At 36.8% G+C, this 230,686-nt stretch carries 207 protein-coding genes and 1 pseudogene (2 of these 208 only partly in view); 76 read left to right on the top strand and 132 right to left on the bottom strand.

Annotated features, from left to right (window positions below):
- From BELBA_RS05880 to BELBA_RS05860, 5 genes are all read right to left on the bottom strand, one after another.
- A protein-coding gene (locus BELBA_RS05880; RefSeq protein ID WP_014771828.1) for a M15 family metallopeptidase crosses the window boundary here: on the bottom strand, window positions 1-670 show its 5' portion. It extends 122 nt beyond the left edge of the window; the window shows 670 of its 792 coding nt (coding positions 1-670); the start codon lies at window positions 668-670; its stop codon lies beyond the left edge, outside the window.
- 373 nt (window positions 671-1,043) lie between these two features.
- Window positions 1,044-1,481, bottom strand: a complete 438-nt coding sequence (gene rpiB / locus BELBA_RS05875) for a ribose 5-phosphate isomerase B (RefSeq protein ID WP_014771827.1) — start codon at window positions 1,479-1,481, stop codon at window positions 1,044-1,046.
- A 4-nt stretch (window positions 1,482-1,485) separates the two neighbouring features.
- A complete protein-coding gene (gene tatC, locus BELBA_RS05870; RefSeq protein ID WP_014771826.1) occupies window positions 1,486-2,334 on the bottom strand; it encodes a twin-arginine translocase subunit TatC in 849 nt (282 codons plus the stop codon).
- A gap of 15 nt (window positions 2,335-2,349) precedes the next feature.
- A complete protein-coding gene (locus BELBA_RS05865; protein ID WP_014771825.1) occupies window positions 2,350-3,618 on the bottom strand; it encodes a serine hydroxymethyltransferase in 1,269 nt (422 codons plus the stop codon).
- 143 nt (window positions 3,619-3,761) lie between these two features.
- Window positions 3,762-4,442 carry an SGNH/GDSL hydrolase family protein gene (locus BELBA_RS05860; protein WP_014771824.1) on the bottom strand — a complete coding sequence of 227 codons (681 nt, stop codon included), beginning with the start codon at window positions 4,440-4,442 and terminating at the stop codon, window positions 3,762-3,764.
- Between the two features lie 241 nt (window positions 4,443-4,683).
- Between BELBA_RS05860 and BELBA_RS05855 the strand changes: the two genes are divergently transcribed.
- Window positions 4,684-5,811: a DUF4221 family protein gene (locus BELBA_RS05855; protein WP_014771823.1), complete on the top strand. Its 1,128-nt coding sequence runs from the start codon at window positions 4,684-4,686 to the stop codon at window positions 5,809-5,811.
- A 420-nt stretch (window positions 5,812-6,231) separates the two neighbouring features.
- Here the strand turns inward: BELBA_RS05855 and BELBA_RS05850 are convergent, their stop codons facing one another.
- The 3 genes from BELBA_RS05850 to BELBA_RS05840 all read right to left on the bottom strand — a co-directional run bounded on the left by BELBA_RS05850 (window position 6,232) and on the right by BELBA_RS05840 (window position 10,246).
- A complete protein-coding gene (locus BELBA_RS05850; RefSeq protein ID WP_014771822.1) occupies window positions 6,232-8,499 on the bottom strand; it encodes a TonB-dependent receptor in 2,268 nt (755 codons plus the stop codon).
- Between the two features lie 78 nt (window positions 8,500-8,577).
- On the bottom strand, window positions 8,578-8,940 hold the full coding sequence (locus BELBA_RS05845) for a hypothetical protein (RefSeq protein WP_014771821.1): 363 nt from the start codon (window positions 8,938-8,940) through the stop codon (window positions 8,578-8,580).
- Window positions 8,941-9,058: 118 nt separating this feature from the next.
- The gene (locus BELBA_RS05840) at window positions 9,059-10,246 is read right to left on the bottom strand and encodes a 6-bladed beta-propeller (RefSeq protein WP_014771820.1); all 1,188 of its coding nucleotides are present in this window, start codon (window positions 10,244-10,246) and stop codon (window positions 9,059-9,061) included.
- 366 nt (window positions 10,247-10,612) lie between these two features.
- On the opposite strand from BELBA_RS05840, the gene BELBA_RS05835 reads away from it, so the two are divergent.
- Window positions 10,613-10,987 carry a hypothetical protein gene (locus BELBA_RS05835; RefSeq protein ID WP_014771819.1) on the top strand — a complete coding sequence of 125 codons (375 nt, stop codon included), beginning with the start codon at window positions 10,613-10,615 and terminating at the stop codon, window positions 10,985-10,987.
- On the opposite strand, the gene BELBA_RS05830 is transcribed toward BELBA_RS05835, so the two are convergent.
- Entirely contained in the window at window positions 10,984-11,214 is a 231-nt protein-coding gene (locus tag BELBA_RS05830) for a hypothetical protein (RefSeq protein WP_014771818.1), read from the bottom strand. The genes BELBA_RS05835 and BELBA_RS05830 overlap by 4 nt on opposite strands.
- A 94-nt stretch (window positions 11,215-11,308) precedes the next feature.
- Between BELBA_RS05830 and BELBA_RS05825 the strand changes: the two genes are divergently transcribed.
- A complete protein-coding gene (locus tag BELBA_RS05825) occupies window positions 11,309-12,214 on the top strand; it encodes an AEC family transporter (RefSeq protein WP_014771817.1) in 906 nt (301 codons plus the stop codon).
- A gap of 362 nt (window positions 12,215-12,576) precedes the next feature.
- Window positions 12,577-14,247 (top strand): transposase, encoded by a 1,671-nt coding sequence (locus BELBA_RS19035; RefSeq protein ID WP_014771816.1) that lies wholly within the window; start codon window positions 12,577-12,579, stop codon window positions 14,245-14,247.
- A gap of 76 nt (window positions 14,248-14,323) precedes the next feature.
- Here the strand turns inward: BELBA_RS19035 and BELBA_RS05815 are convergent, their stop codons facing one another.
- From BELBA_RS05815 to BELBA_RS05750, 14 genes are all read right to left on the bottom strand, one after another.
- Window positions 14,324-17,338: an AsmA family protein gene (locus tag BELBA_RS05815; protein ID WP_014771815.1), complete on the bottom strand. Its 3,015-nt coding sequence runs from the start codon at window positions 17,336-17,338 to the stop codon at window positions 14,324-14,326.
- Between the two features lie 84 nt (window positions 17,339-17,422).
- The gene (locus tag BELBA_RS05810) at window positions 17,423-18,220 is read right to left on the bottom strand and encodes an inositol monophosphatase family protein (protein WP_014771814.1); all 798 of its coding nucleotides are present in this window, start codon (window positions 18,218-18,220) and stop codon (window positions 17,423-17,425) included.
- Between the two features lie 170 nt (window positions 18,221-18,390).
- Window positions 18,391-19,074, bottom strand: a complete 684-nt coding sequence (gene rsmI, locus BELBA_RS05805; protein ID WP_014771813.1) for a 16S rRNA (cytidine(1402)-2'-O)-methyltransferase — start codon at window positions 19,072-19,074, stop codon at window positions 18,391-18,393.
- 1 nt (window position 19,075) lies between these two features.
- Window positions 19,076-19,303, bottom strand: a complete 228-nt coding sequence (locus BELBA_RS05800; RefSeq protein WP_014771812.1) for a 4a-hydroxytetrahydrobiopterin dehydratase — start codon at window positions 19,301-19,303, stop codon at window positions 19,076-19,078.
- 12 nt (window positions 19,304-19,315) lie between these two features.
- Window positions 19,316-19,582, bottom strand: a complete 267-nt coding sequence (locus BELBA_RS05795; RefSeq protein WP_014771811.1) for a DUF493 domain-containing protein — start codon at window positions 19,580-19,582, stop codon at window positions 19,316-19,318.
- Window positions 19,583-19,899: 317 nt separating this feature from the next.
- Window positions 19,900-20,835 carry a DDE-type integrase/transposase/recombinase gene (locus tag BELBA_RS05790; protein ID WP_014771810.1) on the bottom strand — a complete coding sequence of 312 codons (936 nt, stop codon included), beginning with the start codon at window positions 20,833-20,835 and terminating at the stop codon, window positions 19,900-19,902.
- On the bottom strand, window positions 20,832-21,173 hold the full coding sequence (locus BELBA_RS05785; RefSeq protein ID WP_014771809.1) for a transposase: 342 nt from the start codon (window positions 21,171-21,173) through the stop codon (window positions 20,832-20,834). The genes BELBA_RS05790 and BELBA_RS05785 overlap by 4 nt, the downstream gene beginning before the upstream one ends.
- A gap of 161 nt (window positions 21,174-21,334) precedes the next feature.
- Window positions 21,335-23,446 (bottom strand): peptidylprolyl isomerase, encoded by a 2,112-nt coding sequence (locus BELBA_RS05780; RefSeq protein WP_014771808.1) that lies wholly within the window; start codon window positions 23,444-23,446, stop codon window positions 21,335-21,337.
- 74 nt (window positions 23,447-23,520) lie between these two features.
- Window positions 23,521-24,807, bottom strand: coding sequence for a hemolysin family protein (locus tag BELBA_RS05775; RefSeq protein ID WP_014771807.1), 1,287 nt, complete (start codon window positions 24,805-24,807; stop codon window positions 23,521-23,523).
- A complete protein-coding gene (locus tag BELBA_RS05770; RefSeq protein WP_014771806.1) occupies window positions 24,807-25,025 on the bottom strand; it encodes a hypothetical protein in 219 nt (72 codons plus the stop codon). The genes BELBA_RS05775 and BELBA_RS05770 overlap by 1 nt, the downstream gene beginning before the upstream one ends.
- An 82-nt stretch (window positions 25,026-25,107) precedes the next feature.
- Window positions 25,108-25,569 carry an LPS export ABC transporter periplasmic protein LptC gene (gene lptC, locus BELBA_RS05765; RefSeq protein ID WP_245531139.1) on the bottom strand — a complete coding sequence of 154 codons (462 nt, stop codon included), beginning with the start codon at window positions 25,567-25,569 and terminating at the stop codon, window positions 25,108-25,110.
- Between the two features lie 160 nt (window positions 25,570-25,729).
- Window positions 25,730-27,034: a tetratricopeptide repeat protein gene (locus BELBA_RS05760; protein ID WP_014771804.1), complete on the bottom strand. Its 1,305-nt coding sequence runs from the start codon at window positions 27,032-27,034 to the stop codon at window positions 25,730-25,732.
- Between the two features lie 11 nt (window positions 27,035-27,045).
- Entirely contained in the window at window positions 27,046-28,329 is a 1,284-nt protein-coding gene (gene bamG, locus BELBA_RS05755) for a BamG family beta-barrel-assembly machinery protein (RefSeq protein ID WP_014771803.1), read from the bottom strand.
- Window positions 28,313-29,038, bottom strand: a complete 726-nt coding sequence (locus BELBA_RS05750; RefSeq protein ID WP_014771802.1) for a type III pantothenate kinase — start codon at window positions 29,036-29,038, stop codon at window positions 28,313-28,315. The genes bamG and BELBA_RS05750 overlap by 17 nt, the downstream gene beginning before the upstream one ends.
- 140 nt (window positions 29,039-29,178) lie before the next feature.
- Between BELBA_RS05750 and BELBA_RS05745 the strand changes: the two genes are divergently transcribed.
- The 3 genes from BELBA_RS05745 to BELBA_RS05735 all read left to right on the top strand — a co-directional run bounded on the left by BELBA_RS05745 (window position 29,179) and on the right by BELBA_RS05735 (window position 33,347).
- Window positions 29,179-30,240: an anhydro-N-acetylmuramic acid kinase gene (locus BELBA_RS05745; protein ID WP_014771801.1), complete on the top strand. Its 1,062-nt coding sequence runs from the start codon at window positions 29,179-29,181 to the stop codon at window positions 30,238-30,240.
- Window positions 30,241-30,421: 181 nt separating this feature from the next.
- A complete protein-coding gene (locus BELBA_RS05740; protein WP_014771800.1) occupies window positions 30,422-31,648 on the top strand; it encodes a Glu/Leu/Phe/Val dehydrogenase dimerization domain-containing protein in 1,227 nt (408 codons plus the stop codon).
- Between the two features lie 193 nt (window positions 31,649-31,841).
- Window positions 31,842-33,347 carry a sodium:proton antiporter gene (locus BELBA_RS05735; RefSeq protein WP_014771799.1) on the top strand — a complete coding sequence of 502 codons (1,506 nt, stop codon included), beginning with the start codon at window positions 31,842-31,844 and terminating at the stop codon, window positions 33,345-33,347.
- A 395-nt stretch (window positions 33,348-33,742) separates the two neighbouring features.
- Here the strand turns inward: BELBA_RS05735 and BELBA_RS05730 are convergent, their stop codons facing one another.
- A complete protein-coding gene (locus BELBA_RS05730; RefSeq protein ID WP_014771798.1) occupies window positions 33,743-34,300 on the bottom strand; it encodes a hypothetical protein in 558 nt (185 codons plus the stop codon).
- Window positions 34,300-35,823, bottom strand: coding sequence for a 2,3-bisphosphoglycerate-independent phosphoglycerate mutase (gene gpmI / locus BELBA_RS05725; RefSeq protein ID WP_041779253.1), 1,524 nt, complete (start codon window positions 35,821-35,823; stop codon window positions 34,300-34,302). Before gpmI ends, BELBA_RS05730 begins: the two co-directional genes overlap by 1 nt.
- A gap of 355 nt (window positions 35,824-36,178) precedes the next feature.
- On the opposite strand from gpmI, the gene BELBA_RS05720 reads away from it, so the two are divergent.
- The 3 genes from BELBA_RS05720 to nadC all read left to right on the top strand — a co-directional run bounded on the left by BELBA_RS05720 (window position 36,179) and on the right by nadC (window position 38,831).
- The gene (locus tag BELBA_RS05720; protein WP_014771085.1) at window positions 36,179-37,360 is read left to right on the top strand and encodes an IS4 family transposase; all 1,182 of its coding nucleotides are present in this window, start codon (window positions 36,179-36,181) and stop codon (window positions 37,358-37,360) included.
- 181 nt (window positions 37,361-37,541) lie between these two features.
- Window positions 37,542-37,931, top strand: coding sequence for a DUF4783 domain-containing protein (locus tag BELBA_RS05715; protein ID WP_014771796.1), 390 nt, complete (start codon window positions 37,542-37,544; stop codon window positions 37,929-37,931).
- A 39-nt stretch (window positions 37,932-37,970) separates the two neighbouring features.
- Complete coding sequence (gene nadC / locus BELBA_RS05710) at window positions 37,971-38,831, top strand: carboxylating nicotinate-nucleotide diphosphorylase (RefSeq protein ID WP_014771795.1); 861 nt, start codon at window positions 37,971-37,973, stop codon at window positions 38,829-38,831.
- An 81-nt stretch (window positions 38,832-38,912) separates the two neighbouring features.
- Here nadC and BELBA_RS05705 read toward each other — a convergent pair whose 3' ends face one another.
- Window positions 38,913-40,145 carry an ammonium transporter gene (locus BELBA_RS05705; RefSeq protein ID WP_014771794.1) on the bottom strand — a complete coding sequence of 411 codons (1,233 nt, stop codon included), beginning with the start codon at window positions 40,143-40,145 and terminating at the stop codon, window positions 38,913-38,915.
- A 60-nt stretch (window positions 40,146-40,205) separates the two neighbouring features.
- The gene (locus tag BELBA_RS05700) at window positions 40,206-40,544 is read right to left on the bottom strand and encodes a P-II family nitrogen regulator (RefSeq protein ID WP_014771793.1); all 339 of its coding nucleotides are present in this window, start codon (window positions 40,542-40,544) and stop codon (window positions 40,206-40,208) included.
- Window positions 40,545-40,887: 343 nt separating this feature from the next.
- On the opposite strand from BELBA_RS05700, the gene BELBA_RS05695 reads away from it, so the two are divergent.
- The gene (locus BELBA_RS05695) at window positions 40,888-41,793 is read left to right on the top strand and encodes a nucleotidyltransferase family protein (protein WP_014771792.1); all 906 of its coding nucleotides are present in this window, start codon (window positions 40,888-40,890) and stop codon (window positions 41,791-41,793) included.
- 70 nt (window positions 41,794-41,863) lie between these two features.
- Here the strand turns inward: BELBA_RS05695 and BELBA_RS05690 are convergent, their stop codons facing one another.
- A complete protein-coding gene (locus tag BELBA_RS05690; protein ID WP_014771791.1) occupies window positions 41,864-43,003 on the bottom strand; it encodes a TlpA family protein disulfide reductase in 1,140 nt (379 codons plus the stop codon).
- 112 nt (window positions 43,004-43,115) lie between these two features.
- Here BELBA_RS05690 and BELBA_RS05685 point away from each other — a divergent pair, with 112 nt between their 5' ends.
- A complete protein-coding gene (locus BELBA_RS05685) occupies window positions 43,116-43,532 on the top strand; it encodes a DoxX family protein (protein ID WP_014771790.1) in 417 nt (138 codons plus the stop codon).
- Here the strand turns inward: BELBA_RS05685 and recF are convergent.
- Entirely contained in the window at window positions 43,526-44,635 is a 1,110-nt protein-coding gene (gene recF / locus BELBA_RS05680) for a DNA replication/repair protein RecF (RefSeq protein WP_014771789.1), read from the bottom strand. The genes BELBA_RS05685 and recF overlap by 7 nt on opposite strands.
- Window positions 44,636-44,739: 104 nt before the next feature.
- On the opposite strand from recF, the gene pdhA reads away from it, so the two are divergent.
- The 4 genes from pdhA (at window position 44,740) to BELBA_RS05660 (ending at window position 48,961) form a co-directional block, all read left to right on the top strand.
- On the top strand, window positions 44,740-45,759 hold the full coding sequence (gene pdhA, locus BELBA_RS05675) for a pyruvate dehydrogenase (acetyl-transferring) E1 component subunit alpha (RefSeq protein ID WP_014771788.1): 1,020 nt from the start codon (window positions 44,740-44,742) through the stop codon (window positions 45,757-45,759).
- Window positions 45,760-45,974: 215 nt separating this feature from the next.
- Window positions 45,975-46,682 (top strand): tetratricopeptide repeat protein, encoded by a 708-nt coding sequence (locus BELBA_RS05670; RefSeq protein WP_014771787.1) that lies wholly within the window; start codon window positions 45,975-45,977, stop codon window positions 46,680-46,682.
- An 82-nt stretch (window positions 46,683-46,764) separates the two neighbouring features.
- The gene (gene ribH / locus BELBA_RS05665) at window positions 46,765-47,241 is read left to right on the top strand and encodes a 6,7-dimethyl-8-ribityllumazine synthase (protein WP_014771786.1); all 477 of its coding nucleotides are present in this window, start codon (window positions 46,765-46,767) and stop codon (window positions 47,239-47,241) included.
- Window positions 47,242-47,641: 400 nt separating this feature from the next.
- Window positions 47,642-48,961 (top strand): aspartate kinase, encoded by a 1,320-nt coding sequence (locus tag BELBA_RS05660; RefSeq protein ID WP_041779251.1) that lies wholly within the window; start codon window positions 47,642-47,644, stop codon window positions 48,959-48,961.
- A gap of 176 nt (window positions 48,962-49,137) precedes the next feature.
- Here the strand turns inward: BELBA_RS05660 and BELBA_RS05655 are convergent, their stop codons facing one another.
- The gene (locus BELBA_RS05655) at window positions 49,138-49,386 is read right to left on the bottom strand and encodes a hypothetical protein (protein WP_041779250.1); all 249 of its coding nucleotides are present in this window, start codon (window positions 49,384-49,386) and stop codon (window positions 49,138-49,140) included.
- Window positions 49,387-49,547: 161 nt separating this feature from the next.
- Between BELBA_RS05655 and BELBA_RS05650 the strand changes: the two genes are divergently transcribed.
- The 5 genes from BELBA_RS05650 (at window position 49,548) to BELBA_RS05630 (ending at window position 54,173) form a co-directional block, all read left to right on the top strand.
- The gene (locus BELBA_RS05650; RefSeq protein WP_014771784.1) at window positions 49,548-51,281 is read left to right on the top strand and encodes a M14 family metallopeptidase; all 1,734 of its coding nucleotides are present in this window, start codon (window positions 49,548-49,550) and stop codon (window positions 51,279-51,281) included.
- 13 nt (window positions 51,282-51,294) lie between these two features.
- Window positions 51,295-51,588, top strand: coding sequence for a nucleotidyltransferase family protein (locus BELBA_RS05645; RefSeq protein WP_014771783.1), 294 nt, complete (start codon window positions 51,295-51,297; stop codon window positions 51,586-51,588).
- The gene (locus BELBA_RS05640) at window positions 51,585-51,911 is read left to right on the top strand and encodes a DUF6787 family protein (RefSeq protein ID WP_014771782.1); all 327 of its coding nucleotides are present in this window, start codon (window positions 51,585-51,587) and stop codon (window positions 51,909-51,911) included. Before BELBA_RS05645 ends, BELBA_RS05640 begins: the two co-directional genes overlap by 4 nt.
- Before the next feature lie 106 nt (window positions 51,912-52,017).
- On the top strand, window positions 52,018-53,808 hold the full coding sequence (locus BELBA_RS05635; RefSeq protein WP_014771781.1) for an ABC transporter ATP-binding protein: 1,791 nt from the start codon (window positions 52,018-52,020) through the stop codon (window positions 53,806-53,808).
- A gap of 134 nt (window positions 53,809-53,942) precedes the next feature.
- Window positions 53,943-54,173, top strand: coding sequence for a hypothetical protein (locus BELBA_RS05630; protein WP_014771780.1), 231 nt, complete (start codon window positions 53,943-53,945; stop codon window positions 54,171-54,173).
- A 34-nt stretch (window positions 54,174-54,207) separates the two neighbouring features.
- On the opposite strand, the gene BELBA_RS05625 is transcribed toward BELBA_RS05630, so the two are convergent.
- Window positions 54,208-55,548: a transglutaminase-like domain-containing protein gene (locus tag BELBA_RS05625; protein ID WP_014771779.1), complete on the bottom strand. Its 1,341-nt coding sequence runs from the start codon at window positions 55,546-55,548 to the stop codon at window positions 54,208-54,210.
- A 136-nt stretch (window positions 55,549-55,684) separates the two neighbouring features.
- Here BELBA_RS05625 and BELBA_RS05620 point away from each other — a divergent pair, with 136 nt between their 5' ends.
- Together BELBA_RS05620 and BELBA_RS05615 are read left to right on the top strand one after the other, a co-directional pair.
- Entirely contained in the window at window positions 55,685-55,867 is a 183-nt protein-coding gene (locus tag BELBA_RS05620; RefSeq protein ID WP_014771778.1) for a hypothetical protein, read from the top strand.
- Between the two features lie 111 nt (window positions 55,868-55,978).
- Window positions 55,979-57,097: an ATP-binding protein gene (locus tag BELBA_RS05615; RefSeq protein ID WP_014771777.1), complete on the top strand. Its 1,119-nt coding sequence runs from the start codon at window positions 55,979-55,981 to the stop codon at window positions 57,095-57,097.
- Here the strand turns inward: BELBA_RS05615 and BELBA_RS05610 are convergent, their stop codons facing one another.
- Genes BELBA_RS05610 through BELBA_RS05600 form a run of 3 tightly spaced genes read right to left on the bottom strand, consistent with a single transcriptional unit; the run spans window position 57,098 to window position 60,533 of the window.
- Window positions 57,098-58,240 carry a DUF4221 family protein gene (locus BELBA_RS05610; RefSeq protein ID WP_014771776.1) on the bottom strand — a complete coding sequence of 381 codons (1,143 nt, stop codon included), beginning with the start codon at window positions 58,238-58,240 and terminating at the stop codon, window positions 57,098-57,100. It lies immediately after the preceding gene.
- 6 nt (window positions 58,241-58,246) lie between these two features.
- A complete protein-coding gene (locus BELBA_RS05605) occupies window positions 58,247-59,389 on the bottom strand; it encodes a DUF4221 family protein (RefSeq protein WP_014771775.1) in 1,143 nt (380 codons plus the stop codon).
- Between the two features lie 7 nt (window positions 59,390-59,396).
- Window positions 59,397-60,533: a DUF4221 family protein gene (locus tag BELBA_RS05600; protein WP_014771774.1), complete on the bottom strand. Its 1,137-nt coding sequence runs from the start codon at window positions 60,531-60,533 to the stop codon at window positions 59,397-59,399.
- 129 nt (window positions 60,534-60,662) lie between these two features.
- Between BELBA_RS05600 and BELBA_RS05595 the strand changes: the two genes are divergently transcribed.
- Together BELBA_RS05595 and BELBA_RS05590 are read left to right on the top strand one after the other, a co-directional pair.
- Window positions 60,663-61,583: an IS1595 family transposase gene (locus BELBA_RS05595; protein WP_014771118.1), complete on the top strand. Its 921-nt coding sequence runs from the start codon at window positions 60,663-60,665 to the stop codon at window positions 61,581-61,583.
- A 278-nt stretch (window positions 61,584-61,861) separates the two neighbouring features.
- Entirely contained in the window at window positions 61,862-63,070 is a 1,209-nt protein-coding gene (locus BELBA_RS05590; protein ID WP_014771773.1) for an MFS transporter, read from the top strand.
- A gap of 129 nt (window positions 63,071-63,199) precedes the next feature.
- Here the strand turns inward: BELBA_RS05590 and BELBA_RS05585 are convergent, their stop codons facing one another.
- Genes BELBA_RS05585 through BELBA_RS05575 form a run of 3 tightly spaced genes read right to left on the bottom strand, consistent with a single transcriptional unit; the run spans window position 63,200 to window position 67,500 of the window.
- On the bottom strand, window positions 63,200-65,668 hold the full coding sequence (locus BELBA_RS05585; protein WP_014771772.1) for a bifunctional UDP-N-acetylmuramoyl-tripeptide:D-alanyl-D-alanine ligase/alanine racemase: 2,469 nt from the start codon (window positions 65,666-65,668) through the stop codon (window positions 63,200-63,202).
- A 20-nt stretch (window positions 65,669-65,688) separates the two neighbouring features.
- Window positions 65,689-66,747 carry a lysylphosphatidylglycerol synthase transmembrane domain-containing protein gene (locus BELBA_RS05580; RefSeq protein WP_014771771.1) on the bottom strand — a complete coding sequence of 353 codons (1,059 nt, stop codon included), beginning with the start codon at window positions 66,745-66,747 and terminating at the stop codon, window positions 65,689-65,691.
- Between the two features lie 3 nt (window positions 66,748-66,750).
- Complete coding sequence (locus tag BELBA_RS05575; protein ID WP_014771770.1) at window positions 66,751-67,500, bottom strand: segregation and condensation protein A; 750 nt, start codon at window positions 67,498-67,500, stop codon at window positions 66,751-66,753.
- 187 nt (window positions 67,501-67,687) lie between these two features.
- Here BELBA_RS05575 and dxs point away from each other — a divergent pair, with 187 nt between their 5' ends.
- Both dxs and BELBA_RS05565 read left to right on the top strand, forming a co-directional pair.
- Complete coding sequence (gene dxs / locus BELBA_RS05570) at window positions 67,688-69,604, top strand: 1-deoxy-D-xylulose-5-phosphate synthase (RefSeq protein ID WP_014771769.1); 1,917 nt, start codon at window positions 67,688-67,690, stop codon at window positions 69,602-69,604.
- A gap of 67 nt (window positions 69,605-69,671) precedes the next feature.
- Window positions 69,672-70,442 (top strand): alpha/beta fold hydrolase, encoded by a 771-nt coding sequence (locus BELBA_RS05565; RefSeq protein ID WP_014771768.1) that lies wholly within the window; start codon window positions 69,672-69,674, stop codon window positions 70,440-70,442.
- A 270-nt stretch (window positions 70,443-70,712) separates the two neighbouring features.
- Here the strand turns inward: BELBA_RS05565 and BELBA_RS05555 are convergent, their stop codons facing one another.
- The 3 genes and pseudogenes from BELBA_RS05555 to BELBA_RS05550 form a co-directional block, all read right to left on the bottom strand.
- Complete coding sequence (locus BELBA_RS05555) at window positions 70,713-71,054, bottom strand: type II toxin-antitoxin system HicB family antitoxin (RefSeq protein ID WP_014771766.1); 342 nt, start codon at window positions 71,052-71,054, stop codon at window positions 70,713-70,715.
- Window positions 71,051-71,194, bottom strand: a pseudogene (locus BELBA_RS20080) (type II toxin-antitoxin system HicA family toxin); the annotation flags it as partial. The pseudogene BELBA_RS20080 and the gene BELBA_RS05555, both read right to left, overlap by 4 nt.
- A gap of 600 nt (window positions 71,195-71,794) precedes the next feature.
- Window positions 71,795-73,213, bottom strand: a complete 1,419-nt coding sequence (locus BELBA_RS05550; RefSeq protein WP_014771765.1) for a DASH family cryptochrome — start codon at window positions 73,211-73,213, stop codon at window positions 71,795-71,797.
- 125 nt (window positions 73,214-73,338) lie between these two features.
- Here BELBA_RS05550 and BELBA_RS05545 point away from each other — a divergent pair, with 125 nt between their 5' ends.
- Entirely contained in the window at window positions 73,339-73,920 is a 582-nt protein-coding gene (locus BELBA_RS05545) for a hypothetical protein (RefSeq protein ID WP_014771764.1), read from the top strand.
- Window positions 73,921-73,939: 19 nt separating this feature from the next.
- Here the strand turns inward: BELBA_RS05545 and BELBA_RS05540 are convergent, their stop codons facing one another.
- Window positions 73,940-74,896, bottom strand: coding sequence for a Fic family protein (locus BELBA_RS05540; protein ID WP_014771763.1), 957 nt, complete (start codon window positions 74,894-74,896; stop codon window positions 73,940-73,942).
- Between the two features lie 293 nt (window positions 74,897-75,189).
- Between BELBA_RS05540 and BELBA_RS05535 the strand changes: the two genes are divergently transcribed.
- Window positions 75,190-77,595, top strand: a complete 2,406-nt coding sequence (locus tag BELBA_RS05535) for an alpha-L-rhamnosidase-related protein (RefSeq protein ID WP_014771762.1) — start codon at window positions 75,190-75,192, stop codon at window positions 77,593-77,595.
- Here the strand turns inward: BELBA_RS05535 and BELBA_RS05530 are convergent, their stop codons facing one another.
- The gene (locus tag BELBA_RS05530) at window positions 77,596-78,018 is read right to left on the bottom strand and encodes a secondary thiamine-phosphate synthase enzyme YjbQ (RefSeq protein ID WP_014771761.1); all 423 of its coding nucleotides are present in this window, start codon (window positions 78,016-78,018) and stop codon (window positions 77,596-77,598) included.
- Between the two features lie 134 nt (window positions 78,019-78,152).
- On the opposite strand from BELBA_RS05530, the gene BELBA_RS05525 reads away from it, so the two are divergent.
- The gene (locus tag BELBA_RS05525; RefSeq protein WP_014771760.1) at window positions 78,153-78,884 is read left to right on the top strand and encodes an SIMPL domain-containing protein; all 732 of its coding nucleotides are present in this window, start codon (window positions 78,153-78,155) and stop codon (window positions 78,882-78,884) included.
- A 157-nt stretch (window positions 78,885-79,041) separates the two neighbouring features.
- Window positions 79,042-79,512, top strand: a complete 471-nt coding sequence (locus BELBA_RS05520) for a YehS family protein (RefSeq protein ID WP_014771759.1) — start codon at window positions 79,042-79,044, stop codon at window positions 79,510-79,512.
- Here the strand turns inward: BELBA_RS05520 and BELBA_RS05515 are convergent.
- The 6 genes from BELBA_RS05515 to BELBA_RS05490 form a co-directional block, all read right to left on the bottom strand.
- Window positions 79,509-80,228, bottom strand: coding sequence for a DUF4221 family protein (locus BELBA_RS05515; protein ID WP_014771758.1), 720 nt, complete (start codon window positions 80,226-80,228; stop codon window positions 79,509-79,511). The genes BELBA_RS05520 and BELBA_RS05515 overlap by 4 nt on opposite strands.
- A 62-nt stretch (window positions 80,229-80,290) precedes the next feature.
- Window positions 80,291-80,926, bottom strand: coding sequence for a hypothetical protein (locus BELBA_RS05510; RefSeq protein ID WP_211208403.1), 636 nt, complete (start codon window positions 80,924-80,926; stop codon window positions 80,291-80,293).
- An 813-nt stretch (window positions 80,927-81,739) separates the two neighbouring features.
- The gene (locus BELBA_RS05505; RefSeq protein WP_014771756.1) at window positions 81,740-83,287 is read right to left on the bottom strand and encodes an IS1182 family transposase; all 1,548 of its coding nucleotides are present in this window, start codon (window positions 83,285-83,287) and stop codon (window positions 81,740-81,742) included.
- An 82-nt stretch (window positions 83,288-83,369) separates the two neighbouring features.
- Window positions 83,370-84,941 (bottom strand): Rne/Rng family ribonuclease, encoded by a 1,572-nt coding sequence (locus BELBA_RS05500; protein WP_014771755.1) that lies wholly within the window; start codon window positions 84,939-84,941, stop codon window positions 83,370-83,372.
- Between the two features lie 183 nt (window positions 84,942-85,124).
- Window positions 85,125-85,943 carry a tetratricopeptide repeat protein gene (locus BELBA_RS05495; RefSeq protein WP_014771754.1) on the bottom strand — a complete coding sequence of 273 codons (819 nt, stop codon included), beginning with the start codon at window positions 85,941-85,943 and terminating at the stop codon, window positions 85,125-85,127.
- Between the two features lie 22 nt (window positions 85,944-85,965).
- Window positions 85,966-86,274, bottom strand: a complete 309-nt coding sequence (locus BELBA_RS05490) for an HU family DNA-binding protein (RefSeq protein ID WP_014771753.1) — start codon at window positions 86,272-86,274, stop codon at window positions 85,966-85,968.
- Window positions 86,275-86,434: 160 nt separating this feature from the next.
- On the opposite strand from BELBA_RS05490, the gene mutY reads away from it, so the two are divergent.
- The 5 genes from mutY (at window position 86,435) to BELBA_RS05465 (ending at window position 95,896) form a co-directional block, all read left to right on the top strand.
- Window positions 86,435-87,508, top strand: a complete 1,074-nt coding sequence (gene mutY, locus BELBA_RS05485; RefSeq protein WP_014771752.1) for an A/G-specific adenine glycosylase — start codon at window positions 86,435-86,437, stop codon at window positions 87,506-87,508.
- Between the two features lie 51 nt (window positions 87,509-87,559).
- Window positions 87,560-88,015 (top strand): single-stranded DNA-binding protein, encoded by a 456-nt coding sequence (locus BELBA_RS05480; protein ID WP_014771751.1) that lies wholly within the window; start codon window positions 87,560-87,562, stop codon window positions 88,013-88,015.
- A gap of 155 nt (window positions 88,016-88,170) precedes the next feature.
- Entirely contained in the window at window positions 88,171-89,520 is a 1,350-nt protein-coding gene (gldE, locus tag BELBA_RS05475) for a gliding motility-associated protein GldE (RefSeq protein ID WP_014771750.1), read from the top strand.
- Between the two features lie 411 nt (window positions 89,521-89,931).
- The gene (gene gltB / locus BELBA_RS05470) at window positions 89,932-94,422 is read left to right on the top strand and encodes a glutamate synthase large subunit (protein WP_014771749.1); all 4,491 of its coding nucleotides are present in this window, start codon (window positions 89,932-89,934) and stop codon (window positions 94,420-94,422) included.
- Between the two features lies 1 nt (window position 94,423).
- Window positions 94,424-95,896, top strand: a complete 1,473-nt coding sequence (locus BELBA_RS05465) for a glutamate synthase subunit beta (protein ID WP_014771748.1) — start codon at window positions 94,424-94,426, stop codon at window positions 95,894-95,896.
- A 286-nt stretch (window positions 95,897-96,182) separates the two neighbouring features.
- Here BELBA_RS05465 and BELBA_RS05460 read toward each other — a convergent pair whose 3' ends face one another.
- Entirely contained in the window at window positions 96,183-96,656 is a 474-nt protein-coding gene (locus BELBA_RS05460; RefSeq protein WP_014771747.1) for a hypothetical protein, read from the bottom strand.
- A 205-nt stretch (window positions 96,657-96,861) separates the two neighbouring features.
- Entirely contained in the window at window positions 96,862-97,359 is a 498-nt protein-coding gene (locus tag BELBA_RS05455) for a DUF4890 domain-containing protein (protein ID WP_014771746.1), read from the bottom strand.
- A gap of 111 nt (window positions 97,360-97,470) precedes the next feature.
- Here BELBA_RS05455 and BELBA_RS05450 point away from each other — a divergent pair, with 111 nt between their 5' ends.
- Window positions 97,471-97,920 (top strand): gamma-glutamylcyclotransferase family protein, encoded by a 450-nt coding sequence (locus BELBA_RS05450; protein WP_014771745.1) that lies wholly within the window; start codon window positions 97,471-97,473, stop codon window positions 97,918-97,920.
- On the opposite strand, the gene BELBA_RS05445 is transcribed toward BELBA_RS05450, so the two are convergent.
- The gene (locus BELBA_RS05445) at window positions 97,921-99,249 is read right to left on the bottom strand and encodes an NAD(P)/FAD-dependent oxidoreductase (RefSeq protein WP_014771744.1); all 1,329 of its coding nucleotides are present in this window, start codon (window positions 99,247-99,249) and stop codon (window positions 97,921-97,923) included.
- Window positions 99,250-99,661: 412 nt separating this feature from the next.
- Between BELBA_RS05445 and BELBA_RS05440 the strand changes: the two genes are divergently transcribed.
- The 5 genes from BELBA_RS05440 (at window position 99,662) to BELBA_RS05420 (ending at window position 104,083) form a co-directional block, all read left to right on the top strand.
- Window positions 99,662-100,369 carry a YebC/PmpR family DNA-binding transcriptional regulator gene (locus tag BELBA_RS05440; RefSeq protein WP_014771743.1) on the top strand — a complete coding sequence of 236 codons (708 nt, stop codon included), beginning with the start codon at window positions 99,662-99,664 and terminating at the stop codon, window positions 100,367-100,369.
- Between the two features lie 56 nt (window positions 100,370-100,425).
- The gene (gene yjjX / locus BELBA_RS05435; RefSeq protein ID WP_014771742.1) at window positions 100,426-100,998 is read left to right on the top strand and encodes an inosine/xanthosine triphosphatase; all 573 of its coding nucleotides are present in this window, start codon (window positions 100,426-100,428) and stop codon (window positions 100,996-100,998) included.
- Window positions 100,999-101,094: 96 nt separating this feature from the next.
- Complete coding sequence (locus BELBA_RS05430) at window positions 101,095-101,409, top strand: thioredoxin family protein (protein WP_014771741.1); 315 nt, start codon at window positions 101,095-101,097, stop codon at window positions 101,407-101,409.
- On the top strand, window positions 101,390-101,647 hold the full coding sequence (locus tag BELBA_RS05425; RefSeq protein ID WP_014771740.1) for a DUF6952 family protein: 258 nt from the start codon (window positions 101,390-101,392) through the stop codon (window positions 101,645-101,647). Before BELBA_RS05430 ends, BELBA_RS05425 begins: the two co-directional genes overlap by 20 nt.
- 480 nt (window positions 101,648-102,127) lie before the next feature.
- On the top strand, window positions 102,128-104,083 hold the full coding sequence (locus BELBA_RS05420; protein WP_014771739.1) for an AAA family ATPase: 1,956 nt from the start codon (window positions 102,128-102,130) through the stop codon (window positions 104,081-104,083).
- 113 nt (window positions 104,084-104,196) lie between these two features.
- On the opposite strand, the gene BELBA_RS05415 is transcribed toward BELBA_RS05420, so the two are convergent.
- The 5 genes from BELBA_RS05415 to BELBA_RS05395 all read right to left on the bottom strand — a co-directional run bounded on the left by BELBA_RS05415 (window position 104,197) and on the right by BELBA_RS05395 (window position 111,363).
- Complete coding sequence (locus BELBA_RS05415; protein WP_014771738.1) at window positions 104,197-105,276, bottom strand: hypothetical protein; 1,080 nt, start codon at window positions 105,274-105,276, stop codon at window positions 104,197-104,199.
- Between the two features lie 315 nt (window positions 105,277-105,591).
- Window positions 105,592-106,413 carry a DUF1998 domain-containing protein gene (locus BELBA_RS05410; RefSeq protein ID WP_041779247.1) on the bottom strand — a complete coding sequence of 274 codons (822 nt, stop codon included), beginning with the start codon at window positions 106,411-106,413 and terminating at the stop codon, window positions 105,592-105,594.
- A 177-nt stretch (window positions 106,414-106,590) separates the two neighbouring features.
- A complete protein-coding gene (locus tag BELBA_RS05405) occupies window positions 106,591-107,883 on the bottom strand; it encodes a hypothetical protein (protein ID WP_041779246.1) in 1,293 nt (430 codons plus the stop codon).
- Window position 107,884: 1 nt separating this feature from the next.
- Window positions 107,885-110,383, bottom strand: coding sequence for a helicase-related protein (locus BELBA_RS05400; RefSeq protein ID WP_014771737.1), 2,499 nt, complete (start codon window positions 110,381-110,383; stop codon window positions 107,885-107,887).
- A gap of 143 nt (window positions 110,384-110,526) precedes the next feature.
- On the bottom strand, window positions 110,527-111,363 hold the full coding sequence (locus tag BELBA_RS05395; protein ID WP_014771524.1) for an IS3 family transposase: 837 nt from the start codon (window positions 111,361-111,363) through the stop codon (window positions 110,527-110,529).
- An 83-nt stretch (window positions 111,364-111,446) separates the two neighbouring features.
- Here BELBA_RS05395 and BELBA_RS05390 point away from each other — a divergent pair, with 83 nt between their 5' ends.
- Both BELBA_RS05390 and BELBA_RS05385 read left to right on the top strand, forming a co-directional pair.
- The gene (locus BELBA_RS05390) at window positions 111,447-111,713 is read left to right on the top strand and encodes a transposase (protein ID WP_014771625.1); all 267 of its coding nucleotides are present in this window, start codon (window positions 111,447-111,449) and stop codon (window positions 111,711-111,713) included.
- Window positions 111,714-111,745: 32 nt separating this feature from the next.
- Window positions 111,746-112,522, top strand: coding sequence for an IS3 family transposase (locus BELBA_RS05385; protein ID WP_041779522.1), 777 nt, complete (start codon window positions 111,746-111,748; stop codon window positions 112,520-112,522).
- Window positions 112,523-112,591: 69 nt separating this feature from the next.
- Here the strand turns inward: BELBA_RS05385 and BELBA_RS05380 are convergent, their stop codons facing one another.
- A complete protein-coding gene (locus BELBA_RS05380; protein WP_014771736.1) occupies window positions 112,592-113,797 on the bottom strand; it encodes an IS256 family transposase in 1,206 nt (401 codons plus the stop codon).
- A gap of 404 nt (window positions 113,798-114,201) precedes the next feature.
- On the opposite strand from BELBA_RS05380, the gene BELBA_RS05375 reads away from it, so the two are divergent.
- Window positions 114,202-115,077 (top strand): hypothetical protein, encoded by an 876-nt coding sequence (locus tag BELBA_RS05375; RefSeq protein WP_014771735.1) that lies wholly within the window; start codon window positions 114,202-114,204, stop codon window positions 115,075-115,077.
- A gap of 7 nt (window positions 115,078-115,084) precedes the next feature.
- Complete coding sequence (locus BELBA_RS05370; protein WP_157466058.1) at window positions 115,085-115,765, top strand: alpha/beta hydrolase; 681 nt, start codon at window positions 115,085-115,087, stop codon at window positions 115,763-115,765.
- Here the strand turns inward: BELBA_RS05370 and tnpC (BELBA_RS05365) are convergent, their stop codons facing one another.
- Window positions 115,766-117,208, bottom strand: a complete 1,443-nt coding sequence (gene tnpC, locus BELBA_RS05365; RefSeq protein ID WP_245531138.1) for an IS66 family transposase — start codon at window positions 117,206-117,208, stop codon at window positions 115,766-115,768. It abuts the gene before it with no gap.
- A 118-nt stretch (window positions 117,209-117,326) separates the two neighbouring features.
- Here tnpC (BELBA_RS05365) and BELBA_RS05360 point away from each other — a divergent pair, with 118 nt between their 5' ends.
- The 3 genes from BELBA_RS05360 to BELBA_RS05350 are packed head-to-tail and all read left to right on the top strand — an operon-like array spanning window position 117,327 to window position 119,862.
- Entirely contained in the window at window positions 117,327-117,992 is a 666-nt protein-coding gene (locus BELBA_RS05360) for a hypothetical protein (protein WP_014771732.1), read from the top strand.
- Complete coding sequence (locus BELBA_RS05355; protein ID WP_014771731.1) at window positions 117,989-119,284, top strand: outer membrane protein assembly factor BamB family protein; 1,296 nt, start codon at window positions 117,989-117,991, stop codon at window positions 119,282-119,284. Before BELBA_RS05360 ends, BELBA_RS05355 begins: the two co-directional genes overlap by 4 nt.
- A gap of 29 nt (window positions 119,285-119,313) precedes the next feature.
- The gene (locus BELBA_RS05350) at window positions 119,314-119,862 is read left to right on the top strand and encodes a hypothetical protein (RefSeq protein WP_014771730.1); all 549 of its coding nucleotides are present in this window, start codon (window positions 119,314-119,316) and stop codon (window positions 119,860-119,862) included.
- A gap of 97 nt (window positions 119,863-119,959) precedes the next feature.
- Here BELBA_RS05350 and BELBA_RS05345 read toward each other — a convergent pair whose 3' ends face one another.
- The 14 genes from BELBA_RS05345 to BELBA_RS05280 all read right to left on the bottom strand — a co-directional run bounded on the left by BELBA_RS05345 (window position 119,960) and on the right by BELBA_RS05280 (window position 135,199).
- Entirely contained in the window at window positions 119,960-120,301 is a 342-nt protein-coding gene (locus BELBA_RS05345) for a nuclear transport factor 2 family protein (protein ID WP_014771729.1), read from the bottom strand.
- A 34-nt stretch (window positions 120,302-120,335) separates the two neighbouring features.
- Window positions 120,336-121,178 carry an RteC domain-containing protein gene (locus BELBA_RS19030; protein WP_014771728.1) on the bottom strand — a complete coding sequence of 281 codons (843 nt, stop codon included), beginning with the start codon at window positions 121,176-121,178 and terminating at the stop codon, window positions 120,336-120,338.
- Between the two features lie 98 nt (window positions 121,179-121,276).
- On the bottom strand, window positions 121,277-122,860 hold the full coding sequence (locus tag BELBA_RS05335; protein ID WP_014771727.1) for a terpene synthase family protein: 1,584 nt from the start codon (window positions 122,858-122,860) through the stop codon (window positions 121,277-121,279).
- 292 nt (window positions 122,861-123,152) lie between these two features.
- Window positions 123,153-123,758 (bottom strand): cyclic nucleotide-binding domain-containing protein, encoded by a 606-nt coding sequence (locus BELBA_RS05330; protein ID WP_014771726.1) that lies wholly within the window; start codon window positions 123,756-123,758, stop codon window positions 123,153-123,155.
- A gap of 14 nt (window positions 123,759-123,772) precedes the next feature.
- A complete protein-coding gene (gene tnpC, locus BELBA_RS05325) occupies window positions 123,773-125,215 on the bottom strand; it encodes an IS66 family transposase (RefSeq protein ID WP_245531063.1) in 1,443 nt (480 codons plus the stop codon).
- Window positions 125,216-125,347: 132 nt separating this feature from the next.
- Window positions 125,348-126,730, bottom strand: coding sequence for an STY4851/ECs_5259 family protein (locus tag BELBA_RS05320; protein ID WP_014771725.1), 1,383 nt, complete (start codon window positions 126,728-126,730; stop codon window positions 125,348-125,350).
- Window positions 126,731-127,203: 473 nt separating this feature from the next.
- Window positions 127,204-127,980: an IS3 family transposase gene (locus tag BELBA_RS05315; RefSeq protein WP_041779522.1), complete on the bottom strand. Its 777-nt coding sequence runs from the start codon at window positions 127,978-127,980 to the stop codon at window positions 127,204-127,206.
- A gap of 32 nt (window positions 127,981-128,012) precedes the next feature.
- On the bottom strand, window positions 128,013-128,279 hold the full coding sequence (locus BELBA_RS05310) for a transposase (protein WP_014771625.1): 267 nt from the start codon (window positions 128,277-128,279) through the stop codon (window positions 128,013-128,015).
- A 266-nt stretch (window positions 128,280-128,545) separates the two neighbouring features.
- Window positions 128,546-128,971 carry a hypothetical protein gene (locus tag BELBA_RS05300; protein ID WP_014771723.1) on the bottom strand — a complete coding sequence of 142 codons (426 nt, stop codon included), beginning with the start codon at window positions 128,969-128,971 and terminating at the stop codon, window positions 128,546-128,548.
- Between the two features lie 81 nt (window positions 128,972-129,052).
- Window positions 129,053-129,976 carry a hypothetical protein gene (locus BELBA_RS05295; protein WP_014771722.1) on the bottom strand — a complete coding sequence of 308 codons (924 nt, stop codon included), beginning with the start codon at window positions 129,974-129,976 and terminating at the stop codon, window positions 129,053-129,055.
- 139 nt (window positions 129,977-130,115) lie between these two features.
- A complete protein-coding gene (locus BELBA_RS05290) occupies window positions 130,116-133,466 on the bottom strand; it encodes a TM0106 family RecB-like putative nuclease (RefSeq protein ID WP_014771721.1) in 3,351 nt (1,116 codons plus the stop codon).
- A 286-nt stretch (window positions 133,467-133,752) separates the two neighbouring features.
- Window positions 133,753-133,911, bottom strand: coding sequence for a virulence RhuM family protein (locus BELBA_RS19960; RefSeq protein WP_083833691.1), 159 nt, complete (start codon window positions 133,909-133,911; stop codon window positions 133,753-133,755).
- Complete coding sequence (locus BELBA_RS19955) at window positions 133,908-134,075, bottom strand: virulence RhuM family protein (RefSeq protein ID WP_041779535.1); 168 nt, start codon at window positions 134,073-134,075, stop codon at window positions 133,908-133,910. Before BELBA_RS19955 ends, BELBA_RS19960 begins: the two co-directional genes overlap by 4 nt.
- Window positions 134,076-134,212: 137 nt before the next feature.
- On the bottom strand, window positions 134,213-135,199 hold the full coding sequence (locus BELBA_RS05280; RefSeq protein WP_014771720.1) for a hypothetical protein: 987 nt from the start codon (window positions 135,197-135,199) through the stop codon (window positions 134,213-134,215).
- 282 nt (window positions 135,200-135,481) lie between these two features.
- Here BELBA_RS05280 and BELBA_RS05275 point away from each other — a divergent pair, with 282 nt between their 5' ends.
- On the top strand, window positions 135,482-136,393 hold the full coding sequence (locus tag BELBA_RS05275) for a M28 family peptidase (protein ID WP_014771719.1): 912 nt from the start codon (window positions 135,482-135,484) through the stop codon (window positions 136,391-136,393).
- 68 nt (window positions 136,394-136,461) lie between these two features.
- Window positions 136,462-138,240 (top strand): chloride channel protein, encoded by a 1,779-nt coding sequence (locus BELBA_RS05270; protein WP_014771718.1) that lies wholly within the window; start codon window positions 136,462-136,464, stop codon window positions 138,238-138,240.
- 2 nt (window positions 138,241-138,242) lie between these two features.
- Here BELBA_RS05270 and BELBA_RS05265 read toward each other — a convergent pair whose 3' ends face one another.
- From BELBA_RS05265 to tpiA, 3 genes are all read right to left on the bottom strand, one after another.
- On the bottom strand, window positions 138,243-138,428 hold the full coding sequence (locus tag BELBA_RS05265; RefSeq protein WP_014771717.1) for a hypothetical protein: 186 nt from the start codon (window positions 138,426-138,428) through the stop codon (window positions 138,243-138,245).
- A complete protein-coding gene (prmA, locus tag BELBA_RS05260) occupies window positions 138,425-139,255 on the bottom strand; it encodes a 50S ribosomal protein L11 methyltransferase (protein ID WP_014771716.1) in 831 nt (276 codons plus the stop codon). The genes BELBA_RS05265 and prmA overlap by 4 nt, the downstream gene beginning before the upstream one ends.
- A 123-nt stretch (window positions 139,256-139,378) precedes the next feature.
- The gene (tpiA, locus tag BELBA_RS05255) at window positions 139,379-140,140 is read right to left on the bottom strand and encodes a triose-phosphate isomerase (protein WP_014771715.1); all 762 of its coding nucleotides are present in this window, start codon (window positions 140,138-140,140) and stop codon (window positions 139,379-139,381) included.
- A gap of 72 nt (window positions 140,141-140,212) precedes the next feature.
- Between tpiA and BELBA_RS05250 the strand changes: the two genes are divergently transcribed.
- Window positions 140,213-140,716, top strand: coding sequence for a regulatory protein RecX (locus tag BELBA_RS05250; RefSeq protein WP_014771714.1), 504 nt, complete (start codon window positions 140,213-140,215; stop codon window positions 140,714-140,716).
- A gap of 281 nt (window positions 140,717-140,997) precedes the next feature.
- Entirely contained in the window at window positions 140,998-141,501 is a 504-nt protein-coding gene (locus tag BELBA_RS05245; protein WP_014771713.1) for a hypothetical protein, read from the top strand.
- Between the two features lie 61 nt (window positions 141,502-141,562).
- Here the strand turns inward: BELBA_RS05245 and glmS are convergent, their stop codons facing one another.
- The 3 genes from glmS to BELBA_RS05230 form a co-directional block, all read right to left on the bottom strand.
- Complete coding sequence (glmS, locus tag BELBA_RS05240) at window positions 141,563-143,404, bottom strand: glutamine--fructose-6-phosphate transaminase (isomerizing) (protein ID WP_014771712.1); 1,842 nt, start codon at window positions 143,402-143,404, stop codon at window positions 141,563-141,565.
- Between the two features lie 141 nt (window positions 143,405-143,545).
- Window positions 143,546-144,916: a DUF4270 domain-containing protein gene (locus tag BELBA_RS05235; protein WP_245531137.1), complete on the bottom strand. Its 1,371-nt coding sequence runs from the start codon at window positions 144,914-144,916 to the stop codon at window positions 143,546-143,548.
- Complete coding sequence (locus BELBA_RS05230) at window positions 144,876-145,688, bottom strand: glycogen/starch synthase (RefSeq protein ID WP_014771710.1); 813 nt, start codon at window positions 145,686-145,688, stop codon at window positions 144,876-144,878. The genes BELBA_RS05235 and BELBA_RS05230 overlap by 41 nt, the downstream gene beginning before the upstream one ends.
- Before the next feature lie 129 nt (window positions 145,689-145,817).
- On the opposite strand from BELBA_RS05230, the gene panC reads away from it, so the two are divergent.
- The 6 genes from panC to BELBA_RS05200 all read left to right on the top strand — a co-directional run bounded on the left by panC (window position 145,818) and on the right by BELBA_RS05200 (window position 151,085).
- Window positions 145,818-146,663, top strand: coding sequence for a pantoate--beta-alanine ligase (gene panC / locus BELBA_RS05225; protein WP_041779243.1), 846 nt, complete (start codon window positions 145,818-145,820; stop codon window positions 146,661-146,663).
- Window positions 146,664-146,687: 24 nt separating this feature from the next.
- A complete protein-coding gene (panD, locus tag BELBA_RS05220) occupies window positions 146,688-147,035 on the top strand; it encodes an aspartate 1-decarboxylase (RefSeq protein WP_014771708.1) in 348 nt (115 codons plus the stop codon).
- Between the two features lie 2 nt (window positions 147,036-147,037).
- Window positions 147,038-148,039, top strand: a complete 1,002-nt coding sequence (locus BELBA_RS05215) for a lysylphosphatidylglycerol synthase transmembrane domain-containing protein (protein WP_014771707.1) — start codon at window positions 147,038-147,040, stop codon at window positions 148,037-148,039.
- A 33-nt stretch (window positions 148,040-148,072) separates the two neighbouring features.
- On the top strand, window positions 148,073-148,759 hold the full coding sequence (locus BELBA_RS05210; protein WP_014771706.1) for a zinc metallopeptidase: 687 nt from the start codon (window positions 148,073-148,075) through the stop codon (window positions 148,757-148,759).
- Between the two features lie 115 nt (window positions 148,760-148,874).
- A complete protein-coding gene (locus tag BELBA_RS05205; protein WP_014771705.1) occupies window positions 148,875-150,014 on the top strand; it encodes an acyl-CoA dehydrogenase in 1,140 nt (379 codons plus the stop codon).
- A 141-nt stretch (window positions 150,015-150,155) separates the two neighbouring features.
- Window positions 150,156-151,085: a helix-turn-helix domain-containing protein gene (locus BELBA_RS05200; protein WP_014771704.1), complete on the top strand. Its 930-nt coding sequence runs from the start codon at window positions 150,156-150,158 to the stop codon at window positions 151,083-151,085.
- On the opposite strand, the gene BELBA_RS05195 is transcribed toward BELBA_RS05200, so the two are convergent.
- From BELBA_RS05195 to BELBA_RS05180, 4 genes are all read right to left on the bottom strand, one after another.
- A complete protein-coding gene (locus BELBA_RS05195) occupies window positions 151,068-151,838 on the bottom strand; it encodes a phosphoglycerol geranylgeranyltransferase (protein ID WP_014771703.1) in 771 nt (256 codons plus the stop codon). The two genes, BELBA_RS05200 and BELBA_RS05195, sit on opposite strands and share 18 nt — an antisense overlap.
- Window positions 151,828-152,205, bottom strand: coding sequence for a hypothetical protein (locus tag BELBA_RS05190; RefSeq protein ID WP_014771702.1), 378 nt, complete (start codon window positions 152,203-152,205; stop codon window positions 151,828-151,830). Before BELBA_RS05190 ends, BELBA_RS05195 begins: the two co-directional genes overlap by 11 nt.
- A 5-nt stretch (window positions 152,206-152,210) precedes the next feature.
- Window positions 152,211-152,552, bottom strand: a complete 342-nt coding sequence (locus BELBA_RS05185) for a phage holin family protein (protein WP_014771701.1) — start codon at window positions 152,550-152,552, stop codon at window positions 152,211-152,213.
- A 79-nt stretch (window positions 152,553-152,631) separates the two neighbouring features.
- Window positions 152,632-153,294 (bottom strand): YkgJ family cysteine cluster protein, encoded by a 663-nt coding sequence (locus BELBA_RS05180; protein ID WP_014771700.1) that lies wholly within the window; start codon window positions 153,292-153,294, stop codon window positions 152,632-152,634.
- A 129-nt stretch (window positions 153,295-153,423) separates the two neighbouring features.
- Between BELBA_RS05180 and BELBA_RS05175 the strand changes: the two genes are divergently transcribed.
- From BELBA_RS05175 to BELBA_RS05145, 7 genes are all read left to right on the top strand, one after another.
- Entirely contained in the window at window positions 153,424-154,155 is a 732-nt protein-coding gene (locus BELBA_RS05175) for an LOG family protein (RefSeq protein WP_014771699.1), read from the top strand.
- A gap of 4 nt (window positions 154,156-154,159) precedes the next feature.
- A complete protein-coding gene (locus BELBA_RS05170) occupies window positions 154,160-155,104 on the top strand; it encodes a lytic transglycosylase domain-containing protein (protein ID WP_041779242.1) in 945 nt (314 codons plus the stop codon).
- A gap of 80 nt (window positions 155,105-155,184) precedes the next feature.
- The gene (locus tag BELBA_RS05165) at window positions 155,185-156,873 is read left to right on the top strand and encodes an AsmA family protein (protein WP_014771697.1); all 1,689 of its coding nucleotides are present in this window, start codon (window positions 155,185-155,187) and stop codon (window positions 156,871-156,873) included.
- Window positions 156,874-157,008: 135 nt separating this feature from the next.
- The gene (gene uvrA, locus BELBA_RS05160; RefSeq protein ID WP_014771696.1) at window positions 157,009-159,837 is read left to right on the top strand and encodes an excinuclease ABC subunit UvrA; all 2,829 of its coding nucleotides are present in this window, start codon (window positions 157,009-157,011) and stop codon (window positions 159,835-159,837) included.
- Window positions 159,838-159,927: 90 nt separating this feature from the next.
- Window positions 159,928-160,980 carry a sensor histidine kinase gene (locus BELBA_RS05155; protein ID WP_014771695.1) on the top strand — a complete coding sequence of 351 codons (1,053 nt, stop codon included), beginning with the start codon at window positions 159,928-159,930 and terminating at the stop codon, window positions 160,978-160,980.
- 12 nt (window positions 160,981-160,992) lie between these two features.
- Entirely contained in the window at window positions 160,993-161,730 is a 738-nt protein-coding gene (locus tag BELBA_RS05150; RefSeq protein ID WP_014771694.1) for a LytR/AlgR family response regulator transcription factor, read from the top strand.
- Between the two features lie 150 nt (window positions 161,731-161,880).
- A complete protein-coding gene (locus tag BELBA_RS05145) occupies window positions 161,881-162,636 on the top strand; it encodes a response regulator (protein ID WP_014771693.1) in 756 nt (251 codons plus the stop codon).
- A 59-nt stretch (window positions 162,637-162,695) separates the two neighbouring features.
- On the opposite strand, the gene BELBA_RS05140 is transcribed toward BELBA_RS05145, so the two are convergent.
- Window positions 162,696-163,049, bottom strand: a complete 354-nt coding sequence (locus tag BELBA_RS05140; RefSeq protein ID WP_014771692.1) for a hypothetical protein — start codon at window positions 163,047-163,049, stop codon at window positions 162,696-162,698.
- A gap of 286 nt (window positions 163,050-163,335) precedes the next feature.
- Window positions 163,336-164,682, bottom strand: a complete 1,347-nt coding sequence (locus BELBA_RS05135) for a PhoH family protein (RefSeq protein ID WP_014771691.1) — start codon at window positions 164,680-164,682, stop codon at window positions 163,336-163,338.
- Window positions 164,683-164,987: 305 nt separating this feature from the next.
- On the opposite strand from BELBA_RS05135, the gene BELBA_RS05130 reads away from it, so the two are divergent.
- Window positions 164,988-166,691 carry an amidohydrolase gene (locus BELBA_RS05130; protein WP_041779532.1) on the top strand — a complete coding sequence of 568 codons (1,704 nt, stop codon included), beginning with the start codon at window positions 164,988-164,990 and terminating at the stop codon, window positions 166,689-166,691.
- Window positions 166,692-166,772: 81 nt separating this feature from the next.
- Here the strand turns inward: BELBA_RS05130 and BELBA_RS05125 are convergent, their stop codons facing one another.
- From BELBA_RS05125 to BELBA_RS05090, 8 genes are all read right to left on the bottom strand, one after another.
- Window positions 166,773-167,222 carry an SRPBCC family protein gene (locus BELBA_RS05125; RefSeq protein WP_014771689.1) on the bottom strand — a complete coding sequence of 150 codons (450 nt, stop codon included), beginning with the start codon at window positions 167,220-167,222 and terminating at the stop codon, window positions 166,773-166,775.
- 168 nt (window positions 167,223-167,390) lie between these two features.
- A complete protein-coding gene (locus tag BELBA_RS05120; RefSeq protein ID WP_014771688.1) occupies window positions 167,391-167,681 on the bottom strand; it encodes a helix-turn-helix domain-containing protein in 291 nt (96 codons plus the stop codon).
- Window positions 167,678-167,941 carry a type II toxin-antitoxin system RelE/ParE family toxin gene (locus BELBA_RS05115; RefSeq protein ID WP_342626405.1) on the bottom strand — a complete coding sequence of 88 codons (264 nt, stop codon included), beginning with the start codon at window positions 167,939-167,941 and terminating at the stop codon, window positions 167,678-167,680. Before BELBA_RS05115 ends, BELBA_RS05120 begins: the two co-directional genes overlap by 4 nt.
- Window positions 167,942-168,124: 183 nt before the next feature.
- Window positions 168,125-168,562, bottom strand: a complete 438-nt coding sequence (locus BELBA_RS05110) for a type II toxin-antitoxin system VapC family toxin (RefSeq protein WP_014771687.1) — start codon at window positions 168,560-168,562, stop codon at window positions 168,125-168,127.
- A gap of 2 nt (window positions 168,563-168,564) precedes the next feature.
- Entirely contained in the window at window positions 168,565-168,813 is a 249-nt protein-coding gene (locus BELBA_RS05105; protein WP_014771686.1) for a DUF6364 family protein, read from the bottom strand.
- Window positions 168,814-169,057: 244 nt separating this feature from the next.
- The gene (locus BELBA_RS05100; RefSeq protein WP_014771685.1) at window positions 169,058-170,794 is read right to left on the bottom strand and encodes a DUF262 domain-containing protein; all 1,737 of its coding nucleotides are present in this window, start codon (window positions 170,792-170,794) and stop codon (window positions 169,058-169,060) included.
- 167 nt (window positions 170,795-170,961) lie between these two features.
- A complete protein-coding gene (ygiD, locus tag BELBA_RS05095) occupies window positions 170,962-171,792 on the bottom strand; it encodes a 4,5-DOPA-extradiol-dioxygenase (protein ID WP_014771684.1) in 831 nt (276 codons plus the stop codon).
- Window positions 171,793-171,849: 57 nt separating this feature from the next.
- Complete coding sequence (locus BELBA_RS05090) at window positions 171,850-172,719, bottom strand: SDR family oxidoreductase (protein ID WP_014771683.1); 870 nt, start codon at window positions 172,717-172,719, stop codon at window positions 171,850-171,852.
- A gap of 115 nt (window positions 172,720-172,834) precedes the next feature.
- Here BELBA_RS05090 and BELBA_RS05085 point away from each other — a divergent pair, with 115 nt between their 5' ends.
- The 3 genes from BELBA_RS05085 to BELBA_RS05075 all read left to right on the top strand — a co-directional run bounded on the left by BELBA_RS05085 (window position 172,835) and on the right by BELBA_RS05075 (window position 175,469).
- Complete coding sequence (locus tag BELBA_RS05085; RefSeq protein WP_014771682.1) at window positions 172,835-173,206, top strand: winged helix-turn-helix transcriptional regulator; 372 nt, start codon at window positions 172,835-172,837, stop codon at window positions 173,204-173,206.
- 282 nt (window positions 173,207-173,488) lie between these two features.
- Entirely contained in the window at window positions 173,489-174,325 is an 837-nt protein-coding gene (locus BELBA_RS05080; protein WP_280956311.1) for a tyrosine-type recombinase/integrase, read from the top strand.
- The gene (locus BELBA_RS05075; protein WP_014771681.1) at window positions 174,315-175,469 is read left to right on the top strand and encodes an IS91 family transposase; all 1,155 of its coding nucleotides are present in this window, start codon (window positions 174,315-174,317) and stop codon (window positions 175,467-175,469) included. Before BELBA_RS05080 ends, BELBA_RS05075 begins: the two co-directional genes overlap by 11 nt.
- Window positions 175,470-175,830: 361 nt before the next feature.
- Here the strand turns inward: BELBA_RS05075 and BELBA_RS05070 are convergent, their stop codons facing one another.
- A complete protein-coding gene (locus tag BELBA_RS05070) occupies window positions 175,831-177,516 on the bottom strand; it encodes an SWIM zinc finger family protein (RefSeq protein ID WP_014771680.1) in 1,686 nt (561 codons plus the stop codon).
- Between the two features lie 290 nt (window positions 177,517-177,806).
- Here BELBA_RS05070 and BELBA_RS05065 point away from each other — a divergent pair, with 290 nt between their 5' ends.
- Both BELBA_RS05065 and BELBA_RS05055 read left to right on the top strand, forming a co-directional pair.
- Complete coding sequence (locus BELBA_RS05065) at window positions 177,807-178,130, top strand: hypothetical protein (RefSeq protein ID WP_014771679.1); 324 nt, start codon at window positions 177,807-177,809, stop codon at window positions 178,128-178,130.
- A gap of 209 nt (window positions 178,131-178,339) precedes the next feature.
- A complete protein-coding gene (locus BELBA_RS05055; protein WP_014770852.1) occupies window positions 178,340-179,578 on the top strand; it encodes an IS256 family transposase in 1,239 nt (412 codons plus the stop codon).
- Between the two features lie 370 nt (window positions 179,579-179,948).
- Here BELBA_RS05055 and BELBA_RS05050 read toward each other — a convergent pair whose 3' ends face one another.
- The 26 genes from BELBA_RS05050 to BELBA_RS04925 form a co-directional block, all read right to left on the bottom strand.
- Window positions 179,949-180,707 (bottom strand): SDR family NAD(P)-dependent oxidoreductase, encoded by a 759-nt coding sequence (locus BELBA_RS05050; RefSeq protein ID WP_014771677.1) that lies wholly within the window; start codon window positions 180,705-180,707, stop codon window positions 179,949-179,951.
- Window positions 180,708-180,800: 93 nt separating this feature from the next.
- The gene (locus tag BELBA_RS05045; protein WP_014771676.1) at window positions 180,801-181,685 is read right to left on the bottom strand and encodes a helix-turn-helix domain-containing protein; all 885 of its coding nucleotides are present in this window, start codon (window positions 181,683-181,685) and stop codon (window positions 180,801-180,803) included.
- 37 nt (window positions 181,686-181,722) lie between these two features.
- The gene (locus BELBA_RS19845) at window positions 181,723-181,905 is read right to left on the bottom strand and encodes a hypothetical protein (RefSeq protein WP_169315098.1); all 183 of its coding nucleotides are present in this window, start codon (window positions 181,903-181,905) and stop codon (window positions 181,723-181,725) included.
- Between the two features lie 74 nt (window positions 181,906-181,979).
- Complete coding sequence (locus BELBA_RS05035; protein ID WP_014771674.1) at window positions 181,980-183,224, bottom strand: phospholipase D-like domain-containing protein; 1,245 nt, start codon at window positions 183,222-183,224, stop codon at window positions 181,980-181,982.
- Window positions 183,224-184,030, bottom strand: coding sequence for an HNH endonuclease family protein (locus BELBA_RS05030; RefSeq protein WP_014771673.1), 807 nt, complete (start codon window positions 184,028-184,030; stop codon window positions 183,224-183,226). The genes BELBA_RS05035 and BELBA_RS05030 overlap by 1 nt, the downstream gene beginning before the upstream one ends.
- On the bottom strand, window positions 184,027-185,625 hold the full coding sequence (locus BELBA_RS05025) for an AAA family ATPase (protein ID WP_014771672.1): 1,599 nt from the start codon (window positions 185,623-185,625) through the stop codon (window positions 184,027-184,029). Before BELBA_RS05025 ends, BELBA_RS05030 begins: the two co-directional genes overlap by 4 nt.
- Complete coding sequence (locus tag BELBA_RS05020; RefSeq protein WP_014771671.1) at window positions 185,622-187,178, bottom strand: restriction endonuclease subunit S; 1,557 nt, start codon at window positions 187,176-187,178, stop codon at window positions 185,622-185,624. The genes BELBA_RS05025 and BELBA_RS05020 overlap by 4 nt, the downstream gene beginning before the upstream one ends.
- A complete protein-coding gene (locus tag BELBA_RS05015; protein ID WP_014771670.1) occupies window positions 187,175-188,611 on the bottom strand; it encodes a class I SAM-dependent DNA methyltransferase in 1,437 nt (478 codons plus the stop codon). Before BELBA_RS05015 ends, BELBA_RS05020 begins: the two co-directional genes overlap by 4 nt.
- Window positions 188,611-191,004, bottom strand: coding sequence for an EcoAI/FtnUII family type I restriction enzme subunit R (gene hsdR / locus BELBA_RS05010; RefSeq protein ID WP_014771669.1), 2,394 nt, complete (start codon window positions 191,002-191,004; stop codon window positions 188,611-188,613). The genes BELBA_RS05015 and hsdR overlap by 1 nt, the downstream gene beginning before the upstream one ends.
- Window positions 191,005-191,328: 324 nt before the next feature.
- Window positions 191,329-192,660 (bottom strand): ATP-binding protein, encoded by a 1,332-nt coding sequence (locus BELBA_RS05005; protein WP_014771667.1) that lies wholly within the window; start codon window positions 192,658-192,660, stop codon window positions 191,329-191,331.
- Between the two features lie 228 nt (window positions 192,661-192,888).
- Window positions 192,889-194,100 carry an SGNH/GDSL hydrolase family protein gene (locus BELBA_RS05000; RefSeq protein WP_014771666.1) on the bottom strand — a complete coding sequence of 404 codons (1,212 nt, stop codon included), beginning with the start codon at window positions 194,098-194,100 and terminating at the stop codon, window positions 192,889-192,891.
- A 153-nt stretch (window positions 194,101-194,253) separates the two neighbouring features.
- Window positions 194,254-195,621, bottom strand: a complete 1,368-nt coding sequence (locus BELBA_RS04995) for a tyrosine-type recombinase/integrase (RefSeq protein WP_014771665.1) — start codon at window positions 195,619-195,621, stop codon at window positions 194,254-194,256.
- Window positions 195,622-195,829: 208 nt separating this feature from the next.
- On the bottom strand, window positions 195,830-197,629 hold the full coding sequence (locus tag BELBA_RS04990; RefSeq protein WP_041779241.1) for an acyl-CoA dehydrogenase family protein: 1,800 nt from the start codon (window positions 197,627-197,629) through the stop codon (window positions 195,830-195,832).
- 228 nt (window positions 197,630-197,857) lie between these two features.
- On the bottom strand, window positions 197,858-199,033 hold the full coding sequence (locus BELBA_RS04985) for a thiolase family protein (protein WP_014771663.1): 1,176 nt from the start codon (window positions 199,031-199,033) through the stop codon (window positions 197,858-197,860).
- A gap of 96 nt (window positions 199,034-199,129) precedes the next feature.
- Entirely contained in the window at window positions 199,130-199,501 is a 372-nt protein-coding gene (locus BELBA_RS04980; RefSeq protein ID WP_014771662.1) for a four helix bundle protein, read from the bottom strand.
- Between the two features lie 103 nt (window positions 199,502-199,604).
- Window positions 199,605-202,010, bottom strand: a complete 2,406-nt coding sequence (locus BELBA_RS04975; protein ID WP_014771661.1) for a 3-hydroxyacyl-CoA dehydrogenase/enoyl-CoA hydratase family protein — start codon at window positions 202,008-202,010, stop codon at window positions 199,605-199,607.
- A 14-nt stretch (window positions 202,011-202,024) separates the two neighbouring features.
- Entirely contained in the window at window positions 202,025-202,501 is a 477-nt protein-coding gene (locus BELBA_RS04970; protein WP_041779525.1) for a MarR family winged helix-turn-helix transcriptional regulator, read from the bottom strand.
- Between the two features lie 294 nt (window positions 202,502-202,795).
- Window positions 202,796-204,550, bottom strand: a complete 1,755-nt coding sequence (locus tag BELBA_RS04965) for an AMP-dependent synthetase/ligase (protein WP_014771659.1) — start codon at window positions 204,548-204,550, stop codon at window positions 202,796-202,798.
- 508 nt (window positions 204,551-205,058) lie between these two features.
- Window positions 205,059-206,783, bottom strand: coding sequence for an Ig-like domain-containing domain (locus tag BELBA_RS04960; protein WP_014771658.1), 1,725 nt, complete (start codon window positions 206,781-206,783; stop codon window positions 205,059-205,061).
- Window positions 206,780-207,676 (bottom strand): class I SAM-dependent methyltransferase, encoded by an 897-nt coding sequence (locus BELBA_RS04955; RefSeq protein WP_014771657.1) that lies wholly within the window; start codon window positions 207,674-207,676, stop codon window positions 206,780-206,782. Before BELBA_RS04955 ends, BELBA_RS04960 begins: the two co-directional genes overlap by 4 nt.
- 1 nt (window position 207,677) lies before the next feature.
- Window positions 207,678-209,543, bottom strand: coding sequence for a tRNA uridine-5-carboxymethylaminomethyl(34) synthesis enzyme MnmG (mnmG, locus tag BELBA_RS04950; RefSeq protein WP_014771656.1), 1,866 nt, complete (start codon window positions 209,541-209,543; stop codon window positions 207,678-207,680).
- A gap of 75 nt (window positions 209,544-209,618) precedes the next feature.
- Window positions 209,619-210,044: an rRNA maturation RNase YbeY gene (gene ybeY / locus BELBA_RS04945; RefSeq protein ID WP_014771655.1), complete on the bottom strand. Its 426-nt coding sequence runs from the start codon at window positions 210,042-210,044 to the stop codon at window positions 209,619-209,621.
- 1 nt (window position 210,045) lies between these two features.
- Entirely contained in the window at window positions 210,046-210,447 is a 402-nt protein-coding gene (locus BELBA_RS04940; RefSeq protein ID WP_014771654.1) for an ATP-binding protein, read from the bottom strand.
- Between the two features lie 44 nt (window positions 210,448-210,491).
- Window positions 210,492-211,250, bottom strand: a complete 759-nt coding sequence (locus BELBA_RS04935; protein ID WP_014771653.1) for an exodeoxyribonuclease III — start codon at window positions 211,248-211,250, stop codon at window positions 210,492-210,494.
- A 12-nt stretch (window positions 211,251-211,262) separates the two neighbouring features.
- Window positions 211,263-211,625, bottom strand: a complete 363-nt coding sequence (locus tag BELBA_RS04930; RefSeq protein WP_014771652.1) for a hypothetical protein — start codon at window positions 211,623-211,625, stop codon at window positions 211,263-211,265.
- The gene (locus BELBA_RS04925; protein WP_014771651.1) at window positions 211,618-211,974 is read right to left on the bottom strand and encodes a carboxymuconolactone decarboxylase family protein; all 357 of its coding nucleotides are present in this window, start codon (window positions 211,972-211,974) and stop codon (window positions 211,618-211,620) included. The genes BELBA_RS04930 and BELBA_RS04925 overlap by 8 nt, the downstream gene beginning before the upstream one ends.
- An 82-nt stretch (window positions 211,975-212,056) precedes the next feature.
- Here BELBA_RS04925 and BELBA_RS04920 point away from each other — a divergent pair, with 82 nt between their 5' ends.
- Window positions 212,057-212,752: a ComF family protein gene (locus BELBA_RS04920; protein ID WP_014771650.1), complete on the top strand. Its 696-nt coding sequence runs from the start codon at window positions 212,057-212,059 to the stop codon at window positions 212,750-212,752.
- 11 nt (window positions 212,753-212,763) lie between these two features.
- Here the strand turns inward: BELBA_RS04920 and BELBA_RS20075 are convergent, their stop codons facing one another.
- The 9 genes from BELBA_RS20075 to BELBA_RS04875 all read right to left on the bottom strand — a co-directional run bounded on the left by BELBA_RS20075 (window position 212,764) and on the right by BELBA_RS04875 (window position 222,269).
- A complete protein-coding gene (locus BELBA_RS20075) occupies window positions 212,764-213,087 on the bottom strand; it encodes a sodium:calcium antiporter (RefSeq protein WP_342626404.1) in 324 nt (107 codons plus the stop codon).
- 291 nt (window positions 213,088-213,378) lie between these two features.
- Entirely contained in the window at window positions 213,379-214,179 is an 801-nt protein-coding gene (locus tag BELBA_RS04910) for a hypothetical protein (protein ID WP_014771649.1), read from the bottom strand.
- A gap of 63 nt (window positions 214,180-214,242) precedes the next feature.
- Window positions 214,243-214,764 carry a CIA30 family protein gene (locus tag BELBA_RS04905; protein ID WP_014771648.1) on the bottom strand — a complete coding sequence of 174 codons (522 nt, stop codon included), beginning with the start codon at window positions 214,762-214,764 and terminating at the stop codon, window positions 214,243-214,245.
- 101 nt (window positions 214,765-214,865) lie between these two features.
- Complete coding sequence (locus BELBA_RS04900; protein ID WP_014771647.1) at window positions 214,866-215,498, bottom strand: hypothetical protein; 633 nt, start codon at window positions 215,496-215,498, stop codon at window positions 214,866-214,868.
- Between the two features lie 98 nt (window positions 215,499-215,596).
- Window positions 215,597-216,397 carry a TPM domain-containing protein gene (locus BELBA_RS04895; protein WP_014771646.1) on the bottom strand — a complete coding sequence of 267 codons (801 nt, stop codon included), beginning with the start codon at window positions 216,395-216,397 and terminating at the stop codon, window positions 215,597-215,599.
- A 6-nt stretch (window positions 216,398-216,403) separates the two neighbouring features.
- Window positions 216,404-216,838, bottom strand: coding sequence for a TPM domain-containing protein (locus BELBA_RS04890; RefSeq protein WP_014771645.1), 435 nt, complete (start codon window positions 216,836-216,838; stop codon window positions 216,404-216,406).
- A 10-nt stretch (window positions 216,839-216,848) separates the two neighbouring features.
- Entirely contained in the window at window positions 216,849-217,439 is a 591-nt protein-coding gene (locus BELBA_RS04885) for a LemA family protein (RefSeq protein WP_014771644.1), read from the bottom strand.
- A 117-nt stretch (window positions 217,440-217,556) separates the two neighbouring features.
- Window positions 217,557-220,832, bottom strand: a complete 3,276-nt coding sequence (locus tag BELBA_RS04880; protein WP_014771643.1) for a PAS domain S-box protein — start codon at window positions 220,830-220,832, stop codon at window positions 217,557-217,559.
- Window positions 220,833-221,012: 180 nt separating this feature from the next.
- Window positions 221,013-222,269, bottom strand: coding sequence for an aspartyl protease family protein (locus BELBA_RS04875; protein WP_014771642.1), 1,257 nt, complete (start codon window positions 222,267-222,269; stop codon window positions 221,013-221,015).
- A 208-nt stretch (window positions 222,270-222,477) separates the two neighbouring features.
- On the opposite strand from BELBA_RS04875, the gene BELBA_RS04870 reads away from it, so the two are divergent.
- Window positions 222,478-222,948, top strand: coding sequence for a Fur family transcriptional regulator (locus tag BELBA_RS04870; RefSeq protein WP_014771641.1), 471 nt, complete (start codon window positions 222,478-222,480; stop codon window positions 222,946-222,948).
- Window position 222,949: 1 nt separating this feature from the next.
- On the opposite strand, the gene BELBA_RS04865 is transcribed toward BELBA_RS04870, so the two are convergent.
- The 4 genes from BELBA_RS04865 to BELBA_RS04850 all read right to left on the bottom strand — a co-directional run bounded on the left by BELBA_RS04865 (window position 222,950) and on the right by BELBA_RS04850 (window position 226,220).
- Window positions 222,950-223,387 (bottom strand): SRPBCC family protein, encoded by a 438-nt coding sequence (locus BELBA_RS04865; RefSeq protein ID WP_014771640.1) that lies wholly within the window; start codon window positions 223,385-223,387, stop codon window positions 222,950-222,952.
- A gap of 128 nt (window positions 223,388-223,515) precedes the next feature.
- Window positions 223,516-224,454 (bottom strand): protease modulator HflC, encoded by a 939-nt coding sequence (hflC, locus tag BELBA_RS04860; protein ID WP_014771639.1) that lies wholly within the window; start codon window positions 224,452-224,454, stop codon window positions 223,516-223,518.
- On the bottom strand, window positions 224,451-225,428 hold the full coding sequence (gene hflK, locus BELBA_RS04855) for an FtsH protease activity modulator HflK (protein ID WP_014771638.1): 978 nt from the start codon (window positions 225,426-225,428) through the stop codon (window positions 224,451-224,453). Before hflK ends, hflC begins: the two co-directional genes overlap by 4 nt.
- Window positions 225,429-225,611: 183 nt before the next feature.
- Window positions 225,612-226,220 carry a cytochrome c oxidase subunit 3 gene (locus BELBA_RS04850; protein ID WP_014771637.1) on the bottom strand — a complete coding sequence of 203 codons (609 nt, stop codon included), beginning with the start codon at window positions 226,218-226,220 and terminating at the stop codon, window positions 225,612-225,614.
- A gap of 147 nt (window positions 226,221-226,367) precedes the next feature.
- Between BELBA_RS04850 and mfd the strand changes: the two genes are divergently transcribed.
- Together mfd and gldJ are read left to right on the top strand one after the other, a co-directional pair.
- Complete coding sequence (gene mfd / locus BELBA_RS04845) at window positions 226,368-229,727, top strand: transcription-repair coupling factor (protein ID WP_014771636.1); 3,360 nt, start codon at window positions 226,368-226,370, stop codon at window positions 229,725-229,727.
- Between the two features lie 173 nt (window positions 229,728-229,900).
- Window positions 229,901-230,686, top strand: partial view of a gliding motility lipoprotein GldJ gene (gene gldJ, locus BELBA_RS04840; protein ID WP_014771635.1) — the 5' portion only. Its footprint extends 438 nt past the window's final position; only the first 786 of its 1,224 coding nucleotides appear in the window; the start codon lies at window positions 229,901-229,903; its stop codon lies off the right edge, out of view.

Genomic DNA, 230,686 nt, shown 5'->3' with positions numbered 1-230,686 from the left:
TATCTCTTCCCCAGCGAAGCTGATTGTTTATTGGATCAAAGTCAATTGCGATAGCCCAACTATGCATACTTGGAAGTGTACCACCTCTGATAGCCCGATCATTGTAACAGCCTCCAAAATAATCCAAACGAAGCTCCTGAATACGCTCGAGGCCATAATGATTCAAAACCTTTTCAAAAATTCGCTCCACGCTATCTTTTACTTTTGCATGGCATGTAAATCGGTTGACTTGTTGATTGGGGTTCCAAGCAATTTTCAAGGGATATGGAGTATTTGCAAACACCAAACTGCTTCCTTTTGGGCCATAAAAATCCTTGAAAGCTGAGGAATATTGCTTTGGCCAAGGACTTGGTTTGGTTGAAATTTCTTCAGGACGCCAGATCTCAGGTTGATTTCCAGTTCTTGCTATCTGAAGGCTATTTTCATAGGCATACTGTGTATTTGGACCGAAAAAACCATCAAGCTTTCCCGGATTTTGTCCAAACTGTGTAGTCACATATTGCAGCATGCCCACCAGTTTTCTTCTTGCTGACCAATCTTTTGGAATTTGATCTGTCGCATCTATTGCTGCGAGGGTCTTTGGGCCACAATCACCATCAATTTTGCCATGATACAGTCCCTTTTCTTTGAGCCAAGACTGTACAAAAATGGTAATCTCTTTTGTGTTCATCTAATCATCGTTTAAGTTAAAAATCAATTCGAAAAAACTAAATCAAAATCTACGAAAATATAGAAAAAAAGTCAAGATAAAGTGCTGATAATCTATAATATAAACAAAAGTAAAAAAATAAAAGATAGTGATGATTTTAGTGTATTGATTTACAGAAGTTTTATTTAAAAACAGATACATCTAAAATTAAAGGGATTAAATCTTAAATTTATCGATGTCTTATTTAATATTATGAGTAATTATTTAAGTTAGCGCTTGTCTTAATTTAAGAAATATGTTTTTTTCTTAAATTAAGGCTTCCTAAGTATTTTAAGAAAAAATTAAAAAATATAGGTAATTACATGTAAAATAGATGGTTACAAATTTGATCTATTTATTTACAAGCAATTTTATTCACTCGGGTAGCATGTCTGCCACCTTCAAATTCGGTAGACAGAAAAACCTCCGCTAATTCTAAAGCCAAATCAAAGGATATAAATCTTGCTGGAAGTGCTAATACATTCGCATCATTATGCTGTCTTGATAAGGCTGCCAAGTCTTGATTCCAACATAAAGCTGCTCTGATTCCTTGGTGCTTGTTGGCCGTAATCGCTACTCCATTTCCACTCCCACAGATCAGGATTCCTTGTTCGAATTCTCCTTTTTCAATCGCGTCGGCCAATGGATGAACAAAGTCAGGATAGTCAGCAGAAGCATCTGAATAAGGACCAAAATCTTTGATTTCATATCCAGCAGCTTCAAGTTTGACAATCATTTCCTTTTTATAGGCAAAACCAGCGTGGTCTCCACCAATTGCAATTTTCTTTGACATGGTATTATTGTTCTTTTTCTTTGAGTTCTTCTAAAGCCCTTTTCTTTTCGAGCCTTTTGGCAATCATAATGCCTGTTTCATAAAGCACCATAATCGGCATAGCAATAATGATTTGACTGATTACGTCTGGAGGTGTGATGATCGCCGATACTATCAAAATGACTACAATTGAATGTCGCCTGTAAGATTTTAAAGTAGCAGCTGATACTAGTCCAGACATAGACAAGAAGTAAATCACCACTGGCAACTGAAACATCAATGCTGATGCTAATACAAGCATCACTATTGTAGTCACGTAGGAAGTAATATCAAATTCATTGAGGATACTAGGATCCAACTGGTAATTGGCAAGGAAATTTATCGATAGCGGCGATAGAATAAAGTATCCAAATCCTGCACCCATAAAGAAAAGTAAACTCACAAAGAATACCGCTCCACGAGCAGCATTTCTTTCTTTACTATATAATCCCGGACTGATAAATCTCCAAATTTCCCAAAACAAATAAGGAAAAGCCACTACTAAACCTACCACCAAACTTGAGGTGATGTGCATAGAAAACTGCCCCGTCATCTGCCTACTTTGAATAGTAAATGGGAGAGTATCTATACAAAGTGCTGGAATATTCAGGTATTCTGATATTCTACACAACACTTGATAGGTAATGAAGGTGATTTTTGATGGACCTAAAATTACTTTCCCGAATACAATGCTTTTGGCTAGGAATGCTGCAATTGTAAATATCAAAACTGCGGAAACAGATCGGAGCAAGTGCCAACGCAATTGCTCTAAATGATCCAAAAAGGACATCCCCTCCTCTTCCTCGTCTTCTTCTCTATACTGATCTAATGCCACCTGAAATTTGGGTAATTAATATAATGGAAACTGAACCATCCAATCGTTTACTTCTGATTTGATTTGTGCTAAGACAGATTCATCTTCATGATTGCTTAGCGCCTTGTCAATTAAAGTAACGATACGCTTCATGTCTGATTCATTCAATCCTCTTGTAGTGACAGCGGCGGTTCCAACACGCATACCAGAGGTCACAAATGGAGATCTCTTGTCGAAAGGAACCATATTTTTATTGATCGTGATGTCTACTTTTCCAAGGGTCTCTTCAGCGATTTTACCAGTCAAATCTTTATTGCCAAGGTCGATCAACATCAGATGATTGTCTGTTCCTCCTGAAATGATCTTGTATCCCAACTCAACAAATGCATCTGCCATTACACTTGCATTTTTCTTCACCTGAAGGATATACTCCATGTACTCGTCAGAAAGTGCTTCTTCGAAAGCAATCGCTTTAGCTGCAATAATATGCTCCAAGGGCCCACCCTGCGTACCTGGGAAAACACCCGAGTCTAGCAAAGCTGACATTTTTCTCAACTCGCCTTTTGGTGTTTTGATACCAAATGGATTGTCGAAATCTTCTCTCATCAAAATCAAACCACCTCTTGGACCTCTCAATGTCTTATGCGTAGTCGTAGTCACGATATGACAGAATTCCAAAGGATCACTCAACAAACCTCTTGCAATCAATCCCGATGGGTGTGAAATATCTGCCAAAAGAAGAGCCCCTACTTGGTCTGCAATATCTCTCAAACGCTCGTAATCCCAATCTCTGCTGTAGGCCGAAGCTCCGCAGATCAATAATTTTGGTTTTACCTCAAGCGCAGTAGCTTCTACTTTGTCATAATCAATCAAGCCAGTCTCTTCTTCTACTCCATAAAAATGCGGCTTGTATAATTTTCCTGAAAAATTAACCGGCGAACCATGTGTCAAGTGACCACCATGTGCCAAATCAAAACCTAAAATACTATCTCCTGCATTCAAAACTGCTAGGAAAACTGCAGCATTGGCTTGTGCACCGGAGTGTGGCTGAACATTCGCCCAAGTAGCTCCGAAAAGCTTTTTGGCACGGTCTATCGCTAATTGCTCGATCTGATCGACTACTTCACAGCCCCCATAATACCGCTTATTGGGTAAACCCTCCGCGTATTTGTTGGTCAACACACTTCCTGCCGCTTCCATCACCTGCTTACTGGTGAAGTTTTCAGATGCGATCAATTCAATACCAGTCTTCTGACGGTTTTCTTCTTTTGCAATTAGGTCAAAGATTGCCTGATCTCTTTTCATGAATATGATTTTTAATAGGTAGCCCAAAATTAGTTTTATTCGATGGATTATCCAATTGAAAGTAAAGCTAAAAGCCTAACTTAAATGAACTAGCTTATAAAACTTTGAGGGCGTATTTTGTTTGAAAAAACTAAATGTTGATCTTATTTGATGTATTTCTTCAAACCTGAAAAAATCCTATTCGCGATCCTTTCCATTCCTAAATCTCCTGGGTGTGTAGCAACGCCAACATTGTCAAATTTACCTATGGCCATGTTTTCTTGGTAATCTCCTAAATCTGAAAGTTCGACTAACTCCCAACTTTGCTCCGCTGCAAGCCTTCTCAATTGCTCGTTAGTAATGGCATTATTCCAAAAAGTGGTGGTTACGATTACTTTTGACGGTCTATCTTCAAACAAGTAATTCATAAAATTAAGTGATGCAATTTTGAGATTGTCGCTTTCTACCGTTGAAGCATCGACATTTTCTCCATATCTGATTACGATAATATCTGGCTTGAAGTCTAACAAAGAATCATAAGCCGCAAAATCGAAATTATCAAACCCTCGCTCAAATGGAAACACATTTACTCCTTTCAAAACAATTTCAGGGGATTCGACTTGCAATTTTGCTCTTAGCTGAGAAATAAAATCTTTACTTGGTTCCGATGCAGCCATTCCCCACGCATTATTCCAACCAACTTCCGGAGTAGGAGGACTCCAGGTAATACTATTTCCTAAAACAAGAATATTTTTAGGCTTTGATCCTACCTCTGTCACTTCCTGATCAGAACATCCCACTAGAATTAATGCTACAAAAATTAGATAATATTGTATATTTTTCATCTTTTTCATATAACTAAAAGCTAAACTAGCTTAAAAAGCCTGATTTTAAAAGATTTTTAAAGAGTAAAAGGAGAGATTTGTTGATAATTTGTCTTGTCTCCTCGTTAAAATTCCCTCTATTGGATGTTTGAAAAAATTCCGTGACAGAAATTCGAGGTACAAAAATGAAAAACAAACTAATTTCCCATCTATTTTTTGATCCTAACTATTTAGTAATTACTTTGAAGCTAAAAGAGACTTTATGAAAAATTACCTCTTACTCATCTTCTCTGTCCTCTTATTTTCTTGTGGAGGAAATGAAAAGCAAGCTGACTTCTCAAACCTAACTGTAAAAATTGATACTGTGATGGTGGATTCCAAAGGTGAGATTATTATGGGAGCTACCAACATGTTTCTGAGTGGGTTTTCAAATGATAATTCTAAAATATATCATTATGATGCTCAAAATGGGGAAATTGAAGTAATTGATCTTAACCTATTGACCTTAGAGAGAAAGATCAAAGTGGAAAAAGAAGGACCAGATGGAGTTGGTACTGTATGGTGGTTTGACTTTTGGAACGATAGCCTTTTTGTCTTTTACAACTTCACGAGAATTGAATTTTTAGACCAAAACCTGAAGAAGGTTTCATTTATTGACTTGCATAATTCTTATGTAGGGAAAACTGGCTTAGGGGATGGCTATATGTATAAGAATAATTTTACTGTTCTGGATAGTCCCAAAAGGCTACTCAGCCAAGTAACAACAAAAGATAGTAATTTTCTCCATTTTGCTTACTTAGACTTTGATAATGAAAAAGTAGAGATAATACAAAATACCGACCTAGAAAAAGTAAATGATTTTAATATTTCTCTCATACAAGGCAAGTCCAAAACATCAATCATTCAGCCAATTGGGCTACTTTCTTGGAACGATAAGACATACATTTTTAACCAAGCTAACAACCAAGTATTTGAATACTTAAATCAAGAAAATCTGCTTCAAGAAATTCCCATTCAACAGTTTAAAATACCTTCTCAAAAGAGCAAACCTTATCGATTGGAAACCGAATCACAAAAGGAGTTTAAAGAACAAGTACTCGCCTTAGATGAAGAAATCACTTATAATAAATTAGTTATTGATCCTGAATCTGGTGACTTTTATAGAATCGCATCATTAAAAACTCAGGCATCTTATGAAGGCAGCCCTAGCAAATGGGATATCTATCTAATCAAATATGATTCTGCGTTTAATCTTCTTGCAGAGATTAAATTTGTGGATAATAGCAAAATATTAGAGTTGATTTCCGAATATTTTGTTAAAGATGGTATGGTTTGGATTCGGGTTAATTTAAATGATGAAATGGGTTTTGTCCGTTTAAAAATTGGTTAAAAGATTTCTCTAAGAAGTGAATTGGTGCTAATAAATTTCTATTTTACCATGAAAATCGTAAGTCAAATTTGCGTTTTTCATGGTAATGGGACTTTGGGAGTTTATCCAAACTCTAAAACCAAATAACCCTCCAAATAATTAGTCTGGAGGGTTATTGGTTTTTTCATTTACTCTTTTGGACCAGTATTTTTTACATCCTTGAAATACTGGTTATTTTTTATTCAATACGAGCTAGGAACGAACATATAAAAAAAATTGCTGTAGGCTAATTTCTATATATTTCTCGCAGCATAGTTCACAATCTACTCCGATTAATCTTAAGGATTTTTTCTTGTATCTTGCTTCTTTTCTCTTATTTCTCCAATCTCATTCATTACAGCCGACAAGTCAACTTTTATCTCGCTTCTAGTCTCTCGCTTCTCAAAAAGGAATCCTCACATTCAGCGCCACATTTCTTCCCATCTGATTCACACCAAAAGGTCTGAAGAGGGATAAGTGATCGACGTAGGTTTTGTTGAGCATATTCGATCCACTGATGTAGATATCAAGTGCTTTTCCACCCATCATCACTTGACTTCCCACATTTAGTCCTAACAAGTAATAACCTGGAGTAGCTTCCTCCAAAGGTGCTTCTCTGTTTTGATCAAAAATGTATGAACCCAAAACACTGATGTATGGATTCTTCAAAGCTCCTACATTATTCAATCTGAAATCAACTGATTGATTCCATCTAAATGCTGGGATATAGGGCAAATAGCTCATGTCTGATCTTCTTTGGCCGATAACCATGCTGTAGGATGTAGATGCTGAAATCCACTTGGCTGCTGTTGGGTGAATATCTAATTCCAACTCACCTCCATATAATCTTGCATCTGCTTGCTCAAACTCCCAAACAGTCAAATCGCCTACAAAATCATCTGTTGGCGCAAAGAAGATATAATTATCAATGTGATTGTAGAACACTTCACCTGAGATAGAGAAATTTGACTTGCTGTATCTGATACCAAAATCAGATTGAACATTCTGTTCTCTAACAAAATCAGCACTCCCTCTTTCAAACCTATTTGTTCCTGGGTGTGGTCCATTTGAAAATAACTCTCCCAAATCAGGTGCTCTGAATCCTTGTGCCACATTCAATCTAAACCTCCAAGTCGAACTCGGTCTAAAGGTGGTCCCTGCACTTGCTGTGACACCATCAAAAGTTCTTGTCAATGTTCTGTCTGCTGGCTCTCCTGGAAGCAAGAATCCATAATCAACAATATGGTCTGCACTGGCATCTGCGGTTACTTTTCTGTAATCGTAACGAACTCCACCTTGCGCTACCCACTTGTCTTTATTGTAGTTCAGTAAAAAATAAATAGATCTATCATCCTTTTTAGCATCAGGAATCAGGTATTCATTGGCATCTTCATAATTTACATTTTGTAAATAAAATCCTTGAATACCCAAGATTGCTTCAACATTTGAAAATATCTCTTTGGCGTATTTGATGTCATACATAAAATTGGATTGTCTTAAACCCAAATCCACTTGATCTTCTGCTGTTTCGACTTCCTCTCTAAAGTTGAAATGATAGCCGAATGTTGCTTTCAACCGATCTTCTCCAACAAAAATATTTGTTTCTGAATTGATAAAGTGATCTCTCACATCTTGGAAAGGCAATTGTACTTTTCTGTCTCCTCGGCTGGTTACCAATTCACTGACATCATTTTCATCAATGATTCCAAGGTTTTGTCTCAAATACGTGTAACGCAATCTGGTATCTCCCCATTTTTTGCGTAGTCCAACTCCTGCTTTGATATTTTGCGTATTGAACCTAGTATTGCCAACAGCATTGCCATCTCCGTCCAAATAATCCGCATGTGATTCTGCTGCTGCTCTCAAAGACCATAAAAATCCATTTTCACTTGCTCCTTTTGCACCAGCATCAGTTCGGAAACCAAGAGAATTGCTATATCCTCTTAAATTCACATCGCCCTCGACAGTTCCTGCTGCAGCATCTTTATCTTCAATCAAATTGACAACCCCTGCCATCGCACCTGATCCATATATGATTGATGCTGGACCTTTGATCAATTCAATATCACCAATTCCAGTTTCGGATAAACCCAAACCATGATCTGCTCCCCATTGTTGATTTTCGAATCTTGCTCCCTGATAGACAGACAAAACCCTACTGAAAGACAAACCTCTAATTACCGGCTTACTAATCCCCGGCCCTAAAGAAATTTCATTTACGCCAGGTGCTTTGGTAAGCGAGGTCATCAAGCTTGGAGAAGGCATTTTGAGAATGGCATCTCGACTAACTTTTTCTATAGAAATAGGTGAGCTTTCCTTACTCATGATGTAAGCGCCAGAGATAACCACTTCATCGATGTTAGAAACAGCTTCTTCCAATTCAATAACCACTTGATTATTTGATTCACTCAATCTTACCACCTCTACTTGTGTGGCATACCCAATAAAGGAAAACTGTATAGTTATATTTCTTTCTGGCAATGATCCAAGCGAAAAAGTACCATCCAACTCTGTAACGACGCCTCGGTTGAGTTCGGGAATGAAAACAGTTACGCCTGGGATCGGCTCTCTAGAGCTTTTGTCAATTACTTTGCCTGTAATATCTCTATTCTGTGATGCCAATGTACCTATAGAAATAAGGCACATCGCAATTAGTATAATTAATCGCATTGCGTTGATTTTAATTTGGGAAAATAAAGTAAGTCCTCACTTTATCTGGAAGACAAAGGTGATTCAATTCAGAAAAAATTAGATACTAGGAGGCCCTCTGTGCTCAAATCCGAATTCTATTTCTACAAAAGATTCTATTGCTTTTACAAATGTATCAGCAGAAGTTCTTGAAAAATCAAGAGCTTGGAAGTCAAATTGATAATCAAAAACGAAATATTCCGCATGTGAAATCAGATCTAGGTAAATCAGTTCTTCTTCCGTGTGACCATGATCTGGCAATTCCTGCTGCTCCTCTGTCAATAGCGGGTGAGCGTGTGTGATGATTCGGCCATTGTCAAGCTCATGGGAGTGAAAAAAGAATACCCCGTTCGCTAAGACACTTAGCAACAACGCCAAACAGAAATGGCTAAACAGCGGTAATATGTTTCTAAACTGACTCACGCTTTACAATAATCTTCAAACTAGATACTTGCTGTTTGGTTGCGAATATAGCGAAGAAAGTTGAGTTGACTTTTATAGAATTACTTTTTGAGGGGATTTTGGGGTTTGGGTGGTGGATTTATTTCAACTTCATTAACATCACAATCGGATTGTCTTCAGCCTGAATCAATCCCAATCCCTCAACTTCCATTTCTTTTTCCCCATTGAGGCTGTACCAAGGCAGAATGATATCCACCAAAAAATCTTTATATACGATTTCATGGTTGATAGCTAAAAAGTAAGAACTTAGATAAACTTCATTCGGAAAAGTAGTAAAATCGTTTAAAAAAGACTTTGTGTGATAGATTTTTCCATTTTGATTAAATTTTATGTATTGATGGAGAAGATTTTCACCATTTTGTTTGTAATAATATGAAAATGCTGTGAATCTAGAGTTGTGAAAATTCAAAACAGGAAAAGAAGCTTTACCCTCTATTTCTGCACTTAAATATTCCATTTGTCTTTCGAGAGACAATGTTCCGATTGAATGATCTATAGCATAAGATCCAAAATCTACTGACATCAGGGGTATAGCTTCTTTATTTTTCAATTGATAAAACGTATTATCGTACATCAAGGAGATGAAAGTTTCATTTAACTCATTTTGAGTGAAGCTTTCGGTAAAAGGTGAAAAACCTGAGCCGCCTTTTTCAATATTCTTTGGAAATAAAGCACTGAGTTGATTGTTATCATTCCTGATAATAATTGCTGCATTAGTCGGCTCATTATTTACATAATTCTCTATTTGTTGAGCTGAAAAATAATACAAATCACCATTTTTTCTCCAAGAATTCGAAAAAGGTGTATCAAAAGAGCTTACGTCTAATAATTCAAAATCTGGAATTGAGTAAATCAGTTTCTTTGATTTACTACCCATTAATTCAATCACTTCAATTGTAGATTCATCATCAGAAACAAATACAGGTCCTAGATTTCGATATTGATCTGGACCTTCTCCTAGTTTGTTTAGCTTTGAAATAAATTTCCCCTTTTTATCAAAAATTAAAACAGCTTTTAATGTGATATCAATTACATAGATAAAATTGTCTTTTATAATAATTTCCTTTGCATTTAATATAATTGACTCTTCTGATGTTTCTAACTTAATAAACTGTACATCATCTACAAATTCAGATAACGGCACAAACTCAGAAGCTAACATAGGATCAATTACAATGGAATTTTCATTCGATCGATCTTTGGTATGACAAGAATTTAAAAAAATCGTTAAAATCAAAACAGTGATAAGTGTTCCAAAATCTTTCATAAATTATAGGATGTAATATAGAATTAAGATTTTTCTCGTTTTGTCAATTATTTAGTTAAATAAAACATAATTAAACTCACCCGACCTAAAAAATCCCTGCGCAGTTCTTTCTGTAATGATCTGATTATCAATAATAACAAGTCATTAGTAAATAATGCAAGTTTTAAACTATTTTTTTTCGCTAATTCATAAGTAGTTGATATTCAGTGATATTATTTTTCAATGATAATAATATACTTATTGTATACAATGATAATCAAGTATTTATATTTCAATCCTATATAGCCACTTTTACATCAAACGCGACTTAAGAATAACATTTGAAAGACGCCTAGTTCTTTTATCAATTATCCCTAATTTTACTGCGTGATCAATTTTAATTATAGACCAGAAAGCTATTTCAATGGCACGGGGCCGAATACTTTGCTTTGTAAGCTGAGTTATCCCGAAAGTCAGTGGGGAGAGGAAATCAGCATTTATGCAAATGCCTTGGATGGTGTGTATTACTATGAAGCGGTGGATTTTTATGGAAATGAAATTAAACTGAATCCCGAAAAATCTGATCAGCCACTGACGCTTCAAGAGCTGATTTTTATGACAGAGACGATGGATGTTGATCCAAAAAGTGCACAAGGAAATATTGAATTGACTTTATCAGGAATTCCGCTAGCGGAAAGTCTGATATATAATCACCTCGAAGTCTATTTCGCCGAAAAGAGGAAGACTTTTGGGATGATCTAAAAATCCAAAATGGTCTCGTAAGCTTTTGACAAAACATGATTGGTTTTGAACCAGTATTCGTAAGTCTCAAATGAAAGACAATCCTGCAATTCCACTCCATGTAATTGGCCTTTTTTCAATCCATCAGATGGCAACCAACTTCTCAAGTCATTCGCCTGATCTATGGTCAGTTGGGATAGTTGCACAAGCTTCTGTCCTTCGATTTCTATGGGTATTAGTTTAGTCATAACTGTCTTATTTTGAACCCAAATCAAATCAAAAAAATCAACTTATTGATTAAAACCAAATTACGATTGTGTTAACTTTCGGGGAATTCTGCTTATGACAAACCTTATCATCGTCGTTATTTTCCTAGTTGTGGGCATTGGGCTGCAGTTTGTAAGGCAAGTCCCTTTTAGTACAGCGCAGTATCTCAACAAATACCTGATCTATGTGGTGTTGCCCATTTTAGCCTTGAAATATATCCCTGAAATTGAATTAGAGCTGTCTTTGCTTTGGCCTATTTCCATTGCGTGGATAAGTTTTGGACTTTCTTGGTTGCTTTTTGGCACTTTGGGCAAACAACTCAATTGGAAAAAATCTCTTACGGGCTGTCTAATCATCACCGCAGGATTAGCAAATACTTCTTTTGTGGGTTTTCCTATCGTCCGAGCACTTTATGGAGAAGAAGCACTGAAAATAGCCTTGTTGATCGATCAGGCAGGATCCTTTATTCTTGTCAGCAGTGTTGCGATCGTCGTGGCTTCTATTTATTCAGATGAGAAAAAACGAAAGCGGGATATAACGAGAAAGATTTTAACATTTCCTCCTTTTATATTTTTCATAATTGCCTTTATGCTCAATTTTTCAGGTTTTCAATTTTCTGCTGGGATCTCTGCTGTTTTTGATTTAGTAACAAAAACCCTTACCCCTGTGGCGCTTATTGCTGTTGGGCTTCAAATCAAAGTAAATGGAAATGCTATACGCTCGAAATACCTTTGGCTAGGCTTAGGCTATAAGTTGGTGTTGATTCCGGCAGTGATCTTTGTCCTTTTTGGATTTATTTTTCGATTGGATGATTTTGTGTTCAAGGTTTCCGTCATCGAAACAGCCATGGCCCCAATGATCACGGGTTCTATCATCGCCATTTCGCACAATTTAGAACCCAAATTAGCCTCGCTATTGGTCGGATTAGGCATTCCATTGTCATTTGTGACTATTGGTATCTGGTATTTTATTCTAGGGTAAAAGGTTCTCGCTAAGGGGCGCTGAGGTGCAAAGGTCGCAAAAAGAAAAGTTTTGATTATGTATTTCAAAAATCCCCTCCGCGTTCCTTTGCGAACCTCTGTGGATTAAATATTTTTGCCTCGGAGAAACGCTAAGAAGCGCAGAGGAAATAAATCGATAACCTTCGGGGTCATAACTGAAACCCAATGTTAATAAAGCTATCCTCACAACTTTAAAACATTCATACTTTGAGTCCACTCCGAAAAGTATTTAAGCTAAAATTACTTGAAAAAGAATGGTTAAAAGCCTTGATTTTCTTTCTGTTACATGCTGGTTTATTATGTTATAAATAGCTATATTACAGATAGTTAAAGTATAAATAGATGTTCAAAAAAACTTCAGAAAAAGCTCAATTAAGCGTGTTTAGCAACCCCAATTCCTTTCTTACAGATCGTTCGGAGCGCTTCTACGAGGAGAATGGAGCTTGGCATAATTTATTTAAGAATCAGGTGACATTAAGGGTTGAGGAGTCTTTATTTGAGGTTTTGTATTCAAAGGAAACTGGAAGCCCCAATGCTTCGGTCAGAATTATGGTAGCCATGATGATCCTGAAAGAGGCCAATCGGTGGAGCGATTCTCAGCTTTTTGAACAATGTAGGTTTAATCTTTTGGTCAGAAGGGCTTTGGGCCTGGTCAATATGGATGATCCAATTCCCTCCGAATCGACCTATTACCTATTCCGAAAGCGTATAGTCGATCATGAAAGGGATGGGAATCCAAATTTGTTGGAACAGACATTTGCATCTGTCACCAAAGGACAGGCAAAAGATTTTCATGTGAGTGGCAGAAGTATACGAATGGACAGTAAACTCCTTGGAAGCAACATAGCCTGGTTGAGTCGGTATGAACTGATCCATGAAACAGTCCAGCTGTTCTGTTCCAAAGCAGACTTCACAAAACTTGAAACAGCTTTATCTCAATCTGAGATGGAGTTGGTAAAAAGTCTGCTTGCCGAAAAAGGTAATAAAGTGGTTTATCGCTGTTCAGGTGAAGAAGTCAAAATAAAGCTGATAGACTTGGGAGTATTGATTTTCAGACTTCTGGATGTCTATCGGGAATTGTCCAATGATTATTATACCATACTTTCCAGGCTTTTTGAGGAGCAGTTTGATGTGGATGAACATAAAATTGTCATACCAAAGCCAAAGGAGTCTATAAGTTCAGACTCAATCCAGTCTCCACACGACACAGACTGTCACTACAGAAACAAGGACGGCAATCAGGTAAAAGGGTATAGCGTAAACGTAACCGAGAGTTGTGACAAGGGAGGCCTGAACCTGATCAGTGGAGTTGAGGTGAAGAAAGCAGATGCTGCCGACAATACCTTTCTTGAAAAAGCTATTATTCAGGCTAAAGAATTGTTTTGTGATCAAGTAGAGAACGTCCATGCTGACGGAGCTTACCACAGCCCATCTAATCAGGATTTTGTAAGCAGCAAAAATGCAGAACTTATCCTAAATGCGATTCAGGGACCAAAAGGAAGATATGATCTGGAGTTGGATGAAAATGGGATTTTGACTGTAAAAGACCTGAAAACAGGGATTCAGCAAGAAGCTTTAAAGATGAAAGACACCCAGAAATGGAGGGTCAAAACAACAGAACACTACAGATATTTTACTGATAAGGAAATAAAAGCATGCACGTTGAGAAAGAAAATAGAAAGTATTCCTCAAGAAGTACTCAATATTCGAAACAACGTAGAAGCCACCATTTTCCAGTTAGGTTATCACTATACAAATGACAAAACAAGATATAGAGGGCTGATCAGGCATAAAATGTGGGCAAACATCCGATGTTTATGGGTCAACTTTGCCAGAATTGCAAAACATGTGAAAAACAATGCCGATAGTGACCTTTTGAAGGTGATATTTGCTCAAATTTGTTTTGCAGAGACCACCACAACAAAGATTAAATCCAAAATCTTTGAAATAAAAACAAAGATCAGGACTATAACTCAAATTTACCTAAATATTAAATTGTCAGCTTTCTCCTGAAACATAGTTTTAGGAGGGGACTCATACTTTCAAACCTTAAAACAAAAGAACCTTCGCATCCTTAGCGAGCTCTTCTCTAATTAGTCCCAGTTTTAGTAGTATCTATCTTCACGGTGTCTGGCTTGATGACAGGCCTGGACTTGTTGCCTAAGACACCACGAAGAATACTTTTGGCTTCTTCCACGGCTTTATCTTTTGTTTCAGACACCTTTTTCTCTGCTTCTTTTTTGGCACTGTCTTGAAGTGCTTCTGACCTGGATTTTAATTCACTCTTGATGCTATCTTCTGCAGCTTTGAATTGCTCAGTCGCTTTTGATTGTAGATTTTCTTTTTCGGAATTAACTCTCGATTTTAAAGCATTTGTCAGCAAACTCTCTATGGAATTTTCACCTGAAAGACCAATTTTGGGACTGTTATAAGTTCCTCCAAGGTTGATCGAAACTGGAATAAGCGTAGAACCTGTAGCTTCTGTACCAGAAATTGTCGCTAGCAAATTATTGGCTTGAGAACCGAATTTACCAGCGGGAACTTGCATGTTGATTAGATAATTGATAGATCCATCAAAACCAGTACTTCCTTGAACATTGGCTTGGTAATCCCAAAGTTTCAAATCTACAGGCCTTAGACTTAGCATACCATCTTCTATGTCGATAGGCAGGTTCAAGTTTTTGAATTGGATTGTGTTGGTATCATTTAATTTGGTCAAACTGGTCACTCCTTTTAAAACAGGACTGTCTTTGAATGCCGCATCGAGAATTCTCAATATCCCATTTCCGTCTAAGGAAGCCAATATTGGCATCATATCTTGACCCAAAAGTCCTGCAAAATCAAATCTTGTAGAAAACTTACCAGTCAGGTGCTCAGCTACTGGGGCAAGTACTTTTACGGTATTGAGCGAGTTGAATGCCTCTGCAATACTCAAATCAATCACATTGAAATTAAAATCAAATTTCGGAGCTGTCAGATCTCGAGGATCATACGATCCATTCATAACGACTTGACCGCCCATTGTGACCATAGATGCTTCGCGGAAGCTCAAGATTCCTTCACGCAAGGTCATACTGCCCTTTACTTGTTTTAGATTCAAATTGTCATAAAGCACCTCGTTTGCAGCAACATCCATCGTGAAGTCAATGTTTTTCGGTAATTCAATCACAGTTAACTCAGAATCTTCTGAATCACCCGATTCCACCATCCATTGGTTTACATTGAATTTTGGTGATTGTAATGCAAGCTGTCCTTTAAGTGTTTCATCATCCTTCAAAAAATAATTCATGTAATTGGACAAGAAACCTGAGGCAGTCAGTGGACTTTCGCCAACCCGTGCATCAAATTTTGTCAAATTGATTCTTTCTGGAGTGAAATCTGCTTTTGCATCATTGATCCTAATTCCTTGTGGCAAGTCTGTTGAAGTGTAATAAAATTTCTGCACCAACATCTCTCCACGTGTATCCAATCTGTTGAATCTTCCTTCTTCTACATCTTTGTAAGATCCCTTTGATTTCAGATCTGCGATGATTTTTCCTTCCATAATGGTATTTTCAATAGGAAAAATGGCCATCATTTTCCCCACATCAACAGTTCCTTCAATAGCACCATCCCAGTTCAACAATTCAAAATCCTGAATTCTTATGTTACCATTGATCCTTTCATCTTCCAGTTCAAAACCAAAATTGCTCAGGTTGACCAAGAAGTCATTCATATTTCCACTTGTATTCAGGATACTCGCGTTGACATTCAGCTTATCGATTGGAGCAGGATAATCAGCACTTTTTACATATCCATTTGTGAGGAGCATTTTGGCATCGATGCTCGGTATAATATTAGCAACAGAATCGTATCTGCCTTTAGCCGTAGCATTGACATCGAGCATACCTTTCAGCGTCATTCCCTCAATTGGAAAAATAGAAGTCAATTCTTCCAAGTTTAATTTCCCAACCAAATTTCCATCAATATCATAAGTCACCAAGTTTTCCAGTAGCAAGCGTCCCGAAATCGGATTGCTTCCAAAATTCATATTAAATGCCGAAATATCTACTTTTGTCAAATCCAGATTATCAGTTGTATTGACAACTTTCATGGCCACATTGATATTGCTTACAGGTTTTGGTAAATCAGGGTATTGGAACATCCCATCTGCTACATTCAAATTAATATCAAATGAAGGGAAGCTGTTGTCATTGTAAATTCCTTTGAAAAACCCATTGAAATCCATAGTCCCAGAAGTTTTGATTCCCTCAAAACTTTCGGAGTATATTCCTGGAACAAGAGATAAGATACTTTTGAAGGTATTGTCTTTTCCTGCAAATTCCATATCAAACTCAATATCATCAGCGGGCAAGGCAACAAAACCAAAGAGATCAAAAAGGAAATCATTGACTGCAAATTCTCCATCTGAAAATGCAAACTTCATATTTTCCATGTCCACATCCACATTGGTATTCCCTCTAAAGCTTTTATTTCTGAGATAATTTGTGCCCTCATAAGTTACATCAGCAATCAAGGCATCCATTTCTACAGGCATTTTGTAAACGTCTGCGGTAAAGTTACCTTTGCCAAGCAGGTGCACATTTCCTAAAGCCATGAAATAATCCAATTGTCTATCGTCATATATGAAATTGAGGTTATTGACTTCAATCAGGTCAACACCAATTTCAAAAGTGCTTTCAGATTCAGCAACCTCTTCAGAAGGTATCGTAATGTCATAATTGGCTTGTCCATCTTCGAGCACCTTCACATAAATGCTACCACCATCCAAATGCATCCCCGATAGCGAAGGTGTATCAGCAAAAAGTACAGACCTCAAATTGAAATCTACTTGAAGTTGATCCACGTGCACCAGTGTATCATTTTGAAAAGGCGGGTTTCCTGTGATACCAAATTCACGCAATGTCACGCTGACATCAGGAAAGCGCTTGAAAACACTCAAACTGATATTGTTGAAATCGTAATGAACTTGTGCATTAACAGATTGAGCGATTTCTTTGTCGATGCGCTCAATGATTTTATCTTTAAAAATAAACGGTACTGCTATCAAAGCAACCAAGAGAAATGCAAAAACTGTCAGTATGATAATGAATGTCTTTTTCATAAAATAGATTTTAATCCCAAATACTTTAAACGTAAAGTGATAGAAAATAGAGAAGCAATTAATGAAAAAGAGTGATGTCAGAAACTATTTATTCCAAATTTGGTCAAGTTCCTTCCAGAGTCCTTCATGTACAGGTTTATTTCCAGCAATAATTTCTCTTCCAAAAAGAAAATCATTGCCTTTTTTGAAATCTGTCACTTCTCCACCCGCCTCTTGTACAATCAAAGACCCTGCCGCTACATCATAAGAGTTGAGGTTGTACTCGAAATACGCATCCATTCTGCCGCAAGCGACATAGCATAGATCTGCAGCAGCACTTCCAAGCCTTCTTAAGCCATGGGATTTTTGCATCAAAACCTTCATGATTTCTAAGTATTCATCAATCTGAGCAAAAGCGCTGTAAGGAAAACCAGTAGCAATCAAGCTTTGAGAAAGAGATGGTGCAGCACTGACGCGGATTGGCGTGTCATTGCAGAAAGCTCCATGACCTTTGAGGGCATAGAAGCATTCATGAAGATTCACTTCATACACTACCCCCAGCACTATTTCATTGTCTTTCATCAAACCAATACTCACACAGAAAACAGGGATTCCATGAATAAAATTGGTCGTACCATCTAGCGGATCAATGATCCAAGTGTAGGTTTTATTTTCTTCCTCACGAGTCCCCTCTTCAGTGATAAACCCTGCTTCAGGCAAGACTTTCGAGAGTTTGTTTACAATTATCTTTTCTGCTTCCTTATCTACATAAGAAACTAAGTCATTAAATCCTTTCTCTTCTACCTTTTTTAGATCAAAATGTTGCCGTTCTTTTCTGATAAAAGCCCCCGCTTCTTTGGCAATACTTTTGGTCTGATCTAGAATTTGATTTAAGTCAATCATGGTTTTGAGTTGGTTGAGTTGATATTTTTTATTAGATACTAATGGATATTGGAAACTTGTGGATACTATATGCGGATGCCTTTGGAAACTAATCAACTGATAACCAATAACTAGCTATCTTAACATTAAAATATCCTTATATCCAATAAAATGTCCACAAATATCATTTTCTATTTCCCTTGCACTACCAATACAATTTCTCCTTTGATTGGATGCTCTTCGTAGTAAGTGATCAGTTCTGCCAAGGTGCCTCTTACGTTTTCTTCGTAGATTTTTGTCAATTCTCGTGAAACACAAGCCATACGCTCTTCTCCAAAAGCTTCGGAAAATTGCACCAATGTTTTCATCAAGCGGTGTGGTGACTCATAAAAGATCATTGTTCTTTCTTCTTCGAGCAAACTCTCGATTCTCGTTTTTCTTCCTTTTTTGTGAGGGAGAAACCCTTCAAAAGTAAATCGATCATTTGGCAGTCCTGAATTTACCAAAGCCGGTACAAAAGCAGTTGCTCCTGGAAGGCAGTTCACCTCAAGTCCAGCTTCCCGTGCAGCTCTGACGAGAAGAAATCCTGGATCTGAAATCGCGGGTGTGCCAGCATCACTGCACATGGCCATGATTTCACCTCTTTCCATTCGATCTATCAACTTCTCTACAGTCTTGTGCTCATTGAAAATATGGTAGCTCTGAAGTGGCCTTTGGATTTCAAGGTGTTTGAGTAGTCTTCCTGTCGTCCTTGTGTCTTCAGCTAGGATTACATCAACAGACTTGAGAACATCTATAGCACGCAGCGTAATATCTCCCAAATTGCCTATCGGCGTAGGAATCAGATAGAGATGAATGTGTTTGTCTTCCGGCATCTTAAATTTTATCGATCGCAGCGGCTAACTTTTTATCTTTTTCTGTCACCACATTTCCTTTGTCGTGGGTCGTTAGCTCAATAGTCACCATATTGTAAACATTACTCCAATTGGGATGATGCCCTTGTGCTTCTGCCAAAAAAGCAACTCTTGTCATAAAAGCAAAAGCTTCTTGGAAGTCACCAAATTCAAAAGTTCTTACCAGTTTATTATTTTCTTCTTTCCACATCTTGTTTTTGATTTATAGTGAGATTACGCCTTCTATTTTAGAAGCACGTTCATAAACATCCAACACCATGCCACTTGATCCCATCATGGCTTGAATTGTTACGCTCACATATTTTCCTTTGCTAGAGCTTTTGGTTTCGATGCTGTTATTAGGCAAAAGTGCGGCTACTTCGTGTTCTTGTCCCGTTGGAACAATAAATTTAAACATATACAAAGCCGGGAAGGTCATCTGAGCTTCTAGTTTTTCCTTGAAAGCTTCTTTATCGAATGTCTTGTTCATATGATTACGAATTTAAGGGATAAACGTCATTGAAAAAAATAAAAAAGTCAACGGGGGACAGACAACGGTCAACAGCAAGATTGCCCCCTCATAAAATAGGTTGACAGATCATTGACTGAAAACCGAAAAGTGTGGAAAACTTTTTATGTTGAAACCAAATGTATAAATTAAATTTAACTTATCAGAATAAGCGGAGATGGGCTCTGCTGGGGAGCAACCCATCAGGGAATACTTCTGATCGACTGAAAAGAGCTTTGCTCTTGGGCAGTCCGAATCAATTCGGACTGCTCTTCTTTTTTAGCCTCTTTTTGGTCGTCTTATTCCTCCGAAAACCCTTTTTTTCCATCGGTGTATTTGTGGAGTTCTAGCGTGGTGGTATTTGCCATATCTGCTATTTTTCTCTCGTACTCTACAGGACTCAACCATCCTAGACCTTCCTGTTTTCGCTCATAATTATAGAATCTGATTATCCTTCTTATCTCTTTTTGCAGTTCGTCTCCATGGGAATCCCGTACCGTTGGAATAAGGTGATGTTTGATCAAACCGTTTCTCTGTTCTGCATAACCATTCATTAAACAGTTTTCTGCGCAGCTTACCTCGACATCCATGTCTGTAAGACTTTTCAGGTAAAGTCTCGAAAAATATTGAGACCCTCCGTCAGTGTGATGGATGCAACCTCTCAGATTTTTCTTCCTCCTCAGCTTTACCCATTCATCTCTAGCCTGCTTTGCTTCTTTCGCTCGCATCATAGAACCAAAACCAATCCCAACTATCCGTGAACTATACAGATCTGTGAGGCAAAACAGATAAAAACGTTTGCCAAACAGCGTAAGATAGGTTAAATCGCCTACAACTACCTGATTAATATTGTTGATTAAAAGTCCATTGATAAGATTGGAGTAATTCCAGCTCTGCATCGAAGACCGTGTCGTAATCACCCTGACACTCATCGGGGCTAGTGTCAAACCATGCTCAGACATTAGCTGTTCAAACTTATTGACTCCTATCCCAAACTGACCCTTAATATCCAGATTGTAATATAAAGACCTTGAGCCTGCACGCCTGTCTTTTTTCTGTCTATAGTTCGTTACTAAGGTTGATACCGTTTCCATCATAAATTTTTCCCTCTCAAAGACCTTACATGCCTTTGAAAAACCCTGACGGCTGATGCCAACATAAGCATAAAACCGCTCCATGGAAATCCCGTGCTCATCTTGTTTAAACTTGATGGACAGTAGCAACGGGACAGTCATTTTTTTTCGAAATCTTCTCCAAGCCGATCCTTTGCCAGACGGATAACTTCGTCTTTGTGGATAAGCTCAACCTGTTGCCTACCAATAAGCTCTATGAGCTTTTTATTCTCTTTTTCTAGAGACATGATCCGATCATAGTCCTTACCGGTTGTAATCAAGATCCTACCAGGAATACTCTTTTTCCCATAACGTTCCATCCAGACTCTAATATTTTGAGTCTTTACCTCATACCGTTTAGAAACTTCAAGAATAGTAGTCTTCCCAGTTTCTATTAATTGAACCTGTTCCTTACGGAACTCCTCGCTAAATCGTCTGCGATGTCTTTCTTCTGTTGTCATATGTGGACTTAATTTAATAAATTTATCCACAGTTTCGGCGTCAACCTATATCATGAGACAGCAGATATATTAGTTGTAAGGAAGTTGCATTTAGCTCATATAAGCAAACAAAAAAACCCGTGAGGTCGTCACGGGTTTTTTTAAACATATTTTCGCTTCTTTTAGAAGAATTTGTATCTGTAATCTTTCACCTTAGCCAAATCCTCTAATGCCATCATAATCATATAGGCAGTTCTTTGGGAATTGTTTTGAGTGATTTGATTTTGGTAGCTGGAATAATCTGCTACTTCTCCTGCCGGCGTGATTGAATTCAATTTAGCAACGATAACTCCAACATCTTCATGAATTGGTTTGGTCATCTCACCTGAATTCTTCAGCCCAAAGATCGCTCCGATTGCTTTAGGTGCAAAACCAACTCCAGGAAGTACACTTGAACTCAGGTTTAAGTCAGGAGTATTATCCAAAGAAGCCGCCTCATCAAATGCTGCCTTAATTTCTTCAAGCGTCTTCATATCTTTGATTTGCTCGGAGATTTTGGCTGCTTTCTTTTCATTTCTTACTTGGATCGTTGCTTGCACTCTTGCTTGATCTAAAGAAGCAGTCCCTTCTTCATATTTACCTTTCAAATTGGCAACCACATAGCTATTGTCCAGTTCAAAAACTTGAGAAACACTACCTACAGAAGCATCATTGAATGCCCATCTGATGACTTCTCTTGCATTGGCTTGATTATTCAAATTTCTAGCGAAAGCATCAATTCCGTTAGCCTGAATGATTCTATAATTTGAAGCCTCAGCATTTGATTTGAACTCACTTGAATTGCCAGAACTAGCTGCAAAAGCATCTGCATTTCTGAATGCATCATTTCTAGTAACGTCACTTGGACCAAGTTCTAGTTCAACTGTCGCTATTTTAAAAGTCTCGGTTTTTGGCATTTCCGTCACATTGATGATATGGAAACCATATTCCGTTTCTACCAAGGTGTTAATTAAGCCAGTTGATCTAGTAGCAAAAACTGCATCTGCGAATTCAGTTACGAAATCTTCTTTTGCAAACCATCCTAGATCACCACCTCTTTGTGCTGTACCATCCTGTCCATATTGAGATGCTGCAGTAGCAAAGTTCAATCCTTCTTGGATGTCTTTCAAGACTTCTTCAGCATTTGCTCTTACTTCTGATTTAGCTTCATCTTCAAGCCCATTTGTTCCAAAAAGAATATGGCTTGCACGCATTCTTGCTATGCCGTCATATTTAGCATTGATCTTATAAGAAACATAAGTAGATCTAGAAGTAATGAATGGACCATAAGTCTCACCTGCTACAATCTCATCTACATTCAATGTCAATGATTCAGGTAGGTTATCCCCTGGAAGGTAAGTTCTGAAAGGATTTTCTCCTTCAGAATTTCTGATAGCAAAAGCAGAGTCTGTCTCCGTAGCTCTCAATTCCTCAGTTAAAGTAGTAATTTCAGAAATTACTTCTGCGGAATCTTCCGCACTAGGTAATAATTCAAAAACTACATAATCTAAGTCAGCTGAATTAGAAACTTTAAACTTGTCTTTGTGCTTACTGATATATGCTTTTAGATCTGCATCAGTAACCTCAACTTCAGAATCTGGTACGGCATAGAAAGGAATGAATACATGATCCACGTCTGCAATACTGTTTGAAGATTTGTGTTGAAGTTTGGCTTCAGCGGTTGTCGCATAATCAGAAGTTGCTAACAAATTATCATATTTGATTCTCAACCTTGCATCTGCAAATAGTTTTTCTTGTTGTGCCCAAAAAGCTCTTTGCTCAGGTCCTGCATCTTCCAAACTTTGTAGAAAAGTGATCAATTGGGTTCTGTCAAATTCTCCTGTAGCAGGATTTACCAATTGCTGTCTTAGCTCAGCAACGATATTTTCGCCTTGAACCATATCCACCAACTCTGCATCAGAGATAGTAAGACCCAATTCTTCATATTGATTTTTGAAGACCTTCTCTACGATCAATGCTTGCCACGCTTGTTCACGTATGCTATACATCTCAGGCTCTGATGGAGTTCTTCCTGTATTCTGCTGGAAAGAGATCTTCACCTCTTCGATTTTACGAATGTATTCTTCATAAGGAATACTTTCACCTGCAATCTCACCTACTTCATTGGAATTGCCACCCAAAAGGGTTGAATTTGGGCTCAATATATCTCCTCCAACGAGGAAAAATATCAAACCTACTGCAATTACACCGATTGCAAGACCTGTTCTCTGTCTGATTTTTTTAATTAATGCCATTCTTCTGGTTTTTTGAAGTGCCGCAAAATAATTACATCTAAAGCTAAATTCAAAATATTATCGCTGTCAATAAATTACTTCTTGGAAATTAATGCGGAATTGACTTTGATTTTCAAAGTATCTATGCGGTGGTCCTGCTTGGCCACTACGGTAAAGGTAAATGCCCCATAGGTGACGGATTCACCTTTATTGGGGATATTTTCAGCCAATGAAATCACTAATCCAGAGAGCGTTTCGAACTCTCCATAAGGTAATTCCCAATTATATTTATCATTTAAATAATCTATCTCATGTCGGGCACTCATCAGGTACTCATGCTCTGAAACCTTCTGCTCTACTAGATCATCATTGTCATATTCGTCTTGGATCTCTCCAAATATCTCTTCTATGATGTCTTCCATGGACACAATTCCACTGGTTCCTCCAAATTCATCCACTACCAAAGCCAAACTTTTTCGCTCTTGAATAAACTGAACCAAAAGCTCATTGGCTAATGCCGATTCTGGAACAATGATGATAGGAGTGAGGATGTCTTCTATTGTCTTTGGTTTTTTGAATAGCTCCAATTGATGACAATATCCAATGACGTCATCAATCGTCTCACGATAAACGATGATCTTAGAATGACCGCTCTCTGCAAATACTTCCTTCAGGTCTGTAATGCTTTCTTCGATTTCTACAGCAGCAATATCAGTACGGGGAACCATACATTCTCTCACCCTAATCGTTTTGAATTCTACTGCATTGTCAAAAATCTTTGAATCAACCTCCACTTTAGCATCTTCTCCAGCTGCATGAAGGTTGTTTTGAATGAAGCTATTCAAATCTGTCACCTTAAAAACAGGCTTGTCTTCGGAATATTCTAACCTCAAAACATGGGTGATAAAAAATCTAGAAAGCCCAACTACAAACCATACCACTGGATACATGATGACATATATAATCATAAATGGAACCGAAAGTCCAGACAACAAACTATTTGGGTTAAGCATAAAAATACTCTTAGGAATAAACTCAGCAGTGATCAAAACCAAAATAGTAGAAAGCACTGTTTGAATAAGCATGATGCTGACTTGATTGTCTAGGTTTTCTGGTACCCAACCTTGAATCCAAGGCTCTAAAAGACTCGCCATAAAAATCCCATAAAGCACCAAGGCAATGGTATTTCCAATGAGTGTAGTTCCGATAAATTGCCCCGGACTTTTCACAAAGTTAGAAAGGATTTTTCCTGACAATTGACCCTGTTTGCTCTGAAGTTCTATTTGAAGCTTATTTGCAGAAATAAAAGCAATCTCAACACCTGAAAATAGGGCTGAAAAAATTAGCGTAATCAATACGTAGGTAAAATACTGATATTCCATTACTTTCTTTTACTGGATTTTTTAGCTTTTGATTGCTGTTCCTTTTCTTTTTCTTCAAAGATAGCAGCGTTTTTCCGATATCTGTACCAAAACAAAAAAACTACTGCAAGCATGAAGACTGGATAAGACAATGAAATTCCTGTCGTAATCGTCAAATGCGTCCCAATAATCACCAATGCGGCAGATAATGATAAAAGTATGATATCAAGTAATTTCATTTTTGATCAATATTTTGAGAGCAGATCTGAAATTTCATTCATAAGCTCTTTGCGGTGTGTGTTTATGCTAAGATCGTTTTATTTAATTTTCTTCTCCAGGAATGACCGTCCTACTATCTATGACTTTCTTGATTTCGTATTCGCTGAAAGACTCATCGGCCTCCATTCCTGTACCTTTGATCAAGCGCTGTGGATCCTGGATGGTAACAAATTTTTCTGTATATATCTTTTTTGTGACTGGATTCCAAAACAACTCTTCAGAAGCTAATTTCTGCTGTTTTTCTAGATTCTCAACTTGCACATCTCCTTCCCCTCTGTACACACCATCCTTTCTTATGTAATAACCTCTATCTGCACGAATAGTGGTTGTCAGCTCCTCATTATCATTGTAAAAGAAGATTTCTATTCCTTCAGGAAACTCGTAATCTCCACTTGAAAACTCTAACTGCTTCTTTGCTTTTAGGTTAATTTTGATTCTCGTGCTATCTGAATGAAATAGATCAACATCATAAGCAATTCCTGTAGGACCAAGATAGCTCTCCATAAAACTAGTATCCACTTCCTCTTTGCAAGAAAGAAGATTTATGCATAACAATAAGAGTATAAAAGGCGAAAATCTTGACATAACACAAATATAAGAAACGCTTAGAAACAGAAAAAAGGCGGTTAAAAAACCGCCTTTTAAAATCTAATTAATTTATTTTTTAGTCTCTCGTAGCCAATGTTACAGTCTCACCAATCCAACAACCTGTGTTGATGGTAGAACCTGGTTGTAAACCTTCTGTAAACAATTCTTCTTTAGAAGGGAATTGGGCTTTTGCGGACGCCATGCCAGATGAACTTCCTGCTCTTTGATAAGCATTGTAAGCTGCGATATATATTGATCTATCTTTAGCTCTACTCACACCTCCTTTACAATCATTGAAGGATTCCATGTACAATTGTGCTATGGTCAACCAAGCGTCTTTTGCTTTTTCTTCATCAAGTTTAGCTGCCTCTAAAGCCGCAGATCTAGCAGCGCTTTTTCTACCTGCTTGTGCATGAACTTTTGATAAGTCCAAATATACATCAGCTTTTTGGCTGTCTGTCTCAGCAAGTGTCAAAGCTTTCTCCAAGATAGGTTGTGCTTTGTCATATTCTCTATTTTGTAAATATCTCAAAGCTCTAACTTGCGAGGTTGCAAACGTAGGATTCTTAGAATCTATTAGTTCAAGTGCAGTCATGAACGCTTCTGTATTAGTACAGTTATACTGAACTGAATACTTGAAAATTTGATCTGCTAGAGATTCATTTGTAAGATCCGCTTTCAATTTTGCTCCAAGCGTATTTTCAATGAAATCACAATCTATCAATTCCATTGCTACAATTAACTGATCTCTAGTTGAAATAGGTACCGAAACGTCAGCGCCATTAGCTTCAGCAGTTTCTGCAAGAACAGTTATTTTATCGCAAACAGATAAAATCTCCTCTTTTGCATAAGCTTGATTATAGGCATAGTTTCTATAAACAAGGTCATAATAACAAGCAAGTAAATCAACTGTCTGAAATTCACCATTCACTTCTACTACTCTGTCAAATGTGCTTAACACATCAGGAATCTTAGTTTTATCATTTTTGAAATATTGATAGCCGTAGTATGCTTTGTTTTCAATCCATCTTGCTTCGTTATCAAATTTCTCTTTTCTAAGGTCAAATACTGTAATTACAGAGTCCTGATAAACTCTTTGTTGAGCTTCATCAGAAACAGTACGTGCAGCGCCATGATAAACTTTTACACCATTGATGTATATAGATTCATTTAAATCAGGAGCATTTACTAAAAGCCAGTTTAGTGGCTTAGTCGCTTCTACAAATTGCTCTGAGTTCATATAATCCACATAGGCAGCGTTATATTCTCTAGCAGTTTTTTCCTTCTCTTCATCAGAAGGCCAATTCCATCCATCTTGAGCTTGGGCAAATCCTAACCCCATGAAGGTCACTATCCCGGCTAATACAAATTTAAGTTTCATAGGTGTTTTGTTTATTCAAATGATCGTTTATAAAACCAAGAGTTATCGTTGAGAGAAAATCCTAAACTAAAGTTTACATAATTTTCTCTAATCAGTCCATTATTTGTCGAACCTCTCGTTCCGACTTTGATGGCTAGATTTACCATAGACAGGGAGTTTAGAGGAATCGAACCTCCAAAATTGATGCCAACATCCGTAATCTGGGATTGGTTGACTATGTATGGAGTTTGTTGATATTCGAGTCCAACTCGGTACATGGTGCGTTTCAGCATGTTATCCATCGACGTGACGTCAGGTGTCCATTGACCTCCTAATCCAATTTTAAAGCTTTCACCAAGTTCTCCAGATTCACCTGTAAAGGACCTATATTCGGTAAAATCTTGAAATTGAGCTTCAAGACCAACTACAAATTTATTAATTTTTTCGAAAGAAATACCATAACCTAATTTATTAGGAAGAAATATTTTCCCTCTATCATTATCATTGATCACATCTCCGGGTTCATCTGGGTTGTTTGCATTGCCCAAGTCAGCCACTTTTGCAAATTGTTTCCCACTGATATCTCCAAAGGCATGATACATCATTCCAAGGTGAAGGTTACTTCTTTCTCCAGTTTTGAAGAAATAATGAATTCCACCCTTGACCGTAACATCAGCTACGGTAAATCTTTCATAGTATTCGGAAGTTGCTCCTATGGGAGTTCCAGCAGAGTCCACTAATGACAATTGATTGGTTCTGATTGTAGAACCAAATAGGTAAGAACCATGAATACCAATGCTTAAGTTTTTGGCAATCATGTAACCTGTTGACAAATAGGCTTCTGAAATACCCCCTTCACCTTCTACCCTGTTGATGGATCTTAGATCTGAATTAGCAACTTGCCCATTCACCAAAATGTTATAATTCACGCCACTAATTTGGTTTAAACCCATTCCAACACTCATTTTCCCTGAGTTGATCGGAAGTGACAAAGCCAAATAAGATAAGCCTCCACCATCTAGACCTTCACTTTCTGAACTTGTAGCAGCCTGAACAGAACGGTAGTTCATAGCTGCTTGAAAATTAAAAACTGTGTTTCTAGAAGCAAGTGCGGGATTGACATTATTGATAGACCAAGCAGTGCCGTAGCTAATTCCTAATCCACCCATGGCTTGGTTTTGAGTAAGGCCACCATAGCTGAATTCTCCAAGACCAAGCGCACTGTAAGAAGAAGCACTTGATTGAGAAAAAGATTCTGAAAATATGAAAAAGGCACCTATGGCACCGATAAATCGTAATCTATTTTTTATTGACATTGTAAGTTAATATTCTATTCAATCCGTAAAGGACCAAATTGGGGATTACAAATATGTGGTCTTTTGTTAAGGTTTCAAAGAATTTTGAGTCTCCTCCACAAATAATGACCTTTAAATCTTGATGTTGCTGTTGATAAGCTGCTATAAACCCTTCGATTTCGAAGAGTATACCATGATATACGCCACTCTGAAGTCCTGATTCAGTTCGGTCTCCAATTATATTTATTTTTTCATTTTGTTTTAATTCTGTCAAGGGCAATCTCGCTGTCATTTGATGCATGGCTAGAAACCTCATCTTCAAACCCGGAGAGATAGCTCCTCCAAGAAATTCATTTTTCTCGTTCAGAAAATCATAGGTGATGCAACTTCCTAAATCAATAGAAAGCAAATTACCTTCACCAAATATGGATCTAGCACCTACCGCAGCAGCTTTTCTATCTACTCCCAAAGTATCGGGCGTCCCATATTTATTTGTGATTGGAATCGCCGACTGTCTTGTCAAGTAGAGAAATTCAAAGTCCAACTTCATTTTCAAGTCTGCTTCGCTAAATTTCACCGAGCTGATGATGCAATGTTCAAAGTCTAAAGTTTCAATTTCCAGAATAAACTCTTCCAAAGATTCAAAAGCCTTTTCAAGAACAATTTGCTCATCTTCAAAAAGGGCTGTTTTGATTCTTGTATTGCCAATATCGATGATCAGATTTTTCAAATAAGCTTACTTTTACTTCTCAGTAATGAAATTTTTAAATTGAACATTCGGCTAAATTAGTCATTTTCATCCTCGGGCTGTTTTGAAAAGATTATTTTTAACTTTAAGGCTGAATATTTAACAAAAATTAACCGCTTGCCATGTCTCAACCATATCATATGATCGGCTTGATGTCCGGAACTTCCGGAGATGGTCTTGATATCGCCTATTGTCAGTTCACAAAATCTGCGCAATGGACTTTTAAAATTGTGGAGGCTGAAACAGTTGCTTTTCCGAGTGCTTTGGAAAATCAACTCAAAAATTCACATCAGCTTTCAGGCCTGGAGCTTCATCTTTTGGATGTTGCCTTTGGAAAATGGATGGGTGAGGAAAGCAAAAAGTTTGTCGCAAAGCATCAGATCCAAGTAGAGGCCATTGCCTCACATGGCCATACTGTCTTCCATCAACCTGAAAAAGGTCTTAGTCTTCAAATCGGGAATGGCTGGGCGCTGCATGCGGCTTCAGGCTTGCCCGTTATCAATGACTTCCGCATGCTTGATGTGCAGCTAGGAGGTCAAGGTGCACCTTTGGTTCCTATCGGAGATATGCTGCTTTTCGATGTGTATGATTACTGTATCAATTTGGGTGGCATTGCCAATATCAGTTTGGATGCTGCAGGTCAAAGGACTGCCTTTGATGTCTGTCCTTTTAACTTACTTCTAAATCATTATGCTCAGCAAAAAGGGATGCCTTATGACAAAGGTGGAGTTCTTGCAAGCAGCGGGGTTTTGTTCCCGGAAATTTTAAGAGAGCTCAATGAAATTCCATTTTACCATAAACGAGGAGCAAAATCACTTGGAAGAGAAGATCTTGCGGTGTTTTATGATATTTTAGAAAAGTACCCTAATGTACCGATAGAGGATAAATTACATACCTTGATCATCCACTATGTTTATCAGATCAAAAAAGTCATCCCGAATGCAACAGGGAAAATGCTCGTAACTGGTGGAGGGGCCTATAACAGTTATTTTATGAAGGAATTGAGCAAAGCTTTGGGCGAAAATCTGGATATTCCTAAAGCTGATCCAATCCTTATCGACTTTAAAGAAGCGCTTATTTTTGCCTTTTTGGGAGTGCTTCGCTTAAGAAATGAAAATAACTGCTTGGCTTCTGTGACGGGTGCTAGTCGAGATAGTTGTGGGGGAGTGATTTATGGGAACTAAATAAAATCAGTGGAAATCCCCAATATCAGCGCCATTCCGATTTTCGGGACAGATTCAGCGTGCTAATGATGTATTGAATGCAATCCAGCCTTTCAAAAATTCCACACACTTTGTATAAGGGCATAGCTATCTCCCAAATATTTCTATTTTTGCCTAAGATTTAAACCCAAATTTTATACAAATGAAAGATTTACTCAAGAAATTTGAGAATAAGCAACCGGAGATCGTGTTTGAATGGAGCGATAGTGAGACAGAAGCAGAAGGTTGGGTTGTGATTAACTCTTTACGAGGAGGTGCGGCGGGTGGTGGTACAAGAATGAGGAAAGGTTTGGACAAAAGAGAGGTAGAGTCTCTTGCCAAAACGATGGAAGTGAAATTCACAGTTTCGGGACCTGCGATCGGCGGTGCAAAATCAGGAATCAATTTTGATCCAAATGATCCTAGAAAATCAGAAGTCCTAAAAAGATGGTATGCAGCGGTCATGCCTTTATTGAAAAACTACTATGGAACAGGCGGAGACCTGAATGTTGATGAAATCCATGAAGTGATTCCTATCACGGAATCTTATGGACTATGGCATCCACAAGAAGGTGTGGTAAATGGTCATTTCAACGCTACAGAACCTCAGAAAATCAGAAAAATAGGTCAATTGCGTCAAGGAGTTTCCAAAGTATTGGAGGATCCAGATTATACGCCGAATGGATCCAAAAAATATACCGTAGCCGATATGATCACTGGTTTTGGCGTGGCTGAAGCGGTGAGACATTATTACAAAATCTGGGGTGGTCAACTCAAGGGAAAAAGAGCTGTCATTCAAGGTTGGGGAAATGTAGGTGCTGCTGCAGCTTGTTTCCTTGCAGTGGAAGGCGTGAAAATCGTTGGTATCATTGATAGAGACGGTGGTCTAATCAAAGAAGATGGTTTCAGTCTTGACGAAATCAGAGAACTTTTTATCCTCAGAGAAGGCAATAAGCTAGTAGCTGATAATATGATTCCTTTTGATGAGATCAATGGGAAGATTTGGGATTTGAAATCTGAGATATTTATTCCTGCCGCCGCATCCCGATTGATCAATAAAAACCAAGCTGAAAGAATGGTGAAAGCCGGCCTTGAAGTAATCTCTTGTGGGGCGAATGTGCCATTTTCAGATCCTGAGATTTTCTTCGGTCCTACAGGAATGTGGGCAGATGAACAAGTCTCTGTAATTCCTGATTTTATTGCCAATTGTGGCATGGCAAGAGTGTTTGCTTATTTGATGTCAGATAAGGTAGAATTGACAGATGATGGGATCTTCAAAGATGTGAGCAAGACCATTGCGAAGGCTTTGAAAAAGACACATGAAGTCAATCCACAAAAAACTAAGATCGCACAATCATCTTTTGAAATAGCCCTTAAGCAACTCGTATAACAAATTAACCAATCATCAGTCAGTATCGAATAATTTAAAATTATTTGATGCTGACTGTCATATATTCACTTGTGGTTTTCATTCAAAATAAGTAGTTTAGCAGAACAAAATCTTTTGGAGCCGTAAACTAATCTCTAAAAGTATATGCTAGAAATTAGGCTAATCTTTAGATATACCCCTTAAAAACATTTGAATGAAGAATTTTATTGCTGCTATTTTGCTGCTATCTGGAATTTTCTTTGTTTTCCACATTCCAGAAGTTAAAGCGCAAGCAGAAACTCAAATCGAAATACAAGACAGTACCTCTAACGAGGAATCAACAACAAGTGTGGAGGCTCACATCGACGACCAAGCCCATGATGAGCATCATCATGAAGCTCCTGTTTGGCTGGTGATCCCATTTGTACTTTTGCTGCTCATGATTGCAACTGGGCCGCTCTTTTATGAGCATTTTTGGCATCATAATTATCCCAAGGTAGCCGTTGGCTTAGCCATATTAGTTGTTTTTTACTACTTGTTTGTTTTAGACAATGTATATGGGCCTGTTCATGCTTTAGCTGAATATGTGCAGTTTATTGCATTGCTAGCCTCACTTTACATTGCTTCTGGAGGAATTCTGATAGAGATAGACAAGAAGTCCACACCAATGGCGAACGTGACCTTACTTTTGGTAGGTGCATTAGTTTCTAATCTAATCGGAACGACAGGAGCTTCTATGTTGCTGATAAGACCATTTATTAGGTTAAACAAAGGTAATATTCAAGCTTATCACATCATTTTCTTCATCTTTATGGTGAGTAATGTTGGTGGTTCATTAACTCCAATTGGGGATCCGCCGCTATTTCTTGGTTTCTTGAAAGGCATTCCTTTCTTCTGGACATTGGAACACAATTGGCCCGCATGGCTGGTAGCTTTGACATTCTTAGCTACAGTTTTCTATTTTATTGATAGAAAATTTGGAAAAGCTAACGATGACGAGCTGGAAGAAATTACTTACACGAACAAATTTGCATTAATTGGGTCAAGAAATTTCCTTTGGCTGGCAGTAGTTATTGCTTCCGTGTTTTTAGATCCAAACGTGATCGAATGGGTTCCTGCGATCCATTATGATGGACAAAAATTCTCTTTCTTAAGAGAAATCATCATGCTTTCAGTAGCCTATTTCTCTTTCAAGTTTGCTGATCAAAAAGCAATCAAAGGGAATGAATTCAATTTCGAGCCAATCAGAGAAGTTGCCTTTATATTTATCGGAATTTTTGGTACAATGATGCCTGCATTGGAGTTGGTTGGAAACTTTGCCAAATCACCGGAAGGTGCTGCTTTGATTACTCATAATACGCTTTATTGGGGAACAGGTATCCTTTCAGGTGTGCTAGATAACGCACCAACTTATCTCAATTTCCTTGCTGCTGCTATGGCTTCACAAGGAGCAGAAATCAGCAATGTAGCGATGGTGAAAGATTTTGCGATGAATAACTATGAAGATTCAGCTTTTGAGCTGATGGCAATCTCTCTTGCTGCTGTTTTCTTTGGTGCCATGACCTATATCGGAAATGGTCCGAACTTTATGGTGAAATCGATCGCCGAACAAAGTGGAATTAAAATGCCTTCCTTCTTCGGGTACATTATCAGATTCTCCATTCCAATTTTGCTTCCTGTCTTGGTTATTATTTGGTTGATCTTCTTTGCTTTTGTTTAGAATCTAAAATTTTGTTCCATAAACAAGAGCAGTTCAAGTTCCAAAATTCTTTTTTGTTAAATAAAGAACCATTAAGGACTCAATGATTTGCACAAAGGTCACAGGTATTAAACTTGTGGCCTTTATGAATTAATAATATTTAATATTCTTTTAAAACTCTTAATACCTATCTCAATAAGCAATTAATTAAAATTGAAAAATCTTCTTACCTTCAAACTTGCACTATAGATATATTTTGTGAAAATCCACTTTCTTACCTTTAGCCATTTTAATATTGTTGAAATTAATCTCAATCAACTGTTGACGGTGGACTGTTGACGATTCTTCGCCTGATAAAACGTGAAATACTCAAATTCTGGTGTCATAGCTGATAATCATTCTAAATATTTAATATTTCACTCCATCACTTTAGCTTTTACATGCATCAAGATTGGATCTAAAAAAACCACTTTTTGCTTCCCATCAATCTCGAATGCGTCAATGATTCCTGTCGCTTCATCTATAGACAACCAACCCCTGGTTTCGGATTCGTAAAATGTATTCTCAGAACCAATTACAAATTCAATTCTTTGGACTTCTTGATTTTCACCGAATAGAATTTTAAGAGATTTCAGCTTACTTTTCTCACCTTTTTTAAGGTCATAAGTTGTTCCTGAATCATCTTTGCTGATTTTATATGCTTGAGCGAGTGCAGGTCTATTGATATCTGCCTGAATAAAAAAATCCAATTCCCTGAGCCACTCTTCCTGATTGGGCGTAACCTCAAGTTTTTCGACCGTATCTTTGATCTGTATTTCTTTCTGAAGAGATTTTCCTTCCAATATTAAAGCTTGCTCCTCAATAAATTGCTCTAATTGAAAATAAGGAGGATCGAAATCCTCCTTATCTAATGTTTCAGTTTGACAAGCCATTAAGGTTGCCACAAATACTATCCAAATGGTTTTTCTTATCATTATTTCAACAAAATATGCCCAGTCATTTCTGCAGGGATTGCTACATCCAATAAAGTCAGAATTGTTGGTGCTAAATCTCCTAGTTTTCCGTCTTTTACTTCCAATCTATCCTGATCATCCACCATAATACAAGGAACCAAATTCGTAGTATGTGCAGTATTTGGAGAGCCATCTTCATTGATCATCACATCGGAATTTCCATGATCTGCTATGACGATCGTCGTATATCCATTTTGTAGCGCATGCGTAATTACCTCTTCGGCACATTTATCCACTGCCTCGCAAGCTTTTACTGCCGCTTCAAATACGCCTGTATGTCCGACCATATCCGGATTAGCAAAGTTAAGGCAGACAAAATCTACTTCCTTTTTCTTCAATTCAGGTTTGATTTTGTTTACGATTTCAAAAGCACTCATTTCAGGCTTCAAATCATAAGTTGCCACTTTTGGGGAAGGACAAAGAATTCTGCTTTCCCCTTCAAAAACTTTCTCTCTTCCACCAGAAAAGAAAAAAGTAACGTGTGGGTATTTCTCTGTCTCAGCTATTCTGATTTGCTTCTTCCCATTCGCAGCTAATACTTCGCCTAGCGTATTTTGCAAATTATCTTTTTCAAAAAGAACTTTTACATCTTTGAATGTCTCATCATAACTCGTGAAAGTGATGTAGTTCAGAGCTAATTTCTTCATATTGTAATCGCCAAAGTCCTTTTGCGTAAGTACTTGGGTGATTTCTCTTCCTCTGTCAGTTCTGAAGTTGAAGCAAATGACAACATCCCCCTCTTCGATTCGCGCCAAGGGCTTACCTTCTTTATTTGCTTTGACTATAGGACGAATAAATTCATCAGTAACTCCATTTTCGTAGGATTTCTTTAAAGAATTTAATACGTCTTTTGACATTTCTCCTTCGCCCAAAACCATCGCATCATATGCAAGTTTGACGCGTTCCCATCTATTATCCCGATCCATAGCATAATATCTTCCGACTACTGAAGCAATTTCACCTGTAGAATCTTCTAGATGCTTTTGAAGCTCCTGAAGATAAAGCAGACCTCCTTTTGGATCAGTATCCCTACCGTCTGTAAAAGCATGAATATAAGCTTTTTCCAATCCATTTGCTTTTGCCGCATCACAAAGTCCTTTCAGATGATTGATATGTGCGTGAACACCACCATCAGAAACCAATCCAATGAAATGTACTTTTTTATGAGAATCTTTGGCGTATTGAAAGGCGTCTTTCAAAATTGGATTTTCTTTCAAATCGCCTTCTGATACCGCTTTATTGATTTTTACTAAATCTTGATAAACTACCCGACCTGCACCGATATTCATGTGGCCTACTTCTGAGTTTCCCATTTGACCTTCTGGAAGCCCAACAGCTAGACCAGAAGCTTCTAATTTAGAGTGAGGATATTTTGCAAAAAGACTATCTACAAAAGGAGTATTGGCTTTATCGATAGCTGAAACACTTGGATTTGGAGCTATTCCCCATCCATCCAAAATCATCAGTATTACTTTCTTCTTCATAGCGTAAATATAGGTATTTATAATAGGTTTTATGATCATCCAAAATGACAGCAGTATGCATTTTTAGCACCAGTGTTCAGGCGGATAATCTTTATTGGTTATTCTTCGATTAGTGATCAGTGCATCAATTGGTATAAATCACACCACTTACTTTGGCTGTGGGTAATAACCCCAATATCCATTATTTAAGGAACTTCAAAAATGAGAATTCTTATTAAGCTTTTCAAATTTATTTTAGCTCTTCATTTAATTTTCATAACAATATCATCAATACCGTCCTAAATAAGATATGAGAGGTCTGGTTTTTTGCCCAAAATAGCTATTTTGGGATTGCACCAAAAAACATAGACCTCCCATGAGTAATATTACATTGTTTTCTCAGATTATTAAAAAAATCGAACGTTCAATTTTCAAGAAACTGGTTGAAGAGAAGCAAACAGACAAGGCCTGCAAAGGCTTTGACAGCTGGACGCATTTGGTGTCCATGCTTTTCTGTCATTTTGCCAAGAGTACTTCTGTAAGGGATATTTCAAACGGCCTGCGTTCGGCCACGGGGAACCTAAACCATCTGGGGATTGCCAAGGCACCATCCAAGTCCAGTATCAGTTATCAGAACAAGCGCAGGGACTCTGACCTGTTCAAGGAGCTGTATTACGGACTTCTGAAGCATTTAGGACAGCAGGCGTCCCTGAGCAGGGTAAAATTACGGATCAAGGCTCCCGTCTATCTGCTCGACTCCACGGTGGTAAGTCTTTGCCTTTCGATGTTTGACTGGGCAACCTTCAGGACCAAAAAGGGTGCTGTAAAGATGCATACGCTTCTGGACTATGACGGGAAACTCCCTGTTTATGTGAATATTACAGAAGGAAGTATGGCCGACAATAAGGGCGCTTATGATATTCCTTTGGAGAAAGGATCCGTTATAGTGGCTGACCGCTATTACAATGACTTTCCGATGCTCAACATTTGGGACAGCAAGGGGGTCTTTTTCGTCATAAGGCACAAGGATAACCTTAAGTTCAGCACAATCAATGAACGTCAACTCCCTGAAAATACTGCACAGGAAGTACTCATAGACGAAGAAATTGAACTGGTCCACCAGCAGTCCAAAGTGAAGTACCCCGGAAAACTCAGAAGAGTGGCTGTATGGGACGAAAAAAACCAACAGACCGTAGAACTGATTACCAATAACTTCAAATGGTCAGCAAAGACAATCGGTGATCTTTACCGGTGCCGATGGGAGATTGAGATCTTCTTCAGGGACATCAAGCAGTTACTCCATATCAAAACCTTTATCGGAACATCGAAAAATGCCGTGATGATCCAGATATGGACCGCGCTGATCACCATTCTGCTCCTAAAAGTGATGAAGGCAACCGCTAAATTCGGATGGCATCTGTCCAATCTGGTTGCATTTATCAGACTGAACATATTCGTTAAAATAGAGCTGCAAAAGTGGCTGGACAAACCCTTTGAAGACCATGAAAAACCTCCTCAAAAAAGCCAACAGGGGGTTCTATTTCCGGATTACAGATAAAATCACAATAGAAATTGTAGAAACACAGCTAAACATCTGTCTTGTAAATTATTTAGGACAGCATTGCAATATCATGATAGATTTTGCAGATTCTAAGAGATCGAAACAATAGTTTGGTAATTATCACAAGAAGACATTTCTTTGGCTTAAAATTTGTTTTTCTCCACACATGAATAAAATAGTGCCCATATTAATTTCTTTCTTGCTCATTTTTAGCTTTTCTATTTGTACGATTTCAAAAGCAAATGATGAAAAAGAAGTGATTTTTATTTCCTTCAAAAATGGCTCGAGTAAGGACTTAGCAAAACATTTCGAATACGGTGTTGAGCTCAATATCAATGGTAGTCAAGGAGAGTTTTCTAAGGCACAAGCAGAATTAGTCATTAGAGATTTCTTTAAAAAGTATCCTCCTGAAGATTTTGAAATTCTTCATGAAGGCTATTCTGGAGAACAAATCAAACATTATATTGGTACCTACACTTCTATGGGCGAGGCCTATAGAATTTTGATTAAAGGAAAAATTTTTCAAGATGAATATAGAATTTACAGTTTAGAAATCATCAAGTATTAAAATTTAGTCTAGTTCCCTTTAATTGTTTATTTTTGCCGCGTGAGAGATTTACCATATTTGACTGATTCCAGCATTCAAAAATTTATAGAAAGTGCACTTTTAGAGGACGTAGGACCTGGAGATTATTCTTCACTTTCTTCTATCCCTGCAAATCAACCAGGCGAAGCACAATTATTGATCAAAGAAGAAGGCGTAATTGCAGGATTGGAACTTGCAGAAATGATTTTTAAGCAGTTTGATCCAAGCCTGGAGGTAGAGAGCATACTGAAAGATGGAGATGAAGTTCAAAAAGGCGACATTGGCTTACGTGTAAAAGGTAAAGCAATTTCAATTCTGACGACTGAGCGATTGGTTTTGAATTGTATGCAACGTATGAGCGGCATTGCCACTAAGACACATCAGCTCAACAAGTTAATCTCCCATACCAAAGCAAAATTGATGGATACCAGAAAGACGACTCCCAACTTCAGAATGATGGAAAAATGGGCTGTTGTCTTGGGTGGTGGAATAAATCACAGATTTGCACTATATGACATGGTCATGTTGAAAGACAATCATGTTGATTTTGCAGGAGGAATAGAAAAAGCCATTCTTTCTACTAAATCCTACTTAGAAGCCAATCAGTTGAATTTGAAAATAGAGGTAGAAACCAGAAATCTCGAAGAAGTCGAAGAAGTTCTTCGAGTAGGAGGAATAGATTACATCATGTTGGATAATATGGATTATCCGACCATGCGCAAAGCAGTAGAAATGGTCAATGGTCAATATCCTCTCGAGGCTTCGGGAGGAATTACTGAAGAGACGCTCAAAGATGTTGCAGAATGCGGTGTGGATTTTATATCCGTAGGTGCACTAACCCATCAAGTAAAAAGCTTGGATATTAGTCTGAAAGCGATGTAAATCAACTTTTTTATAAAAAATTAAATCAAAAAAAAGGCCATTCACTGAGAAAATGGCCTTTTTGATAAAATATGGCTGTGGTTAATCTTTTGTTGCAAAGTCTGGATAAGCACGCATGCTGTGTTCATTAATATCAAGTCCTTCTATCTCCTCTTTTTCATCTACTCTGATTCCGATGGTTCTTTTCATCGTAAAGAAAATCAACCAACTCGCTATAAAACAGAATGCTCCAACTACTCCAATTCCTATAAGTTGAGACCATATTTGGCTCATTCCAGCTAAATCTCCAAAGAATCCAACAGCTAGCGTTCCCCAAATTCCTCCAATTAAATGAACTGAAATAGCACCAACAGGGTCGTCAATCTTAATTCTGTCAAAGAATACAACAGCAAAAACCACCAAGGTTCCACCAATAAATCCAATGATGGCTGATTCACCAACACTCATCAAGTCTGCACCTGCTGTGATTCCGACCAAGCCAGCCAAAATCCCATTGAGCACCATCGTGATGTCATAGGTTTTGAATTTCAAATATGAAGCCATCAATGCCCCAAAAGCCCCAGATGCCCCTGCAATGGCAGTTGTTACAAAAACCAAGGAAACTGTACCAGGATCAGCTGTCAAAACAGAACCTCCATTGAATCCAAACCAGCCAAACCAAAGTAAGAAAACTCCTATAGTAGCCATGGGTATATTATGTCCAGGTATGGCACTCATTCCCCTTTCTGTGTATTTTCCAATTCTTGGGCCCAAAAGATAAGCACCAACAAGGGCTCCCCATCCACCAACTGAATGTACGATGGTCGAGCCGGCAAAATCATAAAAAGGTGTAGTCAATGTATCTAGAAATCCTCCACCCCATTTCCACATCCCTACTATCGGATAAATGATTCCAACATAAAGGATAGAAAAGAAAATAAATGGTCCAAGCTTCACTCTCTCAGCCACAGCGCCAGATACAATTGTCGCAGCAGTAGCAGCAAACATGGCTTGAAAGATAAAATCTGTGAAAAATGTATATCCTTCATTGTAAGCAAAAGTATTCCAGCCTTCAGGAAGAGAAATCCCAACTCCTGTCAGACCAAAGAAGCTCCCAATAAAATCATCTCCAGGGTACATCAAATTAAATCCAACAAAAGCATAAGTCAATAAACCAATAGCTGGAATGATGGTGTTTTTGAAAAGTATATTAACAGTATTTTTTGCTCGGGTAAGCCCAGCTTCTAAACTCGCAAATCCGAGATGCATGATGAAAACCAAAATGGTCGCCACCATCATCCATAGATTGTTTATAGTAAACATTTCTTGATTCATAGGTTTGTATAGGTTTGTGTGAAATAGGTTGTATCAGTAGGCATCAATCAGGGTTCCTTCTTATAGAGCTTCTTCTCCTCTATCTTTATTTCTGATTCTGTAAGCGTCTAGCACATCAGAAATAAAGATCTTTCCATCTCCAACTTCTCCAGTTTTTCCTTCTGTCAGAATGCAATTGATAACAGGCTCGACCAAATCCTCTGTAGTCACGATCTCTATTTTCGTTCTTGGAATATAGGATGGTTCAAATGCCACTCCTCGGTAAGTCTGCGGGCGGGCATGTTCCAAGCCCATTCCTTTTACTTCATAAAAAGAAAGAAACTTAACACCCATTCCTGCCACGCATTTATAGATTTCTTGGAATTTGGATGTTCTAATGATTGCTTCGATTTTTTTCATTTTAATCAATGAATTAGTGGTTTTCTTGAATTATAGACGCTAATGTAAAACAAAAATTACAAAAAAAATAAATCATGATTATTTTTAACCCTATATTCAATAAATTCCTGTTTAAAAATTACTTTTTGGTTAATTTTCAATCTATTCTTTTACAATTTTATCTTAATCAATCCCATTTATGGTAAATTTTTAAACTAGTACTCTTTTTAAATCGAACTTAAACAATTCGATTTTTGGAGCTATTAAGGGGTAAACTGCCATATTTTTTGTCCAATTGCCTTTGTATGAAAGATGAAAGGGCTAAATTTGAAATTGTGGAATTTTAAACTTCATCTTAAAAATTATGCAAAACAAACCAACACTTTTGGTTCTCGCTGCCGGTATGGGCAGTAGATATGGCGGAAATAAACAAATCGACGGTTTCGGCCCAAATGGCGAAACGATTTTAGAATATTCAATCTATGATGCTATTAGAGCTGGATTTGGAAAAGTAGTGTTTATAGTTAGGCAAGAGATTTTAGAACTTGCCAAGGAAAAATTCCTTCCTAAAATAGAAGGTAAAATTGAAGTGGATTTCGTTCTTCAATCCTTGACTTCTTTCGTTCCGGAGGAATTTCAAAACCCCGATCGTGTCAAGCCTTACGGTACGGCACATGCGGTACTTTGTGCCAAAGATACAATCAAGGAACCTTTCGCAGTAATTAATGCTGATGATTTTTATGGCAAAGAGGCATTTGAAGTAATTGGCAAGTTCCTTTCAAATGGAGTACAGCCAAACCTACACGCCATGGTCGGCTACGCGATACAAAATGTACTTTCTGAACATGGTACAGTAAGCAGAGGCGTATGTTCTATGAATGCTTCTAATCAGCTTATCGGCATGGTAGAAAGAACAGCAATCGCAAAAGAAAATGGAAAAATCATCGCAAATGGTGATGGAGAATCTATTGAAATCGCAGAAGGAACGCCTGTTTCGATGAATTTCTGGGGATTTCATCCAGCTGTTTTCCAGCAAATTGAAAAAATGTGGGACGAATTTTTACTTGCTAACAAAGAAAATATCAAATCTGAGTTTTTTATCCCACTTGTAGCCAACAATCTGATTGAAAGTGGTGAAGGAGCAGTGGAAGTTTTGCAAGGTGGAAAAACTTGGTTTGGCGTGACTTACACAGAAGACAAGCCAATCGTGATCGACTCTTTAAAGAAAATGCATGATTCAGGAGAGTATCCTGCTAATCTTTGGCATTGATTTTCTACAACGAATCAAAAAAGGGATGGAATTTGATTCCAGCCCTTTTTTACTGTTATAATTTTTAAAGTTACTCTCCTTTTGCTTCCAGCAAAGCAGCCACAGCCTCATCCCCTGGTCTTGGTGCATTGGCATTGAAAAGCTTGTTGTCTTTGCCAATTATCAGATACCTTGGGATCCCCCAAACTTTGAAATATTTCATAATATCTGCTTCAAAACCTTGTCCAGCATACGCATGAACGCCACGCATTGGGTTTTTGTCTAAATAATTCTTCCATGGTGCTTGCTGATCATCTACAGAAACATACATCAATACGATATCTTCATGTTCTCTCAGCTGCTTTTCAAAATCAGGCGTTTTTGTCTTAAAAGTATTGATACATGGACCGCACCAACTCGCCCACAAATCCAGATAAATCACTTTGTCTTTATAATCTGATAAATTGACTTTCTCCCCTTCCAAATTCACAAAACTGAAGTCCTCAACAACAGATCCTGTTTTCAGTTTTTCTAAAGAAACCAAACCTTCCTTTAAATTTGCAAGATGGGTTGAGTTAGTATAATTCTTAGAAAAATCTGACACTGCCATTTCACTATCTTCATAACTTCCAGAAAGCATCAACATATCATTCAAGATATTTGAAGCCGCTAAAAGTTCCCCTTGATTTCCTGAAATACTTTGAATTTGAACAGCTATGTCATCATTAGGCATTCCAAAAGGTATTTTCATTGCTGAGTGCATGGCCATCATAAGCGACCTTGCCAAATCATCTGTCAAACTTTTGATTTCTTGATCTAAATTTGTCTCAGAAAGGTATTCCTTCAAGAAAATCAAGCGATCTTCTACTTCCATTTCCTGTGCTCTGTCCAGATACAGTTCCCCCAATTGAACAAGCATGGTATGGGTAAATGAAGCCGCTTCACTTTTCTCATCTTCCATCAAGTCACCTGCATTGTCGAGGTGAAATTGATTCATTTCTTTTTGGATTTCTTTTACAAAAGAAATGAAATCTTCCTTGGAGGGAGCGTCTTCTACATCGTATAAAACTTCGCTTACTTTTCCGTAAAGATCGTTTTGAACATAATTTTCAAGTCCTGACATGTAATTGACGTAAGCGTCAGAATAGTTTTGTGCTTTTACCGTCAAACTAAAAAAAAGACCTAAAAACAAAATTAATATCAGTTTTGAAAATTTTAAGATGGTGTTCATAAGTTTAGGTGTTAGTTTTATAAGTTTTATAAGCTAATGTAAGTAATTATCCAACGCAATTTCTTGCTAATTTAATCAAAAAAACGAAAAACATTCCAAATAGATTTCAGTGATGAAAAAAATCTTCTTCAACAGCGATACAATACTCAAGAATCTTGCCTTATTGACCTTAAGAGTAAGTACTGCCCTAATGATGGCTACTCATGGCTGGGCAAAATTATCAGATTTCAGCGCAAAGCTTCAGACATTTTCTGATCCGATAGGGCTTGGGCCTGCTGTTTCTTTACAACTTGTAATTTTTGCTGAATTCTTCTGTGCTATCTTTCTAGCAATTGGATTCTTGACGAGATTGTCATTAATCCCACTAATCATTGCAATGCTGGTCGCGGCATTTATTGCACATGGTGACGATCCATTTTCAGCACAGGAAAAGTCCCTTTTATTCTTAACAATCTTTGTCAGTCTATTTCTTTTAGGTCCAGGAAAATGGTCTGTAGATGGACAAATCAACAGAAAAAATAATTATTGATCCCAAACGGAAACTACTCCACTATCAACCATAAAAAACTTAGCGTTTGAGTCAATCTCTTGCAAGATTGACTTAGAGCGCTCAGGTCTTGCGTCTGTTATAAATAGCTGCCCAAATTTATGGTTGGCGACAAGTTTCATCAATTTCTCAATCCGAAGGTCGTCGAGTTTATCGAAAATATCATCCAAAAGCAAAATTGGTTTGGTCTCTTTGTGCGCAAAGAATATCTCAAATTGAGCTAGCTTCAAAGCAATTACAAAAGATTTTTGTTGTCCTTGGGATCCAAATTTTTTAATAGGATAATTATCAATTTCAAATATAAAATCATCTTTATGAATTCCCATCGTGGTCCTCTTCAAGATCAGATCTTTAGGTTGGTTTTGTAAAAAATTTCCTTCAAAATCAGCTACTAAACAATCTGAATCATATTGAATAGAAATATCTTCCTGCTGACCCGAAATATCGGCATAGTGATCTAAAAGCAAAGGTTTATACTCTTCTAAAAATTGCTCTCTAGCTTTAGCAATTTGTATAGAAAGTTGGATAATCTCTCTATCAAAAGGCTCAAGCAAAGGCTTATTCACTCTGTTGGTATCTGCAAATTGCTTCAGCAGCGCATTTCTTTGTTTGAGAAAATGCTGATAGCGCACCAAGCTTTCTAGGTAGGTTTTATCCAATTGGCAAAGCATGTTGTCAAAAAACCGTCTCCGTTCTTCGCTTCCATCTTTGATCAATAAAGTGTCATCTGGGGCAATCATCACTACAGGAAGTAAACCTATATGTTCACTCATTTTTTCAATAGACTTCCCATTTTGGATCAGTTGTTTTTTCTTTCCAGATTCAACTACACATCGAATCTCTAAGGTTTTGAAATCCAAATTAAACTCCCCAAAAACAGTAAAAAACTCTTGGTCGTGAAGAATATTCTGACTGTCCTGGGCATTTAAAGCACTTTTTGTGAGGCAGAGGTAATGAATGGCATCCAATAGATTCGTTTTCCCTGACCCATTGATCCCCACAAAGCAGTTGATTTCCGAGGAGAGTTCCAGCTTTGCTTGCTTATAATTTTTAAATTGATTGAGCTGGAGATTTTTCAGGTGCATTTTTAGAAACTGTAGTGTTTTTGACTATTTTCGCATTCGGACATAAATTTCAGCCCTTTTGCTTATATTTGGGTCCTAATTTAGCATATTTTACAACAAACGATATGGCAAAGAAGAGTACGACTGCAAAGTCAAAAGCAAAATACTCCAAAGAAACATATGCTTACTGGTATGAAAGCATGTTGTTGATGAGAAGGTTTGAAGAAAAAGCAGGTCAACTATATGGTCAGCAAAAAATAAGAGGATTTTGTCATTTGTACATCGGGCAGGAAGCCTGTGCTGCAGGTGCAATCACAGCTTTGGAAAAAGATGATAAATGGATCACAGCATATAGAGATCACGCACATCCACTAGGTCTAGGAACTGATCCTGGAGCAGTAATGGCCGAGCTGTATGGCAAAGCAACAGGAACTACCAAAGGAAAAGGTGGATCGATGCACATTTTCGATAAAGAAAGAAATTTCATGGGTGGCCATGGTATCGTTGGGGCGCAAGTTCCGATGGGTTTGGGTATTGGTTTTGCCGAGAAATACCAAGGAACCAAAAATCTCTGTATTTGCCATATGGGTGATGGTGCAGTAAGACAAGGTGCTGTTCATGAAGCTTTCAACTTAGCCATGCTTTATAAAACGCCTGTGATTTTCGTAATCGAAAACAACGGTTATGCCATGGGAACCTCTGTAGCAAGAACTTCCAATGTCACTGAGCTTTACAAAATTGGAGAGGCTTATGATATGCCTTCTTTCCCTGTAGATGGGATGAATGTGGAAGCCATTCACGAAGCTGTAGCTGAAGCTGCCGAAAGAGCTAGAAAAGGTGATGGACCAACTTTATTAGAATTTAGAACTTACAGATATAAGGGACACTCTATGTCCGATCCTCAGAAATACAGAACTCGTGAAGAAGTAGAGGAATATAAAGAAAGAGATCCCATCGCTCAAGTAAAAGCAACTATCCTTGACAATAAAATTTTAACAGAGGCTGAGCTCAAGGAAATTGATAAAAAAGTAAAAAAACAAGTAGATGACGCCGTGAAATTTGCTGAAGATTCACCTTGGCCTGATGGACAAGATGCTTTTAAAGACATCTACAAACAAGAAGATTATCCATTTGTAATGGAGTAAATCGCTTAAAAATAACAAAAACCCTTGGAAGATTTTTCAAGGGTTTTTTTGCTTTTAAAAGGTTAAATTAATTCCAATTCGTTTTTGAAAACCTAAGTTTTATCCTAAAACAAAGAACTTTTCTTCATTTTTTCTTGCCAGATTTTTAGGTATTGGTTCAATGGCTTTGCATTTGAATCAAAGAAATATATCTTTGCGCCAATAATTTTAATAGAATGGCTAAGAAACAAACAAAAAATAGCGAAGCAGAGTACGAATTACTTGAAAATCCAGAAGTAATTGCGAGTAGATTAGAAAGAGGTGAAGACTTTGTAAGAAAAAACTCAAAAATCTTTGGGGGAATCCTGATAGGCGTAGTGGTTTTAATTGCTGGAATATTGTTTTTCCAAATTAATAAGCAAAATCAAAACGAAAAAGGTCAAGCTGAAATGTTTCAAGCAGTTTATTATTTCGAGCAAAATCAAACTGATCTTGCTTTGAATGGTGACGGTACGAATGCTGGCTTTTTGAAAATTGCTGATGATTACTCAGGAACTGATGCAGCTAATTTGGCCAACTTCTATATTGGATCAATCTATCTTTCAGAAGGTCAATTTGAAAAATCTATTGAGCATTTCAAGAAATTTTCAGCAGACGACTACTTTGTCCAAGCCAAAGCTTATTCTTTATTAGGTGATGCCTATCTAGAATTAGCGAATACCAGTGAGGCGATTTCTTACTATAAGAAAGCTGCTACTCAAAGTGAAAATGAATTTTTCACTCCTAGATACTTAAATAAGCTTGCTATAGCTTATGAAGAAGCGGGAGATATGGAAAATGCAATCAAAACATACGAAACAATAGAAGAGAAATATTTCGAATCTATGGAATACACTAACGCTCGAAAGCATAAAGCACGCTTGGAAGGTCTTGCCTCTAAGTAAATGCTTTCTATAAATCGCATTTTAGAAGAGTAAGATCAGAAGGTCTTACTCTTTTTTATTTTCAAACTCAATCAAAAAAATCATGGCTACTTCACTTAAAAGCTTAAGTCAATATACAGAAAAAAACATTATTGATGTTTCAGAAAAAAAATTCGGTATCGTCGTATCTGAATGGAATGATCAAGTTACTGAATCCTTATTTTCCGGTGCATTAGAAACCTTATTGAAGCATGGGGCAAAGAAAGATAATATCTACAGAAAAAATGTTCCCGGATCATTTGAACTGACCTTAGGAGCACAATGGCTTGCAGAATTAGAGGAAATAGATGCAGTTATTTGTCTTGGATGTGTGATTCAAGGAGAAACCCGTCATTTCGATTTTATCTGTGACGCCGTAGCTCATGGTATTACAAATGTAGGCTTGAAGTATAACAAACCAGTCATTTTTGGAGTTTTGACTCCCGATACTTTACAGCAGGCTTTGGATAGATCAGGTGGGAAGCATGGGAACAAAGGAGATGAAGCGGCTATTACAGCTGTTAAGATGCTAGGGTTCTAGGAGCTAGGAAAAAATAGATAGGAGACACAAGATCTAAGAGTAAAGAAGCAAGAATCGAAGATGCAGTAAATCCTGAATGCATGTACCTTTTGCAGTCATTGTTAAACTTTCAATTGCCTGTATGAAATGCTGGGATAGAGATGATTTGTAAAAACGACAACCTCAGAGTTGTTGAACGTCTCTAAATCAAAAGAAAAAAGTGTCAATTAATTTTAAGACGTTAAAAAAGAAAGATTGAGCTAATTCTTAATTCATAAATAAGAATCGGATATTCTAAATTTAAAAATTGTCGAATATCAAATTGTGAATTGTAGAATATATACAAAAAGCAAGACTTTCGATGCTAGAGACTAAAAATCTAAAATTTGAATCAAATAACTACCTCAAACCTAACACATACATGAAAATAATGAAATTCGGGGGGACGTCTGTTGGCAAACCCGAAAGAATGCATCAAGTTAAAGAGCTAATTACAAGAGACAACCAAAAGAAGATTGTCGTTCTGTCAGCACTATCTGGCACTACAAATGCCCTAGTAGGAATCGGTGATGCACTTGCTGATGCTAATAAGACTTTAGCAAAAGAAAGAATTGATACGCTTCACAAACATTATTTAGCATTTTATAAAGAGTTGCTCAAAACAGAATCAGCTCAAAAAAAGGCAGAAAAAATCATCGCTGAGCACTTTGAGTTTCTCAATATCATTCTAAAGATTTCCTTCAATGAAGCGATCAATAGGGATATATTGGCTCAAGGTGAACTGCTTTCTACTAAGCTGTTTTACACATTGCTTCAAGAACTCGATATCCCAGCGGTATTCTTGCCTGCCTTGGATTTCATGAGTATTGACGAAAATCACGAGCCAGAACTCAAGAAGATATCCGAAAAGCTTGAAAGCATTCTTAGTAATTATGCAGACGAAAGCTTTTTCATTACTCAAGGATATATCTGCAAGAATCATAGAAATGAAGTTGATAACCTGAAGCGTGGTGGTTCAGATTATTCTGCTTCCCTGATTGGTGCTGCTATCAATGCTAGTGTGGTGGAAATTTGGACAGACATAGATGGAATGCATAACAATGATCCAAGGATAGTTGACCAGACTCGACCTATAGCAGAAATGTCATTTGACGAAGCGGCAGAGTTAGCTTATTTTGGAGCTAAAATTCTACACCCTGCTTCGATATGGCCAGCGCAGCATCATAATATCGCTGTAAAACTCTTGAATACCATGGAACCTGATGCTCCCGGTACAACCATCACCGCACAAGAAGTTGGAATTGGTGTAAAAGCTTTAGCGGCAAAAGATGGTATCACAGCAATCAAAATCAAATCAAGCCGAATGCTTTTAGCTTATGGTTTTTTGAGAAAAGTATTCGAGGTTTTTGAGAAATACAAAACTTCTATTGACATGATCACAACATCAGAAGTTGCTGTATCAGTTACGGTTGATGATGTCTCTCACTTGTCTGAAATAGTCAAAGAGCTTGAAGCTTATGGGGCTGTCGAAGTCGATCAAAACCAAGCGATCATTTCAATAGTAGGAAATATGATCGCTGAGTCTAAAGGTAGCATTGCCCAAATTATGAACTGTCTAACAGATTACCCTGTAAGGATGGTCTCTTATGGAGGAAGCAGGCACAATGTCTCACTTCTCGTCGATGCACAATTTAAAAATGCTGCGCTACAAAGTCTAAATGATGGACTTTTTGAATGGTAAAATCTTCAAATCCCCTTTTTGAAAATCAAAAAGGGGATTTTTATAACCTAGCCATCCATCTTGCCAAAAGCACTTCATGGACAAGGTAAATTCCCTCGTCTTCAATGACAAGCTCTTGTTTTTGAAGGGATTTTATAGCTGTATTTACCGTACTAGCGGCACCCAATTGATACTTGTTAATAAACTCTTTTGAAAGTGGGTTTTGAAGCGGTTCTGCTTTGGCGATGGCCTGAAAAACCTTTCCTTGTGCTTCGTAAGCATCTTTGGACCAAAGCTGATTTTCCTAGTCTCCTCCACGCATATAAGACTACATTCCTGCCATTTTTGATGTGCTCTTGGAGAACAAGCAAGTCATCCTCTCTATCGCAGAAATAGGCTTTTCCGTGGTAGGTATTCAATACAAAAGGATTATCAGGCTTTTTCATCTTTCAAATATTCTGAACAATCATATTTAATTAGCGGTATGATATTACGTACATTACGTTACGCAAATTACGTAACGTAATTTGCGTAACATATTTAGATTTATCAAAACCAATTATAAAATCCTTTTAGTATTTATTCTTCTTTTTAGTCAAATTCGGGCATGAAGAAACTTGCATTCCTTTTTATTCTGCTTCTGACTATCGGAAGTGTCGCTGCTCAAGATGGCTACGAAACCCTTTTTGAAAAATCAGATGGGAAGCAAACGCCTGTTTACTCGGACGTTATAGCCTACTTTAATCAGTTAGCTACTGATTTTGAATCAGTAAAAATGGTCGAAATGGGTGTGACAGATTCGGGATTTCCTCTACATGTCGTATTGTATGATCAAAAAGGGGTATTTGACCCAATAGACTGGCATAAAAATGACCGTTTGATTTTGTACATCAACAATGGAATTCACCCTGGAGAACCTGATGGAATTGATGCTTCCATGATGTATTTGAGAGATATTTTACTTGGAAAAATTGAAGTTCCAGCTGATATAGCAATTGCGATTACACCTGTTTACAATATTGGTGGACATCTCAACCGTGGTTCACACAGCCGAGTAAACCAAAATGGACCTGAGGAATTTGGTTTTAGAGGAAATGCGAGAAGCTATGACCTTAATAGAGATTTTATCAAGGCAGATACAAAGAATGCTCGTTCATTTCAACAAATTTTCAATTGGTTGAAGCCGCATGTTTTTATAGATACCCATGTCAGCAATGGAGCAGATTATCAGCACGTGATGACTCTGATTTCCACGCAACACAATAGATTGGGTGGACAACTGGGTGAGTACTTAGAAAAAGAGCTCAACCCTGCACTTTACAAAGGCATGAAGGCAAGGAATTTTCCAATGATTCCCTATGTCAATGCTTACGGAAGCAAACCTGAGAATGGGTGGCCTCAATTCAAAGACAATGGCAGATACAGCAGTGGTTATGCGGCACTTTTCAAGACTTTGAGTTTTATGCCTGAGACACATATGCTCAAACCTTATGATCAGCGTGTGGAATCAACTTACGAGTTGTTCTTAACGTTCACCGATATTTTCCAAAAGGATGCGTCCAAAATCGTGGAAATGGCCAAGGCAGATAGAAAAGAAATTGCAACAAAAGAGCAATTTGGTCTCAACCATACTTCTGATAGAAGTTCGCATAAATTGATGGAGTTCAACGGATATGAATCAGGGATGAAACCTTCTGACATTTCTGGATTGCCCAGACTATATTACGATCGCGAAAAGCCCTTTTCGATTGATATCAAATTCTTCGATGTCTATCAGGCTGGACTAGAAATCAACAAGCCAGAAGCCTATATTATTCCACAGGGTTGGCACACAGTTATTGATAACTTAAGAAGAAATGGTGTTCAGGTGCAAGAATTAAAGCAGGACACGAGTATACAAGTCACGGTCTACCACATCAAAGATTTTCAAACAGGGCAAAGACCGTATGAAGGGCATTATTTGCATAGTAAGGTTGAAATAGAAAAATCAGCTGCAATGATGGATTTCAGAAAAGGAGATGTCATGGTGATGATGAATCAAGAAGCAAATAACTACATCATAGAAGTTTTAGAACCACAAGGAGAAGACAGTTTCTTTGCTTGGAATTTCTTTGACACCATATTGCAGTCCAAAGAAGGCTATTCTGCGTATGTCTTTGAAGATTTGGCAGCAGCGTTTTTGTCTGAGAATCCTCAGCTCAAAGCAGCTTTGGAAAAGGACAAATCCGAAAATGAGGAATTAGCAAAAAGTGCATCAGCACAATTGAGATGGGTCTATGAAAACTCGCCTTGGAAAGAAAAAGAGCATAACAGATATCCTGTCTACAGGTTAGAAAATTGATTATATTTGAGTCATGATCACTAAAAATGAGATATTATCAAAGTTAAAAGAACTGAAACCTTTTCTTTACGAAGAGTTTTCTGTCAAAGAAATTGGATTATTTGGTTCTTACAATGATGACTCTTTTAGTGATGAAAGTGATATTGATCTTTTGGTAGAGCTAGAGAAACCTATTGGGTGGAAATTTTTTAAATTAGAAATGTATTTGGAAAAGATATTCAATAAAAAAATTGATTTGACGACCAAAAATGCTTTAAAGGACCAGTTAAGGAGTAATATTCTGAAAAAAATAAGATTTGTTCAGTGAAAAAGAAAGACTCCCCTTCATTCTTAGAAAAACTTCAAACTAAATGGAAGCTGAAAAGTCTCTGGCAAGTGGTGATTGTCTTGCTGGTTTTTGCTTTGACGGGATTTACTATTTTGTTTATCAAAAAACCCATTTTTGACCTTTTGGGGATTGATATGGAAAGTGGGGGATTTTGGAAAACAATCCTGTACCTACTTCTTGTTTTACCTTTATACCAAGTTGTTCTGCTATTTTGGGGCTTCTTACTGGGGCAGTTTGACTTTTTTTGGGAAAAGGAAAAACAAATCTTTAGAAGAATATTTGGTAAAAGGAAAAAAGACTAAAGTTTATCAAAATCTAGAGTTTTCAAAAAAAACTCAAATCGAATGGTCTTGACAAATGATGATTGCGTAAATTTGCAGATTATATCAATACAGAATAAATATTTCAATGGCGAAAAAGAAAGGTAAATCTCTAGAAGAGCACGAAAAGCGAAAGCTTAACAAAGAAAGTCTAGGGAAATTAGGAGGGATTTTTAGATTTATTCTGCCATATAAATGGACTTTTATCTTAGGCCTTCTGTTTTTGTTGTTGTCAAGTCTGACACTCCTCACATTTCCTTATGTAGCTGGAAAATTAATCGATACCGCTTCGGGTGAATCATGGTTGGTGGATGACATCAACGGAATTGCCTTCTTGCTTTTAGGAATTTTATTGGTTCAAAGTGTTTTTTCATTTTTCCGCGTTTGGCTTTTTGCAAAAGTTTCCGAAAGAAGCATGCGAGATGTTAGAATTTCGCTTTACAGACAGTTGGTGCAGCTTCCGATGACGTTTTTTGACAAACGAAGAACAGGTGAGTTGATCTCAAGAATCACTGCTGATGTCAGCATGTTGCAGGATACATTTTCTACTACTTTGGCGGAGCTTTTCCGTCAGATTATCACGCTGCTAGCAGGTGTTGTATTCTTGATGGTGACCACACCAAAACTCACTTTCTTTATGCTCGCCACTTTTCCAATTTTGGTCATCATAGCCATTATTTTCGGGAAATTTATCAGAACATTATCCAAAGAAGCACAGGATGAACTTGCTGCAGCCAATGTCATCGTCGAGGAAACTTTGCAATCCATCATGACAGTGAAATCTTTTGCTGGAGAAGATTATGAATCCAATCGATATAGAAATGGGTTAAACAGGGTGGTCAAAGTTGCCCTAAAAGCTGCCGGATTTAGGGGTGCGTTTATTTCCTTTATCATATTTGCCTTATTTGGTGGAATCGTTGCGGTGATGTGGTACGGAGCAACATTGGTTGCCTCAGGAGAAATGAGTGTGGGAGATTTGGTTTCATTTGTTCTTTACACCACTTTTATTGGAGGGTCTATTGCAGGTTTGGGGGACATCTATGGGCAAATTCAAAAGGCGATTGGATCATCCGAGCGTGTATTGGAAATCCTTCAGGAAACGCCAGAATACTCCACTGCTGATTTCCAACAAGTACCGATGAAAGGAGATGTTTCTTTTTCCAATATTGGTTTTACTTATCCTACAAGACCGGAAATTGAAGTTCTCAAAAACATCAACTTAAATATCGCAGCGGGAGAAAAAGTAGCGCTCGCAGGACATAGTGGAGCCGGAAAATCTACCATCATCCAATTGCTACTCAGCTTCTACCCAATCAATAGAGGTTCACTTACCGTAGATGGCAAACCTGTCAATCAATGGAATCTCAAGCAACTCAGATCCAACATCGGTATCGTCCCGCAAGAAGTCTTACTCTTTGGTGGAAGTATCAGGGAAAATATCGCTTATGCAAAGCCTGATGCCACGGAAGCGGAAATCATCGAAGCTGCGAAAAAAGCCAATGCTTGGCAGTTTATCAGTAAATTCCCAGAAGGATTAGACACCAAAGTAGGGGAAAGAGGAATCAAACTATCCGGTGGACAGCGTCAGCGTGTAGCCATAGCAAGAGCAATTTTGAAAGATCCTGCCATCTTAATTTTGGATGAAGCCACTTCATCATTGGATGCTGAATCTGAGTCTTTGGTTCAACAAGCGTTAGATGAATTGATGAAAAACAGAACCACCATCATCATCGCCCACAGACTATCGACTATCAGAAAAGTAGATAGAATCTATGTTCTAAGAGACGGAGAAATTGTCGAAGAAGGGACCCATGAAAATCTTGCAGGACAAGAAGAAGGCTTTTATGCAAACTTGGTAAAACTTCAATTTGCCGAATGAAATAATTGTTGATTATAGGTAGAATTATAAGCTTTTTTCAAAATTTTATTGGGCTTTGCATAAAATACTTATCTTTGAGATGCTTAATATCAAAATAAGCCGAAATAAATTACCACCCTTTAATTAAATTAATCATGATCAAAAAATTCAAATCTCTTACAGCATTGGTATTCGCATTTGGATTCCTGTTTGCAGTAGCGACCACTTCATGTGGTGACAAAAAAGCAGACGGAGAGTCTGAAGATGCAGCTGTAGAAGAAGTAATGGAGGAAACTCATGAGCATCCTGCGGAAGGTAGTGAACACCCAGCTGAAGAAGGAGAAGGAGAACATCCTTCAGAAGGCGGTGAGCATCCAAGCAACTAATTAAAAATCCCGGGTTTCGCAACCCGGGATTTTTTTATGCTCCTCTTTCAAATGAAAACCTAACTTTTGGATAAATTACCTCTCCTTTAATTTCTACAAGCGGATAAGCAATAAAATTTATCGGTCCTGTACTTGGACTTGGATTTACTTTTAAGTCTCTTCCCTTGCTAAGCTCTATTCTGTTGGCTGGGTGCCTCCCAAAATTATAAGTCGCTAAGGCAGTGTACTTATTTCCTTCTGAAATATCGACAGGCCACCATTTCCCCTCAGCATAAAACTCCGCCCAACAATGATATCCATCTATTCCGCCTTCATTTCTATCTGATGGAATCGATGCGCCAATTGCAAATCGAGATGGAATCCCGATACTTCTAGCCAATGAAATAAAGAAGGAATGAAATTCGGTGCAATTTCCTGTCTTGGTATCGCAAGCATAGACAGCATCCCCTCTTCCATAATCCCCAAATTTCATGTAGCGCATATTGTCAATGATATAATCATATAGTGCTCGTGCTCTCACCAAATCCCCATCATTTTCCTTCCCCTTCGTGGCTTCCAGTGCTATTTCTTCAAATTCCCCACCGATTGGCATCAATAAATTGGGCTCCAAATACATCGGATCAATTTTGCCATTTGCATCATAAGGTCCTTTTTCTATTCTATTTACGTGGTAAATGATCTCGATTTCCGAACCACTGTGCTCAGGTCCCAATTCCATGTAGATCATTTTATTGCCGTTTTCTTTATCTTCTATATTTCTTTTTTTCTTCGGTAGTTTCATCGACTTCACAGTGATCGTTTGAAAATCATCAGATTGTGCTATTGGAATCCAAACTTTTGCTTTTTCCTTGAGCTCAGGAAGCTGTGCATAGTATGTAAAGTCAAAATTATCTTCCAATTCAACTACTCCAAGTAAATCAGAGGAAGCCGTTTCAACAGGCACTTTTCTCCATGTTTTGTCCACCACTTGCTTCCAAGTATAAAAAGGCTTTCCATTTAGCTTGTGTAAAGAAGTCTCCGTTACTTTCATTTCTCCAGGTTTGCCTTCCAAAAAGAAATCCACATCATAAACATCTCCTTTTTCATCAGCCAAATCTACACAGGCAAAATGCTTGCTTGGACCTAAGTTACTGAGGTATTCTGTATGCACGCGAACAAGCTTAAGTCGGAGTTTCTTTTCTTCATCATTGATCAAAAAATAACCATCATTGTCAGCAGTTTCTGCATCAATATACGCTTTAATTCCAGCCTCTATTTCATCAATGGATACCCGCTTGTTTGGAGTAGTTTCCTCCTCCTGATTTTTGGTTTCATTACTCTGGCAAGCAAAAAAGGCACAAAGTAAAAGAAAGAAATAAGGTTTTAAGATTTTCATAAAATTCGTTTTTTGGGGATTCTTTCAAATATAAGATTTATATTTTTATGCTCATATAGAGGCAATTGATTTACAATTTTCAGAAATATAGAAATCAATTTAAACTATTATAAGTTTGATACTCTTAAATCAAAACATGATTAATCAGAATAGAGCCATGAAAGAAGCTGGCGCAAATACAGAAAATATCAATCTGCTTATCCAAGATTTAAGAGAAGGAGCTTCTTTTGGAAAAGCACTGGAAGCCAGAAAAGTGCTTTGGGATGGGATTCATGATGCAGTAAGAGTTAAAGCTACTGCGGAAAGTCAGAGTCATTAATGTTAGCTACATTTCCAAATATAGGTATTGCCAGTCTCTATTCACCAATTATTATATTTTTCGGTGAATGCATTCACCGAATTTCATTATATCTGGTGAATAGAAAGGATTATGATACCAAGAATTTTAAAAGACACTATATCTGATAAACTATTCAAAGGTAAAACTTTGATACTGATAGGGGCTCGGCAAGTAGGAAAATCGACATTGATTCGGGAGATTCTAAAGGATCACGACTACTCTTTTTTTGATGGTGACGATCCTTTGGTAAGGGAACTACTCACTAACCCTAATACCAAAGAAATAGAAACTATTCTCGGAAACTCTAAAATCATTTACATAGATGAAGCACAACGCATTGAAAATATCGGTATAACAGCAAAAATCATTCATGATCAATTCAAAAATGTGCAATTGATCATGAGTGGTTCTTCGGCTTTTGAGCTAAGAAACCACACCAACGAAGCATTTACAGGAAGAAAGCATGAATATTTTTTGTATCCACTATCATTCAACGAATACGAAAATTCAGTAGGGTATCTTGATGCACAAAGAGATTTGGAGCAACGTTTGATTTTTGGTTTTTATCCTGATGTAATCAATAATAGAGGTGAAGAGCGAGATACTTTAAACGAAATTACCCAAAGCTACTTGTTCAAGGATATTCTGGCTTATGCCAATATCAAAAAACCTGAAGTCCTTGAAAAAATTCTTCAGGCGTTAGCCTTTCAAGTTGGCAGTGAGGTCAGTTATAATGAAATAGCCCAACTTACGGGAGTAGATAAAAATACAGTTTCAAACTATATACATTTACTTGAACTCGCGTACATTATCTATCCACTTACTTCATTTAGTCGAAACCTGCGCAATGAAATCAAAACAAACAGAAAAATTTACTTCTACGATAATGGTATTCGAAATTCCATTATTCAAAACTTTAACCCAGTAGGATTACGAAATGATATTGGAGCTTTGTGGGAAAACTTCTTAATGTCAGAAAGGTTGAAAAGAAATCATTACCATAGAAAATATTGCAACAAGTATTTCTGGAGAACTACACAACAACAAGAAATTGACTATGTAGAAGAAACTGATGGTATAATCACGGGATTTGAATTCAAAAGGAACCCAAAATCAAAAGTGAAAATCCCTGCAACTTTTGTAAATACTTATAAGGCAGATGTAGAGATTATTGATAAAGATAATTTTAGAAACTTTGTAAACATCTAACTAGTCTAGCTTAACCCTCACAAATCCCAACTCGTCATCTATATTTTCATAAAGCCAGATGGTGTTATTGAGGAAAAAGTGACCGCTTGGTTCTTTTTTATAATTATCGAGTTTTGTTTCTTTGATTATTGCTAAATTTTTGTCAATAAGCGTCAAAAAAACCTCAGCATCAATGACTTTCAGATCTCCGTACTCGTCCAACTCTTCTCCGAATGTACTTTTATATGAAATTCTAATAAATTGCTGAGAAATTGGATCCCAGGAGAGCGGCCCAAAATTGATGGATTCCATAAATAAATTCCTGTATTTTCCAGATTCTTCAACTTCAACTTTTTTAGGAAGTTTTGCTTCATTTTTATTTCCAGTCAAATTGCTGTTCCAAGGAATCAAATAAAGCGAATCCAAAACCATATCATAGACATAAGCTTCATTGAATGCAATGTTTGTCATAATTATTCTTTTATCAACCGCAAGAGGTCTAGGCGAAGGGCCGAAGCCTCCAGCTGGCCTTCCATCTGATTCTATATCCATTCTAAACTCCTTCAATCGCTCTGTTTCTGGAAGAGGGATTTTCTCAAATGATTCATTTAGTAAATCAAACTTCATCAAAAAATATTCATAGTTTTCCCATTTCACATAAAGTCCAAAAATTATATTTGAATCTTCAGGGTGCTCTATCAAACGGAGAGGTAAGTAGCCTGAACCACCAACTTCATCTCCAGCGATTTTGTCAAGGTTCAAATCTTTTACTTTCTCACCATTTTGATCAAAAATGGCATGCAGTCCATAAGACCACATCATAATTTGATCCTTGTCTGTCAAAGCGTATCCAGCAACGTAATTTCCAATACCATTTGGACCTTCTCTTTCAAACTCTAGTGTTTCTTCAAAATTTAAAGTCTCTAAATTAATTTTATCAAACTTAGGCTGATTGAAAATATAGTTAAAAAGGTATTTTCCATCTTTCGAAAGCTCAGGAGAGCTTAGTCCATATTGCAGATTAATAATTTCATCACCAGCATCTACCATAACTGTATCTTGAGTGAGATCAAATTCAAAATTCTCCAAAGACTCACTTTTCTCAGTTGAGCAAGCTGATATTAAAACCAGACCTGAGATCATTCCTATTATAGTTTTCTTCATTTTCTTTTAGTTTATAGTTATCCTTACAAAAGCCAATTCATCATCTATATTTTCAAAAAGCCAGATTTTGCCATCTTTGACAAAGTGCTTGGCAGGTCTTTTCTGGATTTCTGGGATTTTTGACTCGGCAATAAGCTTAAAATCTTCATCAAAGACGCTTAGGAAGACATCGGCACCGCTGACCTTATAGGTCTCAAATTCCGTCATTTCATCGCTAAAAATACTTTTGACGGAGAACCTGTAATACTTTCTGTTTTCTTTATCCCAAACAAAAATGCCATAATTGATTTGTTCATTTGCTTTTCGCATTGCTTCTGCTCTCTCTTTTCCCTCAGCGGAAACCTCTTTTGGAAGTTGGGCAGTTTGCTGGCTACCTACCAAAGGACCCTCCCAAGTTTTGAAGTAGAGTGAATCCATTTTCATGTCGTAGATGTAGGCTTGATTGAATGAATTCAAAGCCAAAATAACTTGATCATTTTGGATGGATTGCACAGCCCCTGCATTGAAGCTTCCCATCCATTGACCTTCGTACATCATGGTGATTTCAAATTCTGATAGCTTCTGTAATTCTGGTAATTCTATTTTTCTAAAGCTATCATCAGAAAAATCAAAAATCAGGAAATAATAATCGTTTGATCTCCAACTTCTGTAAAAAGTTAAGAATTGATCAGGCTCATTTGGAATAGGGGCAAGTCTCGACAACATCACCTCTCCCATATATTCAGTTCCTTCAAGCAACTGATCAATTGGTAAGGCACGCAAAAGTTTACCCTTTTGATCCCAAATTCCTTTTTTGGAAGACCAAAAGAGGGCATTCTCATCCTCAGTTGTTGCGTAGTCAAATACAAAAGCCCCTACGCCATCTGGCCCTTCTTTTTCGAAAGAGATCTTTTTGACCAATTTCAATTCCTCCAAATCGATTTTCTCAAGAATATTGGCCTCTCTATTCCAATTGAACAAATATCTACCGTCCTCTGAAAGGTCAGAGATGAAAAGGTTGTCATTTAAGTGCAAAAATTCCTCCCCCGAGTCCACCATCACTGTATCAAAGGAAAAGCTGAGTTCGGTACTGATTTGAGTTTCTTTGATGGTCTTTTCACCGCAAGAAAAGAGCAAGAGGCAAATTGATAGGTATAAAATATTTTTCATATTGAATTTAATTAATTTCCATTCTGATATAGGCTAATTCATCATCTACATTCAAAAAGGCATGGATTTTTCCGTCTTTTACAAACTGTGCAGTTGGAACTGATTTGAAAATTTCAGTAACTTCCTTTTCTCCAATGACTTCAAAATCGTTATTGAGGATGCTAATGAAAACTTTAGACTTAACCGCTTCATCTGCAATTTTGGGTAGATTGTAATGCGCAAATCTGTAAAAAACCTTATTCTGATCATCCCAAAAGAGCTTGGAAAAACTGACTTCCTGAGCGATTTGCAGTCTGACCTCTGACATAGCCTCCAAAGTAGACACATCATTTTGATAAGTACCCGACTTTTCGTTTGGGGTTAATGTATTGGTGATGGTACGATAACTTAAGGAATCAGCTTCAGGATCATATTCATATAAAGCATTGAAAGCATTAGACCAAAAGATTAGCTTGTCTTGATGTCTATCTAATGACAAAGAAGGGTAAGTCATTGACATACTCATACCTCCTCCCTCTTCAGACTTAAAAGTCACTCTAAAATTTTCCCTTTTATCGTACTCTGGTAATTCAATCAATTTGGTTGTCTTATTTTCCAAATCGACTTGGATGATATCAGAATTTAGTCTTTCAAAATTTGAAATGGTACAATATAATGTATTTCCATCATCAGAAAACCCAAGTGGATTCAGAGACTCTTTTTCACCTAACCCTTCTTTCATCCATTCCTCGTCCATTTTGACTTTTTTGATCAAATTGCCATTCATGTCTGCGATGACGATTTGATTCCATTCTACGAAAGCCACTTTATCATCACCAATCAACATCATTTGATAAGGGTATTGACCTACGCCATTTGGCCCTTCTTTCTCGTAGGGCATTTTCTCAAGTAAGACCATTTCATCTAGATCCACTACTTCTAAATTGTAGGATTGGATATCCCAAAAATAAAGTCTGTCTACTTTATCATTTATGTTATGGCTATAAGATTGAGTAGCCGCCATAAGGATTTCATTGCCAGAATCTACCACAACAGTATCCATGCTGATGGTCATATCTGCATAAGAATTCGCTGTGTTCTCTGCATCTTTGCCTCCGCAAGAGGCCAAGATTATTATAAAAAGAATAAAGACTAATTTTTTCATTGTTTGTGGATTAATTTATATGAATATACGGAATTCTGCCAGTAGCCAAATTATATACTGACAGTTGGTGACAATCGATTGGTAATCAAGCTAAAGAGAGGTTACTTGGTCAAAACAAAGGTTCTGACCATGAATATTTTGAAGTTTGAAGAGCGCTTTCCAGATGAAGAATCCTGTATTAGCTTTTTCAAAGCTAAACGAGAGCAGGAAGGCGTGGTTTGCAAAAAGTGCGAGGAAAAAGAGCACTATTGGCTCCACAGTAAAAGTATGTTTCAATGCAAAAGTTGTGGATTCCGTACCAGTTTGAAAAGTGGAACTGTGATGGAAAATAGCAATCTGTCACTTCGTAAGTGGTTGATGGCCATGACCTTCTTTAGTGCCACTAAGCAGGGGTTTACCGCTCTTGAACTCCAGCGACAAATGGGGTTTACTCGCTACCAAACCGTCTTTGATTTATGCCATAAGATTCGTGTCATAATGGGTAAGCGGGATGATCAATATAAGCTCGAAGACATGGTAGAATATGATGAAGCTTACATCACCAAGTCAACCTCAGCCCAGAAAAAGAAGAATCTCAATCGGGGCCGAGGAACTCAGCAGAAGTCCACAGTGGCTGTGATGGCTGAATCAACCATTCTTGAGGATCCTAAGACAAAGAAGTTAACCAAAAGCTGCCGATACTTCAAGATGAAGAAGATTGAGGACTTAAAGGCTAAAACGGCAGAGAAACTGATTAAAGACTTCATCAATAAAGATGCTGTTCTTCAAACCGATGATAGTACCACTTACGCTAAATTTGAGGACTTCGTGGATGTCCATGTCACCGAATTATCTTCAACAAAAGAGGGTAGATTCAACCTTAAATGGGCTCATACAGCAATCAGTAACCTCAAAAGTGATCTTAGAAAGTATAAAATGATATCAGAAAGAAGGCTTCAGAACTACATCGACGAGTTTTGCTACAAACTAAACCGAAGATACTTTGGAGAAAGACTCTTTGACCGACTTATTATTGCTTCTATCCAACCCTACTGGCAAAGTAGCGGATAATCATATTAATTTATTATGAGTTTGATAAATGCGAGTTCATCGTCAAAATTTTGATACAACCAAAGAAAATATAGGAATAGACCTAAGCAGAAGTGTAATCTTCATTTGAAATCTTTTTTAAAAGTTTCAATATAAACTAGGTTTATAAAAAATCATATTTTTCTTTGGATAAATTAACAACTTCTTTGATGATTCTTTATTTCGCTAATTCATATGTGACAAGAGTCTCATGAAATACTCACAATAGGTTCCCACTTTTGTGGATAAAATTTTAATCCATGAAGCAAGTCAAATTAGGCCTCAAAGAAAACTGGAAGCAGTTTACCCTCTTGGTCATCATCAATGCCTTTGTCGGCGGGATGGTTGGACTAGAGCGAAGTATTCTTCCACAGATCGCAGAAGTTGAATTTGCAATCGTAGCCAAAACAGCAATTTTGTCCTTCATAATTGTTTTTGGAATCGTCAAAGCTATAACCAATTATTTTGCTGGGGCCTTTGCCAATAAAATAGGAAGAAAAAACTTGCTCGTAATTGGTTGGCTGTTTGGTTTGCCCGTACCTTTTATATTGATGTTTGCGCCTTCATGGGATTGGATTGTCGCAGCAAACGTACTTTTGGGAATCAATCAGGGTCTTGCTTGGTCATCAACTGTGGTGATGAAAATTGATCTAGTCGGTGAAAAGCAAAGAGGCTTTGCCATGGGATTGAATGAATTTGCTGGATACTTGGCAGTGGCAGTGGTAGCTTTTCTTACAGGTTATATTGCTGCAGAATACGGTTTGAGACCTTATCCATTTTATCTGGGAATTGGATTGGTTGTTTTGGGATTGCTGGGAAGTATTCTCTTCATCAAAGACACTCGAAAGCATGTTGAGGCTGAAAACCAACATAGTGATATGCCCAAACTGAAGAACATCTTTTGGGAAACCACTTGGAAACATCCAAACCTCGGATCGGTCACTCAAGCTGGATTGATCAACAACCTCAACGATGGAATGGCATGGGGAATTTTTCCTATTCTGCTTTCGGTCAAAGGTTTTGATCTTGAGCAAATTGGCATCATCACTGCAACCTACCCTGCTGTGTGGGGATTTGGTCAGCTATTTACTGGAAAAATGGCTGATTTGTACAGTAAAAAATACCTACTGTTTATCGGGATGATCCTTCAGGGGATTGCACTTGGATTCTTTCTTTTTGCGAGTTCGATGATACATTATGTTATTCTAGCAGCGATTTTGGGTTGGGGTACGGCAATGGTTTATCCTACGTTTTTGGCAACCGTAGCAGAAAACACCCATCCAACAAATCGTGCCAATAGCATTGGAGTCTTTAGACTTTGGAGAGACTTGGGCTACGCCATCGGAGCGATCCTTACAGGAATCATAGCAGATTCATTTGGAATAGAAATGTCCATTTTGACTATTGGTGGACTGACAGTTTTGTCAGCATTTGTAATTTTATTTAGGATGAAAGGAAACTTGAATTAAGTTCTGCATTTAGAGTTCGACATTAAAAATTATAAATTTCGAACTCTGAATCGAGAACAGACAAAAGTTAAATAGTTGGAATAGTAGTGTAGAATAAATCTAAAAATCACCCCTCTAAAATCTTAAATTCTAATCCAAATAATACACCCTCTTCACTCTGCTGCTGATATTCGTGAGAAGTTCGTAGGGAATAGTTCCAATATTGGAAGCGAGTTCTTTGAGAGAAATGCCGGGACCATAAATGATGACTTCATCGCCTTCTTTGGCATCGATTCCTGTGATATCCACCATGCACATATCCATACAGACATTGCCGATGATAGGCGCTTTTTTTCCATGAATTAAAACAGAACCTTTGCCATTGCTGAACCTCCTGTCATAGCCATCTGCATAGCCAATGGCAATTGTTGCGATTTTTCCATTGGAGCTTAGTCTTCCTTTTCGGCTGTAGCCAATAGTTTCTCCCGCGTCTAAAGTTTTGATTTGAGAAATGGTTGTCTTCAATGATGAAATTGGTCTTAAAGCAGCATCATAAATCCCATTTACTTCTACCCCGTACAAGCCAATTCCTAACCTGACCATATCAAATTGATAGGCAGGATAACGGATAATTCCCGCCGAATTGAGCGCATGTCGGATAGGCATAAATCCAATGAATCCTGCAATCTGCTGACACATTTTGGAAAACAGCTCTAATTGATGCAGTGAAAAATCTTCATGAACTGCTTCGTCGGCTCCTACCAAATGGGTATAAAGACTTGCAATCTCCAACTCGGGGAATTGCGCAGTCAAATCCTTAAGCTCTGCCAATTGCTGCTGATCAAATCCCAGTCTATGCATCCCTGTATCAAGATCAAGATGAATCTTCATGATGGTTTGATGCGTGCGGCAATATTTTCCTAATTGTTTGTAAAAAGTGGGGCTATAAACGACAGGTTCTAAGTTGTGCTTATGTAAATGATGGAAAGATTCCTGAGCTGGATTAAGCACCATGATGGGCAAAGCAATTCCTTCTTCCCTCAAGGCAACACCTTCATCCGTATAGGCAACGGCCAAATAATCTGCTCGCAACTGCTGTAAATGGTTGGCAATTTCGGTCGCTCCTCCACCATAAGCAAAGGCCTTAACCATCACCATGATTTTGGTCTGCGGAAGGACTTTGGTTTTGTAGAAATTATAATTGTGCGTTAGTGCATTGAGGTTGATCTCGAGCGTAGTCCCATGGATTCGCTGCTGCAATTTGTTGACGATTCTCTCAAATCCGTAGACCCGAGCTCCCGTCACCAAGATCAGATCATTGTCAAAACTATCTTCCTGAAGTTCATCAAGCAATGCCTCTGTGTCTTTATAAAAAATAGTATTGCAGGAAATCTCTCCTTCCAAAACCTGTATCGTCTCCCCAACTCCAATCAGCAAATCAATGCCATAATGCTTGATCAATTGGGCAACTTCCTGATAGACTTCCTCGGGCTGACCTACTTGCATAAAATCAGAAAGGATCAAGACTTTTCTGTTTTTTGGCCTTTGGGCAGCCATAAAATCAAGCGCCAATCGCAGACCAGCCAAGTCATTGTTATAAGTATCATCGATGATCAAAGTCTCGTTGTAACCGGACTTGAGGGTCAGCCGCATGTCCACCGTTTTGAGATGATCGATTCCCGATTGAATATCCTTCGGCAGCATGCCCAAAGTAAGCGCTGTGGTGATCACATGACGGATGTTTTCCAAAGATGCTACATCAGAAAAAGGAACCGTAAAAGTAAACATCTGAAAATCCGGTTTGATCAATAGGATTTTGGTTTTCTCTAGGTCTTTCTTGATCGTAAGCGTATAATCAGCTCCAGGTTGATCAGACCAAGCGATAAGTTGTGATGCATCAAATTCTGCTTCCAAATATTCTGCAATCTGATCATGCTCTTTTCTATAAATCACATATTGTGCATGCTCAAAAAGCTTGGCTTTTTCTCTCAATTTTTCACCCATGGAGGCAAATCCCTCTTCGTGTGCAGTGCCAATATTAGTAAAGACTCCAATGTCAGGTTTGATGATATTTTGAAGAGTTTCCATTTCCCCAACTTTGGAAATTCCAGCTTCTAATATCGCTACTTGATGATATGGGGAAATCCCAAAAATAGAGAGTGGAACACCTACCTGACTATTGTAACTTTTGGGACTTTTAGCTACTGCATATTTTTGAGCCAAAACTTGCCCTAGCCATTCCTTAATGATTGTTTTCCCATTGCTTCCCGTGATGGAAATAACAGGCGATTTAAATAAAGAGCGTTGGTATGCTGCTATTTGCTGCAACCCTACTCTGGTGTCTTTTACAAAAATGAGTTCTATTTTACCTTCTAATTTCTTTGGTGTTTTATAAGTATCCTTTACCAAAAAGCATTTCACACCCAATTCAAAAAGTTCAGGAATAAAGTCATGCCCATCAAACTTGGCACCTTTCAAAGCAACAAAAATCGTATGCTCGGGCTGCACCATTGATCTGGAATCAATGATGACGTGATGAATCAGAACAGGTTCAGCTTTTGTCTCCTGTTGATCACCGACTATTTTTCTGATTTCCTCAGTGGTGAGTGATTGGATCATTTACTCAAAGTATGAATTAATTATAACTCTTCTTTCTTTTTGAAGAAAACTTGCTTGATCCATCTCGGTAGGAAAATCGCTCCCAAAATGAGGTATGGATAGTAAGAAAGCATTCTCCAAAGAATACTAGTCACAAAAGTATAGCCAGTCAAGAATTCTGTGAAAAACTGTGCAAAGAAAAACTCTGCTGTACCACTACTTCCAGGTGTAGGAGAGATCATCATCACAATCCACATGATCACTTGTCTTGCAAACACAATCACATGCTCGCTAATACTCAAAGATTCATAAGCTGCCACCAAAGCATTGAGCATCAAATACCTCGAACTCCAAATAAAAATAGTTACTGCGATGATTGGCAGCCAATAATTCCATTTTTTTCCTTTGAGTTCTTTCGAAGCATCAATAATCTGATTTCCATATTCGTTAGCTGAATGCTTCCATTTAAGTAGCCATTTGATGGAATACAATTTCAACAAAAGCCATTTGAAAACGCGTGGTCTGTAAAATAGAGCTGCCGCCATCACAATGGAATAAATAGCATACAATCCATAGCTACTCCAGAAAAGAATTTCTAAGCTCTTCCCAAGTTTCATTTCCATTACCCGGCTTTCAGGAAAAATATTACCCTGTGCGAAAAATAAAATAATCGGAGCACCAATTACAAAAAAGAGATTATCCAAAATAGCAGTTACCATCACATAGGAAATGGCCTTTCCAAGCTTGATGCCTTCCTTATTTAAAATAAAAATGGCTACCGCCGAACCACCAACAACTGAAGGCGTAACTGCCGATGCAAATTCCCAAAGTATAATTACATAAATCGCCCGTGTCCACGTGAGCTGCTTATCTGTAACCGCTCTAATTCTATAAACATAGCCCAAGTCTCTAAAGAAAATAACTACAATAGCCACAAAAATAGCAATAAACGAAGCATCAAAAACACCCCTTAATGTTTTGGCATTGACACTCGGGTCAAGGTAAAACATTAGAAATACGATTCCCAAACCAATAATGACAGGAACCCAAATCTTATTAGGATTAAGCGTTTCAAAAATTTTCTTATTGTCTATCTTCATACACTAAGCCATGGTAATCGGCTCTGTTTTTTCTACCCAGAAATTATTAAATCCCTCTCCTATCCTGATTGTAACCAAGGAAAGTTGGAGAAGTTCCAAAATGGCTAAAAAAGTATAAATCACGAAAATTTTATCTGGTTTGTAAGAAATGAATTCAGTAAAAGGTACCTTATCTCTAAAGCTTATTCTATCCATAACAAAATCCTTTTGCTGTTCGATGGAATACGGATATTGAACAACCGTGTGCGTGGTTTCATCTGTTCTGGCAGCGAATTTTGACATTACTTTTTGATACACTTTCAGTAATTTGTACAAATCCAGATCTTGCATTTCAGCCTCTACATCATCTACCTTAGACAATTGCTTGAGCTCTGACAAGATATTTCCTCGCTTCTCTTTGGCAAGTTGGCTTTCTTCCAAAGTAGCCAAATCACCAATCACTGATTTATACTTTTTATATTCCAACAAATGTCTGATCAGCTCCTCTCTTGGATCGACCTCTTCCCCATGCTCGTTGATTTCGGGTCTTGGAATCAGCATTTTGGACTTTATTTTCATCAAAGTCGCTGCAAATAAGATAAACTCACTCGCCACTTCGATTTCCATTTTTTCTAATTGGTGGAGATAATCTAGAAAGTCATTGGTAATCTTAAAGATGGGAATATCATAGATATCCAACTCATCTCTCTCAATAAAGAAGAGCATCAAATCGAAAGGTCCTTCGAAAAGTGGTAATTTGATTTCGAAACTCACTGGATACTATTTAATTTATCTTAATTTTGCGGTGCAATAGCATTCAAAGATATCTAAATTAATGCTAAATTAAACGCCTGTTAAGATAAAAGCTTATTTGTGGATTTGCTTTGGCTTGAATCTTGACTTGTTCAAAACAATAGCCAATCAACAGAGTTAATTATTTTTAAAAAACAAAATATTCATAATGATAATTACCCCAGGTAAATTACTCGCTCAAATCGACTCCCCAGCTGATCTCAAGAAGTTTTCTAAAGATCAGCTTATCCAAATCAGCGATGAACTTCGCCAATACATAATAGATAATGTATCAATCTATGGAGGTCATTTTGGCGCAAGTTTGGGTGTTGTAGAATTGACAGTAGCACTTCATTATGTGCTCAACACACCTGAAGACCAATTGGTATGGGATGTAGGTCATCAAGCCTACGGGCATAAAATTTTAACTGGGCGAAAAAATCAATTTCATACAAACCGGATTTATGGGGGTTTATCTGGTTTTCCAAAAAGAAAAGAAAGCGAATACGATACTTTTGGGGTAGGTCATTCGAGCACCTCTATTTCTGCTGCTCTTGGCATGGCCATGGCATCAAAATATAAGGGTGATAAATTGAAGCAACACGTTGCTGTGATTGGTGATGGTTCGATGACTGGTGGGATGGCTTTTGAAGCTATGAACCATGCAGGTGTATCAGATACCAATTTGATCATTATCCTTAATGATAATTGCATGTCTATCGACCCAAATGTGGGTGCACTGAAAGATTATTTGACAGACATTACCACTTCACATACTTACAATAAAGTCAAAGACGAAGTTTGGAATTTGCTTGGAAAATTCAGCAAGTTTGGTACTTCTGCTCAGGAAGTGATCTCCAAAGTAGAAGGCGCGATCAAGTCCACTGTCTTAAAACAAAGTAATTTATTTGAATCCTTAAATCTCAGATATTTTGGTCCTGTCGATGGTCATGATGTCAATCATTTGGTAGAAGTGCTCTCTGACTTGAGAGATATTCCTGGACCAAAAATCCTTCACTGTGTCACAGTAAAAGGAAAAGGTTATGCACCTGCCGAAAATGGAAACAAAACCACTTGGCATGCACCGGGATTGTTTGATAAAGTAACAGGTGAGATTTATAAAAAAACTCCTACTGCTCCCCAAGCACCAAAATACCAAGATGTCTTTGGGCATACTTTGGTAGAATTGGCTAAGGAAAATGATAAAATTATGGGAATCACCCCAGCGATGCCCTCAGGTTCTTCTCTCAACATCATGATGAAAGAAATGCCTGACAGAGCATTTGATGTAGGAATCGCTGAGCAACATGCCGTGACTTTTTCTGCTGGCTTAGCAACTCAGGGTATGATCCCATTCTGTAATATTTATAGTTCCTTCATGCAGCGAGCTTATGATCAAGTTGTGCATGATGTAGCTTTACAAAATTTGCAAGTTGTATTCTGTTTAGACAGAGCGGGATTTGCTGGAGCGGATGGCCCGACACACCATGGTGCGTATGACATTGCTTTTTTCAGATGTGTTCCAAATATGGTCGTCACAGCTCCGATGAATGAAGAAGAGTTGAGAAACCTAATGTATACCGCTACGCAATACGAGGGTCCTTTCTCTATTCGATACCCAAGAGGTCAAGGCGTGATGCCGGAATGGAGAACACCAATGCGAGAAATTCCAATTGGACAAGGAAGAATCATCAAAGAAGGAGAAGAAGTAGCGATTTTGACTTTAGGACATATTGGAAATTATGCCGTAGAAGCAACAGAGAAACTTGCAGAAGAAGGTATAAATCCAGCGCATTATGATATGCGATTTGTGAAGCCACTGGATGCAGACTTGCTTCATGAAGTTTTTGGGAAATTCAAGAAAGTAATTACTGTCGAAGATGGTGCTTTAATGGGAGGATTTGGTTCTGCAGTTGTGGAATGGATGACAGACCATGGTTACACTTCTCAGGTTAAGAGACTAGGTATTCCTGATACCATCGTAGAACACGGTGAGCAAATTGAGCTTCACAGAGAATGTGGCTTTGATCCAGAAGGAATTGCAGATGCCGTAAGGGAGCTGGTTGAAGTTCAGGTTAGAAGATAATTTTAGACGAAGATATTTTAGTAGAAGCCTTGCTGTGATTCAGCAAGGCTTTTTTTATTTTTACATTATGATCTCTTTTACCAAACAAGGCGCTGGAAAGCCAATCATCTTACTTCATGGATTTTGTGAAACGAAGGAAATGTGGAAAATTTTTTCAGAACAACTTTCAAAAAGCCACAAAGTCTATTGTCTTGATTTGCCCGGTTTTGGTGAGTCATCATTAAAAGTTTCACAATTGAACCTTGAAGAAGTAGCAGTTACCCTTCATGATTGGATGGAAGAACAAGAAATCCAAAAACCTATCATCATAGGCCATTCACTTGGTGGATACGTTGCTTTAGCCATGGCGGAGTTGATGGGTTCGGAAATTGATGGCATAGGATTGTTTCATTCCACAGCGTTTGCTGATGACCAAGAAAAAAAGCATACCCGGAATAAAACCATCACATTTATCAAAAAACATGGTGTGGAAAAGTTCATAGACTCTTTTGTACCCCCTCTCTTCTCCGCTCAGCATCAAGAACGATTGGTGGAAGAAATCGCAACCTTGATTCAATATGGAAAAAAGACAGCTAAGAAAACTGTCATCGCATACATCCAAGCCATGCGAGACCGAAAAGACAGATTTGAAGTGTGGAAAACTTTTGGAGGCGCAAAACTGATGATCGCCGGCACCTTAGATCCTGCTATAAAAATAGAGGCAAGCAAAGAACATGAACCTTTCGCTACTGCCTACCATGAATTAGAAGGAGTTGGTCACATGGGGATGTTTGAAGCGAAAAAGCCGAGTTTGATATATGTTCTGGCTTTTTTGGAGAAAGGTTCAACTCAAATATAAAGGCAATGAAAAAGAAAAATTGGTTAGAAAAATTCCCAAACTACAAAAACTATCTTTTTAAGATTAGCCTTCCCCTTTATCTGATCGCTGGTATTATTCATTATTTACTTATGATCCGGTTTAACTTTGATAATATATCTCAACCTAAAGAGATTTACGGATCAATATTTTTTGCAATTTTTATGATAATCACTGATTATTTTACATTCTACAGACCCAATAGAAAATTTCATTTGAATAAAAAATGAATGAAGTTTAAATTCATCTTAATCACACCGCCTCTTTCTCAATATGTAATCTAATAGCCTCAGCTACTATATTATTCAAAGATGTTTTTGCCTCCATAGCCAAGAGTGCAGCTTTTTGGTGTAAGGTTGAAGAAATTCTTACATTAAAACTACCCTTAAATGGTTTCTCAGGAGAAATCCCATTTTGTTTACAATCTGATAAATAGCTCTCTACAGCCAACTTAAAATCTTCTTCTAGAAGCTTTCCAGTCTCTCCTTCATATGAAATAAGTCCCTGAATACCGATTACTTTTCCATATAGCATACTATCCTCAGGACTGTATTCGATACTTCCTGTATATCCTTTATGATTTAAGTGTTTCATAGTTTTAATAATTCCTTAATTTGTTTAAGTTGATACAGCTTCATAATCCCGTTTGGATGAGGTTTGTGTAACATAATTGGTGTGCCATGTTCATCTTGAAATCTAACTCTAGACCCAGATGTCTTACCAACTTTAATCTCTTCAAAACCAAAATATCAAAGAAGCTTGACAAGCTCATCGTAATGGAAGTCTGATGGCATGTTCAAAAACCTACTTAGAAGCTTAGCTTTTTTTGACATAACTCAAAGTAACCAAATATAGTTGCATTTTACAAACTGAAATGCAAGATTTTTAACAAGAAGATTATACTAACTTTGGATAAATAAATCAATAAAAATATTAAGGCTAGTTGCAAACTATGCCTAATGGGATTCTTCTTTTTTTATATTCCATTGCGTATCGTTGCGCCAAAAAACAATTAGCCGCAGAGGTAAACAGTTATAAACAGAAGAGAATTTACCATTGATGAACACAATTTCAACCAAATCAAAAACCCTGAAAGGGGTTAAAATTTTATTAGTCTCCGGTGAAACCGGGGGAGAAAATATGATTTACAACACTTTTCCCACGAATCAGAAGGAGTCGAATATTGTTCAAAATTATTCAACAATTTATGTATAAGAAAGACCCTGACGTTAATACTATTAAATCATAAAGATATTTTAGCGTAGTTTCAACCTACGCTTAATCAGAATCAACTTTCCATTGAGTTCCTCAGCTTTTTTCGCGGTTTAATAAAATTAAAACTTGGGTATATTGACAATGGGATGTGGATAAGTTCCCCCAAGGGAAATGCCTGATTCCTTCAACTGTTTTGTGGATAACTCGAAAGGTTGATGGATGTCAAATCCCTGAATCGGATCAAGTTCTGGTATCCAATGTCGAATATACTCTCCTTTTCTATCGTAATTGTGCGCTTGCTTAAGGATGTTGAAATACCTGTTCTCTCTTGGATCATTGCCAACTCCAGCAACATACATCCAATTTCCCCAATTGGAGCAAACATCATAATCTATCAATTGACTCTCAAAATACGCTGCCCCCCATCTCCAATCAATGTTAAGATCATTGACTAAAAAAGAAGCTACGATCTGTCTTCCTCTGTTTGACATAAAACCTGAGGAGTACAGCTCTCTCATGTTCGCGTCAATGAATGGAATTCCTGTTTTGCCATCAGTCCACTTTTGAAAAAGCTTTTCACTTCTGTTCCAGTTATCCACAGTGTTTTTGATACCGGATACTTGGAATATTTTGTTCCCGTGCTTCTTAGCAATAAACCTGAAATAATCTCTCCAAATCAACTCAAAAATCAACCAATAAGTAGACTGATTTTTCTTTCTTTCCTTTTCGTACCTTTTAACTTCTTCAAAAATATATCTAGGCGATAGACATCCTAAAGCCAACCAGGGAGAAAATTTACTGCTGTAATCAGCGCCTAAAAGACCATTTCTAGTTTCTTTATACGTTTTTAAGCAGTCATTTTTCCAAAAGTAAGTTTGGAGTCGCCTGATTCCTTCATCCTCTCCACCTTCGAACACCATCACAGCTTGAGATGAAATGGCAGGGTTCTCCAAACCATATTTTGAAAGAATAGGAAAATCTCCCCATTCTATTGTTGGTGATTTTATATTTTTTGGTGCTGGGAAGGTCTTTCTTACTTTTGAGAATTTCTCACATTCTTTTCTGAATTGTGTAAAAATTTCAGGAGTTTGATTTACGGGAAATGGTAAATCCTCTAAGTTAAATAAAGTGATTTGCCAAAAAGACGCTGTTTCTATTCCAAGTTTATAAGCTGCATTTTCTAATGCGTTTTCAACCTGTTTTTCTTCAGATGTTACTTCCTCTGAAAAATATATGGCTTGCACACCAAGCTCTTTTGCCTTTTGTGGAATTAAATCCTCAGGATAACCATGCAATATCAATAAGTTCGAGCCCACCTTCTGAAGGTTGTTCTTCAAGTTTTCAACTGCTTGCAGTAAAAATTTAGCTCTATGATTTCCAGTTTTCCTAAACCCTAGATTGGTTTCTTTAAACATCCTAGGATCAAAACAATAAACAGGGATAATCTCTTCCGATTTTTCTAATGCGGAAAATAAGGCTGCATGATCATGCAGCCTTAAGTCATTTCTAAACCAAACTAATAAACGCTTGTACTTCATTAAATAAATAACAGCCTGTTTATATAAAGTGTTTGGGCATTTCCGAGAATTTTAGCCTTATTGTATCACTGTAAATAATTGTCTTAAAAGAAATCACACAAATCAATTGTGCAAAATTTAAAAACATGAAAAAGCTTCTTATCCTAATTTCAATACTCATCAGCCTACAAGTTCAGGCTCAAAGGACTTCAGCACCAGAAGGCCCTGGATCATTGACTTTCTGGGAAAATCTATCCAAGCATTGTGGCAAATCATTTGAAGGCGAGATGCTAAATGCATCAGAAAATGACCAATTCTATGGCAAAAAACTTGTCATGCACGTGAGAACATGCGAAGATGGGAAGATCACTGTTCCGTTTCACGTTGGTGACGACCACTCTCGAACTTGGGTATTGACAATGGAAGAAGGAAACTTGATCAAACTCAAGCATGACCATAGGCATGAAGATGGAACTGAAGACAGAGTAACTCAGTATGGAGGATTGAGCAGCAACACGGGAATGGCTAAAGTTCAATTTTTCCCAGCAGATCAGGAAACTACAGATTTGATTCCTTATGCAGCTACTAATGTTTGGTGGATAACTTTGGATGACACTTCTTTTACTTATAATCTTCGAAGAATCAATAACAATTCTCCCATCATAGTTAAATTTGATCTGACCAAAGAAGTAGAAACACCTCCTACTCCTTGGGGTTGGGAAGATTAATTATAAAAAAAGGGAAGATTTAAGATTTCTTCCCTTTTTTTCCTTTTAGATAATTTTCAACAGATTTTTTGGAGGTGTACCATACTCGACCCTCTTTATAGGCTTCTATTTTTCCTTGACGTGCTAACAAGCTAATGTACTCCTGACCATAAGGCACATCAGGCTCTTTGACAATATTGGAAATAGCGTCAAAATCACCGGTAGTATCTTCCAAACTGTTTAAATAAATGGTAAGAGATCTGTCAATAGCTTGCACAATCAGAAACGTCAGCTTATCAAAATTACCTGTATTGGCCAGATTCAAAGCTTGGTAATAGCGCTTTCTATCTACACCTAATATCACCGCAGGAGGAAAACCTTCTTTCATTAGCAGTAAATTCATTATCAAGCGAACCGTGCGGCCATTGCCATCAAAAAAAGGATGAACCCACACAAATCGATGGTGAAATAAGGCGACTTTTTCAAGAATATCCATCGTACAAGTATTCTCCCAGTCAATCAATTCGGTAATCAAATCGGGCACTTTTAGCGCATTGGGAGGTATAAAATTAGCCCCTCCAATACGAACACCAGCCGTACGAAATCTTCCAGCAAAGTCCTTTTGGATTTTATTGAGCACCAATTCGTGCACATCCAAAACATCTCTTTCAGTAAGTTTATAATCTGATGATACCAAAGACTCTACATAGTTTATGGCCTCTCTGTGGTTTACAATCTCAAGATGCTCGTTCAAAGATTTACCACCCACGGTAATCCCATCTTCAAGCACCATTCGGGTCTCTTGCAAGGTGAGTGTATTCCCTTCAATATGATTGGAATTATAAGTCCATTCTATATTCAGGTTTTCTCTAATATTGGCCAGCAAAGCGTGAGGAATAGGACGAAACATATCCAATCTTTGCTTTTTATTATGCACAGATTGCATCAATTGCAAGGTATTTTCGCTCAACTGCCCTATATTAAAATCATATTTCATGCTTCAAAGGTACAATTTTTATTTTAAAATCGGTAAGGTCTATTTTTACTTTATCCGATATTTACACCTATTACCAAAGTTAAATACCATGAAATGTATCTTCCTGAGAAATAAAAAACATGCATTATATTGGAAAAAAATCCAAAAAACAGCAAGCATAATAAGCTCAATCAATTTGCCATTCATAAATTCAACCACAAAAATCTTGTTATCGAGCTGTAAAGGTGGAGTTATAAAGTATGATAATTAAGGTATAAGACTTACATTTATTATCAAGTCTTATACCTTTTGCTATGAATAAATTCACCCTAGATCACCTCTACTTTGTTTTTTTAGCCTTTCTTGTTTTTGGATGCAAATCTGAACCTCCCCAAACTAATTTACAAAATCTTATCGCTGATAGTCCTCAGTTGATTGGAAAAAAAGAATATCTCAACTCTCCTTTTGTTGCAGCAGGTGATCGTGTCTATATGGTAGGGCATCAAAATGGAACTTTCCCGGATTTAGGATGGCATGTCGAAGGTGAAATGGGGGGGATTTGGAATCATCCTATCAAATTGATGGATGGATTTACAAACTCGGTCCAAATAGACGGAAGTTCTTATTGTCTAGATCGCGCTGATCAGTTTGTTAATTTCCCATTTGGAAACAAGCATGTCTTTGAATCAACCATCCCAGATTTAGAAATCTCAAGGTTTCAATTTGTTCCTGATGCGATAGAAGGTGTCATCATAGAATACACTTTTACCAATAAGAGTGATCAAAAGCAGACTTTTGATTTTAATTTTTCGGGCTATACTGATTTGATGCCGGCATGGCTAGGTGAAAGAGTGGGGATGATTGATGATGTGGATAACTTAGTTTTTGATGAAATTAGGCAAGCTTGGCGGGGAAAAGATCAATCCAATGAATGGTACGTACTTTTTGGTTCAAATGAAATAGCAATACAATCAGAAGCGGCTGATCCAAACTGTAACTACACATCACAGGGAAAAGGAACTTCTGCCAATCTACAATACAAAATATCCTTAAAATCGAAAGAAGAAAAGACAGTCAAGGTTTTCATAGCGGGTTCTTATACTTCTCAGCAAAATGTTGAAAAAACCTATGATCTTTTGGCGCAACACTATGAAACTTACTTGAAGGACAAAATCAAGCATTATGGAAGAATCGCTTCCATGTCAAAGTTAACTATTCCCGATAAGGAATTGCAGGAAGCTTTTGAATGGGTGAAATATAACACCGAGTGGCTGGTGAGAGATGTGCCTGAAGTAGGTCGAGGGCTTGGCGCGGGGATGCCGGATTATCCTTGGTGGTTTGGTGTGGACAATGAATACACATTAAAAGGGGCTATAGCTACAGGAAGAAAGGATTTGGTATATCGCACTATTGAACTTATCCACAAACTCTCTGAATCTAACGGCAATGGTCAGGTTATCCATGAAGTCAGTACAAATGGTGTGATTTTCAATCCAGGAAACATCAATGAAACGCCACAGTTTGCCTCTCTGATATGGTGGGTCTATCAATGGACTGGAGATAAAGAGTTTTTAGAAAAATATTATCCCTTTATCAAGAAAGGTCTAAAATGGCTGATGGAAGAAAAGGACAAAGATGGAAATCTCTTTCCTGATGGTTATGGCATGATGGAAATTCACGGATTAGAATCCGAGATGATAGATGTGGCTGTTTACACTCAAAAAGCATTTGCTGATGCAGCAAAAATGGCTAAAGTGATAGGTGATGCAGAACAATCCGAAAGTTATCAACAAACAGCTGACCAGCTAAAAAGGAAAATAAACGAAGAATTTTGGGTTGAAGAATTCAGTTCGTATGCCGATTTTATTGGAACTACAGCCGAAGCTATGAAATTGATCGATGCTGCAATTGTAAGAGCTGATACCTTAAATAAACCTTGGGCTGTCGAAGAATTAAGAGCAACTAAAAGGAAGTTATCCACATACCCTAGAAATAAAAAGCAAGGCTTCGTCCTTTTTCACAACTGGGTTGTCAACACACCTATGGAAATGGGAATTGCTGAAGAAGAAAAAGCCATCAAAGCTTTAGATAAAGGGAGCAAGTTTGTGAATCCTTTTGGCGTATTTGTCACAGGAATAGATAGAGACGAGGTTTCTGAATCTGAGGATGGGAAGTTTGAAGGCAGCAAGGTTTTCTCTTATACAGGCGCAGTGATGACTTTGCCAACGGGTGTACAAGGTATCGCTGAGAACAATTACGGAAGACCCGATCAGGCCTTAGACTATTTGAAGCGGATGACCCGCTCCTTTGGCTTTGCCTTACCAGGCTCGATCTACGAAGTCTCACCTGACTATGGAATGATGGCACAAGCATGGAATTTGTATAGCTATGCCGTACCAATCGTAACACAGTTTTTCGGGATCAAACCTGATGTGGAAAAGAAAGTTATCCACATCAAACCTCAAATGCCAAGTGCTTGGAATGAAGCCAAGATCGAAAATGTGATCATATCCGACAACAGTATTTCTATGAAATTCAAAAAGGAGGGAAATGAAATTAAGATAGAAGTCACACAAGAAAATAGCGACTGGGAAATACACCTTGATCCTTTATTTTACAAAATAAAATCATTAAAAATAGATAATACTAAATTTGATTCTGTAGAAAAGGGTACCTATTCAAGTAAAGGAAAATCGATTATTTACACCCTAGAATTATAATCACACTCCAAAAGCAGTCAAAACCAGTTTCCTAGGCCCTCCATGGTCTCTGAATTCACATAGGTAAATTCCCTGCCAAGTTCCAAGGTTGAGTTTTCCACCAGTTATCGGTATTTGCAGACTATTTCCTAAAATACTGCTTTTCAAGTGCGCAGGCATATCATCTGAGCCTTCATAAGTGTGGATAAATCGTGGATAAGTTTCTGGAACAAGCTCATTAACAAAGGTTTCAAAATCTTTTCTGACAGTCGGGTCAGCATTCTCATTGATCGTCAGTCCTGCTGAAGTATGTTTGATAAATATCTGAAGCATTCCTGTTTGAATCTGACTGATTTCTGGAATCTTATTTTCCACAATCTCAGTAATCAAATGATATCCCCTTGGAAAACTTTTTAACTGAATTTCGTTTTGAAACAATTTCATTGTAGCTACTTATGTTATAAATTTTGATTCAATTGAAGAATATATTTTGAAAATTATAAAAGAAAAAGAAAAAGCAAAGCTACGACTCGTACTTAAATCCGTATTTTATCTATAAATTTGAAAAACATCAAAAAATGAAAAAGCACCTCACAGCCGCTATTTTTGCTTTAGCAATTGTCATTTCAGCCGCAATCTTGGGCAATTCTATTGTCAATAGGAACAAAAAGTCTGGTACAGTGGATGTGACTGGACTGGGAGAACAAAATTTCTCATCTGATTTGGTCGTATGGGAGGGAAACTTCAGTAGAGAAAGTTTCGAAATCAAAGATGCTTATGCTGATTTGGAAAAAGATCGAAAAGCAGTCACTGATTATTTGATTGGAAAAGGAATTCCAAAAGAACAAATCATTTTCAAAGCTGTAAACACAAATCCTCAATACCAGCAAAATTACAACAACAATGGCAACTACATGGGTCAGACATTTTTGGGATATCAGTTGAACCAATCCATTCAAATTGAATCCAATGATGTGGATAAAGTAGAGCAAATTTCCAGGGAAATCACCGAACTGCTGCTACAGGGTGTCAAATTCTATTCTCAGGCTCCACGCTATTATTACACAAAACTAGAGAGCCTCAAAATAGAAATGATCTCCAAAGCAACGGAAGATGCTCGTCTCAGGGCAGAACGTATTGCCGAAAACTCAGGCTCCAAATTAGGAAAATTGATCTCTGCCAATATGGGAATATTTCAAATCACAGGACAAAATTCCTCTGAAGACTACTCTTGGGGCGGAACTTTCAATACAAGTTCAAAAGAAAAAACTGCTTCAATCACGATGCGATTGAGTTACCGGGTAAAGTAAGTCTTAAAAACCCTTGTGCCTTAGTGTTCTTGGTGGTTAAAAAACACTTTGAAGAATTAACCACAAGGAGCACAAAGGTTATCACGAAGTTCACCAATTATTCCATGAGAAAAATATTGTGTTCTTTTGTAGTAAAATACCAAAATCAAAAACAAACATGACCAACAACGATATACTCCGAAGCTTGCGCTATACTTTTGACTTCTCTGATGACGAAATGATTTCAATCTTTGGGTTAGGAACATTAGAAATCAGCAGAACAGAGGTGAGCGACTGGCTGAAAAAAGATGATGATCCTGAAAGTAAGCCCATTTATGACAAAGATTTAGCTGCATTTTTAAATGGCTTGATAATCAAGAACAGAGGTAAGAAAGAGGGTGAACAACCTCTGCCTGAAAAAAGCTTAAACAACAACACGATTTTCAGAAAATTGAAAATTGCCATGAATATGAAAGATGAAGATATTCTGGACACTTTGGACTTGATCGGATTTAGGTTTGGCAAGCATGAACTCAGCGCTCTATTTCGAAAACCAGAACAAAGCCAATACAGACCTTGCAAGGATCAAGTTTTAAGGAATTTTTTGAGAGGTTTGCAGGAGAAATATAGACCTGCTGGAGGGAGTTAATTTTCCAAGCTAAGTATAACAAACCCCAATTCATCATCCACATTAGTAAAATACCAAAGCTTACCATCCTTAGCAAAGTACTTCACGCTTTCTGAGTTGAACTCAGGAACTTCCCCTTCACTGATTAGGTTAAAATCTTCATCAAAAACCGTCAGAAATACTTTAGTCTCTTTAATTTGGTGAAGAAATGAGTTCTCAGACTTAATATCAGTATAGACTCTCTGGGCAGATAAGCGCAGGTACCTCTTATTTACTTTATCCCAGACTGGAGGACTGAACTTTACTTGCTCTAAAAATCCCTGATAAGTATTTTGTAAAATATCAACCGATACTATCCCTTTTTTATCGAAAACTCCAGATTTGACAGATCCTTTAATAAAAAACAAATCATCTGCCAGGGCATAGATATAATTGATATGGCTTGTACCATTTGGTCCTTCCTTTTCAAAAGGAATACTTCTTACGTACTCCAGTTTTTCCAGATTGATTTCATCAATTGAGTGATCAAAACTATTGAACAAGTAGATAGTACTTTCTTCTACGTTTAAATCCGAATTGGTAATGTTCCTAGTTAGATCTAGGTTTTTTCCTTTGGAGTTAATCAGAACTGTATCCAATTGGTAGGAAAAGGTCTGTTGCAAATCATCAGTACCTTTTTGCCCGCAAGAGTAAAGGATAATTAAAAGTAGAAGTGAAAGAGTTTTGGTGTGTTTCATAAATTTTAGTTAGAAAAAATTAAAGATAAATATTTCAGCGAGGTCATAAAACTTATCTTTAGTTAATTAGCTTTAAGTTCAAGCCTAAAAACTCTAAAATAATCCTTCTCAACATCTGGATCAGGTTTTTCCATCGCCCAAAGCTGACCGTCACGAAGAATGATGCTACGAGGATCAAAGGTTGATGGGGCAAAGTCACTCACTAAGTTGCCAAGAGAATCAAAAATAGCAACACGATCTAAGTACTTTTTGCGCATCCTCTCTCCAAACTCTCGAGATTCTTCAGGACTCTTGTTTTCGGAGTATATAGCAAGGTCTTGTTTATCATAGCCTGGGAAATATCCGACTAAGTAATACCCGTCTACCCATGTAAGTGTTTGTATTGTTCCACTAGAAAACAAATACATCAAAGTGTTGGGATTATAAGATCTTTCACCTTCGAAGAAGTTATAACTTGGAATATTTAAAGGGATCTCTTCAATCAGATCAAAAGAGGGCGTATTCTCAAATACATATATCTTCGGGTCTATATCATGAACACTAGGGGTCCCCAAATACTCAATCTGAATACTATCCAGCTTTTCCATTGAAACCTGGATGTCTTTAATGATGATTTCTTCCTGCTTTCTGTTTTTTCGTTTATCACAGGAAAATAATATTATTGAAAGAATACATAAGAGTAGGAAATGTTTCGTCATGACTATGAAAATAAGATCAATAGATATGGCTAAATATATAATTGTAATATAACTAAAATCAATTTAATAAATAGGAAAAAGCAAAAAAACTCCTATCTAAACAAAAAACTTTATGGTAAAATAAAAAAATTGAGTCAAACTTGTTTCCTACGACCATCTAAAAATCTTCTCGCGACCTTGCGTACTTTGCAGTTAGAGCTTTGGTTGGGCAGATTTTCAAGCAGACTTACCTTTTGTTAAATTGAACTCTTCATTTGTTTTCTGCGGATGTCAAACCAAATAATACGATCATTGGATTTTTCTCCTCAGTTTCATCCTCATTCCTTAGGATAGAGTAAAACACATCCCCATCAAATTGCCTTGGAATGCTCTCTATGGTCAAATCTCAGTCAAATAATTGCCTTAAATGAGTTAGGGGACGATTGTTTTCCAAATCAATCACTATATAATAGGATTGGTTATCATATATAATACGCAAAAAAACAAAGCTATCGGACATCACCATTTGGCTTATCCCCAACTGAATTGTATTGTCAAATCCGGTTAAATTAAACAGGTATTTCGCTATCAAAGTTTTTATACTTTGTAAAAGCTAAGAATTCATAGGCTATAAACCAAAAAAAGAGGCTGTCTCAAAAGTAAATTTGAATAAATTTAAATTTTAAAAACAGCCTAATTTAGCAATAGAGGCCGATTTTCAACAAATCGGCTTCTTATTTTTTGAACTCTAGTCAAAAAGCATGGTTTATTACTCTATCTGATTTGGTGATGTTTCTCTTATATTTTTGATTTAAATCTTCCCGAAAATGATAATTATGCTGCTTTTGCTGCCTTTCTGGAAAGGTTGTGGGCGATTGCATGAAGACCTGTTTCAATTTCCACCTTTTCCAGTCCCCTGAGCACATACCTCTTCATCCCCTTGTTTTGCTTAAGGTGTCCGAATACAGGTTCGACGTCTGTGGCCCGCTGCTTTCTTTTTTGGATTCCCTCGGGAGAGGTCAGCTTTTGTTTTGCTTCTGATTTATACCGTTCCAATGCCCTGTTGACTTCAATGGTTTTGTTTCCCTTTCCCGGCCTGCAGGAAGCAGCCAAAGGACATCCCACACATTTTGATGCCGTATATCTTGCGTATTCTTGTTTGTATCCTGTCGCTGTTGTCCTGGTTCTGGTACCGTTCCTTTCCATTGGCTGTCCCATCGGGCAGATATACCTGTCCTTTTGGCTGTCGTAATACAGGTTTTCAAGTAGTCTGTATTCCCTGTTTTTCCTGTTTTCTTCTCTGAGTTCTTTATGGAAGTAATTATACTTTACATAAGCTGATGTACCGTTCTGCTCGAGGGCGGCATAATTTTCCTCGCTTCCGTACCCCGCATCGGCAGTCAGTGTTTCGGGGTAAGCTCCGTACATCTGCCGATAGGCATTCATATGTGGGATAAGTGTGGTGGTATCGTTGGGTTTTTGGTGCAGGGTATAGTTGACCACAAAGTGTCCGTGGGTACTGAGCTGAAGGTTATAGCCGGGTTTAAGCTGCCCGTTTTTCATGTGATCTTCCTTCATCCGCATAAAAGTGGCATCTTCATCAGTTTTTGAATAGCTGTTGCGTTCCTGTAAGGTCTCCTCCTTCTGTTCATATTCGGCAAGCTTTCCTGGCCAGTTTTTCTCTGCATACCTGAGCTTCTGTCTCACTTTGGGATCAACTTCTTTGCCCTGTAGTGCCGTGTTGATCTTCTCAACGGTTTCAAGTACTTTTTGGGGACTGGGATTCTCAAACTTCTCTTCGGGCTGTCCGAGTTCTTCCTTTGCCGTTTCGGCAGCGTAATCCCAGAGCTCCTGAAGCTGCTTTGCAATCCTCTCCCTGCTCTTCTTGACAGCCTTTCCCCAGACAAAGGTGTACCTGTTGGCGTTGGCCTCTATTTTAGTCCCGTCTGTATAAACGTCTTTTATGTCCAGAAGCCCTTCGTCGTAAAGCATGAGCACTACCTGCGAAAAAATCTCCCGGATCACTTCACGGAGCTTTTCCCCCCGGAAACGGTTGATGGTATTATGGTCGGGTCGCTGCATGCCCGAGAGCCACATGAAACCGATATTTTCACGGACAGCTTTCTCAAGCTTACGGGAGGAATAGCAGTTTTCCAGATAACCGTATATTAGTACCTTCAACAGCATACGGGGATGGTAACTGCTCGCTCCCATATTGCTGTACTGCGAAAAGATCGGCTGGATGTTTATCTTGTCTACGACCGTGCTGACTACACGGACGGGATGCTCTGATGGAAGAAGGTCACCCAAATTGTGGGGAAGGAGCATCAACTGGTTGTGATCATAGTCTTTAAAGACTATATTTGAGTTTTGTTTTTGCACACCTCAAAATAACAATTTTGAGTTAAACAAGAAAAAGGCTACCCGAGAAATTTGGTAGCCTTTCATTTTTTTAAAAAGAGACTTATGAGACAGCCTCTTTTACATTAAGTTCTATTTCTTCTCCTGAATCGTCCAGGAATCTGTACTCCGTCACTGGAAGTGATGAATCTTTGATCAATTTTACCCACTTGAAGTATTTGAAAAACCATCTTACCCTTTGTGATATAATACCATTCGTAAAGAAGGCATGCAGGTAAGGATGTAATCCAATGTGGATATTAGAAATATTTTGGATAGTAGCCATATGCTCTAGGTCTTTTTCCAGTTTATCTGCCACCAATATGGAAGCCTGGATCTTGCCTGTTCCGTTACAAGAAGGGCAAGTTTCTTTTGTGATGATATTGACTTCTGGTCTTACACGCTGTCTAGTGATCTGCATCAACCCAAACTTGGTCAAAGGAAGCACCGTGTTTTTCGACCTGTCGTCTTTCATCTCATCTTTCATTGCATCATAGATCGCCTTCTTATTGTCGGCTTTTTTCATATCTATAAAGTCAATGACGATAATACCTCCCATATCTCGGAGGCGTAATTGTCTAGCAATTTCTTTCGCAGCGGCCAGGTTGGTCTTCAATGCCGTAGTTTCCTGATCGCTTTCTTGATTGGATTTATTTCCACTATTCACGTCGATGACGTGTAGGGCTTCGGTATGTTCTATGATAACATACCCACCTTGGGGAAGACTAATTGTTTGACCAAACAAGCTTTTGATTTGCTTTTCTATTCCAAAACTTTCAAAGAGCTTTGCTTTACCATTGTAAAGCTTCACTATTCTTTCCTTTTCAGGAGCGATCGATCTGATATAAGATCGGATCTGATCGTAGATCAATTCATCCTCTACTGTGATTGCATCGAATGATTCGTTGAGTAGGTCTCTAATGATAGAGGAGGCCATACTCATTTCTCCGATTACCTTGTCTTTTGGTTTTGCTTTTGGAAGCTTTTTCATACCATCTTCCCAAGTGCTTACCAAGTTTCTGAGATCTTTGTCAAGTTCTGTGACTGACTGACCTTCAGCTACTGTTCTGATAATCACGCCAAAATTGGCTGGTTTGATGGAAGTGATCAAGCGGACCAGTCTTCTTCTTTCTTCTGCGCTTCGTATCTTTTTAGAAACGTTGACAGTGTTGGAAAAAGGAACCAATACCAAATATCGACCGGCAATGGAGAGCTCACAGGATAGTCGAGGGCCTTTCGTTGAGATCGGCTCTTTTACAACCTGAACCAAAATTTGGTTGTTTTTAGGAAGAACATTGGAAATCTTTCCAAGTTTTTCTATGTCAGGCTCTAGGTCAAACCCTTTTAAATTGTAGCTGGTGTAATTACCATTCTTGGCTAGTTTCGAAAACTTATTTAAGCTATTGATCTGCGGTCCAAGATCCTGATAATGCAGGAAGGCATCTTTTTCATAACCTACATCAATAAAGGCTGCATTCAGCCCATTGACGATTTTCCGAACAGTTCCAAGATAAATATCACCAACTTTAAACTGATTGTCTTCTCCATCGGAATGGAGCTCAACCAGACTTTTTTCTTTTAAAAGAGCGATACGACTACCGCTTTGAGCAGAATCGATTACTAATTCTGTGCTCAAATCGTGTCTCTGTTTATGTGAATGAACGTTTACTGTAAAAACTCAAAAAGAAGAAGTAATTAATTACTTCTTCTTATGTCTGTTTTTTCTAAGTCTCTTCTTACGCTTGTGCGTAGCGATCTTATGTCTTTTTCTTTTTTTACCGCAAGGCATAGTTTTAAAGATTTAAATGTGAATAATTATTTACAGCCTTTCTAGATAGCTTTCAACATTTGACAAAATCATAGGATCTGTTGTCATGCCTTTCACTTGTTCGAACTGCTTTTTTGCTTTATTAGTTTGCTTAGATTCAAAATAACTTACAGCAAGATAAAATTGCCCCTGAAGATTATTTGGATGAAATTTTATCAATTCCTCAAACCTTTCAGATGCTCTAATATACTGCCCAGATTGCATAGAAAGCACACCCATATTGAATAGTGCATCTTCATTAGTAGGTTCTTCTACCAATATTTCCCTTAGCATGGTTATTCCCTGCATTGGATTGGAAGAAGACACATACGTCATTGCAACCTTAGTTTTCAAATCCAGACGTTTCGGATCATTTTCCAAAACATTGTTTAAGTAGGTTCTTGTCTTTTCAGCCAAGTATGCTACTTTTTGCTCGTCCAAAGCGAACATATATGCTTCGTAATAAGCATTCCCTGTTTTCTCTATTCTCTCCAATGTGGAAACTCTTTCAGCAGCTTGTTCATAATAATAAGCAGCACTGTCAAATTTGTTTGCCTGGAAATACAAAGAAGCCAAAGAATCTGCGAAGTTAGCAAAATTTTCCTTATTATCTTCCGATTTCAATTTTGTCCTTAGCGCATTGATTTCTGTGAGGATAGACTCATCCACAGGAGAATCATGCAAGTCTTCGGAAATTGATGGGGCTGATTGCTCAGAATCGGTGATTTGTGTCCCTCCCTCTTCATTATCTACCATAACACGGGGAAGTGAAAATAGAATTGCTACAGCGACAATTCCTATAATAACGACTATGGTTTGGGATTTCTTCATAAAGGAAAAATAGTCCTCAGGACTATTCCTGAGGAGCTAATTCTTTAATTTTTTTGCTACTTTTAATCTTTTCAATAAACACTTTGGATGGCTTGAAAGCCGGTACATAATGCTCATCGATTACAATCGCAGTATTCTTAGAGATATTTCGGGCGATTTTTTTAGCTCTCTTCTTATTAATGAAGCTGCCAAATCCTCTCACATAAATGTTGTCTCCCTCTGCCATGGAATCTTTTACAACTTTGAAAAACGCCTCAATGGTCTGAGTTACATCGTCCTTCTGGATTCCAGTTTTGTCCGAAATCTTGGTAATTACTTCTGCTTTAGTCACTGTTGTATTAATTTAAATTATTATCGAATAAGCTTAACGACCTATTAACCAACTAATTTTGGGACTGCAAATTTACAAGAAGCATTTCAATATAAAAACAAATTGCATAAAATTAGCTTCATTTGTTTAACGAAAGATAAGTCATAAAAATTTCAACGTTTTGAATAACAAGCATTTTGCCTTAACAATATTAGAGTGGTATGAACAAAATAAGAGGGATTTGCCTTGGAGAAACACCTCAGAGCCATATATCATTTGGTTGTCAGAAGTTATCCTTCAGCAAACTAGAGTCGCTCAAGGACTCCCTTATTTTGAAAAATTTCTTGAAAATTTTCCGAAAGTTGAAGATTTAGCTCAAGCTCCCTCGGATGAAGTGATGAGACTCTGGCAAGGATTGGGATATTACAGCCGCGCAAGAAATCTCCATCAATGTGCAAAAGACATTGTCGAAGAGCACAACGGAAAATTTCCAAACAACTATAATTCACTGATAAAACTCAAAGGAGTTGGGAGCTACACAGCTGCCGCGATTGCTTCTTTTGCATTTAACGAGCCCGTAGCTGTAGTTGATGGGAATGTCTTTCGGGTTTTAGCTCGATATTTCGGGATCAGCACTGACATTGCTAGTAACTCAGGGAAAAAAGAGTTTGAGATAATTGCCAACGAATGTATTCCAAATGACAAACCCGCAGCTTTCAATCAAGCTATTATGGAATTTGGCTCTTTACAGTGCGCTCCAAAAAATCCAAAATGCGAGGATTGCCCATTAAGAGGCTCTTGTTTTGCCTTTAAAAATGAACTCACTGCTCAACTTCCAGTTAAAATCAATAAAGTGAAGGTTAGGAAGCGATACTTTACTTATTTTTATATTAAATGTGCTGAAGAAGTGGTGGTAAATTATCGCAGTGCTGGAGACATTTGGCAAGGACTCTATGACTTCCCATTACATGAGGTTGCACAAAAGCCACTTTTGGAACTCAATGAAGCATCTATCTTCCAAAGCTTGACACAATTTGACCCAGAAATACACTTTGATTCGGCAACTATCTTCAAACATATTCTGACACATCAAAGAATTTTTGCCAACTTTGTCACATTGATTATTCAAGAAAAGCATCGTAAAAATCTACATGATTGGGCTAAAAATTCAAATTATGAGCTAATCCATCAAGATAAACTCGATTCTGTGGGTAAACCCAGGTTATTATTGAAGTTTTTGAACGATGAAAAATAATCCTTAAATTTATAAGTAAACTTTTTGTCAAACATATAAACAATATCAATTATGGCTGGAGTAAATAAAGTGATTTTAGTAGGTAACTTGGGTCAAGACCCTGAAGTAAAGCATTTGGAAGGTGACAAAGTAGTCGCCAATGTAAGTTTAGCGACAACAGAATCTTATAAGGACAGATCAGGAAATCGTGTTGACAATACGGAGTGGCATGATTTGGAGCTTTGGGATGGACTAGCAAAAATTGCAGAAAGTTATCTCAAAAAAGGAAGTAAAGTATATGTAGAAGGAAAAATCAAAACAGATAGCTGGCAAGATGAGCAAGGAAATAACCGTAAGAAAGTTAAAATCCGTGTGCTCAACATGACTATGCTAGACTCTAGAACTGACAGTCCAAATACCGGTGGAGGAAACTCAAACTATGCTAACAATACTAGTAATAGTTCGCAATCTATGCCATCTCCAGCAGTCTCAGAAGGGCCGGGTGAAGACGATGATTTGCCGTTCTAACACTTCAAATATTCTGAATCTTAACCTTAACAGTTTTAAATTCTATTAGATCATTGACATCAGCAAAAATAATTTACATCTTTATTGTATTGTGAGATAAATCATTGAGTTGTTTGTCATATTTGGTTAATTTTGCAGAAATAATTTTATAATTAATGGACGACCCCTATCCGAGTATATTATTGCTAGCTGAAATTTCTGAGATTTCAGCTGGCTATCTTTTGACTAATGGATTGATTTTTATCCTATTACTCATCGCCTCAGGTTTGATCTCTGGATCAGAGGTTGCATTTTTTTCATTGACAACAGAAGACCTCGTGAATATCGATATTGAAGGAGAAAAGAATTCTGAAAAAGTAATCCAACTAATAGAAGATCCACAGAGACTGCTTAGCACAGTTCTTATTCTCAACAATCTTATAAATATTGGAATAGTCACCTTGACTACATTTGTGGCTTGGACAGTATTTGGTCTGAATGCTACAGGGATTCTCATAATATTGGTTCAAACAATCGGGGTGACTTTTGCAATTGTATTCTTCGGAGAAATTGTTCCAAAAGTTTATGCCACCAAGGCCAAAGTGGAGTTTTCCTTAATGATGGCGCCTATTATTAGCTTTTTTTCTGTACTTCTCAAGCCGCTTTCTCTTTTCTTAATGAGCATCAGCAATGTAATTGAAAGAAAAATTGAGAAAAAAGCATATTCACTATCAATCGATGAACTTCATCAAGCTCTGGAAATAACTTCTGAAGATACTACTGAAGAAGAAAAAGATATTCTTAAAGGTATTGTAAATTTCGGTACACTTTCGGTCAAGCAAGTGATGCATTCTCGAATGGAAATTACTGCAGTTGATCTGGAGACTGATTTCCATGAATTGATGGATAAAATCAATAAAAGTGGATATTCCAGAATCCCTGTTTACAATGAAACTATAGATAGCATAGAAGGAATTCTCTATATCAAGGACTTGCTCCCACATATCGAAAAAGGAGAGGAATTTGAATGGCAAAGTTTGATTAGAAAAGGTTTTTTCGTGCCTGAAAATAAAAAAGTGGATTCTCTTTTGAAAGATTTTCAACGAAAGAGAGTTCATATGGCGATCGTAGTTGATGAATATGGAGGAACATCGGGACTGATTACTTTGGAAGACCTGATTGAGGAGATCATCGGTGAAATCAATGATGAATTTGATGATGTGCAAGAATTCTACTTTCAAGAGATCGATCCACAAACATTTATTTTTGAAGGGAAAGTGTCACTGAATGATTTTTGTAAGAAGCTCGACCTTGACATTCAGATTTTCGACGAAGTAAAAGGAGAAAGTGAATCTTTGGGAGGTTTACTACTCGAACTCAATTCTAATCTGCCAAAAAATGGCACCAAAATTAATTTTGAAGATTTTGAATTTACCATCCTAGCAGTGGATACCAGAAAAATCAAAAAAGTGAAAGTAAAATTGATGTCTGGTGAAGAGAAAAATCTCAATTCTAATGAAGATTGAGATTTTCTAAAAAAAAGTGATAATAGAATATTCTTCAAAAATGACTTATTGCGAAACAAAGTAAATTTGATTTTCAATATGAAATCATAGAATCGTTTTGAATCTTAAAATTAAAGTAGAAAAAAATTTAGACTTTTTTTCATTTATTTTCAAGAAACCACTTTTTTAATTTTTTACATAAAAAATCATTTTATGAGTTAAATTTCAAACCAATTTTTTGTAAAATTTCATTTTTTGATCAAATATTAGTTTTTAGTTAAACCAAATGATATTTTTTATTTAAGGTAAATAAAGTGAATATTCAATACAAACTGTTCATTTAAACGGTCATTTAATTGCTTAAATTTTAATAGAAGGATTTTTTTTTGTAAATTTTGCAAATAAAATTGAAACCTATTAAACTTATTGATAATGAATAAAGGATTATATCGTGAAGAATTCGAACATGATTCTTGTGGTATAGGAGCAGTCATGAACGTCAAGGGAACTAAAACCCACGAGACTATCAGTGATGCTCTCTACATGTTGAGCAACATGGAGCACAGAGGAGGAAGAGGGAGTGATCCCAAAACTGGAGATGGAGCAGGAATTCTGATTCAAGTACCCCACCAATTCCTTAAAGAAGTCACCTCAAGAGCAGGATTTTCTATTCCGGATGCTGGAAGCTATGGCGTTGGAATGACATTTTTTCCAAAAAACAAACAGCTATACAAAAAGTCAAAAGAAAGACTAAATCAAATCATCAAAGAGCTTGGCTTCAAATTGATTGGCTATAGAGAAGTACCCGTTGATGAAACTGTCCCTGGATCAGGCGCATTAGATGTCATGCCTGTTATAGAGCAAGTGTTTGTAAATCATAGAGATGGACTTCAAGGTATAGATTTGGAACGTAAACTCTATGTTTTGAGAAATTACGCATCTAGTCAGATTAACAGTGAAATCGCTGGTGTGAACAATGCTTTTTACTTTGCCAGTTTCAGCTCCAACACCTTAATATATAAAGGACAATTGCGAACTGATCAAGTATTGCCATTTTACAAAGACCTTCAAAACAACAAAATCACATCGGGTCTTGCTATCGTTCATTCCAGATTCTCAACCAATACTTTTCCTAACTGGAGGTTAGCACAACCATTCCGATACCTCTCCCACAATGGCGAAATCAATACCATCAGAGGGAATCTGAATAAAATGAAATCTAAAATGTCTTTGATGCGCTCAGTGAATTTTACCGATTCCGAGTTATCGAAATTAATGCCTGTCACTAACAAGCAATATTCTGATTCTGCAAACTTGGATGCGCTCGTAGAATTATTGACGCTAAGTGGTAGAAGCTTACCTCACGTGATGATGATGCTCGTGCCTGAGGCATGGCAAGACAATCAGATGATGGATAAAGACAGAAAAGCATTTTATAAATTCCACGCTGCATTGATGGAGCCATGGGATGGTCCTGCTGCGCTATTATTTTCAGATGGAAAATCTGTAGGAGCTACTTTGGACAGAAATGGCTTGAGGCCTTTACGCTATTTTATCACCAATGATGATCGTTTAATCCTTTCTTCAGAAGCAGGTGCCTTACCAATTCGTGAAGCAACCATCACAGAAAAAGGAAGAATAAGTCCAGGGAAAATGCTTTGGGTAGATTTAGAAAAAGGAAAAATTTCCTTCGACGATGAAGTCAAAGCTTCTGTGTGTGACAACAAACCTTATGACAAATGGGTAAGAGAGGAAAGGCTAAAACTTAGATTGATGCCTGACCCTGAAAAGCTATCCAATCCATATACCACAGAGGGAATAAAAAGACGCCAAACAATCTTTGGGTATACTTCAGAAGAATTAAATATGATCCTTAAGCCAATGGGAGACACCTCTTACGAGCCTATAGGTTCGATGGGAGCAGATACTCCCTTAGCTGTTTTATCAAAACAAAGCCAACATATAGCCAATTATTTCAAGCAGCTTTTTGCTCAGGTGAGTAATCCACCGATTGATCCAATAAGGGAAAAATTGGTGATGTCTCTATTCACTAGAATTGGGGAAAGCCATAATATCCTAGACGAAAGCCCAAGGCATAGCAGACAAATTCATATTTCTCAACCAGTATTGCTCAACGAGGATTTGGAGAAGCTCAAACATCTCGAAGATCAAGGTTATAGAACCGTGACTCTGTCTGCACATTTTGAGGCAGATCATCAGTTAGGAAGACTTCTTGAAGCACTAAACAACCTTTGTAGGCAAGCTGAGGGAGCAATCTATGCTGGTAAGAATATAATCATTATTTCTGATAGAAATAGTACAGAAACCCAAGCTCCAATACCATCACTATTAGCTATAGGAGCCGTTCATCATCATTTGGTGAAAAAGAAATTGCGAACCAGAGCAGGTTTAGTAGTCGAAGCAGGAGATATACGCGAGACACATCACTTTGCCACTGTAATAGGATATGGTGCTTCTGCGATAAATCCATATTTGGCACTTGAAAGCTTGATTCATCTTAACGACAAAGGACATCTTTCTAAAGAAATCCCAACCAAACAGTTGTTTGCCAATTATCAGGCAGCAGTTGGAAAGGGCTTGCTGAAAGTACTTTCCAAAATGGGGATCAGCACACTACAATCTTACCAAGGTGCGCAAATCTTTGAGGCCATTGGATTAGGGCCTGAGGTGATTGATAGATGTTTCAAAGGAACAGTAAGCAGAATTTCAGGAATTTCATTTGATGAGCTGGCTGAAGAAGTATTAATCAGACATCATGCTGCATACCATACAGATAGTCCTGTTTTGGAGACAGGTGGAATTTATCAATGGAAAAGAAGAGGTGAAAAACATCTTTTCAATCCAGAAACAATTCATCTACTTCAGAAATCCACGAGATTAAACGACTTCGATCTATACAAGAAGTTTGCTGAAAAAATTAATGTTCAGACTAAAGACGCACTAACACTTCGAGGGCTTTTTGAATTCAAAAAACGAATTTCTATTCCAATTGAAGAAGTTGAGCCGATAGAATCAATTTTGAAGAGATTTGCTACTGGCGCCATGTCATTTGGATCCATTTCTCATGAAGCTCATAGCACTTTGGCGATTGCGATGAATAGAATCGGAGCAAAAAGCAATAGTGGAGAAGGTGGAGAGGATGAAATCAGATTTGAAAGAAAAGAAAATGGAGATTGGGAGCGTTCAGCAATCAAGCAAGTCGCTTCTGGTAGGTTTGGAGTAACAAGCAATTACCTCAGCAATGCTGCGGAACTTCAAATTAAAATGGCTCAAGGTGCCAAACCTGGTGAAGGCGGACAGCTTCCTGGCCACAAAGTAGATGATTGGATCGGAAGAGTGAGGCATTCAACTCCTGGGGTAGGATTGATTTCCCCACCTCCACACCATGATATTTATTCTATCGAGGATTTGGCACAGTTGATCTATGATCTTAAAAATGCGAATAGAAAAGCGAGAATTAATGTGAAATTGGTATCTCAAGCAGGTGTAGGAACTGTCGCTGCAGGGGTAGCAAAAGCCCAAGCAGATGTGATCCTGATTTCAGGTGCTGATGGTGGTACAGGAGCATCTCCTTTGAGTTCTATCAGACATGCAGGATTGCCATGGGAACTTGGTCTTTCCGAAGCCCATCAGACTCTAGTGAAGAACAATCTTCGCAGCAGAGTTGTGCTACAGACAGATGGACAGCTCAGAACAGGAAGAGACATTGCTATTGCCACACTTTTGGGTGCTGAGGAATGGGGTATTTCTACAGGCGCACTGGTAGTCGAAGGCTGTATCATGATGCGAAAATGTCATTTGAATACTTGTCCAGTTGGAATTGCTACGCAAAATCCTGAATTGAGGAAACTCTTTACAGGAAGTCCTGACCATGTAGTAAATTACTTTATGTTTCTCGCCCAGGATCTAAGAGAAATCATGGCTTCTTTAGGCTTTGCAACTGTCGATGAAATGGTGGGTCAGAGTGATGTCTTGAAAGCAACAGGAAATATGAATCATTGGAAGTGGGATAAAGTCGATCTTAGCCCAATTTTCCATAAAGTGGAAGTTCCAGATCATGTAGGAATCCACAAGCAGATCGATCAGGAATTCGAATTGAAAAAAGTCCTAGATAGAAAGCTGATCAAGCAAGCACTTCCAGCTTTGGAACAAGCGAATCCAGTTAGAGGTAAATTTGAAATCAAAAACACTGACAGAACAGTTGGTGCGATGCTTTCCAATGAAATTTCAAAAATATATGGAAGCCCTGGGCTTCCTGAAGACACCATTCAATACAAGTTTATTGGTTCAGCAGGGCAGACATTTGGAGGCTTTTTAGCCAAAGGAGTAAGTTTTGAGCTAGAAGGTGAAGCGAATGATTACTTTGGAAAAGGCCTATCAGGAGGAAAACTAATCGTCTATCCAAGCCGAAACGCCAACTTTGATGCCAAAGACAATATCATCATTGGCAATGTGGCTTTCTATGGAGGAACATCCGGTGAAGCCTATATCAATGGAAAAGGTGGTGAAAGATTCTGTGTAAGAAATTCGGGCGTTGAAACTGTTGTGGAAGGTATTGGTGATCATGGTTGTGAATACATGACTGGCGGATTGGTTGTGAACTTAGGGGAAATAGGTAGAAACTTTGCTGCAGGTATGAGTGGTGGAATCGCCTATATTCTCAAGGATTATCTCCACTTGATCAACCCAGAAATGGTCGATCTAGATCCACTCAATGAAGATGATTTTGTAACCATCAAAAACCATCTCAAGAAGCATAAAGCTTTTACAAACAGCAATCTAGCCACGGAATTCCTAGAAAATTGGGATACCTACAAAGAACAATTTATCAAAGTCATTCCTAGAGATTACAAGGAAGTATTGAAAAAAAGGGCTTTGGAACAATCAAAAACATTAGTCTAATATGGGAGCGAAAGAAGGATTTATCCAATATAAAAGAGAGCTACCCGAAACACGCTCTCCAGAAGAAAGAATTAACGATTACAAAGAGATATATCAGCCATTTGATGGAAAAAAACTCAATGAACAATCTGCCAGATGCATGGATTGTGGAATACCATTTTGCCATCAGGGATGTCCGCTGGGCAATGTAATACCTGAGTTTAACGATGCAGTGTACCATAATGAATGGGAGGAAGCTTTTCATATTTTACAGAGCACTAACAATTTCCCAGAATTTACCGGTAGGATTTGCCCAGCGCCCTGTGAGGCTTCATGTGTATTGGGAATCAACAAAGACCCTGTAGCAATAGAATTGATTGAGAAGAATATTGCGGAGAAAGCTTACGAAATGGGTTTTGTAAAGCCAAGAATTCCAAAAAGCCGGACAGGAAAAAGCGTAGCTGTAATTGGGTCAGGCCCTGCAGGACTTGCTGCTGCTGACCAGCTCAACCAAGCGGGACATGAAGTCACTGTCTTTGAAAAAGACAAAGAAGTGGGTGGATTGCTACGCTATGGTATCCCAGATTTCAAATTAGAGAAATGGGTCATTGATCGTAGAGTAAAAATCATGGAGCAGGAAGGAGTAATTTTCTCAACAGAAACCGAAATAGGATTCAATATAAAAGCAGAAAATATCCTCGCCAACTTCGATGCGATTATCTTGGCAACAGGTGCAGCACAACCCAGAGAACTCAAAATCAAAGGTTCTGATCTGAAAGGAGTTCATTTTGCAATGGAATTTCTTGGGAAACAAAATCAAGTAATTGCTGGAGAAATCAAGGAAAACCCTATTTCTGCTAAAGACAAAAACGTCATTGTCATAGGCGGTGGAGACACCGGATCTGACTGCATCGGAACTTCAAATCGTCATGGCGCCAAAAGCATTACACAATTGGAATTACTTCCAAAGCCGCCGCAACAAAGAACTGTTCTCAATCCATGGCCAGAATGGCCAATGACATTGAAAACTTCAAGTTCTCACGAAGAAGGCGCTGAACGCGTATTCTCTATTCTTACTAAAGAATTTGTCGGCAATGAAAAAGGAGAAGTAACCGGACTTGTCTTGGTAGATTTGGAATGGAAAGAAGAAAACGGAAGAATGCAGTTTGTGGAAGTTCCAAAAACTGAGAGAACCGTTCCTTGTGACCTTGCTTTTATTGCGATAGGTTATACTGGACCTGCACAAAATGGTCTTTTAGAAGTATTCAAAGTAGAAAAAATGGAAAATAGTCTTCCAAAATCCAAAGGCTACCAGTCAACATCCAAAAAGGTATTCTTAGCAGGAGATATGCGGAGGGGACAATCCCTCGTCGTTTGGGCAATTTCTGAAGGAAGAGAAGCTGCAGTGAGTGTTGATGAATTCCTGATGGGAAGTTCATCCCTACCTAGAAAAGATGAAGGCTTCTATCAAGTAGAAGAAGAAATCGCTTCCTAATTATTTAATAAAAACCACTAATTCAATCTAAACCGACTCGGAGTTTTCTGGGTCGGTTTTTTTATTTTCAGATTCTCAATCACGGAAGATACCGTATTTCTACTATCGATCTATGATAAATCAATTCAAGACTCGGTATCAGATTAATATATCATACATCTTTTAGATAATTTATAGTATCCCAATTTTTTTTAAAGTAAAAAAATAAAAAAAGCAGGCCATAAACCTGCTCTTTGTTTTTTCGCCTGATCACTCAGACTATCAATTAACCAACCTTCTATGAAAATTAATTTTGGCCTCCAGGGCCTCTATTCCCTCTTCTTCGTTGCTGAAATTTCTCCCGGTCAGGGTTTGTTCTAGCATCACGAATTGTATTCATTTTATCTCTATTTTCATCTCTAAGCTCGATAAATTTATCTCTTTGTTCAGGTGTCAAAACCGCTTCAATTTTAGCTTGTTGCTCTTTTTGATTGGCTTGCATTTCAGCTCTTCGGGCTTCCATCTCTGCTCTTCGGGCTTCCATTTCTACCTGTCTTTTGGTCGCATTTTCTAAGTGGATTGCATACACCTTTTCTTTCTGCGCATCAGACAATTCTAATTTTTCAGCCATTCTATTGGTCATTATTTCAGCCCTTTTTTCAGGATTAGCCATTTCGGCTCTTTTTTCTGATGACATTTGTGAGCCTCTAGGACCTCTTTGTGCTTCAACTGAGAGTACTCCTAAAGAAAATATTGCGATTATTACGATTAGCTTTTTCATAATTTTAGTCTTTTGTTTTAAGTGAAAATTTTAGAAAAATCCTCAATCCCGGGAGTGATTTTGATTCTAATTTAATTTCCTGTTTTTTTTGAAATCTAATTCTTAGACCAAAAAAAAAGGTGAGGGTTTAAGCCCACACCTAAAGAAAGTTGTTAACAAATCTTAAATTTAAAACAGTACTTTCAAGCACTGCAGAAAGCCCTTTTTATAAATTCCCGCCTCCTCTATTCATGCCTCCTCTAGTGGGGCGTTGTCCTCCCTGTTGTCCAGCAGGTCTTCTTTGTTGTTTTACTTCCTCCCATTTCTTCCGCTGATCTGGATTAAGGATTTTTTCAATTTCTTGATCGAAATCTTCCTGAGTTCTCACTTCTAATTCTTCGTCTACATTCTTTTGAGCGGCTTCTTTTTTAGCTTTTCCTCTTTGCTTCGCCTCAGCTTTTTTATTCAAAGCTTCAGCTTTTCTAGCTTCGGACTGCCCTCTTTCTGCCATCATTTCCATATTTTTGGCTCTTGCCAAGTTAACTTTGTAGATTTTTTCCGCTTGCTCATCAGAAAGCTCGAGACGCTCTTGCATCATATTAGTCATCATTTCAGCTCGTAACTCAGGGGTCATTCCTTGACCACGTTGCTGTCCTGCGCGCTGCGCTTGAGCTGTCAATATCCCTATGCCAAAACAGATCAATACTATTAGTAATTTATTCATGTTGTTTTTGGGTTTATTTTTGATTTATATTTTCTCTTTCAAGACTGAGTTTGTAAGTTTGATTGTGTAGTGTTTTAAAAAACTCACTGGTCTAATTTAAGAAAAAAAATCATGAAAAAAGAGACATTTCTATATTTCGGATATGCAAGTAATTTGGATATCAATACTTTAGAAGGTCGGCTAAACAATCCTCCTAAATTGAAAAGTCTTGCAGTATTGCCACATCATGGTTTTAGATTCAACTTCCCAAACCCAGATGGATCTGCCCGAGCAAATGTTGTAGAAAGCAAAAATGAATCCGTATATGGACTTCTTTTTGAAGTTGAAAATTCAGAATTAGCGTATTTTTTAAAATCTGAGCCAGGCTATGATTTTGTAGAAAAGGAAATCTTGACAAAAAAAGGAGCTACAAAAGCTAGAGTTTTTGTTTCTAAAACTTTGGTAGATGGAATATTTCCTCATCAAGAGTATCTTAATACCATCATCAGAGGTGGTGAGGCCAATGAAATTCCAAATGGCTACTTGGCAAGTATTATTAATCGAGCTGGCAAAATCCAGTAATTATTCTTCAATTAATTCTTTCTCTTTTTTGGTTTTAATCTGTCTAGGCTTGATCAATAAACGCAGGCTCGGATCAAAAGCTAGGTAATTCCATGACCAGTTTAGAAAAATGAAAAGTTTGTTTTTGACACCTAAAATGGCCATCAAATGAACAAATAGCCAAGTCATCCAAGCTAATAAGCCTTGGAATTTTATAAATGGTAAATCAACCACAGCGAGCTTTCTACCTATTGTCGCCATAGAGCCTAGATCTTTATATTTGAATCTCTTCCAAGGTTTATTCCTTTTCTCCGCCAACAAATTATTTGCAAGATTATCTGCTTGTTGTAAAGCTACCTGAGCCACCTGCGGATGACCTCTTTCAAATTTTTCTGTGATAGAAATAGCAATATCTCCCAATGCAAAAATATTCTCGCTCTCTTTTAACCGATTGAATTCATTAACGATCATCCGTCCATTTGGAAGTGTTTGACCTTCAATAACCCCCTCAATATGGTTTGCTTTGATCCCGGCTGCCCAAAGCAAGGTCTTTGTTTCGATAGACTCCTTTCCTTTCAGATCAACTTTATTTCCATCATAATCCAGTACCTGAGTATCTGTCATCACGATAACCCCAAGTTTTTCCAAATAAGTTCTAGCCTTCGTTTTTGCCTGCTCTGACATACTCAACAAGAGATGCGTTCCTGCTTCTATCAGAACTACCTTCATGTTTTTGAAATTTAATTCAGGATAATCTTTCGGAAACACATTGTTTCTCAATTCAGCTACAGCCCCAGCAAGCTCCACACCTGTAGGTCCACCACCAACAATTACTACATTCATAATTGGCTTTCGCTCATTTTCTTTTCCAATATTGATTGCCGTTTCATAATTGGAGATGATCTTATTACGAATAAAAAGCGCTTCTGAAACCGTTTTCATAGGTATGCTATGCTTTTCGATATTCTCCAGCCCAAAGTAGTTGGTGTCTGCACCCATCGCTAAGACGAGATAATCATAATCTACATATCCTACATTTGTATAAAGTCGATTTGCCTTTTGATCGATTTTTTCAGCAATTGCCATTCTAAAAATGATGTTTTTTGAGTTGTGGAATACTTTCCTTAAAGGAAAAGAAATAGCACTTGGCTCTAGCCCTGAAGTAGCCACCTGATAAAATAAAGGCTGGAACTGATGATAATTATTTTTATCCAATAAAAGCACTTGGTAAGAGCTTCCAATCAACTTTCTAGCTAATTTGAGTCCAGCGAAACCAGCTCCTATAATTACAATTCGTTTTGATTCGATTGGGGGAAGATTAGGTATAGGATTTTGATTATAAAAGCTCATTCTGAAATTACAAAAGGTTCAAATTACTATACGAAATGAAGAAATAAATGTCGGTATTTTTCCAAGATTTATTTAACCCCTTCTTTCTATCAAAATCGAATAAGTTTTAGGTTCCTAAACCAATTTATCATCCACAAAAACTTGATGAAATTTCAAATTCAAAACCACTTTATGAAGAAAAGCTCAATCACACTTAATAGGTGCTTGATATCTCTTTCCTAAGACATCTGCAAGTAAGGTCAATGTCAAACATTGGAAAAGGAGTAATTTTCGGAACAAACGGAGGTGTTAGAATCATGATAAATGGAAATTTAATCCAAGGACAACATGGAATAAACAAAAGATTGCATCCTATTACCTCCAAGCTTTTAAAAAGATTTGTTAATTTTGAGTCTTTAAAAATCAATTCAATATGGGAAGAGCTTTCGAGTTTAGAAAAGAAAGAAAATTTAAGCGTTGGAACAAGATGTCTAAGGTTTTCACCCGCCTTGGCAAAGAGATCGTGATGGCAGTAAAAGCAGGCGGTCCTGATCCAGTAAACAATACAAAGCTCCGCACTATCATCCAAAACGCCAAGGGTGCAGCAATGCCCAAAGACCGTATAGAGGCGGCCATCAAAAGGGCTTCCAATAAAGACGAAAAAGATTACGAAGAAGTATTGTATGAAGGTTATGGTCCACATGGAGTAGCAGTAATTATAGAAACTTCAACAGACAACACCAATAGAACGGTAGCCAACATCAGAAGCTACTTTTCAAAATCAAATGGCTCTTTGAGTACATCAGGCTCTGTAAGTTTTATGTTCAACAAAAAGGCTGTATTTAGATTTGCTCAAGGTGAATATGATATTGAAGAGCTAGAATTGGAATTGATTGACTTTGGATTAGATGAAATAGACCAAAATGAAGGAGAAATCTTCGTTTACACTGCATTTGAAGATTTTGGAAATATGCAAAAGGCCTTGGAGGACAAGAATATTGAAATCATCAATGCAGATTTCCAATGGTTTCCGACTACCACTGTAGAGCTACCTGAAGATCAAGAAGAAGAAATCAACAAGCTAATTGAAAAACTGGAAGATGATGACGATATCAATTCGGTTTTCACCAATATGGCATAAACTTTTAGAACCTGTGAAAGAGGATTTTGCAGGTTTTTACTTATCATAAATCAATAATGGCATTTCCTCAAAGAAAAAATATAAAAGAAGAGAAAAGACAGCAATTGGTCATAGTAGGGAGCAAAAACCCCGTAAAAATCAGTTGTACTGATGTGGGTTTTCATCATGCTTTTGATTCTGCATTTTTAGTAGAAGGTTTGAATGTGAGTTCAGAAGTCGAAGATCAGCCAATAGGAGATGAAGAAACCTATTTAGGAGCATTTAATAGATCAAAAAATGCCAAAATGGTTTTTCCTGAAGCTGATTTTTGGGTTGGCATAGAAGGTGGAGTTGATGAAAAGGACGGAGAAATGTTTGCTTTTGCCTGGGTGGTAATTCAAAATCGTAATGGAAAAATCGGTAAAGCTAAAACCTCCACATTTTTCTTACCTAGTGTAATTTCAGATTTGATCAAAGGAGGCATGGAACTAGGTGCAGCAGACGATCAGGTATTTAACAGAGAAAATTCAAAACAAGGGAATGGTGCTGTAGGAATTTTGACTAATGGCGCTGTCAATAGAAAAGAATATTACAGTCAAGCTGTGATTTTAGCATTAATTCCGTTTCTGAATGAAAACATCTACATCTAGCAGGTGTTTCAATGATACATTGAAAATATCAATTAGAAATTGGGAAAGTATCTTACTAATTTTGCAAACATAAAATTGATCTAAACAAAATAATATATGTTACAAGAATTAAAAACAGACACCTTACAGAATTTAATTAAGGAAAACGAAAAAGTCGTAGTTCAGTACGGAGCAACCTGGTGTGGCAATTGCCGAATCATGAAGCCAAAGATGAAGCGTCTTTCCAATGATTACGAAGGCATCACTTTTCTCTATGTAGATGCAGAAAAATTGCCAGAATCTAGAAAACTAGCTTCAGTAACCAATTTGCCTACTTTTGCAACTTTCAGTGGAGGTTCTTTGGTGAATCAGATCCAAACAAATAAAGAAGAAGCACTTAAAACCTTGATCGATGAGATTGCCAATAATTAAGCATGTTTTGGGTTTTATCGAGGCCAATGACGAAGATTGGGTCAATGAAGCTATTGAATTGCTAGAAAATATGACCGAAATTCCATCGTTAAAAGATGAGGAGCTGGAAGTCATGGGAGAATTGCTTTCCAATCTCTACGGTACATTAGAAGTAAATCAAATGATCAAAGGCGGCATGGACAAGAAAGAAGCGATGAATGCTTTTATGAAACGTGTTACCGGATCGATTGATAAGTAAAAAGCGAAAAGTTGGTTAATCACCCTTATACTAATTACAACGCTTTGACTATAGGGCTCTTTCGGGAGCCCTATTTATTTTTTCAGATTCTCCAAAAATTGTCTTAAAGCAACTCTCCAATTTGGATCTGCATCCCAGTCAGGACCGATGTAGAATTCGTTCCGTACGACGAGTTTTTTTAGCCAGCAAAAACTTAGCTTGTTTAAAATCATCAAGATCAAACCATTCTATGACTTGCGCTTCTATTAGAATTCCAAACTGTCGAGGAGTTAAATCTTATTATTATTAAGTACGGGGTTAATACGGAGTTGATATATGTTTGATACGGACTTGATACAGAGTTAATATATATATTTCTATTAGTAATGATTATAGAAGTAGATTTAAAGCATTTGCAGTTTCATAATTTACAAGCTTGCAAATAATCTTCAGGAAGTCTGATTGATATTACTTTTGGGATAAACAATATCAATTAGTTTTATGGAGGACCTTACTTTTATATCAACAAAACTTTCAAGAATCAAGAAAGAATTGAAATCTGAGTTTATCGGATTAGATGAGATAATCGATCAATTAATTCAAGCAGTCAATCCTTGGTGTACCATGTCTGCTAGCCAAAGTAGACCATTAGTTATCAACCTTTGGGGAATGACTGGAGTAGGTAAAACCTCACTTGTTAAAAGATTTCTCGAGTTGTGGGATAGGGAAGAAAGTCCTGTTTATTTCAATATGGGAAGCAAAAATTATGTGCGAGAGATGCTCAACTCCATGGAAAATATGTTTGCTCACAGTGGTAAACCGACTGTTTTTATTTTTGATGAATTTCAGCATGCCAAGACCATGAATGCAACATCTGGGGAAATAGAGAACCCTGTGGATCGGATGATCTGGCAATTGATGGATAATGGAAAGTTTAATTATGCAGTTAGCTGGCATGATTTCAATGAATTAAGTAATATTTCAGCAGGATTAGAGCTATGTCTGCAAAGGGGAGTTAAAGTAAAAAAAGGAAAAGTGGTAGAGGGGTGGACTACATTTCAAAATATTACCGCTGTAGACGACCCAAGGTATCTCCTTAGTGGAGATGAGAAAGATGATCAAGATTTCATTAGTAAATCAGAGATTCGGGCTTTGTATGATCATTATCGGTTTCAATACCCATTTATTTCTCTCTTTAGAGATTACATATATCAGTTAGATGGAGAAGAATTGGTTGCTTTTGTTAAGAAAATCGAAAAAAGAGCATCCATGTCCACAGAATTAGATTTTTCTAAAGCGATCATATTTGTAATTGGAAATCTCGATGAAGCTTATAGAATGAGTGATATCGTATCCTCAGACTGTGACCCAGACTTATTGTATGAAGAAAGTAAGAAAATAACCTTCAGTACGATTAAAGAGGCATTGAAAGAACGATTCAGGTTAGAGGAAATTGGCCGACTTGGAAATATCCACTTGATTTACCCCTCATTAAATAGCCAAGTTTATAGAGATTTTATCCAAAGTGAATTAAAGGAATTGAGTCAAAGGTTTGCGCTTACATTTGGATGCGAACTTCATTTTTCTAAATCCGTGGAGACACTTCTTTTCGAAGAGGGCGTGACACCAACCCAAGGTTTCAGACCTTTGAGATCTAGCATCCGCTATATCTTAGAATCATCATTGGTAGAATTACTTCAAAACATACCCAACGAATCAAGAGATAAAATCTTTGTGGACTCAAAAGGGGATGAATTGAATTTGTATAGAAATGATAATTTTATTGCCAATAAGCTATTACATCTTCCTGTCAGGGAGGCAAAAAGGAGGAAACTCAATCCTCAAGATATGGCAGTGACAGCTGTCCACGAAGCAGGCCATGCACTTGTGTATAGTGTCTTGTGCAGAAAATTTCCTAAGATGGTCACTATTGCTTCCTCTGATTTCAATACGGGTGGTTATATGGAAGGCGAAACATTTGCCAATTATGAAAATTATGATCAATTGATCCGGAGTGTGGCTATCAAGCTCGCTGGCAAGAAGGCAGAAGAACATGTTTTTGGAAGAGAAAGGATTACTCGCGGTTGTCAGACAGATTTGCTAAGAGCCACCCGTCAATTGGTCTTTGTTTCCCGTGAGGGGAGTCTCACCGGTATTGATCGGGCTTACGAGTCAAAATTTCACGGAGATGGGACTTTACTTGAAGAAAAATTAATAAATCAAGAATGGGTGGAAGACCAACTCGAAAAGGCAAGTCAACTGGCCGATATGCTGATCATCGATAATCAGTCCGTATTAAAAAATATGATTGCTATACTATTGGAAAGAAAATTTGTGAGATCAGATAGTTTACAAGAAGCATTGGAACTAGCTGGTGTCGATACTTCAGTGTTTTTAGAGAGTTATCCCAAACTCTTTGATTACCATTCCAAATTGAGTGACTTCTTAACGTCCTAAAAAGTAGTGTTTGATTTTTTTATACAAGACAAGCAACTACTTGTCAAAGTCCTTGGAAAATTACTCCAAGGACTATTTTTATTCACAAAAAAGGGAAAGTCTCTTTGCAGATTTTATCCGACCATTCTCTGTTTGATTTGAATATTGTGAACGAGGAATTTTCTATTGAGCGGAATATACATCAAACCATCCTGATTTTGAATATAAAGCTGTTCTTTGATCTCAGGATAATTTAGCAAAGCTTCTGCTAATTTTTTGCGCATTCTGCTTATCAGAGGCTCTAAACTCTTTCTGAATGTATGATCCTTAATTTGCTGTTTGGCTTGTCTATACAACTCCTCATAAGAGCCCTTGGAAACAAAATATCTAAAATAAAGACTTAAATAATCCTCCAAAACAGCCTCTTTTTTGAAGTCTATATATCTAAGACCTCTTTGATTGTGTAAGAGCAACATATAAAGTGTAGCTTCTCTTCCTTTTGAAATAGGCAAATTGATCCACTTTCCCTCAATTTCAAGTCCAAAGGTCATTCTTTCATTGACATGAAGCTTGTAAGCTAGATTTCCAAATAGTGATTTTAAGTCCACTTGAAATAAATTGTGACGGATAGAGAGGAAAGCATCGGTGACTCCTTGAAGGTAGTTCAGTGCTTCTACCTTTTCAGGAGCTCTTTGTTTGATAGACTCAAGACAATCTTTACAGATGTAAGCGGATTGAAGCTTATAGATTACTTCTGATTTGAATCCTGTAAAATCAAACATGCAGCCAATACTTTTCCCATGATAAAAAGTATTGGGGCTTTCCTCATTCCCAAAAAATTTCATTGCTGTCAACAAGGTTAGTAAATGGTAAGCAATAGCATACAGTGGATTAGAGAGCTGATATAGCTCCCAACCTGAGGTCTGAACAAAGCCTAAACTGGGTCTATGATGATCAAAAGAGGCAAACCAATTCCCTTCGTTTTTGCCTTGAAACAAAAATATAAAATATGATTCTTTTGCTTCTTTATTCCCAAGACTTTGTTCCTTATAAGAGACATCAAATAATTCATCCCAAGTCCAGTTTTCACGTGCTGTCTCCCGATTAGCGCAAAGAGTAAATTCGCAGCTTTTAGAAAAAAGTGGGCTAAGGTATGCTTGTAAAGCATTTGCCAACAAGGAAGAGGGATGATCATATATTAGGTAAACTTTCATAGGTAAACAAATTTAAAATTAGAGATCTTCATGCTAAAAAACCCTAGAAGGGGACCACGGTAGCAGCTACCATCTTGCTATTTTACTCAAAAAGAGTATTCATCAAATGATTTTAACTTTTCATCTGGAAACAAAAATAAACAGATAAGTCATTACTTATGTGAATGTTGACTTAAGCTAGGTAAAAGTGACACCTTTTGTCGCAGAATTTGTAGAGTCATAAAATAGTACGGAAAATGACTTTTACACAGAATTACAAAGTGGATTTGAGAAATAAAATTCAAGTCTTAATTGGCATGGTTTCATCAAATTTATCTAAGCTCCTTCTGTCAATTTATTTATATTAAAATAACCAAAAACTTCATCAACTAAAACACGTCTATCTAAACCTAAATTCATTTCTTCGCAAGCTGTTTCTGATACTAGAGAACAAGAAAAACAAGCAGATAGATTCAAGTCGAAAATTCCTTGTCCATCAGATTCCCAACATAATGGATCAGATGAACAGTTAACTGATCTTTCTAAACCTTTTTTAATGATCTCAAGCACCTTTTCAGGTTCTCCTTGTGAAACTAAGCCTCCCATACTACCTTCTGATCCTTCCGCTGTGTAAATGAGTAAACCTGACATTTCCTTTTCAGGGTTTGTAGAGATATAAAGTCTTTCTTTTAAACTAGCTGTTGGGTAGCCACAAGAGAACTCCAGTTCTCTCATCATCATATGTGAGAATGAATGAATTAAAAAGTGCTTGTATTTATTGTTGAAAATTTTCATTTTGGAACTTAGTCCTTGACTATTAGGGTTCGGAACTTCCTTTAAATATTTTTCAAATCGATTGGCTAAAACAACAACATTTTCTGAAATCCATTTATCAATAGATTCCTTAGAAAATTCAAAGAAAAGACCCTCTCCTAAAGACTCATTTGCAGGCAGGGTAAATAACTCTTTAGAATCAATTGAAAATATATTTTGACCACTCGAAGATTCTTTCACTTCGCCATTTACAACAATTCTTTCTTTTGGTTTTACTCTTGTGAAATCCATTTGAACATTTGTTGCTTTTAATTCTTCAACCTGCTGAATCTTTTTAAAAAGATTAATTAGTTCATTTGGTAGTTGAATGTCATTAAATCGCAATCCTTTGTTTATCTCAATATCAGGTAATGTTGAATGGTTTGAAAAACATCTGTATTCTTGCCATCTGTATTCTTCATGCTTGTCACTAATTTCAACAGCATTTGCAGTGTTTAAAAATTCTGATTCTAATTGGATTTTAAAGGCACCTTCATTTTCAGGATTAATATCGTTGTCAATCTAAAAGTCATTGAAGTCAAATTTTGAACTCCAGTATTCTTCCCGAGTAATTGCTGTTCGTTCAAAATATTTACTATATTTTTTCTCTAGAATGTTTAGTGCCTCAATTAGCTCTTTAGGTTTATTCTCTGCTAAGTGCATTGGAATAAATAGACTTGAAAATCCATTTGCATAGTAAACGTTATTTGCGGTTACCAATGCAATTCTCATTTTTTCACGACCATTTTTACTTTCGTTTCTAATGAAGCAGTTTTCATATGGAATAATTGAAGGATTCTCAATATCTAATTCCCAAGGTTTTTGACCAATGCAATATGGTTCTAAACTATTGATACCCTCAAGATTAATTTTAGGTTTGTCTTTGTCTGAGTTAGACCCTAAACCACAGCTATTGCATTCAATGTAGATGCTTCCATATCCTTCTGATTTTGTTTTACTTTCTGTCCATTTAAGTTTTGGATTACTACAACAAGGGCCAACCATTTCATTCGAAAAAAGATTTTCCCCTTTATCTTCCTCAGGTCGAAGTCTAAGATACTTTTCTGTTTTCCACCTTAAATAATTTGCCCAAGGAATATCTGATAGGTGTCCATTCGGACAAATCAAAATTAGATTAGTCTGTTCAAGAGTTTTGTATTCTCTAATTTTGATAGGATTGCCATCTTCATTTTTTGAATTCAATTCTCTGATAAATGCCTTTCTGCTTAATGCATCTCTAGGCGGGGCAAAATTATCGAGTTTTAAAGTGTCAGGATATTTACGACATTCTTTTTCCCAAATTGCAAACCATTCTCGAACCAATTTTAATTCACCATCAGAATTTTTAAACCATTTTGGGAAGTGAGTCCCATTAATCATATAATGGCTTGAGACTCCTTCATATTGTTCTCCTGTATTTTGTAAAGCAGTTCTAATTGGATGATTTTTCCAGTTTGGAGTGTTGAAAGATTCATTCAAGGCCATATGGGGTATACCGACCAAACAGACTAAGTTTTCAAGATTCTTTTCTGATTTAACGAACTTAATAAATCTTTGATCATCTATAAACTCCAAGCCTCTATTCAAAATTTCAGTTTTACTTAACTCATAAATTTTTCTGTCATCAGAGTTATTGGTTCTTATAATTTCGACTTTTGAATTTGCCCATTTAACAAATCTCCATTTATTGACATCTGAAATCAAGACATAAGAACCTAGTTTGGTCGTGATAATTGAGCCAACCCCTGATGTTGAAGAAAGTAGTTTGTTTTTCCCAACTCCTTGATTATATTGATTTTGCTTTAATACTTTCATTTTATAGAGAATTTATTTTGATAGCGGCTTCTGGTTCAATAACTCTCAAGGACATTGGTACTTGCCATTTTTTACTATGAATGTTTCCTTCATATTCCTCTATATCAACATAGAGTTGCTCCTGTGGTGGTGTTGACCTAGCCGATTTGTTATTGAACACAAATGTTTTGTTGTCTGCCAAATTCTTATTTGATTCTTCTTTCCATTCTGAAAACGCCTCTTCAATCCAACTTTTAATTTGTACAATATTCTCCTGTTTTAATAAGTTGCTTATTAAATTGTCATAACCAGACATTCTTATTTTTCTTTCTTCAAAATAGCTCGTCAGATCTGAAACTATATTTGAAAGTTCAGCTTCAGTAATTGATGAAATATCACTAGCCGAAACCCTTTCCGTAAATCTTGTGGTGTGTCGAATAATTGTTGCTAAATACAAACCCATATACCTTTCCACAGCTTTTTGTGTAAATGGAGTTATAGAAATTGGTTCAACGTAGCTATACATTTTTTCGTGGAACTCAATGAATTTTTCATAGTGAGAAATATCTCTTGCCCTGAATGGATGATGAACGGTTATTACAACTCCATAATCATTTCTAGCAACACGACTACTTGCCTGAATATATTCAGCAGTATTCCTTGGCATAGAGTTCATAATAATAGTATTGAATCTTGATACGTCAATTCCAACTGAAATCATATTTGTTGCGACAACGAATTCTGGAGGAACTTTACCTCTAATCAATTTATTATTTTCATTGCTTGCGAAACGTTTTTTAGCATTCCATTTAGTTTCAACATTTTTTAATTCATTTTTAACTTCTTCACCTGAAAGTCTTCCAGTTAATTCAGACTCTTGTATTGGTCCATAAGTGTAAATAGAATGCATTAATTTTTGAGGCCTTACAACTCTTGAAAATACTCTTCTCAATTCCTTCAAAATATATGTTTGAACTTGAGATTGAGTTTTTCCAACTTCTTTAAGACTGTTGAAATAGGATATTGTCGTATGATAATAATCCATTGCCTTTTCAAAATCATTGTATGCATCAAATTCAATCGGATGCTTTTCACCCAACTCCTTCAATTCAAAAATGGCTCTATGAGTCATTATGATTGCAGCCAATCTCATTTGCATCCAAATCTGTGTTCTTCCTGTAGGTAAAACACCAATGTATTTTCTTTTGGAAAGATATTCTGGAGTTTTGTCAGCAATACTTTTAAACGTTCTTCGATAAAATGCAAAGAATGAATCATCGCACTCAACCCCTGACTTTGGGAATAGATTGACTTTTCTATCAAAAAGTGCTGCAATTTGTAATTGTGTATTTCTTGTCGTAGCTGTTGATGAAATAATTTTAGGTCTTGTTCCATCTTCTCTTGTGCATAGTTGATCAACAGCAGATTCAAATAATGCTACTGCTGACCCAAGTGGGCCTAAAAGTAAGTGAAGTTCATCTTGTATAATTAAATCAGGAGGTAAGTATCCATCTTTAGGTTTTCCTTTCTCCCAATTACCAGTTCCAAATATTCTTCTTGAGTCAGCATTTCTTCCATTGTTTGTTCCATTAACCTTATGGGCCAATTGAGCAAATTTGTCAACTGTTCCGAAAAGTAAGGCTGGAGGATGTTGATAAATGGTTTCATCACATAAATTTAAAGGAATAGCTCCCCTAAGATTATCGTATTCAAAAAAATCAGGTTCTGAAAAGTTGCATTTAAGATTATCACAATAAAGATGAACTCTATTAAAGTTATATGTATCATTTACATCTGTTACTCTTGCACCTGTTGGAATTGGGTTCAATCTTGAGTTACACCAGGGACAAGATGAAAAAGGAATTTTGTTACTTCTTCCATTCTTAAGATTTTCATATTCAATAATTAAATCGTCAATTTTATTTGGCAAAGAATTATCACCAACCCATAAACCAATATTTACTGGCTCATCACCTAATTCGTAATTGCCCCATCTTCTAATTAATTCCAAAGCCATTATTACTAAACTTGCTCTTTGAAACTGTTGCATTGTTAATAATCGAAGCGTATATCGCATTATTGCAGCCGTACCACCACCTTTTTCTTTGAACTCTTTTCTTCTGTTGATTATTGTGAGAGCAATTAATCCGAGATAAGCCTCAGTCTTACCACCACCTGTTGGAAACCATACTAAATCAACCCAATTGTTTCTTTTATCCCAATCTGCATCGTCTTCTAGTTTAAATATACCATCTAAGTTTAACAGAATAAAGGCAAGCTGAAAGGCTCTCCAGCCAGCAGATTCTGTTTTTGAAAATAATTTATCGTCTGCTATTTCTTTATAAAAGGAAAAATTAAAATGTTCAAATGCTTCACCATTCATAAATGAATTAACTTCATCTTGTTTCGTTTTAACAGAATGCCACAACTGCATAAACATAGCTGCATTCATCAAGCGAAAAGAATCAAGCTTGTCTTTGTTTATTTGTCCTGAAAGAAAAATAGTAATGTTTTCTTTCATTCGTTTATAATCCTCCTATAACACTCCCCATTTGTTGGACCAAAAGTATCAGTTGCTAAGTTAATTTATTTATTTGTTAATACTTCTTTAGTTGTCCTATTTCCCAAGGGTACCCTTGGGAAATAGGACAACTAACTTTTACTTTATGCTGCTTTTCGGGTTGGCCCATAATATCTTTCCCCAGGCTTCTCCCTAGTGGTATGATGAACCTTTTGGTTGTAATATTCAATATACCATTTGACACCTTTGAGCAGGTCATAACCGTCCTCGCTTGGGTTCAGATAGATGTAATCATACTTGATCGACTTCCAGAACCTTTCAATATATACATTGTCCAAAGCCCTTCCCTTTCCGTCCATTGATACTTTGATATCCAGCCCTTCAAGGTAATTGATCCATAAGGCTGATGTGTACTGGCTTCCCTGATCGGAATTGACTATCTCTGGCTTACCATTTTCTCTGATGGCCTCTTCGATTACCTGCTTACACCATTTGGCGTCCTGACTGTTGGATATACCCCATGACAGTATCCTTCTGCTGTAAACATCCATGACTGCGGTCAGGAACATAAACCCCTTCTGCATCGGAATGTAGGTGATATCGGTTACCCACACTTGGTTGGGCCTTTCAATCTTTAAGTTCCTGAGAAGATAAGGCCTGATATATTCACGCAAACCGGATTTGGTAAGGTTCTTCCTCCTGTAAAGGGTTTCCCTGCCCATCAGCCTGAAAAGCCTCCTGATGCGCTTTGGGCCGACAACGAAGCCCAGTCCTGTCAACAGATAGACCATCGACACAACGCCTTCAGTAGGGTGATCGGTAAGATGCCTGTCCATGATTCCCATCAGTTTCAGATTGATCTCGTTTTCCCCTTTTGGTTTGTAATATAGACTGCTTCGGGGAACCTCCAATACTTCACACTGTTTCCTTATAGAAAGCCCCTTATAATCGGAACAAACCAATGTCGTCCGGTCTTTCATATCCCCAGTTTCTTGGGTAAAGGGCTGCTTTTTTGCGACAAGTTAAAAATAGAGTTTTAACTTTATAAATAGCAAAAAAGAGTATGAAAAAGTCAAAGTTTACAGAAGCACAGATCTTGAAAGTGCTAAAAACCCAAGAGGAGGGAAAAAAGGTAAGTGAGATCTGCCGCGAGTTCGGTATTTCAGAGCCAACATTTTACAATTGGAAGAGCCGATATGGCGGAATGACATTGTCTGAGCTACAGCGCGTTAAAGAGCTGGAGGCTGAAAATGCACGCTTAAAGCGGTTAGTTGCAGATTTATCTTTAGACAACCAAGTGCTTAAAGAGATTAACTCAAAAAAGTGGTAACGTCTTATCAAAAGGAGCAATGCTTAACTTTTGTGCAAGAAGTTTTTCCTAAGTTAAGTTATGCTAAGACGTGTAAGTTGGTTAGTTGCTCAAGAACAAATAAGTATTACAAAAAAGTAATGCCTGAGAAGGATGTCGTGGTTAAAGAGGCTATTTCAAGTGTGATTGGTACGAGTCGATTAGGGCGAAGAAAAGTAATTGTAAAAGTGCAAAAGAAGTATCCGGGTATTGGAGCAGCAAAAATCAGACGTGTTTACGAAAAGGAAGGTTTTTCACTGTATAAGCGAATGAAGAAAAGACGCATTGATAATCCTGCAAATCCGATTGAAGTACCATTAGCTGCAAATGTAGAATGGGCAATGGATTTCATGTCTGATTCACTGGCAAGTGGTAAAAAGTTCAGAACACTCAATATTGTCGATCAATACAATCGAAAATGCCTAGAAATAGGCATAAACTACTCACTTCCATCAAGAAAAGTGATTGAAATCTTAGAAAGAACCATTATTGAGCACGGAAAACCTTTAGGAATTAGAACCGACAATGGACCAGAGTTTACATCGTGTTTATTTCAAATCTGGCTAGACAAAAACGATATAGAGTGGATAAAAATCCAGAAAGGGAAGCCACAACAGAACGCTATCGTTGAGCGATTTAACAGGACTTACCGCGAAGACATTCTTGATGCTAACTTATTCTTTTCATTGGATCATGTCTATGAAGTAACTCAACCCTGGAAAGAAGATTACAACCAAGAAAGACCCCACGAGTCCCTGAACTATTGTACACCAAATGAATACGCGGCATGATGTGGGTTTTTGAAGGCATAGCAGACACTATCCCGATAAGTGTGTAAACTTTAAATTATGATTTTATGGTCAGGTTTCAAGAAGCCTGACCCTATCACCAAATATAAGCAGGAAACTGTTAAGAATAGTGCCCCAGTCCCGAATGGGCATAGTCCATTTTTTCGATGCTTCTCTTGCAGCGAGGAAAACAGACTTCATAACAGCATCATCTGTTGGAAAAGAGAGCTTGTTTTTGGTGTATTTTCTGATCTTTCCATTCAGGTTTTCAATCAGGTTGGTGGTATAGATGATTTTACGGATTTCAGCGGGGTAATCGAAGAAGGCGGTGAGTTCGTCCCAGTTGTCCCTCCAGCTTTTGATGGCATAGGAGTATTTTGAGTCCCATTTTTTGGCAAAATCGTTAAGAGCAGCCCATGCAGCCTCCTTGGTAGGGGCAGTATAAATTTCCTTCATATCCCTTGTAAAGGCCTTACGGTCTTTCCATACGACATATCTACATGCATTTCTGATCTGATGGACAACACATATCTGGGTGACGGACTGAGGGAAGGAGGCCTTTATTGTATCAGTAAACCCGTTCAGGTTATCAGTTGCTGTTATGAGAATATCTTCAACCCCTCTGGCTTTCAGGTCAGTGAGTACCCCCATCCAAAAAGCGGAAGATTCATTCTTACCAAGCCAAAGGCCGAGTATCTCTTTGAGGCCATTAGTTCTGAGGCCAACAGCAATATAAACGGTCTTATTAACTACTTTGGAGTTCTCCCTGACTTTGAAGGATATACCATCCATCCAAACGATCAGGTATACAGGGTCAAGTGGCCTGTTTCTCCATGCAACAATATCCTCCGCTACGGCACTGGTAACCCTTGAGATGGTGGAAGTGGATACATTGATGTCATAAAGCTCCCGGATCTGCTCTTCGATGTCCTGGTTTGACATTCCCTTAGCATACATGGATATGATCACGTTTTCAACGCCCTCTGCCATCCTTTTGCGTTTGGGCACAAGGGCAGGCTCAAAGCTGCCGTCCCGGTCTCTTGGGACTTTGATTTCAGCTTCTCCAAAGGAGTTCTTTATGGTTTTGCTGGAATGGCCATTTCTTGAATTGGAATTATCGGAGTTCTGATGCTTTTCATAACCAAGATGGGCATCTAACTCGCCTTCAAGCATTTTCTCGACAGCTCTTTTCTGAAGCTGTTGAAGAAAGGAATTGAGCTCCCCTGCAGTCTTGAACTGCTTGAGGAAATCATCATTTAATAGATCTTCTTTTTTCATTTTTGCAATCTGTGTGTTAAAGGTAAGAAATTGTCCACACACAGATCGGGTATTCGCCTACCGCGGGTTCCTCAAATTCTCTGTGCGATTTCTTCTAAATCACACAGAGAATTTCGAGGTATAACTTTAACTTCGTAAGTAGCTAAACCAACTTACACAGTTTTTGTCATAGTCCCGCATAGCACTCGGAAAATGGGTAAAAAGAAAGACGTCCAACAATCGAACGCCTCCCTTTCATTTTCGTCGGTCAATTTATCCCTGATGAGTTGCTCCCCAGCAGAGCTCATTTCCGTTTCAATTGAACAGTTCAAATTTCAATTTAATCAACTATATTTACAAACTGTCGAAAAAAGCAACCACTTACCATATAATAGTATTTTCATCATTCTAAAATTTAATTAATTATGAAAAAAATTTTAATTTATTGTTCATTTTTCACGTTACTATCATGTTCTATGGAATCTGATATTTATGGAGATAAAGAAAATCTCTTTAGAGGGGAACTTGGTGATAAGCCAGTTTTAGCGAAGTTAAACTATATTGAAGAAACGTTTAGAAAAGCAGACTTTTCAAACAATGACGCTGTTGAATATGGCTTAACATATCTTCAAGAACCAAAGTCTGAAAGAAAAAAGGTTTATGTTGAAATCTACAATGATTTAACATTTGGAAAGGTTGTTGAATTTTTACCTAGTAATTCTGATTATCCTGCTGACAAATTTGTTCCATCTGAGGAATTTAGTCAACTATCAAAACTAAGGTATAGCAATGGAATAATTCAGGGATTCGATAAAAATGAAAATATTATTCATACAGATACTTATGATGATAAATATATTAATCTTACAGACAATGAAATTAGTCTAGAAGACCTTTCAAGTCTTCTTCTAAGTTCTTTTAGTAATCCAGACGCAAGTGCTAGTTATTTCATAAAAAAAATAAGTGAAGGCAATGTTGCAAGGGAATTAAATGAAAAAACCATTGAAGTGACTAAGGAAACGGGTACAAACTTTAAAACAGATTCTTACAGCTTTGAAGTAGTTAAAGAAAAAATTTATTTAAACAAAGATAAAGGTGTAGTTACACGAATAGAAGGTTATACTCAGACAGACGAACTAAAAGATCTAGAAGTAAATTTTTACGGTTTAACTGAAGATGGTACCCATTATATGAAATCTTCACATTTTAGAAACAAACAATACTCAGAAGCCTATGATATATTCTATTTAGAATATTCTGATATTTTTATTAATGATTTTAAATTTCAAATAAGTAAATAAAATGAATATGAAAAATTTATTACTTACAACAGTTATGATTCTCATATCATTAGCATCATTTGGGCAAGAAAGGAATATTCTTTGGGCTCATGGATTAAACAGTAACGGTGACTTTTGGAATGACGAATATTCTAGGTCGCAAAGAGATTTCAGAGTTAGATCTACAGGATTTTCCTTTCCAACTAACGAGGGGGTTATAAATTATGCAAATAGAATTAGGAATTCTTCTATTGGAATTCAGGGAAATCAATCAATAGGTATAGGGCATAGTTTAGGTGGTGTCGCATTAAGAGAGATTGATAAACAAAATCCAAATTCTTTTGGAGGTTTCATTACTTTTGGAGCTCCTTTAGACGGTGCAAGAATTGCAAATGGCGTAATTCAAGGGACTCCTATAAATCAATTTGTTACACAGAGTGTAGATAACCTAAGAAGAGGACCTATTGCATCGTCAACTCGTAATGTTTGGCAAAAATTCCGAGATACTGTTAATGACGTTTTCAAAGGAGGTAAAGGGATCACTAGTATATTAATAAGATCAATAGCTTCACGACCTGTGCTTGATGTTACTAATGATCTAACTGAAGGTTTTGAGCAAACAATTTTAGATATCTATGATCCCAATGATCAAACAATTCAAGATTTGGCAGAAAACAGTAATTATTTTAATTCAATAAGTAATTTGTAACTACTCAGGTTGTAAATTAGCTATATGATTTAGATTTTCTAAGATATTTCCCGAACGTTTGATCAGGGTATCCACGACGGATCTTATAACACAGAAGTTTTCAGCTCCATTGTTGGATTTGAACTGTCCTGATATTTTTTGTTTCACCTTGATGTTGCGTATGGCTCTTTCAGAGGCATTGTTATCCGGTGGTACTTTTTGGTGATAGAGAAAAGTAAAAAGTGACTTTCTGTATTTCAGGAGTCTTTTTTGTAGGGATACTGCTTCTTTATGTTTTGACTCTACAGGTTGGGCGAGTAGGTTATCCATCTTCTCTTCAATGGAAGCAATACTCCTGCTATTCTCTGTATCCGGTAGTTTTTTGAGTTTTCTCTTTAGTGAGATAGCTTCCCTGAACAGGGCCCTAAGGCTGTCAGCCCATTTAGATTTATAGCGTTCAACAATGTAGTTGAGCTCCCTAAGCAGATGTGCACAACAAAGCTGGTGCAGATTTTCCGAATAGTTGAAGTACGCCCTCCATGCATCGTGGCACAATACTGCCTTTCCGAACCCATCGGGAAAATGTGTATTCATCGCCTTAAGTCCACGTGATTCAGATATAGCTAACAGGGTGAGTTCCTCGGTCTGATAAGTCCAGACCCACTGTTTGTTTCCATCCACTTTAGCCCCAGTCTCGTCAGCTCCTATCACAGGACTTTTAGAGACTGCCGTCTTTATCTTTGCATATATTGGTGCAGACTTGCGGGCAAACCTACCGATAATGTTATCGATACTCCCCTCGCTGAGATTAATACCGAAGCAGTCCCTGAGAAGTTCTTTCATCCTTCTATAGGGAACATACTGTCTGGCATGCAGATAACCGACAATGGTTTCAACACCGCTCCCGTACTGTATGGGGGCATTGATATTGTCAGGGAATGACCCACTGATCTTTTCTCCACAGGAACAGTTTTTGGAAAAGATTCTATGCTCGGTACATACCACTTTAATCACAGGAAGATCCAGGACCTGTCTTTTGGAGGACAGTTCTGCTGGAACCGCCGACAGATCACCACCACAGCAGGTACAGAATAAAGGGATGTGGTTTTCTATTATGTCCGGGGAGGATGTCATTTCAAGGGTATGGCCTTTGTGTCCAGGCTGACCGCCGGTTTTGCGCCCTGTATCCTGACGGAGACTCTGATTTTTTTTGGGGCGGTTCTCGTCTTTTGAAGGGGGAACCGAGCTGTTGCGGCTGTTTTTGGGATTACGGTAACGGGCAAGCTCATTTTCCAAATCGGATACCCTAGATTTTAAAGACTTGACCTGCTCCATAAGCTGGAGGTTCATCTTGATCAGTTCCTGAATAAGCGTATCCCTGTGGTCCAATATACTATAGAAATGTTTCCTGAATATCAGCACATAATCCCATGAATACCAATAATCCACGCTGTTTTTCCCCACAAAAAAATGTGGATAAACCAACTTTAAAGCTGATTTTCGTACATTCACATACAAATACGCATCAATACACCACAGAGGGCAACAAGACTCCAAATACTTGAATATTGGTCAGTAAATAATGTACCTGAGTAGTTACAGTAATTTTAATTCTAATCGCCCAAAACTGAAAGTTTTTGGAGAGGTTACAAGCCCTTCACATTTAAGACTATTCTTATCAACAATAACATTCGATACAAATTTCACAAATTTATTACTAGGCTCTTATAATCAGGTTGCAATTGCTTATAAAAGTGCAGCTGATGGAATTACCATTGGTGGATGGCCTTTCTGCAATAGTTCATGCAGAGACCGAAGAAGGAGGGAAAGAGATGCATGGAATGCAGGTAACGATTATTTAGTTAGAGGTTGGGAGGTTGCATGGAACAGGCTAATCGGAGCGAGTGAATTACAGACAATCTCAGTTACAGAGCCTGTTTATGTTTGTAATGGAAGAAATCCTTTGGAATTTGCCCCATATGCTGGAGATGATTGCTTTGATTTATATTGTGACGATTGCAGATGGGAATATCAAACATTTACATATCAAATTTGGGTTAATCAGTCTAGTGATGGATTTATCAAAAAATCTTCACAAGTAGGTCAATTGTCAAATTGGGGTGGAAGCGAATTACGTCTAACAGGAGCTAATCATTTGGAAATGGGTATACATCCAAATACAAACCTTTTATTAAGAAATGTTTTTGATGGAAATCATGGAGCTTTCTTTCAAACAAGTAGAAGATGATTAAAAGAACCTTAAATCAGTCCATAAAAATTATTTGTGGACTGATTTTTCTTTTTTCTTGCAATTTTGAGGATGATTTTGTCGAAAGGGTAAAAACAGATTCTGAAGGCTTAATTATCGGCAAAGAACCCATTTGGGAACATAATTCAGGAAATGGAAAGTTAATTTGGCCTGGGGTAGGTGCTGCTGTTTATGACAATCATGTTGTTGTGGCTGGAAACTCAGGTGAAAATGAGGATTTGTTACTTGCACTCGATCTCGATACAGGTCGTGAAAAATGGCGTTGGAATGAGTTTCTAGGTGAATGGCCTGTAGCGTCATTTAACAGAAGTGAATATGGCATAAATCAAAAAGATAATTTACTTCTTTTAAGTGATGGATTGTATTATATGTGCATTGATATCTCAAACGGAAAGACTGTTTGGACTGATGAAAGAAGAGGTATGGATATTACTCATGGGCTAAAGGTTTATGGTGAAAATTATTACTATGGATTCGGTAGATTAGACAACAATTTTCATATTCCGCAAATCATTGAAGGTCAGGCTTATACTTCTGATTGGCAAACTGTTCTAATTCCCGAATTAGACTCAATTCAAAACTTTCAAGAAGCATATGGATTTGTTGGAGAAGTTTTACTTTACGAGGAATTTGGTGATTTAATTATTAGTTTTGGTTTTACTGAATTTGTTGACATTTATCAAAATCAGATAGTTAATTATTTTTCTTCTTATAACCTTACCCAGAAAAAATATATTATTGAGAAATTAAAAATTGGAGAAATAAGTTATTCTCATGTCAATGCTAGACCAGTGTTATTTGGAAATATTATTGTTCTAAACAGTAATGCAACATTCTATGGAATCGATAAGAACACTGGAGAAATAAAGTGGATAAAAAATGATTTTGATATTTTTAATGGTGATGGAATTTTTACTTTTGAAAACTATAAAAATGAATTAATAGCAATCAATTACGCTGGTCCATATGCACGAGTGATGAAAATAGACCCTGAAACAGGAAAAACTATTTGGGAAAGGAAAGAAGAAGGAGGTCATGCCGAGAACATTCATATTTATCGTGATATTCTTTATTTTGTAGACAGAGGAACCGGGTATTTAAATGCTTTTGATTTGAATACTGGAAAGAGGTTGTGGAAAATCTCAAGTCCAGATGAAGAAGTTTTCTCAAGTTTTGGTAGTATGGCAGTAATTCCCTCTAAAGATAACAAACCTGGGAAATTAATAGTTAGTAGTTTTCTCAATACATATTGTTTTAAAACAGAACGTTAAATAATAATTTTATCTTATAAAATATAGCAATGATTAAAATCTTAAAAACCTTATCGATTTTTATAATCTTTATCTCTTTGAGCCAAAACTCATATTCTCAAGTTTATCTTGGTGGGTCTAGAGTAATCAGTCAATTTAGTCCTTCAGCACTCGAAGAATATAGGGGCTTTGGAGCAATTATTCAGCGTCAAATTTATCTTAAAGATAGGATTTCTTTAACACCTACTTTACAAGGAAATTTGTTAACAGATAAACAATATCTAGAATTTTTACCAGAATTCTACACCACGGTATCACTTGCAACTCATATTAATTATGATATTGTCTCTACAAAAAAGATTAAAATTTCTCCATTTGTTGGTCCTTCTTTTATTTGGGCTACTGGCCTCAGGTCTGGTGGTGTAGTCTTTGATGAAGAGCCAGTCAATTTTTACAGATTGGGGCTCGAAACGGGACTTTCCTTTTCTTATGTATATTCTGAAAAATTTAGTGTGAAATTTATACCCTTAACATATACTTGGGGAACTAAAGATTTTGTTCAGGGTAATGTGTTAAGCTTTTTATTTCAAATTATGTAGTATAATTCCAAAATAATAACTTAAATGATTATAGTCAGAATGGAGAAATCCAATCTGACTATAACCTAAATTCTCTCTAAATATTATTTTTTTCTAACTACATACTAAAATCTAAATGCACCAGCCATTTAGAGTCAATTTTGACTAACATCAGTTTGTCTTTGTTGCCTTTATGATCAATAAAAGTGACCCAAGCCTGTTTTTGAACTATAGAATCATTTACCATTTTGAATTTAAAATTAGGATCAAGGGGTATTGCTCCTGTACTCAAACCTAAATCCAACATAAATACCGTGGATTCAGTCGCATACTTTTTAGCCTCTTCAATTTTCCCTGTAAATAAATTTTCTGTGAAATTCTTTGCAGCTTTTTCAGGAGCACTTTTGCAAGCGCTAAACGCTAAAATGACAATTACAATTATTATAATTTTTGATTTCATATTCTTTTGTTTTTTATTGATTAGGCACACTTCTTCAATTGAGCCCCTCCCCTTCTTCCATCCATTTCACGAGTCTTTCTTGCATGATATCCAAGAAGACAGTTCGGCTTTTTTTCCTTCCTCTAATCTCTTGGAAAGTCCTGTAATAGTCGGTCAGTTTTTTATCAAAAAGACATCCTAAAGCATTTGCTATCTGTTTGATATCTGCATTTCCATTGTTGAAAACTCCTGATGCTTTGAGTGCATAAATCAATTCTATTAGCTGCACTTTTGGTGCAGTCCAAGTTAATCCTTGTTTTACTGAAGTACTGATTCCCTGTTGTCCATCAAGCAGTAAAATATCCTCCTGTAATTGTTCAACTACTTGAATCCAAGCATAAATTTTACCCAAGTTATAGCTCTGTAAAGTGACATATTTTGTATCCATATACAGGAGTTCTCCTGTTGGTTGTTTCAGATTATTTTCTGAATTTCTCAGAAAGTAAAAGTGATCGAACTTGCTTTCGTTTAGGTTGACATAATTATACAAATGTTTATGTTTCCCGAGCATCTTGACTATCCTTCTGATGGCTTTACTATAGTAAGACCTGATTTTTTTATTACTCCCTAGCGGTTTATTGGATTCAACTGCAAAGAGTTCTGCATAATAAAATGCTTCTTTGAGCAAGAGCGGATTGATCAGTTTGAAAAAAGAGATTTCTTCTTCTTCAGATTGAAATTTATAGGTGTCCAAATAGGATCTCATGGATATTACTGCCTTTTCGGCTAAATGAAAGGCCTTTTCCAGTTGTTGTAATCTATTGCTGTCCTCTAATGTCAGCATACTAATTTCCTGTTCAAGATTTGAAATCAAATCTTTAGCGTGTTCCCTCAACATAATTTTCTGCTTTAAATTAAACCTGTTTATTTATGATCTGAAAATCAATTCACCGATAGCAGGATTGAACCGATAACAAAACAAAACTTACAACTTGGCTAAGCAAGTCTTTTTAACCTCACTGGCTCATCCAATTTTTCTTTTTCAGGAAGATAGCGCTTGGTATCCTCCACAGACCAAGTTACGGCTCCACTTACCTGGAACTTAAGATTTTTGATTAAGGTAAGCATCAAAGCTTCTTCAGGTCTGTAATTCCCTGTGTAAAGTTTGATTTTGGATTCAAAAGTATGGAGTACTTGATCATGTCTTTGAAGTAACTCGTCCATGGCTTCATTTCTACTCAACTGCTGATGCTCCATCAACAACGCTATCCAGTTGTGAAAATCATTGATTTCAGCCTCTTTATGATAAGAAAGAATATCATTGCTGATAAAAATCAATTCAGCTGCAAGCTTTCTAAGTGTTTCCAATTTTTCCCAGGACCATTTTACATCTTCAGGATCTCCAGCAAGACATAAAGGAATCAACTCCAAAGCCATCCTTCCCCCAGAGAAATAGGGTCTTTTAGCTAAGTATTCTTCCAGAGGAGGTATTCTATCAAAATCTCTATTCCTAGCTTCCCAAAGGTTACTCACCAAATAGGCAAGCATTTCATTTCTCAAATGTGCTCTAAACCATTCTGCATTCAAATTTGAAAAAGCTTTCCACAAATCTTCAAAAGCGCTTATAAATACATTTTGATTTACTAACGGTGCCTGATAGTAAGGATCCATGATATTCCCTACCTCATCTCCCATTATGGCCCAAAAGTTCAACTTTTTCCCTTTGGGCAACTTGTCAGTGTAATCATCCATGAGGAAAAGCCATGCATACAATTTTCCTATCCAAATACTTTTTTGAGGAGAAGCTTCCGGATATAGCCTGGCTGCGAGGTAAGTCATTTTGTTCTCTCTAAATTTCCTGATTTGATTGGAGTTTGTGAGTAGCTTTTGGTTCTTGAGCCATGCGACAACTTTGTCTGTGATCAACTTCGCATCCAAGTGCAAAGAAGAAAAGAAGTCATAAGTCAGGATCTCCCCCATTTTGACTTTGGCAACAGGTAATTCTTTGATTTGATGTAGGTATTTATTGTGTCTGCTGATCGTCCTCTTGTCCAAGTTAAACAACTGGGCGAGCTGGTCCGGTGTAAGTTCTCTAAAAAATCCTTTGAAGTATCTATTGAGTAAAGCATAAGCATCTCTATAGTGCTTTTGAGAAATCAGAACCCAAAGGTCATCTGCATTTTTTGCTTTTTGCTGCAAAGCCTGAGATAGGTTATTGAATTCAGGGAGTTTATTCAACACCTCCAATTCATCATTGTGAGAGAGTCGAGACATGATTCCATCTTTGAGTGCAACAATACTGTATTGGCTTGGCAGGCCAGATTGGTAGGCATGTAAATCAAAAACAACCTGGTCTTCAAAAAATAGCCTTACCATCCTTTCATTCTTCTCAAATGCCAAGACTCCCTCAAAAAGATAGTAGGAATAATGTTCTTGCTCACCGGCTTTCCGAATCAGGTCTCCTTTTTTGAAGGCTTTAAATTCCATGAATTCCATCAGCTTTTGGTAAGCTTCAACATTTACTACAGCTAAACAGTCTAGCTTGGCTTTTAAATCAAGCATCATTTTTTCCTTCTCCATAATTTTAACATTAAATAATTGAATAATTGAACTTTAGAATGTCCATAGGGAAAGTCAAACCCTTCTCACCCTGATAAGACTAGAAAAACAGAAGGCCTACTATAAATTTAAAATCAAGAAATTGAAAAAGTCAAATTAATTTAATTTTTTTTATATGATAAAATCAAATAAGAGACATTAACCCCCTATTTAAATAAACAAAATACAATAAAATATAAATTTAAAGCAAAATTAAATTACATATAACCTAAATCAGGATTGGAACACCACTGTTTAAGTCATCGAGTAAATTTCAGTCCTTCCGTTTTCTCAGCCTTTTAAAAGTAGAAATACTGAAATTGAGTAATTCTGCCATTTCTTGAACTTTGAGAGTCTTTGCAGTTTTCCTATAATTGATCAAAAAAGTGTTGTATTTCTCAAAGTTAGACATGCTTAATAGTTTTGCAAAAGCTGCTTCTCTACTATACATAAATTGATTAATCAATGCAGAAAGTTGATTCATACTAGGATGTTTTTTAAGGAGAAGCAATTCATTCTTATTGGAAAGTTCTGCTAATCTCACTTTTGTATAAGCCTGAAACCTGATGGCAGAGGGATTCCCTGACCTGAGTGAGTCCAAGTCCACAACAATATCCCCTTCTTCATAAACTCTGTATATTTTCCAATCCAGTTCCCCTATCAATTCATAGGCAACTACCAACCCTTCTAATATCATCCTACTTTTCCTTTCCCTTTCCAATGAAGATTTGAGTTCTTCACCTGGAGGATAACTTTTATCATGCAAATGATTCTTCAAAGCAATCCAAGGGAGCTTCTTCATAGGTAGCCTGCTATTGGGAAAGTGATTGGATATGTTGGTACAGAATTTCTTGATTTCTTCCAAAAATTCCTTTTCCATTAAAGCATCCGTAACTACTCAGGTTGTAAATTAGCTATATGATTTAGATTTTCTAAGATATTTCCCGAACGTTTGATCAGGGTATCCACGACGGATCTTATAACACAGAAGTTTTCAGCTCCATTGTTGGATTTGAACTGTCCTGATATTTTTTGTTTCACCTTGATGTTGCGTATGGCTCTTTCAGAGGCATTGTTATCCGGTGGTACTTTTTGGTGATAGAGAAAAGTAAAAAGTGACTTTCTGTATTTCAGGAGTCTTTTTTGTAGGGATACTGCTTCTTTATGTTTTGACTCTACAGGTTGGGCGAGTAGGTTATCCATCTTCTCTTCAATGGAAGCAATACTCCTGCTATTCTCTGGATCTGGTAGTTTTTTGAGTTTTCTCTTCAGTGAGATAGCTTCCCTGAACAGGGCCCTAAGGCTGTCAGCCCATTTAGATTTATAGCGTTCAACAATGTAGTTGAGCTCCCTAAGCAGATGTGCACAACAGAGCTGGTGCAGGTTTTCCGAATAGTTGAAGTATGCCCTCCATGCATCGTGGCACAATACTGCCTTTCCGAACCCATCGGGAAAATGTGTATTCATCGCCTTAAGTCCACGTGATTCAGATATAGCTAACAGGGTGAGTTCCTCGGTCTGATAAGTCCAGACCCACTGTTTGTTTCCATCCACTTTAGCCCCAGTCTCGTCAGCTCCTATCACAGGACTTTTAGAGACTGCCGTCTTTATCTTTGCATATATTGGTGCAGACTTGCGGGCAAACCTACCGATAATGTTATCGATACTCCCCTCGCTGAGATTAATACCGAAGCAGTCCCTGAGAAGTTCTTTCATCCTTCTATAGGGAACATACTGTCTGGCATGCAGATAACCGACAATGGTTTCAACACCGCTCCCGTACTGTATGGGGGCATTGATATTGTCAGGGAATGACCCACTGATCTTTTCTCCACAGGAACAGTTTTTGGAAAAGATTCTATGCTCGGTACATACCACTTTAATCACAGGAAGATCCAGGACCTGTCTTTTGGAGGACAGTTCTGCTGGAACCGCCGACAGATCACCACCACAGCAGGTACAGAATAAAGGGATGTGGTTTTCTATTATGTCCGGGGAGGATGTCATTTCAAGGGTATGGCCTTTGTGTCCAGGCTGACCGCCGGTTTTGCGCCCTGTATCCTGACGGAGACTCTGATTTTTTTTGGGGCGGTTCTCGTCTTTTGAAGGGGGAACCGAGCTGTTGCGGCTGTTTTTGGGATTACGGTAACGGGCAAGCTCATTTTCCAAATCGGATACCCTAGATTTTAAAGACTTGACCTGCTCCATAAGCTGGAGGTTCATCTTGATCAGTTCCTGAATAAGCGTATCCCTGTGGTCCAATATACTATAGAAATGTTTCCTGAATATCAGCACATAATCCCATGAATACCAATAATCCACGCTGTTTTTCCCCACAAAAAAATGTGGATAAACCAACTTTAAAGCTGATTTTCGTACATTCACATACAAATACGCATCAATACACCACAGAGGGCAACAAGACTCCAAATACTTGAATATCGGTCAGTAAATAATGTACCTGAGTAGTTACGAAAAATCAAGTATTTTATTATTATCGGCCTCTTGAGCTAATTTTACCCAAAAAGCTGATTGATTATTAATATCATTGATTAAACAATCGGAGTCCACTTGATAAACTGTCAATCCCTCTACTATTTTTCCAACTTTTTGAAGTTCAAGATTTTCAATTGAATATAAAGATTCATCAATTAAAACTCGACAAACTAATTCCTTGATCTTCAAAGGAGCAGCCCCCTTAAAAACCCATTTGCCATTATTTTCTTCTATAAAAACTAGAGGCTCACTAGATTGAACCTTAAAATATTTTGCTATCTCTGATTCTACTCTCAATTCCATGTTTTCAGATGAAAAAGTCAGAACCCATTCCTTATTAATTACATCAAAAGGAAGTATAAATCCATCCAACCCTCTAGCCGATATTTTCCCACAATTAATCTTGGTGAAACTAGTCAAGGATTTAATCTTCCCCTCCACTTCAATATTTAAAGAGAAATATCCAGGAAGTGTATCAAACTCATCTTCTTTTAAACCAAAAGCTTCGTGGCTATAAACCCCTTTAGGAATTGACAGGAGAGTTTTAATGATAAATTCTCCATTAATTTCCGTTAAGATAGTCTCGAAACGTAAAGCCAAGGGTTCAATTTTCTCCAACTTAGAAATATCTGAAATTATCTTGTTGAAGAATTCATTCATTCGATCCCCTTCAATTTTCAGAGGCATTTCGGCTCTCCAATTAGTCCGATGATTCTGCAAATATTCAGTTGGATTACTTTTGCTCGCTAGTTCATATTTTTCTTTGAATTCTAAAAATTTGAAACACAGTTTCGTTACCAGTCCATAAAAATTTTCCTGTCTCAAAACCATTGGAATTGGATATTTATCAATCCTATCTTCTATGAAAGGTATTAGTTCGTCTTCACTTAGTCTGTAACTCTCTACAAGTTGAAAAGTGGATTTAATCAAAGATGATAGATTATTATTATCATGGAGAGAAGAGTTTGGCAGTCCAGATTCGAACCTAAGCGTTTCCAAAAACTCTCTATTTTGACCTTGAAAAATTTCCCTTTTCCAGTATTTAAATCCATTCTCAACAATTCTAGACCTAGATGCTGGAAAGTTTAAATTCCCTTTTCCAATTGAGTCAAAAATACAATCCCAATTTAAATGCCCCTCGCTAGATTCTGATCTTAAAAATTCAACAGAATATAAAACAAAACATGCATTGCACTCTTGACTATCTTCCCAATTTTCTTTTAACAAAGCTTTCAGAGCCTGGTACCTGCCATTGGATATTTTATACTCGTACAAAGGTCTTCCGTCAGGCTCCTTAAGTTTTCTTTTTTCAAGGAATCGAGTAATGAAGTCCATAAAGTTTTTGACGTTTCCCATAAATGATTTTTTTATTTATCCTTGCGAAGGAAATTAAACTTTGCGCAGTTGTCGTGCGCATTAATGTTTATTTTAAAAAGCCCGATGTTTATAATTACTATTCCTTTAGAGCATTATTTGATTTTTTAGTCTAATTGGGTCGACTATTTTAATTTTTAACAAGCTACGCCCAAAAATACAAGTATAAAATACCCAGTACCGGGTATTTTTTAAATCACCTTAACACTAAAAGTTATAGTATACAGTCAAAAATTAAAGTAAAATTTCATGGTAAGTGGTTGCTTTTTTCGACAGTTTGTAAATATAGTTGATTAAATTGAAATTTGAACTGTTCAATTGAAACGGAAATGAGCTCTGCTGGGGAGCAACTCATCAGGGATAAATTGACCGACGAAAATGAAAGGGAGGCGTTCGATTGTTGGACGTCTTTCTTTTTACCCATTTTCCGAGTGCTATGCCTTCAAAAACCCACATCATGCCGCGTATTCATTTGGTGTACAATAGTTCAGGGACTCGTGGGGTCTTTCTTGGTTGTAATCTTCTTTCCAGGGTTGAGTTACTTCATAGACATGATCCAATGAAAAGAATAAGTTAGCATCAAGAATGTCTTCGCGGTAAGTCCTGTTAAATCGCTCAACGATAGCGTTCTGTTGTGGCTTCCCTTTCTGGATTTTTATCCACTCTATATCGTTTTTGTCTAGCCAGATTTGAAATAAACACGATGTAAACTCTGGTCCATTGTCGGTTCTAATTCCTAAAGGTTTTCCGTGCTCAATAATGGTTCTTTCTAAGATTTCAATCACTTTTCTTGATGGAAGTGAGTAGTTTATGCCTATTTCTAGGCATTTTCGATTGTATTGATCGACAATATTGAGTGTTCTGAACTTTTTACCACTTGCCAGTGAATCAGACATGAAATCCATTGCCCATTCTACATTTGCAGCTAATGGTACTTCAATCGGATTTGCAGGATTATCAATGCGTCTTTTCTTCATTCGCTTATACAGTGAAAAACCTTCCTTTTCGTAAACACGTCTGATTTTTGCTGCTCCAATACCCGGATACTTCTTTTGCACTTTTACAATTACTTTTCTTCGCCCTAATCGACTCGTACCAATCACACTTGAAATAGCCTCTTTAACCACGACATCCTTCTCAGGCATTACTTTTTTGTAATACTTATTTGTTCTTGAGCAACTAACCAACTTACACGTCTTAGCATAACTTAACTTAGGAAAAACTTCTTGCACAAAAGTTAAGCATTGCTCCTTTTGATAAGACGTTACCACTTTTTTGAGTTAATCTCTTTAAGCACTTGGTTGTCTAAAGATAAATCTGCAACTAACCGCTTTAAGCGTGCATTTTCAGCCTCCAGCTCTTTAACGCGCTGTAGCTCAGACAATGTCATTCCGCCATATCGGCTCTTCCAATTGTAAAATGTTGGCTCTGAAATACCGAACTCGCGGCAGATCTCACTTACCTTTTTTCCCTCCTCTTGGGTTTTTAGCACTTTCAAGATCTGTGCTTCTGTAAACTTTGACTTTTTCATACTCTTTTTTGCTATTTATAAAGTTAAAACTCTATTTTTAACTTGTCGCAAAAAAGCAGCCCTTTACCTCATTATTCTCCAAATCCAATTTTAAATTACTAAACTTGAAACTATAAGTACCCGCTTTGGAATATTTAATTTGGTTTATAGGATGATCCATTTGAAGCAAAAGCAGAGGAATTGTTATTATATATTTTTTTGAAAGAATATAAGAAATCAATCTTAATTTTTTATTCCTATTTGAAGAAGGTCTATATTCTTCCATTTTAAAGTAACTTTTTCATCAATTGATCAAGGATCATAAACCCTTCAGGAGCTTTTTCGGAGCATTTTAAATGATAGGGAGAAATAAAAATGGTAGTGATTTCCTTACCTGTTTCATCATAGATTTTGTACTTATCTATTGGCATCTCTATGGAAGGGTTTGACATGGAGCCCATTCGCTCGTAGGAGGTGGGGCTTCCGTTACGCAATCTGAGATTATCAAGATAAATTCTTGAATTTGGTACCCCATGAATTGGTATTGGGTTGCTCGCTTCAAGACCAAACTTACCAATAGCACCAGGAATTTCATCCATATCTGTCGCTTGAGGATTATCAATAATGTCTTTTAAAAAAAAATCACCGTGTTCAGAAAGGTTGAGATAACCTAACTCGGATTGATCTGGAAATCTATTTTTGTCTTTTTTCATAATACTTTATAAAATTTTGGCAGTATCTACAATTAACATTATCTTAAAGAAGCGCTTTACATAATATTATACAAAACTTTTTCAGCTTTCCTCTAATTCCAACTTACCTAAAAACCATTCATTATCAATCTTTAATGCTAGCTCGAATAGGTTGAATTTAATATCATCTGGTATTACAACCCCACTCGCTATTCTCTGCTCTAATGTCTCTGGGTCTTCAAACTCATAGCCACAGAGAAACTCCATCAGCATATCCACTATCAGCCATGGGCCAATTTCGTAGAAATCAAAGCCAGCGTAAATGCTGCTTCTGATTTGATCAGTAGATTTACTCAAGCCCTCAAGCTGAGCTTTTGCGGATGTATAGTTGACTTTAAACTTTTCTTTGGCCTCTTTTATAGATTTGATTCCGTCCAATTTACCATCCAATAAATCAAACAAATTAGCAATCCCTTCCTCTCTATATTTTAATTGATAATACAGCAAATTATTAGTTGGGATGTCTGAATTACTAAATGCTGAAGCTTGGATCAATTGCCAGTGATCTATCATGTGAATGATTTCATGCTCCCAGATACTCATATTGGGTATGGCGTTTTGGTTCCCTTCCAAAAGATGGAGATAACGATTTAGAAGTCTTTGATTGATATGGAAAACATAGATTCCTTTGGCTGGATTGGAAGCCTGATGGTCATATCCAGCTAATGCAGTTGAATTGAAATAATTGAGGTAATCTATTGAGATCTGAATGTTTTTGAAATGAAAATCTTTCAATAGAGGAAACATTCGGGTTAGTGCCGCACGAAATACTTTTGTTGAAAGCTCTTCAATCCTATCATATAATGCAATGTTCTCATCATGATACTGTGAGGGTTGTTCCTCGTCAGTTTCGCCCTTGATGTATCCTGGTAGCCAATCTATCCATTCTTCTTCTAAGTGACTCTCGTCGTCTAGAGGATGTGGTGTGAGGTAAGCATAAACATTTATATTTTCAGCGTCTGACATGAGATTAAAGTTTGGATGTATTGATATTTAAATAGAGCAACAAAGGTAAAGGTGATAGCTTTTTCTTTTGATAAAATGCAAGCTTGCAAAAGAGCTAAGATTCCAAACTCTAACTAATTAAACTAGTTGATTTTAGCTTCTAAACCATCTCTACAAACCTACAGAATGGATTGGCGAGTTTGATCTGAGAAGGGCTTTTGCAATCCGGTTCAAGGATTAATGGAGAAGCAACAAGTATAAATAGTGCTCTTGCTCGAGAAACCGCTACATTGAAACGATGGGGGCTATATAGAAAATCCATTCCTCTTGGAGCATCCTGAGGTGAAGATGTGGCTACAGAATATATTACGATGGGAGCTTCTTGACCTTGGAATTTATCGACAGTTCCAATTTCAATTTCAGGCATAGCCCCTTTGAGTTTGCTCACCTGAGCATTGTATGGAGAAATGATTTTGATATCAGACGAGTCTATGGTTTTGGCTTCTCCTTTTGCATTGATATAGGTAACATCACCTTTGCATAAATCTTCAACTATGGCGGAGATTGCCATAACTTCTTCTTCTGAACTGTTGGTATTCCCTTCATGAAGAGTGGTTATAAAACGCAATCCCGATCCCGAATAAGCCGTATTTCCAGTGATTGCTTGGTGCTCCAATCCTTCAATAGGAAATAGTTTATTTTCATAAAACTGTTCAGAATCAAAAGTGCAGATATCAGGATGCATACGCCAAGTTTTGTCTAAGAAAACTCCTTGTTCTGGACGAATGGTTTGTTGTTCCTGAAGAATATGGGCAAGAGCCGAAACTTCCGTTCCCTCAGGGTGGACACCCTGCTGAGGTTGCTGAAGTTGTTGTGGGTCGCCTAATAAAATCAAGTTCTTTGCTGATTGTGCTACCGCCAAGGTGTCAATCAAAGATAATTGCCCTGCTTCATCCACGAATAAATAGTCCACTGCGCCTTCAAACATGGTTTTGGCCCACATAAAGGATGTACCTGCAATGATGTTGCTTGATGAAATTTTTGATTCGATGACTTCATTGGTATTACTCGTAAACCAAGGAAGTATTCCGTCTTCAATATCAATTTTTTGGGAAATGAGAATGGGAAAATTAGAATCATCCGCATGTTCCCACACCTTTTCTAAAAGGTTCGTGATGACTTTATGGCTAAGCGCCGTGACACCGATTTTCTTTCCTTGTTTGATCAACTCTAAAATCATTCTGCTGGCTGTATAGCTTTTCCCTGAGCCTGGAGGGCCTTGAATCGGCAGATAGCTATGATTCAAAGCGGCAGCCCAGTGGGTGGCAGTTTGCAAAAGATCACCGTCGTTGTTTGCCTGAAAGTCTGAGTCAGGCTTTTGTCTTAAAAGCAACATTCTTGCTGCCTTGTATGGTGTATCTTTCGAGTCAATTCCATTTTCCATGACCCAAATAGCGAGTGATATGATCGCTTCTTCTTTGACTTCAGAGGGAAAATCTTCCAACATCAAAATAGCGCTTGGATGGAGATCACTATTTGATGGGCCTTTTTTGATGCGGACTGTTCGTGTTCTCATGTCAATGCTGACCACTTCACCAAGGTTTTTCCCATCCATGTTTTTCACTTTTTTACCTGCTCGAATATCAGTCTCTTGGTATTCAAATCTATAGCTATCAATCACTGATCTCTTGACAGGTTCACGATTTCCAGTAAATCGCAACATGCTGAGTGCATTTTTTTCTTCCAATAACTCCTCTTCAGAAAGATCCAAAAGTCTAAAAAATTCCCACCAGAAAGATTTTTTCTCCCTTCTATACCAATCAAGCATATTTGCCAAGATATATTTCCCCTGCTGTTGAGACGTTCTTTCTTCCTGATTTACTGGCATATCAGCCATCAGAGCATCATAAATGGGTTTGATTCTTAGTTGGTGCTCAGTAATTTTTTCACTAGCGTCCATGGCTTTTGGTTCGGGTCTTAAGATTTCTACACCGAAGTCGATCCATTCCTGTCTCAGACTTTCTAGCCAAACATGAAGTCTGTGGGTACTTATGCAATCATCCTGATTGTATAGTCTGATGGCTTCTAGCATTTCTGGAGTAGCCTCGTCAGTTTTATTGGTTTCCAAGAGGAATTCATACATACTCTTATGCTTGGATACTTCCCTTAAATCTATCTCCCGCTCATATCCAAAAAACTTTTCCAAGTCCTTAATAGAATATTTCTCTACACTTGCGCGTACACCTTGCTTTACCACGCCATAGAGATCTACAAATGTTTCTGAGCGAAGCAACTGATCCATTTCTTCTTCAAAAGTGACATATTTCCCCATAAGCCTTTTGAAAGCAGTCACTTCATAAGGCGCATAGTGATAGATATGCATCTCTGGATGAGCTGCTTTGATGGTTATTGCTAGCGACATAAACTGCTCGAAAATATGCTTTTCTTCTACTTGATCTTTAGCCCAAAGTGCCTGATATTCGCCCAAATAATACCATCCAATCATATATTCTAAGCCTCCTGGCTCAACCAATGGGTCACCTTCTAAATCCAGGTAGATGTCATGCTCTGATGGTTCAGGAAGTCGAAAAAATCCTTTCTGCTCTTCAAGTTCCAACAATTCGTAAATTGGGCGATAATTTTCATTTCGGCTTCTATATTGGATATTAGCCTGATCTCGGAGTTTTTGATATGTTTGTTTGGCTCCTTTATTGGGTTGAAATGGTATGGGACTCGTTAGTTCCGCAAATTCTTGAAGCGTCTCAATCCCTTGATTTTTAACTTCCTTGATTTGCGTGCTCCCCATTCCAGCTACAAATCCAAGATGATCATCGTCCCTTCTTTTTTTGTTACAAACTTCCCACCAAGTACAAATATCACAATGCATGACAGGTTCGGGATAGGTATTACTTTCTTCTAAATTCACGGCTTCCAAAAATCTCTTTTTGACCAATCGGACATACGCCATAAAATCATCTGTGCGATAGCTAATATCCCCATCGGGTGTTTTGACCCACATCAATTCTGGAACTTTTCCTTGGAGAATAGCTACTGCCTCAGTGTATAAACTTATTTGAATGATAGTTGCAGCTTTTGTTTCCGAAGCCAATTTTGTGTCCATGACTTGATAAGAAAAATTACCCAAATCACTTGATTCCTCCACTTTGATTAAAAAATCCGCCCAACCTTGCCATTCATTCTCTTTACCAACTCTTGCTTGATAAATAATATCATAGCCCTGCTGCATGGCATGGCGAGTCTTTTCAAAAGCCTGATAATCTCCAGGCTCAATTGAATAGATATTTTTTCCTTCTTCTTGAAATTTGGCTAGAATATCTTTTTCAAAAGCTTCACCTTTTTCTCTTAAAGCTAACATCACCTTGTTGGTGTAAACAGGTTTTTCCAATCCTCCGTCTAGAGCCAGCTTATCTAGGGTGGTCAAATGCTTACAGTGAATAAAATTGGATAAGTCAGAAGGTGAATAAATAAAATCTTGGTTTTGCCTTTTCATAGCTCGAATATTCTGATTCAAATAAAATTAAAAATTATCTAAATTATGTGAAATATACATGTATCTAAAGTAACAAGGAGTACAATATTAGAGAAATAACCTTAGTGTAGTGTGGAATTGCAAGCTTGTAATAAGCTTAAACTATAATTTAAAAATGATGATTTTTAGCCCTATTTTTTTATCAGGGTTTCTAGAAACTCAAAAAAAAGGTTCGCAAAATTGAAAGGTTTTCTTATCAAGTAGCTCTATAAACCGATTAGATCAATTTTTAATTTCTTTGTCAAAATCATTTACGGAAGTCAGTGGCTTGAATTGAATTCACACGATAACCTACAGCTAGGATGGCTTCTAGACGATAATTTCGATTTTCCGAGAGACCTTCTTGCTCCCTTCTATTTGAACTGTTTCCAAAATGGAAACAGTTGATTTTGGTTCCAATTCTCATGATTCAAATATATTCTTTAGATGCTTATTTATAGTCGGAACATTTACTCCAAACAATTCTGCCATCCCTTTTTGGGTCAACCAAAAACTTCCATCCTGAAAATAAACTGATACGTTTACTTGCTGATCTTGAGTATGATATAGTAAAAGGTCTCTTGCTTTCATATCAATTATTTGAAGTAAAACTTTTTGAAATACTTTTTCCAGTCTGCTACAGATAGTTCAGTTGGGTAGTATCACTTACCAACTGACTATTTTCTTTTTTTAAAACCATGTAAAGTTTTTAGCCTCTTCCTCAGTATTTACTTCTTCAGATTCTCCAAAAATTGCCTTAGTGCAACTCTCCAATTTGGATCTGCATCCCACTCAGGACCGATGTAAAGTTCATTTCGAACAAGGAACTTGATGTAATATTTCACGACAATTCTAGATCCTTCTTCGCCCTCAGAGACTGGCAAACCCATACTGCTTTTGAGGTCGTTTTCTCTTCCTTCTACGCGCATTAAGACAAATTGAATTCTATCGCTAATCAATTCTGCTTCAGTTTTAGCAGCAGTCAAATACTCTACTTGATAAGGATAGCTTGATTTAAAGATCCCTTCCAATCCACTTTTCTCTGATGCTTGCTCAGCAGATATGGCAGCTTCAGATTTGCCAAGTAAGTCATAGCGGTACAAACTCAAAAAAGCAGACTCTCCCGCCGCCCCAGATAAAGGAACTCCAAGTTTGAAGACATCTAAGTTTAAAGGATTTCTGTTCAAAAATCTATTTGCTCCCCCAGCCAAAGAGCTTTCACTTGCAGGGAATTCAGGTACGTCTATAACCAATAAATTTTTTGTCCTGACGCTATTCCCTATTACTGACAAACTCTCATTCATCTCTTCAATATTTGAAGAAGAAAGCGCATAAATACCAGCGTTAGGAACGATATTCTTATTGTTAGTAAATGGAGCAATAGATAAAACTACCTCTCCAGATGACTTTCTGGTGACAATGACAATATTTTTAATCATTCTTTTGTTGAATGCTTCGGCATAGCCAGCTTGTGTTTCTTCTGAAAGGGTTAGACCCTCTAATTCATAGTATGCAACTGGATCTCCCCCAGCTTCGACTATCCCTTCATGAATCACTTCTGACAATGCTGTCCAGGTCAGAGAAGGTCTCGCTTGTGGGGAATTCGATATCAAGACTACGGACTTACCATTTAAAAACCCTTCTGGCAATCCTCCCTGTGAAAAGGATTCTGTAAATATTAAAAAAAACATCAGCGCTGCTGAGAAAATTTTCATAGTTGAATTTGTTTGAATCATTCGGGTAACACGAATATAATTAACGTCTTGATATTATTTTCATTATACGGCTGAATATTGAAGTCATTCTGATTTTGAAAAGTAAATTAATGATATCCAAAACTCGGGTACTAAAATCACATTTTTGCATAGCCATAAAGCAAAAATCAATTTAGATGAACATATTCTTAATTTATTTACATCAAAAATATTACTTTGCAGTAATCTTATCGATTTTAGGATTTCTAAAAGAGAAAGAAAAATTTAAAAATTGACTACACAATGAAATCATACTTAAAAATAGCTCTTTTCTTTTTCATCCTTTACTTTCCTATATCTTCTCAAGCTCAAAAAATAAATCAGGAACAGTTGATTTCAGATATCAAATACTTATCGTCTGACGAACTTGAAGGAAGAAAACCCATGTCTGAAGGTCATTTAAAAGCACAGGCATTTATCAAAGAACGGTTTGAAAAATTAGGCTTAAGTAGTCAGTATGATGATTTTACACAAAACTTTTCTTTTACCAACCGAAGAGAAGGAAAAACCTATGAAAGAGCTGCAAATATTGTTGGGTTTATACCAGGAAGTGAATCAGACAAAATCATTGTAGTCATGGGACACTATGATCATATCGGGAGAAATGGCGACGACATCTTCAATGGTGCTGATGACAATGCATCTGGAACCGTTGCTATGATGGCTTTAGCAGAATATTTCTCCAAAAACAGACCCAAGCATTCGATGATGTTTGTGGCTTTAGACGCTGAAGAAATGGGCATGCAAGGTGCACGGGCATTGGTTGCTGATTTTCCTTTTCCAATCGATCAGGTCAAACTCAATATCAATATGGACATGGTCAGCAGAAACGATCAGAATGAACTGTATGCTGTCGGTACACACCACTATCCCTTCTTGAAACCCAGTTTGGAAAGAGCTTCTGTAGGTTCGTCTCCTAAATTAATGTTTGGACATGATGTGCCCGGATCGGGAAGAGATGACTGGACCAATGCTTCAGATCATGCTCAATTCCATCAAAAGAAAGTGCCATTTATCTATTTTGGGGTAGAAGATCATGACGATTACCATACCCCTAGAGATACTTTTGATAATATTCAACCTGAGTTTTTCAAAGGAGCAGTAGAGTTGATTCTCGATTGTCTTATTACACTTGATACGGACTTGCTGAATTGATTTTCAGCAAGTCTTTTTTTTAAACTCTTGAAATGCGCTAAATTTACACTTTATATAAAATCTAAGGTTTGGCCAAAACGGACATCATCACTCGTTTTTTGATTTGGAGACTCAGACACCTAAGTACCAAAAACTTTGTTTTGATCTTAAGTGGACTGATTGGAATAGTTGCTGGACTAGCTGCTGTGATATTAAAAACGGCGGTACATGCCATCCAAAAATTTTTGACAGAAGATTTTAATGAAGCATATGCCAACTTTTTCTACATCATCTACCCACTAGTTGGAATTTCTCTGGCTTTTTTGGTAGGGACATATCTTATCAAAGATCAAGGAGGCCACGGTATACCGGATTTGCTTTACAACATTTCAAAAAAAAGCAGCTTAATTGCTAAAGTGAAAATGTATAGTCGAGTTATTACTTCGGCGATTACTGTGGGTTTTGGCGGATCGGTGGGATTGGAAGCACCAATAGTTGTAACTGGATCGGCCATAGGTTCGAATTTCGGGAACTTGATGCATCTCAATGCAAAAAAGCGCACCTTGCTTATAGGTTGTGGGGCCGCAGGAGCCATTTCAGCAATTTTCGGTGCGCCGATTGGTGCTGTCATTTTCGCTATAGAAGTTATCTTGCTTGAAGTGAGCGTGGGAAGTTTCATCCCACTTTTGATAGCATCAGTGGCCGGTTCTATTACATCGATGCTGCTTTTGGGAGAAGATGTGATGTTCACATTCAATCTCTCAGACAGTTTTTTGGCAGCACATATGCCTTATTATTTTCTCTTGGCTATTTTTACGGGAATCATTTCTCTCTACTTCTCCAGAGTGGTTTTGAAAACTGAAAATCTCTTAGGAATGATGACTAGCCCTTGGCTCAAACTCCTTTATGGTGGAGCTTTTTTGGGATTAATCGTATTCTTTTTTCCACCGATATATGGTGAAGGATATGACACACTAAACGCATTGATTGATGGAGATCCGCAGCGCCTGCTCGCAAATAGTCCATTCTTCTCAGAAATTAACAATCCCTATTTTATTATTCTTTTCTTGATGTTGATCATTTTCATCAAACCAATCGCTTCTGCAATTACAATTGGTGCAGGAGGAAGCGGAGGAATTTTTGCCCCTTCCTTATTTGTTGGAGGGATCACTGGGTTTGTGTTTGCTTATGCTGCGAATCTTTTTGGATTGCCAATCGCATTGCCAATCGCACATTTTACTTTGGTGGCTATGTGTGGTGTCATGAGTGGAGTACAACATGCCCCTCTTTCCGCAATATTCTTGATTGCTGAAGTTACAGGCGGCTATGAATTGTTTCTCCCTTTGATGTTGGTTTCTGCGATTTCATTCGTGACCACCACATACTTTGATAAGGATTCTTTATATGTGAAGCAACTCAAAGATACAGGGCGCTACCTAACTGAATCCAAAGATGAAGAAGTCTTGGATAATATCAATATCAAAAAAGTCATGGAGAAAGATTTACTTCCTATTGATCCAAATGCAAGTCTAGGAGATCTCTGTAAACTAGTAAGGCTTTCTAAAAGGAATATTTTTCCTGTAGTCAATGAAGATGGTGAACTCAATGGAATCATCACTTTAGATGATATTAGGGATATTATGTTTGATGAAAACAAACAAAAAGACATCAAAGTACAACAGCTCATGCACAGTCCACCGGAGGTAATTTTCCCTGATGAAAACATGCAGAAAGTAATGGATAAATTTGAAAAATCGGGAGCTTGGAATTTACCTGTCGTAGAAGCGGGGATTTATTTAGGTTTTATTTCAAAATCTAGGATTTTTAACGCCTACAGAAAGCGTCTGATGAGACAAAATTTGGAATAACTCTATCTATTTTCTTTATATTTTCCCCAATAGTAGGCTGGAAAAATCAACGCCTTGAGTTTCCAATCATTCTTTTCTTTGAATGAAAGGTTTGTGTCTTCATGAACAGTTCGGTACATTTTTCCAGCCATAAGTGCATGTGCGATCAGCAGTAAAAAAATAACTGCATATACGATTAGTTCTGTCATATTTTCTCGAAAATTAAAGCTGCCCAATTGTCCTTATCTTTTTGGCTTAGAAGTTTGAACCCAACAGATTTTGCCTTTTCGTGAATATCCTCAATATCGTGTGTGTAAAAACCACTAAGGAGCAAATTGCCTTGCTTTTTGACTAATGAAGCATAAATTTCAAGTTCGTCCAAAAGGACATTCTTATTAATATTAGCTAAAACAATATCAAAAGTACCTTGTGGAGCGACTTCACGAACCGTTCCTAGTCCCATCTTAACGTCTTTCATACCATTGAGATCAAAGTTTTCATTGCCATTGTCCACGCACCATTCGTCAATATCAAAAGCCTCCACTTCTGAAGCTCCTAGCTTGTGCGCCATGATGGCCAAAATCCCTGTTCCCGCTCCTATATCAATCACTCTCTTGCCTTGATGATCAATCGTCAATTGATGTGATAACATCAAGAAAGTAGTCGCATGATGCCCCGTACCAAATGACATCTTTGGATTGATCAGGATTTCATGCTTAAACTCAGACTTTGCAGGATGAAAAGAAGCTCTCACATAAACCTCTTCGCCAACTGCTATCGGGTCATAGTGCTTTTCCCATTCTTCATTCCAGTTGACTTTTTCCATCATACCTTCTGTAATTTCTAAATCAGCAGCATCTTGGTAGCGATTGACTACTTCTTGATAGCTTTCTCTTGAAAAAGATTTTTCTTCGATATAGGCATCAAGGCCTGTGTCCGTTTCCAAAAAAGAATCGAAACCCACCTCAGCCAGTTCAGCTATGAGGATTTCACGAAAATCTTCTTTACAATTAATTTTAAACTCTAAATACTGCATAAATTGGTGTTGGAAAGGGTATAAAAAGACCTGCCAGGTTTAATTTTGTCAAATAGCTATTCTATATCGATTACTAGGTAAATCAATATAGAATGAAAACCTGGCAGGTCTAAATTTTGGCAATTAGAATGATTTAATTATATCTACAAAATCTCTTGACTTCAATGACGCTCCGCCGATCAAACCACCATCTACATCTGCTTTGGAGAAAATATCTTTGGCATTGCCTGGATTACAACTACCTCCGTAAAGGATTGACGTATTATCAGCTGCATTTTGACCATATTTGCTTGCCAAATGATCTCGGAGAGCTTTGTGCATTTCTTGCGCCTGATCTGAAGAAGCAGTTTTTCCTGTACCTATAGCCCAGATTGGTTCATAGGCAATTACGATTTTTGCAAAACCCTCAGCACTCAAGCCGAATAAGCTTTCTGTTAATTGGTTTTTCACATAAGCCTCATGTGTACCAGCTTCTCTGATTTCCAGAGGCTCACCACAGCAGAATATTGGCGTAAGCCCATTTTCCAATGCTTGTTTTACTTTAGCAGTAAGGAGTTCATTACTTTCTTTGAAATATTCTCTTCTTTCACTGTGGCCAATGATCACATACTCGGCTCCAAAAGACTTCAACATAGTAGCTGATGTTTCTCCTGTAAATGCCCCAGAAGCTTTATCAGAGCAATTTTGTCCTCCTAAAAATAAGTTTGGAGTATTTCCGACTAATTTTTTGACAGGAAAAAGATGAACAAAAGGCGGGTTCAAAACCACGGTAACATCTTTGATGTTTTCATCTTTATACATATTGACAATCTCAGTTGTCAGTTTCTGACCTTCGTCAAAATTGAGATTCATTTTCCAGTTTCCTGCTACAATTTTCTTACGCATGGTTCTAAAGGTTTGGTTAATAGATTTGATAAAAATAACGTAAGTCGTTACTTTGTTATAAAATTACACAAAATGTCCTACCCACGAAAAGAATATGGTGCTGAACAGCCCAAAAAATACTGGAGCTTGGAAGCAGCAAAGCTGAAAATCGCATCATATTGTGCCTATCAAGACCGTTGTCAGAAGGAGGTTAGGACCAAGCTTCATGAAAAAGGAATCCATGGTGATCAGGCCGAGGAGTTGATTTCTGAGATGATTAGTGAGAATTTTTTGAATGAAGAGCGCTTTGCACGGTCCTTTACACGTGGAAAATTTCGCTTGAAAAAATGGGGTAGAAATAAAATTTTACAAGAATTAAAATTCAAAGGAATAAGTCCAAACTGTATCAAATCAGGAATGAAAGAGATCGATCCCGAGGAATATTTCAAAATACTCTGTCATGTTGCGGAAAGAAAATGGGCTTTGACCAAAGAAACAGACCCATTCAAAAAAAAATACAAGGTGCAGCAGTATTTGATGTCAAGGGGATTTGAGATGGACTTAATTTTGGAGGCAATGGATGTGATTGATAGCTAATACAAAAACCCAAATAACCACAGAGGTATCTTGCTTCCAAACAAATTGATTTGGTTTCAAATCAATTTTGATAGTTTTTCCATTTCAGTACAAATCAATTTGAACTGCACTAGGCTACATTCTCAACAGCCGTTGGCTACGCCTGAACGCAGGAATATCTACATTGGACATCTGTATTCTGCAGTGCAGATGATGATTAAATTTTTTAAACCGCACAATTCAAGCCTTTTATTTTAATAATCTATTGAAATCCCGTATTTTGCAAAATATTTAATGCAGCAATGATTCAGAAACTCTTTCCTTTAGACAAAAATTACATTCTTCGACAGGCGCAAACAGCTATGGAAGATAGAATGCTTGATTTAATGGTTTTTGAACTGAAGAGATCTTACACTTCGCTTTACAATCCACTGATGTTGATGGATAATACCTTCAATCAAATCTTGGATGCGTATGATTTCCCTAAGGATAGATTGAAAATTATCTATCACCAACTTTGCGGAGTTTACAGATACAAGTTCGGGTCTAATCAATTGGAATTGCTTTTTGATGGGAGAACACATTTGGATAAGTTCCAAGAAGATTGGTCGGGGCAGTTGACTGCATGGATCAGAGAACTCGGCCAACATGAACAATATGTGAAAACTATACTCCGCATGACTGTGCTTTTTGATACTGAATCAAGAGCAGAATGGTCAGAAAATCAATGTAAAGCGTTTATCAATCAATACTTTGATTTAAAAATTATCAAGAGAAAAGGTGAGCTGAAGCTCAAAACAGCCTAAAATTTAATTTCTCTATCTTATAAAAACAATAAAGGCTCCGAACATCGGAGCCTTTATTGTTCTATTCCACAGTAACTGACTTGGCCAAATTCCTTGGTTGATCTACATTACAACCTCGCATCACAGCTATATGGTAAGATAACTGCTGAAGTGGAATCACTGAAAGTAAAGGAACAAAAGCCTCTGCTGTATCAGGAACCTCCAAAACGTGATCAGCCATTCCCCTTACCACTGTGTCACCTTCTGTAACAACAGCAATGATCTTTCCTTTTCTCGCTTTTACTTCCTGAATATTAGAAACCACCTTTTCATAAGAGGTATCCTTAGTAGCAATAAATACTACAGGCATTTCTTCGTCAATCAAAGCGATAGGACCATGCTTCATTTCAGCAGCAGGATAACCTTCAGCATGGATGTAAGAAATCTCTTTCAACTTCAAAGCTCCTTCAAGCGCAACTGGGAAGTTATATCCTCTTCCCAAATAAAGGAAGTTTCTAGAATCTTTATAAATCGCAGCAATTTTTTCAACGTTTGCATTCATCTTCAACGCTTTTTCAACTTTGGCAGGAATACCTTCCAATTCATTGAGCAACTGCACATATTTGCTTTCAGTCAATGTCCCCCTTTGATAGCCAAGCATCATCGCCATCATAGTCAATACTGATATTTGTGCTGTAAAGGCTTTCGTTGAAGCGACTCCAATTTCTGGCCCTGCGTGGGTATAGCAACCCGCGTGTGTAGCTCTTGCAATAGAGGATCCCACCACATTACAAACACCAAAAATAGTTGCCCCTTTTGATTTAGCCAATTCAATGGCCGCTAGTGTATCAGCAGTTTCGCCTGATTGGGAAATTGCAATGACAAAATCCTTTTCACTGATTACTGGATTTCTATATCTGAATTCTGAGGCATACTCTACTTCTACAGGAATCCTAGCAAACTCTTCAAATAGATACTCTGCCACCAAGCCAGCATGCCAAGAAGTCCCACATGCAGTGATGATAATTCTATCTGCATTTTGAAACTTGTTCATATAGTCTCTAAGACCTCCAAGGACCAGCCTGCCATTTTTTGCATCTAACCTTCCACGCATACAATCTGCGATTGATCTTGGCTGTTCGTTGATTTCCTTCAACATGAAGTGGTCATAACCACCTTTTTCTATCGCCTCAAGCTCCATTTCAAGCTTATTGATATATGGATTAGTTTCCACATTTTCAATAGTCTTGATTTGAAGGTTATTGTTTCGAATGACTGCTATCTCGTAGTCATCTAAATAAATCACCTGATTGGTGTACTCAATAATTGGAGTTGCATCAGACGCTAGGAAATATTCCCCTTGACCAACTCCTATCACTAATGGAGAGCCCTTTCTAGCAGCAATTAGCGTATCAGGCTCCTCTAAATTCATGATTACAATTGCATAAGCACCGACAACCTTATGTAGGGCAAGTCTAACCGCTTCTTCTAGGCTACAGTCATTGTGTTTGTGGATATCCTCAATAAACTTCATAAAGACTTCAGAGTCAGTCTCACTATGAAATTGATATCCTCTATTAATTAAATCAGTCTTTAGGACATCATAATTCTCAATGATACCATTGTGAATCATGGCAAACTGCTCATTAGAAGAGTAATGCGGATGAGCATTGACGTCATTAGGTTCTCCATGTGTTGCCCAACGAGTATGGCCTATTCCAATTTTTGAAGTTAAAGACCCTTGGCTCGAAAGATGGTTTTCCAATTCAGAAACTTTCCCTTTCTTTTTATATACATTAAGGCCATCTTGATCTATTAGAGCTACACCAGCGCTATCATAACCCCGATATTCTAATCTTTTTAGACCTTTGATAATAATTGGCAGCGCTTCTTGCTGCCCAACATAAGCTACTATTCCACACATAAGTAAAAATTTTTAAAGAATAAAGGTAAACTTTTTCATAGCAAGAATGCAAAAACCCAACCGTAAAAATGACTCCATTTACAAATGGAAATAAATTTTTCGGTTTGGATACATTGAGTTTTCACCCACTAATGCTGATTTCTAAAATGCCCTAATTTTAGAATAATATATTTTCAATTTGATATTGTTTTGATCTACTGTAAATCCTCGAAATGATTTTTTGAAGATATCTCCACTTCCCTGTTGTGGTGGAGCCGCCGGAGTAAGTATTAAATCATTTCTTTGGAGACCTTGTCTGTAAACTGCGTTCATGTAAGAAGTCATTCTTTGACGGTAAGTGTTGATATTACTATTATAACCCATATATGCTGGTATATCAGTAGCTGGCTCTAAATCTCCATTCTCCTCTGACACCAATTGTGCTTGACCATCTTGTTGAACGGTCAAAAGCCTCCCCATACTGTTACTTAGAAATGAATTTGTCTCATCTGTAAAATACATTAACATCGACAAAGGGGGTCTATTCGTCTCCACGTGGTTCCCAACTGGACCTATTTCCATAGTGATTTCGTTAAAAGTCACATTTTGTAAAGTATCCAAAAACGCATCAATAGGACTTGTGTCAATTTTCATTACTAAACCAACATTTGATTTTATACCAACTCTATTTCCAACATCATATGATTGACCAGGTTGGGTAATCACTGCTGTAGGTGTCCCACTTCTGTCATTATTGACATAATTAAAATTCCTAGATTGTGCTGTGCTAATTAAATACCCTCTGGAAGCTGTATCTCCTTGGTTTTTGTAATAAATCACGATGCCAGTACTATTTCCTACTCTAATGGAGGTAGAAGCGTTTTCTTCCGTATTCCCTTGAAAAGCTATCCCTGGAATAAGATCTCTCAAAGTAAACACATCTCTAAATGCATCTCCCTTTTTCAATTCATCAAAAATAAATTGGGAGAACCCTGATTCCATTGGAACTGATACTATTGTATCTTGACTTGCAGAGAAATTAAAACTTCCTGTAGCAATCGGTTCTGGCTCAAAATCCAAACGATCATAATTATAGTAAATGGTATCTAATATCCTTTCATTTAACAAGTGTACAGAAAGTGTTTTGGGAGTGCTTAAATCATCTCCAATAACTGTTTCAACTTGAAAATTAAATTTAACAGAATCCAATACTGCATTTTCATCAGGTCGAATACCTGTAGGACTGATCGCCAGACGACTAAATCCAATTCCCTCAGTTTTCCCAAAGAAATCATCATTTAAACCACCAACGACCATAGAACCCGCATTAGTAGTTATAAATGAGTCCAGCAAAACCATAGAAGCAGAAAGGGGTATTTCCGTGTAGAAAACCCCTATCTGATTATTGTTCGGATCCAAATCTAACCCGAGGGTAGAAGGATCGCTGCAAGAACTCGCAATGGATAATGTAATGAAAAGACCTCCAACCAGCTTAGCTGGCAAGGTCGTTATAGATGTTGTAATAACTTTCAAAAAGTTGTTCTTCTTCTTCGCTGTTAATCTCACACTTCTTGTCTTTAGAGCAATCTTCAATTAATTGTGTTAATTTCTCTGAGATATCTTCGTTCTTGATGACTACGTCGGCATATTCCATTCCTATTTTAAGGAATCCTTCATAGTCTTTAGATTTCAAAGGAGCAAGAATGGCATCATCAATGTCCACCATTTTCACTTTCTCAAACAAATCGTCGCCAAATTTATGGCTAAATCCTGTATTATAAATAGCAAATACTGATTTTGTATCTTTAAATAAAGGTTCGTTTTTGTAGGTAGTCTTCAAATACATTGGTATCAAACTGGTCATCCAATCATTACAATGTACCACATCTGGAGCCCAACCTAGTTTTTTTACTGTTTCAATTACACCTTTACAGAAGAATATGGCTCTTTCGTCATTGTCTTCGTAGAACTTCTCCTGCTTATCGTGGAAAACGCTCTTCCTTTGGAAATAGTCTTCGTTGTCTATAAAGTAAACTTGAAGCTTCGCATTCGGAATAGATGCAACTTTTATGATCAAGGGTTTTTCTTCCTCACCAACAGCTATGTTGATTCCAGAAAGTCTCACTACCTCATGCAACCTGTTCTTTCTTTCGTTGATCAAACCAAATCTAGGAACAAGAATTCGAATTTCCATACCTTTCTCTTGCATAGCCTGTGGTAAGGCTCTTACAAAATTGGCAACTTCAGAAGTTTGTAGGAATGGGTTGATTTCGCTGGCTACGTAGAGAATACGAAGTTTAGACATATCTTGTTGTTTTTTGTTGAGGGATAATACGGGACTACAAACTTACAAAAAAAATCCTTCAAATCCATTGTTTTTATCTGGAATAACATAGCTTTGCGGCTATTTTACATTTTCCAAAATACACATATTGTGACAATCCTCAGGACCAAACAGGCTGTAAAATCAGCTTTACAGATTCTTAGAAATAGTCAAAAAACCATTGGATTTGTTCCTACAATGGGGGCTTTACATCAAGGTCATTTGTCTTTAGTAGAAAATGCCAAATTATCTTCTGACGTAGTACTTGTGTCTATTTTTGTAAACCCAACCCAATTTAACAACAAAGAAGACTTTGAAAAATACCCCATTACCATCGAAGAAGATTTACTACTCTTGGAAAAAATAGGTGTTGATTTTATCTTTTTACCAAGTGTAGAAGAAATGTATCCAAGTCCGATTTTGTTAAAAATGGACTTTGGAGACCTAGACAAAACGCTCGAAGGAACCTATCGCCCAGGGCATTTTAGTGGTGTTGGAGTGGTCGTATCTAAATTGTTAAACATTGTTAAACCTGATAAATCTTACTTCGGACAAAAGGATTTGCAGCAAGTTGCTATCATCAAACAGCTAGTAGCCGACTTATCCATCGATGTAGAAATAGTAGTAGTGCCTACAATCAGAGAAGCTGATGGATTGGCTATGTCCTCGAGAAATGTCAGACTCAATGCTGAAGAAAGATTGATTGCAACCATCCTATACAAGTGCCTGGTTTTTGCCAAAGATGAACTTTTAGCAGGGACAGATTGGTTTGTCATCAGAGAAAAAGTAACCAAAAGATTTCATGATGAACCAGAAGCAAGGTTAGAATATTTTGAACTGGTTCAAACGGAGTCTTTAGAAAAACTTGAGCGAATAAAAGGTCAAACTTCTGTATCAATCTGCACAGCAGCATACATCGGTGATGTGAGGTTGATAGACAACCTTTCTATAGTTTAATTACATTTGCAAAAAATTTGAATCATGCATATTCAAGTATTAAAGTCTAAAATTCATAGAGTAAAAATTACACAAGCAGAGCTACATTATGTGGGAAGCATCACAGTGGATGAAGACTTGATGGACGCTGCTAATATCATTGAAAACGAAAAGGTTCAGATCGTCAATGTCAACAATGGCGAAAGGATAGAAACTTACGTGATCAAAGGAGAACGAGGTTCGGGTATGGTTTGCCTCAACGGACCTGCAGCACGCAAAGCACAAGTTGGAGATATTGTTATTATTATTTCTTACGCTTCTATGGATTTTGAAGCCGCGAAATCACATCAACCCGTCTTGATTTTTCCAGATGATCACAATAAAGTAATATAATATTGAGACTTACTATCAAACAATGGATCCAGGTGGTGCTTTCCTTAGGGGTAGCCATCTGGATTTTTTGGTTTTTGTATAAGGACATCAGCTTTGCCGAACTTGCAGATGTAATAGCGGAAACATCCATGTTCTGGCTCGCTGCCTCTATCCTGATTGCAATCTGGGGTTTTTGGCTTCGAGCATGGAGATGGAAATTGTTGATAGATGCTGGTGAAAATCATCAAACCTCCACCTGGAGAGCGTTTTGGGCCTTACAGATTGGCTATTTAGCAAATTTACTTGTTCCTCGTGCGGGAGAAGTGGCTCGGTGTGGCGTTTTGAAAAAAACAGAAGGAATTGAAATGGGCAAACTCTTTGGAACGGTGATTTTGGAGAGGACAATCGATTTACTTTTTATGGCATCCACGATTTTTTTAGCCTTCTTCTTTGAAAGAGAGCTTTTTGTCAATTTATTTTCTGAACTCGTTTCAGTAGATGACCTCTTCGAGAAAATCAACAATGCGCTTCCCATATTTGTAGGAGGTCTAATCATTGCTATTGTTTTCTTTTACTATCTATTCAGAAAATATAGAGACAATAGCATCATTAAAAAACTGAGACATTTTATTAGAGACTTAATCAAAGGAGTGGTTAGTGTGAAGAAAGTAAAAAATCAACTCGGTTTTTGGGCTTCTTCTATTGCAATTTGGGTTACTTATTATTTTACCATGTTTTCTGTTGCTAAGGCAATTCCGGCCACTGCCAGTTTGTCACCAAGCGCAGTATTAATGGTGATGGTGATGGGAAGTATTGGCATGGTAGCGCCTGTTCAGGGTGGAATCGGAACCTTCCATGCACTTGTGGCTTTCATTTTGATAAGATATGGATTATCGGAAGAGCAAGGGAAAATCTTCGCTGCCATCATTCACGGAAGTCAAGTATTGACCATTATTGCATTGGGATTATTGGCTTTGGGAATTTTCTTTAAGATCACTGCCAAAAAAGAACCCAAATCTTCCTAAATTCGTAATACCAACAGTTAAAAAAACAAAGCTATGATTATACTTATCGTCGTTGTATTCGGAATCGCGGGATTCGTTGTAAGCAACAGGTTAAAAAGCAAATTCAAAAAGTATTCACAAACTCCACTTCAAGCGAATCTTTCAGGAAAGGAAATCGCTGAGTTGATGCTTGCTGATAATAAAATTTATGACGTGACAGTCAATTGTGTAGAAGGTCAGCTTTCTGATCACTACAATCCAGCAAATAAAACTGTAAACCTGAGCCCTGACGTCTATTACGGAAGAAATGCAGCTGCTACAGCTGTTTCTGCCCACGAATGTGGTCATGCGGTACAACATGCCACAGCATACTCTTGGCTACAAATGAGATCCGCCATGGTTCCTTTACAAAATGCAAGTGGCAAAATTCTTAATGTTGTCCTTATTGCCTCTTTGTTAGGCGGGTTTTTGATCAATCTTCCCTACGAGATAATTGGGTTTATAGTAGTGGGTGCTTACGGAATTATGACACTCTTCACATTAGTAACCTTACCAGTCGAATTTGATGCGAGTAGAAGAGCATTGGCTTGGGTCGATCAAAGAAATATCGTCACGCGCTCAGAATATGCAATGTCAAAAGATGCATTGAAATGGGCAGCAATGACTTATGTGGTTGCAGCTTTAGCCTCGTTGGCTACATTAGCATATTACATATTTATTTTCTTCGGAAATAGAGATTAAAAAATTCTGGAAACCAAAACATTGATTTTGAGTTTACATAAGAGGCGCAAGTAATTGTGCCTCTTATTTTTTTGAATTATCTTTCAGGCCGAAAACAAATAACCCAAATATTGATATGAATTTTGAATATACAGAGGAGCACTTGGCAGTGCGAGATGCAGCGAGAGAATTTGCTCAGGCAGAACTACTTCCTGGAGTAATTGAAAGAGATACTGAGGCGAAATTTCCCACAGAACAGATTAAAAAAATGGGTGAATTGGGTTTCATGGGTATGATGGTGGATCCCAAATACAATGGGGGAGGCATGGATACGGTGTCTTATGTCTTGGCAATGGAAGAGATCTCTAAAATCGACGCATCAGCTTCTGTCTCTATGTCTGTCAATAATTCTTTGGTGTGCTGGGGGCTTGAGAAATATGGAAACGAAGAGCAAAAAGAAAAATATTTAAAACCATTGGCATCAGGAGAAATCATTGGAGCTTTTTGTCTTTCTGAACCCGAAGCTGGATCAGATGCTACTTCTCAAAAAACTGAAGCCGTTCTAGATGGCGATCATTATATTCTCAATGGAACAAAAAACTGGATCACAAACGGAAACACTGCGAGTGTCTATTTAGTAATCGCTCAAACAGATGTTTCAAAAGGCCATAAAGGAATTTCAGCGTTTATCGTTGAAAAAGGTCTTGATGGTTTTATCGTTGGGAAAAAGGAAGATAAGCTAGGAATTAGAGGTTCGGATACACATTCATTAATGTTTACCGATGTGAAAGTTCCAGTAGCAAATAGAATCGGTGAGGAAGGCTTCGGGTTTACTTTTGCAATGGAAACTTTAAATGGAGGTAGAATCGGTATTGCTGCACAGGCATTAGGCATCGCTTCCGGCGCTTACGAATTGGCCTTAGCATATTCAAAAGAAAGAAAAGCTTTTGGAAAAACGATCAGTCAACATCAAGCAATCCAATTTAAATTAGCAGATATGGCCACAAGTATAGAAGCTGCAAGATTGCTAGTTTACAAATCTGCTGTTCTCAAAGACCAAGGAAAAGATTATGCTTATGCATCGGCAATGGCAAAATTATATGCATCGCAAGTCGCTATGGACGTCACGGTAGAGGCAGTGCAAGTGCATGGTGGTTATGGATATGTCAAAGAATACCATGTAGAGCGCCTTATGCGGGATGCAAAAATTACCCAAATCTACGAAGGAACTAGTGAGATTCAGAAAATAGTTATATCACGTAGTATTTTAAGATAATCCAATCAAACGTTTGAAAAGAAGGGTAAAAATTAAATTTTTTTACCCTTTTTCTTTTTTAGATGAAATTTTTATTAGATAAGTACAGTAATATCTGGAAATTTATCCTAGTTTTACAACAAAACCACAAAGACTTCTTTCATGGAATATTACAATAAAGTCATAGAATCCGTAGGTGTTCGCTTTTTGAAAGGCAACAATTATAAAATTGACAAATCTGTAAGTGTTGCTGATTTTAGCGACTCAGAAAATACTGTCATCTTACTTCATCAAGGATCTCTCAAATTCTCAGAAGATGGAGAAGGTGTCAATGAAGGTGAAATTTTATTCATTCCAGCTGGAAGAAAAAGCAATGTTACTTTTGGCTCAGTTACCAAAAAAACTGACCTAACCAACGAGGCTTTTTTAGACAACAAAAGAAAATACCTTCAAACAATTAGTTTTAAAGATATTAAATCCCTAGAGGAGGATTGTATCACAATAGTCAATTTTGACGCTAAGGTTTTTGATGTAGTAAATTTCTTTAATTCTCTTGGAATTCCACCATTTGTCATTCGATTCAATGACCGGATCGCTACTGTCATAGAAGATATTGTTAAAGAAAACGAACAAAGTACTCCAGGTAAAGAAAGAGTAATCAAATTGCATACTGAGCTTTTGGTAATAGAAATAGTCAGACACATTTTGAAAAATAGACTTTTTGTAGAAGAGCTATCTACAAATAGCACCTATTTCAAAGATCCTAGGCTTATAGACATGTTCAATTATATCAAAAAGAACATCGGTGGAGATCTTTCCAACAAAGTTTTGGCAAAAGTTGCCAACGTTTCAGAAGATTATGTTGGGCAATACTTCAAAATGCTAACAAGCATCAATCCTCAAGATTACATTGAATATCAAAGAATGGAAGCTGCAGTAGAATTGCTAAGGACATCCAAGAAAAGTATCCGTGATATCGGAAAAGAAGTTGGTTATAAAGACACCGCATATTTCTGTAGAAGATTTAAGATGATGTATGGACTTCCGGCTGGAAAAATGAGAAGAAGAGAGTCTCTAATTAATGTTCAGTGATAAATTCAAGACATGAATATATTCCAAAACCTCAGTCAACAAACTGAGGTTTTTTTCTGCCCCATTGCCAATCACTACGACATCTGCTCCAGCATGAAAAGTGTCTTTGACTTTTTGTAAAGTATCTAGCCCTCCACCTACAATCAACGGAGCTTGGATAGATTTTTTAATACTGTCGATAATCTTTGGTGAAACAGGGATTTTGGCTCCACTTCCGGCATCTAAATAAAAATATTGCAGACCCAAAAATGCTCCCGCTAAGGCTGTAGCTACTGCAAGTTCGGGCTTGTGATTAGGCAATGGAATGGTCTGACTAATATAATTTACACTTGTAGCCACCCCACCATCTACCAACATATAGCCGGTAGGCAAGACTTCTAATTTTGATTTAGCTAAAAGTGGCGCTATTGTCACATGCTGACCTATCAACAAATCAGGATTCCTTCCCGAAATAAGTGATAAAAACAATATTCCATCTGCATGATTAGAAAACTGGATCACACTCCCAGGAAACAAAATTACAGGCAAGTCCGAATCTACTTCCTTGATCATCTTAATAATCCTATCAAGATCATTTTTTTCAATCAGACTTCCTCCAATAAAAATAAAGTCAAGATTGAGTTGAGACATCTCTCTTACTTGCTCTAAAAAAGAGAAATCCTCGACTATTTTGTCGGGATCTATCAACCAAGCTAGTGCCTTTTTGCCTTCTTTGGAAAGTGCTTTTAACTTTTGTTCAATCTTATTCCTCATCTTCACTTTTCACTTCTTCGGAAGAAGAAAAATATCCTTTGATAAGCTGCTCTCTTCCATAACCTATAGCCATTGGAAGTAAGATTGCAGCCATTCTACCTACAAATCCAGATTGTTTTTTAGCATTCAGCTTTGCTACAATATCGTCATCTAGCAATCCTTCTTTTTCAAGAACAGACAGGATTTTTTTATTTTTGCTTTCCTTTTTGCCTTTGATCAATTTAACCAATCCAAATGCGAGTAAGCCTCCTGCCAAAATACCAGAACCTACCTTCAACCAATCTTGAGAGTCTGACTTGATTAGATTCAATTGTGCTTGCAGCGTTTCTTCTAGCTCTTCTGCTTTTTTCTTGAGATCTTCTTTCATAACACCTATTTTTTACCTCTGAAAATAAATGTTTTAAAAAATTGCTTAAAGGAATCAACCAAACTTTTTGATTCTCTTATCAAGTATAAAAAAACAAATAACAAGAGATAAAGTAAAGCTACGTAGAGAAACCCTTTGAATGGAGAATACAAAATCTCTCCAAGATAAAAAGCCAGTGAAATACTGGCAAAGAGCAAAATCATCAAAGACGCTAACCCCATCAATACCAAAATGAATATCCTAGAAAACATATCAGAAAAATGATCCTGGATTTCACTTTTTACTATTTCAACTCGAACTTCAATCAATTGCTTGATTGTCTGTATGATTTCTGAAACATTCAGCATAATCGTAATTTTAAAAATTCAATATTTGATTTAATATTACAATATACGGCAAAAAGCTGGCTACAAAAAGATTCAAGGGTCATACCTCATTGTTTTCTGTATAAAACATGTAAGTTAAGACTGCTTCCAATGCCTTTTTAATAGCAACATTGATTGGAAACTGCTCTTTTGTAAGCTGAAAATCTATATTATATAACTGGGAATAAGCGTCTCCACTTGATGGAACTACCGCACCTTCTTTGATAACTTGTACAGTTCTTTGGTATAGATCTGCTTTTTGTTCTTTGATGATTTTACAAGTAATCAGTTCCTTTTTCCCTTCTTTATTTCTTCTGGCAGCACTTCCAAAAAGTCTACAAATCATCCCCCTATTTGCATAATCAGAACAAAAACCAGATTTTGCATCTTGGCTGAAGGATTTGTAAATAATACAAAATGCCTCTTCGCCCACTTCTTCAAGAAGCTCAAGTGCCTTTTCTGCCTTGCCCTTTTCATAAAGGTCAAATGCTAAAGGTAAAAACTCCAACACTGAAGCATGTACATTTGGATTGGCACAGCATGCACCGCAGCCACTGATACAAGACAGTTGACTTTCCTCCATAAATACTTTTATTTCAATATCCAGTTCAGCAAATACCTGTCTGACTTCCAGCGACTTTTCACGTAAATTCATATACAACTCAACAAAAGTTTGCGAAGGTAACTCCAGTTCTGATCTAAAGCAAAAAGTTTTTTTCTGCAACTTTTTATTCGTGATATTGATTATTACTAGTGTAAATTTTCGATGTGTAAAAGAAAAATCTAACTTTGAAGGCTTAATAAAATTTTTAAGCCTTTTAATAAAATCGTTTTTTAGATAAAGTCAAAAAATATGAGTGATCAAAACGGAAATATCGATCCTAAGCAAGAAGAAAGAATAAGAAAAGCTTTCAAAGAAAGAGATTGGAATGAAATCAAAAGTGCTGATTCATGGGCCATTTTCAAGGTCATGTCTGAGTTTGTTGAAGGATTTGAAAAATTGTCAAGAATTGGGCCTTGTGTGTCAATCTTTGGTTCGGCAAGGACACCAAGAGAACACCGCTATTATAAAATGGCTGAAGAAATTGCTGCCAAACTCGTAAGGCATGGCTACGGTGTCATCACAGGAGGTGGTCCGGGCATTATGGAAGCAGGAAATAAAGGCGCACATTCAGAAAATGGGAAGTCTGTAGGGGTCAATATTGTTCTACCTTTTGAGCAGTTCAATAATATTTACATTGACCCTGATAAGTTGATCACTTTCAATTATTTTTTTGTGAGAAAAGTGATGTTTACCAAATATGCACAAGGCTTTGTCGTTTTACCTGGAGGATTCGGAACTTTAGACGAATTATTTGAAGCTTTGACATTAATTCAAACGAATAAAATAGGAAGATTTCCAATTGTCTTGGTGGGCAAATCTTATTGGTCAGGATTAGTAGATTGGCTAAAAGCAACCATGTTAGAAAATAAAAACATCAATGAAGAAGATTTAGAATTATTCTCTGTAGTAGAAGATGCTTCAGAGGCGGTAAAAGTGATTGACGAATTCTACAGTAAATACCTTCTTTCTCCAAACTATTAAAAACTTGCAAAAATTCCATCTCTATATCATATATGGACTTCTTCTCCTACTTTTCGGTTTATTCTTTCTCTATCAAATAGAGAGCAAACAAACTGATATCAATTATGATGAAGTTTTGGTTGAGCAAGAAGGTGGAGAGCATCTTCGAATGATGATTCCCGATAGTCGAGCAAAACTTTTTGCTCTTCCCGAAAAAATTGATTTTGCTGGAGAAAATGTCCCTCTTGAGATTGAAGAGGTTAGAGAAAGGTATGAGAGGGAAATCTATGTCAATGCCTATTGGCAGTCAAATATGATCCTTTTGATGAAAAGATCTGCCAAATATCTTCCAACTATAGAAAGAATATTGAAAGAGCATAACATTCCAGAGGATTTCAAATATTTAGCTATTGCTGAGTCAGGCCTACTTCACGTAACCTCGGCTGCTGGTGCAAAAGGTTTTTGGCAGTTTATGCCAGCTACTGCCAAAGAATATGATTTAGAGGTCAGCAATGATGTCGATGAAAGGTATCATTTGGAAAAGTCAACTCACGCGGCTTGCAAATACATCAAGGCAGCTTATGCAAGATTTGGCAGTTGGACTTCTGTAGCCGCAAGTTACAATATGGGTATGAGCGGACTCTCAAGAAGAAAAAATGATCAAAAACAAAGCAATTATTATGATCTTTTGCTTAATGATGAGACAAGTCGTTACGTATTTAGAGTCTTGGCATTTAAGGAAATTTTTGAACAACCCGAAAAATTTGGCTTCAATCTAAAAGAAGAAGATTATTATAAACTTCCAATAACCCGAGAAATAAAGGTTGATCAAAATATAAACGATCTTGCAGAATGGGCAATAAAGCATAACAGCAGTTACAAAGATTTAAAAATTCTTAATCCTTGGCTGAGGTCAGGTAAATTAAGGACTGCAAGAGGTAAAGAATACCTGATTCAGCTTCCTGTTTGATTATAGATCTAAAATGATTTTTCTTATTCGCTTTTTGTTGATATCTTAATCAGCACAATATATATTTTTCTTAAATTTTCATGAAGAAGATCATTATTGCCCTACTTGGACTTATTGTGGTCATTGTTTTAGTACTCAGAGGAGTTCCCCTACTTATCAACAGTTATCTAAACAACAATGCTGACAGAATCGTCAGCGGCATGATTACTCGAACAAGTGGTTTTGGTAATCACGAAGTGACATTCGGAAACATCAAGTTGGATTATAATTATTTCGGAACATACCTTGAGATTGCTGACATCAAAATTGAACCTACTGAAGAAATCCCAACTGATCAGGTCAAAGTAAATCTTCATCTGAAAGAAGCAAAAATCACAGGCTTCAGATGGGCAAGTTTTTTATTGGACAATTCTATCAAAATAGACTCAGCAAGCCTTGAAAACTTGGAGGTATTGACCTTAACTCCTCCAATAGATTCCCTGAACTTAGAAAAATCTGAAAACAAGAAGAAAAAGCTAAACAAGGATTATGATATCATTGGAGCAAAATGTATATCGTTGAAAAACTTCAATCTTGAAAATCGAGACAGCCGGAACGACTCTACTCGCCTTGATATTAATAATCTTTCAGTTACAGCTCACGATTTTGCTTTGAGTAAAGAAGACATTTTAAATCCAGCTTCGCTTTTTGATGTCGCACTTGTACATGGTGAAATTGATGACATTAATCTTCATTTTGACGATTTTAGACAAGTTGCTTCGCTGAAAAATCTAGTTTTCGATACCAAAGATAAAACAATGCATATCGAGAATTTCAATTTGTTGAACAAACTCGATAAATATGCCTACACCACTTCTTTCGAAAAAAGAAAAGGCTGGATTCAACTCAAAAATGGGAAACTCGAAGTAAAAGGGATGGATTTTGATTCATACTTGAGAGAAGGCATTTTCGAAATAGATTCATTGATTGCCAGCAATATTGAATTGGAATCTTTCACAAATAAAAGAGTCCCTGAAAATTTTGAAAAGCGACCAGCAATGGTTCACGAAATCTTTGAAAATGTCAACACCAGCATTCATATCAAAAACACCCAACTGAAAAATGCCCACATACTTATTGAAGAACGTCCCGATAATGCTGCACCACGATCAGGAACTATCTTTTTTTCTGACCTAAATGCCAGCATTGGAAGTATCAGCAATCATAAAAATGATGAACACCAAGAAGAAAATAATCTCAAAATAAATGCTGAAGCTATGTTGATGGGCAAAGGAAAAGTCAACATAGAGATCAATTATATTTTAGATGACTCCTTGGGAAATTTTAATATTCGAGGCAGTTTGGGAAGAATCAATCTCCAAGAAATCAATACGATGGTAGAGCCAGAAGCAAAAGTTCGAATCAAATCAGGAGTCATAAACCGTCTGGACTTTAACATTTTTGCAAACGACCTAGAAGGTGAAGGTGAAGTCATTGTTAGATATGACAATTTGGAAATCGAGCTACTAAACGATGACTTTGTAAAGGATAAGAACTTGTTAAGAAGAATTGGTTCCTTTATTGCGAGTAAAATGATCATCAAATCTCAAAACCCTAGGAAAAATGGCGACCTCCAAAAAGGAACTGTCTATGCCAAGCGAATTCAACATAAATCAGATTTTAATTATTGGTGGCAGCTGATTTTTTCTGGCATAAAATCCACAGTAACTGGCGAAGACAGAGAAGCCATGATAAAAAGTGCAAATGAAACTTCCGCTGCATCAAAGTAAAGTTAAAATATGAAGTTCTACCAAATCTGCCAAACCAAATAGGCTGAATCTGGTTTATGAATCTGTAATCCACTTGGGAAGCACCGATTTAAATCCCTATTTTTGCAAGCTTGATAAATAAAGGTTTAGCCCTCCATGACAGAACCAATCACCGAAAAACAAGAATACATTGAGATTTATGGTGCCCGCGAGCACAATCTCAAAAACATAGATATTGATATTCCACGTAATAAGCTTGTCGTGATCACAGGCCTAAGTGGAAGTGGAAAGAGTTCCTTAGCCTTTGACACCATTTATGCTGAAGGTCAAAGACGATATATGGAAAGTTTTTCCGCTTACGCACGTTCATTTTTAGGAGGAATGGAAAGACCAGATGTGGATAAAATCAATGGACTTTCTCCGGTAATCTCAATCGAACAAAAAACCACTTCCAAAAACCCAAGATCAACAGTAGGTACTGTAACTGAAATTTACGATTTTATGCGCTTGCTTTATGCAAGAGCGGGTGAAGCTTATTCTTATTTGTCAGGTAAAAAAATGATTCGTCAAACTGAGGATCAGATTGTCGAGCAACTTTTTGAAAGTTTTGGAGGAAAAAAATTATATATCCTTGCACCCGTCGTAAAGGGTAGAAAAGGACATTATCGAGAACTTTTTGAGCAAATCCGAAAAATGGGATTCTCAAAAGTACGCGTGGACGGTGTGGTGATGGATGTGATCCCAAAAATGCAGGTTGATCGTTACAAAATTCATGATATCGAAATCGTCGTTGATCGAATTATCGCAGAAGAGGAAGATAGATTTAGAATTACCCAGTCTTTGAAAACTGCACTTCAGCATGGAAAAGGAATCATCATGTTAAGAGACGAGGAGGGACATATCCACCATTTCTCAAAATACTTGATGGACCCGACAACAGGGCTTTCTTACGATGAACCTGCACCCAATACTTTTTCTTTTAACAGTCCCTATGGGGCTTGCCCTTCATGTAATGGGCTAGGAATCATTGAAGAAATTACCAAGGAAAATATCATTCCAGACCCAAAGCTCAGCATCAGTAGAGGAGGGATAGCTCCTTTGGGAGAATTTCGAGATATTTGGATTTTCAAAAAAATAGAGGCTATACTGAAACAATATAAATGCAGCATCACTACTCCTATAGGAAAGTTACCTGAAGAGGTTGTAGATATTTTGCTTTATGGGGATAAGATGGAGGTCGAAGTGAGTTCTGTCAAGTATCCTGGCACTACCTGGACGACAACTTTTGAAGGAATTGTCAATTTCTTAACCAAACAGCAAGAAGGGAGCTCTGATAAGCTTCAGCAATGGGTAAGTGAATTTACTACTACCAAAGTCTGTCCTGAATGTGAAGGATATAGGCTCAAAAAAGAAGCGCTACACTTCAAAATTGCCGAAAAGCACATAGGTGAGCTCGCTGTGATGGATATCACTACACTTGGCAATTGGTTTGAGGATATTGAGTCTAGAATGACAGAAAGACAAAATCTTATAGGCAAAGAAGTACTCAAAGAAATCAGAAAGCGAATAGGCTTTCTTTTGGACATCGGCTTGGATTACCTTTCTTTAAATCGTCCTTTGCGAACACTTTCAGGTGGAGAAGCACAGCGAATTAGATTAGCCACTCAAATCGGTACGCAGCTGGTAGGAGTACTCTATATTTTGGACGAACCAAGTATTGGCCTCCACCAAAGAGATAATGTCAAACTGATCAAAGCTCTTCAAGATTTGAGAGATTTGGGGAATTCAGTCATTGTGGTGGAACATGACAAAGACATGATGTTGGATGCAGATTTTGTAGTAGATATAGGTCCAGGTGCTGGTCGTCATGGTGGTCAAGTAGTAGCATCAGGAACTCCCACAGAATTTTTGAAGCAAAAAAGTATCACTGCAAAATATCTTTCCGGAGAGCTAAAAATCAAAACGCCTGAGAAAAGAAGAAAAGGAAATGGTGAGTTTTTAACATTAAAAGGTGCCAAAGGAAATAACTTAAAAAACGTGGATCTCAAACTCCCACTGGGCAGCATGATTTGCGTAACTGGTGTCTCTGGATCTGGCAAGAGTTCTTTGATTCACGAAACCTTATTTCCATTACTAAATCGACATTTCTACAACTCCAAAAAAGAGCCTTTAGAACATAAAGAAATAATTGGGCTTGACTTGCTAGATAAAGTCATAGAAGTAGACCAGTCACCAATAGGTAGAACTCCTAGATCAAACCCAGCAACCTACACAGGAGTATTTACCGATATCAGAGCTTTATTTACTGAGTTACCAGAATCAAAAATCAGAGGCTATAAGCCTGGTAGATTTAGCTTTAATGTCAAGGGTGGAAGATGTGAAGATTGTGAAGGCGCCGGCATGAAGCTTATCGAAATGGACTTCTTACCAGATGTACATATTCCTTGCGAAACATGCAAAGGGAAACGCTACAATAGAGAAACATTAGAAGTACGATTTAAAGGAAAGTCTATCTCTGATGTTTTGGACATGACTGTGGAGCAAGCAGTGGAATTCTTCGAGTTTCAGCCTAAAATTCTTAGAAAAATTCAGACACTTAATGAAGTAGGACTTGGATATATCACCCTTGGCCAACATGCAACCACGCTCTCTGGAGGGGAAGCTCAAAGGGTGAAGCTAGCCACTGAGCTTTCTAAAAAAGATACAGGAAAAACTTTCTATATTCTTGATGAACCTACTACTGGACTACATTTTCAAGATATTGAGCACTTACTCGAGGTTTTAAATAAATTGGTGGATAAAGGGAATTCTGTACTCGTCATTGAGCACAACATGGACATAATCAAAGTTGCGGATCATATCATTGACTTAGGACCTGAAGGTGGTCAAAAAGGCGGAGAAATAGTCACCCAAGGAACTCCAGAACAAGTTGCCAAACACAAAAGTAGCTACACTGCAAAATTCTTAAAAGAAGAATTATCCTAAAATAATGATTTAGCTATCAAACAGGCTATGTATCCATTGATATAATTGCTTTAAGGTCTTACTTTAGCATCATTATCTTTGATGTTGAACATGAACAAGACAAGACTATATTGGATACTTCAAGTGCTAGGTTGGTTAGGCTTTGCCTTGATCAACCTATTTCTTGTATCCTTAGAACGCGGTATTTCTTCTGTTCAGATTAGAGCCTTTTTTACTTTAGCCGCTTTTTATCTGGTATCGACCCACGGGCTGAGGTATGTAATCAAAAAATATGGCTGGTTCAACCTTTCCTTTGGTCAACTAATCTGGAATACTTTTCTAGCATTATTGGTACTAGGGTTTTCCAATACAATTGCTCAAATCATCATCAATTGGGTATTTGATATCCTAAATCCTTCTGCTGATTTCAGGCCAGCAAGTATTGCAGGAAATATTTTTGTCAGCTTTTTGTTTTATGCACTTTGGGTCATGCTTTATTTTCTTTTTCATTTTTTGGACAATTACAATCAAAGCTTAAAGTATCAAGCCAAAATCAACGAAATACAGCTGAATCATCTCAAAAGTCAGCTCAATCCACATTTTATTTTCAATGCACTCAATAGCGTGCGTGCACTTGTAGATGAAGATCCTAAAAAAGCTAAATCAGCAATTACCCAACTATCAAATATTCTGAGGTTTTCATTAATGATGGACAAAAAACGTGTGATTGATTTTGAAAATGAATTCAACACAGTTAAAGATTATCTTAATTTAGAGACGATCAGGTTTGAAGAGAGATTAAACGTAAAATATGAGATAGAAAATGAAGCATACGACTATAGAATACCTCCAATGATGCTTCAGACTATTGTAGAAAATGCCATCAAACATGGTATTTCAAATCGAGTAAAAGGAGGTGAAATTATCATAAAATGTTATGAAGGATTGACAGACGACTTATACATTCAAGTTAAAAACAGTGGACAACTTAAAAGTCAACCTTTTGCTAAGAAGAAAAATGGAGAGGGACATGGTATCGCAAACACCATTCAAAGGCTAAAATTGATCTATGGAGAGCGAGCAACCTTTAAAATATTCAATTCTGGTAACGATTTTGTCATAACTGAAATAAAAATTCCAAAACAAAACCTTACATTAGGTTAAAATTTAAAAACAATGAGAGCACTAGTAATCGACGATGAAAGATTAGCAAGAAAAGAGCTAATCAATTTATTATCTCAATATGATCATGTAGAAGTTGTGGGAGAGGCAGCCAATGTAGATGATGCAAAAGAGAAAATAGATGCGCTCTTGCCAGATGTGGTTTTCTTAGATATTCAAATGCCAGAAAAAACTGGTTTTGATCTTCTAGAAGAGTTGGATAATGTTCCTCATGTGATATTTACCACCGCGTATGACGAATATGCATTGAAAGCTTTCCAAGTCAATGCATTGGATTATCTACTGAAGCCCATAGAGCCAAAAAGGCTTTCTGAAGCTATAGAAAGGCTTCAAAAAAAGCTTCAGGATCAAACCCAAAAAAGCGAAGAATCCACAACCAAAGGAGGGGACAAAAAATTAACCTTGGATGATCAGGTTTTTGTCAAAGATGGAGATAGATGTTGGTTTGTAAAACTAGTCAATGTAAGGCTTTTTGAATCTGATGGAAATTATATAAAAGTTTATTTTGAAAATAATAAACCAATGATTCATAAATCTCTGAATGCACTTGATGAAAGGTTAGATGAAAAAGCATTCTTTAGAGCAAGCAGGAAACATATCATTAACCTTAGCTGGGTAGAAGCCATTGAACCTTGGTTCAACGGCGGTTTGGTAGTCACACTCAAAGGTGGCGACAGAATTGAAGTCAGCAGAAGGCAAGCAGCGAGATTCAAAGACATGATGAGTCTTTAATTCTTTTACAATATTTCAAAAGAGAATAAAAAAGTTCAAAATTATTGATTCTACAAACATATTTTTGTAAATAGAATCTTATAAAGGTTTTTATATACATAAAAACCTACTTGTTAATCCTAATAACGCAACATTTCCCATAAACCACTTATGAAAGAGGAAAGAATTCTGATCGTTGAGGACGATGTAAATATTGCCGAAAATATCGAGGAGATCTTAGAACTTTTAGGCTATGTCAACATAGATATCGCAAACTCTGCAAATCAGGCAATCAAAATTGTAAAAAAATATCGCCCTGATATGATATTTATGGATATCAAACTAAAGGGGGATAAGGATGGAATAGAATTGGGTGAGATTCTCAAACAAATGGTTGATGTACCATTGGTTTTTGTGACTTCTTATAGTGATCCTACGATCATCGAAAGAGCAAAAAGAATAAACCCAGCAGGGTTTATAGTAAAACCCTTCAATACCAATGATATCCATGCTATTGTTGAGATCGTTCTCTACAATAAGCGGATCAATCCAGTATCAGATCAAGCTTCTGTCAAATCAAAAGACGAAAGCCCATACTTAGTAACAGACGCAGTCTATATCAAAGCAGACAATGCTTATGAAAAAGTTCCTTATGTGGATATCTACTACGTAGAAGCCAATGGAAATATGGTGACCATCTTCACAAGACATAGAAACTATACCATTCGCAAATCAATGAAGGACATGGAAGAAAAACTACCTTCCAATCTTTTCTTAAGGGTTCAAAAATCATTTATCGTACAACTTGGTCAAATTGAAAATTTCAACACTAAAGAAATAGCACTTGAATCAGGTGCAGTAGTACAAGTCGGAAGGCAGTATTACAATAGCTTCTTAGCTAAGCTGAATACCATTACTGAAAGTTAAAAAAAAGGTGAGCATGACTCACCTTCTTTTTTATCGTTAAACCAAAACTTTTAATTATACTAGCTCACTAGATAAAATTCTTGTTTGCCTGATGCAGTCAAAAATTTACATTTTTTGAAAAGCTCAGAAAATTTGATTTCCAAATCTGATTTTTCTCCATAAAACTCGGCAATCACCTCTCCTTGTTTATTGATAAAAGTGGCAATTGGTTCAGCTTTTAATTCCGGCAATTCCACATTTACAATCATCTCTAATGCCTCTTTTTCCTCCGTAATTTCATTAGCAAGGACAGCTGTCAGTTGCTCACCAAGTACTTTGTTTTCTTGTGCACTCGCACTAAAAACAATCGTAAGTGCCATGATTAATCCTAAAAAGGCACACACATTTTTCTGAGTTAAAATTGAAGTATTCATATTTTTTTATTGTAAGGTTTTTTTAAGATTTGTCCAATTCAAATGCGGACAAATACCATATGCCAAAATTTGATCCTTTTTTTTTAATAATTTGATTATCAATTTTTTATGAAAAAACAACAAGGGTGGCACTGTTCGTTATTGAACAATAAATAATTGAGAATGATACAGAAATGAAGTAAATAGTTCGCTAAAAAGGTTGCTTCTAAGTATGTTAAAAATCCAAAAAAAGACCTGCCAAAACTTTAAGTTTTGTGGCAGGTCCGGGGCAAAAGATCTGAAAATATCAAAGTAGCTCGTTGGCTAAATTAGCCAAGTCAGAGCGTTCTCCTTTTTCCAATTTAATATGTGCATAAAGCGGATGTTCCTTTACCCTATCAATCAAATAGGATAGGCCGTTACTCTGAGAATCTAGATACGGCGTGTCAATTTGAAAAACATCTCCAGTAAAGATGATTTTGGTGTTTTCTCCAGCTCTACTGATAATCGTCTTGACTTCATGAGGTGTAAGGTTCTGTGCTTCATCGACTATAAAGAATATATTTGACAAAGATCTTCCTCGAATATAGGCCAATGGCTGAATCACCAACTTCTCTTGATTGACCAATTCTGTGATTTTCTGATATTCTTTGTCTGATTCTTTGAACTGATTTTGGATAAATTTCAAATTATCCCAAAGTGGCTCCATATAAGGATTCAGTTTGGATTTGATATCGCCAGGAAGAAATCCAATATCTTTATTACTCAAAGGTACGATTGGTCTTGCTAAATATACTTGTTTATAATCTCTTCTTTGCTCAAGTGCTCCTGCTAAAGCTAATAGTGTTTTTCCAGTACCCGCAACTCCTTGGATAGAAACTAACTTGACTCTAGGGTTCATGATTGCATGAAGAGCAAAGGTCTGCTCTGCATTTTTTGGTTTTACATTATAGGCAAGTTGTTTATCCACTCGCTCCATGGTATTGTCTTCAGAGTTGAAATAGGTCAACACGGAGGTTTTCTCATTTTTCAGAATATAGTAACCATTTGACTTGATTTTTTTTCTTCCGAAAATCAATTTCCCATCCACATGGTGCGCATCATAAAGCTTGTTGATGACGTCAATATCTACATTTTCGATTAAGAACTTTCCGGTATTTTCTAGTTCGTCAAGGTTTTTAATTTTGCCTGTTTCATAATCCTCTGCATAAATATCGAGTGATTTAGCTTTGAGACGAAGATTGATGTCCTTACTTACTAAAATCACTTTTCTTCCTTTTTCTGTTTGCTTGAGATGAAGGGCTGCATTGAGGATTTTATGATCATTTTTTTCCTCACCAAAAATCTCGTTAGCATTGATATTATTATCAGGATTCATCAATATCCTAAAATAGCCTTTTGTTTTTCCATTAAGTGGAGTCCAATTGTGGATCATATTATCTTTGGATAAATTATCCAAAAGACGAATGAATTCACGAGCTTCAAAGTTTTTGGTATCATTTCCTTTTTTAAACTGATCGAGCTCTTCCAATACGGTAATCGGGATGACTACATCATGCTCTGCAAAATTCATGATGCTGTTGTGCGCATACAAAATAACTGAGGTATCGAGCACAAAGATTTTACAATCTTTATCGGATTTAGCTCTAGGCATAGGTTGAAAATTTTAATGGTTGTTAGCTGTCAATAAGTTAAAAAAATAATGGTAGGATTACCATGCATTAACAAAAAAATAGTGCCCCCATTTTAGAATACTTTTGTATCCATCTGATTCTCAGTTTTATATTTTAATTAAAGACATTGAGGTAGAGATTTAATCCATAATCAAGTTTTTAAATGAAAATTTTGACTTAAAAGAACTCATTCGTATTCCCTTCAGCTCTTTTTATGAAGAGCTTTACAGCAATGGTTGGATTGGCATCAAGAAAATCCCTAGATTTGGTTGAGAACATGATACATATGAAAAATACAATATTTCTAGGCTTTGCCTTCTTCTTCCTTTTTTCCTGTAGTGGAAATAAAGAAACAGCTGATAAGGTGTTTGTAAATGGTTTTATCTACACTGTAGAAGACGATCAACCAACTGCTGAGGCAGTAGCTATAAAAGATGGAATTATCCTAGCTGTAGGTACTACTGAAGAAATTGAAGCTTTCGTAGGAAATGAAACAGAAACAATTGACCTACAAGGTAAAACTATGACACCAGGATTGATAGAATCTCATGCACACCTGATGGGTATAGGTTACAATAAACTGGATATTGACCTGATGTATGTAAAAACCTATGACGAGCTGGTCGAAAAAGTAGCCGAAGCTGCAAGCAAAGCTGAACCAGGAGAATGGATCACGGGCAGAGGATGGCATCAGGATAAATGGATAGAGATGCCTAATCAAACCGTAAATGGTTTTCAAACGCACGATGAACTGAGCGCAGTTACTCCTGAAAACCCTGTTTATTTGGCACATGCATCAGGTCATGCGTCTTTTGTAAACAAAAAAGCTATGGAACTTGCTGGCATTACTCCATTAGGAAGTGAAAATCTTAAGCAAGAAGTGGAAGGTGGAGAAGTCATCCGTGATGAAATAGGAAATCCGACAGGTGTTTTAGTAGAAAGGGCTTCAGGGTTAGTCAGCAGATTAATTCCAAAAGACACACCCGAAAGAGCAGAAAAAGCATTGGAATTAGCTTTGAAAGAATTGGCGGAAAAAGGAATTACTTCTTTTCATGATGCTGGTGGAAATCAAGATTTAATTGATTTATTAGAAAAATTCAAAGCTGAAGGTAAGCTAACCGCAAGAATGTATGTCATGCTATCCAGCAGAATTCCCGAACTTATCGAAGCCTGGTACAAGAAAGGCCCAAAAATAGACCCAGATCACATGGTGACTGTGCGCTCTATTAAACTCAACATGGATGGTGCTCTTGGGCCATGGGGTGCGTGGTTATTGGAAGACTATGAAGATAAGCCAGGAAGTCGAGGGCATGAAACTATGCCAATAGACTTGGTTACTCAAGTTGCTGAAAAAGGCTTAGAACTTGGGTTTCAAGTAAATTCGCATGCTATAGGGGATAGAACAAACAGAGAAGTACTAGATAGATATGAGGCAGCTTTTGCAAAATTTCCTGAAGCAAAAGATCATAGATTTCGCATAGAACACGCACAGCACCTCCATCCAGATGATATCAGTAGGTTTGGAGAACTAGGAGTAATCGCAGCTATTCAAGCAATTCACTTAAGCTCTGATAGGCCTTGGGCAATCGGTCGTTTGGGAGTAAAAAGAATCAAAGATGGAGCTTATGTATGGCAAAAATTGCTTGGTTCAGGTGCTGTGATCTCCAATGGTACTGATGCGCCAGTTGAGCCAGTGGATGCCCTGCCATCCTTCTATGCATCTGTTTCCAGAAAAACATTGAAAATGACGCCTGAAGGAGGCTACGAACCAGATCAAAAACTGACCAGAGATCAGGCTTTGAAATCTTATACCTTGGCAGGCGCTTATGCAGAATTTGAAGAAGACTTTAAAGGCTCAATTAAAGTTGGCAAAGCGGCTGATTTCACGGTTTTTGACCAAAATATCATGGAGATACCAGAAAACGAAATTCTCAACACCAAGGTAATGATGACCGTAGTAGGTGGGAAAACCGTCTTCAAGGCAGAATAATCACATCATACAAAATTGATTTTAAGGGGGTTCTAATCAGACCCCTTTTTTCATTTACTTGATTGAAAGGTACTTAAAAATCTACTCCTTACCGGATTTTTGATTTACCAGTCTCGTTAATCTTTCTTTGATAAAATACGTCCAGCCTGCTTGGCAACTTGCTCTACTAAACTCAGGAATCTCATCATTAAAGTCTTCTAGAACTTCATGTGTCAAGCTCAACTCGGTCTTACCACCCAAATCTCTCAATTCAAATGTTACAGTGGAGTCACCTGCAAACCCTTTATATTTCCAGTTATAGCTGATTTTCCTGAAGGGAGTTACTGCCATTACCTTCCAATTATGTGGAAAAACCCTTCCTTCGTTTTCAACCTCAAATTCAGTCTCAAATCCAAGCATTGCTTGAAATTCTGGTATGTTTTCGAAATACCACTGAATCATCAATTCACGCTCGGTCAGGTATGACCAAAGCAGCTCAATTGACAGATCAAAAGTTTCTCGGACTAGGATGGGGGCCTCTGATTTTTTCATGGTTGGGAATTAATTCAGCTATAATAGGGCTGGTCTATATTACAGCAGTTAGGCATTCGGAGCACTTCTCTTCCAGCCTACTCCTAACTTTTTAAAGATACTAAACTTTCTATTTACTCGGAACCGCCCGCTGTATCCAAGGTGATGTTAGAGTGCGTTATTCCTTTTTCAGAGTTCAATGGAGATTTTTACCTTCCCACCTAATCCCTTTTCAACTATTTCATAAAGGGTTTTCAGTGTCAGATTACTTCCATTGTTTTCAACTCTTGAAATATAAGTTCTCTTTTTATCAACTAATTCTGCTAATTGCTCCTGTGTTAGATTCTTATCCTCTCTTGCCTTTTTTAATAGCAAACCAATTTTGAAAGACTCAAAATCCCTTTCTAATTCATCCCTGCGTTCGGTTCCTTTGACTCCATACACATCATCTTTGATATCTTTCCAGCTCTTAGTATTCATTTCTTTTTCTTTTTACCTTTTTGAACTTCCTTTTCAGCATAATATTCATCCATCAGTCTGGCAGCCTTTTCAATTTCCTTGGTTGGTGTTTTTTGGGTTTTTTTTTGAAAGCCATTGAGCAAAATCACCAATTTGCCTTCATCAAAAAAACAAAACACCCTCCAAATGTTACTTGCCAACTGAACCCTGGCTTCATATAGGCCTTTCTTTGTTTTTATGGGTTTTAGGTAAGTCTCCGGAACTCTTTCAAAAGTTTCAATAGCCTCAATGACTTTTTAAATCTTGTTTTGAACTTTGACTGTTTGCTTTTTCAGAAAGTTCTCAAAGTGGTCTTGATAGGCTATAACTTCCCTGATTTTATCGATAACGTAAATGTAACTTAAAAGTTACTATTTTCAAAATTAAAAAACTGATTGTGCTAGGTTTGGGGTTCTTAATATGCACTATAACGCGTGTTGGTGGCTGGCAATTAATACCTTTAAATAATTCTCCGGAGTCATAACTCCTAATGCACTGTTTTTAAAATCTTTAGTATTCCGGGTGACTATCACATCTATGTCTCCAATCATTTCTGCGGAGAAGTTCTGTAAAGCATCTTCAAAGTCTTTAAAAGGTGAGTTTAGGGCTCGCAAAATTGCTTCTTTATCGGTAGTCAATACTTCAGTAATGGATATTAATTGATTCAATTTATCAACAACTTTTTCGTGCTTAGCATTCTGTCTCAACAAATAATAAACATTACTTATAATCACTGAAGTAATATGGCCCGAAATAGCTTTAGATTCGCAAAGGGCTAATACTTTAGCTGCATTGTCTGAAAATGGTTCTCTGTCGAAAAAGAAATCCAGAATAACGTCGGTGTCAATCAATATTCTTTTCATTCTTACAGGTGTTTTTCTGCAAGTCTCTTTGAGAGCTCCGTTTTATAATCAAAGTTTCTGGGTTCTTTAAATGTCCCCTTTAGAGATTTCACAATGGGCGTCAATTCAACCTCCTTGGCTTGCTCTTCTTTCGTTATAATTTTCAGATAATTCTCAATTATATCAGAAAGACTTCTGCCTTTTCCTGATGCGTACTTCTTTGCTTTCTCAATTATAGATTGCTCTATTGTAAGTGTCAGTTTAGTATTCATTTTACACTCCTCCAATTTAAAGTTTTTATACGTGTAAAATTAATCCAAATTTATAGCACGTGCAAATAAAACATGAATTGCACGTGGCAGTTTTTTTGTTTTGCTTGCCACTAACGGTCTCGGCTATGCGTAGTGCGGGATTTCAAGGCACTTCACTGTCCGCTTACCGAAAGGCTTGTTTAATGTAATTACTTTCATATCAGCACTTTAACCCGCATTACGTATAACCATTGTTGGCATTTCGTTATTTTTTTTCGTCCTCTATTAATTCTTTTTCTAGATATGTTGTTTCTACTTTATCAAAACTCCATTTTTGGATTGCAAAATCCACTATTTTCTTATGTCGTTTTTCGATTGATTCTGTTTTCCAAAAAACTGCTTCATTTTCAGAATTTGCAAAATCTTTAATCTCTGCTTGTTGATTTAAAAGAGGATTTGCTTTGTATGAGTCAAGTTTATCTTTAAATGCCTTATTTCCAATTGAAGCATTATGTGAGCCTGAGATTAACATTAGATTTCCCAAGCTGTTTAAGTGCTCAGACACAAAATCTTCAGAATATTCGCGGTCTTCATTCAGGTCATAGCCTGTCGCTATTGGCTCTCCGTCTGTTGGTGTTTGTGGTGAAATATGCTCTATTTGTTCATTCTCTAAGCTAAAGTTTTTGATACTATACCCTTTATTCTGAATTGAATTTTCATACTCCCAAAGCAAATAGTTTAAAACCTTATTTCCATACATTCCACCATTCAGATAGTTTTTTGTGTTTGTATCGCTCCAATACCAAGATTCATTCAATTTGCTTTTAATCTCTTGTTTAAGGTTTATTAAATCTCCTTTAAAATTGAGAAGAATTGAATTTAAACGCTCTTGAATATTGGCTCTGCTATTTATCAATCTTGCACGAAAGGTTAAAACTTCAAGTATATTAAAAAGTGTATTCAGTTTCTTGCTATCATCTCCAAAGTATTTATATCCTCTAATTACAAAAGGGTAGATAAAGGCAGGTGCATTTATTTTAGAAAGTTTTTTTGCATAAAAATTATCTGAGCTTTCAAACTTCTTCATATTTGAGAAGGAAGTATGAAGTTCAGAAATGTATTTTTTAATCCAATCTATCTTGTCTTCTGATTTCTTGAAAACTTCTTTAACATCTTCTAGTGTCCTGTAATTATAGCCTTTGATATAAGCGTTGTTGTGATAGATTAGCACACTATCTTCGTTGAGTCTTTTGAAATCATTGATTATTAAATAAATCAGCTTGAAAATATTTGACACATTTTCAATATTTGATTCTGTTTGTTCAGGGTCGCTGTAAACGTACATTTGATACATAAAGTAAGATTTGATTTTTTCCATATTTGTCAAATCTTTGCCTCTATTATTCTCCAATTCAAACATTAACGCAGAATCCTTTTTGCCCTCTAGTTCGATAATCGTTAGGTCAGTCGTCTCAATTTTTGTAAGAACTCGTAGCAAAATATCTGTCTTCAACTTTTCCAATTCTGTGACAAAAAATGTTTTAGCCTCCTTTATTCTTACTTGTGATGGTGTATTTGTTTCAAATTTCTTCTGATTGTCAATAATTAGTGAATCAAAGCAAGCCCTATCATATTCGACTGGGCGTAATTTTATATTCCCACCGTTTTTAAGGAAAATGTTTTCTTTAGTTTGAAAGTCGAAATCTTCTAGCTCTTTTTCTCGCTTTTTCAATACGTTCAGAATTGAGCGTATGAAAATGGTCAAAGTAGTTAATCTCTGTTGTCCGTCAATAATTTCATACTTAACATCTTTCTTGACAGTTTCTAAAAGGATATTTCCATAGAAGTAGTTATTCTCTCCTTCAATTTGTTCCAACAAGTCGTTAAGAAAAGTTTGCCACTGGTCTTTCTCCCAAGAGTAGGCTCTTTGATATACTGGTATTTCAAATGATTTTTGCGAGCTATCAAAAAGCCCTAAAGTTGTTTTCCTGTAAAAGTCCATATTTTATTCGTGTCGTTTTTTTATAATGAATGCCAACGTACTGTATAAGAGCAGTAGCAGGATTATTAAACTTACCTTTCGAATTATAATATACTTATTTAAATGCAAATCGGTTTGAGTTTAAACCCAAACCGCTATTGCTTTTATACCTTGTTACCTGCTTTTTTTTATCCAAATTTTACACTTGTCATAGTCAGAGAACCACCTAAAGGATTATCATTAAAGATTGTGGTATTGTCCTTTTCGTCTTTTAATCCTAAGGTGTATAATAAGGGCAAATAGTGCTCTGGCGTTGGAATCGCTAGGTTAAAAGCTTTACCTTGCTTATTAAAGTCAATTAAATTTCGGTGATTTCCTTCCAAAATCCACTTCTTCATTTTGCTATCAGCTTCTATTGCCCAATCATAGCCGTAGTTTTCATTAATTTTTCTAAAATCAACTTTTCTTAAATTATGAACCATATTACCACTACCAACTATAAGCACGCCTTTTTCCCTTAGCTTTTTTAATTGTTGTGCCAACTCGTAGTGTTGCTGTGGCGTCATTTTATAATCCAAACTAAGTTGAATAACAGGTACATCTGCTTTTGGAAATAAATGCTTAACTACAGTCCAAGCTCCATGGTCTAATCCCCATTTATCATCTAAGTGAACGGTTCCTGCTGGATTAACATATTCTGATATCTCTTTAGCCAGTTCTGGGTGTCCAGGTGCTGGATATTGTACCTCATAAAGCTCTTTTGGGAATCCACCAAAATCATGAATTGTTCTTGGGTTTTGCATGGCTGTTACAAAAGTTCCATTTGTTTCCCAATGAGCAGAAACCACAATAATAGCATTGGGTTTATCCAATTGTTGTCCTTGTTTTTTAAACTCTCTAACAAATTCATTGTCTTCAATACCATTCATAGGCGAGCCATGCCCTAAAAATAGGACAGGCATTCGCTTAGAAGATTCAAAAGAATCTGTTATGTTTTCTAATTTGTTTAATGTTGACATCATAGGAATACTTAATGTGGTTAGTCCAGCTACCTTTAAAACTCTTTACGCTGCATATTAAACGTATACTTTGGTCAAAAATTCTTTAGCGGTTGTTGGTTTTCTTCCCAATAACTTCTCTAATGAATTGTCTGACATTTCTAATTCGCCATTGGCTTGTGCTACCGAAAATGCGGTAAATAATCCAATGTATTCATCTGGAACACCATACGTTTTTAGTGTAGCCTGATACTCTTCTGGTGAAGGCGATTTATAGGTGATGTTTTTACCACTTATCTCAGCAATTAGTTCAGCTACTTCATTGTATGAAATCGCTTGATTGTTCACTAGTGGATAGGCTTTATTTTCATGCCCTTCAGAAGTCAATACCACAGCTGCTGCTTCTGCCAATTCTTGTCTTAACACTGAACTGGATTTTCCATTTTCTGCTGGTTGCATAATTACACCGGTCTCCAAAACTTGCTCTCCTATAAAAATAGGTAGCATATCCAAATAAGTGGCATTTTGCAAAATTGTATAGTTTATACCACTATCTTTTATCCAGTTTTCGGTTTTTAGATGCGAATCCATTAAAAATGCAATTGCAGAATTATCGGTCTCCTGTTTTCTCATAAACGAAGTATAGACAATATTCTTTACTCCAGTGGCTTTTGCTGCTTTAACCACATTTTGATGTTGCTCTGCTCGGTTTTCTATTTCGCTGCTAGAAACAAATAACAGTTTATCTACGCCTTCAAAGGCTTTTACTAAAGAGTCATAGTTGGTGTAATCTCCTGTTTTTACGGTTATTCCATCTTCTTTATAGCTGATTGCCTTTTCCTCGCTTCTAGAAAGTACCGAAATATCAGAAGTGCTTACACCTTTTTCTCTTAATTGCTGAACGGCATGTTTACCAAATTCGCCTGTTGCTCCTGTTACTAATATCATGTTTTAAAATTTTTGATCGTTAATAATGATACAAAAGTATTACATTTGCTATATAAAGTATAGTTGGTTGTTAATTTATATTGATATACTTTTGTATAGTAAAAATTTAAACTGCATGATAATGAATGGTTTACAAAATATTTCTGAGATAAAAAAATGCCCTGTACAATATGTTTTGGCGATTAATGATACTTTGAACGTGATAAGTGGTAAATGGAAGTTACCTATACTTGCTTCTATTCTTTACGGTAATTATAGGTACAAAGACATACAGGCCAATATCGATAAAATTACACCTAGAATGTTGTCTAAGGAGTTAAAAGAATTAGAACTAAATGGCGTTATAACAAGAAACGTTTATGATTCAACGCCAGTTCGTATTGAATACAAAATGACCGAATCAGGTAAAAATATTCTTACAGTCCTTGATGCAATGGTTGATTGGGGTGTTTCTCATAGAAAATCTACATTCAAACATTCGGATTAAAAGTATTTTTTCTGCAAATTGCAGCTAACGGTTTGGCGCTTGGCGAAGAAGCGGATTTCGAAGCACTAGACTGTCTGCCAGCACTGAACTTGATACGAAGAACAAAGCTTCATTTAACCACTGAACCTGCTTTTTTGCCAAACGCCTGTTGAACTGACACCCTACGGGTGAGCGATTTACCTAAATTCTGCTTATTTTTATTTATATCAAAATCTTAGATCATGAAAACTCAAAAAAAACACGCTGGGCACTGTTGCCCTCAATGATTCCGCTAAGGAGTATTTGCTAAAACTATCTTCTTTCCTAGAAGCCAAAGCATATTCCCATATGACCATCCGCAACTATATGGCCGAGATGCGCTATATTTTCGCCTATTTCAATCACCTTAATCCTGAGCAGCTCACCCAAGATCACATTGCCTCTTACATCAATTACATCAAAAAAGAGCATGCTGTCGGTAGGGACAAATGCAGGATGACGGCTCAAAGCTGTAGCTTCTTTTTTAAACACATTTTACCTTCACCTTATGTAGTCCCCCACGCACTTTATCCCCGGAAAGACTTCAGACTTCCGGAAATTCTAACCCAAGATCAGATCAGCCATGTAATCCAATCCACAACCAATATCAAGCATAAAGCCATCATTGCTTTGTTTTATGGAACAGGTATCAGGTTGAGCGAACTTCGATTCTTGGAAATGAAACATATCTCAAGAGCCGAAATGCAGCTCAAAGTTGTGGCAGGAAAGGGTAGCAGGGACAGATTTACTATCCTTCCAGCTGCTGTTCTCCCTTTGCTTGAAGCTTACTACAGAGTACACAAGCCGAAAGTTTTTCTCTTTGAAGGACAGATCCCGGGAAAAGCTATGAACGACCGCTCCATACAGCACGCCATCCGCATGGCCATGAAACAGGCGGGCTTTGAACAGTATGGTTTTTCCGCACATTCTATCAGGCATTCCTTTGCCACACATCTGCTTGATGCGGGAACAGATATTCATACCATCAAACAGCTTCTTGGACACTCAAAGATAGAGACTACTATGATCTATCTTCACCTTACCAAACAACGTAGGGAAAAACTAGTATCTCCACTTGATTTGCTAGCTGATGGAAACTGACTCTTCTTTCCAATCCCTATTCAGACATCAATCCATCCACAGCTTCAATACTTATAGCAAAGCTGTTTTTGCTGATCTTGTAGCATGTCATACCGCTGCTAAGGGCTATCACATTAGCAGATGCAATGATCAACAATGTGGCAACATCGCCCATCGCTACCATTGCTGCGGTAACAGACACTGTCCCAACTGTGGAAGTATGAAAAGGGACGCTTGGATTCAGGGAAGGATGGACGAACTACTACCTACAGCATACTATCATGTAGTATTCACTTTGCCCCATGAACTCAATGTTGTGATCATGGGCAACAGAAACAGGCTATTTAACTTGCTGTTTCAGGCAGCTTCCCAAACATTACTCAAACACGGTCGAATGCCTGAATTCCTGGGAGCTGAACCAGGTATTACAATGGTTCTCCACACTTGGGGACAGGATCTTTCTTTCCATCCACATGTACATTGTATCGTCAGTGCAGGTGGCTTCGACGGAAAGCGTTGGGTAGATGCCAAACGCAAAAACAACCGATTCCTTTTTCCTCAAAAAAGTCTGGCAAGTATGTTCAAAGCCATATTCATGGAAGGGATGGAAAAAGATCCCTCAATTAGCTGGATTGGCAGTAAAAACAGCGTAATTAAAGCTGTAAGGTTCAAAAAATGGAACGTATACGCCAAAGCTCCTTTCGGTTCACCCGATAGAGTCGTCGAGTACCTTGGACGCTATACCCACAAGATTGCCATCACCAAACACCGAATCCTTGAGGTCAACGCAACACATATCAAGTTCAGCTATAAAGACTATGCAGACGGTTCCAAAACAAAACAGATGTGGCTTACTCATCAGGAATTCCTTAGAAGGTTTGAGCAGCATATCCTACCAAAAAGGTTTGTCAAGATCCGCCACTTCGGATACTTGAGAATACAGGGCAAAACTGAACGGTTGGCTATGATACGGTCTTCTCTCGATATGCAACCAACCAAACCCAAAGTCACAATTCCATTCCAGATCAGAATGCTCGAAAAATACGGCAGGGATATTTTAAAATGCCCTTGCTGCGATCACGGAAGAATGGAAACAATCTTTGATACAAGGGATAGATCAGCCAGAAAACAAAAATCTTTCAATCCAAATCCAGCCCCTTCCTGACATGTATTCAGGATCTAAGAAAACAATGGTTGGGTCCAAGACATCTCTAAAGCAGAATACCCCAATTTTGGGTAGGGGATTTTATGCCTTTTCCACAAGGATTGGTCAAATAATAGTAGAAATCGTAACTAATGAAAAATAATTAAACCCATAAAAAGAGTACTAATACACCTAGCAAACACTTCACCCTCCAGTTGTCAGTCAACAGCCACTAGCAAAAAGCCCTGATAGATTTTACATCAATCAGGGCTTTTTTTCAAAGGGCTTTTCTCTAGTGGGCTTAATGTTATCGCTTCGGTGTTCTTTTTCGTCCGTTTGTTTGTTGGTCATTTTGGTCGTGTTGCTGTGAAGGGTTGGCATTTTATACTCTTGTTAATTCGTCCATTAATGCTTTACGCTGTGGGTATTGCTTTCTAAACAATTCGATTAATTCATTTACTTTGTCGTTGCCCCCAAGTTTTTTCATTCTTCGTAAATACCTGCAAGCCGTTTGATAATTATTTCGACCGACATATTTTTCAACATAATTCGTTAGTCTTTCACTATACAATTCAATTAGTTCAGCGGAATAATCTTTAGCTAAGTACTGTTCGTTTTCCTGAATGTTCTCTAAAGACAAATTCTGTTTTAGCATCAAAAACAACCTGTCCCACCATTCCTCTTTAATATAAACCTTGCGTATTAGCTCCGTATAAGTCCATCTGTTTTTAGGTGTAACCTCCTTGATTATTTCTTCTAAAAAAGGATGCCATTTTTCAGGTTCAATATTGTTTTTCAGTATCTGGTAATAATCTTGTGTTGCCCCAAAATTTTCAATCAGCCTGAAACGAGCATATTCAATAATCTTGGGCTTGTCATTCTGAACTAATGCAATTTTCAACAGCCAATCATACCAATCTTTTGCTAAGCCTGGTTTGCTTTGTTCATCACAAGTAATTCCGTCTTTAGCTAATGCTATTGCTCTTTCAAAGTTTTGGTTTTCAAAGGCTTTTTCAATTTCTTGTTTTCTGATTTTTGAATTTGAAATATTTTTATTGATGAATTCCTCTACATCTTTTTGGTTTTTATACTGCCTTAGTAATTCCAATTTATATGATTGAGCGTATTCTCGTTCATATTCTCCATTCACAGATTCCAAACAATTCAAAATAATATCGGCTTCATTTTCATTATCTATTAAATCGCCTGCAATGTGGAGTATGCCTAAATGCCAATCCCAACCTTCAAAAAGTTTTTGTTTAAAAGCTGAAATACAGTATTCAAAAGTTTCTTGTTTTAGTGCTGATGAAATTTCCTCTTTTGATAGTTTTGAAAGTAGCTCCATTGCCGATTCAACAAAATAGCCTAAATCACCGTTACTGTCATCTCCAAATTGGAAAGCTTTGGTTATTTCTTCCAATAAAGCAGTACTGATGAAAAACACATTTTCAAAATTCTTCTTTTGCAAATATTTTTCGGCATTTTCTAAAAATGGCTCGGTAGCTTTCACCACATATTTCATATCAGACCAACCAATCCAACCGTCTCTACCTGCTGCTGTTTGCAGTATAGAGTGGATTTGTTTTTGATAAAATTCTTTTGATTGATTTTGATTTAAATGCCCGAATGATGCTAAAAAATAGTTTCTAAATTTCTTGTCCTTTTTGCAGTTTTCTTCTACAAACTCTATCAATTCATTGTGCGAAATAGCTTTTAATAACTCTTTGACTTGTTGATTGACAGACTTTGTTTTTTTCTTCTTCTCCGGACTATTGGGAGAGGATTCGTTTAACTCCAATTCATCTTGTTGCAAATGGAAGATAACCGCAACTACGTGTTTACAAACAGCCCCCATATCATAAGGACAATCACAATTGTGTTCAATTATTGCGTTGTTTTCAACTTCTAATTGAACAGTGTAATCCTCTGTACCTGATACAATAGCTTCATATTCTCCATTTGAAATTTCTGAAAAATCGGTTATTGCACCGCCCTTAAAGTAAGCCAAGCCTCTTTTGAGGATAGTTTCATCTATTAATTGCTCAAATTCATTTAAAGGGATTCGCATTAATTACTTCTATTTAAGAGGTTCATCTTGTACGTTTGGCATTTTATTTCTGTCTTTCATTTTATTCACTGTCGTTGTTTTTTTACACTGAGCGATAACGTTTTGCAGCTATACGTCAGGCAGGGAATTATTAGCAAGAATGTTTATACGAAGAACAAACAATTGATAAACCACAAAACTGTCCTACGAGAGATGAAACCCCTGCTTGCGTATAGGTGCTGTTATAGCCCGTTGTTATTGTCTTTCGTATTGTTAGTCAATTAGTTAAAATTAAATTAAATATATAAATTATGAAATTAGATTTTAGTGAATTATTAACCACACTCAATAATGAGTTCGGTAAAAATGTCGGAATGAGTTCATACTACGTGAGGTCTGATGTGACAAATAGTAAATTTCAAATTCTTTTACAACATTATCTTGACCCATTATGTGTTGAGGAATTTGAATTTGTTGTAGTTCCCAATGATGGTGTTATTGTTAAGTCTTTCAAGTATAACGATAAGATTGGTGATGGTAAAATGTCACACCCTTATGATGTTATATTAAAAGATGATACAAAACCTATTTCATTGAAAAACATTGATAGTATTAATGTTAGACTCACATTTTAAACAATATTTCAATCCATTTTCGTAGATTCAAATCGGTCTTTTCAATTTCTGTATTAGTTCTTTCAAGTCGATAATATAAATCATTTTCTTCGTCATGGATAACAAATACTAATTGATTGAAATCTGATTGATAGATTTGATAATTATCAATTATTTTATATTGTCTTAAGAGACTGTTCATTTAAGTGTGTCTGCTAACTTTACACAAGATGAACAAGAAAAAGACAATTGAGGATTTATTAAATGATCCAAAGATGAGTGACCGTCTAAAAGAGCGGTTATACAGCAAGAAGGGCTTGCTGGGCAAAGAGAGCCCCTTTAGTGAGATTTTACAACAAATGGTGAATACCATGCTTGAGGGAGAGATTGAGAGTTTTCTATTAGAAGAGCGGGCCTCTGGCCATGTTAATAAGCGTAATGGCAGGACTCCCAAGCGAGTGGTGAGCGATGCCGGTTTTCTGGATATTTCTACTCCCAGAGACCGTAATGGAGACTTTGAGCCCGAACTGGTAGGCAAACGTGAACGTGAACTGAGCAGCGGCCTTGATGATCAGATACTGGCGCTGTATGCGCAGGGTAATTCAGTGGAAGACGTAAGACGTCTGCTGGAGGAGATTTACGGGGTGAGTATCTCAGCAGGCCGTATCTCCCAGATTACCGATAAGGTGCTCCCTGAGATTCAGGAATGGCGTACAAGAAGCCTTCAAAGCTTTTATCCCATCGTGTACCTGGATGCCATACACTTCAAAGTACGCCAGGAGGGCAAATACATCAGTAGCGCCTTCTATACAGTATATTCGGTGGATTGGGAAGGGAATAGGGACGTATTAGGTCTTTACATCAACTCGGGCGGAGAAGGAGCTAAAAAATGGGGCCTGGTAATGGAAGATCTTAAATCAAGAGGAGTAGCCGATATTTTGGTGGTCTGCACGGATGATCTACAGGGATTTTCCGAACAGATTCAGGAAGTGTTCCCTGCTTCAGTTGTCCAAAAGTGCATTGTTCATCAAATGAGGAATTCGCTGAAATATGTGGATGAAGCTGATAAGAAGGCTTTAATAAAGGACTTACGTCAGGTATACACCTCCACCACTGAAGAAGGTGCGAAAACAGCATTGTCAGCCTTTGAAGCCACATGGGGCAAGAAATATAAGTATATAGTACGGCAATGGCGTGACAACTGGACTGAGCTGATGGCATTCCTGGATTTTCCTGTAGGGATGCGGAAGATGATCTATACAACAAATCCGGTAGAGGCCCTACATCGGATCATGCGAAAACTGATAAAAAGCAAAGCTGCATGGGCATCGGAAACAGCACTGTTAAAGCAGCTCTATTTATCGATCAGTCGGAACGAAAAGTCATGGAAGAAAAATGCAAGGGGATGGACTTCCATCCAGCGTGAAATCATGGAGCTGTACCCGGATAGGGTGCCACAAAAAAACTGAATTTTCAGCCTACTGTCTTAGTTGCCTTAAGGCAACTAAGACAGTAGGCTGAAAGAAAGATTAAACCTTAGACACAGTTTAATGAACTATTCCTGTCTTAATTGTGGTGGTCTTTCTTTTGTTGGGTCACTATGAAGTCTTCTGAATCCAAAAATGTTTTGATTGTTCATTGTTTTTATGTTTAATCGTTAATATTTCGGTTGTCGTTCTCACAATGGGCTATAACGGTCTGTGTATGGTTAGTGGCGGATTTATAGGTGCTTAATTTTCAGCTTGACACTTGGTTTGTTTTTTTGTAAAACTTTGAATTTTAACACAAAACCGCCATTAACTATACACTTTGTTGTGCTTTCGTTACTTTTTGTCAAGATTAATGTATAGTCATTCCACCATCGACTATATGTTCTTGACCTGTAACAAATGAGGCTTCGTCTGATGCTAAGAAAACAACAATACCTGTCAGCTCACTTGTTTCAGAAATTCTGCCTAAAGGAATTTCATCCAATGCATTTTTACCTTCTTTAGATGCGTCTTCATCGGTTGCTTCTATCATCATAGGAGTAAGTACAAAACCTGGGTGCATAGAATTTACTCTAATGTTTTTGGGCCCAAATTCAAAAGCCGCAGCTTTTGTCATTCCTCTGATAGCAAACTTACTCGCCATATAACCCACATTTGGGAAACCAAAACAAGCTACAATACCAGCAATTGAAGAAACATTAATAATAGAACCAACACCTGCTTTGAGCATAGAAGGGATAACCGCTTGCATACCTAAAAGAATACTGTGCTGATTAATATCTATTACTTTTAAATAATCTTCGTGCTTTATTTCTAACAATCCAGCTACTGGACCCAAAATACCAGCATTGTTCACCAATACATTTACATTTCCAAATTTACTTTCGCCTGCTTCAACAGCATTTTTCCAATCATCAGCACTTGCAACATCTAATTTTACAAACAATGCGTTTTCTCCCAATTCGTCAGCTAAGGCTTGTCCCATTTCTACACGAATATCGGCTAAAATTACTTTAGCGCCTTGTTTTACAAATTCTCTGGCGTGAGCTTCACCCATACCTCTTGATGCACCAGTGATTAATGCAACTTTGTTTTCTAATCTATTCATTTTTCAATTTTTTTAATTGTATAATGATGCAAATTTCCATATTTAAGTTGGATATTTACTTGTCAGAAAACTTGTATTTTTTGTCAGTTTTGATTACGCCATAGTTCTAAACGTGGTAGGAGATAAGCCAGTTTCTTTCTTAAAGAATTTACTAAAAGTGTAGATGTCGGCATAGTTCAAGGTGTAAGCGATTATGCCGACAGTATCGTTGGTGGTTTTTAATAATCGTTTCGCTTCATTTATTAAAAGAGCATTAATAATTTTTTTAGGGCTTTTTCCAGATACTCTTTTTATTATAACACCCAATTGATTATGATTAATATTAAGTTTTTCGGCATAAAACTTTAAACTTCTTTCTTTTGTAAAATTTCGCATAACTTCATTCTTAAACAACCTAAAAATCATCTCATCTTTGCTAATATGTATTTTTTCTAAATCAATATATTTTTTTAAAATAAATTCTGTTTGAAAAATTAATGCGGAAGTCAAATTTCTTGCCATGGATTCCCATTGTGGTCCCATAGGTTTGTTTAATAAGAAGAATATAGTGTTAAAAACACTTAGTAAAGAATCTCTATCGGTATTATTTAAATTAAAAAAAAACTTTGCCCCATAACTAAGAAAAGATTTGTTTTTCAATGTAAAAATATTTTCTGCTAACTTATTTACGAATTCTTTGGTGAATAAAACAAAAACACCTTTTGTTTTAGGGGCTATGTCAACAAGTCTAAATATTTCTTTTGGCCTATAAACCATTAAGGTATTTTTTGTTAAATCACAAACGTTACTATCTATCTCAATCGTTAATGAGCCTTCTGTAATTAAGCCAAAGCTATAATAATTAGGATTGATAGAATAGGGTTCGAAAATGCTTGGGATTTCCGACAGGAAATAAAATTGATTCGTTTTAGATTGGTTTAACGATCTAAAATCAACAATATCAATTATTGAGCAGTCTTTTATTTCTTTTTCCTTCAAGGTCGATTTTTTTCTAATGAAGCACAACGTTTTGCAGCTATACGCAGGCAGGGCATTTTACCACTGAACTTCCTACGAAGAACTGAACTTCAAATATACCACTTTCCTGTCCTACGAAGTACGAAACCCCTGCTTGCGTATAGGTGATGTTAGGCAATCGTGCTTCTTCTTCGTCCGCTCGATTTTCTGTCGGTTTTGTCGAGCGTTGGGACAGACACACTCTTTGCCAAGCTTGGGTATTAGCGTTGGCTTGTGCGGCTTGGCAATGTGTGTGGCTGTAAGGGAAGGGTATTTTCATTTATGTCTCATTATTTCATATAGAGTATATAATTTTTGAAACTCCTCTAATATAGTCTTTGATATGTTGCTACTTGAAAGTCTTTTGTCTAGCCAATTGATGTCACATCCAATAATAAAGTATTCATCAATAGTTTCTTTTTGAGTTTCTTTCCAAAGCTCATCAGTAGTATTTATTTTGTCAAGTGGTGTTTTAGAAACATTTAACCAATAATCACTACCCAGTTTTTTTACACCGTCAAAAAAGTCGTTTCTGATTTTTAGATTAGTCATTTGTTTTCTGAAATGATCTCTGTCAATTTTGCTTCCATTGTTTCTGCCTAATACAAGCCAGATTCCTAAACTGTCTTCATGAATGATAACCTGAATGCGTAAATTATTAATAAATGAGTCAGGCTTGTTTATTGACTTGTCCTTTGTTGCATACTTTTTCAATTGTTGCAGAGACTTACCATAGTGAAGCCACATTGCATTTATATAATTACCGCTATACTGGTTGAAAAAGTGTCTGCTTACTACTTCTCTTGATTGATGATGACACTGCAAATCGGTTAAACCGCATGCGGAAAACTGAGGATATATATTGAAATGCAACTCACGAAATTTATCACGAACCTCTTTCCTGATTCTTTGTAAATCCAAGCTGTTTACTCTGTGGAATTTCTCCTTAAATATTTCGTGATGATTTTTCGAAAAGAATTGTCCTTTGTTTTTTGAAATCTCTTTTTTAAAGTCCTCTGCTTCTTTCTTAATTTCTTTGACCTTGATATTTGTCTTGACAAAACGGGCTTTGTAATCTTTGATGAAATCATCAGTAATGATGTATCCATCTATATAAAGACTATTAAACCAATCAAGAAGTTTACGACATTCTTTTTGGTCATTTACCTGAAAGTTCATTTCAACATTCTTCTCCAAACCCCATTTTGTAGTGTTCGATGAACCTATGAATGCTGTGAATGTGCCATCAATTTTTTTAATAAGATAAACTTTGGGGTGAAAAGTGAATTGAGATTCATATATTCTTGCATTTATTTCTGACTTTGAAAGAATCGATTCAAAAACCTTCGGTTCTGTCGCCAAATCAATACCTATTAAATAAAACTGAGTTGCTGTGGGAGGAATAGCTTTTTGAATAAAATCCCAACCGCTATAACTTATCATTGCTGATGCAATCCAAACAGATGATGAATTCTGCAATTCAATTTCTAATTGTGATTTTATGTTAGCATGAACAATCATTAGGCGGCTGCATTTACAATTTCCAAAGCCCAAGCATAGGTAGAACTTTTTAAGCAGAATTTTACAGCCGCAGAAAATTCAGAGTTCTTAGAACACATCTGAATTAACTCCCTAAATCCTATTTCAATTTCATTTTCTCTTGACTGATCCCATGTAACAGATTGCAGTTGTATTTTTTTATCCAATTGCATTAAGAGAATTGAAGCTTTTCTAAATTTATCCTTTCGCTGATCAATTAAACTTGGTGCGTTGAGATTTAGTCTTCGGATTGAATAATCTGCCCGCTTATAATTCCTTGCAGTTTTAACTGTTTCCTTGGGTTTTACTCTACCCTCATTATCAAAAGCTAGGCATTCTGGATCACGTACTTTTATTGGGTCAATAAATAATATATCCTCTATGTTGCAATTGTCTCCATAAATTAATGCTCTATTAGCAACGACCTGAAAATATGACCTTTTCCTCACATTTGGAGCAGGGCCAGAAAACCTATAATTCATCCAATCAAAAGCAAGCCACCAATACCCATCTGTTATATTGCCGTCTTCTTCAACTACTTCTTTTTTTGGACGAAAATGGTCAACATGGCAATGAGCACCTGCATTAATAGATTCTGTATACCAACATTTCTGATTACTTAATGCAGACAAATGATCTTTCAACTCATTCCACAAGGCTTGGTTTGCATCAATTATTACGTTTTTAGCCACAATTGTCGGTGCCGCTATTAATTGTTGAGTTAAAGCATCTGCTCTGTCTATCCAATCTTGAGGTGGTGGATTGTTTTCTAAATCAATAAAAATCATTTCTCTGACTCATTAATTATTCGTTTCAAAATGTCAAAAGCTATTTCGTTTTGCTTTTTCAACTCAACAGGAGAGCTTTTTATGTTCTCTGGTTTCTCCAATTTTGACAAAGCCACAATAAATTTCTCATAGAGTGGGTCTCTGTCAGTTGTATTAATTCCAAGATTGTTTAGATAATAAAATATTTCTTTAAGCTCTAAAGACTCTTTATCAGTTAGTTTGTTGTCATCTTGCTTAGCGATTAACTCATTTCTTCTATTTAAAATATCAAGAGTATCTTCATCAAGAGTACTTGGCAACTTAAAAAACTCACTCGTTAAAATTCCGGCAACACCCAGTCCTTTCGGGTCAAAATCGGGTGCGATTGTTTTGACAAGCATAATGTCTTTACCTTCTTGGTCTTTACCTTTCTCGGTATAGAATATTCTGATTTCTTCTTTGGTTAGCCCCCCAATTACCAATGGGTCATGAGTGGTCATGATGATTTGACTTGTTTCGGGTCTTTCTACCACATCTTCCAACAAATTCATATATTTCCATTTCCACAAAGGATTAAGATGAGTGTCAGGCTCATCTAATAGGATTAAGGATTCCTCTTCTTTTGTGAATCGCAACAAACCCAAGACAGTCAATAACTGTTGTTCGCCTTCAGATAATTCTTTAAAGGTTATTTCACCATCAATATTTTTCTTCTTGACTTTTACTCGTACTTCCTGAATTAAATCTGATATGTAAGTGCTTTCAAGACTTTTAAAGAATTCTGTATTTGTCCCATACTTCTCAGCTATTTTTTTTAGTTTTTCTTCATTGGAAATGTACAAATACAAATGTTCTTGGTCTGGATGTTTGTTGAAATCCTCTCTTACTTTGTCTCTATGGTAGATTGGAGCAATTGAGGCATCCCACAAGTCATTTAGGAATTCTTTTACTACTCCTTTTGAATACCAAAATTTCGGGTCTCCTTCTTCTGTATCTCCTTTCCAATTCGGCTTTTTCAAAACAAACAGTACTGATTCTAGTCCAACGATATTCAGATAATCTTCTAGGAACGTATTGATTTTTTCGTTGGGGAATCCGTAAAAAGCCATTAACACGAAATGGCTGTGAATTAGTCTAGCATAAAAAAGCGGGCGAGGAGGGGAATCTATGCCTTTTAAAAGGTCTCTATAAAACCTGAATTGATGTTTGTCAAAATGTTCTAATAGTCGGTTGCTAACTCCTGAGTAGTATGAAAAAACATATTTTGGCAAATAAAGCTCCTTATTCTTTTTGACCGCAGCCTTGGATACAATTGTGGAGTAAATAATTTCATCTCCTTTATTCTCACCAAGGAATAAACCATACTTGTTTTTAACATCTGGACCACCATTTACTTTTATCAAGTTGCCTTTGCATTTGTATTCAATGGTGTAATTGAAACTTGTTTGTTCCTCAAGGTCTAAATCTCTAAAGATAATTACCAAGGCTTCCAAAAAGTTTGATTTACCAGCAGCGTTTTCACCCAAAAGCACTGTCTGCATTTTGGTCTCATCCAAATCAATCGTAAATTGATTCAGATTTTTAAATTGCTCTATATAAACCTTGTCTATTCTCATACTAATTCCAAATAGCCTTTTTCGGTTTCTTTAATCAATTTATCTTTCTCGATTAGTTTTTTTAATTCTGCATAAAAGCCATCAATATTTCTTTCTTCTTCGGACTTGCCATAGAATTTGGACATTTGCCAAAGTTCCAATGCTTGGAGCTTGCCGTGAATTTTTAAAAGTTCTTGTATTTCCATTAGGAGTGTGTTTGAATCAAATTTGGAATGGACATTCTTTGATTGTATTGGATTATTATTTTCGATTAGTTTTTTAGAAGGATTTATACCTAGAGCTTCTCGTAAAGTTTGTTGCAAAAGTGATTCACTCTGCATTTTAAATTCTCTGATGCTTGCCTCCATCTTGTCACAAATATGCATTAGCTCTTCCAATCTGGCGACAATCCTTTCTAGCTCTGCCTCAGGAGCAATTGGGATTAATAAATTGGTTACATGCTCTTTTTTTAGATTTGGCTGTTGTCCCTTACCTTCAAACATCGATTTATAACGCTTCAAAACAAAATCAGACTTCAAAAAAGTGAAGATGTAATCAGTTTGCGATTTTAAAAATGGTCTAATAACTGCAACCCTTTGATTAAGTAAGGATTTGTCATATGATTGAGGACATTTACTTATTTTTAGACCATCTGAAATGTATGGTCTAGTCAAGGCTAAAACTAAGTCACCTTCATAAACAAGATATTGAGAATATTTACTTACAAAAGTTTGTGGCAAAACATCGTCTGTTTCAATAATCTCATTTACCCCTGCATTTGTAATTTTAATGCACTTTACACCCGCTCCCTTAAAAAAGTCTCCACTATTAAAATTATTTCCTGAAATAAATTCTGAAATTGAACCTAATCTACACCAAGCCCACTTCTCTGGTATATCAAAAGGGATTTCTTCTTCTAAGATAGCAGGTGGCTCTTTCTCTTTTTTAATTTTCTTTTCCTTAATCAAACGTTCTTTTTCGGCATTGATTCTTTCAAGAAGACTCGATGCTGGTTCATCATTGGGGTCTTGTTCCACCAGCTTACCTTGCATAGCATCTTTTAAAAAAGCTTGTCGAAGATTTTTGATTAATTCTAATTGATTGGAAAGCTCTTTATCTAATGATTGAGACAGTTCCTGTGCTTTCAGGAATGCTTCTTTAGTATTTTGCTGTTTTTCAATTTCAAAATAAGGTAGTTTGTAATTGCCAAAAACAGTTAATCCGATAGCTTCTTTTGATGTGCCTGATTTGGTATTGCGTACTATATCGTCTTTAAATGCATTAAAAATCAGGTGATAAAACTTTATGTCTATTGGATATTTTTCTTCGTCTTTTGGAGTAAGAATGAAACAAAGATCACTCGAAATGAATTTGCCATTTACATAATGTGTTCTGCCCAATGAACCCGAAGCAGCTGCCGCAAAAATCAATGCTTCACAATCATGGGTATATTCATTATGTGTTTTCCAATCAGCTGCTGCTGTTATAAAGTCATACTCACCAGGAGTTGCCTTGGTGCTTTGAAGCGTTCCCTTTTCAAAGTGAAATAAGTCTTTAATTTTGACTAAACTCATTTTACCGCAGCTTTTAATTGATTAAACAATTCATTGCTTTTTTGAAAAGAAGCTTCAAGCATCTTTATCAAATCTTCGCTGCTATGTTCAACGCTTTCTTCAACCTTAGTTGGGTTTTTGATATCTAAATCATAATTGCGTTCAATAATGGTTTTAATATCCACCTTCCAACTGATTTCACTTTCCTTTCTATCATTCCACCAAGTTTTGATAGGGTCAAGTTCATCTAATTGCAAAGGCTTCGTTTTGCTGTATGCTTTTTGATCTTCAGGTAATCTGTGCTCGTAATACCAAACTTCTTTGGTTTTTTCACCCTTGGTGAAAAAAAGCAAGTTGGTGGCTACGGTTGCATAAGGTTGAAATACTGAGTTAGGTAATCTAATTATTGTATGCAGATTGCATTCTTCCAAAAGTTTTTGACGAACTCTTTCTTTAATTCCGCCACCGGTTAAAGAACCATCAGGTAAAACTATACCAGCCCGACCAACTTTTTTCAAAAGATGAACCATTAAAACCAAAAACAGGTCAGCACTTTCCTTGGTACGATAGTTTTGAGGAAAGTTTTTTTCGTTGTTATTGGCTACTATGCCGCCAAATGGTGGATTGGCTAATATCACATTCACCCTGTTCTTTTCTGTGTAAGCACTCAGGGGCTGTTCTAAAGAATCTCTAAATGTGATGTTGGGCACTTCAACATCATGGAGAATCAAATTAGTGGTTGCCAACAAATAAGGAAGTGGTTTGTATTCCCAACCAATGATGTTGTTTGAGATACTTTCTAATTCCTCAACGCTGTTGGCTTGTTTTTTCAAATGCTCTATAGCAGCTGTTAAATAACCACCTGTACCACAACTCGGGTCTAAAATCTTTTCTCCCAATTGCGGGTTAATCATTTCTGTGATAAACTCGGTAATCGCTCTAGGCGTGTAGAATTCGCCACTTTTACCAGCACTTTGGAGTTCTTTCAGAATGGTTTCATAAATCTCACCAAATGCATGGCGGTCTTTGGCAATATTAAAATCTATTTCGTTGAGCTTGTTCAACACCTTGCGGATATTGATGCCGCTTTTCATGTAGTTGTTATTGCCCTGAAACACTTCACGAACAATTAAAGCTCGTTTGTTGGGCAAATCATTCGTTACACCAACTTTCAGATTTCTGAGTTTTGGAAAAAGTTCACGGTCAACGAATTCTTGAAGTTTATCCCCAGTCATCCCCTCATCATCTCCAGCCCAGGCATCCCAATGAAGCTCAGCAGGTATGGGGCTAACGTAATCATCTTTTAGAGTTTCAAGTTCTTTGTCCTTATCAGAGAAGATTTTTAAAAACAGCATCCATCCCAGCTGCTCAATTCTTTGTGCATCACCATTCAATCCTGTGTCTTGCCACATGATTTTACGAATACCATCTACTATTCCTTTTATGTTCGCCATTAAGCTCCAGTTTTATAAAGTTCTTGTTCTAATTCTTTGATTGCTTCCAAGTATTTGGCTTTACTACCAAATTCTTTGATGATTTCAAGGGGTGAACCAAATTCATTGAGTGGTTTGACTTTTAGTACATCCATGCTTTCAATGTTCGTTACGCCCTCATCGGCATATTTGTCCAAAAGTGCTTCCAAGACTTTTTTGGCTTGGTCACCGTACTTGGTAAAGTAATTTCTTTTTTTCACGTTGTTTGCACGTTCCATTCTTGTTAGTGGTGGTTGGTCAAATGCAACGTGACAGATTAAATCAAATAAGTCAACTTCCCAGTTTACTGCATCACGCAAAGCTTCAACCATTACACCTTGTTCTTCAAGTTCCTTGATTATGACCTCTTTCTTATCACTGCTATTCCATCTTGTCAAGAAGTCGTCCATTGAAGCGTATTGGCCTTTTATCAGGTCTTTTGTATGGTCTTTTAAGCTTGTTGTAATCGGTTTTCCATTGTTGTCAAAATACATTTCCCGACTTATCAAAACTGAAACATCAACACCATTTACATACACTTTTTGCCTTGGTTCACTCACCATTCCGGGTTGAAATTCAGTTTCAGGATATCTAATTGTTGGTTTAATTTCTATTTCCTCTCCAGATTCCTCATCAATAATGGGTGTTTCAATATTTTCTTCTTCGTCAACAATACCACCCAAGTCTGTATCTTCCGAAACTGGTTTAACTCGAATGGGGTCTCCATCAAAATCTTTATCAGCAAATAAGTCTGTGACGTTTCTGAAATCAAGAATGGTAAAGTACATTTTCCCGAACTCTTCATTTATTCTAGTGCCACGACCCACAATCTGTTTGAATTTTGTCATTGATTTTATTTCTGCATCCAACACAATGACTTTGCAGGTTTGGGCATCCACACCAGTGGTCATTAATTCGGATGTTGTCGCAATAACGGGATAAATTTCTTCTGGATTAATGAAGTTGTCCAGTTCTCGTTTACCTTCATCATTGTCGCCTGTAATCTGCATGATGTATTTGTGGTTCTTTGAAACCAAATCAGCATTCAGGTTTGATAAAGCTGTTCGCATTCGTTCTGCATGGTCAATGTCTGAACAGAATACTATGGTTTTTGCAAAGCGGTCATATCCTTTCAAAAACTCAGTAAGCTTTCTTGCAACCGCTTGTGTTCTTTCTTCAATTACTAAGTTTCTATCAAAGTCTTTACGGTTGTAAACCCTGTCTTCAACCTCATTTCCATCTTTGTCTTTTTTACCTACCTCAGGTCGCCAGCCTTCTGCATCTATATTCAAATTCACTCGAACTACACGGTAAGGGGCAAGAAAGCCATCATCAATTCCTTGTTTTAATGAGTAAGTGTAAATTGGGTCTCCGAAATATTCACTGTTAGAAACTTCGTTTGTTTCTTTCGGAGTAGCCGTTAAACCAATGTGAGTAGCTTTTTTGAAATAGTTGAGTATTTCTCTCCAAGAACTATCTTCTTTGGCACTTCCTCTGTGGCACTCATCAATTACAATCAAGTCAAAGAATTCAGGTGAAAACTGTTTGTATGCATTGGCTTCTTCATCCGAACCAGATAAACCTTGGTATAAAGCTAAATAGACTTCATAGCTTTTGTCAATCATACGGTTTTTTACAACCGTCATTTTATCTTTGAAATGTTTAAAATCTCCTCTTCGAGTTTGGTCAATCAAAGCGTTTCTGTCTGCAAGAAAAAGGATTCGCTTTTTCGCACCACTTTTCCAAAGTCGGTGTATGATTTGAAAAGCTGTGTAAGTTTTGCCTGTTCCTGTCGCCATTACGAGCAAAATCCTGTCTTGACCTTTAGCTATTGCCTCTACAGCACGATTTACAGCAATTTGTTGGTAGTATCTTGGATTTCTTCCGCTTCCATCAAAATAATAATCTTGACCAACAACCTTTTCCGCTTCTTCTGTTACTATACCTCTGAATTGGTTTAATTTGTTCCACAAGGTTTCAGGTGATGGAAAGCTGTCTAAATCCAATTCGGTTTCAATGGCTTCACTTTGCTTGGTCTTGTCGTGGAAAACAAATCCATCTCCATTGCTACTGAACACAAAAGGGATATCAAGAATTTTTGCATATTCTAAAGCCTGTTGAATTCCAGCTCTAACAGTATGTTTATTGTCTTTAGCTTCAATTATAGCTATTGGAATATTGGGCTTATAGTAAAGAATATAGTCTGCTCTTTTTCTAGCTCCTCTAGCAGTCAATTTCCCACGAACATAGATTTTACCATCAGTAAAAGTCACTTCCTCTAAGAGCTGAGTCAGCCTGTCCCAGCCTGCTTTCTCAATGGCTGGAGTTATGAATTTTGTACATATGTCCCTTTCTGAAAGGTCTTTTTTATTCATTCTTTATCTTTTCTATGTCGTCCGAGCGTTGGCAAAAATTCAAGCTCTTTTGGTTTTTTGTCAGGGCTTTGCGTGTCGGCAAAAACCAAATGTGCTTGAATGTGCGTTGGCTCTTTTAGCATGTTGCCTAACGTTTTGCGTGTACGAGAAGTAGCGGATAAAAAAGCACTTCACTTTCAGTTTGGCATTGACATTTATTAAAAGCACTGACCTTTGATTTAGCACTTTTCCCGCTATTTTTCATACACGCTGTTATCGCTTCGGTGTTTTTCTCCGTTCATTTACTTCTCTTTTTTGTTTTGCCCTATGAGCCAATTGAGCCAATTATGAGCCAATCAAAACATAGGTTGTTCCTGCTCCAACTTCTCCACTTCTGACCAATACCTTGAATTTTTCAACAAGTTCAGTAAGGTCTCTTGTGGCAGTTGCTTTTGATACATTATTTAAAGTCTGGTAGTCACTGTTATTAATTTTACCATTCTCCTTTACGAAAAGTACAGCTTTAATCTGTCGTTCATTTAGCCCAAGCTCTTTAAGTTGGTCGTATGTATATATGTCTTTTCTAAATTCTACCCAAAAACCCGAACTTTTAAAAAAGAACAAGGGCGCAGGGAGTCCAAAATTAAAGCACTGCTCTGTCATTTTCGAAATACCCCGACCCCAAGATTCAATGTATCCGCTGCGAAAAAGTGCATTTGCAATATCTGGGTTGAATGGCTTTGATGAGTGCTTATCTAGAAGTGTTTGAATGGTCCAATCATCAGGAAGATGCCCTTCATTCCAAATCATTAACTTATCCTTATAAACACTTATTTGAATGGGAACGCCACCCGAATAGTCTTTATGGGCAAGAGCATTCAATAATGCTTCTCTAATTGCTTCTCTCGGATATTCATAGGTCTCCACTCGATTCAAACCTTCATAGCTAATAAATGCCTTGATGTACTTTGTGAATAATAATTCTGTTGTTTTTTCAATTTGTTCAAAAAGATTTCCGTGGATTTCGTCTTGATATCTCAAATCACTATCACTTTCGAAAAAACCTATTTTTATGTAAGCTCCTGTTATATATTTTTCAGGATTAGGGTGAAACAGCAGAATAGATGCCCGCTTAAGAAATTTACCTTCTTTGAGTTGAAGGTTCTCAATAAGGTGTTCATTACTATCAGCTAAACTTTCTTCATCAATTCTTTGGCTTCTGAAAGCTCGTTTACGAAAAAAATCAAATGTTTCTTGCTTAAGGTCATTTGTTGAAACATTCGGAACAGGTACCCCATCCCATCTTTTCCCTTTTTTCTGAAGGAGAAACTTGTCAAGTGAAGGACCTTTTAATTCTTGTTTGGTGCTTCCACTTCTATAATGATATTGTCCCTTATAATTGACAGGGTAAGGGTATTGCTCAACAAGAATTTCAATAAAACTTCCTTGGTCATTTTGGTGCAGATTAACATCGACCAAAATCCCCAAAGTGTCTCTAACCTTGTTAGGGATTTCTTCTAATAGTTTTTTAGCATCTTTCAAGTCAACCACATTTCCTGCATCATCTTTTCCAATGAAAAGAGTACCGCCATAGGCATTAGCAAAACCACAGATCCATTTAAGATATTCGTCTCTCCAATTTACTTTGAATTCAATATTTTGCGATTCTGATGTCACTACCTATAATTAATTGTGTCTTAGCTTCAAATTTACTCTTTTTCCCAATGTCATATTGTTGTTCGGGTTTTTCTACACTGAGCGATAACGTTTTCGGGCTTTGCGTTCGGGCGGGTTTCGGAGCACAAAACTGTCAACCTGCACTACACTTGATACGAAGCACAAAGCTCCAAGTTTGCACATCACCCCGCCTGACGCAAAACCCGTGTTAGCAGTTCGCCCTTATGTTTATTTTAATAGATATTTTTCAATTTCTTGTCGTAAACGTTCGTAAGCTCTGTAATGTCCTAAGTCGTTAAAATGTGTTCCGTCTATTGTCGCTTCGTGGTCTTGTCCAACAAGATTATGATTACTAACGTAGATTATATTTTTATTCGTTTTTGATTTTTTTTCATAGACATCTTTCAACGCTTTGTTTTGTTCGTTTATGAATGAAATTGTTCCAAAAACTGTTTTGTCGTCTTTTTTGAAGAACGCAAAATCTCTCATAATACTTTCTACAAGTATTATTGGAATTGTATCATTTAAGGAAAGAATATAGTCAAGAAGTTCGGGAAGATTTTTTCTGATAGTGTCGGCAGGTGAATTTGGTGTGCAGTCCAAAACAATTACAGAAGGTTTAGAGGTCATAAAGTATTTGCCAATTTCCTTTTCAAATCTGCCGTTACCACTAAACCCCAAGTTTATTACTTCTTTGTTAAAATGTCTTTCTAATAGTGCTGCGTATGTTAATCCCGGACGTGAAGCCGATGCCCCTTGTGTTATACTTGTTCCATAAAAAACGATAGGGCTTGAAGTGTCAATGATTTTTTGAGTTGGTTTGTCAATAGAAGTTCCTTTATCAATACCGATTTCAAGCGAACTAATTCCGTTATACAAAGGTAAGTTTAATAAGTATTCACGATTTTTCGCCTCCATTCCGACAATTACAGTCGCTTCATTTTGAATTGTCCCTTTTGGCTGTGCAACACCTACAAATTGCCATTTGCTTTCCACATAAGCATACAAGTCAAAACCTTTGGAAGCAATAGGTGTCTGATTGGTAGCATTTGAATTACTGTTTAAAGTCCAACGAATTTTAATTTTAGAAGAGTTGGAAGAAAAACGAACAGAAATTCCTGCTGAGTTTTTTGATAGTTTCCAAACAGGTTCTCGAACAATTTTCTCAGCATTATCTGGAAGTCTTATGTACGTTTTTGTGTTTGGCAGTTGTCCGATGATTTCAAATTCAGAAGCATCATAAAAAACTGTCGGAATAGTGTCCGTGTCTTTAAGTTTTGCTTCTTGAATAGCTGTGATTTCTTGTTTGTTTGGAAAGAAATTTGATTTGATTTTTGGATAAAATTTATACGCAATAAAAATTGTCCCACAGATGAAAACAATATTTATCGCTAAAGAAATTTTCGTGAGTATTCGTCTGCCTTGTTTTAATTCGTTCATACTTATTAAAAGTTACTTTTCATTATTTAGTGTCAGTTTTAGGGTGACTGCTAACGGTTTTCTTCACGCAACCATTGCGCTATTTGTTCCATATGGAATGTATTGCGCAACTGTTGCGTATATTTTTAAATTATCTAAACATAAAACTAATTTCTAAATATCCAATCCATCTAAAGGACTTTTAATTTGATCAAACCCTTTGGTAGTTATATGAGTATAGATTTGAGTAGTTTTTGGGCTCTCATGACCTAACAAACTTTGAATATACCTTAAGTCTGTACCATTTTCCAAAAGATGGGTAGCAAAAGAATGGCGTAATGTATGAACTGTGATCTTTTTCTTAATTTCTGTTCTTTGCAATGATTGTTTGAGAATACTTTGAATACTCCTTGCAGAGTATTTAAGAGGTTTCTCAATTTTACTTCCCTGACCCTCAAATAAATAATAATGGGGCCGTTCCTGTTTGATATATATGCGCAAAATTTCTAACGCCTTCGAAGATAATAAAGTGTATCTATCTTTTTTACCTTTTCCTTGCTCTATCCTTATCTGCATTCGATTAGAGTCTATATCTTTAATTTTAAGATTAATTAATTCGCTAATTCTCAATCCCGCCGAATAAATTGTCATTAATATTGCTCTGTGCTTCAAATTAATTGTTGCTTTTAGAATTGCCGAAACCTCCTCTTCACTCAAGACCTCAGGCAATATCTTTTCTCTTACTGGCCTATCCACATGATAGTATTTTCGCTCTCCTCCTTTTACCTTCTCGAAATAGAACTTAATAGCATTAATAGCCTGATTCTGATGGGAACTAGATACTTTTCTCTCCGTCACTAAATATCTTGAAAACTCCATCACCTCTTTTTCACCCATTTCTTCAATTAATGTTGATGGAAAATGATTGATAAATTCTTCAAAAAGGGGAACATATGCCCTAACTGTACTTGGACTATACCTCCTTTCTTCCAACTTGTAGATGTATTCTTCGGGACACTTTCTATAGTTCGGTATCTTCTCTTGGCTTTTTCGCTTAACTCTATCTTCATTCTTTTCTTCCTGATAAATCAATTCCATCCCAAATTCTACAATCCTTTTTTTTATCTCCTCCAAAAACTGCTCAGAATAAGGAATACTCCAAGACTTGCTCTTACTGTCCCACTTATAATACGGAAAGCTCTTAAGCACTTTCATCAGCTCAGCATGAAATCCAAAATACAAGCGAAGTCGCGCCTTAGCTGTCTTGACCATCAATACTTGGTTATTATCTAATAAAACTACCTCATCTTTCTGCGGAATTTCAATCAATGGTCGTTCGGTGATTTGATGCAAGCGATCTCCAAGATATCCTTTCAACAGCTCAACGTTTCCGGGATAATGGGGAATCTCCCAAAAAAAACCCTCCTTATTCCAGCGAGAATATCGGATACTGCGAATAAATTTTATGTCATCCTCATTCTTGGGAATCCTTAGAATTATTTTTCTCCCAATGATTTCGATTGATATGGGTCTTTGCTCCATAAGCGCTTATTTATTGCCAAAAAAACAAAAGCTACTTTCTAAAATACCTTAAATCAAAACCAAGTAAAAATGATTGATCTAAATTAAACGTTTAATATCCGCCTAGGCCTCTCTCTTACACCTCAACCAAAAATAGCCCCTGATCTCTCAGAGGCTATTTTCATATACAATCTTTGTGTCTTAGCGCCTTCGTGGCACAACCACTTACTTAAGAAAAAGGATATTTCCCTTTCGCAATCATATAGTCTGCTATCTCTCTTCTCAAGGTTTTTGTATCTACCAAATCCATCTTGGTAAAGCGCTTCAAGCCCATCAACATCACTTTCTGCTCGTCGCCTTTGGTGAAAGAACCAATTGCTTCTTTGGCAGCTGCATTGATTTTATCTACTGCAGTAGAAAGATAAACTTGTGACATAGCTATCTGATTTTTACAAGCTTCCTCGCCTTTCATACTTACCAATTTTTCGGTTCGAAGAATAGCTGATTCTGCTGCATAGATTTCGATCATCACATCAGCTAGATTCATCATGATCTCTTGCTCCGATTCGATCTTATCCTGCAATGCCATGGCAGCTTTGCCACCGACCATTAAGAAGACTTTCTTCAGTTTCTTGATTACTTCTTTTTCCGCTGCAAAAAGCTCCGAAGTATCTACCGTTTCGAAACTTGGAACTGAAGTCAGTTCTTGAGAAACTGCCATTGCCGGCTCAAAAAGGTTAATCTCACCTTTCATTGCTCTCTTGAGAACCATGCCCACCATCAGCATTCTGTTGATTTCGTTGGTTCCTTCGTAGATTCTTACGATTCTGGCATCTCTATAAGCACGCTCCATTGGGGCATCGGCCGAGTAGCCCATTCCTCCATAGACTTGCACACCTTGATCCACCACATAATCCAACACCTCTGATCCATGAACCTTAGAAATTGCACATTCGATCGCAAATTCTTCCACACCTTTCAGCTTGGCTACGGCATCTTCCATTCCTCCTGATACCAGGTCATTGATTCGGTCTTCTATATCTTGTCCAGCTCTGTAAGTCAAAGATTCTGACACATACGTTCTGATCGCCATTTCTGCCAATTTGGATTTGATCGCTCCAAAAGTATTGATGCTCACGCCAAATTGCTTTCTTTCTGTAGAGTATTTGATTGCTTGAGATATCACTTCTCTTGCTCCATTCAAAATACCTGCTCCTAACTTGATCCTACCGATATTCAATATATTCACAGCGATCTTGAAACCATTGCCTCTGTCAGAAAGCATGTTTTCTACTGGAACCTTACAGTCATTGAAGAATACCTGACGGGTAGAGGATCCTTTGATACCCATCTTTTTCTCCTCCTCATTCATGCTGATCCCACCGAAGCCTTTTTCTACCACAAAGGCAGTTAGGTTCTTATCATCCTCTATCTTGGCAAAAACAATAAAGATATCTGCAAATCCCGCATTCGAAATCCACATTTTCTGACCATTGATCAGATAATGTTTTCCATCTGCCGTCAGGGTAGCTTTGGTCTTGCCACTATTGGCATCTGAACCGGCATCTGGCTCAGTCAAACAATAGCAAGCGGCCCATTCACCTGTTGCAAGTTTAGGAAGATACTTCGCCTTCTGCTCTTCTGTACCATAGTACAAAATCGGCAATGTACCAATACCTGTATGGGCTCCGTACGTGGTAGAAAAAGATCCTGCAGAACCGATGATATCTGCCATCAGCATAGAGGTATTGAAGCTCATGCCCATTCCTCCATATTCTTGAGGTACTGCAATACCTAATAGTCCAAGATCACCTGCTTTTCTGAAAATATTTGGGATAATTTCAGGGTTTTTCATGCTGTCAATTTCCTCGACATTCGGAGTGATTTCCGTATCGATAAAATCTTGACAAGCCTGCGCCATCATCTTTTGTTCTTCATTAAATTCCTCAAAAATGAAGATCTCCTGGGCCTCAGTTTCTTTAATTAGAAACTCACCCCCATTGATTGATTGTTTTGTTATTGTGTTCATAATTTTAGACGTTAGACCCAAGACGTAAGACATAAGACAAGCTTAAGCCCACGACCAAGTCACTATTTTTTTTCGAATTTTAGAATTAATGCGTAAAGCATTCTTTGTAGTTATGCATGTTTTTACATTTTGATTTACTAAAAACTAAAATACTTAATGCTTTCTTCTTATATCTTGTGTCTTGAGTCTTAAGTCTAAAAAACAATAAGGATCAAGACAATCTCATACCTACCTCAACAACTCAAACACTCCCGCTACTCCTTGTCCTCCTCCGACGCAGGCGGTAACGAGACCGTGTTTTTTGTTTTGACGACGAAGTTCGCTGAAGAGCTGAACGGATAGTTTTGCTCCCGTGCAACCAAGTGGGTGACCTAAAGCCACTGCACCACCATTGACATTGACGATATCAGGATTCATGTCGAGTGATTTCATCACTGCCAATCCTTGCGCAGCAAATGCCTCGTTCAGTTCAATCAAATCAATATCATTCAAAGTCAATCCAGCTTGCTTCAGTGCTTTTGGAACAGCTTCTTTTGGACCAATTCCCATGATACGCGGCTCTACACCTGCTACAGAATAAGACATTAATCTTGCTATTGGCTCCAAATTCAATTCTTTTACCATTCTCTCTGACATCACTACTACGAAAGCAGCTCCATCTGAAGTTTGCGAAGAATTCCCAGCTGTAACTTGACCACCTTGCTTGAAGGCAGGTCTTAGATTTGCCAAACCTTCAAGAGAAGTGCCTTTTCTAGGTCCTTCGTCAGTATCTACTACATGTTTTCTTGTTTTTCTTTTCCCATTTTCGTCCAAGTAAGTTTCTTCTACTTCGATTGGTACGATCTGATCTTTGAATTTACCTTTGGCAATAGCAGCCAAAGCTTTATCATGTGATCTTACTGAGAATTCATCTGCTTGTTCGCGTGTGATTTCATATTCCTTGGCCAATTCCTCAGCAGTCAATCCCATACTTAGATAGTAATCAGGATTCTGTGAAGCAATTTTCCAATTCAATGCAGTTTTGTAGCCCATCATCGGGAGTAGAGACATCGATTCTGTTCCTCCTGCAATGATGCAGTCCGCCATACCAGCTTTGATTTTCCCTACTGCCAAGGCAATCGCCTCCAATCCTGATCCACAATATCTATTGATGATAAAACCAGGATTGTCAACGCCCAAAGCCAAGAGAGAAATCATTCTTCCCATCTGCATGCCTTGTTCTCCTTCAGGTATTGCATTTCCAACGATCAAGTCATCGACCATTTTGTTTTCTAATCCAGGTGTGTTGGCAACAAGATGCTTGATCACATCAGCAGCCAAATCATCCGGTCGATAGAATCTAAAGCCACCTTTTTTGGCCTTTCCTACCGCCGATCTATATCCATTTACTATATAAGCTTCCATTTTTTTGTTTCTTTTAATGATTTTTTTAATATGATATCCTTGAGGTCCTAAATAGTTAAGAGTCGAGATGCAAGATGCGAGAGATTAGACTTAACCTTAGTATGGATTAGACTCAATACTAGATTTTAGACCTATGATCATTTTTTGGATTTCATCAAGGTCTTTATTGAGAGATTCAAAATCATTGAATTTTAATAAACCTACTCTACTAGCTATGATAGCTTGTGTTTCTAGCTCAAAACTTTCACCCAAACTAATGTCTAAACAATTTGAAAATGCTTTAGACGAATTTCGTGCTGAACCTTCTGCAATGTTTGATGGTATTGAAACACTAGCTCTTCTCATTTGAGAAGTCATTCCGAACTTTTCATCAGTTGTAAATGACCCAGTAGTTTCATATACTTTCACTGCTAAGTCAACTGCCTTATTCCATACTGTCAGATTTTTGAAATTATGTCTTAGTTTCATTGAGTTGCTGTTTTTTTGAATATTCTGAAAATATTTATATTTCGTATCTTGTTTCTCGCTTCTCGTCTCTCGCTTCCTATTTCTTTGACCACGTCTAACATCTCTAATTCCTCAGCGGTTTGCCTTTGAACAGAATACTGTGTATTCTTTCGAGTGTCTTTTTCTCGCCTGTTAAGCTTAAGAAAGCTTCTCTTTCGAGATCTAGAAGGAATTGTTCGCTGACAAGTGTTGGTGCTGATAGATCACCGCCAGACATCACCCAAGCTAATTTTCTTGCAATCTTCGCATCATGGTCAGAGATGTATTTTCCATATTGCATCCCTGTAATTCCAGCTTCAAACAATGCCAAAGAGGTTTTTCCTAGAACCTTAATATCCGTTTGCTGAATAGGTTGAGTGTATCCAGCATCATACAATGACAATACTTTAGCCTTGGCTTCTGCCAGTTGACGTTTTCTGTTCAAAGTAATGGAATCTTTGACTTGTAGGTATCCCAATCCTCTTGCTTCTTCTGCTGAAGTGGAAACTTTAGCTGTTGCGATATTCATAAAATACTCTTGAAGTCTATTCAACTCTACATCACCATCTTTGATATCTTTTGAGAATCTCAAAGTCATCTCCTTGGTACCACCTCCTGCTGGAATCAATCCTACACCAAATTCAACCAAACCCATATACAATTCTGCATGTGCTTGAACTGCATCAGCATGAAGTGACAATTCACATCCGCCACCCAATGCCATATTGTGCGGTGCAACAACTACTGGAATCGATGAATATCTTGCACGCATCATCGTATTCTGGAATCCTGCTATCATCAGATTGATCTCATCATATTCCTGATCTCCTGCAAACATAAACAGCATTGCAAGGTTCGCACCTGCGGAGAAATTAGCACCTTCATTTCCAATGACCAATCCTTTGTAAGATTTCTCGGCCATGTTAATGGCTGTATTGATCCCTTCGATTACTTCTTGACCAAGAGAATTCATTTTGGTATGGAATTCCAAGCCAATTACATCATCTCCGATATCATAAATAGTCGCTCCTGCATTGCCCCAAATTTTCTTATTTGCCGCTTTGAGCGTGTCAAGGATGATAAACTCTTCTTGTCCAGGAATCGGTAAATAAGCTTTAGACTTGACATCGTAGAATTTCTTCTGTCCAGCTTCTACTTTATAGAATGATTCATGTCCTGCATTGAGCATATCATGAACCCAAGCTGCTGCCTTTTCGCCCGCTGCCTCCATTTTCTCTACAGTCTCCTTTACTCCAAGAATATCCCATGTCTCAAATGGTCCAAGTTCCCAACCAAAACCAGCACAAACTGCCTGATCTATCCTGTATGTTTCATCGGAAATTTCCGGGATTCTGTGTGAACAATATTTGAAAAGATCATAGAATGATGCTCTATAAAACTCTCCTGCTCTGTCATCGAAATTGACCAAAAACTTGATTCTCTTCTTCAGGTCCTCAATTTCTTTGGAAGCTTCCAAAGCTTTGAATTTTGGTTTTTCTGCATCCTTGTATTCAAAAGTTTTTAGATCAAGCTCTTTCAATTCTTTTCTTCCATCATCATGACGGATCATTTTGAAATAACCTTGGCCTGTCTTATCTCCCCACCATTTGTTGTCATAAAGTACTTTGACAATATTTGGTAATTTAAATTTGTCTCTGGATTCATCATGTTCGAGTGTTTTGTAGAGATTGTTGGCAACATTTACTGTCGTATCCAAGCCAACAACATCCATAGTTCGGAAAGTAGCAGACTTTGCACGACCGATAATCGTACCAGTTAATTTATCTACCTCAGAGACACCCAATCCCATTTTCTCAATGGCATGCATTCCTGAAATTATCGCATAGACACCGATTCTATTGGCAATAAAAGCAGGAGTATCTTTACACAAAACGGTTTCTTTTCCTAAAAATCTATCTCCATAATCCATCAAAAAATCGATGATTTCAGGATTGGTTTTTGGCCCAGGGATAATTTCCAATAATCTCAAATACCTCGGAGGATTGAAAAAATGCGTTCCTGCAAAATTGACTTGAAAATCTTCTGACCTACCTTCACACATTAGCTGCATTGGAATTCCAGAAGTATTCGAAGTAATCAATGTCCCAGGCTTTCTGTATTTCTCTACTTTTTCAAAAAGTGATTGTTTGATATCCAATCTTTCTACGACAACTTCCATTACCCAATCATAATCTTTGATTTTTGGCAAATCGTCTTCAAAATTTCCTGTTGTAATTCTTTCTACATTGGCTGAATCATAAAGCGATGCCGGCTTATTCTTCAGTGTAGTTTGCAAAGCGGTATCTACAAGCCTATTCCTTACTACTTTGTCCTCAAGGCTGAGTCCCTTTTTCTTTTCATCATCAGTAAGTTCCCGTGGAATGATATCAAGAAGCAAGACCTGCACACCGATATTGGCGAAGTGGCAAGCAATCCTCGATCCCATCACTCCTGAACCTAAAATGGCAACTTTTTGAATTGTTTTTTTCATAAGATTATATTGGTTTAGAGTTCGTACACTTTACTCTTGTACTGATTTGGGTTTATCGTTTCTAATTGAATTTTTTCTATTGTTTGATTGATTTTATGGAAGACTTTGAAAAATGTATCTAATTCTTCTTCAGTGACTTCTTCTCTAACATGAACGTTGAAATTCTTTATGGTTTCAACAGAGATTTCTTTCTTTCGTTTTCCTTCATCAGTCAAATAAATTCTGACTGACCTCATGTCCACGGGATCCTGCTTTCTATAAATCAATCCTTTTTCCTCCATGGTCTTAAGCATCCTAGTCAAGCTACGAGCTTCCAGTCCCATCAGTGGAGCGATTTTAGTTGCAGGTGTTCCATCTTTTGAATTGATATTGATCAAAACATAGCCGATAGACGCAGTAAAATCCTCTAAAGCTGCCTTCTGATTGTACATTCTAGAGATCGCATGCCAAGAGCTTTTAATATGGAAATCTACCGTTTCTTCACGTTTCATAGGCATATTGATATTTACATGTACAATTTAGGAAAAATTTGTTATGCATACATACTATTTTTCAAAAAAGTTATGCATGCAGAAGAAATATAAAAATGTTTTATTTTACTATAAAGAAATATTATTCTGATTTAATATTATTTACTACGAATTTTAATATAAAATGGTATAGAAAACCGATCATACCAAAATAAGTTTCTTAAAAAATTTGAATCTTTACTAAATAGAAAAAGTGATTAAAAGATTATGTTGAATCTTTTAATCACTTTTTTAACTATTCAATTGATAACTCAATTAACTATATAGTCCCTCGATCTCTTTTTCAAATTTACTGTGAATGACTTTTCTCTTCAGTTTCATTGTAGGCGTCATTTCACCAGATTCTATTCCCCAAGACTTTGGAAGTAATTTGAATCTTTTGATTTGCTCCCATTTTCCAAAATACTTGTTCAATTGATCGATCTCTCTTTGATACTTTTCAATCATATCAGGCTTTTGGATCATTTCTTCGTCAGAAGTATATGGGATATCCTTATGCTTGCAATATTCTCTCAGACCATCGAAGCTAGGGACAATTAATGCAGCAGGATAATTCTTATTTTCTCCAACCACTATCAATTGCTCAATAAGGGAAGATTCCTTGAATTTATTTTCCATTGGCTGTGGCGCAATGTATTTTCCACCAGATGTCTTGAACATCTCTTTTTTCCTATCGGTAATTTTCAAGTAATCTCCTTCGTGAAGCTCTCCAATATCTCCAGTATGGAACCAACCATCTTTGATGACATCGTTGGTCATATCAGGCTGTTTGTAGTATCCTTGCATGACATTCGGTCCTTTGACCAGGATTTCTCCGTCTTCAGCGATTTTAACTTGAACTTCATTGACTAATTTCCCAACATATCCTATTCGAATATCTCTCAGATTACAAACAGAAGCTGAAACCACAGGTGAAGTCTCTGTCAATCCATATCCTTCACAGACTGGAATCCCGGCACTCCAAAAAACTCTTGCCAAACGAGGTTGCAAAGCTGATGCTCCAGAATTGATTTGTAAGATATTACCACCTAAAGCTTCTCTCCATTTGCTGAATATGATTTTATTTGCCAAGTTTAGTTGGAAATCATACCAAAATCCTTGGGACTTATTGGGTTCGTACTTTAATCCTAAATTTAATGCCCAAAAAAATAATGACCTTTTTAAACCTGTCAAATCATAACCTTTAGCGACGATTTTATCATAAACTTTCTCCAATAGCCTTGGCACTGTATTGAAAACTTGAGGCTGAACTTCTTTGAGGTTTTCACCAATTGTTTCCATGCTTTCAGCATAGTAAATGGAAACCCCCATATACATAAAACAAAATGATCCCGTACGTTCGTAAATATGACAAAGGGGTAAAAAACTTAATGCTTTTGATGTTCCTTTTGGAATAACTAATCTATCTTCCACAGCCATTAAGTTGTGAATGATATTTCTGTGACTTAACATAACTCCTTTTGGTCGGCCAGTCGTACCAGAAGTATAAATGATAGTAAAAAGATCGTCAGATTTGATTTTTTCTTTTTTGGATTCAAGATCAGCCAAGTTTCCAGATTCTCCGGATTTCATGAAATCTTCCCAATTCTGACAAGCATCCAATTGATCAAAAGAAAGAATTTTGATCTCAGTATCTTCTGTAGCAATTTTCGCTTTTTGGTAGATTTCATCGTTTCCAACAAATACCATTTTCACTTCAGCATGCTCAAAAATATATTTATAATCATCAGCAGAAATTGTCGGATACATGGGGACGGATATCGCTCCGATTTGCTGGAGTGCCAAATCAATAAAATTCCATTCAGGTCTGTTGTCTGAAATAATAGCTACTTTTTCACTTGGTGCTATTCCAGCAGAGATAAAAGCCAAACTCAAATTGTCTACAATAGACTTAAATTCCTTAGAAGAATAGGTTTTCCAAGCTCCATTTAGTTTTTGAGCCAAAGCTATTTCTTTGTCATAAGTTGCTATCTGGTAATTGATGATATCAAAAATTCGATTAATCTGCATGATCCTTTAGTTTTTGGGTTTGTTAGGGTCATTCAAATTATAAAAATGTAGTGAAGAAAACAAGGTTCGTTTTTTTATGAGTTATCCACCGTTCTTTATCTTCAATCGGTTAATTATTTAAAAGAAATAGTTAAAGGTATTAAGGTGTGGATTTGTGGATAATAAAATGTCTTTTATTTCCCCACTGAGGTAAGTGCTCTATAATTGATGTTATCCACCTTTTACCAACAAAAATAATTTGTTTAAAATTTTGAAAATGAAGTTTATACGTATTTGTTATGATTTATATGTTTATAATTTTTTATTGCTATTTGTCTATATCTTTATGTGTTTGAAAATGTGGATTTCTGTTTATAATTTTAGACTTATCCTCATTTTGTTTCAAATATTTTATTTGAGATGTTTTATCTGTGTATATCTATTAAGTTATTAAAATGTTATTGACAGTTATTCACATTTCGACTTGATATTATTCACATTTTAACGTTTGTCCAAAGAGCTTTCTGCTCTAGTTTCTTTCGTTTTCTTCTCTTATTAATTTGATATCTTCTGTATTTTCGGTAGTGTCAGATGGTAGATTATTAATTGATTTTGTTATTACGAGAATATCATTTGTCCATCCTGCTTTTACGATGATATCCATTGATTTAGTGTCATTTGGATTTCTATAATAATAGACTTTCTCAGCTTGCTTGTTTTGTAGCATATTAGAAGGATCCCATCTTTTATTTCCATTCTCGTCAAGTATAACTCTTAATGTGTATGTTCCTGCTTCAAAATCTTTAAATGAATGTTTATTTGTTTCTTCTAGATATGCCTCTTTATAAACTTTTGATCCATTTTTATCTAAAAGTTGTATTAATAAAGGTCTGAAATCAGTATCTATTGTTACGTCCAAAGATGTCACTAGTGTTTCTGAAGCTAATTTTTTATAATTAGCTTCTATTTTATTTTCATTGTAAAGTCCTTCAACATCTTTAAAAGTAGAATCTGCTGCAAATATTGTAAATGTAGAATTCGTTAAACTATCTGTGATGGGGATATCAATATTGATTTTTGTGTAATTTGTACTATCCTTTAGATAAATCCAATCTCTTTCTATTTTAATGATAGATGCTGTATCATATTTGACAAAAAGCGAATCTAAATTGATTTCTGAGATAGGTTTGTTAAATGTTAATTCTGCTTTAATTTCATTAAGAAATCCTAATCCTGAATTTATAGATTGCTCTAATTTTTCTTTAATTCTATCACTTTCTTCAAATTTAAGATAGACCATTGTATCTAATGAAAAACCAACAGAATCTTTAAGTATTATTCTTGCTTGTATGCTGTCATTTCTTAATTCTGTATGATATAGTCTAAGATTTTTTTCTGTTTGTCTATAAAATAGTTTCTGATTTATATCCTGATGTTCTATTTTGATATCTGTAGGATATTTGCTTAAAACTAGGTCGTAGTTTTGTCCTACTGTTGATGATCTGTTAATTTTTAATTCTGAAATATCTGCTTTTGATAATGTAAATTCTATTCCTTCAAGATTATCTTTAATCGTTATTGTATCTCCATAAAAGGCATAAGGTTCGGATTTATCTTCAGCTTTAAGGTTGTTATTTGAATCAAACCAAGCATATGCTCTATATTCACCAGCTTTGATATTGGTGATCTCAAAATTGCCAGAACTATCAGCTGCTGCTATGTAATAAGGTGCTGCTGTGAGTACGTCTGTTGTATCATTTTTTTCATAAAGACCTATTAATACATCTTTAATGAATTTTTCTTTTGGTGGAAATGTGTAAGTAACATTTCCCTTTAGTTTTAGACTATCAATATATTCACCTGTGGAAAACACAAGCTTCAAATTCTCTGCAGGATTGCTTTCTGTAATATCTTGAATACTTTTTTGAAAATTGAATACGTATGTTGTACTGTCTTCAAGTTCTTGATTAAGTTTGATAACTACTTTATTTTTTAAAGCAGTTACAATCATTTCATCTTTGTTTATTCTTGGTGTGACAATAATTAGTTTATTGGGTGTTTCAATTTTTATAAATTCGTTGAATTCAAGTTCTATTGTTTCAGGTTTAATGTTTGTTGATTCATTAATTGGTTTGATAGAAAGTAATTCTGGTGGTGTTTCATCTTTATCTCCACCCATTGGAGTGTTTTGTTTTGCACAAGAATATAAAATTATAATGATAATTATTGAGAATATTTTAATTAATAATTTCATTTCTTCTTTAAAATATATAATATACTAGAGTAATTATTTTCATTAGATTTTGCCCATTTGTTTGAAATGAAACCATTCTTTACAGCTTTTAGGTAAGTTTTTAAAGTACTTTCATTTGGATGAATATGTTGCTCTGATAATATGGAAACATAATAGCTGTCAAATGGCATTGGTTTTTTATCAACGATAGAAAGTTTCATTTCTTCTGCTAAAAATGACATACTTTTTTGATTAAAATGATACAGATGTCTTGGAACATCTAATGCTGCCCAGTTTTCTTTGTAGTGTTTTGCATCCCATGAATCAATGTTAGGAACTGCAATAATTAATGTACCTTCTTTTTTTAATTTTTTTAGTAGACTTTGAAGTGTTTTTCTCAAACCATGTATATGTTCCAACACATGAAATAATGTAATGGTATCAAATTTTTTAGAATCTTCTATTTCATCTATTTGCTTTGATATCTTCAAACCAAGTGATCCTGCTATTTCTCTTGCTTTATTGTTAGGCTCTATTCCATCTATTTTATAACCATTTTCTTGTGCTTTTTGTAGAAAATAGCCTGTTCCACAACCGTAATCAAGAATATTAGAATTGGATAGCGTGTATTTTTTTAAAAGTTTAATTTTACTGTTAAGTGTTATTTTTCTTACTTGTTTATATAATCTATTGGTAATATTATTTGACTTGTCTTGGTGAGATATATAGTCTTCAAATTGATAATATTTTCCTATTGATAATTTGTCTGGTCTTGGGTTTGTAAAAATTAATTCACAGTTGCTGCATTTACATAGACGAAAAATTTCCTTGCTTACAGAATGATCTGTAGCATAGAAATGATTAAGAAAAAGCCCACTTTTACAGAGTGGGCATTTGGTTAATCTTTTGTTCATATTATCTTCCTAAATAAACTGTCAATATCGATAAATCGGCTGGAGATACACCACTTATTCTTGATGCTTGACCTAATGTTTCTGGCTTTACTTTATTCAGTTTTTGCTTTCCTTCTGCTGATAATGCCGTTATAGATAAGTAATCAAAACTTAAAGGAATTTTATAATTTTCCATGTTAGAAAGTTTTTCTACCATTTGTGATTCTTTTTCTATGTAGCTTTCATATTTGATTTGAATCTCTGCCTGTTCTAACACTTCTTTGCTGTATTTTGATAGATATTGTTTGAATTCGTTATCAAACTCCATGATATCTTTTAAACCTAATTGAGGTCTTTTTAACAATTTATCAATAGTTACCTTTTCTTTTATAGTTGCTGTTTCTAGATTTTCTAAACCTTCATTGATTATTTCAGGAGATAGTTTTTTCTGTTTGAGGTCATTAATTAGCTTTTGAGTATCTGATTTTTTGTCTATCATTTTCTCCAATCTCTGATCACTTGCAAGACCTATTTTGTGTCCGAGTTCAGTTAATCTCAAATCTGCATTATCTTGTCTTAGTAGTAGTCTAAATTCTGCTCTTGATGTGAACATTCGGTAGGGTTCCTCTGTGCCTTTATTGATTAGATCATCTATTAGAACTCCGATGTATGCATCAGATCTTTTCAATAGGAAGGGATCTTTTTCTTCCACTTTTAAAGAAGCATTTATTCCTGCAACGAGACCTTGAGATGCTGCTTCTTCATATCCTGTTGTCCCATTGATTTGTCCAGCGAAATATAAATTTTCAATTAATTGGGTTTCTAAGGTTAATTTAAGTTGAGTGGGTGGGAAGAAATCATATTCAATCGCGTAGCCTGGTCGGAACATTTTAGCATTCTCAAATCCAGGGATTTTCCGCATGGCTTCATATTGTACATCTTCTGGCAGGGATGTAGAAAATCCGTTGACGTACATTTCTACTGTATTCCATCCTTCTGGCTCAACAAATATTTGATGTCTTTCTCTTTCAGCAAATCTATTGATTTTATCCTCAATAGAAGGGCAATATCTCGGCCCTAAGCCTTGAATTCTACCATTAAACATTGGTGATCTATTGAATCCAGTTTCTAGGGTGTTATGTACTTCTTTATTTGTATAAGTAATCCAGCAGGTATGTTGTTTTTCTAAGGGTCTTGTTTCGTCAGAATAGGAGAATTTTTCGGGGTTTTCGTCACCATATTGAATTTCCATTTTCGTATAATCGAGAGATCTACCATCAACTCTTGGTGGCGTTCCTGTTTTCATTCTTCCTGCCTCGAAACCGAGTTGAACCAATTGTTCTGTTATTCCTCTTGCTGCTCCTTCCCCTGTTCTTCCTCCTCCAAATTGCTTCTCCCCTATATGAATCAATCCGTTTAAAAACGTCCCGTTTGTAAGTACTACTGATTTAGCAAGAATTTCAAGACCTATGCTTGTTCTTACTCCTGTTACTCGTTTATCTTTTACAATTAGACCCGTAATCATTTCTTGCCAAAAATCTACATTTGGTGTATTCTCTAAGGCTAATCTCCATTCTTCTGCAAAGCGCATTCTATCATTTTGGGTTCTTGGTGACCACATTGCAGGCCCTTTTGATCTATTTAACATTCTAAATTGAATCATGGATTTGTCTGAAATTATCCCTGACATTCCTCCAAGAGCATCGATTTCTCTTACAATTTGTCCTTTTGCAACCCCTCCCATAGCAGGATTACATGACATTTGGGCAATAGTGTTCATGTTCATAGTACACAGAAGTACCTTAGAACCCATCTTTGCTGAAGCATGTGCAGCTTCGCAACCTGCATGACCTGCCCCTACTACTATTACATCGTATTGTGGAAACATAATTTGTTTTTGATGTTCCACGTGAAACAGTTTGGAATCTTAATTCTAAAACTCTACATGTTTCACGTGGAACGTTTATATATTTTTATAAAGAGAAATAGATTGGTCTTCCATTTCTCTCATCATTTTAATATCTTCTAGGCTTTTGTCTTTGTATCCCATCAAATGCAAAACACCATGACTCATTACTCGGTGAAGTTCTTTGTAGAATTCTATATCTTCTTTTATGGCATTTTCTTTTACTCTGTCTATACTGATGAATATATCTCCTTCTATCATTTCTTCATCTTCTGAGTTATCAAAAGTGATGATGTCTGTATAAGTATCGTGATTTAGATATTCTACATTGATATTGAATAGGTATTCATCTGTACAAAATATGTAAGTAAGTTCTCCGATTTGGTAACCTTCTTTTGCTGCTATTTCTTTTAGCCACTTTTTATGAAGGTTTTTATCTTTCAATTTGAAACCTGAATCTTCATCAAAGAATTGAATTGCCATTTTAATACATATAAAATTTTAAAATAGTTTTTCTTCCTTCTTCTTCAAAACTCACATCATCTGCAAGATGCTTCATGATAAATATTCCTCTTCCACCTGCTTTTTCCAAATTTTCCGGAGCTGTTGGGTCTTTCAATTCATCAAATTCAAATCCACTACCTTCATCCTTGATGATAAATTTTATTTCTTCTTCATCAAAGTGTAGCTCCAGATCTACATTTTTAGAAGCATCTCCCTTATTTCCGTGAAGAATAGCATTACTCACGCATTCAGTAACGGAAATCATAATATTTCCATAGATATCATCATCGATGTGGAATCTTTCTTTCGCATTATCAATGAAGCTTTCTATGATTTTAATATTCTCTATTAGAGAAGGGATTGAAATTTTTATAGATTTCATGAAGCTTTTGTTGTATAATTAATGTTTTACTTAAATATTCTTATCTAAAGTTCGATCATAATTGGACAGTGATCTGAGTGATGTGCCTCTGGTAATATGATTGCTCTTTTTACTTTTGATGCTATTGATGGCGTCGCCATGTGATAGTCTATTCTCCAACCTAAGTTTTTGGCTCTTGCTCCTGCTCTGTAGCTCCACCAAGTATATTGATGTGGTTCTTGATTATGTTCTCTAAAAGTGTCTATAAATCCACTTTCAGTAAATTTGTCCATCCATGCTCTTTCTTCTGGTAAGAAACCAGAAGAGTTTTTGTTGGAGATAGGATTGTGAATATCTATAGGCTTATGACAAATGTTATAATCTCCACTTATTATCAAATTAGGAAATTTTCTGCTTAAATCTTGTGTGTAACCATATATGTCATCCAAAAACTTATATTTGAAATCTTGCCTAATATCCCCTGTAGTTCCTGAAGGAAAATAAGCAGAGATAAATGAGAATTCATCAAAATCTGCTCTAATTAATCTTCCTTCATCATCATAATCTTGATAGCCTATTCCAAATTCTACATGCTTTGGTTTTTGTTTGGAAAGTATAGCTGTCCCACTATAGCCTTTTTTTACTGCAGGAAACCAACTTATTTGGTAGCCTAGATCTTCAAATATGCTTTTGTCTATTTGATTTTCGAGTGCTTTTACTTCTTGCAAGCCTATGATGTCTGGATCAGTTGCTTTTAGCCAATCTGCGAAGCCTTTGTTCAAGGCAGCTCTTATTCCATTGACGTTATAGGATACGATTTTCATTGAATTTAGATTTTATTTGATCTCTATTTCAAATTCTTGTTCAAAATATTCCAATACATGAAGCTTTAGAAGTTTTTCTTGTTCTAAAACATCAAAATGAGGGAGCTTTCCCACAAGTTTCCAATGTGGCCAACCATCTTGGTCTATATAATCCAATTCATAAAAGCCAGCTGAGCTGAGTACTTTACAAATTGCGATATGCATCAAGTCTTGTTTTTGCTCTTTGGTAAATGTCTTATTTCCCTGTCCTAACTCTTGAACACCAATTAAAAACAAAACACCATTAAGATCGGCAGGCTTTTTTCCTACTAGTTCTTGAATACCAACTAGGAGTTTGGACCAACGTTTTTCAAGATCAAGATCTTTTTTATACATGCTTTTTTCCTTCTTCTTCTAACAGTTCCCAATATTCTGCAGCTCTTCTCAAATGTGGGATTACAATAGATCCACCAATGAGTGTAGCAATCGAAAATACTTCAAAAACTTCTTCTTTACTTAATCCTGCTTCATAGGATTTGCCAAGATGATATTTGATACAATCATCACAGCGGAGCACCATTGAGCAAGCAAGACCTATCATTTCTTTTGTTTTGACATCTACAGCTCCTTCTGAGTAAGCATTGGTATCAAGGTTAAAGAAACGCTTTATGACTTTATTGTCAGCCGACATGATTTTTTCATTCATTCGACTTCTGTAATCGTTGAATTCTTCTATTAAATTCATTAACTTTTAGATAAGTATTTATATAACCAGCAAATATAACAGGTATTTTGCTGTCATTCAGTTCTAACAAGCCTTTTTGGATATGCGTTTCACTTTTTTTGAAGATTTTTTGGCTCTGGTTTTTCCGAAAACCTGCTGCGTCTGCAAAAGAAGTCTATTTGACTTCGAAAATCAGCTCTGCAAAGTCTGTATTGGTTCTTTGCCTATTACCAATTATCACTTGCAACCACAAAATAATGATTTGGTAGTTAAAGTGATGGGCTTAACAAATCCAAACTTGGTAATGTCATTTCTTAGATTTACAAAACATGGAATGAGTCAAAAACTGCTACATCAATTGAAGTATAAAAATAAACCAGAAGTTGGTTTGGAATTGGGAACAATTTATGGTCATTTACTGAAAAAACATGGTTTCCACGCAAATTGGGACATGGTAGTGCCTGTGCCCCTACATCCTCAAAAACAAAGAAGGAGAGGGTATAATCAAAGTGAACAATTCGCTCAAGGAATAGCGGGAGTTTTGGAAATCCCTATGAATCTGGGGTTAATTAGGACTCAGTTTACTGAAACCCAGACAAAAAAATCGAGAATAGAACGGATTAAAAATGTATCAGAAGTATTTTCTGCAAACAAATCGATTGATTTAAAAGATAAACAAATCCTCTTGGTAGATGATGTAATGACTACAGGGGCTACATTAACATCATGCGCCAATGTACTTTTGGCAGCAAATGCTAAGTTGGTTGATTTGGCAGTAATAGCCGCTGGTCGATTCTGAATAGACTTTATTTATAATTCATTAATGATCAAATAACCAGTATATAAGAGATAGAATAGTACTAAAATAGCTGCCTCCCATCTGTCAAGTTTCTTTCTTTTTCCAGTGAACATAGCTACTATAAGAAAAAGAGTACCTCCTATCAAAATGAAAAAGTCCAAATTGAATTTTGAGTTGTATGCGATTGGGTTTACTACCCCACTTATTGACAGTATTAATAGAATATTGAAAATATTTGAGCCTATTACATTTCCAATTGCTATATCACTATTTTTCTTTGTTGCTGCTACTATAGAGGTGATAAGTTCTGGTAAAGATGTTCCCGCTGCTACAATTGTGAGTCCAATGATTTTTTCACTTACGCCTTAGCTGTTTGCAATATTTACACTGTTGAGCACTACAAGCTGTCCTCCCAGAATCAAGCCTGCTTAACCAAAGATTACTAACAGAACCTGAACTACCATAGAGACATTTTATTTGACTCAAATGTAAATGTTTGTAATTAATCATAATCTTTTTTCGTCCTATATTTCAGATGGTATTTTCTAAAGAGACATTATTCCAATAAGCTTTAAGGAGATTTTTTAAAAAGAAACTTTTTGGTGCTTTAACTTATAGCGATGATTTCATTCTGCAGGGTTTATATTGACAGAAGGTACAGTAGCGGGTGGGTTAATATCAAAAGGCTCCGAAGAAGATTGTGGTATGGGAGCATTAGAAAATAACCCCAAATTCAAGTTTTTCACTTCTGTAGCATTTCGGATTCTAACAGTTACTCTTGGTAAATCTGAAGTGGATCCATCCATCCGTCTTGTTACATTCAGCACATCAAATGCTACTATTCCTAAATTTGAACCTTGAAGATTTCCTACTAAAGGACTATAATTTATAGAAATATCGCTGTCATAAACTAGAGCGTACACTGTTTCACCTTCCAACATCTTCAATCCTGTGGCTCTAAGTGGTGTTACATTTGGGATTTCATCCAGCAAAACTTCAGGATCATCGCCTGAAGCTCCAAGACCAGGTCCAGGCGTTAAATAATTTTGTAAGCCATTTTTAGTTGGCCCAGCATTGATCCAACTACTGGGGATACTTTTTGGAGCAAACCAACCTTCATCACCAACTTGTCCAGTGAAAAGATCAATTGTCCTCCCAGTATTTTCAAGAAAATATTTTAGAATTTGTCTCTGTCCTATTTCTGCAATATTATCATTGACCTCGATTTCTGAAAAATTATTTGGTTCATTTCCATTATCAATGCTGCTTTCATCTATCAATAGAAATATAATTTCTGAATTATTGAACCTACTTTCATTTTCTGAATCATTTGTAGATTCATTTTCTATACAGGAAGAAGCAAGAGAAAAAGTAAGTGCAAGTGAGAAAAGGGCTGATAATGAGCGAGATTTTTTTAGAAAATTCATAAAATAATTGATTAAGTACTGCTTTAAGATAGGTAATTTTAATCTTAGTCGTATCTGAAATGACTATTGTAACTCAATCTTTTCAATTTCTAATTTAAAGCTTTCTGCTTTTCCATTACCAATCATAAATCTAACTTCTTGAATTTGATTGGCATTAAAATTCGGCTGATTCAGCATATTTCCTCGGAAAGTGGGTTCCATTTTGTTAAGAGGAATTTCTATGGTTTGCCATTCTCCAGTTGTTTGAAAAGTTTTTACATAGGAGGCTCTTTCTTTCAAATTGGCTTTTATTCTGAATTGATATTCTTTTCCATCTCCTTTTAATCTGATGATGACCTTTTCAAAACCACTAATGTCCTTGGGATTAAAATGATATTGCATTGACGCAAATCCACCATTATTGTCCAAGGAAACATCTCCAGTAAAAATAGCATGACCGGATTGACTTCGTGAGATTTTACTTTTAGATTTTCCACCCATGACTACGTCATTCTCTATTTCCCAGACAGTCCAATCTTTAGAAGAAGCAAAATCAAATATTACTAAACTGTTCATCATTAAAAGTGTCAAAAATATGGATTTCATTGCTGTTGTTCGTTAATCAATTTTAAGTTCTAAATAATTAACTTACTCAGCTTCAAATAGTTTTTAATCTAAATAGACTTCAATTTAATGAGAGATTTTCTTTATTCGATACTGTCCGTATTATATTTCTCTTTGAAGTTTCTGACTGCTTCCCTTTTTTCTTCTTTTGTAAAATTAAGGTTGTCTTTATTGAAAAACTTGTCTTTCAACTCTTTGAGATCTTTAATTCTTTGATATTCGAACTCCTTGTCATAGATTTTATCAGTTGCAAAAAATAAGTTGTTTTCGTGGAAGTAATAAAGACCCCAATTAAGTGTCTCATCAAAAATCAGTAAGTCGTCTGCAAAGAAAAAATCTTTCCAATATTTAATGATCATTTTCCATGTCAGCGTTGCAAAATGGCCATTGCTTTCATTTTGAAGATAAACAAACTTGTCAAAACGAATTGGCTTATTATAAAGCCATTTTTTAATTTCATCATCACTATTTTCATTTACCTGAAATTCCTCAATGGTGTTGAAATATTTATCATTAAATGGTTTCCAACTAGGTCCGGTGGCCATTTTTGAGCTGCTGATATAATTTTTAAGGAATTGACCTGCATCTTCATTTAGAAAATAAATCTGGTCTTTATGTTCTTGTGGTAGCTTTTCGACTTCTTCAGGTGTCCATAAAAAACCATAAGTATCTGGAATCTCAGAAGAAAAGGTCTTTATATTCTCAAAATTTATCATTTCTGGCTGAATAACCTGTTTATAGATGTCTTGTATCTATTTAAAGATTTTTTTTCAAACATCATTGTGGTTAGATCAAAATAAAAGGAATAAATCTATTACCAACTTCCTCCAGCACCGCCACCGCCAAAGCTACCCCCACCAAATCCGCCGAATGAACCGCCACCGCCACCAAAACCTCCTCTTCCTGAAGAAAAGTCTCCAAATTTACCTCTGCTTCCACCGCCTAGCATATTTGCAAGCATTATGGTTGTGAAAAGATCTACTCCGCCACCTTTACCACCCATGTGGTTGTCATTGTCCTTGCGGTTTCTGATGAGAGGTAGTATCACAAAAACGAAAATAAAAAACAAAAACATCAGTAAAGCTCCACCGGAATTTCCTGAGGAAGTTACTTTTTCTGCCTCGTATTCTCCAGATGCAAGCTTAAATATCATATCTGTGGCTTTATCCAAACCTGTATAGTAATCTTCCATCCGGAAATTAGGCACGATTAGTTGATCCACTATCCTTTTCGCCAAAGCATCTGGAATTGCTCCTTCCATACCATATCCCGTCGCAATAAAGACTTTTCGATCTTTCATAGCGGCTAAGATTAAAATACCATTATCAAGGTCTTTTCTTCCTATTCCCCAATTTTCTCCCAATTGAAAAGTATAATCACTGATATCATACGGACCAACAGAATTGATCAAGACGATGCTTACTTGAGAGGAAGTACTGTCATTGTACGCGACAAGTTTACCTTCCAGTTGCCGAACTTCTGTATCGGAAAGGGTATTCGAAAAATCATTTACTAAGCGAGGAGGGTTTGGTTTTTCTGGAAAATCACCCTGTGCCAAGCTTACAAATGAAAGAGTAAATAATAGAAGAGTAGTAAAGAGATGTTTATTGGTCATGATGTCTTATCCAAAGGATATTTCGTCGGGGAGTTCATTGATGTCTCCTTTTTGTTCATATGGAAAATGTTGCTGAAGTTGTTGTCCAGACATTTCTATGCCTTTTCTTAGTCCTTCTGTAAAAGCCCTAGTTTTGAAATGGAGCAGCATTTCTTCTTTAATATTTTCCCAGAAGTTTTCAGGGACTACTTTATTGATGCCAGCATCTCCAAGTATGGCAAACTTATGCTCTTCGACAGCAAGATAGAAAAGCACCGCATTGCGGTGCTTTGTCTTATGCATCTTGAGCTTTTCAAATACTTCAGCAGCACGGTCTAGCACATCACCTTTGCAGTGGTTTTCGATGTGAACTTGGATTTCTCCCGAGGTTTCTTTTTCTGCGGCTTTAATTGCCTCCAATAGAATACCCCGATCAGAATTACTGAATAATTTTTCGGCCATGTTTATTTTTTTAGAATTCTACAGTTGGGGCATTTTCAGCTCCTGCCGAAGCTTCGAAATAGCCTTTTCGCTCAAAGCCATACCAACCAGCAAAAATATTATTTGGGAATGTTCGAAGATTGGAGTTGTAGCTTTGAACTGATTGGTTGAAGTTTCTTCTTGCTACAGCAATTCTATTTTCTGTGCCTTCAAGTTGTGCCTGAAGTTCAAGGAAGTTTTGATTTGCTTTTAGGTCAGGATATCTTTCTACAGCAACTAGAAGCCTGCTGAGTGATCCGCTTAATTGATCTTGAGCTTCTTGGAACCTTGCAATATTCTCTGGAGTCAAGTCATCTGCTTGGAGGGTGATGGAAGTAGCTTTTGCACGGGCTTCGATTACTCCTGTCAAAGTTTGCTGCTCAAAATCAGCATAACCTTTTACTGTATTGACAAGGTTTGGGATGAGGTCAGCTCTTCTTTGATATTGAGTTTCTACTTCTGCCCATTCACCGTTGATAGTTTCTTCGGTTTGTACGAATGTGTTGTATACGCCAACAGCTTTGGTATAAACGAATAGCCCGATCAGCGCAATGATGATAATAGGAATTAATGCTTTTTTCATAGAATTGGTGTTTTTAAAAACAATGCAGGTATTTGACGTAAATTTACGAGAGAGGTTTATTATAAATGGGGTTTTTTTCAAATATCTTGAGTCTTCTCTTCTTTTTAAGACAAAATCTTAAGTATTTCCGATGAGGTTTTTAAGATAAATATAAAAGGTTGTGCCTTTCCCCACTTCACTTTCTACATGTAAGTTGCCATCGTGTGCTCGAATTTGTTCCCTGACCAAATATAGACCTAAGCCTTTTCCCTCCACGTGGGAATGAAATCTCTGATAAAGACCAAATAATCGATCACCATACCTTTCTAGGTCTATTCCTATGCCATTATCTTTAAACTCGATTACAGTGAAATGCCCTTCTTCGTAAGTTTTGATACTTATATTTAGGTTTCTTTTAGGGTGCTTATACTTGATGGCATTTGTAGTCAGATTGATTAAGAAATTTTCCAAATGTGAATACACATAATTGATGTAAGATTTTTTTGTAAAGTCTTTAGAGATTTTTGTTTTAGCTTCTTTTAGTTGTTTTGAGAGGCTCTTTTCTATGTTTCCAGAAATTGTCTCAAAATCAACTTTTTCAATTTTCGGAAGCTTGTTCTTTTTTATAGCGACTACATCAATAAGGTCTTGTAAGGTGTGGTTTAAGATCCTAGTTGAAATTCTTAAATTATCGATAATCTCAATATTTTCATTATCAGCAGGATCAAGGCTGTTGTATAATTCCAAAAGAGAAGTAATATTGACTATTGGGGCTCTTAGGTTATGAGAAATGATATAGGCAAAACGCTGAAGTTCTTCATTCTGAGATTTGAGGTCTTTGATTAATAGGTTTCTTTCCTCCTCTGCATTTTTACTTTCTGTAATATTTTGGGTAACCAAGAGAATTCTATCAATTTCTCCTTGATTATTCACCAGCGGAACCCCACTTTTCAGATAATATTGGTCACCGATCACAAGCTCAAACATCACTTGTTCTCCTTTCAATACTTTCTTCAGCTGAAGGTTGACTTCATTAGCGATTTTTGGAGTGTACTTGGCAATCAACGAAGTGCCAATTAAATAACTTGGATCAATATCTTGTTGTCTATATTCTTTGCCGTCTGTATACACATACATCAGGTTTCTATCCAAAACTTCTATTGTTCCTTTCGGAAAATTCTCCGCTATACTTCTAAATAGTTGTTCTGATGATAAAAGTCGTTTTTCGTAAGATAATCTACTCAATTCAGCACCAATTCTATCAGCAAGCACATTCAGTACAGCAGAATAAGCTGTGCTGACTTGAATTTGCTTGGTATTCATCAATACCAACATCCCGAGTTTATTATCATTGATATCCAAAATGCTTACTCCCATGTAAGCAGAAATGTCCATTTTGACCAAATCTTCATCTAGTGGGAATTGTTTTTGGACATCTTGCAAAATTATTAGTGGGCTATTACTTCTTAGACATTTTTCACAAGGAGAATTGGCAATATCATAGCGGAAGTTTTTGAGTTTTTTCCCGTTTTTAAAAATTGAAATAGCGGATGCTTTTTCATTGTTCTCTTCCACTTCAGAGATAAAGCAATATTCCATTCCCATTTTCTCAGATAGAAATAATGTAAGTGCATCAAAAAATTCCTGTCCGCTAAACTTGGAAGTCCGCTCAGTAAGTTCAGCCAGGACATTATGAACATATTCTTGCTCGTTGATATCTTCTATTATGGCTTCAAAACTGTTGTCACCAATTGCTTTTGCGCGGACTCTTATGTGGAATAATTGCTTGGAAAAATAACTAATATAAGGACCTTCATAGTATCCTGATCCCTCGTTGATTGTAGATTGATAAGTATTTGATATTGGGTGATTATCGACTAGATCAAAAAGGTTTTTCCCTATGATTTGATTTTCCTCCTGAACTCCGAGGCTTAAAATAAATTGTTTATTTGCTGCAATGATTTTACCAGTCTGATCAAAATGAAAAATTGCTAGTGGGTTTTCATCAAAAAGGGATTTATATTTCAAGAGGTTTAATCGAGATTCTTTTTCTTTGATTTTGCTTTCTGTAATATCTATGAATATACCAGCCCAAATAGATTCTTTTTGATACTTTTTTAATCTGTTTGAAGCGCCATAAACCCATTTCTCCTTGCCGGAGGTAGTTTTGATCCTAAATTCACACGAGAACTTTTGGTTTTTGGTGTAGGCATTTCTGTCTGCAGCTAAAACGGACTCGAGGTCTTCGCTTAAAATTAAATTCTCAAATGTTTTTTCGTCCTGTATGATATCCCTTGGTTCTATTTCAGCCAATTCTTTACTGCCTTCACTTACAAAAATATATTGATGTGTGCCATCCGGGAATGATTTCAACATATAGACTATTCCTGGTACAACGCCCGTTAGCTCGTCCAAGATCGTCTTGTTGTCAATTAGTTCTTTTTCTATTTCTTTCAATTCAGAAATATCTCCAATCACTCCCAAGATGATGTCAGAGTTCAAATCATCTCCATTGAAATTTCGAATTTCATCTTGTAAGAAAATATAATTGCCATCAGCATGAAGAAATTTATAAATAATGGTGTTGCTATGTTCAAACCCTTTTTGGAAAACAACCCTGTCATCGAGGTGGATCAACTCTTCCCAATCTTTGATAGAGAAATCTACAAAATAGGAAGGGTCATAACCTAAGACATTTTTTATCGCTCCAGAAATAGAAAGTTCGTTTTTTTTGCGATCTAGTTCGTAATAAACCAAATTCCCATTTTGATTATTGGAGATATTTTCGACGAGCTGTTTTTCTACTGCTGACTGTGATGTATGATATTCTAGTTGAATCAAAGAAATATCTCCTTGAAGCGTTTTTTTTGTTAGGTACAAGCGGTTTGGAAAAATAGTGATAAATGAATTATCAGATTTTTTTCCGAAATTCTGAAGCGCTTTTTTATCTACAAATGAAAATTTTGACTTGATCAATTGCTGCCAATTTTCAAAAGTTCTAGACTCACTGCTTTCTTGTAAAATTGGGTAATGATTGGTGCCTTCTACGATCCAGGCATATTTGATGCTACTTGCCGTCTGTAAAGGAGAAATAAGTGCATTGATAAGGTAAGAACCGTCTTCTTGGCTTATCACATAGCCTTCAATTTCTACCCAAAGAAAATGGTTTTCTTTGAGGATAATTGGACAAATAAATTTATCTCCATTTCCCAATGCTTTGAATAGGTAGTCAAAAATGGGCCTTTTGAGTGTCGGAAAGATTTTTTCAAAAAAATGTTCTTTATAGAACTTTGTATCTCCATTGATTATTTCTCGGATTTCGGAAGAAATATAAAGAAGTTCAAATGTACTGTCTTGGTATTTTTTCAGTGTAAGAAGAATATTCTGAAATCTTGATCTTGGTTGTTCAGACATCTTTTTATTAGATTAAAATTTTACTTTGTTTACTGTAATTCACTAATTTTTTAAAAATTTAACCTATCAAAGATACTAATTTCATAAGAGAAATAAGAATATGTAACCTTAGAACTTTTTAATGTTGGGTGAATTAAACGTTTGTTTTTGCTTGAAATTTTCTACTTCCTTATCCACTTATTAAATCTGTCTTCTCAACATAAATTTAAACTCAAATTCATTAAAAATTTCTTCATTTTCAGTTGATGGTCGTAATACTTTGATTGAAATTACCCGGCCTACCTCGGATCTAAAAACTTTGATAATATCTGAAAGCTCCCAAAAACCGATTGGTATTTTATTGATTTCGATTATTTCATCAAGTACTCTAACACCAGCATTAAATGCGGGAGATTGTTCTTTTAATCTCGCTACATATACTCTTCTGATATCAGAAGGAAGAATTTTAGGCGTAATTCCACTCATGTCAAATTCAAAAGGATTAGTAAATGTCACTGACCTTTTGAATAGAAAACGTTCTCTTGGGTAATCAATAATCAGCTCAAGCCTTCCAAGAAGTTCAGAGCCAATACTCCCCTGCCGACCTGTTTCTTTGATGATGTAGCTGTATTCAGTTTCAAAAGGATATGAGGTGATTATGTTGTTGAATCGTAAGCCATTGAGAGATAAAAATTTCGATCTTCCGACTACTCCAAATAAATCTCCTCCAAGTGATCTTCCTAAGTCTGTTTCGAGGTTGACTGGAGGGATGACAATTTCCTCGGTGGATTCCTTATTGAGTAGCAGACCATGATTTGCCCCTGTGTCTATCAAAAGTTTTGTATACAAATCTTCACCAGCGACTTGCTTTACTTTTGCGTTGATATAGGGTTTGTTGTATTCAATGGGCATTTTCAATTTCCTAAAACCGATTGGTCTCCACTTCAAGGCATCTGTTTTATAGAAAAACATCTTTCCTCTATCATAATCGATCCTGACTGGATTAAACTTGAAAAATTCGTAACCTAGTACCCCATATATTGGTATGCCAATGACACTTTCTAATTCAAAGAAATCTTCATCAAGTACTAAAATAGTCTGAATTTTTCCCTCAACATTACCAAGGTCAAAATGATTATTTGGGGATACTGATGCCGTCAAGACTGTCTTGCCATCTGCGCCTACTAGGTTTAGACTTCTGGTATATTGTAAACCAAGCTGATTCGCTAGAGTTTTGCTAAAGAATATGTTTGTTCTTACGCCAGTATCAACAATAAAATTGACAGGTTCATTACCGTTGATTGAAACAGGGACGATGATCAGATTATTGGAATTGATAAATGGAATTTCTGCTTTTCTGGATTCTTTTTTCATAAAAAACCCAGGAACTTGTGCAAAGCATGCCTTGCTGAAAATAAGGCAGATTTGGGCGATTGTTAAGAACAGTACTTTGGGCATAAAATCCTTAAGGGCTGATTTTTTTCATTCATTAATATAAGAATAAATAAAATCAAAATATGTTTTCGATCAGCTTTAAATATCTGAGAAATTTACTGATAATCAGACCCTGAAAGACTGTTTGATTCTTGAATTTCGGGATTTGACTTGCTATTAAGTTGAAAATATCTAAAAAATCCTGCATCTTAGATTTTTAGAAGCATTTGATATGGCAGAAAAGTCGGTAGTAGATAAAGCAAAAAAAATTTTTGAAAATTTCCTCTCAAGACAAGGAAGCAGAAAAACTCCAGAGAGATTTTCTGTGATAGATGAACTCTACGCGCTTCCTCAAGATGAGCATATTGATGTGGAGGGACTATTTCTATTAATGAGAAATAAGGGATATACAATCAGCAGGGCTACAATCTATAATACATTAGACCTTTTGGTGGAATGTGGCTTAGCTGTCAAGCATCAATTTAAAGATAAAGTTGCACTCTACGAACAAGCTTTGACTTATAAGCACCATGATCATCATGTCTGTAATCAATGCCGAAAAATTCGTGAATTCTCAGACGAAAGGCTTAATCTGATCAAAGAGGCTATGGGAAGAGAATTTCGATCAGCAATCAGCAGTCATTCTTTGGTTCTTTATGGAGATTGTCAAATTCAAAATTGTGAAAACCTACAATTTGGTTGATTTACTTTTTGAAGATCTTCTTATAGATAGGTTTTCTATAGAGAAATTGTAAATATATTGCAGGGTATAATAGTAAAGTCATGATCCCCAATGGCCCTTGGTAGGTAATTTCATCTCTAATGATGGATCCCGTTCCATTTTTAATAATTCGATGTTTGTGTTGCCATGACTTGAGGAAAAACGGAAGCTCTACTCCTTCATCGATAAAGTAAAACTCCTTATCATTTGTCTGATCATCAGTGATTTCACTAGTCCACTTTTGTTTAAAAAAAAGGAAGTTTAATTCTAAAGTAACCACATCACCTTTTGCAGATCCATCAAATCGCAATAACTTGACAGGAGGAAATGGAGGACTTAATTTTGAAAAAAGGGTTTGATCGAAACCACTTTTTACTTGAAGGTAATCTTGCTCAACTGATGTTTCTATGATTATTTTCATTTGGATTGATAAGCGTGTTTTGTAGAAAAATGTTTGAACAAGTATCACTCTAGGAGTGAGATTTCTTACAAGTAAGAGTTAAAAAAAAGAGGAAGTTAGCAATGACTTCCTCTTTTTTTACAAAACTTTTAATTCAATTTTCTAAGATATTTGAAGAATTCGGAATCTGTCGATAAGACAATACTTGTATTTTCATCCATGGATTTTTCAAAACTTTCCATAGTTCTCAAAAACTTATACAATTCTATAGACTGTCTGTTTTTGTTGTAAGCATCAGCGTAGATTTTTGTAGCCTCAGCGTCAGCTTTACCTTTGATTTCTTCTGCTTCTTTGTAAGCTTCTGATTGGATCTGAGCCAAATCTCTTTCTTTGTTTCCCTGTATCGATCTGGCTCTTCCTTGACCTTCGGAGCGGAATTGGTCGGCGATTCGGTTTCTTTCAGAAATCATTCGATCATACACTCTATCCCGAACTTCATCCACATAATTCATTCTTTTGAACCTGAAATCCAAAATTCTTACACCTAGATCAGTCGTCCTTTCGTTGGCTTTCTCTAGTACAATGGCTTCAATCTTGTCCCGACCCACTGAGATATCTTCTAAAATCTCAATTTGTTCCATAAAGTCTTCCGTGATTTCGGGAGCTCTATTTGTAGATCTTACAATATCTAGAAGGTCATGACTTGCAATAGCATTTCTGGTTTCTCCATCAAGGATATCATCTAATCTGGATTGTGCTGAGCGCTCGTCTCTCAATCTTATGAAAAATTGTAATGGATTAGTAATTTCCCATCGCGCATAAGTATCTACAAAGACGAATTTTTTGTCTTTGGTAGGCACTTGGTTTTTATCTCCATCCCATTCCAAATAGCGCTTATCGAAGAATTGTACTTTATGTAAAAATGGTGTCTTGAAATTGATTCCAGGAGATGTTCTTGGTTCTCCAACAGGTTTACCAAATTGTGTGACAATGGCCTGTTGAGTTTCATCCAAAATAAAATAACTATTGAAGAGCAAAAGAGCTCCAATGGCAGCAAGTACGATATATCCTATTCTATTTTTTTTCATTGCTGTGGTGTTTTTACTTTATCAATATTCAAAAGAGGTAATACATTGTTTCCTTTTTCATCCACAATGATCTTATTTCCAATTTTTGGAAGGATTTTCTCCATAGTTTCGAGGTAAATCCTTTGTTTGGTAACCTCAGGAGCTTTCATGTAGGCTTCATACAAAGCTTTGAATCTCTCAGCTTCACCGATGGAGCGGTTGACTCGATTGAGAGCATAGGCCTCTGCTAGTTCAATGGTCTCTTCTGCTTCACCTCTAGCCCTAGGAATTACCCTGTTGTACTCCGCTTCTGCCTGATTGATAAGCGTTTCTCTTTCTTGCTGGGCCTGATTTACTGCATTAAAAGAAGGCTTGACTGGCTCTGGAGGATTTACATCTTGCAACACTACTTGATCTATGCGGATACCATTTTCATAATCATCACACATTGACTGTAGCAAAACTTCCACGCTAGAAGCTACTTCTTGTCTTCCAACGGTCAATACTTCATTGACTGTTCGGTCACCTACGATTTTTCGCATAGCTGATTCGGACATGTCTCTCAATGTCTTATCGGCATTTCTGACTTTAAAGAGATATTTGAATGAATCGGTAATTCTGTACTGTACGACCCATTCAACATCCGTTAGGTTAAGGTCTCCAGTGAGCATCATACTTTCATCTCCATAGCCTGATTTTACATAATCCGAACTTCTACCAGCGTTAGTCGTACGAAAACCAAATTCTTGTTTTAGCTGTCTTTGAACAGGGATTTTATACATCTTTTCGATTCCAAAAGGAAGCATAAAATTCAAACCAGGTTGTACTGTTCTATTATATTCTCCAAGCTGTACGACGACACCTTCTTCCTCAGGACCAACAGTTCTCAAACTCGAGAAGATAGCTAATAAGAGAAATATGCCAATGACAATCTTTCCCAGATACTTTTTGATCCAGTCTGGATTGATATTGATTTCATAATTTTTTTCTGACATAGTTAGAAATATTTAATTTGATGATTTTTAAAAGTGTTCGAAATTGGATGAACTAAGTTTCAATATGAGAAGAATACGGTTAAAAACCATAAGGAATTTGATTATTCAGTCTTTTGCTACCCTGAGAATTTAATAAAAAGTATTTTACAGAAGCATGGCAAAATCTATTGGTGATTTTTTGCTTCAAAAAGAAATCACAAAAATTAAAAAAAGTATCAACCAGATAAAATCCATGAAAAACCAATATTTTGAGAATAACTCAATTCTCATTTTTTCAAAAGGATTGGTGAGCATTATCAGTTTTTGAATAGCATCTTTTTCTTTTTTATTATACTGTACTATCATAATCAAAGCGAAAATCATCGCGCCGAATAAGTGAAAAATATGGATCCCACTCAAAATGTAGAGAAAACTTCCGCTGGGAATGCCTCGAAAATCAATACCCATATTTGTCAATTCCTTCCAACCAATTATCTGAAGAGCAGTAAAGATAAGGCCTAAAAGAAAGGTAGTAAAAAGACTGTTTTTTAATTTTGCTGTAGCTTCTTCTTTGTAATGTAAGATCATCTTGGAGCAGGTATAGCCAGAGAAAATGATCACAATCGTGCTTAGAATAAAAGATCTTGGCATTTTAAATCCTAATCCATCAAGATTACCATAGCCAGAAGCTAAGAAGGCTAAGGTCATAAACAAAAATATCAACCCGCTTCCAAACATGCCCAAATACATTAAAGTCTGATAGGGATGCATGTTTTCTATTTTTTGAAACCAAGTTTCTTTCTCTGTTTTCATTCTTTCTATTTGATCAACTGCCTTCTAAACATTTTAATGAGACATAGGTTCAAGGAAATGCCTTCAAATTCATAAATGTCTCTTGAAGCCTTAACAAATCAATTCCTTAACTTGCAAAATATTTCATATTAGTAATCAAATATTATTTTGGACAAAAAATCATTCTTATCCCTCTACGAAAAAGATCCTTTTGTACTGACTTTTTCCGAGCAACTAAAGTACCGAAAAAACAGAAATTTCCAGCTAAAGGGAGTTTCAGGAAGTTTGGATATGGTCTTGTTTACGTCGGTTTTCAACAGTATTGGTGGGTTTCATTTGATTGTGGCCCATGATAAGGAAGAAGCTGCGTATTTAAATTCTGATCTTCAAGAATTGTTAGGAAAGAAAGATACTTTACTTTTTCCTTCAAGTTATAAAAGACCTTATCAGTTTGATGAAGTAGAAAATGCCAATATTCTGATGCGGGCAGAAATTTTGAATAAGATTCTAGCCAAAGAGAATAAAAATGAAGTGGTGATTACCTACGCTGAGGCGCTTTATGAAAAAGTGATCAATAAGAGATCTTTGAAGGAAAATACTTTTATAGCCTCCGTTGGAGAAAAAGTCGATATGGAGTTTATCGCTGAGATTCTTTCCACCTATGATTTTGAAAAATCTGATTTTGTCTACGAGCCGGGACAGTTTTCTATTCGAGGAGGGATTTTAGATGTGTATTCTTATGCCAATGATCTTCCTTATAGGATTGAGCTTTTTGGTAGAGAAATAGAAAGTATCAGAACATTTGACCCAGAGACCCAGCTATCTGTAGATCAAATTGATTCTATCAGTATCATCCCTAATGTGCAAACCCGATTGCTTCAAGAAGTGAGACAATCATTTTTGGAGTTTTTGCCTAATGACACTGTACTTTGGTTGAAAGATCAACAATTTACTTTTGATGTATTGGATCAAAATTTTGAAAAAGCGACCAAGCATTTTGACCAAATTGTGGACAACACCAATAATGATAAACTGCTTCCCAAGCCAAGCGACTTGTTTGACAATTCAAGTACTTTTGAGACTTTGAGCAATTCTTTTGTCAAAGTAGAGTTTGGTCATAAGTTTTATGGTCAAGATAGTCAAGTCATTCAATTTGATACTCAGCCGCAGCCTTCTTTCAATAAGAACTTTGATCTCTTGGTTGAAAACCTGGTAAGCAATGAAAAAAATAGCTGGCTCAATATCATCTGTTCTGAGAATGACAAACAAATCAATAGACTAGAAAATATCTTACATGAATTGGATCCAACGCTTAAGACCCAGTCATTACTTATTGGTCTTAGAGAAGGGTTTGTTGACAAAACCTTGCGTGTGGCTTGCTACACCGATCATCAGATTTTTGAGCGATTTCACAGATACAAAACCAAAGCTAGATCCAGTAAATCAAAAGCACTAACACTTAAGGAAATCAAATCTCTTCATCCGGGAGATTATATAGTGCATATTGACTACGGCGTTGGAAGGTTTGCAGGATTAGAAAAAGTTAATGTGAATGGAAAGCTTCAAGAGGCAGTTCGATTGGTTTTTAGAGATGATGATTTGCTTTATGTGAATATTCATTCACTCCATAAAATATCGAAATATTCTGGTCAAGAAGGCACTGCACCCACGATGTCCAAACTTGGTTCACCAGAGTGGGATAATAAAAAGCGGAAGGTCAAAGGGAAGGTCAAAGACATCGCCAAAGACCTGATTGCTTTGTATGCTAAGCGAAGAAATGCGCCTGGATTCCAGTTTTCGCCTGATTCGGTATTGCAGGTGGAATTGGAAAGTTCCTTTGTCTTTGAGGATACTCCGGACCAAGCTTCTGCTACGGCAGATGTCAAAGTAGATATGGAGAAGCCTTATCCGATGGACAGGTTAGTGTGTGGTGATGTGGGTTTTGGAAAGACTGAAGTTGCAATTCGTGCTGCATTTAAGGCGGTAAATGATAGAAAGCAAGTGGCTATTTTAGTCCCAACGACCATTTTGGCTATGCAGCATTTTCATACATTTCAGGAGAGGTTGGCAGATTTTCCAGTAAAAGTGGACTATATCAACAGGTTTAGAACAGCGAAGGAAATCAAAGAAATCACCAAACAGGTCACCTCTGGAGAAATTGACATTTTGGTGGGAACACATAGAATTGTCAATAAAGATATCAAGTTCAAGAATTTGGGGCTTTTGGTCATTGATGAAGAACAAAAATTTGGAGTAAAAGTCAAAGATCAGCTCAAAGAAATGAAGCTGAATGTAGATGTATTGACCTTGACAGCCACGCCTATTCCAAGAACGCTGCACTTTTCACTTATGGGAGCAAGAGACCTGTCTGTAATAGCTACACCACCACCTAATAGGCAGCCTGTCACTACCGAAATTCATACCTTTCAAGAAGAGGTTATCCGTGATGCTGTTGCTTATGAGTTACGACGTGGAGGTCAGGTTTTCTTTGTTCACAACCGTGTTGGAGAAATTGATACTATTGCAAATATTATCATGAAGCTGGTTCCAGATGCGAGAGTTGCAGGGGCACATGGACAGATGGATGGAAAGGCATTGGAAAAAATCATGGTGAAGTTTATCGAAGGCGAATTTGATGTTTTGGTGTCTACCAACATCATTGAATCTGGATTAGATATACCAAATGCAAATACCATTATTATCAACCGAGCTCACATGTTTGGTTTGAGTGATTTACATCAAATGAGAGGAAGAGTGGGTCGAAGTAACAAAAAAGCTTTCTGTTATCTTTTGACAACGCCAACGACTGGGCTGACCACAGAAGCAAGAAAGCGTTTGCAAACTTTAGAGGAGTTTTCTGACTTGGGTGATGGTTTCAAAGTAGCGATGCGAGACTTAGACATTCGAGGTGCAGGAAATCTACTGGGGGCTGAGCAAAGTGGGTTTATCACTGATTTAGGATTTGAAATGTACCATAAGATCTTAGATGAGGCAGTTCAGGAATTGAAGGAAAATGAATTCGCAGCCTTGTTTGAAGATGATTTGAAAGAAAAAGTAGAGATCTTAGTTCAGGATTGTGTCATTGAGACAGATATGGAGCTTTTGATTCCTGAAACCTATGTAAGTAATATTTCAGAGCGATTGAATTTGTATTCAAAGCTAGATAATATAAAGAAGGAAGAAGAGTTATTATCCTATATCAAAACTATTCAAGACAGATTTGGTCCAATACCAGAGGTTGTTGAGGATTTATTTGAAACTGTCCGGCTAAGATGGCTTGCTGAGCAGTTGGGATTTGAAAAATTAGTTTTGAAAAATGATGTGATGAAATGTTATTTTGTCCCATCTACCAAAGAAAGTTACTTCAAGTCGGAAGTCTTTGGGAATATTTTGAAATATGTAGGAACACAGTCTAGGCACTGTAAAATGAAAGAGCATAAGAGCCGTTTGATACTCACTATCAGTGGAGTAAAAGACATCAGTCGAGCTAAAAAATGGTTAAATGATATGAAAATCCAAAAAAATTAAAAATTTTTGGTAGGTCTAAAACTGTCACTTTGGAGATATTTTTTGTATAATATCTCTGATTTCGGACAGATTCGTAATTAGAGTGAGAGCAAAGAGAAAAAATAATATTGTGTTAGGATATTATTGATTATATATTAGCGTTCTATTTGTGCACAAAAAACACTAAATGTCATATGGTTTTTGGAAAAAATAAATTAGGATTAGTCGCTGTTGCAATGCTTTTTGTAGCGACTGGCATCTTATCATCATGTAATAAAACACCTGGGTACGGAAGAAGGACTGCGGCGAAGCCAGGTAAGGTAAGTGCTACTACAGGAGCAGAATTCAGTTTTGATGCCAACGATAGTACCAACTTTGTCGTGACGAAGATGGCAAAACAGATTGTAGGGCCAAACTTGAAATATATCCAAGGTGGGCGTGCGGTCATTGGTTCTCAGGAACAAGACATCATGGCTTTTCGTGACAATGTGGAAAGAACAGTCACCATTGCATCTTTTTATATGGATGAAACTGAAGTGACCAATAATGATTACAAAGAGTTTTTGTTCAATATGCGGAAGAATGTAAGTGCTGATTCTGTATTGAAGTTAGAGCCATCTGACAAAGTATGGGCTGGAGCAATGTCTTACAACGACGTATATGATACTTACTATTTTAGATTTCCAGGATTCAATTTTTATCCTGTAGCTGGTGTGTCTTGGGTACAAGCAACAGCCTATGCTAAATGGAGAACAGAATATGTAAGTAATCTGATGAGAGAAAGAGAAGGAATAGATAGTACCTTGACTAAAAATCAACTGATTGAAAGAGGTGTTGCCATACCTGAATATAGACTTCCAAACGAAGCAGAGTGGGAATATGCTGCCAAAGCAATGATTGGTACTCAGTATATGGATGAAAACCAAGAGTATGGTAGAATTTATCCTTGGGATGGAAGAGGTGTAAGAAATCCTTATAAT

This window comes from Belliella baltica DSM 15883 (assembly GCF_000265405.1).
Taxonomy (GTDB): Bacteria; Bacteroidota; Bacteroidia; order Cytophagales; family Cyclobacteriaceae; genus Belliella; species Belliella baltica.
The sequence above is the reverse complement of the archived record's forward strand: the minus strand, read 5'-3'. Positions and strand labels throughout refer to the sequence as shown.

Bases quoted from the DNA above. Each gene is read 5' to 3' on its own strand.
- mnmG (WP_014771656.1), bottom strand. From the start codon at position 209,543: ATGTTTCCACAATACGATGTAATAGTAGTAGGGGCAGGTCATGCAGGT.
- BELBA_RS05195 (WP_014771703.1), bottom strand. From the start codon at position 151,838: ATGAGGAATAAGATTGAACAAAAGTTAAAAGCACTTTCCAAAGAAGGC.
- BELBA_RS05165 (WP_014771697.1), top strand. From the start codon at position 155,185: ATGAAGAAGATCATTATTGCCCTACTTGGACTTATTGTGGTCATTGTT.
- BELBA_RS05140 (WP_014771692.1), bottom strand. From the start codon at position 163,049: ATGAATACTTCAATTTTAACTCAGAAAAATGTGTGTGCCTTTTTAGGA.
- BELBA_RS05565 (WP_014771768.1), top strand. From the start codon at position 69,672: ATGATCTCTTTTACCAAACAAGGCGCTGGAAAGCCAATCATCTTACTT.
- BELBA_RS05495 (WP_014771754.1), bottom strand. From the start codon at position 85,943: ATGAAGAAATCCCAAACCATAGTCGTTATTATAGGAATTGTCGCTGTA.
- BELBA_RS05860 (WP_014771824.1), bottom strand. From the start codon at position 4,442: ATGAAAAATATACAATATTATCTAATTTTTGTAGCATTAATTCTAGTG.
- BELBA_RS05605 (WP_014771775.1), bottom strand. From the start codon at position 59,389: ATGAAAAATATTTTATACCTATCAATTTGCCTCTTGCTCTTTTCTTGC.
- BELBA_RS04980 (WP_014771662.1), bottom strand. From the start codon at position 199,501: ATGAAACTAAGACATAATTTCAAAAATCTGACAGTATGGAATAAGGCA.
- BELBA_RS04905 (WP_014771648.1), bottom strand. From the start codon at position 214,764: ATGAAATCCATATTTTTGACACTTTTAATGATGAACAGTTTAGTAATA.
- BELBA_RS04880 (WP_014771643.1), bottom strand. From the start codon at position 220,832: ATGTCTGAACAACCAAGATCAAGATTTCAGAATATTCTTCTTACACTG.
- BELBA_RS05705 (WP_014771794.1), bottom strand. From the start codon at position 40,145: ATGAATCAAGAAATGTTTACTATAAACAATCTATGGATGATGGTGGCG.
- pdhA (WP_014771788.1), top strand. From the start codon at position 44,740: ATGGCAAAGAAGAGTACGACTGCAAAGTCAAAAGCAAAATACTCCAAA.
- BELBA_RS05355 (WP_014771731.1), top strand. From the start codon at position 117,989: ATGATTAAAAGAACCTTAAATCAGTCCATAAAAATTATTTGTGGACTG.
- BELBA_RS05175 (WP_014771699.1), top strand. From the start codon at position 153,424: ATGAGTGATCAAAACGGAAATATCGATCCTAAGCAAGAAGAAAGAATA.
- ribH (WP_014771786.1), top strand. From the start codon at position 46,765: ATGGCTACTTCACTTAAAAGCTTAAGTCAATATACAGAAAAAAACATT.
- BELBA_RS05550 (WP_014771765.1), bottom strand. From the start codon at position 73,213: ATGAAGTACAAGCGTTTATTAGTTTGGTTTAGAAATGACTTAAGGCTG.
- recF (WP_014771789.1), bottom strand. From the start codon at position 44,635: ATGCACCTGAAAAATCTCCAGCTCAATCAATTTAAAAATTATAAGCAA.
- BELBA_RS05400 (WP_014771737.1), bottom strand. From the start codon at position 110,383: ATGAAAGAAAACATTACTATTTTTCTTTCAGGACAAATAAACAAAGAC.
- BELBA_RS05445 (WP_014771744.1), bottom strand. From the start codon at position 99,249: ATGAGCTTTTATAATCAAAATCCTATACCTAATCTTCCCCCAATCGAA.
- BELBA_RS04930 (WP_014771652.1), bottom strand. From the start codon at position 211,625: ATGTATAAAAAAGATCTTGATCTTGAAAAACGTTGGTCCAAACTCCTA.
- hflC (WP_014771639.1), bottom strand. From the start codon at position 224,454: ATGAAAAAAAATAGAATAGGATATATCGTACTTGCTGCCATTGGAGCT.
- tpiA (WP_014771715.1), bottom strand. From the start codon at position 140,140: ATGCGTAAGAAAATTGTAGCAGGAAACTGGAAAATGAATCTCAATTTT.
- BELBA_RS19035 (WP_014771816.1), top strand. From the start codon at position 12,577: ATGTTCAAAAAAACTTCAGAAAAAGCTCAATTAAGCGTGTTTAGCAAC.
- BELBA_RS04990 (WP_041779241.1), bottom strand. From the start codon at position 197,629: ATGAACACAATAACAAAACAATCAATCAATGGGGGTGAGTTTCTAATT.
- BELBA_RS19030 (WP_014771728.1), bottom strand. From the start codon at position 121,178: ATGTTGAGGGAACACGCTAAAGATTTGATTTCAAATCTTGAACAGGAA.
- BELBA_RS05690 (WP_014771791.1), bottom strand. From the start codon at position 43,003: ATGAACACCATCTTAAAATTTTCAAAACTGATATTAATTTTGTTTTTA.
- BELBA_RS04890 (WP_014771645.1), bottom strand. From the start codon at position 216,838: ATGGCCGAAAAATTATTCAGTAATTCTGATCGGGGTATTCTATTGGAG.
- BELBA_RS05065 (WP_014771679.1), top strand. From the start codon at position 177,807: ATGAAATTAGATTTTAGTGAATTATTAACCACACTCAATAATGAGTTC.
- BELBA_RS05135 (WP_014771691.1), bottom strand. From the start codon at position 164,682: ATGCCTAGAGCTAAATCCGATAAAGATTGTAAAATCTTTGTGCTCGAT.
- BELBA_RS05595 (WP_014771118.1), top strand. From the start codon at position 60,663: ATGAATATTTTGAAGTTTGAAGAGCGCTTTCCAGATGAAGAATCCTGT.
- BELBA_RS05615 (WP_014771777.1), top strand. From the start codon at position 55,979: ATGATACCAAGAATTTTAAAAGACACTATATCTGATAAACTATTCAAA.
- BELBA_RS05730 (WP_014771798.1), bottom strand. From the start codon at position 34,300: ATGATAAGAAAAACCATTTGGATAGTATTTGTGGCAACCTTAATGGCT.
- panD (WP_014771708.1), top strand. From the start codon at position 146,688: ATGCATATTCAAGTATTAAAGTCTAAAATTCATAGAGTAAAAATTACA.
- BELBA_RS05770 (WP_014771806.1), bottom strand. From the start codon at position 25,025: ATGAAATTACTTGATATCATACTTTTATCATTATCTGCCGCATTGGTG.
- prmA (WP_014771716.1), bottom strand. From the start codon at position 139,255: ATGCAGTATTTAGAGTTTAAAATTAATTGTAAAGAAGATTTTCGTGAA.
- BELBA_RS04900 (WP_014771647.1), bottom strand. From the start codon at position 215,498: ATGATAAATTTTGAGAATATAAAGACCTTTTCTTCTGAGATTCCAGAT.
- BELBA_RS05670 (WP_014771787.1), top strand. From the start codon at position 45,975: ATGGCTAAGAAACAAACAAAAAATAGCGAAGCAGAGTACGAATTACTT.
- BELBA_RS05695 (WP_014771792.1), top strand. From the start codon at position 40,888: ATGCAAAACAAACCAACACTTTTGGTTCTCGCTGCCGGTATGGGCAGT.
- BELBA_RS04865 (WP_014771640.1), bottom strand. From the start codon at position 223,387: ATGAAAATAATCATAGAAACATCAGTTGAGCAAGATTACCTTCAAGTA.
- BELBA_RS05700 (WP_014771793.1), bottom strand. From the start codon at position 40,544: ATGAAAAAAATCGAAGCAATCATTAGAACATCCAAATTCCAAGAAATC.
- BELBA_RS19955 (WP_041779535.1), bottom strand. From the start codon at position 134,075: ATGAAAGCAAGAGACCTTTTACTATATCATACTCAAGATCAGCAAGTA.
- BELBA_RS05290 (WP_014771721.1), bottom strand. From the start codon at position 133,466: ATGAAAAGGCAAAACCAAGATTTTATTTATTCACCTTCTGACTTATCC.
- BELBA_RS04875 (WP_014771642.1), bottom strand. From the start codon at position 222,269: ATGCCCAAAGTACTGTTCTTAACAATCGCCCAAATCTGCCTTATTTTC.
- BELBA_RS05120 (WP_014771688.1), bottom strand. From the start codon at position 167,681: ATGAATACTAAGAGCTGGAAAGATATCAAAGATGATGTGTATGGAGTC.
- BELBA_RS05030 (WP_014771673.1), bottom strand. From the start codon at position 184,030: ATGATTTTTATTGATTTAGAAAACAATCCACCACCTCAAGATTGGATA.
- BELBA_RS05825 (WP_014771817.1), top strand. From the start codon at position 11,309: ATGACAAACCTTATCATCGTCGTTATTTTCCTAGTTGTGGGCATTGGG.
- BELBA_RS05795 (WP_014771811.1), bottom strand. From the start codon at position 19,582: ATGAACAAGACATTCGATAAAGAAGCTTTCAAGGAAAAACTAGAAGCT.
- BELBA_RS05130 (WP_041779532.1), top strand. From the start codon at position 164,988: ATGAAAAATACAATATTTCTAGGCTTTGCCTTCTTCTTCCTTTTTTCC.
- BELBA_RS05450 (WP_014771745.1), top strand. From the start codon at position 97,471: ATGAAAAAAGAGACATTTCTATATTTCGGATATGCAAGTAATTTGGAT.
- BELBA_RS05585 (WP_014771772.1), bottom strand. From the start codon at position 65,668: ATGATCCAATCACTCACCACTGAGGAAATCAGAAAAATAGTCGGTGAT.
- BELBA_RS05380 (WP_014771736.1), bottom strand. From the start codon at position 113,797: ATGAAAAAAGAAGATCTATTAAATGATGATTTCCTCAAGCAGTTCAAG.
- yjjX (WP_014771742.1), top strand. From the start codon at position 100,426: ATGGCATTTCCTCAAAGAAAAAATATAAAAGAAGAGAAAAGACAGCAA.
- BELBA_RS05155 (WP_014771695.1), top strand. From the start codon at position 159,928: ATGAACAAGACAAGACTATATTGGATACTTCAAGTGCTAGGTTGGTTA.
- BELBA_RS04870 (WP_014771641.1), top strand. From the start codon at position 222,478: ATGGCAGAAAAGTCGGTAGTAGATAAAGCAAAAAAAATTTTTGAAAAT.
- BELBA_RS05395 (WP_014771524.1), bottom strand. From the start codon at position 111,363: ATGAAAGACCGGACGACATTGGTTTGTTCCGATTATAAGGGGCTTTCT.
- BELBA_RS05035 (WP_014771674.1), bottom strand. From the start codon at position 183,224: ATGATTGTTCATGCTAACATAAAATCACAATTAGAAATTGAATTGCAG.
- BELBA_RS05530 (WP_014771761.1), bottom strand. From the start codon at position 78,018: ATGAAATTGTTTCAAAACGAAATTCAGTTAAAAAGTTTTCCAAGGGGA.
- BELBA_RS05830 (WP_014771818.1), bottom strand. From the start codon at position 11,214: ATGACTAAACTAATACCCATAGAAATCGAAGGACAGAAGCTTGTGCAA.
- ybeY (WP_014771655.1), bottom strand. From the start codon at position 210,044: ATGGCAATTCAATTCTTTGATGAAGATTCAGGTTTCAAATTGAAAGAT.
- BELBA_RS05020 (WP_014771671.1), bottom strand. From the start codon at position 187,178: ATGAGTTTAGTCAAAATTAAAGACTTATTTCACTTTGAAAAGGGAACG.
- BELBA_RS04895 (WP_014771646.1), bottom strand. From the start codon at position 216,397: ATGACCAATAAACATCTCTTTACTACTCTTCTATTATTTACTCTTTCA.
- BELBA_RS05280 (WP_014771720.1), bottom strand. From the start codon at position 135,199: ATGAAAATTTTCTCAGCAGCGCTGATGTTTTTTTTAATATTTACAGAA.
- uvrA (WP_014771696.1), top strand. From the start codon at position 157,009: ATGACAGAACCAATCACCGAAAAACAAGAATACATTGAGATTTATGGT.
- BELBA_RS05110 (WP_014771687.1), bottom strand. From the start codon at position 168,562: ATGAAAAGAATATTGATTGACACCGACGTTATTCTGGATTTCTTTTTC.
- BELBA_RS05785 (WP_014771809.1), bottom strand. From the start codon at position 21,173: ATGACAACAGAAGAAAGACATCGCAGACGATTTAGCGAGGAGTTCCGT.
- BELBA_RS04940 (WP_014771654.1), bottom strand. From the start codon at position 210,447: ATGAAATCTATAAAAATTTCAATCCCTTCTCTAATAGAGAATATTAAA.
- BELBA_RS05515 (WP_014771758.1), bottom strand. From the start codon at position 80,228: ATGAAACACACCAAAACTCTTTCACTTCTACTTTTAATTATCCTTTAC.
- BELBA_RS05085 (WP_014771682.1), top strand. From the start codon at position 172,835: ATGATAATGAATGGTTTACAAAATATTTCTGAGATAAAAAAATGCCCT.
- hsdR (WP_014771669.1), bottom strand. From the start codon at position 191,004: ATGAATAAAAAAGACCTTTCAGAAAGGGACATATGTACAAAATTCATA.
- BELBA_RS05855 (WP_014771823.1), top strand. From the start codon at position 4,684: ATGAAAAATTACCTCTTACTCATCTTCTCTGTCCTCTTATTTTCTTGT.
- BELBA_RS05390 (WP_014771625.1), top strand. From the start codon at position 111,447: ATGAAAAAGTCAAAGTTTACAGAAGCACAGATCTTGAAAGTGCTAAAA.
- BELBA_RS05535 (WP_014771762.1), top strand. From the start codon at position 75,190: ATGAATAAATTCACCCTAGATCACCTCTACTTTGTTTTTTTAGCCTTT.
- BELBA_RS05335 (WP_014771727.1), bottom strand. From the start codon at position 122,860: ATGGAGAAGGAAAAAATGATGCTTGATTTAAAAGCCAAGCTAGACTGT.
- BELBA_RS19960 (WP_083833691.1), bottom strand. From the start codon at position 133,911: ATGAGAATTGGAACCAAAATCAACTGTTTCCATTTTGGAAACAGTTCA.
- BELBA_RS05185 (WP_014771701.1), bottom strand. From the start codon at position 152,552: ATGCTGAATGTTTCAGAAATCATACAGACAATCAAGCAATTGATTGAA.
- gldE (WP_014771750.1), top strand. From the start codon at position 88,171: ATGGACGACCCCTATCCGAGTATATTATTGCTAGCTGAAATTTCTGAG.
- BELBA_RS05360 (WP_014771732.1), top strand. From the start codon at position 117,327: ATGTACCTGAGTAGTTACAGTAATTTTAATTCTAATCGCCCAAAACTG.
- BELBA_RS05265 (WP_014771717.1), bottom strand. From the start codon at position 138,428: ATGACAGAACTAATCGTATATGCAGTTATTTTTTTACTGCTGATCGCA.
- BELBA_RS05190 (WP_014771702.1), bottom strand. From the start codon at position 152,205: ATGAAAGAAGATCTCAAGAAAAAAGCAGAAGAGCTAGAAGAAACGCTG.
- BELBA_RS05405 (WP_041779246.1), bottom strand. From the start codon at position 107,883: ATGAAAGTATTAAAGCAAAATCAATATAATCAAGGAGTTGGGAAAAAC.
- BELBA_RS04920 (WP_014771650.1), top strand. From the start codon at position 212,057: ATGCGTTTCACTTTTTTTGAAGATTTTTTGGCTCTGGTTTTTCCGAAA.
- BELBA_RS05745 (WP_014771801.1), top strand. From the start codon at position 29,179: ATGTCTCAACCATATCATATGATCGGCTTGATGTCCGGAACTTCCGGA.
- BELBA_RS05105 (WP_014771686.1), bottom strand. From the start codon at position 168,813: ATGAATACTAAACTGACACTTACAATAGAGCAATCTATAATTGAGAAA.
- BELBA_RS05540 (WP_014771763.1), bottom strand. From the start codon at position 74,896: ATGAAATATGATTTTAATATAGGGCAGTTGAGCGAAAATACCTTGCAA.
- BELBA_RS05300 (WP_014771723.1), bottom strand. From the start codon at position 128,971: ATGAAAAAAGACAAAAATAGATTTCCAGATCAATCCGAGTTAGGTTAT.
- BELBA_RS05625 (WP_014771779.1), bottom strand. From the start codon at position 55,548: ATGAAAATCTTAAAACCTTATTTCTTTCTTTTACTTTGTGCCTTTTTT.
- BELBA_RS05420 (WP_014771739.1), top strand. From the start codon at position 102,128: ATGGAGGACCTTACTTTTATATCAACAAAACTTTCAAGAATCAAGAAA.
- BELBA_RS05610 (WP_014771776.1), bottom strand. From the start codon at position 58,240: ATGAAGAAAACTATAATAGGAATGATCTCAGGTCTGGTTTTAATATCA.
- BELBA_RS05810 (WP_014771814.1), bottom strand. From the start codon at position 18,220: ATGATTGACTTAAATCAAATTCTAGATCAGACCAAAAGTATTGCCAAA.
- gltB (WP_014771749.1), top strand. From the start codon at position 89,932: ATGAATAAAGGATTATATCGTGAAGAATTCGAACATGATTCTTGTGGT.
- BELBA_RS05245 (WP_014771713.1), top strand. From the start codon at position 140,998: ATGATTCAGAAACTCTTTCCTTTAGACAAAAATTACATTCTTCGACAG.
- BELBA_RS05720 (WP_014771085.1), top strand. From the start codon at position 36,179: ATGAGTAATATTACATTGTTTTCTCAGATTATTAAAAAAATCGAACGT.
- BELBA_RS05295 (WP_014771722.1), bottom strand. From the start codon at position 129,976: ATGTCAGACGCTGAAAATATAAATGTTTATGCTTACCTCACACCACAT.
- BELBA_RS05055 (WP_014770852.1), top strand. From the start codon at position 178,340: ATGAACAAGAAAAAGACAATTGAGGATTTATTAAATGATCCAAAGATG.
- BELBA_RS05250 (WP_014771714.1), top strand. From the start codon at position 140,213: ATGTCCTACCCACGAAAAGAATATGGTGCTGAACAGCCCAAAAAATAC.
- BELBA_RS05075 (WP_014771681.1), top strand. From the start codon at position 174,315: ATGGAAACTGACTCTTCTTTCCAATCCCTATTCAGACATCAATCCATC.
- BELBA_RS05735 (WP_014771799.1), top strand. From the start codon at position 31,842: ATGAAGAATTTTATTGCTGCTATTTTGCTGCTATCTGGAATTTTCTTT.
- BELBA_RS05545 (WP_014771764.1), top strand. From the start codon at position 73,339: ATGAAAAAGCTTCTTATCCTAATTTCAATACTCATCAGCCTACAAGTT.
- BELBA_RS05630 (WP_014771780.1), top strand. From the start codon at position 53,943: ATGATCAAAAAATTCAAATCTCTTACAGCATTGGTATTCGCATTTGGA.
- BELBA_RS05790 (WP_014771810.1), bottom strand. From the start codon at position 20,835: ATGACTGTCCCGTTGCTACTGTCCATCAAGTTTAAACAAGATGAGCAC.
- BELBA_RS05000 (WP_014771666.1), bottom strand. From the start codon at position 194,100: ATGAACGAATTAAAACAAGGCAGACGAATACTCACGAAAATTTCTTTA.
- BELBA_RS05465 (WP_014771748.1), top strand. From the start codon at position 94,424: ATGGGAGCGAAAGAAGGATTTATCCAATATAAAAGAGAGCTACCCGAA.
- BELBA_RS04910 (WP_014771649.1), bottom strand. From the start codon at position 214,179: ATGAATTTTCTAAAAAAATCTCGCTCATTATCAGCCCTTTTCTCACTT.
- BELBA_RS05200 (WP_014771704.1), top strand. From the start codon at position 150,156: ATGGAATATTACAATAAAGTCATAGAATCCGTAGGTGTTCGCTTTTTG.
- dxs (WP_014771769.1), top strand. From the start codon at position 67,688: ATGATAATTACCCCAGGTAAATTACTCGCTCAAATCGACTCCCCAGCT.
- BELBA_RS05775 (WP_014771807.1), bottom strand. From the start codon at position 24,807: ATGGAATATCAGTATTTTACCTACGTATTGATTACGCTAATTTTTTCA.
- BELBA_RS04995 (WP_014771665.1), bottom strand. From the start codon at position 195,621: ATGGAGCAAAGACCCATATCAATCGAAATCATTGGGAGAAAAATAATT.
- BELBA_RS04925 (WP_014771651.1), bottom strand. From the start codon at position 211,974: ATGAATTTAATAGAAGAATTCAACGATTACAGAAGTCGAATGAATGAA.
- BELBA_RS04935 (WP_014771653.1), bottom strand. From the start codon at position 211,250: ATGAAAATCGTATCCTATAACGTCAATGGAATAAGAGCTGCCTTGAAC.
- gpmI (WP_041779253.1), bottom strand. From the start codon at position 35,823: ATGAAGAAGAAAGTAATACTGATGATTTTGGATGGATGGGGAATAGCT.
- BELBA_RS05310 (WP_014771625.1), bottom strand. From the start codon at position 128,279: ATGAAAAAGTCAAAGTTTACAGAAGCACAGATCTTGAAAGTGCTAAAA.
- hflK (WP_014771638.1), bottom strand. From the start codon at position 225,428: ATGTCAGAAAAAAATTATGAAATCAATATCAATCCAGACTGGATCAAA.
- BELBA_RS05145 (WP_014771693.1), top strand. From the start codon at position 161,881: ATGAAAGAGGAAAGAATTCTGATCGTTGAGGACGATGTAAATATTGCC.
- BELBA_RS05370 (WP_157466058.1), top strand. From the start codon at position 115,085: ATGAAAAATTTATTACTTACAACAGTTATGATTCTCATATCATTAGCA.
- rpiB (WP_014771827.1), bottom strand. From the start codon at position 1,481: ATGTCAAAGAAAATTGCAATTGGTGGAGACCACGCTGGTTTTGCCTAT.
- BELBA_RS05070 (WP_014771680.1), bottom strand. From the start codon at position 177,516: ATGCGAATCCCTTTAAATGAATTTGAGCAATTAATAGATGAAACTATC.
- BELBA_RS04885 (WP_014771644.1), bottom strand. From the start codon at position 217,439: ATGAAAAAAGCATTAATTCCTATTATCATCATTGCGCTGATCGGGCTA.
- BELBA_RS04985 (WP_014771663.1), bottom strand. From the start codon at position 199,033: ATGGAAGCTTATATAGTAAATGGATATAGATCGGCGGTAGGAAAGGCC.
- BELBA_RS05330 (WP_014771726.1), bottom strand. From the start codon at position 123,758: ATGGAAAAGGAATTTTTGGAAGAAATCAAGAAATTCTGTACCAACATA.
- rsmI (WP_014771813.1), bottom strand. From the start codon at position 19,074: ATGCCGGAAGACAAACACATTCATCTCTATCTGATTCCTACGCCGATA.
- lptC (WP_245531139.1), bottom strand. From the start codon at position 25,569: ATGGAGAGCTATCTTGGTCCTACAGGAATTGCTTATGATGTTGATCTA.
- BELBA_RS05645 (WP_014771783.1), top strand. From the start codon at position 51,295: ATGATCACTAAAAATGAGATATTATCAAAGTTAAAAGAACTGAAACCT.
- BELBA_RS05480 (WP_014771751.1), top strand. From the start codon at position 87,560: ATGGCTGGAGTAAATAAAGTGATTTTAGTAGGTAACTTGGGTCAAGAC.
- bamG (WP_014771803.1), bottom strand. From the start codon at position 28,329: ATGTCAATAAAAAATAGATTACGATTTATCGGTGCCATAGGTGCCTTT.
- BELBA_RS05025 (WP_014771672.1), bottom strand. From the start codon at position 185,625: ATGAGAATAGACAAGGTTTATATAGAGCAATTTAAAAATCTGAATCAA.
- BELBA_RS05840 (WP_014771820.1), bottom strand. From the start codon at position 10,246: ATGAAAGATTTTGGAACACTTATCACTGTTTTGATTTTAACGATTTTT.
- BELBA_RS05440 (WP_014771743.1), top strand. From the start codon at position 99,662: ATGGGAAGAGCTTTCGAGTTTAGAAAAGAAAGAAAATTTAAGCGTTGG.
- BELBA_RS05100 (WP_014771685.1), bottom strand. From the start codon at position 170,794: ATGGACTTTTACAGGAAAACAACTTTAGGGCTTTTTGATAGCTCGCAA.
- BELBA_RS05320 (WP_014771725.1), bottom strand. From the start codon at position 126,730: ATGGGAAACGTCAAAAACTTTATGGACTTCATTACTCGATTCCTTGAA.
- BELBA_RS05430 (WP_014771741.1), top strand. From the start codon at position 101,095: ATGTTACAAGAATTAAAAACAGACACCTTACAGAATTTAATTAAGGAA.
- BELBA_RS05815 (WP_014771815.1), bottom strand. From the start codon at position 17,338: ATGAAAAAGACATTCATTATCATACTGACAGTTTTTGCATTTCTCTTG.
- BELBA_RS05780 (WP_014771808.1), bottom strand. From the start codon at position 23,446: ATGGCATTAATTAAAAAAATCAGACAGAGAACAGGTCTTGCAATCGGT.
- BELBA_RS05760 (WP_014771804.1), bottom strand. From the start codon at position 27,034: ATGAAACTTAAATTTGTATTAGCCGGGATAGTGACCTTCATGGGGTTA.
- BELBA_RS04960 (WP_014771658.1), bottom strand. From the start codon at position 206,783: ATGAAATTATTAATTAAAATATTCTCAATAATTATCATTATAATTTTA.
- BELBA_RS05555 (WP_014771766.1), bottom strand. From the start codon at position 71,054: ATGAAACACTTAAATCATAAAGGATATACAGGAAGTATCGAATACAGT.
- BELBA_RS05590 (WP_014771773.1), top strand. From the start codon at position 61,862: ATGAAGCAAGTCAAATTAGGCCTCAAAGAAAACTGGAAGCAGTTTACC.
- BELBA_RS04970 (WP_041779525.1), bottom strand. From the start codon at position 202,501: ATGAAACGTGAAGAAACGGTAGATTTCCATATTAAAAGCTCTTGGCAT.
- ygiD (WP_014771684.1), bottom strand. From the start codon at position 171,792: ATGTCAACATTAAACAAATTAGAAAACATAACAGATTCTTTTGAATCT.
- BELBA_RS05635 (WP_014771781.1), top strand. From the start codon at position 52,018: ATGGCGAAAAAGAAAGGTAAATCTCTAGAAGAGCACGAAAAGCGAAAG.
- BELBA_RS05455 (WP_014771746.1), bottom strand. From the start codon at position 97,359: ATGAATAAATTACTAATAGTATTGATCTGTTTTGGCATAGGGATATTG.
- BELBA_RS04955 (WP_014771657.1), bottom strand. From the start codon at position 207,676: ATGAACAAAAGATTAACCAAATGCCCACTCTGTAAAAGTGGGCTTTTT.
- BELBA_RS05415 (WP_014771738.1), bottom strand. From the start codon at position 105,276: ATGAAAGTTTACCTAATATATGATCATCCCTCTTCCTTGTTGGCAAAT.
- BELBA_RS05650 (WP_014771784.1), top strand. From the start codon at position 49,548: ATGAAGAAACTTGCATTCCTTTTTATTCTGCTTCTGACTATCGGAAGT.
- BELBA_RS05425 (WP_014771740.1), top strand. From the start codon at position 101,390: ATGAGATTGCCAATAATTAAGCATGTTTTGGGTTTTATCGAGGCCAAT.
- BELBA_RS05740 (WP_014771800.1), top strand. From the start codon at position 30,422: ATGAAAGATTTACTCAAGAAATTTGAGAATAAGCAACCGGAGATCGTG.
- BELBA_RS05350 (WP_014771730.1), top strand. From the start codon at position 119,314: ATGATTAAAATCTTAAAAACCTTATCGATTTTTATAATCTTTATCTCT.
- BELBA_RS05655 (WP_041779250.1), bottom strand. From the start codon at position 49,386: ATGAAAAAGCCTGATAATCCTTTTGTATTGAATACCTACCACGGAAAA.
- BELBA_RS04850 (WP_014771637.1), bottom strand. From the start codon at position 226,220: ATGAAAACAGAGAAAGAAACTTGGTTTCAAAAAATAGAAAACATGCAT.
- BELBA_RS05520 (WP_014771759.1), top strand. From the start codon at position 79,042: ATGACCAACAACGATATACTCCGAAGCTTGCGCTATACTTTTGACTTC.
- BELBA_RS05230 (WP_014771710.1), bottom strand. From the start codon at position 145,688: ATGTCTAAACTTCGTATTCTCTACGTAGCCAGCGAAATCAACCCATTC.
- BELBA_RS05015 (WP_014771670.1), bottom strand. From the start codon at position 188,611: ATGGCGAACATAAAAGGAATAGTAGATGGTATTCGTAAAATCATGTGG.
- BELBA_RS05865 (WP_014771825.1), bottom strand. From the start codon at position 3,618: ATGAAAAGAGATCAGGCAATCTTTGACCTAATTGCAAAAGAAGAAAAC.
- BELBA_RS05660 (WP_041779251.1), top strand. From the start codon at position 47,642: ATGAAAATAATGAAATTCGGGGGGACGTCTGTTGGCAAACCCGAAAGA.
- BELBA_RS05150 (WP_014771694.1), top strand. From the start codon at position 160,993: ATGAGAGCACTAGTAATCGACGATGAAAGATTAGCAAGAAAAGAGCTA.
- BELBA_RS05050 (WP_014771677.1), bottom strand. From the start codon at position 180,707: ATGAATAGATTAGAAAACAAAGTTGCATTAATCACTGGTGCATCAAGA.
- BELBA_RS05345 (WP_014771729.1), bottom strand. From the start codon at position 120,301: ATGAAATCAAAAATTATAATAATTGTAATTGTCATTTTAGCGTTTAGC.
- BELBA_RS05125 (WP_014771689.1), bottom strand. From the start codon at position 167,222: ATGAAAAAATCAGAGGCCCCCATCCTAGTCCGAGAAACTTTTGATCTG.
- BELBA_RS05510 (WP_211208403.1), bottom strand. From the start codon at position 80,926: ATGACGAAACATTTCCTACTCTTATGTATTCTTTCAATAATATTATTT.
- BELBA_RS05460 (WP_014771747.1), bottom strand. From the start codon at position 96,656: ATGAAAAAGCTAATCGTAATAATCGCAATATTTTCTTTAGGAGTACTC.
- BELBA_RS05600 (WP_014771774.1), bottom strand. From the start codon at position 60,533: ATGAAAAAATTAGTCTTTATTCTTTTTATAATAATCTTGGCCTCTTGC.
- BELBA_RS05850 (WP_014771822.1), bottom strand. From the start codon at position 8,499: ATGCGATTAATTATACTAATTGCGATGTGCCTTATTTCTATAGGTACA.
- BELBA_RS05375 (WP_014771735.1), top strand. From the start codon at position 114,202: ATGAAAAAAATTTTAATTTATTGTTCATTTTTCACGTTACTATCATGT.
- BELBA_RS05205 (WP_014771705.1), top strand. From the start codon at position 148,875: ATGAATTTTGAATATACAGAGGAGCACTTGGCAGTGCGAGATGCAGCG.
- BELBA_RS05090 (WP_014771683.1), bottom strand. From the start codon at position 172,719: ATGATATTAGTAACAGGAGCAACAGGCGAATTTGGTAAACATGCCGTT.
- BELBA_RS04965 (WP_014771659.1), bottom strand. From the start codon at position 204,550: ATGCAGATTAATCGAATTTTTGATATCATCAATTACCAGATAGCAACT.
- BELBA_RS05525 (WP_014771760.1), top strand. From the start codon at position 78,153: ATGAAAAAGCACCTCACAGCCGCTATTTTTGCTTTAGCAATTGTCATT.
- BELBA_RS05685 (WP_014771790.1), top strand. From the start codon at position 43,116: ATGAAAAAAATCTTCTTCAACAGCGATACAATACTCAAGAATCTTGCC.
- glmS (WP_014771712.1), bottom strand. From the start codon at position 143,404: ATGTGTGGAATAGTAGCTTATGTTGGGCAGCAAGAAGCGCTGCCAATT.
- BELBA_RS05800 (WP_014771812.1), bottom strand. From the start codon at position 19,303: ATGTGGAAAGAAGAAAATAATAAACTGGTAAGAACTTTTGAATTTGGT.
- BELBA_RS05580 (WP_014771771.1), bottom strand. From the start codon at position 66,747: ATGAAGATAGACAATAAGAAAATTTTTGAAACGCTTAATCCTAATAAG.
- BELBA_RS05620 (WP_014771778.1), top strand. From the start codon at position 55,685: ATGATTAATCAGAATAGAGCCATGAAAGAAGCTGGCGCAAATACAGAA.
- BELBA_RS04975 (WP_014771661.1), bottom strand. From the start codon at position 202,010: ATGAAAAAAACAATTCAAAAAGTTGCCATTTTAGGTTCAGGAGTGATG.
- BELBA_RS05275 (WP_014771719.1), top strand. From the start codon at position 135,482: ATGAAATCATACTTAAAAATAGCTCTTTTCTTTTTCATCCTTTACTTT.
- BELBA_RS05210 (WP_014771706.1), top strand. From the start codon at position 148,073: ATGATTATACTTATCGTCGTTGTATTCGGAATCGCGGGATTCGTTGTA.